The organism is Mesorhizobium monacense (assembly GCF_056781675.1).
Map to the genome: position 1 here is coordinate 4,102,441 of NZ_CM165567.1, position 230,686 is coordinate 4,333,126.

The 230,686-nt window shown below is 64.2% G+C and carries 177 protein-coding genes, 5 pseudogenes and 1 riboswitch (2 of these 183 running past the window's edge); of the genes and pseudogenes, 84 read left to right on the top strand and 98 right to left on the bottom strand.

The window, feature by feature from the left end; genetic code table 11:
- The 6 genes from AC1RUK_RS20000 to AC1RUK_RS20025 all read right to left on the bottom strand — a co-directional run.
- Window positions 1-951 carry the 5' portion of an ABC transporter ATP-binding protein gene (locus AC1RUK_RS20000; protein WP_436171390.1) on the bottom strand. Its footprint begins 174 nt before the window's first position, so the window shows 951 of its 1,125 coding nt (coding positions 1-951); it begins with the start codon at window positions 949-951; the stop codon falls past the left edge of the window.
- On the bottom strand, window positions 948-2,066 hold the full coding sequence (locus AC1RUK_RS20005; protein ID WP_481839281.1) for an ABC transporter ATP-binding protein: 1,119 nt from the start codon (window positions 2,064-2,066) through the stop codon (window positions 948-950). Before AC1RUK_RS20005 ends, AC1RUK_RS20000 begins: the two co-directional genes overlap by 4 nt.
- A gap of 4 nt (window positions 2,067-2,070) precedes the next feature.
- Window positions 2,071-2,928 (bottom strand): carbohydrate ABC transporter permease, encoded by an 858-nt coding sequence (locus AC1RUK_RS20010; protein ID WP_120014111.1) that lies wholly within the window; start codon window positions 2,926-2,928, stop codon window positions 2,071-2,073.
- A gap of 9 nt (window positions 2,929-2,937) precedes the next feature.
- The gene (locus AC1RUK_RS20015; RefSeq protein WP_436171388.1) at window positions 2,938-3,861 is read right to left on the bottom strand and encodes a carbohydrate ABC transporter permease; all 924 of its coding nucleotides are present in this window, start codon (window positions 3,859-3,861) and stop codon (window positions 2,938-2,940) included.
- Window positions 3,862-4,015: 154 nt separating this feature from the next.
- Entirely contained in the window at window positions 4,016-5,461 is a 1,446-nt protein-coding gene (locus tag AC1RUK_RS20020; RefSeq protein WP_481839280.1) for an ABC transporter substrate-binding protein, read from the bottom strand.
- 45 nt (window positions 5,462-5,506) lie between these two features.
- The gene (locus tag AC1RUK_RS20025; RefSeq protein ID WP_436171386.1) at window positions 5,507-6,481 is read right to left on the bottom strand and encodes a sugar-binding transcriptional regulator; all 975 of its coding nucleotides are present in this window, start codon (window positions 6,479-6,481) and stop codon (window positions 5,507-5,509) included.
- Between the two features lie 195 nt (window positions 6,482-6,676).
- On the opposite strand from AC1RUK_RS20025, the gene AC1RUK_RS20030 reads away from it, so the two are divergent.
- Window positions 6,677-7,402 carry an MgtC/SapB family protein gene (locus AC1RUK_RS20030; RefSeq protein ID WP_481839279.1) on the top strand — a complete coding sequence of 242 codons (726 nt, stop codon included), beginning with the start codon at window positions 6,677-6,679 and terminating at the stop codon, window positions 7,400-7,402.
- 25 nt (window positions 7,403-7,427) lie between these two features.
- Here the strand turns inward: AC1RUK_RS20030 and AC1RUK_RS20035 are convergent, their stop codons facing one another.
- The 15 genes from AC1RUK_RS20035 to AC1RUK_RS20105 form a co-directional block, all read right to left on the bottom strand.
- A complete protein-coding gene (locus AC1RUK_RS20035; RefSeq protein ID WP_481839278.1) occupies window positions 7,428-8,669 on the bottom strand; it encodes a VWA domain-containing protein in 1,242 nt (413 codons plus the stop codon).
- Window positions 8,662-10,911 (bottom strand): DUF5682 family protein, encoded by a 2,250-nt coding sequence (locus tag AC1RUK_RS20040; protein ID WP_481839277.1) that lies wholly within the window; start codon window positions 10,909-10,911, stop codon window positions 8,662-8,664. The genes AC1RUK_RS20035 and AC1RUK_RS20040 overlap by 8 nt, the downstream gene beginning before the upstream one ends.
- A gap of 5 nt (window positions 10,912-10,916) precedes the next feature.
- The gene (locus AC1RUK_RS20045) at window positions 10,917-11,996 is read right to left on the bottom strand and encodes an ATP-binding protein (RefSeq protein WP_436247968.1); all 1,080 of its coding nucleotides are present in this window, start codon (window positions 11,994-11,996) and stop codon (window positions 10,917-10,919) included.
- Between the two features lie 19 nt (window positions 11,997-12,015).
- Window positions 12,016-13,458, bottom strand: coding sequence for a DUF5691 domain-containing protein (locus AC1RUK_RS20050; RefSeq protein WP_481839276.1), 1,443 nt, complete (start codon window positions 13,456-13,458; stop codon window positions 12,016-12,018).
- On the bottom strand, window positions 13,455-14,837 hold the full coding sequence (locus AC1RUK_RS20055) for an SWIM zinc finger family protein (protein WP_481839275.1): 1,383 nt from the start codon (window positions 14,835-14,837) through the stop codon (window positions 13,455-13,457). The genes AC1RUK_RS20050 and AC1RUK_RS20055 overlap by 4 nt, the downstream gene beginning before the upstream one ends.
- Before the next feature lie 181 nt (window positions 14,838-15,018).
- Complete coding sequence (locus tag AC1RUK_RS20060; RefSeq protein WP_481839274.1) at window positions 15,019-16,299, bottom strand: amylo-alpha-1,6-glucosidase; 1,281 nt, start codon at window positions 16,297-16,299, stop codon at window positions 15,019-15,021.
- Window positions 16,300-16,321: 22 nt separating this feature from the next.
- Entirely contained in the window at window positions 16,322-17,362 is a 1,041-nt protein-coding gene (locus tag AC1RUK_RS20065; RefSeq protein ID WP_481839273.1) for an ABC transporter ATP-binding protein, read from the bottom strand.
- Window positions 17,363-17,383: 21 nt separating this feature from the next.
- Entirely contained in the window at window positions 17,384-18,229 is an 846-nt protein-coding gene (locus AC1RUK_RS20070) for a carbohydrate ABC transporter permease (RefSeq protein ID WP_481839272.1), read from the bottom strand.
- Entirely contained in the window at window positions 18,226-19,071 is an 846-nt protein-coding gene (locus tag AC1RUK_RS20075; protein ID WP_481839271.1) for a carbohydrate ABC transporter permease, read from the bottom strand. Before AC1RUK_RS20075 ends, AC1RUK_RS20070 begins: the two co-directional genes overlap by 4 nt.
- 85 nt (window positions 19,072-19,156) lie before the next feature.
- Window positions 19,157-20,428 carry an ABC transporter substrate-binding protein gene (locus tag AC1RUK_RS20080; RefSeq protein ID WP_481839270.1) on the bottom strand — a complete coding sequence of 424 codons (1,272 nt, stop codon included), beginning with the start codon at window positions 20,426-20,428 and terminating at the stop codon, window positions 19,157-19,159.
- A 37-nt stretch (window positions 20,429-20,465) separates the two neighbouring features.
- A complete protein-coding gene (locus tag AC1RUK_RS20085; protein ID WP_481839269.1) occupies window positions 20,466-21,509 on the bottom strand; it encodes a substrate-binding domain-containing protein in 1,044 nt (347 codons plus the stop codon).
- Window positions 21,510-21,735: 226 nt separating this feature from the next.
- Window positions 21,736-23,127, bottom strand: a complete 1,392-nt coding sequence (locus AC1RUK_RS20090) for a transaminase (RefSeq protein WP_481839268.1) — start codon at window positions 23,125-23,127, stop codon at window positions 21,736-21,738.
- 71 nt (window positions 23,128-23,198) lie between these two features.
- Window positions 23,199-24,686 (bottom strand): aldehyde dehydrogenase, encoded by a 1,488-nt coding sequence (locus AC1RUK_RS20095; RefSeq protein ID WP_481839267.1) that lies wholly within the window; start codon window positions 24,684-24,686, stop codon window positions 23,199-23,201.
- Window positions 24,683-25,876, bottom strand: coding sequence for a cytochrome P450 (locus AC1RUK_RS20100; protein WP_481839266.1), 1,194 nt, complete (start codon window positions 25,874-25,876; stop codon window positions 24,683-24,685). Before AC1RUK_RS20100 ends, AC1RUK_RS20095 begins: the two co-directional genes overlap by 4 nt.
- 58 nt (window positions 25,877-25,934) lie before the next feature.
- A complete protein-coding gene (locus AC1RUK_RS20105; protein WP_481839265.1) occupies window positions 25,935-27,380 on the bottom strand; it encodes an APC family permease in 1,446 nt (481 codons plus the stop codon).
- 178 nt (window positions 27,381-27,558) lie between these two features.
- Here AC1RUK_RS20105 and AC1RUK_RS20110 point away from each other — a divergent pair, with 178 nt between their 5' ends.
- The 4 genes from AC1RUK_RS20110 to AC1RUK_RS20125 are packed head-to-tail and all read left to right on the top strand — an operon-like array spanning window position 27,559 to window position 31,673.
- Window positions 27,559-28,332, top strand: coding sequence for an IclR family transcriptional regulator (locus tag AC1RUK_RS20110; protein WP_481839264.1), 774 nt, complete (start codon window positions 27,559-27,561; stop codon window positions 28,330-28,332).
- Window positions 28,333-28,372: 40 nt separating this feature from the next.
- The gene (locus AC1RUK_RS20115) at window positions 28,373-29,620 is read left to right on the top strand and encodes a Tm-1-like ATP-binding domain-containing protein (protein WP_481839263.1); all 1,248 of its coding nucleotides are present in this window, start codon (window positions 28,373-28,375) and stop codon (window positions 29,618-29,620) included.
- Window positions 29,621-29,631: 11 nt separating this feature from the next.
- Complete coding sequence (locus AC1RUK_RS20120) at window positions 29,632-30,294, top strand: HAD family hydrolase (RefSeq protein WP_481839262.1); 663 nt, start codon at window positions 29,632-29,634, stop codon at window positions 30,292-30,294.
- Between the two features lie 26 nt (window positions 30,295-30,320).
- On the top strand, window positions 30,321-31,673 hold the full coding sequence (locus AC1RUK_RS20125) for an aminotransferase class III-fold pyridoxal phosphate-dependent enzyme (protein WP_481839261.1): 1,353 nt from the start codon (window positions 30,321-30,323) through the stop codon (window positions 31,671-31,673).
- Between the two features lie 127 nt (window positions 31,674-31,800).
- On the opposite strand, the gene AC1RUK_RS20130 is transcribed toward AC1RUK_RS20125, so the two are convergent.
- The gene (locus AC1RUK_RS20130; RefSeq protein ID WP_481839260.1) at window positions 31,801-32,670 is read right to left on the bottom strand and encodes a helix-turn-helix domain-containing protein; all 870 of its coding nucleotides are present in this window, start codon (window positions 32,668-32,670) and stop codon (window positions 31,801-31,803) included.
- 92 nt (window positions 32,671-32,762) lie between these two features.
- Here AC1RUK_RS20130 and AC1RUK_RS20135 point away from each other — a divergent pair, with 92 nt between their 5' ends.
- Window positions 32,763-34,307 (top strand): 4-hydroxyphenylacetate 3-hydroxylase N-terminal domain-containing protein, encoded by a 1,545-nt coding sequence (locus AC1RUK_RS20135; protein ID WP_481839417.1) that lies wholly within the window; start codon window positions 32,763-32,765, stop codon window positions 34,305-34,307.
- Between the two features lie 11 nt (window positions 34,308-34,318).
- On the top strand, window positions 34,319-34,828 hold the full coding sequence (locus AC1RUK_RS20140; protein ID WP_436171363.1) for a flavin reductase: 510 nt from the start codon (window positions 34,319-34,321) through the stop codon (window positions 34,826-34,828).
- A gap of 160 nt (window positions 34,829-34,988) precedes the next feature.
- Here AC1RUK_RS20140 and hpaR read toward each other — a convergent pair whose 3' ends face one another.
- A complete protein-coding gene (gene hpaR, locus AC1RUK_RS20145; protein WP_436171900.1) occupies window positions 34,989-35,393 on the bottom strand; it encodes a homoprotocatechuate degradation operon regulator HpaR in 405 nt (134 codons plus the stop codon).
- A 237-nt stretch (window positions 35,394-35,630) separates the two neighbouring features.
- On the opposite strand from hpaR, the gene AC1RUK_RS20150 reads away from it, so the two are divergent.
- The 5 genes from AC1RUK_RS20150 to hpaH are packed head-to-tail and all read left to right on the top strand — an operon-like array spanning window position 35,631 to window position 40,272.
- A complete protein-coding gene (locus AC1RUK_RS20150) occupies window positions 35,631-36,017 on the top strand; it encodes a 5-carboxymethyl-2-hydroxymuconate Delta-isomerase (protein ID WP_481838786.1) in 387 nt (128 codons plus the stop codon).
- Window positions 36,018-36,059: 42 nt separating this feature from the next.
- Window positions 36,060-37,577, top strand: coding sequence for a 5-carboxymethyl-2-hydroxymuconate semialdehyde dehydrogenase (gene hpaE / locus AC1RUK_RS20155; protein WP_481839259.1), 1,518 nt, complete (start codon window positions 36,060-36,062; stop codon window positions 37,575-37,577).
- 16 nt (window positions 37,578-37,593) lie between these two features.
- Complete coding sequence (hpaD, locus tag AC1RUK_RS20160) at window positions 37,594-38,574, top strand: 3,4-dihydroxyphenylacetate 2,3-dioxygenase (RefSeq protein ID WP_481839258.1); 981 nt, start codon at window positions 37,594-37,596, stop codon at window positions 38,572-38,574.
- 25 nt (window positions 38,575-38,599) lie between these two features.
- The gene (locus AC1RUK_RS20165; protein WP_481839257.1) at window positions 38,600-39,469 is read left to right on the top strand and encodes a fumarylacetoacetate hydrolase family protein; all 870 of its coding nucleotides are present in this window, start codon (window positions 38,600-38,602) and stop codon (window positions 39,467-39,469) included.
- Window positions 39,469-40,272, top strand: coding sequence for a 2-oxo-hept-4-ene-1,7-dioate hydratase (hpaH, locus tag AC1RUK_RS20170; protein ID WP_481839256.1), 804 nt, complete (start codon window positions 39,469-39,471; stop codon window positions 40,270-40,272). Before AC1RUK_RS20165 ends, hpaH begins: the two co-directional genes overlap by 1 nt.
- Before the next feature lie 270 nt (window positions 40,273-40,542).
- Here hpaH and AC1RUK_RS20175 read toward each other — a convergent pair.
- The 6 genes and pseudogenes from AC1RUK_RS20175 to AC1RUK_RS20200 all read right to left on the bottom strand — a co-directional run bounded on the left by AC1RUK_RS20175 (window position 40,543) and on the right by AC1RUK_RS20200 (window position 45,057).
- Window positions 40,543-41,297 (bottom strand): annotated as a pseudogene (locus AC1RUK_RS20175) (isopenicillin N synthase family dioxygenase).
- A 175-nt stretch (window positions 41,298-41,472) separates the two neighbouring features.
- Window positions 41,473-42,129, bottom strand: coding sequence for a methionine ABC transporter permease (locus tag AC1RUK_RS20180; protein WP_481839254.1), 657 nt, complete (start codon window positions 42,127-42,129; stop codon window positions 41,473-41,475).
- A complete protein-coding gene (locus AC1RUK_RS20185; RefSeq protein ID WP_481839253.1) occupies window positions 42,110-43,195 on the bottom strand; it encodes a methionine ABC transporter ATP-binding protein in 1,086 nt (361 codons plus the stop codon). Before AC1RUK_RS20185 ends, AC1RUK_RS20180 begins: the two co-directional genes overlap by 20 nt.
- Window positions 43,196-43,278: 83 nt before the next feature.
- Complete coding sequence (locus AC1RUK_RS20190; RefSeq protein ID WP_481839252.1) at window positions 43,279-44,133, bottom strand: MetQ/NlpA family lipoprotein; 855 nt, start codon at window positions 44,131-44,133, stop codon at window positions 43,279-43,281.
- Window positions 44,134-44,157: 24 nt separating this feature from the next.
- Window positions 44,158-44,349, bottom strand: a complete 192-nt coding sequence (locus AC1RUK_RS20195; RefSeq protein WP_481839251.1) for a hypothetical protein — start codon at window positions 44,347-44,349, stop codon at window positions 44,158-44,160.
- Between the two features lie 18 nt (window positions 44,350-44,367).
- Window positions 44,368-45,057, bottom strand: a complete 690-nt coding sequence (locus tag AC1RUK_RS20200) for an SDR family NAD(P)-dependent oxidoreductase (RefSeq protein WP_481839250.1) — start codon at window positions 45,055-45,057, stop codon at window positions 44,368-44,370.
- Window positions 45,058-45,316: 259 nt separating this feature from the next.
- On the opposite strand from AC1RUK_RS20200, the gene AC1RUK_RS20205 reads away from it, so the two are divergent.
- Entirely contained in the window at window positions 45,317-46,432 is a 1,116-nt protein-coding gene (locus AC1RUK_RS20205) for an anhydro-N-acetylmuramic acid kinase (RefSeq protein ID WP_481839249.1), read from the top strand.
- Here AC1RUK_RS20205 and AC1RUK_RS20210 read toward each other — a convergent pair.
- Window positions 46,429-46,854, bottom strand: a complete 426-nt coding sequence (locus AC1RUK_RS20210) for a GNAT family N-acetyltransferase (protein ID WP_436171351.1) — start codon at window positions 46,852-46,854, stop codon at window positions 46,429-46,431. The genes AC1RUK_RS20205 and AC1RUK_RS20210 overlap by 4 nt on opposite strands.
- Before the next feature lie 172 nt (window positions 46,855-47,026).
- Window positions 47,027-48,217, bottom strand: coding sequence for an MFS transporter (locus AC1RUK_RS20215; RefSeq protein ID WP_481839248.1), 1,191 nt, complete (start codon window positions 48,215-48,217; stop codon window positions 47,027-47,029).
- A gap of 48 nt (window positions 48,218-48,265) precedes the next feature.
- Here AC1RUK_RS20215 and AC1RUK_RS20220 point away from each other — a divergent pair, with 48 nt between their 5' ends.
- The gene (locus AC1RUK_RS20220; protein WP_436171349.1) at window positions 48,266-48,805 is read left to right on the top strand and encodes an Lrp/AsnC family transcriptional regulator; all 540 of its coding nucleotides are present in this window, start codon (window positions 48,266-48,268) and stop codon (window positions 48,803-48,805) included.
- 126 nt (window positions 48,806-48,931) lie between these two features.
- Here AC1RUK_RS20220 and AC1RUK_RS20225 read toward each other — a convergent pair whose 3' ends face one another.
- From AC1RUK_RS20225 to AC1RUK_RS20235, 3 genes are all read right to left on the bottom strand, one after another.
- Window positions 48,932-49,420, bottom strand: coding sequence for a nucleoside deaminase (locus AC1RUK_RS20225; RefSeq protein WP_436171348.1), 489 nt, complete (start codon window positions 49,418-49,420; stop codon window positions 48,932-48,934).
- A gap of 87 nt (window positions 49,421-49,507) precedes the next feature.
- Window positions 49,508-50,809, bottom strand: coding sequence for a D-tagatose-bisphosphate aldolase, class II, non-catalytic subunit (locus AC1RUK_RS20230; RefSeq protein ID WP_481839247.1), 1,302 nt, complete (start codon window positions 50,807-50,809; stop codon window positions 49,508-49,510).
- Window positions 50,806-51,756, bottom strand: a complete 951-nt coding sequence (locus AC1RUK_RS20235) for a sugar kinase (protein WP_481839246.1) — start codon at window positions 51,754-51,756, stop codon at window positions 50,806-50,808. The genes AC1RUK_RS20230 and AC1RUK_RS20235 overlap by 4 nt, the downstream gene beginning before the upstream one ends.
- Window positions 51,757-52,101: 345 nt before the next feature.
- Between AC1RUK_RS20235 and AC1RUK_RS20240 the strand changes: the two genes are divergently transcribed.
- Window positions 52,102-53,124 carry a LacI family DNA-binding transcriptional regulator gene (locus AC1RUK_RS20240; protein WP_481839245.1) on the top strand — a complete coding sequence of 341 codons (1,023 nt, stop codon included), beginning with the start codon at window positions 52,102-52,104 and terminating at the stop codon, window positions 53,122-53,124.
- Here the strand turns inward: AC1RUK_RS20240 and AC1RUK_RS20245 are convergent.
- Both AC1RUK_RS20245 and AC1RUK_RS20250 read right to left on the bottom strand, forming a co-directional pair.
- Window positions 53,105-54,103: an alpha/beta hydrolase gene (locus AC1RUK_RS20245; RefSeq protein ID WP_481839244.1), complete on the bottom strand. Its 999-nt coding sequence runs from the start codon at window positions 54,101-54,103 to the stop codon at window positions 53,105-53,107. The two genes, AC1RUK_RS20240 and AC1RUK_RS20245, sit on opposite strands and share 20 nt — an antisense overlap.
- Window positions 54,104-54,118: 15 nt before the next feature.
- Window positions 54,119-55,267, bottom strand: coding sequence for a Gfo/Idh/MocA family protein (locus AC1RUK_RS20250; RefSeq protein ID WP_481840083.1), 1,149 nt, complete (start codon window positions 55,265-55,267; stop codon window positions 54,119-54,121).
- 174 nt (window positions 55,268-55,441) lie between these two features.
- On the opposite strand from AC1RUK_RS20250, the gene AC1RUK_RS20255 reads away from it, so the two are divergent.
- From AC1RUK_RS20255 to AC1RUK_RS20320, 14 genes are all read left to right on the top strand, one after another.
- Window positions 55,442-56,803: an ABC transporter substrate-binding protein gene (locus AC1RUK_RS20255; RefSeq protein WP_481839242.1), complete on the top strand. Its 1,362-nt coding sequence runs from the start codon at window positions 55,442-55,444 to the stop codon at window positions 56,801-56,803.
- A gap of 3 nt (window positions 56,804-56,806) precedes the next feature.
- Window positions 56,807-57,736 carry a carbohydrate ABC transporter permease gene (locus tag AC1RUK_RS20260; RefSeq protein WP_481840084.1) on the top strand — a complete coding sequence of 310 codons (930 nt, stop codon included), beginning with the start codon at window positions 56,807-56,809 and terminating at the stop codon, window positions 57,734-57,736.
- Window positions 57,733-58,569 (top strand): carbohydrate ABC transporter permease, encoded by an 837-nt coding sequence (locus tag AC1RUK_RS20265; RefSeq protein WP_481839240.1) that lies wholly within the window; start codon window positions 57,733-57,735, stop codon window positions 58,567-58,569. Before AC1RUK_RS20260 ends, AC1RUK_RS20265 begins: the two co-directional genes overlap by 4 nt.
- Before the next feature lie 4 nt (window positions 58,570-58,573).
- On the top strand, window positions 58,574-59,395 hold the full coding sequence (locus tag AC1RUK_RS20270; protein WP_481839239.1) for a sugar phosphate isomerase/epimerase family protein: 822 nt from the start codon (window positions 58,574-58,576) through the stop codon (window positions 59,393-59,395).
- A 4-nt stretch (window positions 59,396-59,399) separates the two neighbouring features.
- On the top strand, window positions 59,400-60,476 hold the full coding sequence (locus AC1RUK_RS20275) for a Gfo/Idh/MocA family protein (RefSeq protein ID WP_481839238.1): 1,077 nt from the start codon (window positions 59,400-59,402) through the stop codon (window positions 60,474-60,476).
- Window positions 60,476-61,294 (top strand): sugar phosphate isomerase/epimerase family protein, encoded by an 819-nt coding sequence (locus AC1RUK_RS20280; protein WP_481839237.1) that lies wholly within the window; start codon window positions 60,476-60,478, stop codon window positions 61,292-61,294. Before AC1RUK_RS20275 ends, AC1RUK_RS20280 begins: the two co-directional genes overlap by 1 nt.
- Window positions 61,294-62,127 (top strand): alpha/beta fold hydrolase, encoded by an 834-nt coding sequence (locus AC1RUK_RS20285; protein ID WP_481839236.1) that lies wholly within the window; start codon window positions 61,294-61,296, stop codon window positions 62,125-62,127. The genes AC1RUK_RS20280 and AC1RUK_RS20285 overlap by 1 nt, the downstream gene beginning before the upstream one ends.
- Window positions 62,124-62,846 carry a ribulose-phosphate 3-epimerase gene (locus tag AC1RUK_RS20290; RefSeq protein WP_481839235.1) on the top strand — a complete coding sequence of 241 codons (723 nt, stop codon included), beginning with the start codon at window positions 62,124-62,126 and terminating at the stop codon, window positions 62,844-62,846. The genes AC1RUK_RS20285 and AC1RUK_RS20290 overlap by 4 nt, the downstream gene beginning before the upstream one ends.
- Window positions 62,846-63,883 carry an ROK family protein gene (locus tag AC1RUK_RS20295; protein ID WP_481839234.1) on the top strand — a complete coding sequence of 346 codons (1,038 nt, stop codon included), beginning with the start codon at window positions 62,846-62,848 and terminating at the stop codon, window positions 63,881-63,883. The genes AC1RUK_RS20290 and AC1RUK_RS20295 overlap by 1 nt, the downstream gene beginning before the upstream one ends.
- On the top strand, window positions 63,876-64,967 hold the full coding sequence (locus tag AC1RUK_RS20300) for an ABC transporter ATP-binding protein (RefSeq protein WP_481839233.1): 1,092 nt from the start codon (window positions 63,876-63,878) through the stop codon (window positions 64,965-64,967). Before AC1RUK_RS20295 ends, AC1RUK_RS20300 begins: the two co-directional genes overlap by 8 nt.
- A 384-nt stretch (window positions 64,968-65,351) precedes the next feature.
- Window positions 65,352-66,341: a sugar ABC transporter substrate-binding protein gene (locus AC1RUK_RS20305; protein ID WP_481839232.1), complete on the top strand. Its 990-nt coding sequence runs from the start codon at window positions 65,352-65,354 to the stop codon at window positions 66,339-66,341.
- Window positions 66,338-67,342, top strand: coding sequence for an ABC transporter permease (locus AC1RUK_RS20310; protein WP_481839231.1), 1,005 nt, complete (start codon window positions 66,338-66,340; stop codon window positions 67,340-67,342). Before AC1RUK_RS20305 ends, AC1RUK_RS20310 begins: the two co-directional genes overlap by 4 nt.
- On the top strand, window positions 67,339-68,103 hold the full coding sequence (locus AC1RUK_RS20315; RefSeq protein ID WP_481839230.1) for an ATP-binding cassette domain-containing protein: 765 nt from the start codon (window positions 67,339-67,341) through the stop codon (window positions 68,101-68,103). The genes AC1RUK_RS20310 and AC1RUK_RS20315 overlap by 4 nt, the downstream gene beginning before the upstream one ends.
- A gap of 71 nt (window positions 68,104-68,174) precedes the next feature.
- Window positions 68,175-69,263: a Gfo/Idh/MocA family protein gene (locus tag AC1RUK_RS20320; protein WP_481839229.1), complete on the top strand. Its 1,089-nt coding sequence runs from the start codon at window positions 68,175-68,177 to the stop codon at window positions 69,261-69,263.
- Window positions 69,264-69,269: 6 nt separating this feature from the next.
- On the opposite strand, the pseudogene AC1RUK_RS20325 reads toward AC1RUK_RS20320, so the two are convergent.
- Window positions 69,270-70,411 (bottom strand): annotated as a pseudogene (locus AC1RUK_RS20325) (DJ-1/PfpI family protein).
- Between the two features lie 88 nt (window positions 70,412-70,499).
- On the opposite strand from AC1RUK_RS20325, the pseudogene AC1RUK_RS20330 reads away from it, so the two are divergent.
- A pseudogene (locus AC1RUK_RS20330) lies at window positions 70,500-71,443 on the top strand (GlxA family transcriptional regulator).
- A 52-nt stretch (window positions 71,444-71,495) separates the two neighbouring features.
- On the opposite strand, the gene AC1RUK_RS20335 reads toward AC1RUK_RS20330, so the two are convergent.
- Window positions 71,496-71,765: a hypothetical protein gene (locus AC1RUK_RS20335; protein ID WP_481839228.1), complete on the bottom strand. Its 270-nt coding sequence runs from the start codon at window positions 71,763-71,765 to the stop codon at window positions 71,496-71,498.
- 67 nt (window positions 71,766-71,832) lie between these two features.
- A complete protein-coding gene (locus tag AC1RUK_RS20340) occupies window positions 71,833-72,753 on the bottom strand; it encodes a LysR family transcriptional regulator (RefSeq protein WP_481839227.1) in 921 nt (306 codons plus the stop codon).
- A 109-nt stretch (window positions 72,754-72,862) separates the two neighbouring features.
- Here AC1RUK_RS20340 and AC1RUK_RS20345 point away from each other — a divergent pair, with 109 nt between their 5' ends.
- The 8 genes from AC1RUK_RS20345 (at window position 72,863) to AC1RUK_RS20380 (ending at window position 84,543) form a co-directional block, all read left to right on the top strand.
- Window positions 72,863-73,501 (top strand): DsbA family protein, encoded by a 639-nt coding sequence (locus AC1RUK_RS20345; RefSeq protein WP_481840085.1) that lies wholly within the window; start codon window positions 72,863-72,865, stop codon window positions 73,499-73,501.
- Between the two features lie 34 nt (window positions 73,502-73,535).
- Window positions 73,536-74,144 carry an NAD(P)-dependent oxidoreductase gene (locus AC1RUK_RS20350; protein ID WP_481839225.1) on the top strand — a complete coding sequence of 203 codons (609 nt, stop codon included), beginning with the start codon at window positions 73,536-73,538 and terminating at the stop codon, window positions 74,142-74,144.
- 382 nt (window positions 74,145-74,526) lie between these two features.
- Window positions 74,527-75,030: a response regulator transcription factor gene (locus AC1RUK_RS20355; RefSeq protein ID WP_481839224.1), complete on the top strand. Its 504-nt coding sequence runs from the start codon at window positions 74,527-74,529 to the stop codon at window positions 75,028-75,030.
- A 128-nt stretch (window positions 75,031-75,158) separates the two neighbouring features.
- The gene (locus AC1RUK_RS20360) at window positions 75,159-75,800 is read left to right on the top strand and encodes a cation efflux transmembrane domain-containing protein (protein WP_481839450.1); all 642 of its coding nucleotides are present in this window, start codon (window positions 75,159-75,161) and stop codon (window positions 75,798-75,800) included.
- A gap of 300 nt (window positions 75,801-76,100) precedes the next feature.
- Window positions 76,101-79,736: a DUF5801 repeats-in-toxin domain-containing protein gene (locus tag AC1RUK_RS20365; protein WP_481839223.1), complete on the top strand. Its 3,636-nt coding sequence runs from the start codon at window positions 76,101-76,103 to the stop codon at window positions 79,734-79,736.
- 74 nt (window positions 79,737-79,810) lie between these two features.
- Entirely contained in the window at window positions 79,811-81,541 is a 1,731-nt protein-coding gene (locus tag AC1RUK_RS20370; protein WP_481839449.1) for a type I secretion system permease/ATPase, read from the top strand.
- Entirely contained in the window at window positions 81,538-82,887 is a 1,350-nt protein-coding gene (locus tag AC1RUK_RS20375; RefSeq protein ID WP_481839222.1) for an HlyD family type I secretion periplasmic adaptor subunit, read from the top strand. The genes AC1RUK_RS20370 and AC1RUK_RS20375 overlap by 4 nt, the downstream gene beginning before the upstream one ends.
- A gap of 318 nt (window positions 82,888-83,205) precedes the next feature.
- Window positions 83,206-84,543, top strand: coding sequence for a PAS domain S-box protein (locus tag AC1RUK_RS20380; protein WP_481839221.1), 1,338 nt, complete (start codon window positions 83,206-83,208; stop codon window positions 84,541-84,543).
- Between the two features lie 124 nt (window positions 84,544-84,667).
- On the opposite strand, the gene AC1RUK_RS20385 is transcribed toward AC1RUK_RS20380, so the two are convergent.
- Window positions 84,668-86,161 (bottom strand): aldehyde dehydrogenase family protein, encoded by a 1,494-nt coding sequence (locus AC1RUK_RS20385; protein ID WP_481839220.1) that lies wholly within the window; start codon window positions 86,159-86,161, stop codon window positions 84,668-84,670.
- A 162-nt stretch (window positions 86,162-86,323) separates the two neighbouring features.
- Complete coding sequence (locus AC1RUK_RS20390) at window positions 86,324-87,991, bottom strand: GMC family oxidoreductase (RefSeq protein ID WP_481839219.1); 1,668 nt, start codon at window positions 87,989-87,991, stop codon at window positions 86,324-86,326.
- 200 nt (window positions 87,992-88,191) lie between these two features.
- Here AC1RUK_RS20390 and AC1RUK_RS20395 point away from each other — a divergent pair, with 200 nt between their 5' ends.
- From AC1RUK_RS20395 to AC1RUK_RS20410, 4 genes are all read left to right on the top strand, one after another.
- Window positions 88,192-89,274 (top strand): sugar ABC transporter substrate-binding protein, encoded by a 1,083-nt coding sequence (locus tag AC1RUK_RS20395; protein WP_481839218.1) that lies wholly within the window; start codon window positions 88,192-88,194, stop codon window positions 89,272-89,274.
- Window positions 89,275-89,434: 160 nt separating this feature from the next.
- A complete protein-coding gene (locus tag AC1RUK_RS20400) occupies window positions 89,435-90,418 on the top strand; it encodes an ABC transporter permease (protein ID WP_481839217.1) in 984 nt (327 codons plus the stop codon).
- 5 nt (window positions 90,419-90,423) lie between these two features.
- Window positions 90,424-91,926 carry a sugar ABC transporter ATP-binding protein gene (locus AC1RUK_RS20405; RefSeq protein ID WP_481839216.1) on the top strand — a complete coding sequence of 501 codons (1,503 nt, stop codon included), beginning with the start codon at window positions 90,424-90,426 and terminating at the stop codon, window positions 91,924-91,926.
- Window positions 91,927-91,934: 8 nt separating this feature from the next.
- A complete protein-coding gene (locus AC1RUK_RS20410; protein WP_481839215.1) occupies window positions 91,935-92,903 on the top strand; it encodes an ABC transporter permease in 969 nt (322 codons plus the stop codon).
- A gap of 254 nt (window positions 92,904-93,157) precedes the next feature.
- Here the strand turns inward: AC1RUK_RS20410 and gloA are convergent, their stop codons facing one another.
- The gene (gene gloA / locus AC1RUK_RS20415; RefSeq protein WP_006204247.1) at window positions 93,158-93,571 is read right to left on the bottom strand and encodes a lactoylglutathione lyase; all 414 of its coding nucleotides are present in this window, start codon (window positions 93,569-93,571) and stop codon (window positions 93,158-93,160) included.
- 161 nt (window positions 93,572-93,732) lie between these two features.
- On the opposite strand from gloA, the gene AC1RUK_RS20420 reads away from it, so the two are divergent.
- A complete protein-coding gene (locus AC1RUK_RS20420) occupies window positions 93,733-95,175 on the top strand; it encodes an FAD-binding oxidoreductase (protein WP_481839214.1) in 1,443 nt (480 codons plus the stop codon).
- 3 nt (window positions 95,176-95,178) lie between these two features.
- A complete protein-coding gene (locus AC1RUK_RS20425; protein ID WP_481839213.1) occupies window positions 95,179-95,982 on the top strand; it encodes a FadR/GntR family transcriptional regulator in 804 nt (267 codons plus the stop codon).
- A gap of 8 nt (window positions 95,983-95,990) precedes the next feature.
- Here the strand turns inward: AC1RUK_RS20425 and AC1RUK_RS20430 are convergent, their stop codons facing one another.
- The 4 genes from AC1RUK_RS20430 to AC1RUK_RS20445 all read right to left on the bottom strand — a co-directional run bounded on the left by AC1RUK_RS20430 (window position 95,991) and on the right by AC1RUK_RS20445 (window position 99,237).
- Window positions 95,991-96,254: an HNH endonuclease gene (locus AC1RUK_RS20430; protein ID WP_481840086.1), complete on the bottom strand. Its 264-nt coding sequence runs from the start codon at window positions 96,252-96,254 to the stop codon at window positions 95,991-95,993.
- Between the two features lie 91 nt (window positions 96,255-96,345).
- Window positions 96,346-97,509, bottom strand: coding sequence for a helix-turn-helix domain-containing protein (locus AC1RUK_RS20435; protein WP_481839212.1), 1,164 nt, complete (start codon window positions 97,507-97,509; stop codon window positions 96,346-96,348).
- Window positions 97,506-98,156 carry a hypothetical protein gene (locus AC1RUK_RS20440; protein ID WP_481839211.1) on the bottom strand — a complete coding sequence of 217 codons (651 nt, stop codon included), beginning with the start codon at window positions 98,154-98,156 and terminating at the stop codon, window positions 97,506-97,508. Before AC1RUK_RS20440 ends, AC1RUK_RS20435 begins: the two co-directional genes overlap by 4 nt.
- 136 nt (window positions 98,157-98,292) lie before the next feature.
- The gene (locus AC1RUK_RS20445; RefSeq protein WP_481839210.1) at window positions 98,293-99,237 is read right to left on the bottom strand and encodes an NAD(P)-dependent oxidoreductase; all 945 of its coding nucleotides are present in this window, start codon (window positions 99,235-99,237) and stop codon (window positions 98,293-98,295) included.
- 113 nt (window positions 99,238-99,350) lie between these two features.
- On the opposite strand from AC1RUK_RS20445, the gene AC1RUK_RS20450 reads away from it, so the two are divergent.
- The 4 genes from AC1RUK_RS20450 (at window position 99,351) to AC1RUK_RS20465 (ending at window position 103,528) form a co-directional block, all read left to right on the top strand.
- Entirely contained in the window at window positions 99,351-100,094 is a 744-nt protein-coding gene (locus AC1RUK_RS20450) for a FadR/GntR family transcriptional regulator (protein WP_481839447.1), read from the top strand.
- 264 nt (window positions 100,095-100,358) lie between these two features.
- Window positions 100,359-101,345, top strand: a complete 987-nt coding sequence (locus AC1RUK_RS20455) for an aldo/keto reductase (RefSeq protein WP_481839209.1) — start codon at window positions 100,359-100,361, stop codon at window positions 101,343-101,345.
- 177 nt (window positions 101,346-101,522) lie between these two features.
- The gene (locus AC1RUK_RS20460; protein WP_481839208.1) at window positions 101,523-102,590 is read left to right on the top strand and encodes a pyridoxal phosphate-dependent aminotransferase; all 1,068 of its coding nucleotides are present in this window, start codon (window positions 101,523-101,525) and stop codon (window positions 102,588-102,590) included.
- 32 nt (window positions 102,591-102,622) lie between these two features.
- Window positions 102,623-103,528 carry an allantoinase PuuE gene (locus tag AC1RUK_RS20465; RefSeq protein ID WP_481839207.1) on the top strand — a complete coding sequence of 302 codons (906 nt, stop codon included), beginning with the start codon at window positions 102,623-102,625 and terminating at the stop codon, window positions 103,526-103,528.
- A 45-nt stretch (window positions 103,529-103,573) separates the two neighbouring features.
- Here the strand turns inward: AC1RUK_RS20465 and AC1RUK_RS20470 are convergent, their stop codons facing one another.
- The 3 genes from AC1RUK_RS20470 to AC1RUK_RS20480 form a co-directional block, all read right to left on the bottom strand.
- Window positions 103,574-105,994 carry a GcvT family protein gene (locus tag AC1RUK_RS20470; protein ID WP_481839206.1) on the bottom strand — a complete coding sequence of 807 codons (2,421 nt, stop codon included), beginning with the start codon at window positions 105,992-105,994 and terminating at the stop codon, window positions 103,574-103,576.
- A gap of 204 nt (window positions 105,995-106,198) precedes the next feature.
- Window positions 106,199-107,854, bottom strand: coding sequence for an ABC transporter substrate-binding protein (locus tag AC1RUK_RS20475; protein WP_481839205.1), 1,656 nt, complete (start codon window positions 107,852-107,854; stop codon window positions 106,199-106,201).
- 193 nt (window positions 107,855-108,047) lie between these two features.
- Window positions 108,048-108,935: a LysR substrate-binding domain-containing protein gene (locus AC1RUK_RS20480; protein ID WP_436171311.1), complete on the bottom strand. Its 888-nt coding sequence runs from the start codon at window positions 108,933-108,935 to the stop codon at window positions 108,048-108,050.
- 233 nt (window positions 108,936-109,168) lie between these two features.
- Here AC1RUK_RS20480 and AC1RUK_RS20485 point away from each other — a divergent pair, with 233 nt between their 5' ends.
- The 5 genes from AC1RUK_RS20485 to AC1RUK_RS20505 all read left to right on the top strand — a co-directional run bounded on the left by AC1RUK_RS20485 (window position 109,169) and on the right by AC1RUK_RS20505 (window position 115,632).
- A complete protein-coding gene (locus AC1RUK_RS20485) occupies window positions 109,169-110,587 on the top strand; it encodes an MmgE/PrpD family protein (protein WP_481839204.1) in 1,419 nt (472 codons plus the stop codon).
- A 64-nt stretch (window positions 110,588-110,651) separates the two neighbouring features.
- Complete coding sequence (locus tag AC1RUK_RS20490) at window positions 110,652-111,560, top strand: dihydrodipicolinate synthase family protein (protein ID WP_481839203.1); 909 nt, start codon at window positions 110,652-110,654, stop codon at window positions 111,558-111,560.
- 10 nt (window positions 111,561-111,570) lie between these two features.
- Entirely contained in the window at window positions 111,571-112,542 is a 972-nt protein-coding gene (locus AC1RUK_RS20495) for a D-2-hydroxyacid dehydrogenase (protein ID WP_481839202.1), read from the top strand.
- Between the two features lie 20 nt (window positions 112,543-112,562).
- The gene (locus tag AC1RUK_RS20500) at window positions 112,563-114,104 is read left to right on the top strand and encodes a trimethylamine methyltransferase family protein (protein ID WP_481839201.1); all 1,542 of its coding nucleotides are present in this window, start codon (window positions 112,563-112,565) and stop codon (window positions 114,102-114,104) included.
- Between the two features lie 34 nt (window positions 114,105-114,138).
- Complete coding sequence (locus AC1RUK_RS20505) at window positions 114,139-115,632, top strand: N-acyl-D-amino-acid deacylase family protein (RefSeq protein ID WP_481839200.1); 1,494 nt, start codon at window positions 114,139-114,141, stop codon at window positions 115,630-115,632.
- On the opposite strand, the gene AC1RUK_RS20510 is transcribed toward AC1RUK_RS20505, so the two are convergent.
- The 6 genes from AC1RUK_RS20510 to AC1RUK_RS20535 form a co-directional block, all read right to left on the bottom strand.
- Entirely contained in the window at window positions 115,617-117,560 is a 1,944-nt protein-coding gene (locus tag AC1RUK_RS20510) for a Zn-dependent hydrolase (protein WP_481839199.1), read from the bottom strand. The genes AC1RUK_RS20505 and AC1RUK_RS20510 overlap by 16 nt on opposite strands.
- Entirely contained in the window at window positions 117,557-118,720 is a 1,164-nt protein-coding gene (locus AC1RUK_RS20515; protein WP_481839198.1) for an NAD(P)/FAD-dependent oxidoreductase, read from the bottom strand. Before AC1RUK_RS20515 ends, AC1RUK_RS20510 begins: the two co-directional genes overlap by 4 nt.
- On the bottom strand, window positions 118,717-119,991 hold the full coding sequence (locus tag AC1RUK_RS20520) for a Coenzyme F420 hydrogenase/dehydrogenase, beta subunit C-terminal domain (protein ID WP_481839197.1): 1,275 nt from the start codon (window positions 119,989-119,991) through the stop codon (window positions 118,717-118,719). Before AC1RUK_RS20520 ends, AC1RUK_RS20515 begins: the two co-directional genes overlap by 4 nt.
- A gap of 62 nt (window positions 119,992-120,053) precedes the next feature.
- Window positions 120,054-120,968, bottom strand: coding sequence for a nitrilase-related carbon-nitrogen hydrolase (locus AC1RUK_RS20525; RefSeq protein WP_481839196.1), 915 nt, complete (start codon window positions 120,966-120,968; stop codon window positions 120,054-120,056).
- The gene (gene hydA, locus AC1RUK_RS20530) at window positions 120,953-122,383 is read right to left on the bottom strand and encodes a dihydropyrimidinase (protein WP_481839195.1); all 1,431 of its coding nucleotides are present in this window, start codon (window positions 122,381-122,383) and stop codon (window positions 120,953-120,955) included. Before hydA ends, AC1RUK_RS20525 begins: the two co-directional genes overlap by 16 nt.
- A gap of 32 nt (window positions 122,384-122,415) precedes the next feature.
- A complete protein-coding gene (locus tag AC1RUK_RS20535) occupies window positions 122,416-122,766 on the bottom strand; it encodes a RidA family protein (protein WP_481839194.1) in 351 nt (116 codons plus the stop codon).
- Between the two features lie 431 nt (window positions 122,767-123,197).
- On the opposite strand from AC1RUK_RS20535, the gene AC1RUK_RS20540 reads away from it, so the two are divergent.
- The 7 genes from AC1RUK_RS20540 to AC1RUK_RS20570 all read left to right on the top strand — a co-directional run bounded on the left by AC1RUK_RS20540 (window position 123,198) and on the right by AC1RUK_RS20570 (window position 130,325).
- A complete protein-coding gene (locus AC1RUK_RS20540; protein ID WP_481840087.1) occupies window positions 123,198-124,337 on the top strand; it encodes an MFS transporter in 1,140 nt (379 codons plus the stop codon).
- Window positions 124,337-125,104 (top strand): SDR family NAD(P)-dependent oxidoreductase, encoded by a 768-nt coding sequence (locus AC1RUK_RS20545; protein WP_481839192.1) that lies wholly within the window; start codon window positions 124,337-124,339, stop codon window positions 125,102-125,104. The genes AC1RUK_RS20540 and AC1RUK_RS20545 overlap by 1 nt, the downstream gene beginning before the upstream one ends.
- 36 nt (window positions 125,105-125,140) lie before the next feature.
- Entirely contained in the window at window positions 125,141-126,157 is a 1,017-nt protein-coding gene (locus tag AC1RUK_RS20550) for an NAD-dependent epimerase/dehydratase family protein (protein ID WP_481839191.1), read from the top strand.
- 12 nt (window positions 126,158-126,169) lie between these two features.
- Entirely contained in the window at window positions 126,170-127,099 is a 930-nt protein-coding gene (locus AC1RUK_RS20555) for a polysaccharide deacetylase family protein (protein WP_481839190.1), read from the top strand.
- Entirely contained in the window at window positions 127,074-128,438 is a 1,365-nt protein-coding gene (locus AC1RUK_RS20560; protein ID WP_481839189.1) for a dihydroorotase, read from the top strand. The genes AC1RUK_RS20555 and AC1RUK_RS20560 overlap by 26 nt, the downstream gene beginning before the upstream one ends.
- A 9-nt stretch (window positions 128,439-128,447) precedes the next feature.
- Complete coding sequence (locus AC1RUK_RS20565; protein WP_481839188.1) at window positions 128,448-129,221, top strand: SDR family NAD(P)-dependent oxidoreductase; 774 nt, start codon at window positions 128,448-128,450, stop codon at window positions 129,219-129,221.
- Window positions 129,222-129,323: 102 nt separating this feature from the next.
- Window positions 129,324-130,325 carry a phosphoglycerate dehydrogenase gene (locus AC1RUK_RS20570; protein ID WP_481839187.1) on the top strand — a complete coding sequence of 334 codons (1,002 nt, stop codon included), beginning with the start codon at window positions 129,324-129,326 and terminating at the stop codon, window positions 130,323-130,325.
- A gap of 27 nt (window positions 130,326-130,352) precedes the next feature.
- On the opposite strand, the gene AC1RUK_RS20575 is transcribed toward AC1RUK_RS20570, so the two are convergent.
- Window positions 130,353-131,819, bottom strand: coding sequence for an MFS transporter (locus tag AC1RUK_RS20575; RefSeq protein ID WP_481839186.1), 1,467 nt, complete (start codon window positions 131,817-131,819; stop codon window positions 130,353-130,355).
- A 93-nt stretch (window positions 131,820-131,912) separates the two neighbouring features.
- Here AC1RUK_RS20575 and AC1RUK_RS20580 point away from each other — a divergent pair, with 93 nt between their 5' ends.
- A complete protein-coding gene (locus AC1RUK_RS20580; RefSeq protein ID WP_481839185.1) occupies window positions 131,913-132,434 on the top strand; it encodes a MarR family winged helix-turn-helix transcriptional regulator in 522 nt (173 codons plus the stop codon).
- 66 nt (window positions 132,435-132,500) lie between these two features.
- On the opposite strand, the gene AC1RUK_RS20585 is transcribed toward AC1RUK_RS20580, so the two are convergent.
- The 7 genes from AC1RUK_RS20585 to AC1RUK_RS20615 form a co-directional block, all read right to left on the bottom strand.
- Window positions 132,501-133,562 (bottom strand): ABC transporter ATP-binding protein, encoded by a 1,062-nt coding sequence (locus AC1RUK_RS20585; RefSeq protein ID WP_481839184.1) that lies wholly within the window; start codon window positions 133,560-133,562, stop codon window positions 132,501-132,503.
- A 12-nt stretch (window positions 133,563-133,574) separates the two neighbouring features.
- Window positions 133,575-134,618 (bottom strand): NAD(P)-dependent alcohol dehydrogenase, encoded by a 1,044-nt coding sequence (locus AC1RUK_RS20590; RefSeq protein ID WP_481839183.1) that lies wholly within the window; start codon window positions 134,616-134,618, stop codon window positions 133,575-133,577.
- 30 nt (window positions 134,619-134,648) lie between these two features.
- Window positions 134,649-134,879: a DUF2160 family membrane protein gene (locus AC1RUK_RS20595; RefSeq protein WP_481839446.1), complete on the bottom strand. Its 231-nt coding sequence runs from the start codon at window positions 134,877-134,879 to the stop codon at window positions 134,649-134,651.
- Window positions 134,880-134,892: 13 nt separating this feature from the next.
- Window positions 134,893-135,729, bottom strand: a complete 837-nt coding sequence (locus tag AC1RUK_RS20600; RefSeq protein ID WP_481839182.1) for a carbohydrate ABC transporter permease — start codon at window positions 135,727-135,729, stop codon at window positions 134,893-134,895.
- A complete protein-coding gene (locus tag AC1RUK_RS20605) occupies window positions 135,729-136,610 on the bottom strand; it encodes a carbohydrate ABC transporter permease (protein ID WP_481839181.1) in 882 nt (293 codons plus the stop codon). The genes AC1RUK_RS20600 and AC1RUK_RS20605 overlap by 1 nt, the downstream gene beginning before the upstream one ends.
- Before the next feature lie 102 nt (window positions 136,611-136,712).
- A complete protein-coding gene (locus AC1RUK_RS20610; protein ID WP_481840316.1) occupies window positions 136,713-138,128 on the bottom strand; it encodes an extracellular solute-binding protein in 1,416 nt (471 codons plus the stop codon).
- Window positions 138,129-138,661: 533 nt separating this feature from the next.
- Window positions 138,662-139,543, bottom strand: a complete 882-nt coding sequence (locus tag AC1RUK_RS20615; RefSeq protein WP_481840088.1) for a helix-turn-helix domain-containing protein — start codon at window positions 139,541-139,543, stop codon at window positions 138,662-138,664.
- A 556-nt stretch (window positions 139,544-140,099) separates the two neighbouring features.
- Between AC1RUK_RS20615 and AC1RUK_RS20620 the strand changes: the two genes are divergently transcribed.
- From AC1RUK_RS20620 to AC1RUK_RS20660, 9 genes are all read left to right on the top strand, one after another.
- Window positions 140,100-140,984 (top strand): sugar phosphate isomerase/epimerase family protein, encoded by an 885-nt coding sequence (locus AC1RUK_RS20620; RefSeq protein ID WP_481839179.1) that lies wholly within the window; start codon window positions 140,100-140,102, stop codon window positions 140,982-140,984.
- Between the two features lie 112 nt (window positions 140,985-141,096).
- Window positions 141,097-142,329, top strand: coding sequence for an ROK family transcriptional regulator (locus AC1RUK_RS20625; protein WP_481839178.1), 1,233 nt, complete (start codon window positions 141,097-141,099; stop codon window positions 142,327-142,329).
- A gap of 244 nt (window positions 142,330-142,573) precedes the next feature.
- Window positions 142,574-143,635: a tagatose kinase gene (locus tag AC1RUK_RS20630; RefSeq protein WP_481840089.1), complete on the top strand. Its 1,062-nt coding sequence runs from the start codon at window positions 142,574-142,576 to the stop codon at window positions 143,633-143,635.
- A 63-nt stretch (window positions 143,636-143,698) separates the two neighbouring features.
- A complete protein-coding gene (locus AC1RUK_RS20635) occupies window positions 143,699-144,427 on the top strand; it encodes an SDR family oxidoreductase (protein WP_481839176.1) in 729 nt (242 codons plus the stop codon).
- Window positions 144,428-144,465: 38 nt separating this feature from the next.
- Entirely contained in the window at window positions 144,466-145,239 is a 774-nt protein-coding gene (locus AC1RUK_RS20640; RefSeq protein WP_436171279.1) for an SDR family NAD(P)-dependent oxidoreductase, read from the top strand.
- A gap of 215 nt (window positions 145,240-145,454) precedes the next feature.
- A complete protein-coding gene (locus tag AC1RUK_RS20645; RefSeq protein ID WP_481839175.1) occupies window positions 145,455-147,341 on the top strand; it encodes an ABC transporter ATP-binding protein in 1,887 nt (628 codons plus the stop codon).
- Window positions 147,341-149,233: an ABC transporter ATP-binding protein gene (locus tag AC1RUK_RS20650; protein ID WP_481839444.1), complete on the top strand. Its 1,893-nt coding sequence runs from the start codon at window positions 147,341-147,343 to the stop codon at window positions 149,231-149,233. Before AC1RUK_RS20645 ends, AC1RUK_RS20650 begins: the two co-directional genes overlap by 1 nt.
- Window positions 149,234-149,431, top strand: coding sequence for a hypothetical protein (locus AC1RUK_RS20655; RefSeq protein ID WP_481839174.1), 198 nt, complete (start codon window positions 149,234-149,236; stop codon window positions 149,429-149,431). It abuts the gene before it with no gap.
- Window positions 149,432-149,494: 63 nt separating this feature from the next.
- Complete coding sequence (locus AC1RUK_RS20660) at window positions 149,495-150,991, top strand: HAL/PAL/TAL family ammonia-lyase (RefSeq protein ID WP_481839173.1); 1,497 nt, start codon at window positions 149,495-149,497, stop codon at window positions 150,989-150,991.
- A gap of 166 nt (window positions 150,992-151,157) precedes the next feature.
- Here AC1RUK_RS20660 and AC1RUK_RS20665 read toward each other — a convergent pair whose 3' ends face one another.
- The 21 genes from AC1RUK_RS20665 to AC1RUK_RS20765 all read right to left on the bottom strand — a co-directional run bounded on the left by AC1RUK_RS20665 (window position 151,158) and on the right by AC1RUK_RS20765 (window position 171,477).
- The gene (locus tag AC1RUK_RS20665) at window positions 151,158-151,706 is read right to left on the bottom strand and encodes a flavin reductase family protein (RefSeq protein WP_436171275.1); all 549 of its coding nucleotides are present in this window, start codon (window positions 151,704-151,706) and stop codon (window positions 151,158-151,160) included.
- 63 nt (window positions 151,707-151,769) lie between these two features.
- Window positions 151,770-152,990, bottom strand: a complete 1,221-nt coding sequence (locus AC1RUK_RS20670; protein ID WP_481839172.1) for an acyl-CoA dehydrogenase family protein — start codon at window positions 152,988-152,990, stop codon at window positions 151,770-151,772.
- A gap of 27 nt (window positions 152,991-153,017) precedes the next feature.
- On the bottom strand, window positions 153,018-153,806 hold the full coding sequence (locus AC1RUK_RS20675; protein WP_481839171.1) for an alpha/beta fold hydrolase: 789 nt from the start codon (window positions 153,804-153,806) through the stop codon (window positions 153,018-153,020).
- The gene (locus AC1RUK_RS20680) at window positions 153,807-154,835 is read right to left on the bottom strand and encodes a zinc-dependent alcohol dehydrogenase (RefSeq protein WP_481839170.1); all 1,029 of its coding nucleotides are present in this window, start codon (window positions 154,833-154,835) and stop codon (window positions 153,807-153,809) included.
- Between the two features lie 13 nt (window positions 154,836-154,848).
- Window positions 154,849-155,874, bottom strand: a complete 1,026-nt coding sequence (locus tag AC1RUK_RS20685) for a branched-chain amino acid ABC transporter permease (RefSeq protein ID WP_481839169.1) — start codon at window positions 155,872-155,874, stop codon at window positions 154,849-154,851.
- The gene (locus AC1RUK_RS20690) at window positions 155,871-156,734 is read right to left on the bottom strand and encodes a branched-chain amino acid ABC transporter permease (RefSeq protein WP_481839168.1); all 864 of its coding nucleotides are present in this window, start codon (window positions 156,732-156,734) and stop codon (window positions 155,871-155,873) included. Before AC1RUK_RS20690 ends, AC1RUK_RS20685 begins: the two co-directional genes overlap by 4 nt.
- Window positions 156,721-157,449 (bottom strand): ABC transporter ATP-binding protein, encoded by a 729-nt coding sequence (locus tag AC1RUK_RS20695; RefSeq protein WP_481839167.1) that lies wholly within the window; start codon window positions 157,447-157,449, stop codon window positions 156,721-156,723. Before AC1RUK_RS20695 ends, AC1RUK_RS20690 begins: the two co-directional genes overlap by 14 nt.
- Window positions 157,446-158,174 (bottom strand): ABC transporter ATP-binding protein, encoded by a 729-nt coding sequence (locus AC1RUK_RS20700; protein WP_481839166.1) that lies wholly within the window; start codon window positions 158,172-158,174, stop codon window positions 157,446-157,448. The genes AC1RUK_RS20695 and AC1RUK_RS20700 overlap by 4 nt, the downstream gene beginning before the upstream one ends.
- A gap of 25 nt (window positions 158,175-158,199) precedes the next feature.
- Complete coding sequence (locus AC1RUK_RS20705; RefSeq protein ID WP_481839165.1) at window positions 158,200-159,507, bottom strand: ABC transporter substrate-binding protein; 1,308 nt, start codon at window positions 159,505-159,507, stop codon at window positions 158,200-158,202.
- Window positions 159,508-159,578: 71 nt separating this feature from the next.
- The gene (locus AC1RUK_RS20710) at window positions 159,579-160,397 is read right to left on the bottom strand and encodes an SDR family NAD(P)-dependent oxidoreductase (RefSeq protein ID WP_481839164.1); all 819 of its coding nucleotides are present in this window, start codon (window positions 160,395-160,397) and stop codon (window positions 159,579-159,581) included.
- A 66-nt stretch (window positions 160,398-160,463) separates the two neighbouring features.
- On the bottom strand, window positions 160,464-161,354 hold the full coding sequence (locus AC1RUK_RS20715) for an intradiol ring-cleavage dioxygenase (RefSeq protein WP_481839163.1): 891 nt from the start codon (window positions 161,352-161,354) through the stop codon (window positions 160,464-160,466).
- Between the two features lie 9 nt (window positions 161,355-161,363).
- Window positions 161,364-163,118, bottom strand: coding sequence for an FAD-dependent oxidoreductase (locus tag AC1RUK_RS20720; RefSeq protein ID WP_481839162.1), 1,755 nt, complete (start codon window positions 163,116-163,118; stop codon window positions 161,364-161,366).
- Window positions 163,118-164,167 carry a branched-chain amino acid ABC transporter permease gene (locus AC1RUK_RS20725; RefSeq protein WP_481839161.1) on the bottom strand — a complete coding sequence of 350 codons (1,050 nt, stop codon included), beginning with the start codon at window positions 164,165-164,167 and terminating at the stop codon, window positions 163,118-163,120. The genes AC1RUK_RS20720 and AC1RUK_RS20725 overlap by 1 nt, the downstream gene beginning before the upstream one ends.
- A gap of 9 nt (window positions 164,168-164,176) precedes the next feature.
- Window positions 164,177-165,040, bottom strand: coding sequence for a branched-chain amino acid ABC transporter permease (locus tag AC1RUK_RS20730; protein ID WP_481839160.1), 864 nt, complete (start codon window positions 165,038-165,040; stop codon window positions 164,177-164,179).
- 67 nt (window positions 165,041-165,107) lie between these two features.
- Window positions 165,108-165,815, bottom strand: a complete 708-nt coding sequence (locus AC1RUK_RS20735) for an ABC transporter ATP-binding protein (RefSeq protein WP_481839443.1) — start codon at window positions 165,813-165,815, stop codon at window positions 165,108-165,110.
- Entirely contained in the window at window positions 165,812-166,528 is a 717-nt protein-coding gene (locus AC1RUK_RS20740) for an ABC transporter ATP-binding protein (RefSeq protein WP_481839159.1), read from the bottom strand. Before AC1RUK_RS20740 ends, AC1RUK_RS20735 begins: the two co-directional genes overlap by 4 nt.
- 59 nt (window positions 166,529-166,587) lie before the next feature.
- A complete protein-coding gene (locus tag AC1RUK_RS20745; protein WP_481839158.1) occupies window positions 166,588-167,862 on the bottom strand; it encodes an ABC transporter substrate-binding protein in 1,275 nt (424 codons plus the stop codon).
- A 26-nt stretch (window positions 167,863-167,888) separates the two neighbouring features.
- Window positions 167,889-168,953: a maleylacetate reductase gene (locus tag AC1RUK_RS20750; RefSeq protein WP_481839157.1), complete on the bottom strand. Its 1,065-nt coding sequence runs from the start codon at window positions 168,951-168,953 to the stop codon at window positions 167,889-167,891.
- Window positions 168,950-169,666 carry an alpha/beta hydrolase gene (locus tag AC1RUK_RS20755; RefSeq protein ID WP_481840090.1) on the bottom strand — a complete coding sequence of 239 codons (717 nt, stop codon included), beginning with the start codon at window positions 169,664-169,666 and terminating at the stop codon, window positions 168,950-168,952. The genes AC1RUK_RS20750 and AC1RUK_RS20755 overlap by 4 nt, the downstream gene beginning before the upstream one ends.
- On the bottom strand, window positions 169,606-170,565 hold the full coding sequence (locus tag AC1RUK_RS20760; RefSeq protein WP_481839156.1) for a VOC family protein: 960 nt from the start codon (window positions 170,563-170,565) through the stop codon (window positions 169,606-169,608). Before AC1RUK_RS20760 ends, AC1RUK_RS20755 begins: the two co-directional genes overlap by 61 nt.
- 3 nt (window positions 170,566-170,568) lie before the next feature.
- Entirely contained in the window at window positions 170,569-171,477 is a 909-nt protein-coding gene (locus AC1RUK_RS20765) for a dioxygenase family protein (protein WP_481839155.1), read from the bottom strand.
- Between the two features lie 92 nt (window positions 171,478-171,569).
- Between AC1RUK_RS20765 and AC1RUK_RS20770 the strand changes: the two genes are divergently transcribed.
- Together AC1RUK_RS20770 and AC1RUK_RS20775 are read left to right on the top strand one after the other, a co-directional pair.
- Window positions 171,570-172,520 carry a LysR family transcriptional regulator gene (locus AC1RUK_RS20770; RefSeq protein WP_436171254.1) on the top strand — a complete coding sequence of 317 codons (951 nt, stop codon included), beginning with the start codon at window positions 171,570-171,572 and terminating at the stop codon, window positions 172,518-172,520.
- 86 nt (window positions 172,521-172,606) lie between these two features.
- A pseudogene (locus AC1RUK_RS20775) lies at window positions 172,607-172,753 on the top strand (IS630 family transposase); the annotation flags it as partial.
- Between the two features lies 1 nt (window position 172,754).
- Here the strand turns inward: AC1RUK_RS20775 and AC1RUK_RS20780 are convergent.
- Window positions 172,755-173,549 (bottom strand): class I SAM-dependent methyltransferase, encoded by a 795-nt coding sequence (locus tag AC1RUK_RS20780; RefSeq protein ID WP_481839154.1) that lies wholly within the window; start codon window positions 173,547-173,549, stop codon window positions 172,755-172,757.
- 83 nt (window positions 173,550-173,632) lie between these two features.
- Between AC1RUK_RS20780 and AC1RUK_RS20785 the strand changes: the two genes are divergently transcribed.
- On the top strand, window positions 173,633-174,193 hold the full coding sequence (locus tag AC1RUK_RS20785; protein ID WP_481839153.1) for an EscU/YscU/HrcU family type III secretion system export apparatus switch protein: 561 nt from the start codon (window positions 173,633-173,635) through the stop codon (window positions 174,191-174,193).
- Window positions 174,194-174,299: 106 nt separating this feature from the next.
- On the opposite strand, the gene AC1RUK_RS20790 is transcribed toward AC1RUK_RS20785, so the two are convergent.
- Entirely contained in the window at window positions 174,300-174,566 is a 267-nt protein-coding gene (locus AC1RUK_RS20790) for a DUF1127 domain-containing protein (protein WP_436171229.1), read from the bottom strand.
- Between the two features lie 126 nt (window positions 174,567-174,692).
- On the opposite strand from AC1RUK_RS20790, the gene AC1RUK_RS20795 reads away from it, so the two are divergent.
- Window positions 174,693-176,210, top strand: a complete 1,518-nt coding sequence (locus tag AC1RUK_RS20795) for a winged helix-turn-helix domain-containing tetratricopeptide repeat protein (protein ID WP_481839152.1) — start codon at window positions 174,693-174,695, stop codon at window positions 176,208-176,210.
- A gap of 42 nt (window positions 176,211-176,252) precedes the next feature.
- Here the strand turns inward: AC1RUK_RS20795 and AC1RUK_RS20800 are convergent, their stop codons facing one another.
- Window positions 176,253-176,645 carry a GFA family protein gene (locus tag AC1RUK_RS20800; protein ID WP_481839151.1) on the bottom strand — a complete coding sequence of 131 codons (393 nt, stop codon included), beginning with the start codon at window positions 176,643-176,645 and terminating at the stop codon, window positions 176,253-176,255.
- A 436-nt stretch (window positions 176,646-177,081) separates the two neighbouring features.
- Here AC1RUK_RS20800 and AC1RUK_RS20805 point away from each other — a divergent pair, with 436 nt between their 5' ends.
- The 3 genes and pseudogenes from AC1RUK_RS20805 to AC1RUK_RS20815 all read left to right on the top strand — a co-directional run bounded on the left by AC1RUK_RS20805 (window position 177,082) and on the right by AC1RUK_RS20815 (window position 179,181).
- Entirely contained in the window at window positions 177,082-177,726 is a 645-nt protein-coding gene (locus AC1RUK_RS20805) for a methyltransferase family protein (protein ID WP_436171218.1), read from the top strand.
- 255 nt (window positions 177,727-177,981) lie between these two features.
- Window positions 177,982-178,145 (top strand): annotated as a pseudogene (locus AC1RUK_RS20810) (IS481 family transposase); the annotation flags it as partial.
- 87 nt (window positions 178,146-178,232) lie between these two features.
- A protein-coding gene (locus tag AC1RUK_RS20815) for an IS630 family transposase (protein ID WP_436173611.1) occupies window positions 178,233-179,181 on the top strand; the annotation gives its coding sequence in 2 pieces (ribosomal slippage) (window positions 178,233-178,568 and window positions 178,570-179,181; 948 coding nt in all).
- A gap of 108 nt (window positions 179,182-179,289) precedes the next feature.
- Here the strand turns inward: AC1RUK_RS20815 and AC1RUK_RS20820 are convergent.
- From AC1RUK_RS20820 to AC1RUK_RS20830, 3 genes are all read right to left on the bottom strand, one after another.
- Complete coding sequence (locus tag AC1RUK_RS20820; RefSeq protein WP_481839150.1) at window positions 179,290-182,442, bottom strand: efflux RND transporter permease subunit; 3,153 nt, start codon at window positions 182,440-182,442, stop codon at window positions 179,290-179,292.
- Between the two features lie 77 nt (window positions 182,443-182,519).
- Window positions 182,520-183,398, bottom strand: coding sequence for a hypothetical protein (locus tag AC1RUK_RS20825; protein ID WP_481839149.1), 879 nt, complete (start codon window positions 183,396-183,398; stop codon window positions 182,520-182,522).
- A complete protein-coding gene (locus AC1RUK_RS20830) occupies window positions 183,385-186,501 on the bottom strand; it encodes an efflux RND transporter permease subunit (RefSeq protein WP_481840091.1) in 3,117 nt (1,038 codons plus the stop codon). The genes AC1RUK_RS20825 and AC1RUK_RS20830 overlap by 14 nt, the downstream gene beginning before the upstream one ends.
- Before the next feature lie 575 nt (window positions 186,502-187,076).
- On the opposite strand from AC1RUK_RS20830, the gene AC1RUK_RS20835 reads away from it, so the two are divergent.
- From AC1RUK_RS20835 to AC1RUK_RS20850, 4 genes are all read left to right on the top strand, one after another.
- Window positions 187,077-188,174, top strand: coding sequence for a calcium-binding protein (locus AC1RUK_RS20835; RefSeq protein WP_481839147.1), 1,098 nt, complete (start codon window positions 187,077-187,079; stop codon window positions 188,172-188,174).
- A 582-nt stretch (window positions 188,175-188,756) separates the two neighbouring features.
- The gene (locus AC1RUK_RS20840) at window positions 188,757-188,987 is read left to right on the top strand and encodes a hypothetical protein (protein ID WP_481839146.1); all 231 of its coding nucleotides are present in this window, start codon (window positions 188,757-188,759) and stop codon (window positions 188,985-188,987) included.
- 102 nt (window positions 188,988-189,089) lie between these two features.
- Window positions 189,090-189,371, top strand: coding sequence for a GlsB/YeaQ/YmgE family stress response membrane protein (locus AC1RUK_RS20845; protein WP_481839145.1), 282 nt, complete (start codon window positions 189,090-189,092; stop codon window positions 189,369-189,371).
- A gap of 553 nt (window positions 189,372-189,924) precedes the next feature.
- Complete coding sequence (locus AC1RUK_RS20850) at window positions 189,925-191,010, top strand: hypothetical protein (RefSeq protein ID WP_481839144.1); 1,086 nt, start codon at window positions 189,925-189,927, stop codon at window positions 191,008-191,010.
- A gap of 83 nt (window positions 191,011-191,093) precedes the next feature.
- Here the strand turns inward: AC1RUK_RS20850 and AC1RUK_RS20855 are convergent, their stop codons facing one another.
- The 8 genes from AC1RUK_RS20855 to AC1RUK_RS20890 all read right to left on the bottom strand — a co-directional run bounded on the left by AC1RUK_RS20855 (window position 191,094) and on the right by AC1RUK_RS20890 (window position 227,660).
- Window positions 191,094-191,558 carry a hypothetical protein gene (locus AC1RUK_RS20855; RefSeq protein WP_481839143.1) on the bottom strand — a complete coding sequence of 155 codons (465 nt, stop codon included), beginning with the start codon at window positions 191,556-191,558 and terminating at the stop codon, window positions 191,094-191,096.
- An 860-nt stretch (window positions 191,559-192,418) separates the two neighbouring features.
- The gene (locus AC1RUK_RS20860; protein WP_481839142.1) at window positions 192,419-193,222 is read right to left on the bottom strand and encodes an efflux RND transporter periplasmic adaptor subunit; all 804 of its coding nucleotides are present in this window, start codon (window positions 193,220-193,222) and stop codon (window positions 192,419-192,421) included.
- Window positions 193,223-193,271: 49 nt separating this feature from the next.
- A complete protein-coding gene (locus AC1RUK_RS20865) occupies window positions 193,272-195,260 on the bottom strand; it encodes a preprotein translocase subunit SecA (protein ID WP_481840092.1) in 1,989 nt (662 codons plus the stop codon).
- 45 nt (window positions 195,261-195,305) lie between these two features.
- Window positions 195,306-196,154 (bottom strand): SapC family protein, encoded by an 849-nt coding sequence (locus tag AC1RUK_RS20870; protein ID WP_436171205.1) that lies wholly within the window; start codon window positions 196,152-196,154, stop codon window positions 195,306-195,308.
- Between the two features lie 191 nt (window positions 196,155-196,345).
- The gene (locus AC1RUK_RS20875) at window positions 196,346-198,493 is read right to left on the bottom strand and encodes a peptidase M50 (protein ID WP_436171204.1); all 2,148 of its coding nucleotides are present in this window, start codon (window positions 198,491-198,493) and stop codon (window positions 196,346-196,348) included.
- Window positions 198,494-198,495: 2 nt separating this feature from the next.
- Complete coding sequence (locus AC1RUK_RS20880; protein ID WP_481839140.1) at window positions 198,496-200,367, bottom strand: GAF domain-containing protein; 1,872 nt, start codon at window positions 200,365-200,367, stop codon at window positions 198,496-198,498.
- Window positions 200,368-200,432: 65 nt separating this feature from the next.
- Window positions 200,433-226,361, bottom strand: a complete 25,929-nt coding sequence (locus AC1RUK_RS20885; RefSeq protein WP_481840093.1) for an LEPR-XLL domain-containing protein — start codon at window positions 226,359-226,361, stop codon at window positions 200,433-200,435.
- Between the two features lie 603 nt (window positions 226,362-226,964).
- Window positions 226,965-227,660, bottom strand: coding sequence for an alpha/beta fold hydrolase (locus AC1RUK_RS20890; protein ID WP_481839138.1), 696 nt, complete (start codon window positions 227,658-227,660; stop codon window positions 226,965-226,967).
- A 187-nt stretch (window positions 227,661-227,847) separates the two neighbouring features.
- On the opposite strand from AC1RUK_RS20890, the gene AC1RUK_RS20895 reads away from it, so the two are divergent.
- The 3 genes from AC1RUK_RS20895 to AC1RUK_RS20905 all read left to right on the top strand — a co-directional run.
- Window positions 227,848-228,957 (top strand): winged helix-turn-helix domain-containing protein, encoded by a 1,110-nt coding sequence (locus AC1RUK_RS20895; RefSeq protein ID WP_481840094.1) that lies wholly within the window; start codon window positions 227,848-227,850, stop codon window positions 228,955-228,957.
- Window positions 228,873-229,382, top strand: a complete 510-nt coding sequence (locus AC1RUK_RS20900; protein ID WP_481840095.1) for a hypothetical protein — start codon at window positions 228,873-228,875, stop codon at window positions 229,380-229,382. The genes AC1RUK_RS20895 and AC1RUK_RS20900 overlap by 85 nt, the downstream gene beginning before the upstream one ends.
- A gap of 308 nt (window positions 229,383-229,690) precedes the next feature.
- Window positions 229,691-229,805: riboswitch (guanidine-I (ykkC/yxkD leader) on the top strand.
- A gap of 101 nt (window positions 229,806-229,906) precedes the next feature.
- Window positions 229,907-230,686, top strand: the 5' portion of a protein-coding gene (locus AC1RUK_RS20905; protein ID WP_481840096.1) for a putative urea ABC transporter substrate-binding protein. Its footprint extends 285 nt past the window's final position; only the first 780 of its 1,065 coding nucleotides appear in the window; its start codon is at window positions 229,907-229,909; its stop codon lies beyond the right edge, outside the window.

Below are 230,686 nucleotides of genomic sequence, written 5' to 3' on the forward strand. Positions count from 1 at the left end.
GCCGAGCCACTGGTTGGCAGAAACGGTGGCCGGCACGCCCTCCTTCGAGCGGCGCACCGCATAGGGCCTGACGCCGATCACCACGCGCTCGCGATTGAGCAACTGGTCACGGACCGGGGCGCTGAAGGCGTCCTTGTCGTAGTCGAGCGACAGCCCGTCGGGCAGCCTCAGACTGATCTTGCCGGCGGCATTGCCGACATAGGCCTCGAAGACGTTCATCGGCGGTTCGCCGACGAAAGTGCCGGTGAACAGATTGGCCGGCCGCTGCTTGATCATGTCGGGCGTATCGAACTGCTGCAGCACGCCGCCCTCCATCACCGCGATGCGGTCGGCCAGCGCATTTGCCTCGGTCTGGTCGTGGGTGACCAGGATCGCGGTCAGGCCGCGCTCCTTGATGAAGTGCTTGATGCGGCCGCGCAGCACGGCGCGCAGTTGCGGCTCGAGCTGGCCCATCGGCTCGTCGAGCAGATGCAGGTCGGCATTGCGGATCAGCGCCCGGCCGAGGCTGGCGCGCTGCTGCTGGCCGCCGGAGATGGAGCTCGGATAGCGCTCGAGGATGTCCTCGATCTCGAGCAGCTTGGCGATGCTGGCGACCTTGGCGTCGACCTCGCTCTTCGGCAGCCTTGCCGCCTTCAGGGCGAAAGCCATGTTCTCGCGCACGGTGAGCGGCGGATAGAGCGAATAGCCCTCGAAGGCCATCGCCACATTGCGCTTGACCGGCGCCAGCGTGTGCACCTTGCGGCCGCCAACCGAGATCGCGCCACGCGAGACCTCCTCGAAGCCGGCGATCATGCGCAGTGTCGAGGTCTTGCCGCAGCCGGAGGAGCCGAGCAGCGCCACGATCTCGCCCTTGGCGATCTCCATCGTCAGGTTCTTGACCGCGTGCACGCCACGGTCGATCGGACCATAGAACTTGTCGACGCCGGAAATGGTGATTGCGCTGGCGCTCATGCCGCTTCTCCGCTGCGCAAATTGACGACCTTGTTCGCGCCGATGCGTTCGCCGCTCGCATGATCGAACAAGAGCGCGCTTTTGCTGTCGACGGCGATGTGCGCCTTGCCTTCGGCCTGGCCCGGGGTTCCGGCCGGACGCGAGACCAGGATTTCGCGGCCGCGCACGGTGCGCACCAGCGTGACGATCTTTTCGTTGAGCGGCGTCTCGGCCTCGACCGTCACGGGGAAAGCGCCGGGCGTGCCGTCGCCGACGAAGCTCAGTGCCTCGGGCCGCAGCCCGATGACGCAGTCGCGGCCGACCGCCGTCTCGAAGGCGCCGGCGAGATGGACCTGGACGTTCGACAGGCCGACAAAGATGCCCTTTGCGTCGCGCGCCGGCTTGACGTCGAGCAAATTGATGGTCGGGTCGCCGAACAGCCTGGCGATCTCGATGTTGGCCGGCTCGCGATAGATCTGCTCGGGCGTGCCGAGCTGCCGGATGACGCCTTGCGACATCACGGCGATGCGGTTGCCGAGCGCCATCGCCTCCTTGTAGTCCTGCGTGACGTAGATGACGGTCGCGCCACGATCATGCAGAAGCCTAGGCAGTTCGAGCCGCATCTCGAAGCGCAATTTGGCATCGACGTTGCGCAAGGGATCGTCGAGCAGCAGCAGCGGCGGCGAGCCGACCAAAGCGCGGGCGAGTGCCGTGCGCTGCTTCTGGCCGTTGGACAGCGCGCGCGGCTTGTGGCTCAGCACATGGTCGATCTTGAGCAGCTTGGCGACGCTCTCGACGCCGGCCTTGATCGCGCCCTGCGACGAGCGCCTGGCTTCGAGCGGCGTCGCGATGTTGTCGAAGGCGGTCATATGCGGGAACAGCGCGAAATTCTGGAACGCCATGCCGACGCCGCGGAACTCGGCATCGACGTCGGTCATGTCCTCGCCGCCGATGAGGATCTTGCCCTCATCGGGATCGATGACGCCGGCGACGAGGCGCAGCAGCACCGTCTTGCCGGCGCCGGACGGTCCGAATAGCACCAGCGTCTCGCCGTCGGCGACGGTCAACGACAGATCGTCCAGCACGGTCTGGCTCTTGTAGCGCTTGACGATGTTTTTCAGTTCGAGGCTCGCCATCTGACTATCCTTTCACCGCGCCGAGCGACAGGCCTTCGACGAGATAGCGCTGGGCATAGAGGGCAAGCGCCAGCGTCGGCGTGATCGACAGCACGATCGCGGCCGAGATCTGGCCGTACTGGATGCCCGAGGAGGTGATGAAGGCAAGCGCGCCGACGGTCACCGGCTGCTTGTCGGCCGAAGCCAGCACCAGCGCGAAGACGAAATTGTTCCAGGCGAAGATGAAGGCGAGCAGGCCGGCGGCAGCGATGCCCGGGCCGGCGAGCGGCAGCGCGATCTTGCGGAAGGTGGCGAACCAGGAATGACCGCCGATGCGATAGGCGTATTCGATGTCGGCCGGGATGTCCTCGAAATAGCCGCGCACGATCCACAGGATCAGCGGCAGGCAGATCAACTGGTAGACCCAGATCAGGCCGAAATAGGTGTTGGCGAGCCCGAGCTTCTGAAAATAGAGGGTGAGCGGCAACAGCACCAGCAGCGCCGGCGCGAAGCGGAACGACAATAGCGTGAAGGCGATGTCCTCCGAGCCGCGGAACTTGTGCCGCGCGAAAGCGTAGGCGGCGGGAACGCCGAGCAGCAGCGCGACGGCAACCGAGGTGACCGACAGGAACACGGAGTTCCAGAGGTTGCGCATGAAGGCGATGTCGAGCGTGCCGGATACCGTCGTCAGCTTGCCGGTGATGAGCGCGGTGTAATTGGCCAGCGTCGGCTCGAAGACCAATTGCGGCGGAATGCGCAGGATGGTCTCGTTGGTCTGGAACGACATCATGAAGATCCAGACGATCGGGAACATGAAGAAGATGACGACCAGCGTCAGGGCTATGCCGCGCAGGATACGTTCGAGAAGCGAGGTGTGTTCCATCCCGGCCTCCTATGCCTGCCCGCGGGCGCGTTCGCGCAGCCGCAGCCAGTTCTTGATGAAGATGTTCGACAGGAAATAGGTGATCGCCCACAGGATGATCATCAGCGCCGCCGAGCGGCCGACATTGGTCGACTGGAAGAAGTTGAGATAAGCCTCGACCTGGAAGACGGTCAGCGTGTCGCCGGGTCCCCCTTGAGTCATCGCATAGATGATGTCGAATTGCTGGATGGAATCGAGCAGGCGAAACAGCGTCGCGGTCAGGATGTAGGGCATCAGCATCGGCAGGGTGATGCGGAAGAAGACGAAGCTCCTCGGCACGCCGTCAAGCGCGGCCGCCTCGAAGGGCTGCGTCGGCAGGCTGCGCAGGCCGGCCAGCAACAGGATCATGATGAAGGGCGTGTAGACCCAGATATCGACCAGGACGACGGTCAAAAGCGCCGTCGACGGCGAGGAGGCCCAACGGAAGTCCTGCAGCCCGATGAGGCTGGCGAGATAGCTCAGCACGCCGAAGCCCGGATTGGTCATCAGCTTCCACATCAGCGCGGCCAGCGCCGGCGCCGTCATCAGCGGCATCAAAAGCATGATCGAGATAAAATTGTTCAGCGTCGAGCGCTTCTGCAGCAGCATGGCGATGGCGAGGCCGAGCAGCAGTTCGAGCACGACGGTGATGCCGGCATAGAGCAGCGACACCTGCAGCGTGTTCCAGAACTTCGGGTCGGTGAAGAAGGAGATGTAGTTGTCGCCCCAGTTGAACTGGCGTGCCCAGGGCTGGCTCAGCCGGTAGCGCTGGAACGAATAGACCACCGAGGTCAGGAACGGGATCAGGATGCCGATGCAGACCAGCAGGGCCGGCAGGCTGAGAAGATAGGGCAGCACCCGCTTGCTGATCCTGAAACCGGAGGGTCTGACCCTCTGCACTGTCGCCGCAGTCATCTGCTGCTCCATCATTCCTGTTGCTTCGCCCTGCCGGCCGCCCAGGGAGCCAGGCGGCCGGTCGGGCGAATTGGCGGTGCCATCAGGCACCGCGTCGCAAACCTAGAACTGCGTGGTCGAACTGGCCCGCCGGAACGGGCCAGACGCCGCTCGATTAGCCGAGACCAGCTTCCTTGAGCTGACCATTGATGCTCTCGGCCAGCTTGTCGAGGCCTTCGTCGATCGGCACCTCCTTGGCCACCATCTTCTGCAGCGTCGCCGCCCATTCGGTGGTGAGGTCGAAGAACAGCGGCTGCGCCGTGAACTTGATGCTGGCGCCCGGTGCCGAAGCGTCGAACATCTCGACATAGCCCGGATAGCTCTTGTTCAGCTTCTCGCGGAACACGTCGTCCTTCCAGACCGACTGCCGGACCGGATTGACGAAGTCCATCTTGGTGGCGCCGAACAGCGCATGCTCTGGTCCGGAGGCCCACTGCATGAAGTACCAGGTGGCGTCCTTGTCCTTGGAGAAGTTGGACATCGACAACGACCAGATCCAGATGTTGGGCGTCGGCGCCTTGGCGGCCGGATTGGCCTTGAAGCCGGCGAAGGCGAGCTTGCCGGCCATCTTGTTGTCGCCGCCATTCATGAAGTAGCCGAGGATGTCGGCGTCGAAGATCATCGCCGAGGCGCCGGCGCCGAGATCGGTGCCGACCTGGTACCAGGTGTAGGTCGACCAGTCCTTCGGACCGCTCTCCTGGATCATCTGCACCCACTGCTTGTGGAAGGCCTTGGATTCGGCGGTGTTCATGGCGGCCGACAGTTTGCCGTCGGCCGACACGGTCAGGTCCTTCTGGTCGAAATTGGCGTAGGCCGACAGGAAGCCCGGGTGGATCGTCGCCCAGGAGCGCGAGCCGCGCACGCCGATGCCGTAGACGCCACCACCGACATCCTTGGTGAGCTTGGCCGCCGCGGCAACCAGCTCGTCCATGTTGCCGGGCACCTTGACGCCAGCCTTCTCGAACATGCCATGGTTGTAGGTGATGTTGTTCTGCTCGAAGCCCCACGGAATGCACCACTGCTTGGCGTCTTCGGAACCCAGTTCGCCGCCCGGCTTGCCGTTCCAGGCGCAGGAATTCCTGACGCCGGGCAGGAAGTCATCCCAGGCATAGTTCGGATTGGTCTTGGCCGGATCCTTGATCCATTCGTTGAGGTCGGTGATCCAGCCGGCCGGGCCGTAGGTCCAAGTCATGTAGGCACCGGTCATGAAGGCATCGTATTCCGGCGAGCTTGCCGAAAGTGCTGCCGTGACCTTGTCGAAATAGACGTCTTCCGGGAACACGTCATAGACGACGTTCATGCCGGTTAGCTGCTTGAAGTTCTCGAGGTTGGCGATCATCGCATCGGCATAGGGGTGCTTGTTGAGCAAGAGCTTGATGGTCTTGCCCTTGTGCGCCTGCCAGTCGAAGTCGGCGGCGAGCGCACGGGTCTGTCCGAAGTTGAGCAGCGTGCCGGCCGTTCCGGCGGCAAGGCCAAGTGCGCCGAGACCCCTGATCAGGCCGCGGCGATCGACTTGTCCGCGCATGAACGCGTCGATCAGGTCTTTCTCTTTCTCATACATCTTCTCTTCTCCTCCACAGGGTAGTTTCAACCAAAGAATTGCCGGCTACCCGACCGGCGTCTGTTCTACGAGCGATCGCGCCGTCCGCTCGTCGGTTATCAGGCCCTTCAGATAGCGGCCCTCCAGCACTGACTTGATGGCACGAACCTTCACCTTGCCGCCGGCGACGGCGACAATCCTGCGATTGGCGATGTCTTCGCGGGCCAGCGCCAGCGCCCGGCTGGACACCGTCGTCGCCACCGGCTTCCCGGCCGCGTCGAAGAAATGGCCGAGCAGTTCGCCGACGGCGCCGTTGTCGCGGGTCTCCTCCATCTCGCCCTTCTCGATCATGCCGGTGGCAACGAGCGAAGCTTCGCGCTCGGCGGTGCCGATGCCGGCGATCAAAAGGTCGGCGGACCTCGCGAGATCGAAGACCTCGCTGATGCCCTTCTGGCCAAGCAGCACCGTGCGGTCCTCGGCGGTGTTGGCGAACATCGGCACCGGCATGACATAGGCTTCGGCGCCGGTGCGTTCGGCCAGCCGATGGATGACGTCATGCGGGTTGGCCGAGAATTTTCGCGTCAGGCCGCCGAGCAACGAGACGAAGCGGATCCCGTCGGCCGATATGCGCGGCAAATATTCGACGCAGGCGGCGAGCGTGCGGCCGTGGCCGATACCGATCAGCGTGCCCTCGCCACGCTCGATCTCGCGCTTGAGGAACTGCGCGCCGGCAATGCCCAGCGCCTTGAGCGGCAGGTCTTCGGAATCGAAGTCCGGCACCACCTCGCAATAGTCGAGCCCGTAGCGGCCGGAGAGTTGGTCCTCGAGCGCGACGCATTCGGAGACTTCGCCGTCGATATAGACTTTGACCAGTCCTTCCTGGTTGGCCTTGGTGATCAGGCGATGCGCCTTGAGGCTGGTCAGGCCAAGCCGCTTGGCGACCTCTGACTGGGTCAGGCCGCCGGCATAGTGGAGCCAGGCGGCGCGGGTCGCCATGCTGGTCTCATCGTCGCGCAGCAAGCCGTTGCCGAATCCAACCATTTCCACCCTTTGATATTTTTATCAGTTGCTGCAAAATTTTTCACAAGGCTTTGCCGGAGTCAAGCGCCGCGTGTTCAAATCGCGCAAAGGAGTAGCGTCGGCGAAGGGGAACCATCACTGCCCCAGCGATGTTGAAGGTCGGTGGGGACGCGATGTATGCGAGGCCGCGGCGCCTCAGGCCGCCATGGTGGAACGATGTTCGAGCCGTTTTGCTGCGAGATGCCGCTTCATCCAACCTGGCCCGACCTCGCCGCGCGGCTTCTGCTCACGCTGCTGGCAGGCGTTCTCATTGGCTTGAACAGGGAGTCGCGCGGCCGCACCGCCGGGCTTCGAACGACCATCCTGGTTGGCCTTGCGGCTGCCATCGCCATGATCCAGGCCAACATCCTGCTCGACATAGCGGGCAAGGAAACGGATTCCTTCGGCCGCATGGACGTGCTGCGATTTCCGCTCGGCGTGCTGACCGGCGTCGGCTTCATCGGCGGCGGCGCCATCCTTCGGCGCGGCGAGCTCGTGACCGGCGTCACCACGGCCGCGACGATGTGGATCATGACCATGATCGGACTGGCGTTTGGCGGTGGCCAGTTCGGGCTTGCGGGGATCGCGACGCTGCTGACCTTGGTGACCCTCCAGGCCTTGAGATGGGTCGACCTCCGGATCCCGCGCGATCATCACGCGATCCTGTCGGTGTCCTGGGCGAAGGGGTTGCCGCCCGACCTCCAGGAGATGGTGCGGCCGCTCGGCTACAACGCGCGCTTTGTCGGCATGGAGCATGACGCCGGCCGCGAGCGCTTCGTGTTTTCCTTCAACCTCGAATGGAAACAACCCGATGCGATCGAACCCTCGACGGACGTGCTGGCGGTGGTCGGCCAGCACTGCGAGGTCGAGCGCTTTGATCTGATCGGCGAGAAGACGTCTTGAGCGGTGCCGGGACCGCCGACGAAGCTCAGTCGCCTGGCTTCGGCGCTTCGGTGTCGGAGCGAACGACCTTGATATCGGCCCCCGCCGCCCAGGCACCGATATCCTCCCGCCGCAGTGCCGCCGCCATCATGTCTGGAAACAGGTCCGGCGTGCAGGCGAAAACCGGAACTCCAAGCGCCGCGACTGAACCGGCCATGGCCGGGTCATAGCCTGGGCGGCCCTGATCGGTGAGCGCCAGAAGCACGACGACATTGACGCCGGACCGGACTAGCGATGCCAGCCGGCGCAACAATTCCTGGCCGTTGCCGCCTTCATAGAGGTCGGTGATCAGCACGAAATGGGACTTGGTCGGACGCTCGATGCGCTCGGCGCAATAGGCGACCGCCTGGTTGATGTCGGTACCGCCGCCAAGCTGCACGCCGAACAGCACTTCGACGGGATCGCTGAGATCCTCGGTGAGATCGACAATCGCGGTGTCGAAGCAGACAAGCTTGGTGCGCACGACCGGCAGCGAGGCCATCACCGCCGCGAAGATCGAGGCGTAGATCACCGAGCTTGCCATCGAACCGGACTGGTCGACACACAGCACGACCTCGTCGAGGTCGACCAGCCGGCGCCGCTTGCGCATGAAGCCGACCAGCTTTTCCGGCACGATGGTTTTGTGTTCGGGCTGGTAGTGGCGAAGGTTTGCCGAGATGGTGCGCGGCCAGTCGATATCGCGTTGGCGCGGGCGGTTGGTGCGTCTCGAGCGGTCGAGCGCACCGCGTATCGCTTCAGCGGTCTTCTGTTCGAGCCGTTGCATCAGCTTGGCGACGATGTCGGCGATGATGGTGCGGGCGATGTCCTTGGTCTTGGACGGCATCACCGAGCGAAGCGATATCAGGTCGGCAACCAGATTGACGTCGGCCTCGATCGCCTTGAGGAATTCCGGCTCCATCAGCATCTGCTTCAGGTTCAGCCGTTCGAACGCGTCCTTCTGGACGATCTGCACGACCTGTGCCGGAAAGAAGGAGCGGATGTCGCCCATCCATTGCGCGACGCGCGGCGCCGACCGGCCGAGCCCGCCGCGCCGCTTGCGCGGATCGGCGGCAGCATCGCCGGCGCCATCGCCATAGAGGGCGTCGAGCGCGGCCGAGAGCCGCTTGTCGTCTTCGGAAAGGGCTGGCGATGTTTCGTCGGCGGCGCCGATCGCCAGGCGCCAGCGACGCTCCCTCTCGCCGTCGGGCGTGAGCGCGCCGGGCTCGTTCATTTCGGCCTCGTCATCCATTGCCACCTCCCAAGAGCAATGGTCCAAGCCGTTCCAGGTGCCGGCGCCAGGCATCGCCACCGTCCGGCGCCGGCGTCAGGCCAGCCGGCAGGCGCGCCGCGCGGCCGAGAACCGCTTCGATCAACCGCCGGCGCTCCATGCTGTCCAGATTGGAAAAGACGCGGCGCAGCAGCGGCAGATGCGCGACGAAAGCCTCTTCGTCGAGCGACTTCAGCCACGCATCGACCGCGCCGCGCAGACCCTCGTCATAGATGAGCCGTTGACCGGCGGTGCTGAAGAAGCCCTCGAAGAACCCCGCCGCCTCAGAGACGGGCGTTCCGGGCGACAGGCGGCGCCCGAGCAGTCCGGCGGCAGCTTCGGCGGACAGCTGACCAGCCTCGTAGAGAAGGTGCGCGGCACATCCGGCCAGCAACGCCGTCGATCGCGGCCCGTCCAGCACGGCAGCCAGCCCGTCGCGCCATCCGCTCAGCACATCGTCCCCGGGTTCGACAAGCCTGATCGCTTCATCAGCCTTGCGCATGGCGCCGACCAGTCCCGCGGCAGCCTGCTGATCGAGGTCGCGCACGGCGTAGGGCAGCGCGATCGCCGCTTCGATGATCAGCCGCTCCATAAGGCCGGACAGGCGGCTCGTCTCCGTCTTGCGCGCTTCGCCATAGCGGATGATATCGGCAAGCGGCGGCACCGACGCCAGGATTTCCAGGCATTCGCTGCTGTGCGCCGCGCGTGCCTCCAGCGCCACGAGGCCGGCGCTCGAGGCTTCCGACAGGTCGGCCGTGATCGCCCCCTGCACCAGGGCGGCAAGTGTGTCGAGGGTTGCCGCCGCGCCGATCATCTGGATCAGCCGGCCATTGGCGGCCTTTTCGATGGTCGGGCCGTAGACAAGGTTCTCGACCAGCCGAACGGCATATTCCGGCTCCCAGGCCAGCGTCCAGCGCTCGCGGAAGGTGCCGCGGCTGCGACCGGCGTCCGTCAACTTGCCCCAATGCACACCGAGCACGCTCAAGCGGTGCAGCAATGTCGAACGGAAAAGCCCGCTTTCGCTGCGCAAATCGACCGACAATTCCCGCTCCAGCGCCTCGGGCTTCAGCCGCGCCGCCTTCTGGTTGCGCTGCAGATCCTCGATCAAGGGCGCCAGCGGCGTGTCGGGTGGAATTTCACCGACGTCCGCACCCAGAAGCAGCTCGGCCTCGACCAGCGCCCACAGCAGCGCTTCGCCGTTGAACAAAGCGGCGACCGAAGCGTCGCGCAATTCCTCGAACCCGGGTTTCGGTCGCTCGCGAATGGCGGCGAGCGTACGGGCAAGCCGCTCCGCCTCGATCAGCGAAGCGGTCGAGATCAGATGCCCCTTCTCCCGCAGCACCGCCGCAATCATCGCCAGCCACAGGGTTGCCCCGTCATGCCGGCCGCGCGTGCGCCAAAGGTGCTTGCACCAGCCCGGCGCCACGACGCCCGCGCCATAGCCAAGGCCCGACGCCAGACGCGGCCCCGTCCACGGCGCCCAGGTCATCGTGCTTTTGCGCCGGGCGATGCCCTTGAGCAGCGCCTGATCGGTTTTCTGGACGTGTGCCGCCTGGAGCGCCGGCACGTGCCATGCGCCGCAGACCACCGCTATCGGTCCATCGAATTCCTTTCGCGCCGCCGCGATTTCGAGCCGCATATGCGCTTCGCGCCTGGCTTCGAACCGGGCGATAGACCCTTCACCTTCGCGCAGCGTCGTCATCGCGTCGGCGATGGCCGCGAAAATGGGGCCGGGCTCGGGGTTCTGTTCGACGATATCCGACCACCAGCTTTCGCCATCCTCGTAGCCGGCGGCATGCGCCAGAGTGCCGATCGGATCACGGCGATGCGGGTCCTCGTCATCGCCGGCTTCGCTGGCTTCGGCAGCGTCGATGTTCTCCGCAGCATCGATCGCCTCGGCGGGCAACCGCGCCGACGACGGCAGGTCGATGAAGCGCAACACCGCCTGGTTGCCGACCGCCCAGAGGACCGCCTGATATTCGGGAGAGAATTCGGCGAACGGCCAGAAGCTGGCGGAGGCCGGGTCGTCCTCCGGGTAGCAGAGCAATGCCACCGGCGGCTGCATTTCCGGGCGGGCCAGCAATGGCAACAGCGCCGAGGCGTCGCTCGGCCCTTCGATCAGGACGGCGACCGGCCGCAATTCTTGCAGCGCCTGCACCAGGCTTTCGGCGGAGCCGGGCCCGTGATGGCGTATGCCGAAATAGGCGATGTCGCTGTGCTTCATCGGTGTCAGATCGCCGCGTTCAGCGCCGCATAGTAGCCGGCATAGTCAGGCCGCTTCTTGAGCACCGTTTCCAGATATTCTTCCAGCACGACCTTGTCCTGCACTGGATCCTTGACGATCGCGCCGACAAGGCTGGCGGCTAGGCCTTCGGCGCCGAGCTTGCCGCCGTCGAACCAGGCCGCCTGGCTGAGGCCGCCAACCATGGTGGCGATGGCCTCTGCCGTCGACAGCGAGCCCGACGGTGTCTTCAGCGTCACCTTGCCGTCGGCGGTCGAGCCAGAGCGCAATTCGCGGAAGATGGTCAGCACGCGGGCGATCTCTTCGGCGACATTCTTCGGCACCGGCAGGTCGAGGCCGCCTGCCATCTCGCCGACGCGCTTGGAGACGATCGAGACCTCCTCCGCCATGTCCTCGGGCAGCGGCAGCACCACGACATTGAAGCGCCGCTTGAGCGCCGAGGAGAGCTCGTTGACGCCCTTGTCGCGGTTGTTTGCCGTGGCGATGATGTTGAAGCCGCGCTGGGCATAGATCGAGGTGTTCAGTTCCGGGATCGGCATCATCTTTTCGGACAGCACGGTGATCAGCGTGTCCTGTACATCCGAGCCCATGCGCGTCAGTTCTTCGAGGCGGCACAGCTTGCCGTCCTGCATGGCGCGATAGAGCGGCGTCGGCACCAGCGCTTCCTGGCTAGGGCCTTTCGCCAGCAGCTGGGCATAGTTCCAGCCATAGCGGATCTGGTTCTCGTCGGTCCCGGCCGTGCATTGCACGATCAGCGTCGAGTCGCCCATGATGGCTGCGGCGAGATGTTCCGAGACCCAGGATTTGGCTGTGCCGGGAACGCCGAGCAAAAGCAGCGCACGGTCGGTGGCCAAAGTCGCCACAGCGGTTTCCATCAGCCGACGGCGGCCGACATATTTCGGGGTTATCAAGGTGCCGTCGCTGGCCTTGCCGCCCAGCAGATAGGTCAGGACGGCCTTTGGCGAGAGGCTCCAGCCGGCGGGCTTTTGCTTGTCGTCGCCGCGCGCCAGCGCTTGCAATTCACTGGCATAGGCCTGCTCGACCGGGAGACGGATGGCTGCGTTCATTGTGCTGTTCTCCGGATTGTCATGTGTTGGTTCCAGACGATTGTTCGGCCAACGCGGCGTTGAGGCGCAGGAGAGCGAGTGACGGAGCCGCGGGCGGCATGCCGGCTGCGACGACCTCGTCGATCAACCTCGCCGCCGTGGCGGTGGTGGCGAGGAAGCCGATCGTTTCGAGGATATCGTCGAGGCCGCGGCGCATGACGTCGTCGTTTCCGCCGATGACCGAACGCAACGCCGGAAGCACTTGCCCGTTTGTCAGGTCATCCCATCCCAGCCAGCCGGCGTCGATGCCTTCCGCCAGACTGATCACGCCAAGGTAACTCGTTTCCTTGAGGATCGAGCGGATGAACACGCGCTTTCTGCGGCTGTCCAAGCGCGGTGTCAGGTGCACCACGAACAGCGCCGGTTTGCCGCCATCGGCGACAAGCGTATCCGCCATCTGCGTCACCGCGGCATCGCTGCCTGAGGCGGCGACCATTCGTGCGATCAGGATGTCGGCATTGTTGTCGGCGCCGAACTGCCAGGCGCCGATGAATTCGGGTTCGGTGGCACCGAACCGTGCGGCGAGGTCGACCACGTTGCAGGTTTCGAACAATTCGGCGCGACGCTGTTCCTGCGCCGGGGATTTGAGTTTTACCGGCGTGTAGGTGGTGCGGCGGCGGATGAAGCCGGATTTGCCTTCGCTGATGAAAGCGGCGAGTTCGGCAACGGGATCATCCGTGCTACCGCCGTCGCCCGTACGACCGTGCTCACCCAACCTTGCCAGCAGCCGCCCAGCCAGTTCGCGCACCTTGCCGGAACGGTCGGCGGAAAGGCTCTTCAGGAAAGGCGCATCCTCGAGGGTGAGACCGAAGCGCATGAGTTCGATGAGCGCAAGTCTGACTTCCGCCGATTCACCCGGCGCCTTGGCCTCGATCAGCGTGCGAGCAGCAGTCGGTTCGCTGCGGCGCATGTCGGTCAGCGCAATACGGCGCGCTGCGGGATAGAAGTCGTCCCAGTTTTCCACCGTCAGTTTCTCGCGCGGGGCATGCGCCTGCCCTTCGATGCCGGCCTGCCAGTCGATCCAGGGGGCGTAGACGTCCGGGCTGTTCTGGTCCGAGGGCATCCAGTCCATTGGATGGAGCACGAAGCCGCGGCTGGCGACCAGCGTCACCACACGCACCTTGCGCCTCGCGTCGGCAGCCTGTTTCAGGGCGGCTCGCAAGAGCGGCCGCAGCCGCTCCGGCAGCATGGGCAGGGCAAGCGCCGGCAGCGGCGGACGACGCGTCAAAACCTTCGGTGCCGCAGGCCGCAAGCCGATGTCGAGGGCCTGCGCGGCGATCGCCAGCAGCCGGCGCTCCCGTTCGTCGGGGCCTGCGGTGCCGGCGATCTCCTTCCACGCGGCTGGTGCGAGGTCGAATGTCGGTCCGCCAGTGATCCAGCAGTCGCGCATTGCCGCCAGGCCTGTCTGCTCGAGCTCGTTCACGACAGATCGAGCCTCCCGAACCTGCTCTGCGCCGCCAGAAGGTCAAGCCTGGCGCCATTCCACAGCGCTGCGGCAGCGGCAAGATCGATGCCGAGCAGGGTTTGATCGACAGCACCGGCGATCGGCAAGGCGATCCCATGCGGATCATCGGCTGCCTGCCACCAGGCCGTGCCGCGGTCGTCGAGCAAGATCGCGCCCGGCGGCAGGATGAGAGGACTGTCGGTCAGCCATGGCGCGCCATCCTGCTGGGAAGCGCGCGCCGCGAGCGGGTCTTGCAACGCGCCGAAATCAGGCCACGCCGCCCCGGAAGAGACGTCGCCGATGCGCTCCGCCACCAGCGCGCGGAGCGGTGCGCGCGATGGATAAAACACCAGCCGGGCATTGAAGCGGTCGCCTGGGGCGAAGGCGTTGGATCGGCGCCCGGCCGAAGCCGGAAAATAATCGAGCAGCAGGGCAAATTGCGGCGTGGCGCTCTTCAGGTCGAGCAACCAGGTCGAATGGCTGACGAGACCGTCGCGACGGGTTTCGATCTTCTCGCCGAGAACCTCCCAGTGGCTTTCCACCTGTCGGGCGTCGGGATTGGCCAGAATCTGTTCGCGGGTTTCGGACGTCGATACGAGCCGCTTCAGTTCAGGATCGTCAGGCTCCGATCGCCAGGCCTTTGCCAGCAGCACCAGCTTGCCGAGCTCGCGGATTGCTGCGTCCGGTCTTTCCTCGCTGCGCAGCGCCATCAGCCGCGACGGAATCTCGTCGATGCGCCCGGCAAGCGCGGTTGCCTTCAGATCGACAAGCCGCGCGGCAATGCGGCGGCAGCGCTCGCTGCTGGCGTCGATAAATCCGGACAGTCCAAGCCGCAACTGGTCGGCGATCCATTGGTCGAGTTCCTCGAGCGCCGCCGACACCGCGGACCGTGTATCTTGCGCCCGCTTGCGCTGCGCCGCCTCGCGCCGTTCGACCGCCGCGGCGTCCTCGACGACGGCACCCTCATCCGGCTGCAGAGCCTCGTCGATGCTCTTGGCCGCGCCGGGCACTGGCCCCGCCGGCTGTGGCGTCGTCTTCCGGCGCCGGCCAAGCCAATCATTCACCCATTCCGGCGTCGAGCCAGCAGCCGCAAAACTGGCTGGCGCGGTGGCGGCGATCCACATCAAGGCCAGCGTGTGTTTGCAGGGAAACTTTCGCGATGGGCAGGTGCATTTGTAGCCGTGATCGCCGGTATCGACCACCACGCGATAAGGGTTGGAGCCGGAGCCCTGACATTCGCCCCAGATCAGGGCCTGCTGCTCATTCCTTTCAAGGCGCGGCCAGTTCGATCGCTTGGTCAGCTTGGAGGCGGCGCTGAGCGACGCCTGGTCGGGAGCAAGCGCCTCTATGGTTTTCAAGTCGAATTCCAAGCCGCGCCCCTCGTGACCCCGAACCAAACGTCGTCGCCAGTATAGGTAGCCGTTTGTGAAGAATTATTGTAGCGCGGATGTAGGAAAGTGAGCCTTGCCCAGTTATCGATCTAGCACCCACCGGCAGCCTACGCGAAGGGTCGCGCGACGCGAATAAGAATAAGAGGCGTCAGCCTCTGCCCTTCAAGAACTCGATCACCATCGCCGCAGTCCAAGTGAAACGGCCGCCGCCGAGCGGCTCGCCGGTGAGCGGGTCGTAATATTCGGCAAAGCCGCTCTCGGTGATCAAATCGAGGCTCGACTGCGTGATGCGCCGGGCAACCGCGCCATGGCCGACGGCGGCAAGTCCGTCGGCGATCATGTAGTTGACCACCAGCCAGACCGGGCCGCGCCAGTAGCGCTTGGCGTCGAAGCGCGGATCGTCTGGATCGTGCGAGGGCACGACATGACGCGCCTTGCCGGCGAGGCGCTCGACAGTGGCGGCGAGCGTCGCGGCACGCGCCTGTGGGATGGCCGCGAAGGCCGGCAGGATGCCGCCGACGGAGGCGCTGTCTACCAGCTTGCCGGTGGTGCGGTCGAGGCAGAGATACTGGCCGTGCGCCTCGCTCCACAGCTGCTCCATCGCCGCCAGGCCCTTTTCGACGCGGGCACGGTTGGCGCTGGCGATCGCTTTTTGACCAAGAGCCTCGGCGAGATCGGCAAGGTCGGATGAGGCGCGGATCAAGATGGCGTTGAAGCCGGGATCGACGACCTGGAAGGGCGAGGCATCGTGAAGCCGGGCATTGTCCCATCCAAGCCCGCGAAAATGCTGCACCAACCAGATGTAGCGATCATACTGCTCTTGCGTCGGCCGATGCGCCGGGTCGGCATGCAGGATGTCGCGGCGGGTGTAGGGCTCGACGCCTTCGGTCGGCACGCGCTCGAAGGCATCGTCCCAGTCGATGGAGTTGTCGCGGCCGGACTCCCAGGGGTGGATGATGGCGACCAACCCCTCGCCCCTGGGGTCGCGGCTCTCATAGAACCAACGGTGCCAGGCATCGATCTTGGGAAGCAGCGCGCCGGCCCGTTCGGCCGCCAGTTTCTTGTCTTTGGCGCGGTCGAACAGGCGGCGCACGGCAAAGCCGGCGACGGCCGGCTGGGTGATGCCGGAGGTGGCCGTCGGACGCCCGGTCTGCCAAATTTCGGGTCCGGGGAAATAACCGTCGCTCCAGACGTGGAAGACGATATGCGGCACCATGCCGTCAGGCCACTGGTGCGCGAACAAGGTCTCGATCTCGGTCCAGGCGCGCGCCTCGTCGTAGTGGGCGAGGCCAAGCGCGGTGAGGCAGGAATCCCAATTCCACTGGAACGGATAGAGACCCTTGGTCGGGATGGTGTAGGCGCCGTGGTCGTTCTCCTTCAGCACCTCGACGGCGCGGGCGATGGTTTCGTCGACGGCAAGAGAAGTCATTGAAGCGTTCGTTCTTTCTGGATCAAAGGGCATTGGTGGTTTCGGGATCGAACCAGCGGATGCGGTCGGGTTTGGGCGCGAGGCGCAGATGATCGCCGACCTGGACACTGGCGTTCGATTCCAGGATGGCGCGGAACAGCCCGCCCTCGACATCGCAAGTCACCAGCGTGTGTGGCCCGAGCGGCTCGATGACGCGCACGGTGGCCTGCAGGCCTTCACTGCCGGCGTCGACGTCTTCCGGGCGGATGGCGAATTCGATCTTCTGCCTGTCCGATTTCGGGCCGGGCAGCGTCAGTCCGGCGACGGACCAGCTGCCATTCGCAGCCTTCGTCGCGGGAATGAAATTCATCGGCGGATTGCCGATGAAGGAGCCGACGAAGCGGGCGGCCGGGTTGCGATAGACCTCGACCGGCGAAGCCGCCTGGACGATGCGGCCCTGATGCATGACGGCGATGCGGTCGGCGAGGCTCATCGCCTCGACCTGGTCGTGGGTGACATAGATCGTGGTGGTCTTCGACGCGGCGAGCACGCCCTTGAGTTCGGCGCGCATCTCCAGTCGCAGCAGCGCGTCGAGGTTGGACAGCGGCTCGTCCATCAGGATGACGTCGGGCTCCATGGCGAGCGCGCGGGCGACGGCGACACGCTGGCGCTGGCCGCCTGACAGCTGGCCCGAATAGCGCTTCAGCAGTTGCTCGATGTGCATGAGCTCGGCGGTGCGGTTGACGCGACGCTCGACGTCCTGTTGCGGCAGCTTCTTCATGCGCAGGCCGAAGGCGATGTTCTCGAACACGGTCAGATGCGGGAAGACAGCATAGTTCTGGAACACCATCGCAATGCCGCGCTCGCGCGGCGGCAGGTTGTCGACGCGACGGCCGCCGATCCAGACCTCGCCCTGGCTCGGCATCTCCAGCCCGGCGACGATCCTGAGCAGCGTGGTCTTGCCGCAGCCCGAAGCGCCGAGCAGCACCATGAATTCCTGGTCGGCGATGGTGAGGTCGACCTGATGCAGCGCGGTGAAGCCGCCGAAGCGCTTGGCCACTCCCTTGATGGCGATTTCAGCCATGAACCGTCTCCGTGTCTCGCGTCATCGGTTGGCGATCCCCCACATGGCGAACAGATATTTCCTGACGGCGAAGATGAAGATCAGCGCCGGCACGACCAAAGCCGCGCCGCCGGCGAATTTGAGATACAGCGGCGACTCGCCAAGGCTCTGCAGGAGGAAGGCGGTCAGCGTACGGTTCTCGATGGTGAGCACGGCGGCGGCGAACACCTCGTTCCAGGAGATGGTGAAGGCGAATACCGCCGAAGCGGCGATGCCGGGCAGCGCCAGCGGCAGGATGACCTTGCGAAAGGCCTGCAGCCGTGTGCAGCCGAGCGTCCAGGCCGCTTCCTCGAGTTCGACCGGTATGCCCGAAAACAGCGAGAAGGTGATCAGCACGGCAAAGGGCAGCGCCAGCGTGGTGTGCACCAGCGCCAGGCCGATCGCGGTGTCGTCGAGACCGGTGCGGATGAACATCACCGCCAGCGGCAGGGCCAGCAGCGGCAGCGGGAAGGCGCGCGTCATCAGCACCAGGAAACGGAACGTGCCCTTGCCCGGAAAATCGAAGCGCGACAGTGCATAGCCGGCCGGCGCGCCGAAGCCGATCGACAGGATCATCGTCAGCGTGGCGACGAGGACAGAATTCCACAGCGCCCTGGCGACGCCGGCGAAATTGATGAAGAACGAAAGACTGCCAACATCGAAGGACGGGAAGAAGCGCTTGGGGAAAGCGGTGACCTGTTCCGGCGACGACAGCGCGTTGACGATCAGGAGATAGATCGGCAGCAGCACCCAGGCGCTGAGCAGGATGGCGGTGGCGACGAGCAGCCAGCCGCCGGCCTTGCGCGCATCGGCGGCCGTAACGATCGGCGGTTCGGCAACGGCGCTCATATGCGCGCCTCTTTGGGCACACGCAGCACCCTGAGGAAGAACAGCGTGAAGCCGATCGAGATGGCGAGGATGAGCAGCGCCGAGGCGGCCGCGACGTTGCGATCCTGCAGCGTGAATTGCCAGTTGTAGGTTTCGCCCATCAGCACCGGCAAATTGGTGCCCCCAAGGGCGGCGACCACGGCAAAAACCTCGAAGGCGAGGATGACGCGCAGGATGATCGCCGTCTGCAGGCTGGGGCGAAGCAACGGCAGCGTGATGCGCACGAAGCGCTTCCAAGGGCCGGCGCCAAACACTTCGGCCGCCTCGTAATACTCTTTCGGAATCAAGCCCATGCCGGCGACGAGGATGACCATCATGATGGCGGTGGCGCGCCAGATCTCGGCCAGCGCCACGGCGATGAAGATCGTCAGCTTGCTCTGATAGCCGAGGAACATGATCGGCCGGTCAACGATGCCGAGGCCGGAGAGCAGCGTGTTGAGGAAGCCGGACTGGTCGAAGATGGCAAGCCAGATCAGGCCGGCGGCGAGATCGGAAATGCCGAGCGGAATGGCAAAGATGTAAAGCACGGCACTGCGACCCGTCTGAAGCCGCGACACCACTGAAGCCATCAGCAGCGCCATGACCAGTTGGATCGGCACGACGATCGCCGCAAGCAGCAGCGTATTGCGGACGGTGACCGGGAATTTCCAGCTGCCGGCCATGGTGCGGAAATTGTCGAGGGTGAAGGCGCCGTCGCGGGTCACCGCCTCGAAGGCAACCAGCGCGAACGGGTAGAGGAAGAACACGCACAGGAACAGTGTCGCCGGCATCAGCAGCAGATAGGGCAAAGCCTTGCCGTGCATGGTGGTGTCATTTGCGATGGTGCTGCGATCCGGGCGCCCGGAGTGAAACAAGCTCCGGGCGCCCCTTGGGAGGATCGGTTGATGCTTATTCGACCGGGCAAGCGCCTTCGGACGGCTTGTCGGGCGCCCAGCACGGCGCTTTGGCCTGGTCGATGATCGCCTTGAGCGCGGCCGCCTGCTCTTCGAGCACGCCATGCACGTCCTCGCCGCCAAGCACGATGCGCTCGAAGCTGTCGGTGTAGACCTGGTTGAACTTGCCGCCGAGATCGCCGAGCCCCATCGGCAGCAGCGCCGGCAGCGCATCGGGAGCGCCGGTCATGGTGGCGATGGCCGGGCCGAAGGCTTTCACCGATGCCGGCATGTCGTCGGGCAGCTTGACGTCGACGACGGGGAAGAAATTGGTCGCCTTCAGCGTCGCGATCTGGGTTTCCGGCTTCAGCATATAGGCGACCAGTGCCTTGGCCTTGTCCATGTCAGGCGAGGTCTTCGGAATGGCGACGCCGGCGACCACCGGCATGAAGCCGCGGCCGGCGGGACCAGCCGGGGCCGGGAAGGCGACGAACTCGTCGGGCTTCTGGTTGAAGGCATCGGCGAGCCGCGCGACATGGTCGAACGCGACCCAGACCTCACCTGAAAGCAGTGGCTCCTGCATGAAGGCGTAGTTGGTCGAGTTCGGGTTGGTGTACTGCCAAAGTTCCTTGAACTTGTTCCAGGCAGTCTCAGCCTCGGCCGAGCGGAACTTGGTCACCATCGAACCGGTGTAGGACGGGTAGAGGAAGCCTTCGAAGAAGCGGTGCTTCAGTCCCTTGGGACCGGCCGGAAAGCCGAATTTCGGCGAGCCGGTCTTTTCGGCGATATTCCTCGACCATTCGATCAGCTGGTCGTAGGTGATGGTGTTGAGATCGACGCCTTGCGGCAGATATTGCAGCGCCTGCTTGTTCGCCGCCATCAGGTAGGTGGCCTGCATCCAGGGCATGTATTTCTGCTCGCCGGTGCCGAGCATGCCGAGCTTCCTGTAGGCCTCGTTGACCTTGACCCCGCCGACATCGACGCCGGACAGGTCGACAAGGTTGGCGCCGACGGTGGAGAAGTCGCCATGCAGGCCGCCGAGCAGGCCGATCGTGCCGGAGCCTGCCTGAAGTTCGGCCTGCAGACGGGTGAGCCAGGGGCCGTCCTCGGCGACCTGATAGTCGACGGGGCCGTCGAAGCCTTTCAGCACCGCGTCGCGCATCTTCTGCGTTTCCTCGACCGGGCGCGCCTGTGTCGACCAGAACAGCACCTGCTGGGCGTGCGCAGCGGCGCCGGCAAGCGACAGCGCCAGCGCTGCGCCTGCCAGTGTCTTCAATGCCTTGATCATGCTCATCCTCCCTGGATAGGCGCCGTCATTTGCGGCGTCAGCTTCTTGTCAGTGGTGCGGGTCCATGGCTGGCCCGAGGAACCAGCGTCGGCCGGATCAATCGTGTCAGCGGTTCAGCCGGCCTGTCGGCGATGATGGTGAGCAGCATGTCGGCGATCTCGCGCGCACACTGACGGATCGAGGCGTCGAAGGTGGTGAGGCCTGGCGGCGCATAGGCCGAAGCGACGACATTGTCGAAACCGATGACGGAGAGATCGCGCGGCACGGTGAGGCCGGCGCGGGCAGCCTCCTCCATCACCGTCAGCGCCAGTTCGTCGAACAGGGCGACAATAGCCGTCGGCCGCTCAGGCCCGTGCAGCATCTTGTTGACGGCCTGGATGCGGGCGCCGCGATCGAAGCGCGGCGCGGTCGCCACATCGAGCCGCACCGACGGGTCGCCGCGGCGAGCAATGGCCGCGGCAAGCCCGTCCTGCCGCAAATGCCGGAAGGTCATCGGCTCTGAAATCGTCACCAGGCCGAAATGCCGATGGCCGAGATCGTAGAGCATGTCGAAGGCTTCGCCGAAGGCGTGCGCGCCGTCGGTGTCGAGCCAGTTGTAGGCAAAGTCGCTGTCGAGCAGCCGGCCATGGGCGACGAAGGGGAAGCCGCGCTGGCGCAGATAGGCGAGCCGCTCATCGACCTCGGCGATGCGGGTGACGACGACGCCGTCGGCGCGCCCGGATTCGACGACATGGCGCAGCACCGACAGTTCCGACTGGCCTTCCGCGGCAGTGGCGAGGATGAGGTCGGCGCCGTGCGACACCAGTCCCTCGCCAAGCCCGGTGACGAACTCGCCGAGGAAGGAATCGACAAGGTTGGGACCACGGATCGGCAGCACCAGGCCGACGAAGCCGCTGCGGCCGGACACCAGCGTGCGCGCTGCGGTGTTGGGAACATAGCCCGCATGGCGCGCCGCCTGGGCGACGCGCTCGCGTGTCTTCAGGGCGATCTGCTGATGGCCGGCAAGCGCCCGCGAGACCGTCGTGATCGACAGGTCAAGGGTCGCCGCAAGCTCCTTCAGCGTGATGACACGGGCTGGCAATCGCTCCTCCCGAACGAACTGTTTGAAACGTTTGTAATGCGGTTTTGCGAAATTGCAAACGTTTTAAATTTGACGCAACGAGGCCGGCGACGAGACTGCCTGACCGGCCGGTTTTCAGCTTGGTGTTGTGATGCTCGGCTTCGAGCCCGCCTGGATGGCGGCCCTTGCCCCGCCGAGATAAAGCCGGTGCTACCTTGCCCCTGAGGTCGAACGGGTTCGCCATCGCTCAGATGACACCCGCGCCACGCACGAGTTCGACGAAGCGCGCGAACACTTCGGTGTGGCGGTCGACATCGGCCTCGGTGGTGGCCGGGCACATCAGGAACATGGTGTGGAAGGGCGTCACCAATATGCCCTCGTTCATGTAGAAGGCGTGCAGCAGCGTCTCGAGATCGCCGCGCCGGCTGGCGATGACATCGGCGCCATTCCGCGGCGGATTGGGCATGAACATGATCTCGGCGCGGGCGCCGATCTGCGTCACGTGCCAAGGCAGACCATTCGCAGCGATGACCTTCCGCGCGGCCTCGGCCAGCCGCGAGGCATTGGCGATCATGATCTCGAAATTGGCTGGGGTCAGCACCTCTTCCAGCACCGCGCGCATGGTGGCGACGGTGAGCGCGTTGCCGGCCAGCGTGCCGCCGATGCCGAGATGCGCCGACTGGCGCACGCGCGGATTGACCATCGGCACGATCGCCCACAATCGCTCGGCGATCTCCCGCGAGACGCCGAAGATGCCGGCGGGGATGCCGCCGGCAATGGCCTTGCCGGCGACGAGAATGTCCGGCTCCAGCCCATGCTCGGACGAATAGCCGCCGGGTCCGCCGGAGATGGTGTGCGTCTCATCGATGACCAGCACGGTGCCGGTGCGGCGGGTGATCTCGCGCAGGGCGGCATGAAAACCGTCGGCGACCGGGATCATGCCGAAATTGGTCATCAGCGGCTCGGTCAGCACGCAGGCGACGTCACCCGCCGACAGTGCCTGTTCCAGCGCACCGACATCGTTGAACTCGACCACTTTTGAGACGGCCGAATGGTCGACGCCGTTGGGATGGATCATGTTGCGCAGGCCAACGCGGCCGTCGCGGATTTCGACATGCGCCTCTTCGACGCCGCCATGGTAGCAGCCGGAGAAGACCAGCACCTTGTCGCGGCCGGTGATCATGCGGGCGATGCGGATGGCGCCGCGATTGGCGTCAGTGGCCGAGGTGGTCAATGTCCAGTAAGGCAGGCCGAAGCGCCGCTGCAATTCGGCGCCGACCCACAGGCTGTCCTCGGTGGGCAGCATCATCGTCGCGCCGTTCTGCAATTGGCGCACAGCGGCACGTGTCACCGCCTCCGGCGCGTGGCCGCACATGCCGCCAGTGTCGCCAAGGGCGAAGTCGACATAGTCGTGGCCATCGATGTCCCTGATATTGGCGCCCTTCGCCTCGGCGGCATAGACCGGAAAGCCGCCGGCCCAGCGCCGCATCCAGTGCGAGGGCCCGCCATAGAGGAAATGCTGCTTGCCCTCCTCCCAGGCCGCCGCCGAGCGCGGATGCGTCTGGCGAAAACGCTGCTGCTCGCGGTCGAGCAGGTCGCCGATTGTCGCTGAATGCAGATCATTTGTGCTGGCAGCCATCACGGCGCAAATCTCCCTTTTTTTGCGCAATTCCGAACGGAAAACCGCTACCCACTTTTCCTGGAAGTGCTCTAGAGCGCGATCCAGGCGGTCTTCAGATCGGTGTATTTGTCCAGCGCGTGCAGCGACTTGTCGCGGCCGAAGCCGGACTGCTTGACGCCGCCGAGCGGCACGGTGATGTCGGCGCCGCCATAGGTGTTGACGTGGACGACGCCGGCATTGATGGCGCGGACCATGCGGTGCGCGGTCGACAGGTTCGACGTCCATACTGCCGAGGCGAGGCCATAGACGGTGGAATTGGCGAGGCTCACCGCCTCTTGCTCGGTGTCGAAGCGCATGACGCCGAGCACCGGCCCGAACACTTCCTCGCGGGCGAGTTGCATGTCTTGAGTCACGTTCTCGAATATGGTCGGCGCCATGTAGCTGCCGCCGGTCTCGGTGAGGATGCGTTCGCCGCCGGTGACGAGGCGGGCGCCCTCCTCCGCCGCCCTGGCGACGAAGCCGAGATTCTTGTCGAGCTGCTCGGCGCTCGACACCGCGCCGATGTCGCTCGCCAGATCGAGCGGGTCGCCGACCTTCAGCCGGGTGGCCGCCTTGAGCAGCTCGTCCATGAAGCGGTCGTAGATCGACGACTGGGCGAGCAGACGCGAGCCGGCGACGCAGACTTGTCCGGAATTGCGGAAGATGCCGTTGGCCGACACGGTCGCCGCCTGCTTCAGGTCCGGCGCGTCGGCAAAGACGATGTTGGGCGACTTGCCGCCGAGTTCGAGGAAGACGCGCTTCAGATTGGAGCGAGCCGCGTATTCGAGCAGCCGCCGGCCGACCACGCCAGAGCCGGTGAAGGCGATGGCGTCGACATCCATGTGCAGGCCGAGCGCCTCGCCGGCGACCGCGCCGCGCCCGGTGACGACGTTGAGCACGCCGGCGGGAAGCCCGGCCTCGGCGGCGAGTTCAGCCAGCCGCAGAAGCGTCAGCGAAGCGATCTCCGGCGGCTTGACGACGATGGAGTTGCCGGCGGCAAGCGCCGGCGCGATCTTCCAGGCGCCGATCATCAGCGGGAAATTCCAGGGCACGATGACGCCGACGACGCCAAGCGGCTCCTTGTGGATCAGGCCAAGCACGTTGTCGGCCGTCGGCGCGATCTCGCCATAGACCTTGTCGATCGCCTCGGCGTAGTAGCGGATGGTGCCGGCGGCCGACAGCGGCTCGGCCTTGTAGGCCATGCCGATCTCGGTGCCATTGTCGCGCACGCCGAGCACGGCGAGTTCGTCGACATGCTTCTCGACAAGCTCCGCGAACTTGGTCAGCACCTTCTTGCGAAAGGCCGGGGCGGAGCGCGACCACGAACCTTTCTCGAACGCCTTGCGCGCCGACGTCACAGCACGATCGATATCGGCAGCGTTGCCGTCGGCGATGCTGGCGAACGGACGGCCGTCGATTGGCGACGTTACCGGCAGCGTCGCACCGCTCATGCCTTCGGTCCGGGCGCCATCGATGAACAGGCCTCGCGCGCCGATCTCGACTTTGCGCAGCGTGTCGATGGCATTCTGGCTGATCATTGGTGACTGACTCCCAGGGAAACATGCAGTGTGGTTGGCGCCCGGAACTCCCAGCCGCGGAAGACCGGTTCCTTGCCCGGCACCAGTCGCAGGTCCGGGAAGCGCTCGAGCAACAGCCTTACCGCAAGGCACATCTGCTCGCGCGCGAAAAACCGGCCCGAACAGAAATGATGGCCAAAACCGAAGGCGGCGTGGTTGCCCTCGTCGCGATGGATGTCGAAACGGTCGGGATCGGAGAAACGGCTTTCGTCGCGGCTTGCCGAAGAGACAAGTGCTGCGACCGGCGCGCCGGAAGGAATGGTTACACCGCCGATCTCGACCGCGCGCGTCGTCTGGCGCGTCTGCGTGCCGATCGGCGCAACCCAGCGCAAGCCTTCGTCGACGGCCTTTGGCACCAGGGTCTCCGGATCGTCGAGGACCTGCCGCAATTGCTCGGGATGCGAAAGCAGGCCGGCGAGGATGGAGCCCGCGCCATGACCGGGTTCCTGCATGCCGCCAAGCAGGATCACCTTGATGCTCGGCATCAGGAAGTCGATCGGACGCGTTTTGCCCGCCGGCATTCCATCATGCAGCATGTGCGACAGGGCGGAGTCGTCGGGCTCGCGGACTAGCCTTTCCAGTGTCGGCAGGATGGCGGCACCGACCTCGGCGCTGATCGCATCGGCGATGTCCTGCCGCTTCGGATCGTTCTCGAAATTGATGGCGCCCTGGGCAAGGCCATAGAACCAGCGCCGCAAGGTCGGCATGTCGATGTCGGTCAGGCCAAGCGAGCGCGCCAGGCTGAGCGTCGAGACCGGTTCGAAATAGTTGGCCATCAGTTCGGCCGAGCCCTGTTCGGCGATCCGGTCGAGATAGGGTTGGGCGATCGAGCGCACCAGGTCGCCGGCATAGGAAGCGACGGTGCGCGGCCGGTATTTAGGGTCGACGCCCTGGCGCAGATCCCTGTGAACATCGCCGTCGGTCGTCAGGATGGTCGGCTTGCCGAACGAGCGCTCGACCGGAGATGTCCCGACGACGGCGGAGAAGATGTCCGGCGACTTGGCGACGGTCTCGACGTCTTTCCAGCGGGTGACGAACCAGAGGTTGACCGCCGGCACGAAAGCGACGGGCGCGCTGCGCCTCAGTTCGGCATAGATCGGATACGGATCTGCTTCCAGCGCCTCAACGGTGATGCTCTCGGCAAAGCTCAACGCCGCTACTCCCCTTGCGGTGAAGACGGGGCGGCGTCATGCGCCGCCCCTGTTTGTTTCAGTCCTTCAAAGGCTGTCCAAGCCCAGCGAAGGCAACCGGGTCACGGCTCTTCAAGGCGCTGGCCAGCACAAGGCCGACTACGGCCGCGATCAGCACCAGCGCCGGCAGGAAGACGCCGAGGAAGCCGCCCGCGCCGGACAGGCTGCCGAAATTGATGACGATCAGGTAGATGATGATGACGAAGGCGATGAAGGTCAGCCCCGGCAGGATGGTGGTTTTCAGCGCGTTTTCCTGGCTGGACGGATTGGCCCGGAAGAACATCACCACGGCGAGCGAGGCGACCGCCATCATCACGATGACGCCGAGCGTGGCGACATTGGTCAGCCACGAAAACAGCGCCAGCACGGGATCGAGGCCGAGCATGGCGAAGAGCCCGACGACGACGGCGGCAAGAACGCTCTGGATGACCGAGGCGACATGCGGGCTCTGGTGCGTCGAATGCGTCACGCCGATCGTCTGCGGCAGAAGCTTCTCGCGGCCGGAAACATAGATGTAGCGGGCGACCGCATTGTGGAACGCCAGCACGCCGGCGAACAGGCTCGACACGAACAGGATGCTCATGGCGTGCGAGAGCATCGTTCCGGCATAGCGGTCGGACAGGCCGAACAGGAAGGTGGTCGGATCCTGAAGCCCCTGCAGGTCAGGCAGCAGCTTGTCGACGCCGGCGCCGACGGCCATCAGCCATGCGGTGACCATGTAGAAAACGCCGATCAGGACGACGGAGAAATAGGTCGCCCGCGGAATGGTGACCTTGGGGTCACGCGCCTCTTCGGCATAGATCGTGGTCGCCTCGAAGCCGATGAAGGCGGCAAAGCAGAACAGGATGGCGATCGCCGGCGCACCGCTGGTGATCTGGCTCCAGCTGAAGGGCGCGGCCGACAGTCCGCTGTCGCCGCCGGTCTTGAGGATCGCCAGGTCGAGGATCAGCACCACCACATATTCGGCGAGCACCAGCACGGTCAGGATCTTGGCCGACAGGTCGACCTGCCGGTAGCCGAGCACGGCGACGATGGCGATGGCGATGAAGCTCCAGACCCACCAGGGCAGGTTGATGCCCCAGCCGGCGAACAGTCCGGCGGTCGCGGCACCGAGAAGGCCCATGACGCCGATCTGCATGGCATTGTAGGACAGGATGGCAATCAGCGCGGTGGCGCCGCCGGCGAGACCGCCGAGGCCGCGCGCGGCGTAGGCATAGAAGGCGCCTGCATTGCCAACATGGCGCGACATGGCGACATAGCCGACCGCGAACAAAAGCAGCAGAAGCGTCACGATGAGATAGGTGCCGGCAAAACCGGCGCCATTGCCCATCAACATGCCGAGCGGCGTGCCGCCGGCAACGGCCGTCAGAGGCGCCGCGGCCGAGATCACCATGAAGGTGATGGCGCCAACGCCAAGGCTGTTCTTCCTCAGCCGGTTTGCTTCGCCGGCTACAATTGTCGTCATCTTACCCTCCAATTCCGCGCTGCGGAAACCAAGTGTCCCTGAGATGCCGAGGCCTTCTGGCGAGCCTGATGTTCATTTCACTATTTGCAACGGCATTTCGAATATAGACTTGCAAAGGAAGGTGCTTCCTGTCAAGTTAATTCGCACGTTAAGTATCTATGGGAGGTTCGGAAGCCAGATGAGCACGGTGGCCAAGGCCATTTCCCTGCTGGAAATGCTCGGTCGCGGCGAGCCCGAACTGGCGCTGGCCGACCTCGCCCGGCATGCCGGCTTCGACAAGGCGACAACGCGCCGGCTGCTGCTCTCGCTTATGGAACATGGGCTGGTCGAGCAGGACGAAGGCACGCGCCGCTACCGGCTCGGCGCCGGTCTCGGTCGGCTGGCACTGATGCGCGAGGCGCAGGTTCCGTTCCTGCGGACGGCAGCGCCGCTGGTCGAGGCGCTGGCCACCGAGACCGGCGAAACGGTGCATCTGTCGGAATATTCCAAGCGCGGCCTGATCACCGTCCATGTCGTCGAATCGGCCAAGGCCAACCGCGTCAGCGTGGCGCTCGGCGAATTCCTGCCGATGCACGCGACCGCCTCGGGCATTGCCTTCCTGGCCTTTACCGAAGACCGCATCCGCGACACCATTCTCGCAGGCCCGCTGCCGGCCTTCACGCCGTTCACCGTGTCCGGTGCTGCCGCGCTGGCCGAACAGGTTGCGGCGGCGCGTGCGCGCGGCCATTCGATTGGCTCGCAGGGTTTCGAGGAAGGCGTGCAGAGCGTCGCCGCGCCGATCCTCGGCGCCGACGGTTTCGCCATCGGCACCATTGCCATTGCCGCGCCGCAGGTGCGCGTGCTGGAGGGCGATATCGCACGTTACGGCGCAAGCGTCGCGAACGCGGCGCGCAGCATCGGCGAGCGGCTTGCCGGACGGCGTAGCCTGCCGGACCGCAGGCGCGCATCATGACGCAGACGCGCATCTTGATCATTCAGCGAGGAGACTGACGTTGGAGGACAAACGCCGAATCCTGGTTATCGGCACCGGCGACACCAAGGCCGACGAGCTCTTGTTCATGCGTGAGCGCATCGAGGCTGTCGGCGGTGTCGCCGTGATGATGGATGTCAGCGTGCTTGGCGATCCGCCTTACCGGCCGGAGCACGACAAGCATGCCGTGGCCAAAGCGGCAGACACGACGATCGCGGCGATCATCGCCAGCGGCGACGAGAATTCAGCGATGACGCTGATGGCGCTCGGCGCCTCGCGGCTTGCGCGCGCGCTTTACGACAAGGGCGAAATCGACGGCTTCATCGCGCTCGGTGGTTCGATGGGCACCGACCTTGCGCTCGACGTCGCGCTGGCGCTGCCGCTCGGCGTGCCGAAATTCGTCGTCTCGACCATTGCCTATTCGCATCTGCTGCCGCCGCAGCGGATCGCGACCGATTTGATGATGATCCTGTGGGCGGGTGGGCTTTATGGCCTCAACAGCGCCTGCATGGCGGTGCTGTCACAGGCCAGCGGCGCGGTGGTCGGCGCGGCTCGGGCCGTCGTCAAGCCGGACCAGGCCAGGCCGCGGATCGGCATGAGCTCGCTCGGCAAGAGCTGCCTGCACTATATGGTGACGCTCAAGCCGGAGCTGGAAAAGCGCGGCTATGAGGTGATCGTCTTCCACACCACCGGCATGGGTGGACGGGCGCTGGAAGCGATCGCCGCGCAGCGCGGCTTCGTCGCGGTGATGGATTTCAGCCTGCAGGAACTCGCCAATCATCTCGCCGGCTCGGTGGTGAGTTCAGGCGCCGACCGGCTGGAGAACGCCGGGCGGCAAGGCATCCCGCAGATCGTAGCACCGGGCGCCGTCGACATGGTGGATTTTCCGACATGGCAAGCGGTACCAACCCGCTTCATCGAGCGCCCCTACCACGCCCATAACCGGCTGCTCGCCTCGGTGACCTCCGACGGCGCGACGCGCCAGGAGATCGCGCGAGCCATCGGCGAGAAGCTCGCCGCCGCAACCGGGCCGACCGCCTTCATCCTGCCAGCGGGCGGCATCCAGCAATGGGACCAGCAGGGCGAGCCGCTGCACGAGCCGGACGCGCTGACGGCCTTCGTCGACGAGATGCGCGCCAGCGTGCCTGCGAATGCCGAACTGCATGAGATCGCGGGGCACATCAACGACGCCGCCTTCAGCGCCAAGGCGTTGGAGATCTTCGACCGCTGGGTCGCCGATGGCATCATTCCGCCGGGCGCGCCGGCATGAGAGCAAGCCGCATGAGCGGGCCGAATCCACAGGCGCTGGTGCTCGATTTCGGCGGTGTCGTCACCCGCACGCTGTTCGAAACGCACGCGCTGACCGAACGCGCGTTGGGGCTGGCCCCCGGAACGCTCGACTGGCGCGGGCCGTTCGAACCTGCATCCGACCTTTTGTGGCGCGCCATGCAGGCCGACGAGATCAGCGAACGCGACTACTGGAAGACGCGCACGCGCGAGGTCGGCAGAATGGTCGGCGAAGACTGGGACGACATGTCGACCTTCGTGCAGCGGGCGCGCGGCGCAGATCCGCAAGCGGTGGTGCGGCCGGAGGCGGAACGAGCGATCCGGACTGCGCATGAAGCCGGCATCAAGCTCGCCATCCTCTCCAACGAGCTCGACCTGTTCTACGGCAGCAGCTTCCGCAAGCGCCTGCCGCTCCTGTCGCTGTTCGAGACAGTAGTCGACGCCACCTACACCCATATCCTCAAGCCCGACCCGCGCGCCTATGCGATGGTGAGCGAAGCGCTGCATCTGCCGGCCAGCGCTTGCGTCTTCGTCGACGACCAGAAGCGCAATGTCGACGGCGCGGTCGCAGCCGGAATGCCGACGGTGCATTTCGACGTCGCCGAGCCGGCGCGAAGCTATGCCGAGGCGCTTGGCCATTTTGGCCTTGCAGCCTGACAATTCAAGAAACGGAGTTTCCACCGATGCGCGACATCAACTTCCTCACCGAGAACAACGCCAAGCCGATCTGGCACCCGATGGCGCATCCGGCAGAGATGCGCGCGACGCCGCCGAAAATCATCATGAAGGGCGACAGCGTGTCGGTGACCGACGTCGATGGCCGCACCGTGCTCGACGCGGTCGGCGGCTTATGGAACGTCAACCTCGGCTACAGCTGCGATCCGATCAAGAAGGCGATGGCCGCGCAGCTCGACGCTCTGCCCTATTATTCCGGTTTTCGCGGCACCTCGACCGGACCGTCGATCGAGCTTGCCTACGAGCTCTGCGACTGGTTCGCGCCGGAGGGCATGGTGCGGGCCTTCTTCACCTCGGGCGGATCGGATTCGGTGGAAACGGCGCTGCGGCTCTCCCGGCAATACTGGAAGATCCGCGGCCAGGGCGACCGGACGAAATTCCTGGCGCTGAAGAAGGGCTATCACGGTACGCATTTCGGCGGCGCCTCGGTCAACGGCAACGCCAATTTCCGTCGCAACTACGAGCCGCTGCTGCCCGGCGTCTTCCACACGCCAGCGCCGTGGACCTACCGCAACCCGTTCGACGAGACCGACCCGGCGAAGCTGGCAAGACTCTGCGCCCGGGCGATCGAGGAGGAGATTGCCTTCCAGGGCGCCGACACCATCGCCGCCTTCATCATGGAACCAGTGCTCGGGGCCGGCGGCGTCATCGTTCCGCATGAGAGCTTCATGCCGCTGGTGCGCGCCATCTGCGACCGCCACGACATATTGCTCATCGCCGACGAGGTGGTGACCGGTTTCGGTCGCACCGGCGCCTGGTCGGGCTCGCGTCTGTCGGGCGTCAAGCCCGATTTCATGACCATCGCCAAAGCGATCACGTCGGGCTATTTCCCGCTCGGTGCCACGCTGATCGGCGCCAAGGTCGCCGATGTGTTCGAGGCCGACAAGACCAGCTTCGGCGCCATCGGCCACGGTTACACCTATTCCGGCCATCCGGTCGGCTGCGCGGCCGGGCTGGCCGCACTGGCCGAGACCAAGCGGCTTGCCGTCAACGAAAACGCGGCAGCGCGCGGTATCGAGCTCGGCAAGGCGCTGGAGGCGCTGAAGGCCAAGCACGCGCTGGTCGGCGACGTGCGCTACCAGGGCCTGATGGCGGCGCTCGAGCTGGTCTCGGACCGCGCCGCCAAGAAGCCGGCCGACAAGAAGACCCTGGCTGCCGTCGCCGAGGCCGCCTATGCGGCCGGCGTTATGCTGCGCGTCTCGGGCAACACGGTTATCCTGTCGCCACCGCTGGTGATCTCGGCGGCCGACGTGGCGAAGATCGCGGAAGCGTTGGATGCGGGACTGGCTACTGCGGCGTAAGTGAGTAGTGAGTAGCGAGTAGTGAGTAGTGAGTAGTGAGTAGTGAGTAGTGAGTAGTGAGTAGTAGAATTGAATTCCGGCTCCGGAAACTTGGTCAATCCTCGCCTTATTCACTGCTCACTACTCACTACTTACCACTCACTCTTTCCCGCCGCCACGCCGCCGGCGACAGGCCGACTGCCTGGCGGAAAAAGCGCGAGAAATAGGCGGGGTCGTTGAAGCCGGTCTCGTAAGCGATGTCCTCGACCGGACGCACGGTGAACAAGAGCAGCCGCTTGGCCTCGACCAGCCGCCGTTCGCCGATCGCCTGGCGCACGCCCGCCCCCAGCACCTGGCGCGCCGCTCTGTCGAGCAGATGGCGCGTGGTGCCGAGTGCGGCGACATAGCGCTCGACCGGCCAGTCGTCGCGAAAGTGCCGGTCGATCAGCCTTCTCAGCCGCCCGCCCAGCGCCACCGTCGCTGGCAGGGTGACGGCATGCGATTCCGCATCAAGACGGGCGATACCCGACAGCGCCACGGCGATCAGCGGCGGCAGGATCTTGTCCATGCCGGGCAGCCGGTCGGCATATTCCGCCTGGATCATCCTGACCGTATCGCCCAACCTCACCCACAGCGCCGTCTCACCGCGCCCGGTGACGAAGACCGGCTGGTCGAGCGGCAGCGCGGACTGCTCGGCGATCGAGGCAAGTGCTTCATCGGCGACCGAAACGACGATGGCATCGGTGCCCGGTTCGATGCTGAAGCCGTGCACCACGCCGCTCGGCATGAAGCTCACCGTCGGCGCGGAAAAACTCCAGGTCTTGTCCTCGATCCTGTAGGTGCCGCTGCCGCCGGTCCAGTAAGTGATCTGCGCCATCTGCGGATGCTTGTGCGCCAGCACTTGGCCGCGATGAACGGCTGCGCGAGCAAGGACAGTCTCGACATGCAGGAAGCCGACATCAAGCGCCCGCGCGGGCTCGCCATAGACGAAGAATTCGGGGATGCTGGCCTGGCTCATGGTGCCGGAAAAAGTCCAAGTGGTTTTGGTCTTTCGTCCATAAACCATTACATCGCGTCGGGCTACTGTTGGACGATCAAGGGAGGATCATGATGCGATCGGAAGATTTCCGGGCCGACACGAAACGGCCGTTCACAGGCGCCGAATATCTCGACAGCCTGCGCGACGGGCGCGAGGTCTACATCAATGGCGAGCGCGTGGCCGACGTCACCACGCATCCGGCGATGCGCAACTCCGCCCGTTCGCTCGCCCGGCTCTACGATGCCTTGCACGACCCGGCGCGGCAGGCGGTGCTGACCTCGCCGACCGACACCGGCTCGGGTGGCTACACGCACAAATATTTCCGCGTCGCCCATTCCGCCGCCGAGCTTGCCCAGCAGCAGACGGCGATCGCCGACTGGTCGCGCATGTCCTATGGCTGGATGGGGCGCACGCCCGACTACAAAGCAGCGCTGATGAACACGCTCGGCGCCAATGCCGAGTGGTACGGCCCATTCAAGGACAATGCGCTTGCCTGGCACAAACGGGCCCAGGAAGCCGCCCTGTTCATGAACCACGCCATCGTCAACCCGCCGATCGACCGCCACAAGCCGGCCGAGGCCGTCAAGGACGTGTTCGTGCACATCACCAAGGAGAGCGATGCCGGCATCTGGGTGTCCGGCGCCAAGGTGGTGGCGACGTCGTCGGCGCTGACCCACTACAATTTCCTGGCGCAGAGCTCGGCGACGGTCACCGAGGATCCGTCGCTGTCGGTGATGTTCATCGTGCCGATGAACGCGCCGGGGATAAAGATGTTCTGCCGCGTCTCCTACGAGCAGACCGCCAACACGGTCGGCCAGCCCTTCGACTACCCGCTGTCGTCGCGCTTCGATGAGAACGATGCGATCCTGGTGCTGGACAATGTGTTCGTCCCCTGGGAGGACGTGCTGGTGCTGCGCGATGCGCAAAAAATCCTGTCCTTCCATCCGGCGTCGGGCTTCATGCACGGCTATTGCTTCCAGGGCTGCACGCGCTTTGCCGTCAAGCTCGACTTCCTCTCCGGCCTGCTCGCCAAGGCGCTGCGCGCCACCGGCGGCGACGCCTTCCGCGGCAACCAGGCGGCACTCGGCGAAGTGATCGCGCTGCGCCACATGTTCTGGAGCTTTTCCAACGCCATGGCGCACAACCCGATCCCGTGGGCGAGCGGTGCGGTGCTGCCCAATCTGGAAGCGGCGCTCGCCTACCGCACCTTCATGTCGGAAGCCTATCCGCGCGTCATCGACACGGTGCGCCGGGTGATCGCCTCGGGGCTGATCTATTTGCCGTCCTCGGCAAAGGATTTCGACAATCCCGAGATCAACAAGTACCTTGCCCAATATGTGCGCGGCTCGAACGACATGGGCCATGTCGAGCGCATCAAGATCATGAAGCTTTTGTGGGATGCGACCGGCACCGAGTTCGGGGGCCGCCATGCGCTCTACGAGCTCAACTATGCCGGCGCGCCGGAAGAGGTGCGGCTGCAAGTGCTGAAGGGCGCCGAGCGCAGCGGCCGTCTGAAGGCGATGGAAGTGCTGGTCGACACCTGCATGGCCGATTACGACGAAAAGGGCTGGACCGGCGACACTTGGCTACCGCCGCTGCCGGCCGGCGCAAGCTGAGGAGGCCGGCCATGGAGGCGCAGGTCTCGAGACTGGAATTCCGCGATGCCATGGCGCGGGTCTGCGCGCCGGTCAACATCGTCACCACGGACGGTCCGGCAGGCCGTGGCGGCTTCACCGCTACCGCCATGTGCAGCGTTTCCGACGATCCGCCGACGCTGCTCATCTGCATGAACGAACGCTCGGCGCAGGCCGGACTGTTCCTCGCCAACCGGCGCTTCTGCGTCAACGTGCTGACGCAGGCCCATATGCACCTGGCGGCGAAGTTCGCCGGTGCGATCCGCGACATGGCCGAGCGCTATGGTTCCGCGCGATGGCAGACGATGCCCTCCGGCATGCCGGCGCTGCTCGACGCCATCGTCAGCTTCGATTGCGAGATCGGCGAGGTGAACCGGGTCGGCACGCACAATGTGATGTTCGGCCGCGTCGTCGACATCCGCCACGGCAGCGACGAGGCGGCGCTGCTCTATGTCGGGCGCAACTACATGCAGCCGAGCGCGCTGGGGAGTTTTGGGGGGTGAGGAGCGGTCCGCGCAGCGGACGAAAAGCCAATTGCTTGGCTTTTCGAGTGACGAACGGTGAAGACCCGGTCCGCCTTCAAGCGGATCAAAAGGTCCAGTGGACCTTTTGAAGGGGATGAACGCCCGAAGGGCTGGGGAGCCTGCGACGGGCCGGCCAGCGCTAATCGGGTAGCGTCTCCGACTGGATCAGGCTTTCGAGCAGGTCGAGCAGGCGCTCGTGCTGTTCGGCCCCATAGCGCTTTTCTATCGCGTCGTAGATGGCGATGCGTTCGGGAGACAGGTCTTCGATCAGCGCAAGGCCGGCCGGGCTGATGGCGAGGAGCGCCCGGCGGCCGTCGTCCTTGACCTTGTTGCGGGAGATGAACTGCCGCTCTTCCATCGCCTTGATGATGCGGGTGAGGCTTGGCGGCAGGATCGAGGCGCGGTTGGCGAGTTCGGTCGCTTCCAGCGGCCCGGCCTCGGCAAGAACGCGCAGCACGCGCCATTGCTGTTCGGTGATGTCGTGGCGGGCAAGCATCGGCCGGAAATGCGCCATGATCACTTCGCGGGCGCGCAGAAGAGCCATCGGCAAGGAGCGGCGGGTGCTGGGCGGTAGCAAGGTCAGGTCTCCGAAATTCCAGTTCCAGTTCCGACTCGCAATGCGAATGAGACGCGGATCGCAGCTATATCCGCGATTTTGCCGGGGGCGGCAATCCCGACACCAGGGCGTGGGTCCTGACAGAGAACGGCGCTTGACATTCGATCGCCAAGATGTAATTCACATGTTAATTACAAAGACCGGCGATGCCGGCGGAGGAAACCCTTGCCGCACATGGCGATTGAATATTCCGCGAATCTCGACGCCAAAGTCGACATGGGCGCGCTTTGCGCGCTGGTGTCGCGCGCCATCCTCGAGACCGGCCTGTTCGAGCCAGGGGCGGTCAGGGTGCGCGCCTTCCGTGCCGAGGCCTATGCGATCGCCGACCGTCTGCCGGAAAACGGCTTCATCGACATGAACTTCCGCATCGGCAAGGGCCGCAGCGCCGAGGAAAAGAAGCGCACCGGCGAGGCGATCTTCACCGCCGTCTCGGAGCATCTCGCATCGCTGTTCACAACGCCGCATTTCGCGCTCTCCCTGGAGATCCGCGAGATCGACGCCGAACTGAACTGGAAGAAGAACGCCATCCACCCGCGGCTACGTGGCAAGTAACTGGGCGGCAAGTGAGCAAGCGGCAGAAAACAGGAAAGACCCATGGCGGCATTGGACGACAATCTGCGGAAGGCCGAAGCCTATCTCGAGCGCTTCAGAAGCACGGGCGTGCTCAACCAGATCGGCGGCGAGGCTGTCGCAGCCGCCGACGGCTCGACCTATGAAACGATCTCGCCGATCGACCTGAAGCCACTCGCCAGGGTGGCGCGTGGCAAGGCTGAAGACATCGACCGCGCCGCCAAGGCGGCCAAGGCGGCTTTCCGCGACTGGGCGGCGATCTCCGGCGATGCCCGCAAGAAGCTGCTGCACAGGATTGCCGACGCCATCGTCGCGCGCGCGGAAGAAATCGCCTTCGTCGAATGCATGGACACCGGACAGTCGCTGAAGTTCATGGCCAAGGCGGCCCTGCGCGGCGCGGAAAATTTCCGCTTCTACGCCGACCGCGCGCCGGAGGCCCGCGATGGCCGCACGATCCGCGCGCCGAACCAGGTCAACATGACAACGCGCGTGCCGATCGGCCCGGTCGGCGTCATCACGCCGTGGAATACGCCGTTCATGCTGTCGACCTGGAAGATCGCGCCGGCTTTAGCCGCCGGCTGCACCATCGTCCACAAGCCGGCGGAGCTGTCGCCGCTGACGGCGCGGCTGCTGGTCGAGATCGCCGAGGAGGCCGGCTTGCCGAAGGGCGTGTGGAACCTCGTCAACGGTTTCGGCGAGGACGCCGGCAGGGCGCTGACCGAACATCCTGATATCAAGGCGATCGGCTTCGTCGGCGAAAGCCGCACCGGCTCGATGATCATGAAGCAAGGCGCGGACACGCTGAAGCGCGTGCATTTTGAGCTCGGCGGCAAGAACCCGGTGATCGTCTTCGCCGATGCCGATCTGGAGCGCGCGGCCGACGCCGCCGTTTTCATGATCTATTCACTGAACGGCGAGCGCTGCACCTCGTCGTCACGCCTGCTGGTCGAGGAAGGCGTCTACGACAAGTTCACCGCGTTGGTGGCGGAGAAGGCCAAGCGCATCAGGATCGGCCATCCGCTCGATCCCGAAACCGTGGTCGGCCCGCTGATCCATCCGGTGCACGAGGAAAAGGTGCTGTCCTATATCGAGATCGGCAAGTCGGAAGGTGCCGTTGTCGCAGCCGGCGGCACCAAGTTCGCCGGTCCGGGCGGCGGCTGCTATGTCAGCCCGACGTTGTTCATCGGCGCCACCAACAAGATGCGCATCGCCCAGGAAGAAATCTTCGGGCCGGTGCTGACCGCGATCTCGTTCAAGGACGAGGCCGAGGCGCTGGCTTTAGCCAACGACACGCAGTACGGCCTGACCGGCTATCTCTGGACCTCCGACGTCACCCGCGCCTTCCGCTTCACCGATGCGCTCGACGCCGGCATGATCTGGGTGAATTCCGAGAATGTGCGCCACCTGCCGACGCCGTTCGGCGGCGTCAAGAGCTCGGGCATCGGTCGCGACGGCGGCGACTGGTCGTTCGACTTCTACATGGAAACCAAGAACATCGCGTTCGCCACGGCGCCGCACTCGATCCAGAAGCTCGGCGGCTGACCGGAGACCCTAAAAGATGCCCTTGCCCACACCCAATCTCTACCCGGCGTTCAATATCGTGCGGCTGAGCCATGTCGAGCTCGCCGTCACCGACCTTGCAAAATCCCGCGCCTTCTATGTCGATACGCTCGGCCTGCAGGTGACGGACGAAACCAGGGACGCCATCTATCTGCGCGCGATGGAAGAACGCGGCCACCACTGCATCTTGCTGCGGAAAGGCGCGACAGCGGAAGCCCGCGACCTCGGCTTCAAGCTGTTCTCCGACGAGGACCTCGACAAGGCCGAGCACTTCTTCAAAAACAAGGGCCTGCCGGTGGAATGGGTCGAGCGGCCCTATCAGTCGCGCACATTCCGCACGCGCGACCCGCACGGCATTCCGCTCGAATTCTATTCGAAGATGGAGCGGCTGCCGCCGATCCATCAGAAATATGCGCTGTACAAGGGCGTCAAGCCGCTGCGCATCGACCACTTCAACTGTTTCTCGCCCAACGTCGATGAATCGGTGGCGTTCTACAACGAGCTCGGTTTTCGCGTGACCGAGTACACCGAGGACGCCGAGACCGGAAGGCTGTGGGCCGCCTGGACGCACCGCAAGGGCGGCGTCCACGACATCGCCTTCACCAACGGCATCGGCCCGCGCCTGCACCATGTCGCCTTCTGGGTGCCGACGCCGCTCAACATCATCGACCTGCTCGATCTGATGGCCACCACCGGCTGGCTGCCGAACATCGAGCGCGGCCCCGGCCGGCACGGCATCTCCAACGCCTTCTTCCTTTACATCCGCGACCCCGACAACCACCGCATCGAGATCTACTGCTCGGACTACCAGACGGTCGATCCCGATCTCGAGCCAATCAAATGGGACCTCAAGGATCCGCAGCGCCAGACGCTATGGGGCGCGCCGGCACCGAAGAGCTGGTTCGAGGAAGGCAGCACCTTTGCCGGCGTCGAACCACGCAAGTCCGACCTGGCGGCCTCGCCGATCGTGGCGCCGTGACGATGGCTAACCGCAGGGGGAACCCATGAGCACGCCACGGCTCGCCACCTTCACCGTCGGCGGCAAGGCACGCTATGGCGCGATCACCGACAAAGGCGTCGTCGACCTCTCGTCACGCCACGCACAATGGCCGACATTGCGCGAAGTCATCGAGGCCGGCGCCTTGCAGCGCCTGGCCGAGGAGGCCGACGCCTTCGCCGCTGATTTCCCGCTCGACGCCATTGCCTACGAAATCCCGGTCCCCTCGCCGGAAAAGATCATCTGCGTCGGCGTCAATTTTCCCGACCGCAACGAGGAGTACAAGGACGGGCAGGCCGCACCCTCGAACCCGTCGCTGTTCATCCGCTTCCCGCGTTCCTTCGTCGGCCATGGCGAGTCGCTGGTGCGGCCGCCGGAATCGCCGCAGCTCGACTATGAGGGCGAGATCGTCATCGTCATCGGCAAGGCCGGCCGGCGCATTGCAGAAGCCGATGCGCTCGGCCATATCGCGGCACTTTCGCTCTGCAACGAAGGCACAATCCGCGACTGGGTGCGCCACGCCAAGTTCAACGTCACCCAGGGCAAGAATTTCGACCGCACCGGTGCGATCGGCCCGTGGCTGGTGCCGTTCACCGACGAGGCGCAGATCGCCGACATCGCACTCACCACGCGCGTCAATGGCGAGGTCCGGCAGCAGGACCGCACCAGCCGCATGATCTTTTCCTTCCGCAAGATCATCAACTACGTCTCGACCTTCACCACGCTGGTCCCCGGCGACATCATCGTCACCGGGACGCCGACCGGCGCCGGCGCCCGTTTCGAGCCACCGATCTGGCTGAAGCCGGGCGACGTCATCGAGGTCGAAGCGGACGGCATCGGCCTGCTCCGCAACGGTGTCGTCGACGAGAGGGCCTGATGATGACGCCTGACCAGGTCGAAGACGCCGCCGCAAGGCTGTTCGAGGCCGAGCGCGACCGCCGCCAGATCAGGTTGCTCAGCCTCGACTTTCCCGAGGCGACGATGGACGACGCCTATCTTGTGCAGGCAGCCCTGATAAAGCGGAAGATCGCGTCAGGCCTGACGATCAAGGGCTGGAAAATCGGCCTGACCTCGAAGGCCATGCAGTCTGCGCTCAACATCGACATTCCCGATTCCGGCATTCTGTTCGACGACATGTTCTTCGACGATGGCGGCACCGTTCCCGCCGGCCGTTTCATCCAGCCGCGCATCGAGGCCGAGATCGCCTTCGTCATGAAGGCACCGCTCTCAGGCCCGGACGTGTCGATCGACCACGTGCTGGACGCCACCGATTACATCACGCCGGCGCTGGAGATCCTCGACACCCGCATCGAGCGGGTGAACAAGGAGACCGGCAAGATCAGGACCTTCTTCGACACCATCTCCGACAATGCCGCCAATGCCGGCATCGTCATCGGCGGCCGCGCGGCCGATCCGCGCGAGGCCGATCTGCGCTGGATCGGCGCCATCCTGTCGCGCAATGGCGAGGTCGAGGAGACGGGCCTCGGCGCCGGCGTGCTCGACCATCCGGCGAAAGGCATCGCCTGGCTGGCCAACCGGTTGCACCAGTACGGCATGCAGATTTCTGCCGGGCAGGTGGTGCTGTCGGGATCGTTCGTGCGTCCGGTGGAAGCGCGCCATGGCGACAGGATCGTTGCCGACTTCGGTCCGTTCGGAACGATCAATCTTTCCTTCGCCTGATCGGCTGCGGCCCCTCTTGCTTTGGCGCAATTCCGGACGGAAAACCGCTGCACACTTTTCCTGGAATTGCTCAAAAGAAAAAGGCCGGGCGCGAAAGCGGCCCGGCCAAAAATGAAGGTCAAACCTTCAGAGGGGAACACCGTTCGGGGAATGGGAGGAAACCGCCGAACGATGTCTCGTATGTGGGCTTGCCCAGGCGCATTTGCGACGAACAAAATTCCAAAAAACGAGCCGATGGCGAAAAATTCGGCTCCATTGCGGTTGCAGCCGTCAGCCGGTCGCAGCAGCTGTTTCCAGCAGGTCGGCATAGTGCCGCTTCGCCACATCGGGATGCGAGCGCAGCCGGCTTTTCAGCACATTGGTTCCGACATCGCGAAACAGCGGATTGTCGGGATCGCTGGCCGGCCCGCGCGCTTCCGCGGCCAGTTCCTCGGGCAGGTTGAGCAGCGGGATCGTCGCATCGAGACGGGCGCTGAAGAAGAACGGAACGGAAATCCGCTCGACACCGGGCGGCGGCGTTACGACGCGAAAGCGTCCTCGGCCTGGTCGAGCGACAGCGCAAAGGCCTTCAAGAGGCGGATCGCCACCACGGTCGCCCTCGCCTGCCAGGCGAGCAGCGCCGGCTTCAGCTCCGGCAGCGCAGCCGGCCATTGGTTCGGCCCTTGCAGCCGCGTCCAGGCGGGAACGCCAGGACCTTGCGGGATGGTCGGGCGCTCGACGCCGATGTCGAGCTGCTCACGCCAGTCGGCCTTGCCCTTGGTCAACTCGCCGCCGGCGCGCGTATAGCCTCTGAATTGCGAGGATTTGACCATTTCGATGGCCAGCTTGTCGGCCTCCGGCAAGGCAAAGAAGCGGCGCGAGGCATCGAGCACGTCGGCGATCTCCGCTGCCGATATGCCGTGGCCGCTGAGATAGAAGAAACCGACATCCCGGGCCGCCGTGCGCAGGTCGAACAGAAAGGTCCGGCGCTCCGATGCACCCTGTTCGAGACGGTCAAGGTCAAGCACAGGGACGATTCTGGGCATGGTCAGGCTCCTTCTACGAGGCGGTGCGCCTGACCGCCACGGTGGCACGCAGGCCTCTGCGAGCCAAGCAACGGACGATCCAAACTCGACGCCGATGGGAGAACACCGGCCTGCATTTTGGCGCCGGCGGGCAAAGAACGTCCGAACGGATACCCAACCTGCTCGCGTCCGGCGGTCATGCGCGGTGGTCCAGTCTGGCGACCAGCCGGTCCCCGACCCACTGGATGCCGCAGACCAGGATGATGAGCACGATGACGACCGCGACCATGACGCTGGTCTCGAAGCGCTGGTAGCCATAGCGGATGGCAAGGTCGCCCAGCCCGCCGGCGCCGATGGCACCGGCCATGGCGGAAGCGCCGATCAGCGTCACCAGCGTCACCGTGAATCCGGCGACGATGCCGGGCAGCGCCTCCGGCACCAGCACCTCGCGGATGATCGTCCAGCGGTTGCCGCCCATGGCGCGTGCCGCCTCGATCAGCCCGTGATCGACCTCGCGCAGCGACACTTCGGCGATGCGGGCATAGTAGGGCGTGGCAGCGATGGACAGCGGCACGATGGCCGCCCAGGTGCCGATCGAGGTGCCGACGATCAGCCGCGTCACCGGGATCAGCGCCACCAGAAGGATGATGAAGGGCACTGAGCGGAAGCCGTTGATGATGGCACCGAGCGCGCGGTTCACCCACAGGCTTTCGGCGATGCCGCCGCGATCGGTGGCGACCAGTGCCAGGCCGAGCGGCAGGCCGAAGACCAGCGAGATGAGGCCGGACGCCCCGGTCATCAGGACCGTCTCCCAGATCGAACGAATGAGAAGCTCAAACAGAACCGGCGACATGGCCAAGCACCTCCACCCGCCCCTGCCGGGCTTTCAGGAACGCGATCACTTCCGACAGATGATTTTCGTCGTTGCCTGCCACCGCCAGGAACAGCGTGCCGACGGGCTGCTGCTGGACATGGTCGATGCCGCCGTGGACGAGGCGGAACGGACCCGGCAGGGCTGCGGCAAGGTCCGATAGCAGCGGGGCTCGCGCGGCCTCGCCGGCGATGTCGATCCTGAGGATCGTCTCCGCGCCGGTTCCCTGCACAAGCCGACTGGCGATCTCGTCCGGCAGCTGCGGACGGATGCCGCCGAGCAGGCTTTTGGTGATTTCCGAACGCGGGTCGGCAAAGACCGACCAGACCGGGCCCTGCTCGACGATGCGCCCGGCGTCGATCACCGCCACGCGGTCGGCGATCGAACGGATCACCTCCATCTCATGAGTGATCAGCAGGATCGTCAGGCCGAGCTGGCGGTTGATATCCTTGAGCAGAGCCAGGATGGAGCGCGTCGTCTCCGGGTCCAGCGCCGACGTCGCTTCGTCGGACAGCAGCAGCGCCGGGCGCGCGGCGAGTGCCCTGGCTATGCCGACACGCTGCTTCTGGCCACCCGACAGCGAGGCCGGATAGGCTTTCGCCTTCTCCGACAGACCGACGAGGTCAAGCAACTCGGCCGCGCGCGCCAGGCGCTCGGCCTTGGGGCGGCCTTCGATCTTCAGCGGCAGCGCCACATTGTCCTCGACCGTCTTGGCCGACAGAAGGTTGAAGTGTTGGAAGATCATGCCGATGCGCCGCCGCAGTGGCTGCAGCTCGCGTTCGCCGAGCCGGCTGATCTCGCGGCCCTCGATGAAGACCTGGCCGGAATCCGGTCGCTCCAGCCCGTTCAGGCAGCGGATCAGCGTCGACTTGCCGGCGCCGCTGCGGCCGATGATGCCGAGGATCTCGCCCTTGCGCACCGTCAGCGAGACGCCGTCGAGCGCCGGCGTTGCGCCGAAGCGCCGCTTCAGGTCGGTGAGACGGACGACATCTTCCGAAGCTGTGGAATAGGCCCGATCCGCCACTTCAGCTGTGACATGCTGGTTCATCTCTGTTTCCGTCTCAGTGTTCCGCAAATGCGATGGCGGCCCGCTCCGGGGCGGACCGCCTGTTTCTGCAAGCCATGCGCCGATCAATAGGCGCTGATCCCGGTGCCCTTGTAGACCTTGTCGAACTCAGCCTTGACCGTCTCGTTCTGGTAGGCAGCGACCAGCGTCTTCACCCAGGGCTCGTTCTCATTGCCGGCCTTGACCGCGATGAAGTTGCGGTAGGGATTGTCGGCCACCGGCTCCTGGGCGATGCGGTTGTCAGGGCCGAGGCCGCTTTTCAGCGCCCAGTCGGTGTTGACCACGGCGGCGTCGAGATCCTCGACCGAGCGCCCGACAATGCCGGCATCGAGTTCCTTGATGACGACCTTCTTCGGGTTCTCGGCGATGTCGGCGGTGGTCGCCAGGATGCCGGTGCCGTCCTTCAGCTTGAGGACGCCTTCGTTCTGCAGCACGCGCAGCGCCCTGCCTTCATTCGATGGGTCGTTGGGCAGGCCGATGACGGCGCCCTCGGGCAGGTCGGCGACCTTGGCGTATTTCTTGGAATAGAGGCCGATCGGCCAGACGCCGGTGTAGCCGACCGGGACGATGTGATAGCCCTGCGTTTTGATCTGGTTGTCGAGATAGGGCTTGTGCTGGAAGGCATTGGCGTCGATCTCGCCGCGCTCCAGCGCCTCGTTGGGCTGGGTGTAGTCGTTGAAGACGACGGTCTCGATCGTCAGGCCTTTTTCGGCGGCCTGGGCCACGACGACGCGCCAGACATCCTCGTCCTCGCCGCTGATGATGCCGACCTTGATCGCCTTCTTGTCCTCGGCGAAGGACGGTGTCGGCGCGGCCAAGGCAACAATGGCAAGCGCCGAAGCCAGAAGCGCGGCAAGACCTGCGCGCCTGGTGACAGATGTTGAAACGAAAGGCTTAAAAGCGTTTCCGAGTTCGGACATGATGCGTTCCTTGCAATGCTGAAGTCATATCGGCCAGGCGGGATGCGAAGCCTTGATGACAGGATCGGCAATGCTGCGCTTCCAATCAAAGCACCGCATTTCTTCTTCAATGCGAAGCAGGGAATATTCTCTCAAAGATCTTGCGACAGCGAGCACGCCTGCCAGCGTGTGGCACAATGCAGGCGGCGAGTGACAGGCGCCGTGCAGAATCGCCATGCCGGCTTTGGCCTAAGATCAGAACGTCTCGACCCAGGGCCGCAGTTCGACTTCAAAACTCCAGGCGCTGCGGTGCTGGCGGTGGGTCGCGAGATAGGCCTCGGCGATGGCATCCGGCGACAGCCGGCGATCCGGTCGGTCGGGCTCGTCGGCCTGTCCGGGCGGCTGGATGGCGCCGTCGATGATGAAATGGGCAACATGGATGTTCTTCGGTGCCAGTTCGCGAGCCATGGACTGCGCCAGGCCGCGCAGGCCGAATTTCGGCATGGCAAAGCCGGCGGAGCCGGGAAATCCCTTGAGGCTCGCGGTGGCGCCGGTGAACAGGATCGAGCCGGAGCCGCGCGCCAGCAGCCGCCGCGCCGCCTGCTGTCCAACCAGGAAGCCGCCATAGGCGCCGACCAGCAGCGCCTGTTTGACGGCGTCAGGATCGAGCTCGGCGATCGGGCCGCGCGTGCGCCCGCTGGCGTTGAACACCGCAAGCGCAAGCGGGCCGGCCTTGTCGGCGGCCTCGAACAGGCTTGCGACGGAGGCCGGATCGGCAACGTCGGTTTCGACGGCCAGTGCTCCGGTCTCGTCGATCAGCGGGGCGAGCTTGTGGGTGTTACGGGCGGCCAGAACGACGAGAAAACCCTCTTTGGCGAGAAGGCGCGCCAGCGAAGCGCTCAGGCCTTGTCCTGCGCCTGCTATCACTGCGACGTCGGATGCCATGATTTTTTCCTCCTTGGTAGCTTCCGGCGGAAGCATTTCGCCAGACGCTGCTCGCAGGGTCGCGCCTTCGCAGGCGACAGGCAAGAGATGGCGTTGCTGCCGTTGTTGAGCCAGACAGTCGCAGAAACCAAAATACCGGTTCCGCCGGCAACGGGCTGTGGATTGACTTCGACAAACACGACGCTGGACCTTGCCCGCCAGCCGGAACCATCCGACACGTCTTCTCGACAGCGGCGATCTCGCCAACGGAGTTCGAACCATGCAACCAATCTGGGCCGTCGGGCTGATGACCGGCACCGTGCTTGACGGCAATATCGACGTCGCGCTGATCAAGACCGACGGCGAGCGGATCGCCGATTTCGGCACCTACCGGCTTGCGCCCTACCCCGCGTCGATCCGCACCTTGCTGGAGGAGACGCTGCGCCAGGCGCGGGTGTGGAATTTCACCGGGCCGGAGCCGGCGATCTTCCGCGAGGCCGAGGAGGCGCTGACGCGGGCGCAATCGGCGGCGGTCAAGGACCTCGTCGAGAGCCATGGTCTCACCATGGCCGACATCGGCGTCGTCGGCTTCCACGGCCAGACCGTGCTGCATCGCGCCCCGCAACCCGGACGGCTCGGCGACACCCGCCAGCTTGGCGACGGTGGGCTGATGCATTCGATCCTGGGGACCAAGGTCGCCTATGATTTCCGTTCTGCCGATGTGCGCGCCGGCGGGCAAGGCGCGCCGCTTGCGGCCACCTATCACACCGCGCTGCTGCGCGCGGCGGATGCCGGCGGCGACATGGCGGTGCTCAACCTCGGCGGCGTCGCCAACATCACCTGGTGGGACGGCAAGGACAATGTCGTGGCCTTCGACACGGGTCCGGCCAACGCGCCGCTCAACGACTTCATCAAGGCGAAGGGGCTCGGCGACATGGACCGCGACGGCGCGCTGGCCCGCGCCGGCACGGTGGACGAGGCGCGGCTGGCCAGTTTGTTGCAGCACCCCTATTTGACCAAGCCCTATCCGAAATCGCTCGACCGTTTCGACTTCGGCGCGGCAATGGCTGACGGGCTCAACGCCGAGGATGGCGCGGCAACGCTGACGGCCTTCACCGCCGCCGCCGTCGGCAAGGCGCTCGACCTTTTGCCGCATCGGCCAAAGAAACTGGTGGTCAGCGGCGGTGGCCGCCACAACCCGGCGATGATGGCGATGCTCGCCAGCCGCGCCGGCGTCGAAGCGGTGCAGGCCGAGACGCTGGGCTGGAAGGGCGACGCGGTCGAAGCCGAGTGTTTTGCTTTCCTCGCGGTGCGCGTGCTGCGCGGCCTGCCGATCAGTTTTCCGAGCACGACCGGCGTGCCGCAGCCGATGCGTGGCGGACGGCTGGCGGGTTAGCCAGCCAGCTTCTTCTGCAGGAAGATGCGGCTGCGGCCGATGGGAAAGTCGGGCAGTGTGCCGAACGGCTGGTAGCCCTGACGCTCATAGGCCTTGGCTGCTTTCGGATTGAAGGTGTCGATCCAGGCGCCGTGACAGCCGCGCACGATCGCTTCGCGCTCGGCAGCCTCCAGCATGTGGCCGGCCATGTGCTGGCCGCGCAGCCTTTCGTCGACCCAGAGCCATTGCACGAAAAGCCAGCCCCAGGCGGTGTAGCCCGAGATGCCGGCGACGACCTTGCCGCCTTCGTCGCGCACAAAGACGGCGAGCGCCTTGCGCCTGGAAGCGCCGACATCGCTGTCGTTGAAGGCCGTCAGCCGCTCGCCCAGAAAGGCGAGCTCTTCCGGCAAGGGATCGGCGGTGGTCTCAAGCGTCGTCTTCATGGCGGGCTAGAGCGGTTCACCGTTTCGCGGAAACGCAGAACCGCTCTCTCTTTGTTTTGACGCAATTCCGGACGGAAAACCGTTTCACACTTTTCCTGGAATTGCTCTGGCTCGGTTGTCGGCCAAGCCTTATCCATGGACGGGACGAGGACGCAAGCCTTGCGGCAGCCGCTTACGCCCGGATGGGCGATGGCGAACGCCACGCCGCCGCCGAGGCGGCGACCAGCATCAGCAGGGCCGCGACAATCGCCGATGCGGCAAAGCCGAAGCCGGTGTAAAGTGGACCGAAGCCAGTGGTGCCGACAAAGACGGCGAAATAGGTCACCGCGCTGTTCAGGCCCATGATGGTGCCGCGACGCGACGGATCGAGCGCGGTGAGCCGCATCACCAGCACGTTCAGGCCGAAATGGTTGGCAAGGCCCCAGACCGCCACCATCGCCAGCGTCAGCCCGAAGCTGCCGCTTGCCGCGGCGATCGCGACATAGACGACCGCGACCAGCAGATAGGCGAACGGCATGACGCGGCGCGCGCCGAGGCGGTCGATGACACCGTCGAGAAGTGCGGCCGCGCCGAAGCCGGCACCATAGGCAAGTGCCGCCCAGCCATTGGCACTGACCGGCCGCCCCAACCCGCTGTGAAGGTGATCGCCGAGATAGCCATAGACGCCATAGAAGGCGGTCATGAAGGCAGCGCAGGCGATGAGCAGCGGCACGATGCCGGGAACGGCCAAGGCGCCGAGCGGCGTCGGCGCCGGACCGCTCTTCCTGCTGTCGCTGAGCGACGTCAGCGTCAGACCGGCCAGAGCAATGGCGGCTAGCACCGCGACCGTGCCAAAGACGGCGCGCCAATGCACGAGATCGGCAAGCACGGCCGACAGCGAGACGCCGGCGACCATGGAGAGCGTCCAGCCGGTCAGCACGACGCCGATCGTGCCGCTCTCGCGGCCGGGCGGCGCGATCGCCGCCGAGCTGGCGTAGATCGCCGGCATGGCAATGCCGGCGGCTATGCCGGCGACAAGCTGGGCGGCGACCAGCGCCGTCACCGTCGGCGCCAATGCGCTGGCGACCAGGCCGATCGCCAGCAGCAGCAGCGCCCCCTGCAGCATGCGTCGCGCGCCGATGCGATCGATATAACGTGCCAGGAACAGAGCGCTCGCCGAGGTGCCGAGGCCGAAGGCGGCGGACGCGATCATGACCCCCGGCACGCTTGCTCCGAACGACACCGCCACGGCCGGCGCAATCGGGCCGAGGACGAGCGAGTTCGAGCCGATGACGGCGATGCATCCGGTGAGCAGATAGGCGATCGCCGGAATCGGAGGCCGGGGCGCCGCCACGAAAATTGCTGATTGATCGCTGTTCGACATACGACCATAATGACCGTATGAAATTCAGCATCAACAAGGAATTTCCATATGGATGAAGAAACAGATGGCATTCCGCGGAACCGGCCGGCGGCCCGGGACGTCGATGCGACGGACCGAAAGATATTAGGCGTTCTGGTCGACGACGCGACGATCAGCTACGCCGATCTCGGCGATCGTGTCGGCCTTTCGCCGCCTGCCGCGCACGAACGGGTGAAGCGCCTGCGCCGCAGCGGCGCCATCCGCAGCACCGCGGCGATCATCGATCCCAAGGCGGTGAAGAAGCCGCTGCTCGCCTTCGTGCATATCGACACCAAGGGCTGGGGCAAGACGCCGGAATTGATGGCGGTTTCCGAATATCCGGAAGTCGAGGAGATCCACTCCGTGGCCGGCGACACCTGCATGCTGCTCAAGGTGCGCACGGAGGACACAAGGGCCCTCGAAGGCCTGCTGTCGCGCCTCTACGAGACACCCGGCGTGACCTCGACGCGAAGCTATGTCGTGCTGTCGACCTATCTCGAGCGGCCTGTTCAGCCGGGCATCACAACCGAATGGCCGACGCCAAGGCACATGGCCCAGCCGCTATACTAGAGTGGTTCAGCGACGCTGAACCACTCTAACTCTTTGTTTTTAGGCAATTCCGGACGGAAAACCGTTGCACACTTTTCCTGGAATTGCTCTAGCACTCACTCGTTTGCCGCGCGCGCGGCAATTGAGCTACTTGTCTTTCCAGAAATCGGCCTGGAGTTGCGCCGCTTCATCGGCAAGCAGCGGGCCGACGACTTCAGTCGGACGCTGCCCAGCTTCGAAGACGATCGTGCAGGGCAAGTCGAGTGTGGGATTCTCGTCGTGTGCCCCCGTCAACCCCTTGAGATCATGTTCACTCTGGCCAAAGACGACCCGTCCGATGCCCGCCCAATAGATTGTCCCGGAGCACATCGCGCAAGGTTCGGCCGAAGTGTAGAGTGTGCAAGAGGCCAGCTCTTCGAGGCTGAAATTCATCCCCGCCCACCGGGCCAGCAGACTTTCGGCATGAGCGGTGCGGTCGCCCCCGCCGGATTTGTAACCGTTGAGTTGCTCGCGCAACACATTGCCGTCTTTGTCAGCGAGGAGCGAACCAAAGGGATGTTCGCCAGCATCGCGGGCCTTGCGCGCGACCTCGAATGCCTGACGGAGCAGGCGCTCATCATAGGGGCGTTGTGGCATCGGAGATCCTCCGGCAGTGCCGCTTGATACCATAGTGCCGAACAATCCGCCGACTCAATTCGGCAGCTGGAACGGGCGGTAAGGCCGCTACTGACTGGTCGCGCCGGCATAGATATCGAGAACGCGGGTGATGCTACCGATCAGCAGCTCATGCGCTGTGGGCTTGACCCGGCCGGCCGCAACCGCCGCATCGAGCTGTCCGAGGTATTGGCCGATCAAGGTGCGGGGGATCTCGCGGTCGTCCAGCGCCTCGAGCAGCGCCTGTGTCGCGCGCTGCGCGTCCGGCGCCGGCCAGTAATAGCGGATGCGGTCGCTGAAGGAGAAATGCCGCTCGATGCGCTGCGCGTCCGGCGTGCCCGGATAGTATTTGCGCCAATTGTCGGGCGAGGCCAGCATGATGCGTTCCATCGCCGCCGGCAGGCTTTCGCGCGAGGGGTCCGGCGCGAGCACGTCGGCGATATGGCTCAGCCCGTACAGCGCCTCGCGCAGCGCGAAGGTCAGCCAGGGACCGACCTTGAGGATGGCAAAGCCGTCGCGCACCAGCGCTGCAAGCGCCTCGTCCGGCTGGTAGTCGGTCGAATGCGCCTCGAAGACGAATTGCGGCATGCGCCCGAGCACGGCGACCAGCTCCGTCGCCTTCTCCGGCGCATAGGCGATGATCTCGGCATTGCCGAATTCGACGCCGGGCTGGACGACGACGCCGACCGCGCGGGCAAAGGCTGCGTCGAGGCCGGCGCGCGAAAATGCCTGGCGGTGGATCTCGACGGTGCGCAAGGCGTCATCGGGTTCGGTCACATGCATATGGTCGAGCGCTTCGAGCGCGCCGCCCGGCACCGGTACCTCAGTGCCGATGATGTAGACCGGCCTCTCGCCGCCAATGCGTTCGACCGCCGCTTCGGCGACGGCCGCTTCGGCGACGGCCGCAAGCCCGGCGGCGCGGGCAGCGATGGTCTCGTCGGCGAGAGCTGCTGGATCGTCGGTGCAGGCCATGCTGGTGTCGAGATGCAGCTTGGTGAAGCCGGCGCCGGCATAGGCATCGATCATCGCCTTCGCCTTCGCCATCGCTTCGGCGGCAGGAAGATGCTTCCACGGGTTGGGCCCGAGATGATCGCCGCCGAGGATCAGGCGATCGAGCGGAAAGCCGGCCTTTTGTGCATGGCCCTCGACGAATGCGCGGAAGCCGGCCGGCGTCATGCCGGTGTAGCCGCCTTCGTGGTTGACCTGGTTGCAGGTCGCCTCGATCAGCACATCGGAGCCGCGCGCCGCGCCATAGCGGAGCGTCGCCTCGATCACAAGCGGATGCGCCGAACAGATCGAGGCGATGCCGCCTTTCTCGCCCGCGGCGCGCTTCACCGCGATGCTGGCAAATCTCTGCGTCGCGGCGCTCATGGCTTGCTTCTCCCGGCGGTGGTTGCGAAAGCCTCAACCTCGGCCAGCGGAAAGATGCCTTCCATCGGCCCTTTGCGGGTGACGGCGAGCGCGCCGCAGGCATTGGCGATGCGCAAAGCCTCAACCGGAGCCGCGCCGCGCAGCCAGAACGAGACGAAGGCGGCGCCGAAGCAGTCGCCGGCGCCGGTCGGATCGACCTCGTCGACGGCAAAGCCCGGCAAGGCGATCATGCCGTGACGGTCGTGGTAGGCGGCGCCGTCAGCGCCCTTCTTGAGGACGATGCAGGACACACCGCGCTGCAGGAGTTCATCGACCGCGCCCTTTTCGTCGCCGGCCGATGAAAACAGGAACAGCTCGTTGCCGCTCGGCAGGAAGACATCGGTTTGCTTGAGCACATGGTCGAGCGCCTCGCGCATGCCGGAGGCCTGCATGATCTCGCGGCGGATGTTGGGGTCGAAGGAGACGGTTCCGCCCTTGGCCTTGACCGCCTGGATCGCCGACAGCGCGACCTCGGTGGCGCGGTCGGAGAACAGCGACGAGCCCATGACATGGACGTGGTCGGTGCCTGCCAGCATGCTCTGCGCGGCAGCATCGATCCCGACCAGGCCGGCGGCGCTGTTGCGGATGTTGAAGACAAAGTGCCGGCTGCCATCGGCCCGGTAGGTGACGAAGGCGGTGCCCGTCGCATGGCCCTTGTGGACCGCGATCGCCGACACGTCGGCGCCCAGGGTCCGCAGCCGCTCGATGTTCAACTGGCCGAAATCGTCCTCGCCGACGGCGCCGATCAGGCCGGCGGGCTGGCCGAGCGCCGCGGCCTGGCCGATGAAGATGGCGGGCGCGCCGGACGGATAGGGACCGAGCAGCGGACCGGGCTCGAGAAAGCTCTGGCCGATGCGCTCGGCCATGATCTCGACGAGGATCTCGCCGGCTGAGACCAGCTTCTTCATCTCGCGGAATTCCTCCCGGCGTTTCGCCCCAGGCCTCTGACTCGGATGCACGGCAAGCCTAGTGGCCCGCGCCAATAGACTCCAAAGTGAATACGGCTTGTGCTTTTTCGCGTCAATTAATAAAGTTACGCATGGCAACTGTTGAATTTGTCTGTAAAATTTCACCTTGCGGTTGCGCGCCGGCGCACCGTATGTAGGTGCCGGGCAGCGCTAGAGCGGCTCACCGTTTGAACCGCTCTATCGTTTTGTTTTGACGCAATTCCGGATGGAAAACCGCTACGCACTTTTCCTGGAATTGCTCTAGGGAACAGCCAAGGATTGGATGTCCGGAACGCGAGGGTATCGATGGCGATGACGCACAAGACGATGGAGGATTTCGCCCGCTCCTGCGGCGTCTCCAGGCCGACCTTGTCGAAATTTTTCGACGATCCGACCAGCGTCAAGCCGGCGACGCGAAAGCGCATCGAAGAGGCGCTGCGCTCGTCCGATTACCAGCCCAATTTGTTTGCCCGCAATCTGAACCGCAAGCGCACCCGCAGCATCGGCATCATGGTGCCGACGGTGGCCGATCCTTTCTATTCGGAGATGGTCAGCCGCATCGAGCTTCGGCTGCGCGACGAGGGCTACTGGCCGATCGTGATCTCCTCGCACGGCTCGCGCGAACTCGAAGTGGAGGCGACGCGAACCATCCTGTCGCTGAAAGTCTCCGGTGCGCTGATCGCGCCGCTCGGCCTGCGCTCAGATCGCCGCACGCTGGAGAAGCTGACGCAGGCGATCCCGGTCGTCTATTTCGATACCTATCTCGAAGGCGGAACGCCGTTCGTCGGCAACAACAACGCCCAGAGCATCTCGACCATCGTCGAATATCTGTGCCGGTCCGGCGATGCCCCGGTCTATTTCGACATCCCGCATGTCAACCACAACTCGCCGGAACGGCTGGAGAGCTATGTCGGCTCGATGAAGCGGCTCGGCCATGAGCCTGTCGTCGTCGGCAACACAGACGACTACACATGGGATTTCGAGCGCATCGGCTATGAGCAGACGGAAAAGATGCTCGCCAATGGCGGCCTGCCGGGCAAGACCATCCTGTGCAACAATGACCGTCTCGCTTTTGGCGTGATGGCGGCGGCTTACGCGCGCGGCCTCAAGGTCGGCCGCAAGGGCGATTGCGACCTGCGCGTCGCGGCCCATGACGATCATCCGCTGAGCCGCTACACATGTCCCGGCCTCACCACCATGGCGCAGGACTTTGCCGCCATGGCCGGGCGCAGCGTCGAGACGCTGCTCGCGTTGCTCAACGAGGACGACACGGCGGTCGCGCCCAAGGTCAGCCTCGACGCGACGCTGGTCATGCGTCAGTCGGCATAGATTTCTCGAAAGCCGGATCGAAGCCGCGCCATGCGGCAACCGCGGCACTAACCGCCTGCCGCGCCGCCGGACCGTGACGGCCCATCGAGACGAAGCCGTGGATCTGTCCCGGCCAGCGGCGCAGCACGACCGGCACGCCGTCCTGTTCGAGACGCCTGGCATAGGCTTCGCCTTCGTCGGCGAGGATGTCGTGACCGGCGAGGGCGATGAAGGCAGGGGCAGCGTGCGCGAGGCTTTCGGCTTTGAGCGGCGAGGCGCGCCAGTCGCCGATATCGCCAGCATCGCGGACATAGTGATCGCGGAACCAGGCCATGGTTGCCGCGGTGAGGCCAAAACCGTCGCCGAAGCGGCGATAGCTGTCGGCCGCGTGCGCGGCGTCGGTGTTGGGATAGAACAGCAATTGCGCCGTTAACGGGATGCGATCACCCCGCGCGCGCAGGCTGAGCACGGTAGCGAGGTTGCCACCGGCGCTGTCGCCGGCGACGGCGATGCGCCGTGCATCGATGCCGAGATCGCCAGCGGCGTCGCGCACAAAGGACAGTACGGCGCGGCAATCATCGACCGCCGCCGGGAATTTATGCTCGGGCGCCAGCCGGTAGGCGGGCGCGACGACGATGCAGCCCGCCACGTTGGCGAACCAGCGGCAGATCTCGTCATGGGAGTCGAGATTGCCGATCACCCAGCCGCCGCCATGCAGGTAAAGCAGCGCCGGGGCGCCTGCATCAGGCGCGCCCTGCCCGCGATAGATCCGCAGCGTCAGTGGGCCGCCGGGTCCGGCGATGGTGCGCTCGCTGACCGAGGCGACGGGTTCGCGCTCGCCCTGCAGATCCGGAAAGCCTTCATCATAGGCACGGCGCGCCAGTTCCGGCGTGCCGGCCTCGAACGGCGGGGCATCGGCCTGCCGGCCGAGGTCGAGCACATGCCGGGCTTCCGGGTCCAGCGCCGACTGGGGCAGCGATGCCGAGAGGGTCGATGTCATTGACGAACCTCCGAGTCAGGCAAGCAGGCTTGCCGCCTCGTCCTCGCCAAGCAGCGGCGGCTGATCGACGGTGCCGACGACGGCAACCGATCCCTGGCTCTCGCCCGAAGCCAGAATGGCTTCCATGATCTCCAGCACATGCAGCGCAAGCTCGCCCGAGGCGCGGGGCTTGCGTCCACTGGTCAGCGCACGCGCAAGATCGGCGACGCCGAGCATGCGGTAGTTGGCGCGATCGGGTGCGGCATAGGGCCAGTTGCGTGCGCCGTAGAGTTCGGCCTCGCTGGCGAAATCGGCCCAGTCGGCGCCGCGTTCCGAGAGCGAGACGGTGCCGCCGAACGTATCGGGATCGGGCAATCTCAGCGAGCCCTCGGTGCCGTGCAGTTCGATCGGGTGGTTGGAATGTTTGAAGACATCCCAGGAGGCGCCGAAGGTGACGGTGGCGCCGGAGCGGAACTCGAGCAGCGACAGGATGTTGGTCGGCGTGCCGACTTTGAACGTGGTGTTCTTGTAGGGACCCTCGGCGGTGATCAGCCGCTCCTCCTGGCCGCGCGTTGCCATCGCCATGACGCGCTCGACCGGGCCAAGCAAATTGACCAGCATGGTCAGGTAATAAGGCCCCATGTCGAAAACCGGGCCGCCGCCGGGCTGGTAATAGAATTGCGGATTGGGATGCCAGTGCTCCATGCCGCGCCCCATCATGAAGGCGGTGCCGGTGACGGCACGGCCGATGGCGCCCTCGTCCATCAGCCGGCGGGCGCGGCGTCCAGCGGCGCCGAGGAAGGTGTCCGGCGCCGAGCCGAGCAGCAGTCCGCGCTTCGCCGCCTCGGCGACAAGACGGCGGCCTTCGGCGGCCGAGGTCGCCAGCGGTTTTTCGGTGAAGACATGTTTGCCCGCCGAAAGCGCCGAAAGCGAAATGTCGAAATGCGCCGCCGGTATCGTCAGGTTCAGCACAAGGTCGATGTCCGGATCGGCCAGCAGCGCATCGACGCCAAGCGCGCGGGTGCCATATTCCTTGGCGCGGAGCGCGGCCATGTCGGCCGAAATGTCGGCACAGGCGCGCAACTCGACCCCGCCGAACAGAGCCGCATTGCGCAGATAGGTCATCGAGATGTTGCCGCAGCCGATGACACCGATGCCGAGCTTCGTCTTTGATTTTCCGTGCATTTTCGATCGTACCTCCCAATGCGGCAATGGTCCCGCTGAACCGTTGCGCCGGCAACGGATCATAGGCGAAAGCCGCTATACAACATTTTAAATATTGACGCGCGTAAAATTTTTATAGAACATGCGAAAATGCTGGCCCGACATCGGGAGGCTGCCAGCCCCACGGAGGAGAAAATGACTGACATGAAAAAACGGCCGACCGCCGGTTCCAAGCCTGTGGCTCACGTCACGATGCCCGTTGGGCACGTCACGATCGCCGATCGCCGGCAATTTCTCATCGGCGCCGCCGGGCTGCTGGGCGCAGCGGCGCTCGGCACCGGCCTCGGCATTCGCCGGGCTCGCGCCCAGTCGCGCGCCGAAATCAGCTTCGCCAGTGCTGCCTTCTTCGGCAAGGAGACCTTCGGCGACCTGATCAAGGTATTCAACGAATCGCAGGACCGCGTCCTGGTCAAGAATATCGAACTGCCGCCGCCAAGCTCCTCGACTGAGGTCTATCAAGGCCTGGTGCAGCAGCTCGCCCGCCGCACCGGCACGCCCGACGTGTTCAGCCAGGACGTGATCTGGATCGCCGGCTTCGCCGCCGCCGGCTGGGCCTTGCCGCTGGACGAGTACTTACCGGCAGACAAGCGCAGCGAGTACTTCACCGGCACGCTCAACGCCTGTACCTATGGCGGCAAGCTGACCGCCCTGCCCTGGTTCATGGATTCGGGCATGTTCTATTACCGCAAGGACGTGTTGGAGAAGCATGGCGGCAAGGTGCCGGACAACTGGGCCGACATGGCGACCATCGCCGCCGCGGCGCAGAAGGCCGGCGATGTCGATTTCGGCTATCTCTGGCAAGGCAAGCAGGCCGAGGTTCTGGTTTGCGACGCGGTCGAGATCATCACCTCCAACAATGGCGCGATCCTGGCGCCCGACGGCAAGTCGTCGCTGATCAACCAGAAGGAAGCCGTGGCAGCCATCCAGTTCCTGCACGACACCATCGCCACGAACAAGATCAGCCCACAGGACGTGCTGTCCTGGGACGAGGAGCCATCGCGCCAGCCCTTCACCTCGGGCAAGGCGATGTTCATGCGCAACTGGTCCTATGTCTATCCGATCGCGCAGGACGCCAAGGCCTCGCAGGTGGTCGACAAGGTTGGCGTCGCGCCGCTGCCGTCCTTCCCGGGCGGCAAGAGTTCGGCCTGCCTCGGCGGCTACCAGCTCGGCGTCAACGCCAATTCGAAGCAGCGTGAAGCCGCGATCGAACTTCTGACCTGGCTGTCGTCGACCGAGACGCAGCATCGCATCGCGCTGAACTTCGGTCTGGCGCCGACGCGCCCGGCGCTGTTCCAGGATGCGCAGATCAAGAAGGAACAACCGTTCATGGCAAGTCTGGAGAAAGTGTTCACTGGTGCCACGGCACGGCCGATCACGCCGGAATACGCCAAGGTGACGCTGGCTCTGCAGTCCGGCATCTCCAAGGCGCTGGTCTCCGGCAACGTCCAGGCCGAGATGGACGCGCTCGCCGGGCAAATCAACCAGATCGTCGGCTAACCAATGTCCGCGGCCGCCACTGTCACTGGCGCTGGCCGGCCGCGGCTTGGCAAGGCGCTTCCGAGGCCGATCTGGGCCCTGCTCCTGCTGACGCCGGCCTTCGTGTCGCTGGCGTCGGTTTCCTTCTATCCGATCCTCAACGGTCTCTATCTCTCGCTCACCAACACCTCGCTGATTACCCAGGAGCAGGATTTTTCCGGCTTCGCCAACTATACGCAGCTATGGGGCGACGCGCAGTTCTGGAACGCCTGGTGGCACACGATGTGGTTCACCGCGGCGTCGACGACGCTGGAGACGGTGATCGGACTCGGCATGGCGCTGATCCTGTGCGAGGCCTTCAAGGGCCGCGGCCTGGTGCGCGCCGCCATGCTGGTCCCTTGGGCGATGCCCACCGTCGTCACCTCAAAAATGTTCGGCTGGCTGTTCGACGGCCAGAACGGCATCATCAACTACATCCTTTTGCACGCCGGCCTGATCGACCAGAACATCAACTGGTACGGCTCGCCCGACACGGCGATGACCACCATCATCATCGCCGATGTCTGGAAGACGACGCCGTTCATGGCGCTGCTGCTTCTGACCGGCCTGCAGACGATCCCCAATTCGCTGATCGAAGCGGCGCGCATGGACGGCGCCAAGGGCTGGGTCACCTTCTGGCACATCCGCCTGCCGCTCTTGATGCCGACCTTGCTGATCGCCGGACTGTTCCGCGCGCTCGACGCCTTCCGCGTCTTCGACCTGGTCTATGTGCTGACCGGCGGCGGCCCGGCCAATTCCACCGAGACGCTGTCAACGCTCTCCTACAAGGTGCTGTTCTCGACGCTGCAGTTCGGCTACGGCTCGGCGGTCTCGACGGCGATGTTCGTCACCGAAGGCCTCATCGCGCTGGTCTTCTGCCTCTACCTGATGCGGCAGATCAGGAGGGCGCAATGAACGAGACGCGCTCGCCGCTGCAGAGCTTCGCCATCTATCTCGGCGCCTTCCTGATCCTGGTCTGGTCAGGCGGCCCGTTCATCTGGCAGTTCTCGACCTCGTTCCAGCTCGACAAGGCGCTGACCTCTGGCTCGCCGTCGCTGATCCCGCATCCCTTCACGCTCGAGCACTATTACAACGCCTTCGTCGAGAAGCAGCTGCACCGCTATGTCTGGAATTCGCTGGTGGTGTCGCTGGCAACGACTTTGCTGTGCCTGGTCGTAGGCTCGCTCGCCGCCTTCGCGCTCTCCAGGCTCAACGTCAAGGGCCGCTTCGGCATCCTGATGGTCATCCTGTCGGTGTCGATGTTCCCGCAGATCGCGCTGGTCGGGCCGCTCTATCTGGTGGCGACCAATCTTGGCCTGCTCGACACCTATACGGCACTGATCATCACCTATCTGGCGCTCGGCCTGCCTTTGGTCACCTGGGTGCTGTTCGGCTATTTCGAGACGCTGCCGCGCGAGATCGACGAAGCGGCGCGCATGGACGGCGTCAGCGTGCCCGGCCTGCTCTGGCACATCATCCTGCCGATGTCGCTGCCCAGCCTGGTGACGACCGGCCTGCTCGCCTTCATCAGCGCCTGGAACGAGTTCCTGTTCGCGCTCGCCTTTACCTCCAACATCGACCGCCAGACGATCCCCGTCGGCATCGCCAACTTCACCAACCTCTATTACGTGCCCTGGGGCGACATCGCCGCCGCTTCGGCGGTCGTCACCGTGCCCTTGATCGTGCTGGTGCTGTTCTTCCAGCGCCACATCATCGAAGGCCTGACGCAGGGCGGCATCAAGGAATGAAAGGATGATCGTGAAAGACCTCAAAGTCGGTTGCCAGACCTTTACCTGGGAGATGCTCGGAGACCGGTTCACCGGCGGCCCCGACGACCTGCTCAAGGCGATCGCCGACGGCGGCTATGCCGGCATCGAGATCACCGACACGATGATCGGCCGCTATGCCGGCAGACCGGCGGAGTTCGCGACCGCGCTGAAGGCGTCCGGGCTGACGCTCGTCTCCTTCGCCTTCGGCTCGAAGAGCGGTTTTACGCTGAAGGATGAGATCGGCGCCGACCTCGAGACGGCGAAGCGCTGGATCGATTTCGCTGCCGCCTTTCCGGGCGCGCTTGTCTCGATGGGCTCGGCGACCGCCGTCTCCGACGGCCCGCGCGACGACAAGTTCACTATTGCCGCCGAGGTCTACAACAGAGCCGGCGAACTTGGCCGCAAGGCCGGCGTCCAGGTCGCGGTGCATCCGAGTTCGCACCACAACACACTGTTGTTCGACCGCGCCGACTACGACCGCATCTTCGGCCTGCTCGATCCGTCGCTGGTCGGCTGGGTGCCCGACACGGGCCACATACTGCGCGGCCACAGGGACATGGCCGACACACTGACCACCTATCGCGACCGCATCCGCTATGTGCACCTGAAGGACGCCGATGCCGGCGGCACCTGGGCGATGCTCGGCAAGGGCGTCTGCGATACGGCAAAGGTGATCGAGATCGCCAGTGCCGCGCCCAACTTCAACGGCTGGCTGGTGCTGGAAGAGGAATCCGAAACCGCCGCCGCCGATCCGGCCATAGCTGTCAAGACCAACCGCCAGACCATGCGCAGCTACGGAGCCTGAGACGATGATCCGCAAGCAAGACCGTCGCCTTCGTGTCGGTGTGCTCGGCTGCGGGCCGATCGCCCAATTCGCCCATCTGGAATCCTGCGTGAAGGCCAGCAATGCCGATCTCTACGCGATCTGCGACGCCGCTCCCGACCTGCTCGCACGCATGGGCGCGACCTATGAGCCGGAAAAAATGTATGGCGACTACGACGCGATGCTGGCCGACCCACAGCTGGAAGCGGTGATCGTCGCCACCTCGGATGCCTATCACGTGCCGATGTCGATCAAGGCACTGGAAGCCGGCAAGCACGTGCTGTGCGAGAAGCCGATCGGTGTTTCGGTCGAAGAGGGCCAGAAACTGGCCGATGCGGTCAAGCGCTCGGGCAAGGTGCTGCAGGTCGGGCACATGAAGCGTTTCGATCCGGCGCTGGAAGTGGCGCGTGATTTCGTCCGCGACGAGATGGGCGATATCCTGGCGCTGAAGGCCTGGTACTGCGATTCCACCCATCGCTACACCAACACCGACGCGGTGCAGCCGCTGCCCGTCACCAGCAAGCTGGCAAGGAAGCCTGCCGGCAATCCGAAGGCGGATCTCAGGCAATATTTCATGCTGGCGCATGGCTCGCATCTGGTCGACACGGCACGCTTCCTGTGCGGCGAGATCGTCGCCGTACGCGCCCGCCTCAACGAACGCTTCGGCGCCTATTGCTGGTTCGTCGAGACGGAGTTCGCCAATGGCGCGCTCGGGCATCTCGACCTCACCGTCGCTGTGCGCATGGACTGGCACGAGGGTTTCCAGCTCTATGGCGAGAACGGCTCGGTGATCGCGAAGACCTTCAATCCCTGGTATTTCCGCGCCAGCGAGGTCGACATCTTCCACGAGAAGGACGCGACCTCGCGCAAGCCGCTCGGCGCCGACGGCCATTTCTTCCGGCGCCAGCTCGAAGGCCTCGCCGAGACGGTCCTTGACGGCAAGCCGATGCGTGGCGCCAACGTCGATGACGGCCTTGCCTCGATCCGAGCCATGGTGGCGATCGCCCGGTCGGTCGAAAGCGGCGAGCGCGTCGAGATCGCCAGCGTCACGGGAGCGGTCTGATGCAAATCGGGGTGTTCGCCAAGACCTTTCCTGGCAGCGAACCGGCCGGCGTGCTGGCCGCGGTGCGCGATGCGGGATTTGCCGTCACCCAGTTCAACCTGGCCTGCGCCGGGCTGCCGTCGATGCCGGATGCGGTTCCGGACGACGCCGTCGGCGCGATTGAGGCCGCCTCCAATACTTCCGGCGTCGCCCTGGTGGCGCTGTCCGGCACCTACAACATGGCGCATCCGGACAAGGCCGTGCGCGACGACGGCCTGCGCAGGTTGGCGGTTGTGATCGAAGCCGCCGCCAAGCTTTCCACGCCGCTCGTCACGCTGTGCACAGGAACCCGCAACCGTGACGACCAGTGGGCGCACCACCCCGACAATGCCGATCCCTCGGCGTGGGCCGACATGGTGCGCGAAATGGAAAAGGCGTTGCAACTCGCCGAGCGCCACGGCGTCGATCTCGGCATCGAGCCCGAGCAGGCCAACATCGTCACCTCGGCCGGAGACGCCATGCGCCTGATTGCCGAAATGGGCTCGAAGCGGCTGCGCATCGTGCTCGATCCGGCGAACCTGTTCGAGCGGGCGGATACCGCGCAGGCCCGCGCCATCGTCACCGCCGCCATCGAAACCACGGCCGGCCATGTCGCCATGGCGCACGCCAAGGACCGCTTCGCCGACGGCCGCTTCGCCACCGCCGGCCAAGGCGTCGTCGACTTCGCCGATTTCATCACACGGCTCAAGGTGACAGGCTTTGACGGTCCGTTGGTGACGCATGGGCTTTCGGCCGAGGAAGCGCCAGAAGTCGCCCGCTTCCTGAAAGGGCTGCTGTGATGAAGCGCCCGACGACCTTGCTCCGCGATGACGCCACGCTGCGCGTTTCCGACGCGGGCGACGGGCTGGCGGTTGTCTTCCAGCATGGTCTCGGCGGCGGCGAGGCGCAGGTCGCACAGTCCTTCCCCGCCGGCGTCGGCCTGCGGCGCCTCACGCTCGAATGCCCCGGGCATGGCGGCTCGGCGCTCGGCAGCCGCCGGCCATTCTCCTTCCAGATGTTCGCGGACGATGTGCTTGCCGCCGCCGACCAGGCCGGCCTCGAACGTTTCGTGGCCGGCGGCGTCTCGATGGGCGCGGGAATCGCGCTCCGCCTCGCCTGCCGCCATCCCGACCGCGTCGCAGGGCTTGTCCTGGTGCGGCCGGCCTGGACCTTCGGCAAGGCACCGGCGAACATGCGGCCGATCGCCGAGGTCGCCGGCCTCATCCTCGATCATGGAGCCGATAAAGCGCGGGCGCTCTTCGCGCAATCCGAGACCGCCGTGCGGCTCTGTCGCGAGGCGCCCGACAATCTTGCATCGCTGTTCGGTTATTTCGACCGGCCGGACGCCATGGCGTTCGCGCAAGTGCTTGCCGACATCGCCGCCGACGGACCGGGCGTTTCGGCCAGGGATGCCGAGGCCCTCGACATTCCGGCTTTGGTCATCGGCAACGCGATGGACGCCGTGCACCCGCTGTCCGCCGCCTATACGCTGGCGGCCGCCATTCCCAATGCCATCTTTGCCGATATCGCGCCCAAGGCGCGCGACAGCGCGCGGCATTTCGCCGAACTGCACGCCGAGATCACGGCCTTCCTTCACGCCCACGCCAACTTCCGGAGCCTCATTCCGTCATGACCACCAAACCCCTTTCCGGCCCCTCGGCAATAGCTGCCTTGCCGCGCAACAGGCTGATCGGCGAGTTCTCGCTCTGGTCGGCCGATCTCGCCAATATGGAGCGCGACCTGAAGCGCATCGACGCCTATGTCGACCTGCACCATATCGATGTCGCCGATGCCCGCTTCACGCCGGGCTTCCTGTTCTTCCCCGACCTGGTGGCGCGGATCGCCAAGCTGACGACAAGGCCGATCCATGTGCATCTGATGGTCGAGGCCGAGATCGTCGAGGAGCAGACGCGCCAGTTCATCGAGGCTGGCGCCGACCTGATCAGCGTGCACGCCGAAAACGGCGAGGCTGGCCTGCGCGCCGTGAAATTGGCGCATGAGCTTGGCGCCGAGGCCGGCGTCGTGCTCAGGCTGGAAACGCCTGTCAGCGCTGTTGCGCCCTTCCTGCCCGAAGTGGCATTCGTGACGCTGCTCGGCACCTCGATCGGGGTCAAGGGGCAGAGCCTGTCCGACCAGGCCTGCCCGCGCCTGATCGAGGCTCGCGCGCTGATGAGGAAGGCCGGCCGCGAGGCGGACATCGTGCTCGCCGCCGATGGCGGCATCCGCCACGAGACGGTGCCGCTGCTGCGTGCCGCCGGCGCCGAGACGGTGGTTCTGGGCTCGCTGGCCTTCGGCGACCCGGATCTCGCGCAGCGCATGGCCTGGCTGCACGGACTGAAGGTCGCCGCCTGATGAGCACGCTTGCGCTTGCCTTCGATCTCGGCGGCACGGAGCTGCGCGGCGCGCTGGTCGAGCGCAGCGGCGACGTCATCGCCCGTGTTTCGGCGCCGACGATGGCGGGCGCGGGATCGGAGGCGGTGATCGGCCAGATCATTGCGCTCGCCGGAACCCTGCTGGCCGAGCATCCGCAGGCAAAGGTGGTCGGCATCGGCATGTGCGCGCCGGGGCCGCTCGATCCCAAGGCGGGGATCGTCATCGGGCCGCCGACACTGGCCGGCTGGCACAACGTGCCGCTGATCGACATTCTCAGCCGGCAATTCGGCCTGCCGGTGCGACTGGAGAATGACGCCAACGCGGCAGCCCTCGGCGAATGGCGCTTCGGCGCCGGCCGCGGCGCCGGATCGCTGGTCTTCGTCACCGTGTCGACCGGCATCGGCGGCGGTGTGGTGGCCGATGGCCATATCTATCACGGACGGCGCGGACTGGCGGCCGAGATCGGCCACATGACGATTACCGGCGAAGGCGAGCGCTGCTTCTGCGGCGCCGTCGGCTGCTTCGAGGCGGTCGCTTCGGGAACGGCGCTCGGGCGGCGCGCCACGAAGCTCACCGCGCCCGGCGACGGCTCGCTGCTCCGGCAACTGTCGAATGATGGTGACGTTTCGGCCAGGCATGTCGTCGAGGCCGCGCGCGCCGGCGATACCGCCGCACTCGATCTGGTCGAGGCCGAGGCGAAGTGGCTGGGCATCGGCTTCACCAATCTGCTGCATCTCTATTCGCCCGATCTGATCGTCATGGGCGGCGGTCTCGCCAACGGCTTCGACCTCCTGGCGCCGCTGATCAGAACCACCGTCGAGACACGGGCCATGCAAGCCTATCGCGGCGTGCCGATCGTGCAGGCCGAGCTCGGCGACCGCGCCGGGCTGGTCGGCGCGGCAAGCCTGATCCTGTGGGAGGGCGAGCCGGGCACGGCGCTGGCGATGGTCCAGGATGAAGAGACGAAGAACGGCGCCGGCGACCAAGCCGGCGCCAGGGAGGCAAGCCATGGCTGAGCTGAAGCTGCGCGGCGCGCGCAAATCCTATGGATCTGTCGAGATCATCAAGGGCATCGACCTCGATGTCGAGGACCGCGAATTCGTGGTCTTCGTCGGCCCGTCCGGCTGCGGCAAGTCCACGCTTCTGCGCATGATCGCCGGCTTGGAAAAGATCAGCCACGGCGACCTGCTGATCGATGGCGTGCGCGCCAACGACATCGACCCTTCCGAGCGCGGGCTGGCCATGGTGTTCCAGTCCTACGCGCTCTATCCGCATATGAGCGTGGCCGAGAACATGGGCTTCGCGCTGAAGATCGCCGGCGTTCCCGTTCAGGAGCGGGAGCGCAAGGTGAAGGAGGCTGCCGACGTGCTGCAGCTTGCGCATCTTCTCGACCGACGGCCGAAGGCGCTGTCGGGCGGCCAGCGCCAGCGCGTCGCCATCGGCCGCGCCATTGTGCGTAATCCCAAAGTGTTCCTGTTCGACGAGCCGCTGTCCAACCTCGACGCAGCGCTGCGCGTCAGCATGCGGCTGGAGCTGATGCGGCTGCATGAGCAGCTCAACGCGACGATGATCTATGTCACCCACGACCAGATCGAGGCCATGACCATGGCCGACAAGATCGTAGTGCTGAACGGCGGCTCGATCGAGCAGGTCGGCTCGCCGCTCGAACTCTACAACCGACCGGCCAACATCTTCGTCGCCGGCTTCATCGGTTCTCCGAAAATGAATCTTTTGAAACTGAAGGTCGACTCGACCGGAGCCGAAGGCGTCACTGTCACCTTGCCGGGCGGCCAGACGCTGACCGTGCCGGTCGAGGCGGGCGCGGTCAAAGCCGGCGACGAGCTGCTGCTTGGCATGCGGCCGGAGCATCTGCGCGTCTCGCAAAGGGGGCCGTTCAAGGGACAGGCCATGCTGGCGGAACGGCTCGGCGGGTTGACCATCCTGCATGTCGAGATCACGCCCGAGCTGACGCTGGTGGTGCAGGCCGAAGGCGGCGACACGACCCCGCTGCACAGCCCGATCGCGCTCGATATATCGCCCTCGGTTTGCCACCTGTTTCGCCCCGATGGCCCGGCGCTGCCGCCGTTGCGTCCGGCCTGAGCTGAGTTCTCCGACAATAATGAGACGTTAGCGGGACAGCCCCTCTGTCCGGCCGGACAGAGCGACGCAAGCGCTTGTTCTTCATCGCTGCGTTCTTCGTCGCCCTTCCTGCTGCACCGCAGCACATCAAAACGCACTGCACACCACTTTAATTCTTGACGCGTGTCAAATTTTTCTAAAACATGCGGAAATGCTGGCAAGGCATCGGCCAGCGCTCTGGGAGGAGCAATGCCTGACACAGAAGAGACCCGAACCGGGGTCGCAACCCGCGCATCAACCGGTCATCATTTTTCCAACGCAGGCGCCGGGGTCGCTTGTGTCCTGTCAGGCATGCCGTTCGCAGAAAAACGAGCCGACAAACAGAAATCCGGAGGAGGAAGACACATGCGCATGTTCAATTGCCTGACGCTCGGCGCGGGCCTGCTTACAACGACACTGGCGATACCAGCCCATGCCGAAGACGCGGCGAAGGTCGCGGCCATCGTCAAAGGTCTCGACAACCCGTTCTTCCAGTACATGCAGAAGGGCATCGAGGAGCAGGCCAAGGCAGACGGCGTCGGCGTCACCGTGCAGGCGGCCGCCAATATGGGCGACGCGACCGGGCAGGCGGACCGGCTGACCGCCATGGCCATGCAGGATTTCGATTGCTATTTGGTCAACCCGATCAGCGTCTCCAACCTGGTGCAGGCGCTGGTGCCGGTCGCGCAGAAGAAGAAGCCGATCGTCAACATCGACAGCACCATCGACGCCGAGCAGGCCAAGGCTGCCGGCTTTGCCATCTCCACCTACATCGGCACCGACAACGTCGCCGCCGGCGCGCTGGCCGGCGAAGAGATGCTGAAGCTGGTTCCGAACGGCTCCAAGGTCGCCCTGGTGGCGGGCATCGTCGGCGACGTCGGTAGCAACGCCCGCATCAAGGGCTTCAAGCAGGCCGTCGAAGGCAAGCTCGAAGTTGTGGTTATGGTAAGCGCCGACTGGGATCGCGAGAAGGCGCTGACCGCAGCCACCGACATCCTGGCGGCGCACCCGGATCTCGCCGGCTTCTTCGCCGCCAACGACATCATGGCGCTCGGCGTCGAGCGCGCCGTGCAGACATCGGGCAAGGACGTCAAGGTGATCGGGCTCGACGGCATCGTCGATGCGCTGAAATCGGTTGCCGCGGGCGAACTCTCCGCCACCGTCGCCCAATATCCGTACGTGGTCGGCGCCATGGGCGTGGAAGCCTGCAAGGCGGCGGCGATGGGCAAGGAATTGCCCGCCAACGTGCCGGCGCCGGTGCTCCTGATCAACAAGGACAATGCCGAAGCCTCGCTGAAGAACTTCCCGGCCCCCGGCGGCGACTATCCCGATCCGTTCCGCGAGATGTTGAAGTGATCACACCGGAACAAAACGCGCCCGCTCGAGTGACGGCGGGCGCGGCGGAGGAGAGCCGCCCCTCCCTGTCGGCTCTCCTCCTTGATCCTTCCTTCTGGGCCGACTGGGCATCGGTCGTCGGCCTGGTCGGCCTCGTCATCGTGTTCGGCATTGCCCAGCCGGTCTTTCTCAGCGTCGCCAATCTGCAGGCGCTGCTCTTGGCGGCGGCGATCCTGGTCGTGCTGTCGATCGGCCAGACCTTCGTCGTGGCGACCTCCGGCATCGATCTGTCGCTGGCGGCAGCCGTCATGCTCGGCGCCATCATCCTCGGCCTGGTCAACGCCGCCGGCTATGGCATTTTCCTCGCCTGCGTGCTCGCCGTCCTTGCCACCAGCGCGGTGGGCTTTCTCAACGGCCTGCTGATCACCGCCGGGCGCATTCCCGACTTCGTGGTGACGCTCGGCACGCTGTCGGGCATCACCGGCCTCGGCCTCATCCTGTCGGGCGGTGAACCGACCATGGTCGGCTCGACCTTCCTGCTGCGCCTGGCATCGGGTCATTTCGGACCGTTCGGCTATCCGGTCTGGGTGGCGATCGCGGCCGTCATCGTCGCGCATACCGCGCTCTACCACACCCGCTTCGGCGTGCATCTTCTGGCCACCGGCGGCCAGACCGAGAGCGCCAACGCGCTCGGCATCCGCACCAACCGGGTCAAGGTCGCCGCCTATACGATTTCGGGTTTCTGCGCCGGCATCGCCGCAATTCTGCTGGTGGCGCGCATCGGCTCGGCCGAGCCGCTGATCAACACCAGCCTGCTCTTGAATTCGGTGGCAGCCGTGGTGCTGGGCGGTGTCAGCCTGTTCGGCGGCCGCGCCAGCATCCTCGGGCCGGCGATCGGCGCGCTGATGCTCACCGCTCTCGTCAACGGGCTGACCCTGCTCAGCGTCTCAGCCTTCTACCAACCGCTCGCCGTGGGTGCCATCGTGGTGTTGGCGGCGCTGATCATGCGGTACCAGAAATGAGCGCCGTCCATCACATCCCCTCGGCCGAAGCGATCCTCGCCTGCGAAGGGCTGAGCAAGCATTTCGGCGGCATCCGCGCCTTCACCGACGTCGCCTTCCAGGCCCGCCGCGGCGAGGTCACGGCGGTGATCGGCGACAATGGCGCCGGCAAGTCGACGCTGATCCGCTGCCTGGTCGGCGTGCACGTGCCGGACGGTGGAGAGATCTTCTTCGACGGCAAGCCGAAGCCGTTCGGCAACCCCGACGAGGCGCGCAAGGCCGGCATCGAGACGGTGCACCAGAACCTGGCGCTGATCGACGAACTGACGGTGGCACAGAACCTGTTCCTCAACCGCGAGATCGTGCGCCGCATCGGCCCCTTCGCGCTGCTCGACCGCAAGGCGATGAAGACGCAGGCGCGCGCCATGCTGTCGCGCCTGTCGATCAACATGCCTTCGGTCAACCAGCGTGTAAGGCGCCTGTCCGGCGGGCAAAGGCAGGCGATCTCGATCTGCCGCGCCGCCGGCTCCGGCGCCAAGCTTGTCGTGATGGACGAGCCGACGGCGGCGCTCGGCGTGCAGGAGACGGCCAATGTCGAGGCGCTGATCCGGCGGCTGCGCGAGCAAGGCGTCAGCGTCATCCTGGTCAGCCATAATTTCGATCAGGTGCGGCGCCTGTCCGACCAGATCTGGGTGATGCGGGCGGGCAAGATCGCGGCGACGGTGCGTGCCTCGGAGACTTCAGGCAATGAGCTCGTCGCGCTGGTCACCGGCGCGGCGTGAACGGCGACCGACGATGAAATCAATGGCTGGCCGTCGCGGCCGGCCCCAGGCTTGAAATAGGGAGTTTGCGAGTGGCACCAATCCGTGTCGGACTTGTGGGTCTAGGCGAGGTCGCGCAGTCGATCCATCTGCCTGTATTGGCGGACCAGCGCGACCGCTGGGTGATCGCGGGCGTCCATGACGTCTCGCCGAGCCTGGTGGCGCTGTGCTCGTCCGAGTATCCGACGGCAAAGGCCTTCGATACGGCGGAAGCGCTGATCAATTCACCCGACATCGACGCGGTCTTCGTGCTGTCGTCCGACGACACGCACAGCCGCTTCGTGCGCGCCGCGATCGCCGCCAACAAGCACATCCTGCTGGAGAAACCCGCCTGCCTGACGGTGCGCGAGATCGACGAGCTGCTGGCGCTGACGACGAGTTACGCAAAGACCATTTTCGTCGGCTATATGCGCCGCTACGCGCCGGCCTATCTGGCGGCCAGGGATGAATTGCCTGCCCACGCCGACATCACCCATGTCCGCATCTTCGACCTGATCTCCGAGGGCCGGCATTTCCTGAAGAAGAGCCAGAACATCCTTTATCCCAACGACATTGACCCGGCGCTGCTGGCGCGCGGCGCGAAAGAACGCGACGCGCTGATCCGCGAGGTGGTGGGCGCCGATGCGCCCGCCGACCTTGTGCGCGCTTATCGTGGGCTGACGGCGCTCTCCTCGCACCATATTTCGGCGATGCGCGGACTGCTCGGCGAGCCGGCCGGCGTGATCGCCGCGCACCGCACCAATGGCGGCGCGAACACCAGCGTGACCTTCGACTATGGCCATTTCGCCTGCCTGTACGATGCGGTGGTCGACAATCTCGGCCTGTTCGACGCTATGATCGAGGTGCGTTCGAACACCAGACGGGTGCGTATCATCTACGACACGCCCTACATCCGCAGCTTGCCGACGCGGCTGGAAGTGATGGAAGCCGGCCCGCTCGGCCCGGTGACGAAGACTTTTGGACCGCTCTATGGCGACGCCTTTGCCAACGAACTCGAGACCTTCCACCGCCACATCACGGACGGCACCAAGCCGCAGACCGACCTCGCCGACTCGCGCCGTGATCTCGCGCTAATGGCGGTGATCATCGAGCGGATGAAGGCGACCGGCGGACGCGCCTGAAGCCATCTACGGTTGTTCGGGATATTCGAGCTGCATGGCAACGAAGTCCGTCGTGCGTGCGCCGTAGCGGGCAGAAATATCGCGAAGCGCCTGGTCGAGAGCCTTCGACGGCCGCGGATCGACCATAGAAGGAACCAGGCGTTCGCCGGGCCAGTTCGCTGCGACCTGGTCGGGCAGGATGCGAAGGCCGTTGCGGCTGACGATCGCACCGTGCTTTGCGGCAAACGTCACCGCGCGGGAGCGATAGGTTCGCGACCAGGCGTCCGCGACCAGCGCCAGAGACACCTCGTCCATGTCCGGGGTCAGTTCGATGCCGAGCTGCTCGTGACTGAGGACGGCGAGCGTGTTGCCGATCGCCGTCAGCGCGAAGGGACGGGTGAATGTGAAGGGGGCGCTGGCATGCCGCGCATCCCAATGCGCGAGGCCGAGATCACGGCCAACGGCTTCGGCCTTCTCCCGCCCGGCCATGGCCTCTATCAGGGTCAGCATCATCGGCATCGACGCGGTGATCCCGGTCGTCGTCGCCACGCCCTGATCGACGACGAAGCGTCGGTCGGCGACATAGTGGATCGTCGGATGTTTTTCCCGAAGCTCGTTCAGCGAATACCAATGCGCGGTCGCCCTTTTGCCATCGAGCAGCCCGCTTGCCCCGACTACCTTGGCCCCGGCGCAGACGCCGATGACGGTGGCGCCCTTGGCTGCCTGGCTTCTGATCCACTTCAGCACATCGGCATCGTCGTCCCGCATCATGGCGGGAACGATGACGTAATCGGCGCCTTCGGGTGCTGTGCGTCGAATTCGGCCACCGTCGCATCCGGCTCGACCTGCAGCGCCGGGAACAGTTTGACCGGTCCAGGCTTGGTCGCCAGCGCAACGACATCGGCGACATCGGCGCGCCGCAGGATGCCGTAGGGCATGAGGTAGTCGGTGGTTTCGGTGGCGTCGTTGATGCCGACGATCGCAATCAACGGCCGCTGGCGCTTCGGTGGCTTCAACGCCGCGACGGTCGCCTCCGCCTCCTGGCTGTCGATCGCCGGCGGAACGGCCGCCAAGGAAGCCGAAGGCAGCGACAGCAGCCATGCGGCCCCGACCGCCAGCAAAAGCAGGACGATGCCCAGGCCGCTCCACACCACGATGCGCAAACTCATGATCATGCTCTCCCGATCGAGCGACTTGACGTTCAGCCTAGTGCCGTTACGCTTTGTCCGAAATGACATATATCGGGCGAAAACTGCCATGCTGCGGAAGATCGGCATCATCATCCACCCCGGGTTCCAGCTGCTGGATGCGGCCGGGCCGGCGGCGGCATTCGAGATGGCGGAGCACTTCTGCCCCGGAAGCTACGCTCTCGATATGCTGGCGCCCGGCGGCGGCGAGATCGAGAGCTCGTCCGGAATGCGGCTAGCGGCCCGGCCGTTGTCGGCCGAGGAGCCGCTCGATACCGCCATCATCTCCGGCGGCGAGATCATACGCTCCATGGCGGCGGCCGAGCAGATCGTCGCCTGGCTGCGGAACACAAATGCGCGACGGACAGCAAGCGTGTGCACGGGCGCCTATCTGCTGGCGGAAGCGGGATTGCTCGACGGCCGCCGCGCCACCACCCATTGGTGGAGCACGGACGATTTCGCCCGCCGCTATCCGAAGGTGCGGCTCGACGCGGAGCGGATCTTCATCAGGGACGGCGGCGTCTGGACCTCGGCAGGCATCTCGGCCGGCATCGACCTGGCGCTCGCGCTGATCGAAGACGACCTCGGCCCGGCGATTGCGCGCCGCGCGGCGCAGCAGCTCGTCGTTCATCAGCGCCGGCCGGGAGGCCAGTCGCAATTCTCGGCGCTGGTCGACCTCGGCGGACGGACAGGCCGCTTTGTCGAATTGATCGAGTGGATGAGGACAAAGCTCGCCGAGCCGCTGACGGTGGAGCGCCTTGCCGATCGAGCGGCGATGAGCCCTCGGCATTTTGCACGCGCGCCTTCGCGGCCGAGACCGGCATCACCCCTGCCAAGGCCGTGGAACGTCTGCGGCTGGAGAGTGCTCGCCTGGCGGTCGAGACCAGTCACACGCCTCTCGATCGCATCGCCGAGGCCAGCGGCTTCGGTGACCCGGGGCGCATGCGCCGTGCCTTCCTGAGAGCCTTCGGCCAGCCACCGCAAGCACTCAGGCGTGCCGCGACCAGAAGCTGACGCCTGCCGCGTCCTGACGAGAGAGCGGTGTCGCCTAAGGCTTCTGTGGCAGCTACTTCCCGCAATGGTGATCGTTGATCTTGTTCAGCGCATTCGCGTCGGGTCCTACCCTTTGGTAGGAGCAGGGTTCGCCGCCTGTCGTGACCAGCTGCTTGTCATAGTAGCGCGGGCCGCCGAAGAGGATGTCGATGATATCGTCATCGGCGGGAACGTAGCGTTCGGGTTGAGGCTGATGCTCGCGACTTCCAGCATATGCCGCGCCGGAAATGCCGCAGGCTACCCCGAGAACGAGCGCGCAGATCGCAAAACGTTTCGTCGTCATCGACTATGCCTCCTGGCCGTTGGGATTCCATCATATCTCCAAAATCGCCAGCTGAACAAAGGTTTCCTTAGCGACCCGGGACAGAGCCGCGCGCACGCTTCTTCTCGGCCGCCACCAGCATATCGACGAAGGCGCGCACCTTGGCCGGCCTGAAGCGCGCCGGCGGGAAGACGGCATGGATGCCGCCGGTCGGCAAGGTCCAGTCGGCGAACATCCGAACCAGCCTGCCCCCGGCAATGTCGTCGCTGACGCTGTAGTCCGGAAAGATGCCGAGGCCGATGCCGGCCAGCACGCAGGCCTTCACGCCGGGGGTCTTGTCGCAGCTGACGACCGGATTGAGCTCGGCCAGCACCGTCTCGCCGTCCTTCGAAAACAGCCATTGGCCGATGCCGCGCAATTGGGCATTGCCGACCCAGGGCAGCGACTTCGCCAGCCTGGGGCCGGTATCCGCCGGCAGCCGGGCGGCGAGGTCCGGGCTTGCCACGACGAATTGCTGCAAGGTCCCCAGCCGCCGCGCCAGATTGCTGGAATCGGCGAGCCAGCCGACGCGGATGCCGAGATCGATCTCTTCGTCGACGAGATTGCTCACCGCGTCGTCGAAGATCGTCTCGACACGCATCCTGGGATACTTCCTCAGGTAGGCGGCGATGGTCGGCGCCACCACCATCTCGCCATAGTCGAGCGGCGCGGTCAGCCTGAGCATCCCGGTCGGCTTCGCCGCGCTTTGCGAGATGTCGCCATAGGCTGCCTCGGCCTCGCGCAGGATGATCGCCGCTCGGTCGTAGAACAGACGCCCCTCCTCCGTCGGCGTGACGCGCCGCGTCGTGCGCCGCAGCAGCGATGCACCCAGTTCCTGCTCGAGCTTGCCGACCTGGTGGCTGACCACCGCCTTGGCGACATCGAGCCGATCGGCGGCAGCGGTGAACGAGCCGGTTTCCACCACCGTGGTGAAGTAGACGAGCCGGTTGAGGTTCAGAAGGTCGGTCATCGGTCAATTGTCTGATTTGATCAGACAGTTTGTATGATTGATCGATGTTTTTCGCAACCAGGCGAACTGCCATCTAGGTCCGAGACAAAGACACCCGGACCAGCCTGTTATGACCGATGCCACGGTGACCTATCTTTTCGATCCGCTCTGCGGCTGGTGCTACGGCGCCACGCCGATGCTGGACCGGCTGGCAGCGAGCGGCATTACGCTGACGCTCATGCCGACCGGTCTGTTCTCGGGCGCCGGCGCGCGGCCAATGGATGCGGGTTTCGCCGCCCATGCCTGGGACAACGACCAGCGCATCGAACGGCTGAGCGGCCAGCGTTTTACGCAAGCCTATCTCGACAAGGTGCTGAATGTTCGCGGCACCCTACTCAACTCGAGCGCCGCCACCCTCGCCATCACCGCAGCCGGCCTCGAAGACCCGCGCCGACGTCTCCCGGCGCTGAAGGCGATCCAGCATGCCCGCTATGTCGACGGCCGCGACATTGTCACCGTGAACGGCGTGGCGGACGTGTTGGCCGATGCCGGCATGGCGGATGCGGCCGAGATGATCAAGACGCCGACCGATGCGCTGATGACGGCGCGTCGCGAGCTGGTCGGCCGTGGCCGCGCGCTTTTTCAGCGATTGCACGCCAATGGCGTTCCCTCGCTCGCCGTCATCCGCAACGAGGCGCCGCGCCTGATCGGCGCGAATGCGCTGTTCGGCAGCTACGACAATCTCATCGCCCATATCCAGGCGGCCTGATCCTCCTCCTCCCCAAGCAGAAAGGAAATTCCCCATGAAGATCGCCCTCATCGGCGCGTCCGGCCAGGCCGGCTCGCGCATCCTGAAGGAACTCTCCGACCGCGGCCACACCGTCACCGCTATCGCCCGCAACCCGGAAAAGATCGCCGCGCTTCCCGGCGTGACCGCCACGAAGGGCGATGTCTTCGACAAGGATGGCCTCGCCGCCCTGATCAAGGGCCATGACGCCGTGATCAGTTCGGTGCATTTCCTGGCCAGCGACGCCGACGGGCTGATCGCGGCGGTGCGCGCTTCCGGCGTCAAGCGCTATCTCGTCGTCGGCGGCGCCGGCAGCCTCGAGGTCGCCCCCGGCAAGCGCCTGGTCGACACGCCCGAATTCCCGGCCATCTACAAGGCCGAGGCCCAGAAGGGCGCCGACTTCCTCGACACGCTCAGGGCGATCGACGATCTCGACTGGACCTTTCTCTCGCCGTCGGCGCTTTTCATCGCGGGCGAGCGCACCGGCCAGTTCCGTCTCGGCAAGGACAGCCTGCTGGCGTCCGAGAACGGCAGCAGCATCTCCTTCGAGGACTACGCCATCGTCATGACCAACGAGATCGAGACACCCAGGCACATCAGGCAGCGCTTCACGGTCGGCTACTGACGGGCGGATCGGGCCTCGCATCCGGCCCGGAAACAAGCAGGCGGGCGCTGCCACGGCAGCCTTGGCGGCGCCCGCCAATACATGAGCGTGCGAGACGATTGCCTGACCTGGCACGCTCATAGGTTTCAGTATAGCCATGGTTATATTAGTGATTTCTTGACAATCTTCTAAAGGTCTGGTTTCCTGTTTTCGGGCATATTTAGACAAGTTCGTTGCGTTTTTTACGGACGGTGTTCGCATGTCGACTTTGGTTATTGCGGACCCGCGGGGGGTGTATCTCGCCGGTCTGGAGTGGGTTCTGCGGAAGGCCGGACACAGTGTTGTCGCCGAGTGCCACCGCGCTATAGACGCTCTCGCGCAAGTGGAGCGTCACCGGCCTGATATGGTCGCCATCGGCGTGGATATCGCGGATCCGCAGACGGCCGCTCTTTCGTCGCGGCTGAGAGCCAGCCACGATGCTCTCGGCATCATTTTCATCCTGCAGCCAAACAGCCGATTCGACATCAAGGCGATACAGGCGCTCGACGTCGACGGCCTGTTGCTGGACGGCATCAGCCATCGCTATCTCGTCGAATGCGTGAATGCGGTGGCGGCAGGCAAGAAGTGGATCGACAACAAGATCGTCCAGCAGCTGCTGATGTCGAAATCTCAGCATCAACTCACGACCAGGCTCACCGGGCGTGAGACGGAAATCGCCGACCTCGTCTCGCGCGGCCTGCGCAACAAGACCATCGCGCAACAGCTGAATGTGTCCGAAGGCACGGTGAAGATGCATCTGCATCATGTCTACGCCAAGCTCAACCTCGGCGGCAGGGCGGAACTGGCCTGGGTGGCGCACGGCAAAGGCGCCGACCGTCCGGGAACGGACCACACCAGCCTCAACTGACCATCGCTTGCAACCGGCACCGACATGGTGTCGGCACCGGGCAGTGTCTCAGTTTGAAACTTGAAGCCGCGCTTGTCGCCTACCAAGGCCATGCCCTATATGCTTAGCGGAAGGCAGGGGCGTTGAACATGGGCGCAGCGTGTTGCGGGCATCATCATGACGAAGCCAAGCAAAAGGCCGATGCCGGCTATAGGCGTGCGCTCTGGCTTGTATTGGCGATCAATGCTGCAATGTTTGCCGTCGAGATCGGCGCTGGCGTAGCGGCTGGCTCTGCCTCACTTCAGGCCGACGCGCTCGATTTTCTTGGCGACGCTGGCAACTACGCTGTCAGCCTTTTTGTGGTCGGCATGGCGCTTCGCTATCGCGCGAGCGCCGCGCTGATCAAGGGCGCGACGATGGGCTTGTTCGCGGCCTGGGTCATTGGCATTGCCATCTGGAACACTGTTCAGGGCACCTTGCCGGGAGCCTTCACAATGGGCACCGTGGGCACTGTCGCCTTGCTGGCGAATGCCGCATCATTCGGTCTGCTATGGGCCTACAGGGCTGGTGACGCGAACATGCGTTCCGCATGGATTTGTACCCGCAACGACGTTCTAGGCAACCTCGCCGTCCTGCTTGCTGCCGCTGGCGTCTTCGGAACCGGCTCCGGCTGGCCTGACATTGTTGTCGCGGGCATCATGGCCGCTCTGGCGTTACACGGCGCCGTCACCGTCATCAAGCAATCGCTCGCCGAACTGAGCACCGGCCGCGTCTTGTCGCCTGCCGAGTAGGCAGACGCACACGCCAACCGGACCTAAGGTCAGAAGCGCGCCGCCACCTGATGGCATCGGCCCCTGACGCCAGCGCCATCGACGGCTTGATCTATCGAAGGATGTATATCGTTCGATCAGGTACGGGCATTAGCCATAACACTATCGATTCGAGAATGGACGCGTCCTTTCCATCGGCAGCACAATGAAGTCGAGGGCCGCGTTTCAAGGACGCGACCGGATGCACTCGGGGTGTTGCATTCCGGGATCTGGGGGGCCGGATCCCTTTTCCTGAAGCGTTTTGAACCAAGGAGAATCTCCATGGCACTCGACATCACAGCTCAAAACATCATCATCGACGAGACCACCGACCTTCAGAAGGATGATATTGACCCGTCCGATCCGCAATACAGCGGTAACACCACGCTGCAATATCTCCTGACTCTCGGCACCTCACTGGAGGTCGCCTACCAAGCCGACTTCGTGCAGGCCACGGCCGACGCGGGGGAAACCATCACCTCGGTCGTTCTCACGCAGGACTCCTCGGGAACGCCGTTTTCCACCACCGACGGCGTGCTCACCGACATTCGGACGGTCGATGGCAATTATGTCTGGCTGTTCCAGGACCCGAACAATGCAGATGTCGTGATCGGCGTCATTGGTACCGATGACCCGACCGCCGAGCCCGACCCAGCAACCGCTCCGCTCGCCTTCTCGTTTGGGCTCGACCACACCAGCACCACGGACGCGGACCTGTACCTGGTCCAGTATGTGGCGTTGCTCCATCCGCTGACGTCCGATCCGGATGACCGCATCGATCTGCACGACCAGGTCTTCGCATCGATCGCTGGTACCTCCCAGATCAGCTTCTCAGGCCAGAACGCCGCTCCCGGCAATCATGATTTCTACCTGATCAATTCGCCAGATGACGCTTCCAAGCAGCTTCTGGTGATAGGTCTGAACAGTGGCACCGCCAATGTCAGTACACAGGGCTTCGGCATCGACAATCAGAGCATCAATCCGAACGAAACGCTGCAGGTCGATTTTGTGACCGGCGGCAACCTGAACGCAGGCACTGCTTCGCAAATCCAGTACGCCAGCCATATCGAGACGATCACCGAGGCCGGGTTCACGATCAACCAGATCACGCCTTCCCAACCGACTAAGCGCGTGGACGTCACGATCAAGGCCTACGACAATACGGCCAACCAGCAAGGCACGGACTTCTTTGACGGCACCACGACCAACCCCGTCGACATCGTCAGCGTCAAGCTAACGGGCGCATCGGGGTTTGCCTCCACCATCACCGCCGACGGTACCTATGCCACGGCAAGCGGCAACATCACCGTCACAGGGCTTACCGGCACCGGCAACGCCGTCACCATCACCGGGCTGGATAACGTCACAACCGTCGATATCACCACCGCCAGCACAATGGATCGGATGACGGTTACGGGGGTCGATGCGAATGAAGGGTGCGACATCAGCGAGTTCCATTTCAACGCAACGACCACCAACGCCCACACCGAAGAGGTCGGCTCCTTCATCAACTTCGATGATGACGGCCCGACGGCGGCCTTGACCGACGAAAGTGCCACGGTGCTGCATGACGAAACGGCCGGAGTCGACCCCGTTTCTGACGACCAGCCTCTCGCCTCCTTGCCCGGCGCTTTCTCGGGGCTCGGCTCGGCCATCGGCTGGGCAGCCAGCGCATCCGCCGTGGTCACACCCAACTCAAGCTTCGGCACCGACGGACTAGGCACCGAGACCCTGTCGCTCGACGTCAGCGCAGCGAATGCCGATTCCGGTTTCGATTCGCTCGACGGCCATAACATCCTGCTCAATGTCGAGGGCGACCTCGTCGTCGGCCGCGTCGATGACGACGACAACAACAGCGTCGACAACACCGATCCGGTCGCCATCGCCATCTCGATCGACCAGAACGGCATCCTCAGCGTCGCGCAGTATATCGCCATCGCCCATCCCACCGGCGACCCCGACGAGGTGCTCACAATGAACGACGGCGCGCTGCTGGCGGTGGTCACCGCCACTGACGGCGACGACGACAGCGGCAGCGACAGCATCGCCATCGGCGACAAGGTGCAAATCAGGGACGATGGCCCGAGCATCACGGCAGACGGCACAGAGCCGACGCTCACGGTTGACGAGTCCAGCTTGGGCGACAACGACGCGAATTTCTCGACTGTCTTCACATCGAATGCCGGTGCGGATGGTGACGACATCAGCTATGCGCTCAGCATCAGTCAGGTCACGAACGATAGCGGCCTCGTCGACACCTTAACCGGCCAGTCCGTGCTGCTTTTCATCGAAGGTGACGACGTGGTCGGTCGCGCCGGTTCAGCCGCCGGCGCTATCGTGTTCACGGTGAGCGTGGCTGTTGACGGTACCGTGACACTCGATCAGGCGCGTGCTGTCATTCACTCGCCCGACAGCGGGCCGGATCAACAAACAACGTTGGCGTTGGATGATCTCGTCACTTTGACGGCGACCATCACCGACGGTGACGGCGATCAGGCCGTTGACAGTGTCGACATCGGCACAAACCTCGTCTTGAAGGATGATGCTCCGACGATCACGGTGCCATTCGACGGTGACCCCAGTACCCCAGCTATCGAGCACGAGACCCTGGCCAACACGGCCGGCGCGTCGGCCAGCGGAGCCTTCGGCTATGACATCGGCGCGGATGCCCACCCGGACGCGTTCTACACGGGCGGCGGTTCCGACTTTGTCGACCAGGATGGCGCGCTCGCCGGCGTCCAGATTGGACTGAGCGGCAAGATCATCGGCGGCGGTGGTGGTGATGTCCTCACCCCGGAGGTGACGCTTCAATCGGAGAGTGCCACCTCCGCGACGTTCGACTTCAGCTTCACCTACGACCAGGATCCAGCGGCTGGCCTCCAGGCGGGCACGGCGGGCGGCACCCTCGTATTCGACAAGGTTGCCGGCACTTATACGATCAACCTGACCGACGCGCTCGAAGGTTTCAGCTTCGACGTCATCCACACCAGTGAGCTCTTGTCCAAGGAGCCACTTAGCAATACGGGCCACCCGAAGATCGTGGTGGAAAAGTTGCAGGCGAATGATCCGAACACGCCGGATGACGAAGACTTCTTCGTGCAGTTCACCGCCAACTCGACCACCAACAAGATCAAGTTCGGCCTTAACACGACCGGCGACAGTGACAGCGCGACACCCGCTGACACCGCGTGGAATCCCGGCGATCTGGCCACCAACAACCACGAGGATTGGGTGTCCGCCACGCAGAGCACCAACGGTGTCGCCGGTGACACGATCCAGAAAGGCGAACTGCTCACGTTGCGGTTCTTCAACGAGAGCGTCGGTATCGCGAGCGAGACGCTGCAGACGCCGCAGACTTCGGCGACCGCCGGCGCCATGGCCATCAAGTTCGACGGTATCGGCAACAGCGAGGACCTGATGCTGATCCTCGACCTGATCGACAAGAACGGAGCCGACAACATCGCCGGTAACGCGGACGACAACGCCACGATCACGCGGGCCGTCTACGTGTCGAACGCCGACATCTTCAAGAAGGGCCAGGTCCCGGACCCGTACGCCAGCGAGTTCACGCTCGACAACAATGACGGCCTCGTGATCGTCGAGCAGAACGACTACAACGCAGCCGGCGAAGACTACCTGCTGCGGGGTGTCCAGATCATGCAGTCGGGCAACGGGATCACCGGCGACAACACGGCGATCGACCTGAACAGGACGACCGGCGCCGGCGGCGGCAGCAATGCGACCACCAGTCTGGTGAACTTCGACGGCGCCGACAACGACGTGCTGAAGATCACGGACATCGGCTTCACCACGACCGTGACCGAGACACCGGAAGCCCATCTCGACTTCGCCTTCCAGGTGGAGGACGCCGACGCCGACCAGACAGCGGTGCAGCACATACTTGTTGACGTCGCCTGACACTTGAACGGGGGCAGCCAACGCTGCCTCCGTTCCATCACTGGCGATCTGTTGCACGAGATGTCATCCACATGATGAAAACCAGCCAACAGCCTCCTGCCCTGCAAGTGGTGATGAAAGAGGCCAGACGCGCCATCTGGCCGCTTGTCTGGTTCAGCGCCGGCATCAACGTGCTGATGCTGACCGGGGCGCTTTATATGCTCCAGGTCTACCACCGCGTGTTGTCCAGCCACAGCCTGGAGACGCTGGTGATGCTGTCTCTGATGGCGGCAGGGGCACTCGCGGCAATGGCGGGGCTGGAGGTGGTGCGCGGGCGTCTTCTGGCTACCGTCGGATCGTGGATGAACGCGCGCTTGGGGCCGGTTCTCCTGACCGCTTCGGTAGAATATGCCGCCTCAGCGCCCGGTCAGGCCAACGCCCGCCCGCTGCGCGACCTGGATCAAGTGCGGAATTTCTTCACCAGCCCGAGCATCTTCCCGATCCTCGACGCGCCCTGGGCACCGCTGTTTTTCGCCGCCATTTTCCTCATGCACCCTTGGCTGGGCTGGCTGGCGCTGGTCGGCGGGATCGTGCTGTTTGCGTTGGCGTTGCTCAACGAATACCTCACACGCAAGCCGTTGACCGAAGCCACAAGCGCACAGTCGCGTGCATACGGGCAGGCCGAGGCGACAATCCGCAATGCCGAGGTCGTACAGGCGATGGGCATGTTGAAGCCACTGCTGGAGAGCTGGAAGGCGCAGCAGGACGAGGCAAACAAGGGACAAGTTCTTGCTGCCAACCGTGGCGGCGTCATCGCGGCCATCGCGCGTTGTCACCGGCTGGCCCTGCAAATGGCCATACTGGGCCTTGGTGCGTATCTGGTGCTTCGGAACGAGGCTTCGGCCGGCATCATGATCTCCGCCTCAATCCTGATGGGTCGCGCGTTGTCCCCGGTCGAGCAAGCGATCGGCACATGGAAGGCGACGGTCGGAGCGCGTGCCGCTTACCGGCGTCTCGCCGCGGTCGCCGGACAGCACCCGGAGGCCGCACTGGTTCTGCCACTGCCACGACCGAAAGGCAGGTTTGAGGCCGACAACATTGTGCTTGCCCGACAGGGTGGCGAGCATATCCTGAAAGGGATCAACTTCCATCTCGAGCCGGGTGAAGCGATGGCGTTGATCGGTCCGAGCGCGGCCGGCAAGACGAGCCTGGCGCGAATACTGGCCGGTGCCTGGCGTCCATCCGGGGGGCGTGCGTTGCTGGACGGCATGGACGTTGCCCAATGGGCGGCGGAGGACCGTGGTCACTATGTCGGTTACTTGCCGCAGGACATCGAGCTCTTCGCCGGTACCGTCGCCGAAAACATCTGCCGCTTCGCGAAGCTCACCCCTGCGGTCTTCAACAACGCGGTCAAAGCCGCGCAATTGGCGGGAGTTCACGGACTGATCAAAGGACTGCCAAAGGGTTACGCCACCGAGATTGGCGAATCCGGCGCAGTGCTGTCAGCCGGGCAGCGCCAACGCATCGGGTTGGCGCGGGCGCTCTACGGCGACCCGGCGCTCCTTATCCTGGACGAGCCCAATTCCAACCTCGACCGCGAGGGTGAGGACGCATTGATCGCCGCTCTTGGCACGGTCAAGGCGGCGGGCACGACCGTCGTCCTGATCGCGCACCGACCGAACATGATGGAAAAGGTAGACAAGATATTGGTCCTCAACCGGGGCCAACAAGAACTCTACGGTCCACGTGACTATGTCTTCAACGAACTCGCCGCGCGCATCCGCAAGGTGACTCAGCTGCCAACCAGAGTGGCGAACCAAGCATGACAACGAGAACAGACCTGAACCTCGTGCCGTTACCCGTGCCGCCACCCTCCGTACTGGAACCGCTACCCCTGCGTCTCACGGGCGTGACGCGCACCGGGTTCGCGATCATGTTCCTGTTCTTCGGCGTGGCCGGGGGTTGGGCGGCGCTGGCACCGTTGGACAGCGCCGCAGTGGCACCGGGCGTCATCAAGGTCGCCGGCGACCGCAAGCTCATCCAGCACCTCGAGGGCGGCATCATCGCGGAGTTGAACGCCGCCAACGGTGATATCGTCAAGGCAGGCGCGGTCCTCATCCGGCTCGACGGCACACAGGCAAAGGCGCAGCTCGACCTGATCCAGAACCGGATAGCGATGCGTGACGCGCTGACCGCGCGTCTCAGAACTGAGCGTGACGGCAAGGACGGGATCGAATTCGATCCGGCGTTGCTCGCAAACCCCGCCGCCGCCGCAAAGGACGCGGTGGCCGCACAGCGTGACGTGTTCGCGGCGAAGCACCACAACTTGAGGGACGAGCGGGAGATTCTCGGCCAGCGCCGTCACCAGACCGAGGAAGAGATAACGGGATTGGAGGAGCTCATCGTCACCGAGGACAAGCAGATCGAGGCGATCGAGGGTGAAACCAAAGACCTTAAGGGTCTGCTCAAGAAGGGGCTGACCACCCGCGAGCGGTACCTGTCGCTCAGCCGACAACAGCGGGAGATCGAGGGAGAGCGCGGCACCAACGTAGCGGCAATCGCTCGTGCCAGAAGCGCCATAGCCGAGATTGACATGCAGATCTTGAACCTCAACACAGTGCGGCTGAACGAGGCCGTCGAGGAGTTGAGCAAGGTCGAGGCAGAGTTGTTTGACCTCAGACAGCAGGAGCGTTCCGCCAGGGACGTGCTTACCCGTACCGATGTCGTCGCACCAGTTGACGGCATCGTCATGGACCTGAAGGTCCACACGGCGGGCGGTGTCGTGAAACCCGGTGAGACATTGATGACAGTCGTGCCGCTTGGACAACAACTTGTGGTCGAGGCCATGGTCAGACCAGAGGATGTCGAGACGATCGCCCCCGGACAGGCTGCGCGCATCAGCTTCCCGGCCTTCGCCCGCTACGACCTGCCGCCACTGGACGGCGTCGTGGAGATCGTGTCGGCTGACCGCATGGTGGAGGAGCGCAGCGGGGCCCCGTATTTCGCCGCGACCGTGTTGATCGACAAGAGCGAACTCGCCAAGCTGGAGGGCCGCAAGCTGCTGCCCGGCATGTCGAGCGAGACGATGATCCGGACGGGTGCTCGCACCGTGCTTTCTTACCTCGCCGAGCCGATCACGCAGAACTTCCGCCGAGCGATGCGGGAAAAATAACCGTAAGCCGCCCAACGACTTCTTTATTTGACTAGATGAAGACCGGTCCCTGCTAATCTCTGACCGCCGAAATCGCCAAGCTGCGCGTGGGCCGATACGGCGCCATCGGGCCGCGACGACACGGATGCAGGCTGTTCGCGTTCCGCCCTTCCCGGGCAGCGCCAAAGTAAAACGCCATTCCGGAACCGAAACGCGCGACGCGCATTTTAGCTTTTGCTGGTGGTCCGTCAGGGCTGGCAGGCTGTTGTTCGAACAGTGAGACGGAACTTGAATTTCATCCAGCGGGCAGATGGGCTTCCGGGGAACTCTGCCGAGCTGATGCAGGGGTTGCCCGTCGCTGTCTATACGACCGACAAGCAGGGCCACATCACCTTCTTCAATGAAGCGGCGGCTGAGCTCTGGGGGCATCGCCCGGTCCTCGGCAAGGACCAATGGTGCGGGTCCTGGAAGCTTCGTCACCTCGATGGTCGCATCATGGAGCATAGCGAATGCCCGATGGCGATCGCCCTGCTCGAGGAGCGCGATGTCCATTGGGGCCAGGCGATCGCCGAACGGCCTGACGGCGAGCTGATACCGTTCAGGGCGCACCCGGTTCTGCTGCGCGATGATAAGGGCAATGTCGTGGGCGCCATGAACACGCTCATCGACCTGCGCATGCAGTCGCAGGCCGACGAAGCCCGGACGCGCCTTGCCGCAATCGTCGAATCGTCGATGGACGCGATCGTCTCGAAGGACATCAACGGCATCATCACCAGTTGGAACGATGCGGCGGAACGCCTGTTCGGCTACACGCCCGCCGAGGCGATCGGCAGGCCGGTGACGATGCTCATTCCGTCCGACCATCTTGACGAGGAAGTCTCGATCATCAGCCGCATACGCTCCGGCGAGCGTGTGCCGTCCTACGAAACGGTCCGCCAGCGCAAGGACGGCTCGCGCGTTCCGGTATCGCTTACCGTTTCGCCGATCCGCGACGGCATCGGCCGCATCGTCGGCGCCTCCAAGATCGCGCGCGACATCAGTTCCACCAAGGAGAGCGAGCGGCGCATCCGGCTGCTCATGCGCGAAGTCAACCATCGGGTGAAGAACCAGTATTCGGTCATCATCTCGATGATCCGCGAAACCACCAAGAAGACCAGCACGCCGCAGGCCTTTCTCGACCAGGTGCGCGAGCGCATCATGGCGCTTTCGGAATCCCACGACCTTCTCGTCAACGCCGAATGGCGCGGCGCCACGGTCGCCGAACTTGTCGGAGCCCAGATCAAACCCTTCGCGGCGCAGGACCGGGTCTCGGTGAGCGGACCGCTGATCGTGCTCGAGCCGAACGCGGTGCAGTATCTTGGCATCGCCTTTCACGAGCTTGCCACCAATTCGGCAAAGCATGGCGCCCTGTCGCACCAGGGGGGACGGGTCGAAATCGCATGGCAGGTGATAGAAGCAGCCGGCGGCGCCGGCATATTGCGCCTGGTGTGGCGTGAGCTGGGCGGGCCGGTCGTGGACGGCATGGCGCGCCAGGGTTTCGGCTCGGTCGTCCTCAAGCGCGTCGCACCTCAGGCACTGAGGGGCACAAGCAGCCTGGAATTCGACAGAGAGGGCGTCGTCTGGTCGATCGAGGCGCCGATGTCTTCGGTGGAGACGTCCTTCGCCGCCGCCTATTGAGGCACCCTCGCCGCAGCGGCCGCTTGAGCGGTTCAGCTTTTGATAGAACCGCTGACCCGTTCTAAGTATTTGTTTTTACGCAATTCCGGACGGAAAACCGCTACGCACTTTTCCTGGAATTGCTCTAGTCGGTCCGGATCCAGACGCCCTTGGTGTTCAGATATTCGTCGAGGTGCTCGGCCCCGCCCTCGCGGCCGTAGCCGCTCATCTTGTAGCCGCCGAACGGCACCGCCGGATCGAGGGCGTGGTAGGTGTTGACCCAGACCGAGCCGGCGCGCAGGCGGTTGGCCAGTTGATGCGCCTTGCCGACATCGCGCGTGAACACGCCGGCCGCGAGCCCGTACGGCGTGCCGTTGCCGCGCCGCACCGCCTCGTCCAGCGTGTCGAACGGCAGCGCCGAGATGACCGGGCCAAAAATCTCTTCCCTGGCGATGCGCATGTCGTCGGTCACGCCGGAGAAGACCCCCGGGGTGATGAAGTTTCCCGAGCCAAGTACCCCTTCGGTGATGCGCGTGCCGCCGGTCAGCAGCCTGGCGCCCTGGCGCGTGCCGTCCTCGATGAAGCCGGTGACGCGTTCGAGCTGCCGGAGCGAGATCAGCGGTCCGATCTCGGTCGCCGGATCGGCGCCGTCGCCGATCCTGAGCTTTGCGGCATAGGCAGCGACCCGTTCGACGAAGTCCTCATAGATCGGCCGTTCGACGAACAGCCTTGAGCCGGCGATGCAGATCTGGCCGGAATTGGCAAAGACCGACATCGCCGCGACCGGCACGGCACGTTCGATGTCGGCGTCGGCGCAGACGATCACCGGCGACTTGCCGCCAAGCTCGAGCGAAACGCGCTTCATGTTGGAGGCCGAGGCGCGCAGGATGTTCTGGCCGGTGGCGGTGGAGCCGGTGAAGACCAGCTTGTCGACGTCCATATGGGCGGCCAGAGGCGCGCCGGCCTCCGCACCCGTTCCGGTGACGATGTTGACGACGCCGTCCGGCACGCCGGCTTCCAGCATCAGGTCGGCAATCAAAAGCGGCGTCAGCGGCGCCTCTTCCGAAGGCTTGAGCACGATCGTGCAGCCGGTGGCCAAAGCCGGGCCGATCTTCCAGATCGAGGCGGCGGTGGGCGCGTTCCAGGGAATGATGGCGCCGACGACGCCGACCGGCTCCTTGCGCGTATAGGAGACGATGTCGCCCGGCAGCGAATTGCCGATCGTGTGGCCGTGGATGGAGGTGGCCATGCCGGCATAGAAGCGCAGCATGCCGAGCACGCGGTTCCGGTTGGCGAGCGTGCGCACGATGGGCATGCCCATGTCGGTGGTGTCGGAAAGCGCGATCTCCTCCCAATGGCGCTCCATGAGGTCGGCGATCTTCAACAACAGAAGCTGGCGCTCATAGGGCTTGAACCGGCTCCACGGCCCCTCGAAGGCGCGGCGGGCGGCAGCGACCGCCAGGTCGATATCTTTGGAATCGGCTTGCGGCACGGTGCCGATCACCGCGCCGGTGGCGGGATTGCGGGTCTCGAAGGTGCGGCCGCTTGCGGCATCGCACCATTTTCCGTCGATCAGCATCCGGCGATGCCGGCCGTCGATGGGGATGCGCAAGGATAAATCTCTGGCCGACACCGTCATCTTGCAAATCCCGATTTTCGCATGCGCTCAGCCTAAATGAAGACCGTCAATCAAACAAAGGCAATCGCCGCGAGCGTCGACCTGCCGGCGCGCCGGATACGATCGCTGGCTTGAGCGTTTTTCGCGGGCGCGCAGGTGCTCCGCTTGTACCGCCGGGACGGCTCAGGAAGCGGCCGGGACAGACTTTCCACCCCGCTCCCTGGTGCGGGACGAGTGAGCCTCGCGCGGCGGCGAAGCCGCGAGACCTGTCGTGCGCCCGGTGATCAAATCCGCCGCCTTTTCGGCGATCATGATGACGGCGGCGTTGGTGTTCGAAGAGACGATGCGCGGCATCACCGAACTGTCGCACACGCGCAGGCCCTGCAGGCCGCGCACGCGGAGCTCGGGATCGACGACGCTTCCGGCATCGCCGCCCATCCGGCAGGTGCCGACCGGATGGTAGGCGCTACGCCCGTGCTCCCGGGCGAAGGTTTCCAGCGCCGCGCGCCCATTCGTCCCCACCCCCGGCAGGTGTTCGCGCCGGATGAAGGGCGCAAAAGCCGGTTGCGACAGGATCTCGCGGCTGATCTCGATGCCCTCGACGGCACGGTCGAGATCGTAGCGTTCGGCGAACGGGTTCGGATCGATGACCGGCGGCTCGCGCAGGTCCGCCGATCTCAGCGTGACGCTGCCGCGTGAACGCGGCCGCACATGGTAGGAGTTCAGCGTGCAGCCATTGCCGCCGGGTACCGAGCCGATGCCTTCCTCGACGCCGGCGCCGGGCAGGAAATGGAACTGGATGTCGGGGGTCTTCTCGGTGCGGTCGCCCCACCAGAACGCGCCGGCCTCGACGATGTTGGACGCCACCGGCCCCTTGCCGAACAGCGCGTATTCCAGACCGGCGACCGCCTGCCAGCGCTTCTTCTTGTAGCGGTCGATGCCGTGCGGGCCGTTGAGCTCGGCGACGACGTCGACATCCATGTGGTCGTGCAGGTTTTGCCCGACGCCGGGCAGGTCGTGGCCGACCTTGATGCCGTGCGCGCCGAGATGGGCGGCCGGGCCGATGCCGGACAGCATCAGGAGCTTGGGCGAGCCGATGGCGCCGGCGGTGACGATCACCTCGCGCGCGGCGCGCAGCAGTTCGGTGCGGCCGCCGACAATGATCTCGACGCCGATGGCGCGCCCGTTCTCGATGACGATGCGGCTGACCGTGGCGTCGGTGCGCAGCGTCAGGTTCTTGCGGCCAAGCGCGGGCTTGAGATAGGCAACCACCGTGCTGCTGCGTCTGCCGTTGCGCGTCGTGGTCTGGTAGAAGCCGGCGCCTTCCTGCTCTCCGGCGTTGAAGTCGGCCCTGAACGGCAGGCCGGCCTGCTGCGCCGCCCTGACGAAGACCCGTGTCAGCGGATGCGGCGTACCGCTGGAAACGCCAAGCGGCCCATCGATGCCGTGCTGCGCGCCGGCGAAGGTGTCGTTGCCCTCGGAGCGCCGGAAATAGGGCAGCACCTCGGCATAGCTCCACCCAGCACAGCCGTCGTCGGTCGCCCATCCGTCATAGTCTTGCGGGCAGCCGCGGGTGAACACCTGGGCGTTGATCGAGGAACCGCCACCGAGAACACGCGCCTGCGGATAGACCATGGTGCGGCCATCGATCATCCTGCCGGGCGCTGTCTCGTAACCCCAGATCAGCGGGCCGGACGTCATCTTGAAGAAGCCTACGGGCAAATGGATGTAGCGGTCGGTGTCGGGCGGGCCGGCTTCCAGCAGGACGACCGACAGGTCCGGATCCTCGCTCAGCCTCGCGGCGAGAACGCAGCCGGCCGAGCCGCCGCCGACGATGATATAGTCCGGCATTTTTCCTCCCGTTGCTTCCCGGCCCTGGCTCGCCCGACGATCTCAAGTCCCTTGTGCCGCGTCAAGAGAAAGGGTATGGTTGCCGTGTTGAAGGGTTGTCGTACAAGTGGAGGAACTTGGCAACCCCTGCCGAAGAGCCCGGCGCTCCCCGCGCATGTCGCCGATCGGAAAAACACCGATTTCAACTGGGAGGTTCGAGAATGAAGGACAGGACAATTTCCGCGCGTTCCGGCATGGTCAGCCGCCGGACGCTGATGATGGGCGCTACCGCCGGCCTGGCCGCCGTCGCGATGCCGAGGGTCTTGCGCGCGCAGGACAAGCCGACGCTGGTGACGTCGATCCGCTCGCTATCCAACCCCTACCATGCCGTCTGGAAGACCGGCGCCGAGGCCTATGCCAAGGCTGTCGGGCTGGAGCACGTGACGCTGGTTTCGGAAGGCAACAGCGAAAAGGGCATTGCCGACATCAAGGCCATGCTTGCCAAGACCGGCGGCAACATGGTGCTCAATTCCGATCCCAACGATACGCCGGACGCGCGGCCGATCGTCGAGGCCTGCGCCAAGGCGGGCGCCTATGTCGTGACGCAATGGAACAAGCCGCCGGACCTGCACCCTAAGGACTTCAATCCGAACTATGTTTCCCACATCGAGTTCGACGGCATCTCGAGCGGCAAGACCATCGCCGAGATCCTGTTCAAGACGATCGGCGGCAAGGGCGGCATCGTGGCGCTTGGCGGCTTGATCTCGACCACCGCCGCGATCGAGCGCAAGAAGGGCCTCGACGCCGCACTTGCCGCCAATCCCGACATCAAGCTGCTCGATTTCCAGGTCGCCAACTGGAAATCGACCGAGGCCTTCGACCTGATGGGCAATCTGCTCACCCGCTTCGGCGACGACATCAAGGGCATCTGGGCCGCCAATGACGACATGGGCTCCGGCGCGCTCGAAGCGCTGCGCGCCGAGAGCCTTGCCGGCAAGGTGCCGATCGTCGGCGTCGACGGCATCAAGACGGCGGTCGACGCGGTGCGCACGGGCGAGTTCGCCTGCACCGTGACCTCGGACCCGTTCTGGCAGGGCGGCATGGGACTGGCCATCGGCTACAACGCCAAGATCGGCAAGTTCGATCCCACCAAAGAACCGCCGGAGCACCGCGAATTCTACGGCAAGGCAGTGCTGATTTCGCACGACAATGTCGAGGAATACTACAAGACCAATGTCGAGGCACAACCGACAGTGGACTGGAACGATCTGTGGGGTCGGGTGACCGGAGCGATCCGCACCTGACCCATTGGAGCGGGCCCGCTTTCTCCCTGGCGGCGGCCCGCTCCCTTTTTGCAGTTGTCGTGGGTTGCCGGCGACTGCCGTTCTGCAGACGGGAAGCGGTTTCTTGACAATCGATACAGAACCCCTGAAGTCCGTTTCGGACATCGAGCGGACAACGCTTATGACACTCCTCCCCGGCCGTATCGCCGCCCTGTTCGGCGGCAGGCGCTGGCGCAGCCTGGCACCGCTGGCGGTGCTGATCGCATTGTGCGTGCTGATCTCTGTCGCCAATCCCAATTTCATCGAACTGCGCAATCTCGTGCGCGTCGCCAATTCCGCGGCCGTGCCGCTGACGCTGGCGATGGGGCTGACCTTCATCATCCTGATGGGCAGCATCGACCTCTCCGTCGAAGGCACCCTGTCGGTGGCGGCCATGGTGGTGGTGCTGCTCGCCGCCAACGACAGCAACGGCAATGACTATGGCTGGCTGGCGGTGCTGGCGGCAATCGCGGCGGGCACCGCCATGGGGCTTGTCAGCGGCCTTGTGCAGACCGTGCTGCGAATCCCTTCCTTCATGGCCACGCTCGGCATGTGGTTCATCGGCCTTGGGCTTTCGGTCTACATGCTCGGCGGTTCGGCGATCCGGCTCAACGACGCCTCGATCCGCGAGCTGGCGCTCACCCGTCTGCTCGGCTTGCCGCTGGCAGTCTGGGTCGCCGCCGGGGCATTCCTGCTCGCCGCGATCATCCAGTACTATACCAAGCTCGGGCGCCACATATTGGCAATCGGCGGTGACGAGGACGTGGCCAAGCTCTCCGGCGTCAACGTCACGCGCGTGCGCATCACCGCCTTTGCGCTGGCCGGTTTCTTCTTCGGCATAGCCGGCGTGCTTGCCGCCGCCCAGCTCGGCCAGTCGCATGCCGTCATCGGCGACGGCAGGCTGTTCGCCGCGGTCACCGCCGTCGTGGTCGGCGGTACGGCGCTGACCGGCGGCGAAGGCGGCGTCGTCAACACGCTGATCGGCGTGCTGATCGTCACCGTGCTTGCCAACGGCATGATCCTGCTCGGCATCTCGCCCTACATCCAGCAGACCGTGCAGGGGCTGATGATCATCGCCGCGGTGGCGCTGTCGCTCGACCGCGTCCGCCTCAGAATCGTCAAGTGAACGCCATGCTACAGGCATCCGGCATCATCAAGAATTTTCCGGGCGTGCATGCCTTGCGCGACGTCAGCATCGAGGTCAGGCCGAACGAAGTGGTCGGGCTGATCGGCGAGAACGGCGCCGGCAAGTCGACGCTTATGCGGGTTCTGGCGGGCACCTACCGGCCGGATGGCGGCAGCCTCACCCTCGACGGCGAGCAGCTCAAGCTGCGCAACGCGCGCGACGCGGCACGGCATGGCATCGGCATGGTTTTCCAGGAGCAGTCGCTGGTGCTCAACCTGACGGTGGCCGAAAACATCTATCTCGGCGAGGAAGACCGCTTCACGCGTTTCGGCATCGTCAACTGGCGCGCCATGAACAATGCGGCGCGCCGCCAGCTCGCCAAGATCGGCGTCGACATCGACGTCACCCGGCGCACCTCCGAACTCACCTTCGCGGCGCGGCAGATGGTTGAACTGGCCAAGGCGCTGACGCTGGAGGAAATGGTCGAGCGGCCGCTGCTCATCCTGCTCGACGAGCCGACCTCCGTGCTCAACGGCGCCGATATCGAGGTGCTGTTCGCACGCGTTCGCGCGCTCAAATCCCGCGCCAGCTTCGTCTTCGTGTCGCATCGGCTGGACGAGGTGCTGGCGATCTCCGACCGCGTCTACACGATGAAGGATGGCGCGGTGGTCGCCGAGCACAGCACCGCCGACGTCACCGCGCCGGAACTGCACGAGATCATGGTCGGTCGCGGGCTGCAGGCCGAGTATTACCGCGAGGCCCGCCAGCGGCAGCCGCGCGAGGAGATACGGGTCGAAACCAGGGGGCTGGGTGCCGCCGGTGCCTATCGCGGCGTCGATCTCAGGATCCGCGCCGGCGAGATCGTCGGCATTGCCGGCGTCGTCGGGTCCGGCCGCGAGGAGGTCACGCGCACGATCGGCGGACTGCTTCAGCACAGCGCCGGCGAATTGAAGATCGCCGGCGAGGCGGTGCATTTCGGCTCGCCGGAGCCGGCCGTGCGCAAGGGCATCGGCTATGTGCCGCGCGAGCGGCGGCTGGAAGGCCTGGTGATGTTCCTGTCGATCGCCGAGAACATCTCGCTGGCCGACCTGTCGAGCGTCATGCGCCATGGCGCGATCGATTATGGCAAGGAGCGGCGGCTCGCCGCCGACTGGATCAAGCGGCTGCGCATCAAGGCGCCCGGCCCCGATGCCGCCTGCCGCAAGCTCAGCGGCGGCAACCAGCAGAAGGTGGTGCTGGCGCGCTGGATGACGGCGGGCTCGCGCATCCTCGTGCTCGACCATCCGACACGGGGCCTCGATGTCGGCGCCAAGGAAGAGGTCTACGAACTGGTTCGTGATCTCTGCGAGCAGGGCGTCGCGATCCTTTTGATCTCCGACACGCTGGAAGAGACGATCGGCCTGTCGCACCAGGTGCTGGTGATGCGCGACGGCGAGATCACGGCGCGGTTCGACGCCAGTCCCGGAAACAAGCCCAAGCAGGTCGACCTGCTGCGGGCGATGGTGTGAGGCAAGCGATGAACGAAATCTTTTCGCTCAGGCCATTCCTCGACAGCAAGTGGACGCACGGCGCCATACCGCTGGTGCTGCTTGTCGCCCTGCTGCTGATCATCGAGATCGCCGCGCCGGGCTTCCTGACCGGCGAGACGACCGCGTTGCTGTTTGCCAACACAGCGGTGCTGTTCATCCTGGCAACGGGCGTCACCTTCGCCATCCTGCTCGGTGGCATCGACCTGTCGATCCAGGCCGTCGCCTCGCTGGCGAGCGTGATCCTGGCGCAGCTGCTGCCCTCGCTCGGGCTCGCCGCCTTTCCGGTGGCGATCCTGTCCGGCCTCGCCTTCGGGATGTTGAGCGGCATCGTCCATGTCAAGCTGCGCGTGCCGTCCTTCGTGGCGACGCTCGCCACGGGCGGCGTGGTGACCGGCATCGCGCTCTGGGTGTCCGACGGACGCGCCATCACCATCGAGGAAGCGGGGCGCGAAAACACCGGCTGGATCAATGCGACGGTCGCCGGGGTGCCGGTGGTGGTGCTGATCTCGGCGGTGATCGGCATCGTCAGCCTTCTCGCGCTGCGCTACACGCGCTTCGGCCGCCAGGCGATCGCCGTCGGCGCCGGCGAGCCGGCCGCCTGGGCCGCCGGCATCAACGTCGACCGCACCAAGATCATCGCCTTCGCGGCGTCGGGCATGCTGGCGGCAATAGCCGGCGTGGTGCTCGCAGCCAGACTGTCGAGCGGTTCGCCGGTTCTCGCCAATCAGCTGCTGCTGCCGGCCATCGCCGCCGTCATCGTCGGCGGCACGGCCATCACCGGCGGGCTGGGAGGGGTTGCCCGCACGGCTGTCGGCGCGCTGATCATCTCGATCGTGCGCATCGGCATGACCTTCGTCGGCATCAACATCTTCCTGGAAAACATGGTGTTCGGCGCGGTGCTCATCGCCGCCGTCGCCATCACCATCGACCGCAGCAAGATCGCGGTCATCAAGTGAGAGTGCCTAGCGCATCGCCTCCCAAGCAAGCGCGGACAGGACGGGCCCGCAACGGCGCAACGCCGACGCGGCCCCGCTTGCCTAGAGCGGTTCATCGTTTCATGGAAACGCCGAACCGCTCTATCTCTTTGTTTTTACGCAATTCCGGACGGAAAACCGCTTCACACTTTTCCTGGAATTGCTCTATCTCTTTGTTTTTACGCAATTCCGGACGGAAAACCGCTTCACACTTTTCCTGGAATTGCTCCAGATCACTACATCGTGTCGAGGCCGATCAGCTCGATCTTGTAGCCGTCCGGGTCTTCGACGAAGGCGATGTGGGTGGTGCCATGCAGCATCGGGCCGGGCTTGCGCGGGATCTTGGCGCCGCGCTTCTCGAGTTCGGCACAGACGGCGTAGATGTCGTTGACGCCGAGCGCCAGATGGCCGAAGCCGGTGCCGATCTCATAGGGCTCTTCCCTGCCCCAGTTCAGCGTCAGTTCGACAACGGCCTCCTTGTCCTCCGGGCCGTAGCCGACAAAGGCATTGGTGAACTTGCCGCCGGGATAGTCGTCCCGGCGCAGCAATGTCATGCCGAGAACCTCGGTGTAGAAGGCAATCGACTTGTCGAGGTCGAGAACCCTGATCATGGTGTGCATGTAGCGGAAGCGGCCTGCGGCGTCGCTCATTGGGAAAGTCCTCCGAATTCGGCGATTTGTCTGTCTGATCATCCGCATCAAGCGGTTGGCGGAGATATGGCTTCGCTTGATGTTCTTAATCATGGTTGTATGATAACACTACAAGTACGATGGTTGTCCAGCCGTTTTCCGAGGGGTCGCAGAGCCAGATCATGAACGCCGTGCAGCCCACCTCCGCATCGCTGATCGCCACGCTGGCCGGCGTACTGCCGGATGGCGGGCTGCTGACGGCCGACGAGGATCTGGCGCGCTACAGCCGCGACTGGTCGGGCGACCATTTCGGCCGCCCGCTGGCGGTGGCGCGTCCGGCTTCGGTCGAGGAGATGTCGGCGCTGATGCGGCGCTGCCACGAGGAGCGCATTCCGGTCGTGCCGCAGGGCGGGCTGACCGGTCTCGTCGGCGCGGCGGTGGCGGCCGACAGCGGTGAGGTGGTGATCTCGCTCGAGCGCCTGAACAGGATCCGCTCGGTCAGCCCGATCGATTTCGCCATGGTGGTCGAGGCCGGCTGCATTCTCGAGGACGCCAAGCGCGCCGCGGAAGAAAACGACTGCCTGCTGCCGATCACCTTCGGGGCGCAGGGAAGCTGTCGCATCGGCGGCAACGTCGCCACAAATGCCGGCGGCTTCAACGTGCTGCGCTACGGCATGACGCGCGACCTCGTGCTTGGGCTGGAGGTGGTTCTGGCCGACGGGCGGGTGTGGAACGGGCTGAAGGTGCTGCGCAAGGACAATCGCGGCTATGACCTCAAGCAGGTCTTCATCGGCAGCGAAGGCACGCTCGGCATCGTCACCGCGGCGGCGCTGAAGCTCTACCCCAAGCCGACCCAGGTCGAAACCGCGCTGATCGGGCTGCGCTCTGTCGAGGACGCCATGGCGCTCTATGCGCGGGCGCGGCGCGACTGCAGCGACCTCTTGACCGCCTTCGAGCTGATCCTGCGCGGCGGCATCGAGATCACGCTGCAGGCCCGGCCGGACTTCGGCGATCCGCTCGCCAAGCCCTACCCGGTCTACGTCCTGGTCGAGGTTTCTTCCGGCGGGCTGGTCGATCTCCAGGCCATGCTGCGGGATTTTCTGGCCGGTGCCGCCGATCTCGTCGAGGATGGCGTCATGGCGTCGAGCCGCGCCCAGGGCGAGCGGCTGTGGCTCTACCGCGAGATCATGGTCGAGCGCCAGGGCCGCGGCGGCCGCTATCTGCGCACCGACGTCTCGGTGCCGATCTCCAAACTCGCCGATTTCGTCACCGATGCGCTGGCGGCGCTGGAACAGGCCCGCCCGGACGCGCTCGCCGTCACCTATGGCCATGTCGGCGACGGCAACATCCATCTCAACGTCGTGCCGCCGGAAGGCATGGCATCAGAAGCGATCGAGCATCTGTTCGAGGAGGCGGAAGCCCAGATCTTTGCCATTGTCGACCGCTATGGCGGTTCGATCAGCGCCGAGCACGGCATCGGTCGGGTCAAGCAGAAAGCGTTCCTCGAACGCATCGATCCCGTGGCGCTCGATCTTGCGGCGGGCATCAAGGACGCGTTCGACCCGCGCCGCATCTTGAGCAATGGCCGCATTCTGGCGTCCCAATCCTCCCTCGACTATAGGTGAGCGATGACGCTGAAGCTCGACAAGGTCAATCGTGGTCCGCATCTCTCGACTCTGGTCGCAAGCTCCATCTCGCGCGAGATCGCGCAAGGACGGCTGAAACCCGGCGACCAGCTGCCGACCGAACAGGCATTGGCGACCACTTTCGGGGTCAGCCGCAACGTGGTGCGCGAGGCGATCGCGCGGCTGCGCTCGGAAGGCCGCATCTGGTCGCAGCAGGGACGCGGCGCCTTCGTCACCGACGCCAACAATCCGACCGTGCTGACCATCGACTACGAAGCGCTGCAGCGGGCCGATTCCTTCCGCAGCCTGTTCGAACTGCGCGGCATCCTCGAAGTGCAGGCCGCCGCACTTGCCGCCAGGCGGCGCACCGATGCCGATCTCGCCGCGATGGGCGAGGCGCTCGCCGGCATGCGTGCCGCACCTTATGGCAGCGTCGCCTGGCTGCGCAGCGACCTCGAGTTCCACCGCACCGTCGCCGAGGCGACACGCAACTCCTACATGGGCCAGTTCCTGGCCTTCGTGTCCGAGCGCGTGCGCGAAAGCATTCTGGCCGCCGGCAACCAGCAGAAGTCGGACGACATGGCCCGCATCACGCTTGGCGAACATGAGCGCATCCTGGCCGCCATCCGCGCCAGCGACGCCGAGGCGGCACAAATGGCCATGCGCGACCATCTGGCGGGTGCGGCGCTGCGCGTTGGATTGCACGACAGTGATGCGGTTACAGAGGCAGCCCCGGTGCAGGAGGCAGCATCTCCGGTGCGGCACTCAAGACTTCGGAAGGCTATCCGCAAGCAGGCTGCCGGATAGGTCGTGCATCAGTTTGAAATTTGACCCTGAGCTTTTTGCTTGGCTTGGTTCTTTTGCGTCCCGCGATGCTGATTGCAATGAAAGCAGGCGGCGGCAAGGTTGCTCATATCGTCGGTGCCGCCATCCATACGGGCTTTCTTGTGTTCGATGGTAGGGCGTGTCGGGCCTCGCTTCGTAAACGGGCGGCGACAATAGTAGCACAATCCGCTTTGGAGCTTAACCAGATGGCGGCGCACCCACATTCGATACAGAGAATTTCTTAGATGCTTCATGTTCCCCGCAAAATGGAAACATGGGAGCCAGCTAGGCGTCAATCCGCTTTTTGTAGGGACCGCGTTTGCCCGCTTAGGCGCAACAGTTCAGCTATTTTTCAACGATTGAAAGCGTGGGTGTCGGGCTTCTCTCAGCTACTTCGATTGATCTGCCAAAATGGTCGCTCAAAACGTCCAGCGAAATTCCCAAGGTTTCGTCTGAGTCCAACTTAGGAAGCAGTCCCCGTTCGACCAATTTCTTCCACGCATTGAAGAGTAGGCCGGGCCTCTCAATCGGAATTGTATCGTCTAGAGGTTCCTTCGCCAGCTGCTTTGTTTTGGTCATCTGAATGCGGAAGGAAACGTATTGGTTTTCATCAATAGCGCCTATGTCGCGCGCCCGATGGGCAATCGCCTGCATTGACACCAACCAGCGCTGTTTGAGCCCCTTCAAATGGCTCGCCCTGGTAGAATAGAACTCACGGAATATGGACGCGCGCGGCAGAAGAAATGCCCCGGCAAACCAATTGGCTTCGCGCTCGATGCGATCCCGGGTTGCCTTAGACTCCATGTCGTCCTGGGAGATGTCGCGGTGCAGGACTAGGTGGCCAAGTTCATGGGCGGCATCAAATCGAGACCTCACCGCAGAACCTTTATCTGATCCCAATAGCACGTATGGTCGACCATTAATCCAACAAGAGAATGCGTCGACCTTTTCGGAGCCAAGCGCAAACCTACTAACGATCACGCCCTGGGATTCGAGCAGGGCCACCATATTGTTTATGGGCGCGTCACCCAAGTTCCAATGACGCCGTGTACGAGCGGCAATATATTCGATCTGCTCCAATGAATATTCGCCGTCATGATCCATATCGTCGAAGAATGGAACGTTGGGTGTCGGCAGCCTAATTCCTGCGTCCAGAAGTGTTTGGACAAACTCCCAAAGCCAATTCGTCCGAACGTCCAGAGCCATGTTAATTCTATTGCTCTTCGGCCCTACGCTTCTGAAGAATCGGACCTTTTTGTTGATCGAATTGGCCGGCGTCTCCTTTAGAAAAAACGAAACGGGTTGGTGCAGGAACCGAGCCAACTGCATCAAGATATTCATGTCAGGGCGACGGTCGCCGTTCTCATAATGGCCTATGGCTGTGCCGGTGATGTTAAGCGCTCGGGCTACATCGGCGCGCGACATCTGTAGCGCCATGCGCGCGTCGGCGAGGCGTTGAGGAACAACGCCGGATGCGCGATCTGGGAAATGGAAAATATCGCCGGTCATTTCTCGTCGTGAACTTTCTTGATTATCTCGTCTATCAACTCGGCGTCCGGCGACTCCGTTGGTCCTTCGCCTCTAGCGCCAGTCGTGTCGGTGGCGACCTCGTGAGGCAGCTTGAGCAAGTCGTCAGTGAACCAGATCAGCTTGTTTTCGGTCGGGTGTGGGACGGACAAATTGGCGAAACGAAGATTGCCGTGGCCGTGAAGGAGGAGAATGTGCTTCCGCGCATCGTCCCTGGCGCGCTCGGCGTTCATTTCTTCGAAGAGATATTCGGCGTTGGGAACGTCAAGTTGGTCGCGGAACTTCGCCCATCTCGGTTTCTTGTGAGGATAGTCGACCTGGTTAATAGTGATTTCAGCGCCCGGCGACCGCATCACCAAGTGTTTGCCTGTCGGGCAGGCATAGTCTTCCCACGAAGGATCGAAGGGAAGATGTCCTTCCCGTATTAGCCTTATGAACTCAAACTCAGCGGCCAGCACGATCAGGTCGCCGCGCTGGAATTTTGCGCTTGGCGTTCCAAGGAATTCCAGACGCTCGAACGCATCGTCTGCGCTAGCGTAGGCGCGCTTGAGTGCAGCGGGGATCAGCGGCCGATATACGGCCGGGTACTCTTCATCGATCAAATCCTCTGCGGGATTGCTCGCGGACATACGAATCTCCGTTGGAAAATGGACTTTCCAACAAAAGCGAGTATTTTTGGAAAAAAGTCAACACCCATTTGGGCGCGACAACTACTTTGTTCCCCGCCGCTTCGCCGCTGCCTTCTTGGCAATCTCGGCGCGCCGTTCAGTCTGGATTCACTTCCCGTGGCGTTGGCGGCTCAACCAGCGACACTCCATTCAGGCCCGCAACAATATCCGACAATGCCGGCACGAACTTTTCGCCATGGCCGGTGGCGACAGCGGTGGCAAAGCCGTTGCGCACCGCGGCGCCGATCGGGTTGGCGACGCCGCCCGCCTGGGCGAAGGACGCGAGATAGGTCATGTCCTTGAGCGCATTGACGATGGCGAAGCGCTGCGCGTTCTCGTTGCGGTTCAGCACGAAGTCGAAGAAGGCCTGGTAGAAGCCGCAATCCATGCGGCTGCCCGAGATGACGCTGTTGAAGACCTGCGGCGTCAGCCCGGCCTTCACGCCGAGCGTCAGCGCCTCCGAATAGATGGCTGAGTAGCCCATCGAGACGAAATTGTTGAGCAGCTTCATGGTGTGGCCGCTGCCGGTCGGCCCGGTGTGCACGATGCGCGCGGCGAAGGCTTCGAGCACCGGCCGCGCCCGCGCAACGGAATCGGCCGGGCCGCCGACCATGACGTCGAGCTTGCCTTCGGCCGCTTCCTTGGGCGTGCGCGCCAGCGGCGCGTCGATCAGCGTCGCGCCTTGCGCGGCGAGTTCGGCGGCTAGCGCTGTGGTCGAGGACGGATTGGAGGTCGAGCAGTCGATGATGAGCAGCGGCTTGCCGGCGGCGGCTCGTCCGTCCGCAGCAGTGGCAAGCCCGTCCGCCCGCTTCACCAGCGCTTCCACCTCGCGCGAACCGGTGACGCACAGGATGACGATGTCGCAGGCTTCGGCAAGCTTGCGAGGGCTTTCCGCCTCCGTGGCGCCGGCCGCTATTAGCCGGTCGACGGTATCGCGGCTGCGATGCGCCCAGACCGTCAGCGGCCAGCCCTTTTCGAGCAGATTGGTGGCCATGCCGGCGCCCATGCTGCCCAGCCCGATGAAGCCAACGCGTTCCGTCATGCAATCCTCCAACCATGGTCCTGCGCCTACAAATCCGCATTTCGTCGCCTTGCGGCGAGCATCCGTCGATGCAATCCTTCGCCAGAGAATCGGACCGGGGGCTGTCGGCCGCGATGGCGGAAAACGAGACCAGGCTTTTCGACGCCATACCGCAAGCACCCAATCTGCGGAGCGGGCTGGTCAACACGCTGATCGCCCAGATCGAATCCGGCGACCTGGCGCCGGGCCAGAGGCTGCCGACCGAGCAGGAGATCGTCGCGGCGACCGGCGTCAGCCGAACGGTGGTGCGCGAGGCGCTTGCGTCGCTGCGCGCCAGGGGGCTGATCACCACGCGCCAGGGTCTCGGCGCCTTCGTTGCCAAGGACCCGCCGCCGAGGACCTTCTCCATCCTGCCGGACGATCTCGAATCGATCGACGAGGTGCTGCGCGTTCTGGAATTGCGCATGGGCATCGAGGTGGAAGCGGCCGGCCTTGCCGCCGAGCGGCGCAGCGATGACGCGCTGCGGCACATGAATTCCCGGCTCGACGCACTCGATGCCGCGGTCCGCGCCGGCAGCGCCGGCCTGGAAGAGGATTTCGGCTTCCACCGCGCCATCCTCGCCGCGACGCAGAACGCCAATTTCACGCGGCTGTTCGACACGTTCGGCAGCGCGATGGTGCCGCGCCAATGGACGCGCCTCGACCGGATGACCGATGCCGAGCGGGAGAAATACCTGGCCCGCATGCAGCATGAGCATCGTGCCATTCTTGCCGCCATCGAGGCCAGCGACGTCAATGCCGCGCGGCGTGCCATGCGCAGCCACCTCAGCAAGGCCTATGCCCGTTTCGAGACGCTGCGCGACAAGGCAGGCAGCTGAGCGCCCGCCGATGCCGGGCATGATGGCCTGATGAACCTCGCCGACCAATCGCGGCACGTTGAGGGAAGGCTCGTCCCGCGACGGCATGAGAGCGACCTTCAGCCTGAGAGTTCGCAGACTTCCCATCTTCACGGTTCGCCCAGTTGTCATACAACCCTGTTATCTGGTAAATGCGCCGAGCGTTGATGTCAATCGCACAGCCATTCGGCAGCATGCCGCGGGCAAGATGCGAGCCGCCATGCAGATCGGAACGAGGATCAGAAAATGCAGTCACGGAAATTCGGCCGCACCGGACGCGCGGTCAGCGAGATCGGCTTTGGCTCATGGGCGATCGGCGCCTCGTGGGGCGAGGTCAACGACAGCGACGCGGTGGCCGCCCTGCACGCGGCGCTCGATGCCGGCGTCACCTTCATCGACACCGCCGATGTCTATGGCGACGGCCGCTCCGAGAAGCTCATCGCCAGGGTGATGAAGGAACGCGGCGGCGAGCGGCCATTCATCGCCACCAAGGCCGGAAAGCGGCTGCCGCAGCAGACGGTCGAAGGCTTCACGCAGGAGAACTTGACGGACTGGGTCGACCGCAGCCTCAGCTATCTCGAGGCGGACACGCTCGACCTGGTGCAGCTGCATTGCCCGCTGACCGACCTCTACTACCATCCGGAAGTGTTCGAGCGCCTCGACCGTCTCGTCGAGCAAGGCAAGATCCGCAACTACGGCGTCAGCGTCGAGCGCGTCGAGGAGGCGCTGAAGGCGATGCAATATCCGGGCGTCGCCAGCGTGCAGATCATCTTCAACGCCTTCCGCCAGCGGCCGACGGAATTGTTCTTCGACCTGGCGAAGAAGAACGATGTGGCGATCATCGCCCGCGTGCCGCTGGCGAGCGGGCTGTTGTCGGGAAAGTTCAAGGCCGACACCAAATTCGAGGACAGCGACCATCGAAAATTCAACCGCAACGGCGAAGCCTTCGATGTCGGCGAGACCTTCTCGGGTGTGCCGTATGAGGTCGGGCTGGCAGCGGTGGAGCGCATCCGGCCGCTGGTTTCCGACGACACGACGATGGCCAAATTCGCGCTGCGTTGGATCCTGATGTTCGACGCGGTCACGGTGGTCATTCCCGGCGCGCGCAATCATGCCCAAGCCCGCTCCAACGCCGAGGCCGCGGCATTGCCGCCACTGTCCAGCGCGGTCATGGACAAGGTTCGGACGATCTACGACCAGGACATCAAGCCCCACGTGCATCAGCGCTGGTGAGAGCCGCATTGGAGCGACGCCACAAGCGGCTGCCCCCTACAAGGGCCAGAATTTCGGAGCCATTGCGCGGCTAGTTTTTGCTTGTGAACGCGCCGGCGGATTGTAGCCTGCCCGATGAGCCAGTCCGGCAGGGGTAGTTCACGAGATGACCGACAGCAAAATTGCCATGGCCCCACCATGCCTCTGAAGGCTGCCGCTCATATCGAGGCCATGTCGGCCTTTGCGCTGGCGAATTTCGGCGGCTACGACCGTCCAACCCTTGCCCAGAACGAGAGCGCCTTTCCGCCCAGCCCCAGGGCTATCGCCGCTGGCCACGACGCGATTGCCCGCAGCCAGCTCTATCCCGACCCGAACTGGACGGCGCTGCGCGAGGCGATCGCCCAGGCCTATGGGGTCGAGCGCGACCTGATCCTGTGCGGCGCCGGTTCGATGGACCTGATCAGCTGCACCATCGCGGCGTTTGCGGGACCGGGCGACGAAGTGCTCGGCACCTCGTACGCCTATAATTTCGTGGCGTCCGCCGCGGCGCGCGCCGATGCGGCCTATGTCAAGGCGGCGGAACAGGACTTCGCCGTCTCCGTCGACAGCATTCTCGCCACTGTTACGCCGGCGACGCGGATCGTCTTCGTCTGCAATCCCGGCAATCCGACCGGCACCCGCATCCGCAATTCCGAACTGCTGCGCCTGCGCGCCGCCTTGCGCGGCGACGTGCTTCTGGTGATCGACCAGGCCTATGGCGAGTTCGACGACCAGGATCCGCGCCCGGTCTTTGCGCTTGTCGGGCGCGGCGACACCGTCGTGCTGCGCACGCTTTCCAAGGCTTATGGCCTGGCCGGCGCGCGCGTCGGCTGGGGGCTGTTTCCGCCTTCGGTGGCGGCCGAAGTGCGCAAGATGCAGAACTCGAACCAGGTCACCACGCCGAGCCTGGCCATGGCGGTCGCCGCCGTCGAGGACCAGGCCTATATGCGCGAAACGGTGTACCGCACGGCCGGGATTCGCGACCGGTTCGCGCATGATCTGAGGGCCGCCGGATACGATGTTCCCGAAAGCCGGACGAATTTCGTGCTGATCCGCTTCGCAGACGCAGAAGCCGCACAGGCCGCCGAGAAGGCCTTGCGCGGCGGCGATCTCATCGTGCGCAGCCTCGGCGGTTACGGCCTCACGGACTGCCTGCGCGCGACGGTCGGTCCGCAGGAGATGATGGACCGGGCGCTGCGCATCCTGACCGACCTGCGCGATGGATAGCTTTGGCGACCGCGTCCGAGGAGAGAGTTGAGATGCCGTATTTGCCCGTCCGTGACTTCGTCGGCTACGGCGACAAGCCGCCTTCGGCCGCGTGGCCCGGCGGCGCCAAACTGGCGCTCAACATCGTCATCAACTATGAGGAAGGCGCCGAATACAGCATCGGCGAAGGCGACGGTGTCTCCGAGGCGATACTGTCCGACCTTGCCGTGTCGCCTGCCGTGCCCGGCCTGCGCAACCGCAACATGGAATCGCTCTACGAATACGGCTCGCGCGTCGGCGTCTGGCGGCTGCTGTCGCTGTTCCAGGACAAGGACATCGTCCCGACCTTCTATGTGGTCGGGCGGGCGCTGGAGCTCAATCCGGACGCCGGCAAGGCGATCGCCGCACTCGGCAGCGACATCGTCTGCCATGGCTGGCGCTGGATCGACTACGCACCGCTGAGCGAAGCGGAGGAACGAGAGCATATCGCGATGACGGTCGACACCGTGCAGCGGATCACCGGCATCCGCCCGCTCGGTTGGTACACCGGCCGGCCCAGCCTCAACACGCGCCGGCTGGTGGTGGAGCACGGCGGCTTGCTGTTCGATTGCGACGACTACAATGACGACCTGCCCTATTTCGTCGAGGTCGGTTCCAAGCGGCATCTGGTCGTCCCGCACAGCTTCGACAACAATGACAGCCGCTTCTCGCGCGGCTCGGGCCTGGAGACCGGCAGCCAGTTCTTCGAATATGTCGGCGATGCGGTCGACTGGCTTCTGGCGGAGGGCCAGACGACACCGCGCATGATGACGGTGTCGCTGCACTGCCGGCTGGCGGCACGGCCGGGCCGCATGGTTGGGCTTGCCCGCTTCCTCGACAAGATCAAGGCCAACCCCGACATCTGGATCTGCCGCCGTTCCGACATTGCCCAGCATTGGCTGGACCGGTTCGGCGGCTGAGGATCGTGCGGCGGTGTAGACCGCCGAACGGCCTTGGAGCGTCGGCTATGCCCGCAGCCGCTTGCCTTCGGGGTCGAAGGGCGGCTGTTGCAAAAGCACGGCGTCATGCGGCCGCCCGAGTATGGCGACCGACACTTTGTCGCCGGGCCTCGCCGAGCCGGCCTTGACATAACCGAGCGCCAGCGACTGCTCGACGAAATAGCCATAGGCGCCTGACGAGACCTGGCCGATCGGTGTGCCGTCGGGCAGGAAGATCGGCTCGCCGCCGGTCGCGTCGGCATCTTTGGCGTCGATCGACAGCATGATCAGCTCGTCGCGCGCCGGCCTGTCGGCGATGGCGGCGTAGGCGTCGCGGTTGAGGAACTCGCCCTTGTCCATTTTGACAAGCCGGTCGAACTTGACCTCCTGCGGCCAGTATTCTGGCGAGTATTCGCGGCTCCAGCTGCCATAGCCCTTTTCGACGCGCAGCGACATCAGCGCGCGCGAGCCGACCGGCCCGGCACCGACTTCGCTGCCGGCCTTGAGCAAGGCGCTATAGAGTTCGACCTGGCTGGCGGCCGGGCAATAGAGCTCCCAGCCCAGGTCGCCGGTGAACGAAACCCGCAGCGCCACCACATCGACGCCAGCGACCGTGATCTGGCGCGAGCGCATGAAGGGAAACGCTTCCGTCGACAGATCGGCATTGGTCAGCCGCTGCAGCAATTCACGCGACTTCGGCCCGGCGACGTTGAAGCCGGCCAGTTCCTCGGTGCGCGATCGGAAAATGGTGCCTTCCGGCAAGGGGACAGCCTTGAAGAACCTTTGATGGAAGCGTTCGGCCATGCCTGAACCGAACACCCTGAACTCGTCATCGGCCAGCTTCGTCACGGTGAAGTCGCCGGCAATGCCGCCGCGCTTGCCGATCAGCGGCGTCAGACAGGAGCGGCCGATTTCCGTCGGCATGCGGTTGGCGAACAGCGCGTTGAGCCAGGCCCCCGCGCCGGACCCCTTGACTTCGTATTTGGCGAAATTCGACACGTCGATGATGCCCGCATGTTCGCGCAGCATGCGCGCCTCGCGGCCGACCGGTTCCCACCAGTTCTGGCGGGTGAAGCCGATCGTCTCCTCGCGCGGCTCGCCCTCGGCGGCGAACCAGAGCGGGTGCTCCCAGCCGAAATTGAGGCCGAAGACGGCACCCATCTGCTTCTGCATGTCATAGGCCGGGCGGGTTCGGACCGGCCGACCGGCGGCGCGTTCCTCGTTGGGGAAATGGATCTTGAAACGGTGGCTGTACTGGTCCTGCACGCGGGCCTTGGTGAAGGCCTTGCCGGCCCAATGGCCGAAGCGCGCCATGTCCCAGGCGAACATGTCGAGCGAGGGCTCGCCCTCGATCATCCACTCGGCCGCCAGCTTGCCCATGCCACCCGACTGCGAGAACCCCGGAATGATGCCGTTGCAGCAGAAGTAGTTCTGCAATTCCGGCACCGGGCCGAACAGCACGGCGCTGTCGGGCGACCAGATCATCGGGCCGTTGATGACGCGCTTGACGCCTGCCGTGCCGGCCGCCGGGACACGGGCAATGGCACGCACCATGTTGTCCTCGATGCGGTCGAGATCGTCGGGAAACAGTTCATGGCCGAAGTCGAGCGGCGTTCCTTCCTCGGCCCAAAACTTCATGTTGCGCTCGTAGGCGCCGATGAGCAGGCCGAGGCCTTCCTGGCGCAGATAATATTCGCCGTCGCGGTCGGCGACCGAGGGCAGCCGGCGGCCCATGGCGGCGATTTCCGGAATGGTCTCGGTGACGAAATACTGGTGTTCGGTGGGAATCAGCGGCAGTTGCAGGCCGGCCATGGCGGCGACCTCGCGGCCCCACAGGCCGGCGGCGTTGATCACCCATTGCGTGCGGATGTCGCCTTTCGGCGTGCGCACGATCCAGCTGCCGTCCGGCTGCGCCTCGGTGGCGGTGACCGGCGTGAAGCGATGGATCTCGGCCCCACGCTGGCGCGCGCCGGCCGCATAGGCAGCCGTCACACCCGACGGGTCGACATTGCCGCCTTCGGGCTCGTACATGATGCAGCGTATGCCGTCGAAATCGACCAGTGGGTGCAGCCGCTCGGCCTCGTTCCGGTCGACCTCGTAGAAATTCATCTTGTAGCGCCGCGCCTTGGCTTCCTGCAGCCGCAACTGGTGCTCGCGCGCTTCGGTCTGGGCGAGATAGAGCGAACCCGGCTGGAAGATGCCGCAGCCCTGGCCGGTCTCGGTCTCCAGCTCCTTGTAGAGCGCCATGGTGTAGTGCTGCAGGCGGCTGATGTTGGTGGAATCATGCAGGCCGTGAATGTTGGCCGCCGCATGCCAGGTGGAGCCGGACGTCAGCTCGTCGCGCTCCAACAGGACGACGTCGGACCAGCCGAACTTGGCGAGATGATAGAGGATCGAGCAGCCGATCAGGCCGCCGCCAATGACGACGGCTTGTGCATGAGTACGCATATCCCGAATTCTTCCCTTTGTTCTGTATTCCGGCGCTTTGACCAGCGCCTTGCTGGTTGTGTTGCCTTGCTCGACTGAGCGGTTGTTGCCGTCGAATTTCGAGGAAAATGCTAGCAGGTCCAGCCACCGGTGCCGAGCGCGAACCGCCTGGCAAAAACCAGGGGCGTGGAGCCACGCCCCTGGGCAATCATTGCGACGGCCGATTTACGCCTTGTCGAGCCAGACCGTATCCAGCTGCAGCTCGAAGGTCTGATGCATCTTGAGGTTCTTCACATAGGTGGCGTGGTGTCGGTAGAGCGAACGCCAGAACGCCTGCACAAGCACGCCCGAGTCCTGGAGGATAAACTCGACGTCCTTCATCAGCTCCTTGCGCTTGGCCGGATCGGCGACGGCCAGTGCCGCATTGAGCTTCTTGTCGAAGTCCGGATTGGCATAGCCGGTCTCGTTCCAGGCTTCGCCGCTGCGATAGGCAAGCGCCAACACCTGCACGCCAAGCGGACGCATGCCCCACTCGGTGGTCGACCAAGGATATTTCGTCCAGTCGTTCCAGAAGGAGGTTCCCGGAATGATCGTTCGCTTCACCTTGATGCCGGCCTCGCGCATCTGCGCGGCGACGACATCGGCAGGGTCCTTCACGTAGTCGGCATCGTAGGAGATGAGCTCGAACTCATGATCCATCTGACCGGCCTCGGTCATCAGCGCCTTGGCCTTGGCGAGATCGCGCGGCACTTTCGGCAGTTCGTAATATTCCGGATGGATCGGGCAGACATGGTGGTTTTCGGCGATCTGGCCCAGGCCGCTATAGCCGAGCTTCAGTACGGTCTCGTTGTCGACGGCGAGCTGGATGGCATTGCGCACCCGTTTGTCGTCATAGGGTTTGCTGGTCACATTGGTGCGCAGCACGATCGTGCCAGCGGTGACGACGGATTCCTTGACCAGGCCCATGCTGTCATAGAGGTCAACGGTGCCGCCGACCGTCTGGTAGTTGCAGTCGATCTCGCCGGCCTCGAAGGCGCTGCCGATGGCGGGGTTCGAAGCGTCCGCCCCGTAGTCGGTCCAGTCGACACCGTCGAGATAGGTCTCGCCGCCGAACCAGGTGAAGTCCTTGCGCCGCCTGACCGAAGCCGACTCGCCGACCTTGTACGAGATGAGCTCATACGGGCCGGTGCCAGGCGTCTTGGTCATGTCCGCGCCGTCCTTGTCGAAATTGCGGTGGACGATGATAGCCGGATAGTCCGCCATGCCCGGGATGATGGTGACGTCGGACTGGCTGCATTTCAGCTTCACCGTATGGTCGTCGACCTTGGTGATGGCGCCGGCAATGGCCTTCTTGGTGGCGGGGTCGATCAGCGTGCCCATGCGGCCGGCCATCGAGTTGCCCTCGGCCGCCTTATCGCACCAGCGCTCGATGTTGTGGACGATGTCGTCGGCATTGAGCTCGTCGCCGTTCGACCACTTCACGCCCTTGCGCACATGCAGCGTGTACTCGGTGGCATCGTCACTGACCTCCCAGCTCTCGATCAGATGGCCCTCGAAGGTGAAGTCGGTGGTGTAGCGGATCATGTAGTCGTTGCACTGGCGCATAACATTGGCCATTTCCGACCAGTCCCACAGGCGCGGGTCCTTCATGTCCTTGATGATCATCTGCATCTTCAGGATGCCGCCCTTCTTGCCCGGCTCCTCGGCAGCAGCCCGGGCGGGAGCGATGCCGGCCATCGAGTATGCAAGCGCCGTGGAGGCGCCCATCGCGCTCGCCATGGCGAGAAATTCGCGGCGATCCATCCTGCCGCTTCTGACTTCGTCCGCGTAGCTTTCGATGACAGCCGGGACGCGGTCACCGTTGCTCTTGAAAATCGTCATTGTGATTCTCCGGTTTGGGCTTTCCGCCCGTTACATTCCCCATTGCGTGGAGGATGTTAGAGGCGATGCAAAAATCCCGGAAGGGCTCGACCCCGAGCAAACCGCAGAAAACCGGCTATTGAGGCCTAATAAAACAATGCCATTGACGTCTCAGAATTTTTCGTGCGGAAGCGATCCACAGCAATCGATGCCTTCAGGCACTGTCCTCCTGGGCGCGCGAAAGGATCCATTCCCGCACCGTGCGCGCGATGGTTCCCTTCGAAAGCAGGTTCTCGGTGAGGTAATAATTCCACGGGCTCGGCGGCCGGATCGGGAACGGTTCGACGAGCAGCCCGCGCCGCAGATAGGCATGGGCAAGCGAGCGCTGGGTGGCGACGAGCCCTGCCCCCATGGCGGCCAGTTCGAGCGCGATGTTGGAGGCGTTCGTGGTCAGGCCCTTGTCGTAATCCTCCATGTCGACGCCAAGCGCTGACGTGACGACCTGCCAGTATTCCTGGCGGCCATGCACGAAGATCCAGTCCACCTTGAGGATGTCCTGCGGCGCCTTCAGCGCGTGCTCGCCATCCAGCAGTGCCGGCGCGCAGAGCAGAACCAGATCGTCGTTCCAGAGCGGGATGCCGGCCGGCGGACGATCGTCGAAACGCCGCGTGGAAATGGTTATGTCGGCGATCTGTTCGCTGAGATCCTCCCAGATCGTGCCGTGCAGCACGATCTCGATTTCGGGATGCTTCTTGCGAAAGGCGGCCATGCAGCCGGCCAGCCAGTTCTCCGCCAGGCTCATCGGGCAGGACACGACCACGGTGCGGTTGCGCGACGAGGTCACGATCGCCTCCGTCGCCTGGTCGATCTGATCCAGCGCCTGGCGCAGCGTCGGCAGGAACGCCTCGCCCATCTCGGTCAGCTTGAGGCTGCGCGGGTAGCGTATGAACAGCTGCCGGCCGATATAATGCTCGAGCGAACGGACATGCGTGCTGACAGCGGCCTGCGTGTAGCCAAGTTCCTTGGCAGCCAAAGTGAAACTGAGATGACGGGCCGAACTCTCGAAGGAGCGGATATAGTTCAAGGGGGGCGGCGGCTTCATCTCAAACTCCTGCGATGTACGTGGGAGGTATCCGACGTGGGAGGTATCCCACGGGGAGGTATCCCACGGGGATAGGTATCCCACGGGGGATAGGTATCCCACGGACGGGCCGCCGTTCAATCGCGCGCAGGCGACGAGACGTAGATATTTTTGGCCAAAGCCGCCAAACTAATTGCGTGAAAGCACGATGGACCCAAATTAATGATGTCGTGACGACAGAGGGAGTGGAGCCAGTGGCAGTGTCGCCCCATCGGCGCGAAGGGCCTGACGCGAGTGCCGAAATTGCCGTTCGCCTGGCCGACTTCGTGTTGCGGCGGCCAGCTTCGGTTTTCCCGACAGCGGTGCTGGAACAGGCGCGCTACCTGCTGCTGGACACGATCGGAATTGCGATTGCGGCTGGCCCGATGGAAGCGGGCAGGATCGGCCGCGATGCGGCCACCCTGCTCTACGGCTCGAGCGACCCACAGCATTCGGCGCGCATGCTTTTTGACGGCCGCCGCGTCAGCATCGCGGGCGCGGCCTATGCGGCAGCGACGCAGATCGACAATCTCGACGGTCATGACGGATACAGCCCGACCAAGGGTCATATCGGCGTGGTGGTGGTGCCGGCGCTGGCAGCGCTTGCGGAGTCCCGTCCCGACCTTAGCGGACCGGAGGCGCTGGCGGCCCTGATCGTCGGCTACGAAGTCGCCGGCCGGGCCGGCATCGCCTTGCATGCGACCGTTTCGGACTACCACACCTCAGGCGCATGGAACGCGCTCGGTGTGGCCGCCGTGGCCGCGCGCCTGCGGCGGCTGAGCGACGAGCAGCTCCGCCAGGCGCTCGGCATTGCCGAATACCACGGCCCGCGCAGCCAGATGATGCGCGAGATCGCCACCCCGACGATGCTGCATGACGGCTCCGGCGTCGGCGCCTTGACCGGGCTGTCGGCCGCCGTGCTGGCCGAGCGCGGCTTTACCGGCGCGCCGGCGATCACGGTCGAGGCACCCGAGGTCGCGGCGCACTGGCAGGATCTCGGCGCCTTCTGGCAGGTGCTGCACCAGTATGTGAAGCCCTACCCGATCTGCCGCTGGGCGCATGCGGCCATCGACGCGACGCGTGGGCTCTGCCTGGCGCATCATCTGTCGCCGGCCGACATCAAGCACATTCAGGTCAACAGCTTCCACTATGCGGCAACGCTGTTCGACGGCATGCCGGACACGACGTCGAAGGCGCAGTACAGCCTGCGTTTCGCCGTCGCGACCTTCATCATGCATGGCCGCATCGGGCTGGAGCACATTTCCGGCAACGGGCTCGAGGACGCCGCCGTGGCCGATATGCTTAGCCGCATCACTGTCTCGGAATCGGAACGCCACAGCGCCCGCTTCCCGGCAGGCCGCTGGGCCGATGTCGTCATCTCGACGACCGACGGGCGGGTCCTGATGTCGGGCGATGTCCATGCGCGCGGCGGACCGGAAGCACCGCTGACGGATGCGGAGATCGAGGCCAAATACATGGAATTCGCGGCACCTGTGCTCGGACAGGGCCGCGCCGGCGCGATCCGCGACGCGGTGCTATCGCTCAGCGACCCGGACAGCCGCTTCTCCGATCTCTCGGTATTGCTCTACGATCCTCCGGTGATCACCAAGATGCATCAGCGGCCGGCGTGGTAGTGCCCGGGCGGCAGCGGCGGTGGTCAGACACCGCACCGAACACCATCACGCATAGAGGATATCAATGACCCGCCTGCAAGGAACCATCGCACCGATCCTGACGCCGTTCGAAGACGACGGCAGCATCGCGCGCGACCTCTGGGTGTCCCACGCCAAATGGGTGCTGGACCAGGGCGCGCATTTCCTGTCGCCGTTCGGTACCACGGGCGAGGCGCTGTCGGTTTCGTCGCGCGAACGCATGCAGGCGCTGGAATGGCTGGCAGAGGCCGGCATTTCGCCCACCCGGCTGATGCCCGGCACCGGTGTCACGGCGCTGCCCGAAACGGTCGAGCTGTCGGCGCATGCGGTCAGTCTCGGCTGCGCCGGGGTGATGGTGCTGCCGTCGTTCTTCTACACAGCCGCCGGCGACAACGGCCAGGCCCGCTATTACAGCGAACTGATCGAGAAGGTGGCGAACCCGGCGATGCGGATGATCCTCTACCACATCCCGCAGAATTCGGGCGTGCCGGTAAGCCCCGCTTTGACCGCCCGGCTGAGCGAGGCGTTTCCCGACACCGTCGTGGCCTACAAGGACAGCGCCGGCGACTGGAACAACACGGCGGCGGTGATCGCCGCGGCGCCCGAGGTCGCGGTGTTCCCGAGTTCGGAAGCGCAGCTGACCAAGGGACTGGCCAGCGGTGCGGCCGGCTGCATCTCGGCGACGGTCAACCTCAATGCGGCGGCGATCCGGGCGGTCTACGATGCGGCGCGCGCCGGCAAGGATTCTGCCGAGGCGGATGCGGCGATCAAGGCGTTCCGAAAGGTGATCCAGGATGCGGGTCTGATCCCGGCGATGAAGGCAGTGCTTGCCGTTCGGTCCGGCGACAGGCGCTGGCTGAACCTGCGCGCGCCGCATGAGAATGCGACGCTGGAAAGCGGTGAAAAGCTGCTCGCCGCGCTCGGTCCTTCGGCCGACCATATCGGCCGGAGCTGAGACCGGCATCATGTCCCCTCGCCCGTCCGTCATCCTGCACACCGACCGCCCGGAAGCAGCACTTGCCGTGCTCAAGGAGACGCATCCGGATCTCGCGGTCCATGCCTGCGACAGCTACGCCGCCCTGCCCGAGATGATCGAACGCGTGGCGGCGGAAGTTGTCTATTCCATCCGCTTCGACGGCACGCCGCGATATCCGCGCCAGGCCCTTACCGAAAGCCCGACCGTGAAATGGGTATCGATCGGCGGCTCCGGCACGGATCACCTCGGGTCCTGGGATCCGAAACGGCTGACCGTCACCAATTCCGCCGGGGTCGCCGCCGGCATGCTGGCGGAATATGCGCTTGGCGCCATGCTGTCCTTCTCGCTCGACCTGCGCGGCTTCGAACGCCGTCAGCAGGCGCATCTCTGGGGCGGCGGAGGCCGCGTCGAGCCGATCGAAGGCAGGACGGTTCTCATCATCGGCCTTGGCAAGACAGGCACGGCCGTCGCCAGCCGCGCACAGGCGATGGGCCTGCGCGCGCTGGGCATTCGCGCGCGTCCAAAACCCATGGATTGCCTCGACGAGGTGCACGGGCCGGACGCACTGCTTGCATTGCTTGGGCGCGCCAATTTCATTGTCTGCTGCGTGCCGCTTTTGCCCAGCACGCGCGGCCTGCTCGGCAAGGCGGCCTTCGCCGCGATGAAGCCTTCCGCGGTGCTCATCGATATCTCGCGCGGCGGCGTGGTCGATGAGGCCGCGCTGCTCGAAGTCCTTGACGGCAAGCGGATCAAGGGCGCGGCGCTGGACGTCTTCGCGACCGAGCCGCTGCCCGCCGACCATCCTTTGTGGGGCTACGACAATGTCGCTGTCACCCCGCATTGCGCGGCGGTCTATGACGGTTGGGACGTCAAATCGGTGCGCATGTTCGCCGACAATCTGACGCGCTATCGCAGCGGCGTGCCGCTGGAGAACGTCGTGGACCCGGAACGCGGCTACTGAGCCGAGAGGGAAGGCAGCCTATGACACAGGACAGGCGCGGCGGGGGCCGCAGGTCGCGGCTGGAACGCGGCGGCGGCGGCATCGCGCAACTGCCGTGGCAACATGTGGAGAACCCCTATCCACCGATGCAGCTCCTCGACGAGGAGCGGATGGAGCGGCTGCACGACACCTCGATGCGCATCCTGTCGGAACTCGGCATCCGTGTCATGAGCGAGCGGGTGATGGACCTGTTCGCCGCAGCCGGCGCCATCGTCGACCGCGAGAACAAGACCATCAGGATCGACGAAAGCCTGGTGACCGAGGCGCTGCGGGCGGTTCCATCCTCCTTCACGCTGACCAGCCGCAACCCGGCAAAGCAGGTGCATCTCGGCGGCAATTCACTGGTGTTCGGGCTGGTTGCCGGTCCGCCCAATGTCCATGACCGCATCAACGGCCGCCGCCAGGGCAATTTGCCCGACTACCAGAACTTCATCCGGCTGGCGCACCACTTCAACGCCATCCACATCATCGGCAACCAGGTGGTGGCGCCGATGGAACTGCCGGCCAATTCGCGCCATCTTGACACCTACCATGCCAATTTGACACTCAGCGACCTCTCCTTCCATTGCACGGCGATCGGCCGCGCCAGGGCCATGGACGGCATCAACATGATGGCGATCGCGCGCGGCATCAGCGTCGAGGAGATGCGCGCCTCGCCGGGTGTGACGACGATCATATCGATCAACTCGCCGCGCCTGTTCGACGACGCCATGGCCGAAGGCCTGATCGCGATGGCCGAGCACGGCCAGCCGGTGACCGTCACGCCCTTCACCCTGATGGGCGCGATGACGCCGGTGACGCTCGCCGCAGCACTTTGCCAGCAGAATGCCGAAGCGCTGTTCGGCGTGGTGCTGACCCAACTCGTCAATCCAGGCACGCCGGTGATGTACGGTGCCTTCACCTCCAATGTCGACATGAAATCGGGCGCGCCGGCCTTCGGCACACCGGAGAACGCCAAGGCCAACATCATCGCCGGCCAGTTGGCGCGGCGCTACAAGCTGCCCTACCGCACCTCCAATGCGAATGCGTCGAACGTGGTCGATTTGCAGGCCGCCTACGAAACCGAGATGGCGACATGGGGCGCGGTGCTCGGCGGCGCGAACCTGATCTACCACGCGGCGGGCTGGCTGGAGGGCGGCTTGACAGCTTCCTATGAAAAGCTCGTCCTCGATGTCGAGATCCTGCAGAACATGATGGAGTTCCTGCGGCCGTTGCCGTTCCAGGAGGACGATCTCGGCTTCGAGGCGATCAAGTCCGTGCCGGCCGGCGGCCATTTCTTCGGCGCCGAGCACACCATGTCGCGCTACACGACCGCCTTCTACCAGCCGATGCTGTCCAACTGGCAGAACCATGGCGCCTGGCAGGAAGCGGGCGGCAAGGACGCGCTCGAACGGGCGACGGAACTCTGGCAGCAGGCACTGCACGATTACGAGGAACCGGTCATGGACGCCGCGATCCGCGAGGAGCTCGACGCCTATGTCGCGCGCCGCCGCGAGGAGATCGCCGTCAATCCGGAAGGCTGATGGCCGGACTGCCGCAAAGAGGAAAAAAGCCCTGATGTCCTATGACCTCATCCTGCGCAATGCGACCTTGATTTCAGGCGACGGTTCGGAGCGCTTCAAGGCCGATCTCGCCATTGCCGCCGACAGGATCGCCGCTATCGGCGAACTGGGCGACGCACGCGGTGCGCAGGAGATCGACGCCGCGGGCAAGATCGTCGCGCCGGGCTTCATCGACGTGCACACCCATGATGACGGCGCGCTGCTGGCGCCGCACGGCATGGACCCGAAGATCAGCCAGGGCGTGACGACGGTGATCGCAGGCAATTGCGGGATAAGCCTCGCGCCATTGCTGCTGGACGGTGCACCGCCGCCGCCGTTCACTCTGGTCGGCGGCCAGGAGAATTTCCGCTTCGATCGCTTCGCCGACTATGTCGCTGAACTGAAAAAGCGCGGCATCGCCACCAATGCGGCCTTGCTCGTCGGCCACACGACCTTGCGCCAGCGCGTCATGCCGGTGACCGACCGTGCCGCCAACGGAGCGGAGACGGCGCTGATGCAGGAAGCCGTGGCGCAGGCGATGAACGAGGGTGCCTTCGGGCTCAGCACCGGCCTCGACTATCCGCCGGCGGTCAACTCCTCGACCGAAGAGGTCAAGGCGCTGGCCGCGACGGCGGCAAGCCTCGGCGGGCCTTATGTGACGCATACGCGCAACTATTTCGAGACCATGGACGAGGCGATCGAGGAAGCCATCGACATCGCCGACCATGCCGGCGGCAAGCTGGTCATCTCGCACCACCAATGCACAGGCCGCGCCAATTTCGGCAAGAGCCGGCCCTCGCTACAGCGCATCGACCGCGCGCGGGAGACGATGGACATCGGCATGGATGTCTATCCCTATGCAGCGAGCTCGACCGTACTCAGGCTGGAGCGCTGCGACACCGGGCTGAAGGTCCTCATCACCTGGTCCGATCCGCATCCCGAAATGGCCCGGCGCGAGATCGCCGATATCGCGCGGGAATGGAAGTGCACGGAGCGCGAGGCGGGCCAGCGGTTGCTGCCGGCGGGCGCCGTCTATTTCCAACTCGACGAAACGGATGTCCGCACCATCCTCACCCATCCGCGCACCATGGTCGGTTCCGACGGCCTGCCGCATGACATCCACCCGCATCCGCGACTGTGGGGCACGTTTCCGCGCGTGCTTGGCCACTATGCCCGCGATGTCGGCCTGTTCAGCCTGGAGGAGGCCGTGCATCGCATGACCGGCCTGCCGGCGCGTGAATTCGGCATCCAGGAGCGGGGCACGCTGGCGGTGGGCAATTTCGCCGATCTGACGATCTTCGACCCGCAGACGATCGTCGACACCGCGACCTTCGAAGAGCCGCGCCAAGCCGCCGCCGGCATCGCGCATGTCTTCGTCAACGGCGTGTCCGTATGGCGCGACGGCAAGGCGACTGGAGCGCTGCCGGGCGTGGTTCTCAAGCCGTTCCCTTCAGCCGCGACCGTGAAGGTCAACGCTTGCGGGTGCGGCGGCCATCATAGCGCTTCGTAGAGCCGGTCGACGGTTTCCAGCGTGTAGGCGAATTCCACCGGCCGCGTGCAACGCCAGCCGTCGAAGGTCTGGCCGGCCAGCGCCTTCAGCGCCTCGGGCATGCGCAGGATGCCGCCGCCGTAAAGACGATTGGCCATGTCGAGCATGCCGGTGCGGTGCATGGCCTCGGTCATGCTGCCGCAGGCGTCCTTGACCAGCCAGACCCGAAAACCCTGATAGACCGCATCGAACACACTCTCGGTCACGCAGCTGTCGGTCAAAACGCCGGCGACCATCAGGTTCTCAATCTTGAGGTCGGCGAGGCGCTGCGCGAGATCGGTCCTGCGGAAGACGCTTGGCCAGTGCTTGTGGATGACGATGTCGCCGGGCAGCGGCGCCACCTCGGCGCAGATGTCGGCGCCATTGCTGCCGGCCACGGCCGAACGAAATTCCTCGGTCAGGATTTCTTCCTGCCTGGCATAGCCGCTGCGTTCCTCCGGCTTCACCCAGGCTTGAGCGTGGATGACCGGCACGCCGGCCGCGCGGGCCGCGGCGATCAGGCGGGCGGCATTGGCGAGCACGGCGTCATGGCCGACGACCGGCCAGGCTGCACCGGGGCGGTATTCGTTCTGCAGGTCGATGACGAGCAAGGCGGATGCGGCGAGGTTCATGGCTTGTTCCAAGTTGCCGAAGTCGGTGACGAAACGGAAAAGCAGACGGATCGCCTGGTCGAGATCGGCGATGTCCATCGCTTCATGCGGGTTGTGGCTGCCGTTCTCGTTGCGCACGAAAAGCATGGCGGTCGGGACGCCGGCGCCGGCAAAGGTGGCCGCGTCATGCCCCGCGCCGCTCGGCACATGCGGCACGCGCATCTGGATGTCCTGGGCAGCGCGGTCGAGCCCAGCGACGAGTGCCGGCGACATGGTCGCCGGTTCCCAGGTGAAGTGCGGCCCGGCTTCGAAGGTGACGCCGCGCCGGGCGCCGACTTCAGCGAAGAGCGCGTGAAGCCGCACCTCGATCCGCTCCAGCACGGCGGCGTCGGCGCTGCGCACGTCGAGCGTGAAGCGAAGTTCGCCCAGCACGCGGCTGCCGCCATGCTGGCTCGGATCGGATTCCACCCGCCCAAAAGTGATGGTGGCCTCATGGCCTTCGCGCTCAAGCGCATCCCATTCCGCTTCGAGGCCTGCGACGAGATCGGCGAAGCCCAGCACGCTGTCATGGCGGGCAAAGCGCGGCTCGGCGCCGGAATGGCCATAAGCGCCGAGGCATCTCGCGTTGACATAGCGAAAGCCGCCAGCGATCCCGGTGACGATGCCGACCGGCGCGCCGGCGGCGACCAGGCGCGGGCCCTGCTCGATATGGACTTCGACGAAGGCCGCGATGCGTGCCGCGTCGATACCGGCAACACCGCGCCGGACAGCGTCGGGGTCGAAGCCTTCCTCTTGCATGTGGTCGGCGAGGGTCCGGCCGCTGTCTGACCGCCGCGCTTCGAGCGCCCGCGGCTTCAGCAGACCCAGCGCCGCCTCGCTGCCGGGATAGGACAGCGGGAACCACACCGCTTCCTCGGCGCGGGTCGCCAGCAGAATCAGATCACGCGAGGGCTGCATCTTCTGGCCGACAAGCTCAGCCATCACCGCCAGCCCCGCAACGACACCAGCGGCGCCATCGAAATTGCCGCCATGCGGCACGCTGTCGAGATGCGAGCCGATGACGATCGCCGGCAGGTCGGGGTTGCGGCCTTTCAGCGTCAGATAGAGATTGCCGGCGGCATCGACGCGCGCCGCCGCGCCCAGCTTTTCGCCTTCCTCGCGAACCATTGCGTGGGCAAGCCGCTCGCCGGGACCATAAGCCACGCGGGTTATGCCCGGTGCGTCGGCTGTGGCTTCCGCCAGCCTGTCCAGCACCTGCCCGGCCAGCCGGCCGCCTGCCGTCAGACTGGCACGGGTCATGAGGCGGAGGCCTGCCGAAGGTCCGTACTCCGCAGCCGGTGCGGCGTCAGATCGGCCAGCGCGACGCCTTGCCTGGCGACATCGTCGGGAAGGCGGCCACCCGCCATCAGGCTGGCGCAGACGCGCGACAGGGCGGGCGAGGTCTTGATGCCGTAGCCGCCCTGCCCGACCAGCCACACGAAATCCGGGACCTCGTCATCGGGCCCGACCACCGGCGAGCCGTCGGCGACGAAGGTTCGGAGCCCGGCCCACGAACGTGACACGCGCTGCACCTCGATCGTCGTCGCCTGGCCGAGGCGCTCGGCGCCGATGGCGACATCGATGTCCTCGGCATAGGCATCCATCGGCACTGAGGCCATCGCGTCGGCGGGCGAGACCAGCAACTGGCCAGCATCCGGCTTGAAGTAGAATTGGGCGCCGACATCGTTGACCAGCGGCCAGTCGGTGATGCTGACACCGACGGGCGCCGGGATGTTGAAGGCGGTGCGGCGCTTCGGCTGCAAGCCGATCGGCCGCACGCCTGCCATCGCTGCGATCTCGTCGCCCCAGGCGCCGGCGGCATTGACGATCCGCGGCGCGAGGAACGTTCCCGCTCGGGTCTCGACCCGCCATTGGCCGCCTTGCCGGCCGATTGCCGTGACGCCGGCATCGGTGACAATCTTTGCGCCGCGCGAGCGGGCGCCGCGCAGATAGCCCTGGTGCAGGCCGTTGACGTCGATGTCCATCGAATGCGGTTCGATGTAGGCGCCGGCGACATAGTCTGCGCGCAGCACCGGCACGCGCGCGATCGCCTCGGCCGGCGTCATCGCGACGATCGAGGGAACCAGCGCCTGCGCCGCCTCCAGTTCCTGGCGCAGAAGGTCGAGCTGATCGCTGCGCGCCACTGTGATCATGCCGCGCTTGCTGAGCAGCGGATAGTCGCAGAAGCCGGCCGGTGGCTCGGTCAGGAATGCCCGGCTTGCCAGGACGATCCGGCGGATGACCCCGTTGCCGTAGTTTTCGGTAAAACTTGCCGCCGAGCGGCCGGTGGTGTGGTAGCCGCAATGGCTTTCCCGTTCGAGCAGCACCACCTTCCTGGTGCGCGAAATCTCAAAGGCGGCACCCGCGCCGGCAATGCCGCCGCCAACGATAATGACCTCGGTTTCCTCGGCGGCGCTCATAAAAAACCTTCCTTCAACATGGCTGCACCGGCTTCGCTGCGCGATACGGCAAGCGGTTCGCCGAGGCGGCCGCGCCGGGCCCGGTCGCGAGCGCCGCGGCCCTCGGCGAGATTGTCGGTCAGCGCATTCTGCCGGGCACAGTCCTCCAAGGCGAGATCAGTCACCACAGGCACCGGCTTGCCTGCGATCGCCATGCCCTTCAGCCGCGCCCACACCGCGCGGCGCTTGCGCACCTGATGCCATTGCAGTTCGCCGAGCTCGGCAAAACTGGTCTCGCGCTTGATCGTCAGCGCGCCGGCGGCAACGGCCGCATCGAACAGCTCCAGCCCGCGCCTGGTGCGCACGATGATCCCGTTGAGCGGTTCATCCTCAACCGCCGGCCCACCATTCAGCCAGGCGTCCGAGACGGCGATATCCGCCACCTGACCGATCGCGTCGGGGCAAATCTTGCAGCGCGGCTGGATCATCCACCTGTCCTCGTCTTCCCACAGCTGCCGGTAGCTGATCTCGAAGACGCGGCCATCCTTCGCTTCGATCCGGTTGAGGCCGGGGTTGCCATGCCCGCGGTAGCGGAACAATGCGAGCTCGTCCTCGCGCAAGCCAAAGCGCTGCAGCACCTGCTCCGATTTCGACAGGTCGGAGGCGCCGCCGCAGACGAAGGCCAGCGCGTAGCGCATCAATTCGTCAACGCGCGGATCGAGCCGCGCCAGATTGCGCACGGCGGTGACGTCGCAAGGCTTGGCGATCAGCGCGAACGGTTCGCCGCGATCGAGGATTTCGCCGAAGTCCACCAATGGCGCAGCGGGCCCATAGCGCGAGCCCGCGCCTTCGAGCACCGAGGCGGCATCGAAGCTCAACCGCCGCTCGCTGCGCATCGGAGCCGACCGCGATGCCGCGACATGCAAGATGAATTTGACGCGTCCGGAGTTCAGCAGGAATTGGCCAAGCCCCGTCAGCACCCCGCCGCCCGAGCCGCGAAACCGCACCGTCGAATCGTCGGCATGGCCGAGCACAAGTCGTTCGGCGGGACCCCAGACGGTGTCCATCAATCTGGCATCACTGGCTTGCGCCGGCGGTGGACCCGCGATCCGTGTTCCCGGGCAAACGGCGTTGATCCGCATCAGCGTCGACATGTCGAGCGCCTGCCGAGCCACAGGCCGCTCGCGCCCCTCCGGTGTCATGACCATTTCGATCGCGCCGGGACCGGCAAGCGATCGGCAAAGTCCGCAGCCGATGCACAGCCCGTTCTCGACGATCTCGCTCAACGACATGGGATCGGCCGGAGGCGGCGCCGTGCGTTGCAACCGACTGGCTTGATCGAGGCCCACCAATGTCAGACCTGTTCCGCGATGCGGCGATACTGCTCAGGCCGACGATAAAGCGCGAAGTCGAAATTCACCTTCCGACAAGTCGTGATGAGGTCGAGATCGGCGCGATGGACGATGACCTCGTCGTCGAGCGAAAGCGCCTGTGCGGCGATCTCGCCTGTCGGCGCGATGATGCAAGAGCCGCCGATCAGCGCCTGGCCATCCTCGAGCCCGGCCTTGGCGGCGGCCGCGACCCAGAGCGTGTTCTGGTAGGCGCCGGCCTGCATCGGCAGATGGTTGTGGAACATGCGCAGATGCGCCAGCGCCGGCGCCTCGTCGAGCAGCAGCGGCGTGTTGTAGCCGAGCAGCACCATTTCGGCGCCGTTCAGGCACAGCATCCGGTAGGTTTCGGGCCAGCGGCGGTCGTTGCAGATCGCCATGCCGACGCGGACGCCACGATAATCGAAAACCGGAAAGCCAAGATTGCCCGGCTCGAAATAGCGCCGTTCCAGATGCGTCGTCGTACCCGCTTCCGGTTCGCTCGACCCCGGCACATGCATCTTGCGATAGCGGCCGACGAAGGTGCCGTCCGGACCGACCAGGTCCATGGTGTTGAAACGGCGCGTGCGGCCGTCTTCCTGCACGAGTTCTGAGTAGCCGAGTGCGAAGCCGACCTTGAGGCGGGCGGCGGCATCGTAGAGACGCTGCGTTTCCGGTCCGGGCATCGACCGTTCGAAAAAGGACTCGATCTCGGCGGTATCATCGATGCGCCAGCGCGGAAAGAACGTCGTCAGCGCCATTTCGGGAAAGACCGCGATCTCCGCGCCGGCGGCTGCGGCCTTATCCAGCAGATGGACGAGGCGGCCGACCGTCTCGGCGCGCGAGGCGCTGCGATGGATAGGGCCGGTCTGGCAGACCGCTATGGTCAGGCATCTAGCCATGGCGTCGTCTCCTCGACAGGTTTTCCAGATTGAGCCGGGTCCGCGGCTGTCCTCGCCACGAAACGGCCGAAGCCCGGCTGTGCCCGAAGCAAGCCGTCGACGACAACCGGCACGCCGCGCACCAGGACAGTGGTCGGCTTACCGGTCACGCTCTTGCCCTCGTAAGGCGTGAAGTCGACGCGAGAATGCAGGGCCGCGTGGTCGAGCGTCCAGCGCGCCTTGGGATCCCACAGCGCCAGATCCGCGTCGAGGCCGACAGCGATCCTGCCTTTACGGTCGGCAAGACCATAGATCGACGCGGCATTGCGCGAGGTGAGATCGAGATAGCGGGCAAGCGTCAGTCGGCCGGTCAGCAACCCTTCCGAGAACAGCAGCGGCAGGCGCGTTTCGATGCCGGGAATGCCGCTCAGCGTCGTGGTGAAGCCGGGCGTTTCCGCACTGCCGATCTTGTCGGCGAAAAAATAGGGCGAATGGTCGGAGGACCAGAGATCGATACCGCCATCGGCCAAGTCCCGCCACAGATGCTCCTGGCTGCGCGGCGAGCGCGGCGGCGGCGAAAAGACGAAACGCGCGGCGTCGATCGCCGGACGGTCGAGGTCGGCGGCGCCGACGAACAGATATTGCGGGCAGGTTTCGGCGATTACATCGACGCCGCGCGTCCGCGCCCGCGCGATCTCCTCGGCCGACTGCCAGGAGGAGACATGGACGATGGTCATGCGCGCGCCGGTCATTTCGGCGAAGGCCAGCGCGCGGTGGGTCGCTTCGCGCTCCATCGTCTCGCTGTGGGCAACGACGTGGTAGCGGATGTCGGTGCGGCCAAGATCAATGAGGCGCTGGCGCGTACGCCGGATGGCGGCATCGTTCTCGGCATGGACCATAACGATCCAGCCGAGGTCACGGGCGGCGTCGAGGATCTTGAAGAAGAGATCGTCGTCGACGGCGAAGCCCTGATAGGTCATGAACAGCTTGACCGAGGCGATGCCGCGGCCAGCGAGCTGCGAAAGCTGTTCCTCGACATCGGACCCCGTGCCCATGGTCACGACCGCGTGCAGCCCGTAGTCGATCACAGCCCGGCCCGCTGCGCGATCGAGAGCCCGATCCACGGCGCCAATCGTGGTCATGTCCGGACCCGGCATGCCGAACGGGACAATGCAGGTCGTGCCGCCGAACGCCGCCGAGATGGTGCCGGACTCGAAGTCGTCGGCATTGCCCGCGCCGCCCCAGACCGGCTGGTCGAGATGGCAGTGGGCGTCGATGCCGCCGGGCATGACCCAGCGGCCGCTGGCGTCCAGCAACGACTTGCCGGACAGATCAACGCCGATAGCGGCGATGCGGCCGTCGTCTATGCCGATGTCGCATTCGGCAAAATCGTCGTCGAGGGCGACGCGTCCGCCTTTGATCACCAGCTCATGCATTGGTTTTGCCGCCCCCTTCGCGGACAGGCCCTTCAGCCGACGGCCGCCGTGACCATGATCTCGACGCGATACTGATCGCCGGCAAGGCGCGCCTCCACCGTCGCGCGAACCGGCATGGCGCTCTTGTCGATCCAGGCGTCCCATGCCGCATTCATCATCTCGAAATCGGCGATGTCGCGCAGCCAGATCTGGGCGCTGAGAAGCTTGCTCTTGTCGCTGCCGGCCTTGGCCAGAAGGGCGTCTATCTTGGCCAGGATTTGCCTGGTCTGCGCGGTGGTGTCGCCGGAAAGGTCGTCCGCCGTCAGGCCGGCGACATAGATGGTGCCGTTGTAGCGCAGCACCCGGCAGAAGCGTTGGCCGTTCTCAAGACGTTCGATGGTCATGAAGTTTCCTCCCTTGGCGGCTTTCGATCATGCCAGTTGACTATGGTACGGAGTGGACAAAACGACTGTAAAGCCTGGGAAGCGGCAAGATGCGGCTTTCGGCGACAAGGATGGCCAAAAAAATTATGGTCATAGCCGTGTCAATCTTCGTTTGTGGCGTGCTTGGCGGGGTATAGCTTCTGCAACCAGCCGCGGATCAGCGGCATCGCCAAGGGGAGCCGCCGCAATGCATGACAATGCCGCGCCGATTATCTGGGCCGCGCCGATTGTCCGGCCCGTCTCCGGTCGCCGGCGCGCATCGTAGCCGACCGACAGCGACATTCATGGGATCGATTGCTCAATCCGCGATGCGCTTGTGGCGGAACGCCGAGCGCTCCCGCGCCATGCTGCCGATCATGGCCAGCGTGTGTCTCGCCTGCATAGGCAGCGCCATGCTGACGACCGCGGTATCGTTCTACCTCGGCAAGCCCGGCATCGCCCCGGAAATCGTGCAGATCGTACTGACCGCCTACCCGGTCGGCTTTCTGATCGGATGCCTGATCACGCGCCCGCTGGTCGCCCGCTACGGCCATGAGCGGACATTCTTGCTGATCCTGGCAACCGCGCTGCTGTCGGCTGCGGGCTTCGTCTTCACCGACTTCGTGCCGAGCTGGTTCTGCTTCAGGCTGCTCGGCGGCATGTCGATGGCCTCGATGTTCGTGGTTTGCGAGAGCTGGATCAACCTCTATGCCGAGCAGCACAATCGCGGCGCGATGTTCTCGATCTACATGCTGACGACGGCGATCGCGGTGCTGCTCGGCCAGATCCTTGTCGCGCTGGTCGGCCCGCAATCGCCGCATCTGTTTTCGGTCGCGGCCGCAATGGTGTTTTTGGCGTTCGTTCCCAAATTCGCCGGGCTGCGCTGGCCGGCGCTGCCTTCGGTGCCGGCCGAACCGGCGCAAGCGACCGGAGCCGACAGAAGGCTCGGGCCGCTGGCGCTGTTCAAGCTGGCGCCGGTGACGGTCGTCGCCATTTTCCAGGGCGGCATCACCAACATGAACGTCTTCGTGCTGACGCCGATCTATGGGACGCAGATCGGATTGTCGGCGTCGGCGACGGTCTGGCTGGTGACCACGATAAGCATCGCCGGCATGGTCGCGCAGACCCCGGTCGGCTGGCTGTCGGACCGCCTTGATCGACGCCTGATACTTCTGGTGCAGGGGCTGGTGTCGGTGACGGCCTGCGCCATAATAGCCTGGGTCGGCACCCTTTCGGTGCCGCTGCTGTTCGTGCTGTTCTTCGTCTATGGCGCCACGGCGCTGACGATCTATCCGGTGGCCATGGCCTTCGGCGCCTCGCAACTGCATAGCCGGCACATGGTCGCCGCATCCGGCACGCTGCTTCTGCTCTACTCGATCGGCAATGTCGCCACGCCGGGCGTTGCCGCCGGGCTGATGGCGCTTATCGGGCCGCCGGCGATGTTCCTGCTGCTCGGCGGCGGAGCGGTGCTGGTCACGCTTGCGGCCTGCTACAATCTTCTGCGCCGGCCGGTCGTGGCGCCGATCGTGCAAGCTGTCGAGGACCAGGTCTGATGACGAACAATCCCGCGACGAACCGCCTGAAAGACAATGTCGTCCTGATCGCGGGTGCCGCAAGCGGCATTGGCGCTGCCATTGCCCAGCGCTGCGTTGCCGAAGGCGCAAGCGTGGTCTGCGCCGACTACGATCTCGCGGCAGCGCAGGCACTTGCCGACAGGTTCGGTTCTTCGGCGGTCGCCTGCCGCTGTGATGTGACCGACGCCCTCTCCGCCAGCAGCGCCGTCGACATCGCCAAGGAGCGCTTCGGGCGCCTGGACGGGCTGGTGCACAATGCCGCCGCGCCGTCGACGAACGCCACGGTCGTCGATCTCGACGAGAGCGCCTGGCGACGCGAACTCGACGTCAGCCTGACCGGCGCGTTCCTGATGAGCAAATTCGCCGTGCCGTTGATCGCCGCAGGCGGTGGCGGCTCGGTGGTGTTCATCGGCTCGCAGTTCGGACGCGTCGCCACCACCAGGGCCGTCGCCTACTGCGCCGCCAAGGCCGGGCTGATCCATCTCGCCAAGGCGATGGCGGTCGACCATGCGCCCGACAAGGTCCGCGTCAACAGCCTGTCGCCCGGTGCGGTGGCGACGACGCGGCTGCTGCGCAGATTTCCGGACTTCGAGGCGGCCAATGCAGGCCTCGGCCCTGCCCATCTGCTCGGCAGGATCGCGGAGCCGGATGAGATCGCCGCGGCGGCGGCCTTCCTGCTGTCGTCGGACGCATCCTTTGTCACCGGCTCCGACATGCTCGTGGACGGCGGCTATGCGACGCGCTGACCTCGACCCCCTTCGTTCAATTTCACAGGAGTTCCCATGACGCTGCTCGTCACCGGCGGCACCGGCTTTGTCATGAGCGTGGTCGCACGCGAATGGCTGGACCGCGATCCGCAAGCCCGCGCCGTCATCCTGGATCGTTCCGGGCTCGACGCGATCGCGGAGACATTCTTCGCCCTGGTGCGCGACCGCCTGACCGTGCTGACGGCGGACATACTGGAGCCGTCCGCCTGGGCAGCAGTGCTCGATGCACACAAGATCACCGCCATCGTCCATGGCGCGACGGTGACGCCGAATACGCGCCCGAGCGACCCGCAGATGCAGCCGGAGGCCCACGATCCGGCATTGATTGTCGACGTCAATCTGATGGGCACGGTGCGCATGCTGGAATGGGCGCGCAGCCGTCCCGGCGTCAAGCGCTTCGTCTATGTCAGCTCCGGTTCGGTCTATCGGCACAATGGCCCGAACTGGAACGGCGAGCCGTTGCCCGAGGACGGTTATGTCGCACCGCTGACGCTCTACGGCATCTCGAAATTCGCCGCCGAAATGGTGACCAACCGCTACGCCGACCTGTTCGGTCTTTCCGCCATCTCGGTCAGGTTGTCGTCGGTCTACGGCCCGATGGACCGCGTCACCAGCAGCCGCAGCGTCCGCCATTTGCCGAACCGCGTCGCGCATATGGCGCTGGCGGGCGAAACGATCCGGCCGAACAGTTTGGAGCCGCTCGGCGACTATGTGCTGTCGAGCGACGTCGCCAAGGCGATCATGGCGCTGCTCGATGCCGAAAGCCTGCGCTACCGGCACTACAACATCGGCAGCGGCACCACGACGACGGTTGGCGACTTCATCGGCTGGGCGGCCGAACGCGTTCCCGGCCTCACGGCCGAGGTCAGCCCGACCGAGGCGGCGAACATTGTCATGAACCCGGCGCTGAAGACCGGCATGTGGGGCGAATACGACCTTGCCCGCATCGAGCGGGACACAGAGTGGCGGCCGAGGCCGGCCAAGCAGGCATTCCACGACTACATGGACTGGATCGCCGCCAACGAACTTTGAGGAGGACAGCCGATGCCGACCGATCTCCAGCATGCGCAGCCGCGCGACTTCGCTGGCTACGGTCCGCGCCCGCCTTTCATGACCTGGCCGGGCGGCGTCAAGCTCGCCATCAACCTGGTGCTCAACTACGAGGAAGGCTCGGAGTATTCCTGGCTCGAGGACGGCCGCAACGACAATTGGGGCGAGTACAATCTCGCCAGCAGCCCGCCGGTGCGCGACCTCGGCACCGAAACGCATTTCGAATATGGCAGCCGGGCCGGCGTGTGGCGCCTGGCGCGACTGTTCGACCGCTGCCAGATCCCGATCACAGTTTCGGCCTGCGCCGTCGCGTTGGAGCGCAATCCGGCGGTGGCCGAATGGATGAACGCGCGGGGACATGACCTGCTCGGCCACGGCCTGCGCTGGATCGACTACACGACGATGGAGCGCAGCGAGGAGGAGCGCCAGTTGCACGAGGCGATCGCGCTCTACGAGAGACTGATGGGCAGGCGGCCTTTGGGCTGGAACTGCCGCTCGTTTCCGAGCGTCAACACGCGCGACCTGCTGGTGCGGGAAGGTGGGTTTCTCTACCACTCCGATCCCTGCAATGACGACCTGCCGTATTTCCTCGACCACCAGGGCACCGAGATCCTCGTCGTGCCCTATTCCAAGGCCCTCAACGACAGCCGCTATCTGGTGGCGCCGGGCTACAGCAACCCGCGCGACTTCGCCGAGGATTGCCGCTCGGCGATCGACTACATGCTCTACGAAGCGGACGAGACCGGCGGCCGCATGCTGACGATCGGCATCCACGCCCGCTGGATGGGCCAGCCCAACCGCGCGTCCGGGCTGCGCGAGGTGATCGAGCACGTGAAGACGAAGCCGGCCGCCGCCTTCATGCGGCGCGAGGACATTGCCCGTTTCTGGCTCGAGAACCATGCGCGCTTCAAGCAGCGCGGCTGACGGCATGTTCGAGACGCTGATCCGGGGCGCCACCGTGGTCAACGCCGACGGGCCTGAGCGGCGCGACGTCGGCATTGCCGGCGGCCGGATCGCGGCGGTCATTCCGCCTGGCGAAAGAGCAGAGGGGAAGACAGTTCTGGATGCCTCGGGCTGCTTGCTGCTGCCCGGCTTGGTCGATGCGCATGCGCATCTGCGCGAGCCGGGCCTGACGCACAAGGAGGACTTTTCCTCTGGCACCCATGCCGCAGCCCTCGGCGGTGTGACGACGGTGCTCGACATGCCCACAGACGAGCCATGGACGGCGACCGCTGGGCAGTTGGCCGACAAGATGGCGATGGCCGAAGGCCGCATTCATGTCGATGTCGGTTTTCAGGCCGTGGTCAGCCGCGACCTGTCGCTCATCCCTAGCCTGCTCGATCTTGCGCCGGTCTCGTTCGAACTGTTCAGCGCGGATGTGCCGGAAGAGTTTCTGTTTCCAACCTTCGATGCGGTCGCCGGCGCTCTGCGGAATTTCGCTGGCTCCGATACGCTGATCGGCATCTCGCCGGGCGATCAATCGATCCTGACCAGCAGCATTGAACGCAATCAGGCGGGAACCATCGCGGCCTTTCTCGACAGCCGGCCGCCGCAGGCGGAAGCCAGCGGCATCAGGCGGGCGGTTCTTGCCGCCGCCAGGACGGGGACGCGCATTCATGTCCGGCAGATCAACTCGGAACTGGGCGTCGAGGCCTGGAGCCGGCTGCGCGACAGGGCGGATGCCAGCGTCGAGACGACGCCGCAGAACCTGTTCTTCAGCGCCGACGACTACGAGACGCAAGGCGCCGGCCTAAAGGGCTCACCGCCCTTGCGATCGCGGCAGGATGTCGATGCCTTGCGCGCGGCACTCGGCGCCGGGTTGATCGACATCGTCGCCACCGATCACGCGCCGCATGCTCCGGCCGAAAAGGCAGCCAGCTACGCGGCTTTCGCCGACATTCCGGGCGGCATGCCGGGGCTGCAGACTTTGCTTCAGACCATGCTGAAACTCGTCGACGACGGTCTGATCACGCTTGCCGATTTGGTGCGCCTATGCGCGCGCAATCCGGCGGAGCGTTTTGGCCTCAGCCGGCGCAAGGGGCGGATCGCCGCCGGCTACGACGCCGACATTTTGATCGTCGACCCGCGACAATCCAGTTCCATCTCGAATGCGGAGCAAGTTTCCCGCGCGGCGTACACGCCATTCGACGGCTGGACGGTCAAGGCGCGGCTGACCAATGTCTTCCTGCGCGGCCACGAGATCGTGCGCGACCAGAGGCTGGTTGGCCCGGCGCAGGGAAAGATCGTCCACCGGGAGAGCTGAGGAAGACCCATGGCCCTGCTTGAGAAAAAGATCGCCATCGTCACTGGCGCCAGCTCTGGCATCGGCCGCGCGATCGCCTTGAAGTTCGCGGCGGAAGGCGCCTGCGTCGTCATCGCCGACGCCGTCGAGACGCCGATCGAAGGTGGCCAGAGCACCGCCGCTTTGATCGAATCGAACGGCGGGACGGCGATGCATATGGCGACGGACATTTCCGACTGGAACGCGGTCGATGCGCTGGTCGGCACGACCGTCGCCCGCTTCGGAAGGCTCGATGTGATGGTCAACAACGCGGCGATCTACACCAGCACCAACCTCATCGAAACCTCGCCGGAGCAATGGAGCCGCGTCATCGGCGTCAACCTGACAGGCTTCTTCTACTGCTGCAAACGCGCCGTCGCGCAGATGCTCGATCAGGCGCCGATCAACGACGTTCGCGGCCGCATCATCAATATTTCGTCGCAGCACGGCATGGTCGCCTGCCCCGGCGATCTTCCCTATTCAGTGAGCAAGGGCGGCATCGTGCAGATGACGCGGCAGATCGCCGTCGACCACGCCGACGACCTGATCGTCTGCAACGCGATTGCGCCCGGCAAGATCATCACCGGCAAGCCGGGCGTGGCCAACGACCCCGGCGCGCTTGGCTATTCGCGCCAGCGCACGCCCTGGCCGCGGCTCGGCAGGCCGAACGATGTGGCGGGCGCCGCCCTGTTCCTGGCCAGCGACATGGCAAGCTACGTCACCGGCATCAATCTGATGGTGGACGGCGGCTGGATGGCGGGCTGACGGAAGAAGCAATCAGACTTGATCTGTCCTGTCTCTTCATGGCAGGCGATCAAATGAGGTCTCTTGCGCAAGCGCGCTTCCTCGGCACTTTCGGAGCATCCCATGACCATCCCTCGCGTTGTCGTCACCCAGCGCTTCTTCGACGACGAAACGACCGTCTATCTGCGGGCGAACGGTTGCCAGGTCGACATTGCCGAAGCCTCGAAGGTCGAGGGCGACGGGCACCTCTCGCACGACCAGCTGGCGAGTATCCTGAGCGGCGCCGATGCCTGGATCGTCGGCCACGCACGGGTGACGCGAGAATTGCTCGAGGCTTTGCCCGAACTCAAGATCGTGGCGCGCCGCGGCGTCGGCTACGAGCGCGTTGATGTCGAGGCTGCCCGCGCACTCGGCCGCGTCGTGACGATCGCGGCCGGGGGTAACGATGCCTCGGTGGCCGACCACGCGCTCGGCCTCATGCTAGCCGTCGGCCGACGACTGCGCGAAACACAGATGAACATGATTGCCGGCAACTGGACGATATTGATCAGCTCGGATCTGTACCGCAAGACGGTCGGCCTGATCGGCCTCGGCCGCATCGGTCGCAACGTGGTCCAGCGGCTCAAGGGCTTCGAAGCGCGTATCCTGGTGTCTGCTCCGTCCGTGGACAAAGCCTATGCCGAGGCGAACGGCATCACCTATGTCGATGTCGATACGCTGCTTCGCGAAAGCGACTATGTCAGCCTTCATGCCCCGCTCTCGCCGACGACGCGCAACCTGATCAACAAGGACACGCTGGCGCTGATGAAACAGACCGCGGTCCTGATCAATACCGCAAGGGGCGGCCTGGTCGAAGATCGGGATCTTCTCGAGGCGCTGAAAAGCGGCAGGATCGCCGGGGCCGGCCTCGATGTCTTTTTGAGCGAGACCGACCCCGGCTACAAATCCGTGTCCGACGAATTGGTCGCGCTACCCAACGTCGTGGCCTCGCCCCATTCAGCGGCCTCCTCGGTCGAAGGACTGGCGCGCACCAACATGGTTACGGCGCAATGCGTGATCGCGGTGCTGAACGGCAAAGACCCGCCGAGCGGCTGCGTCGTGGCCGACGGCCGCGGGCGAGCATGAGGCTGATCGCCCGAGCGCGCCGAGGAATCACATTTCCACCGGATGGGCGCTGACCTGGTGCCTGGTGAAGCGGGGCAGCAGCCCGGTGGCCAATACCAGCAGGACGATGATCGCGAACTGGCTTGCGATGACGATGCCAAAGGCCTTCGAAATGCTCGCCGGCTCCAGTGCCAGATAGAGCGTGCCCAGGGTTGTGACCCCGAGCGCTAGGCCGGACTGCTGCAGCGTGATCAGAACGCCGCTGCCGACGCCGGCCAGGTGTGCCGGGACATCGGCGAGCACGGCGCGGAACAGGCCTGAAAACAGCATCGACTGTCCGGCGCCGATCAGCATCAGCGGCAGCGCCAACTCGATCAGGCTCACCTGCGGCCAACCCAAAACCATGATGGCGACCAGCAGGGCCAGGCCGAGCGCCTGCACGATGCCGCCAGCCGCCAGAGCGCCGCGCCCGAAGCGGTTGATCATGCGCGGGCTGACCATGGAGCCGATGAAGAACATGACCGCCATCGGCAGGATGGCGAGACCGCTTTCGAATGCGTTGGCGCCGAGTCCGTTCTGGACGGTGAGCGCGAAGACGAACATGAAGGCGCCAAAGCCGACGCTGAACAGCGTGATCATGGCGAGACCGCGCGACATCGAGGGCAGCTTGAGCAATGACGGCGGCAGCAGCGGCACCTCGCCGCGCGCCTCGGTCGCCCGTTCGACAATGACGGTCAGGATGGCCAGCACCACGGCTGCAGCCAACATCATCCAGGTCCAGGCAGGCCAACCGAGCGAATGGCCTTCGGTCAGCGGCACCAAAAGAGCGGTCAAAGTGGCGGCAAAAAGCACGGTGCCTGGCAGGTCGATGCCGGCCGGGTGCGGCGAGCGGTTGGCCGGCACGACAAGCCGTGAGGCGAAGAACACGATGATGCCGAGCGGGATGTTGATCAGGAAGATCGGCCGCCAGGAGGTGCCGAACAGGTCGGCGCTGACCAGCAGTCCGCCGGCGAGCTGGCCGACGACCGCCGCAATGCCGGAGGTCGCGCCATAAAGCGCGATGGCCCGGGTCTTGCGCTCGCCTTCCAGCGTCGCCTGGAAGGTCGCGAGCACCTGGGGCACCAGCATGGCCGCTGTTGCGCCCTGGACCAGGCGGGCCGCGATGAGGACATCGATGGTGGGTGCCAGGCCGCAGGCCAGCGAGGCCAGGATGAAACCGGAAAGCCCGACCAGAAACAGGCTATGGCGACCGAAACGATCGCCAAGCCTGCCGCCCAGAACGAGCATGGCGGCATAGGCCACGCCATAGACGGACACCACCAGCTCAAGTGCGGCCGGGGTCGCCTTCAGCGAGGCGGCGATCGTCGGCAGCGCCACGTTGACGATGAAGAAGTCGGCGATCGGCAGGAAGGCGCCGGCGAGCAGCACGTAGATGCCAAACCCGTGCAGGCCTCCGGCGCGCGCCATGGAACGGGGAGAGTGCCAGGCCGGGTTTGGGGAATAGGCGGGAGTCATTCGAGTCTCCAGATATGTATGTTGACATAGTTATGTATACATAATGATTATGCACATATACATACCGGATAGGAGGCTGTAAACTCCCACGATATGAAAACCGACGGTGATTCATCCGCACGCAAAACCCCACCCACGGCCATTCGGTGGGCGGATCTGGCCGACCTGATCCTCATCATTGCCCGCGAGATCCAGTTCCGTGGCTACCGGGATGAGCGGGCGTTCCTGCTTTCGCAATCAGAGGGCATGGTTATGCGCCATCTGGTGGCGCACGCCTCGGCCACGCCCAGCCAGATCGCGGCCGCGACGGGGCTGCAGCGCACCAATGTCTCCACGGTGCTGCGCGACCTGGAAGGCAAGGGGTTGATCGAGCGCCATGTCGATCCGGATGATCGCCGGGGCGTCAGCGTCCACCGCACGCGGCGCGGGGCCGACAACTACGCCCTGGTGCGCAAGGAGTGGGGCGACGCCGTCTCCGCCGCCGCCGGCGGCGACGCCAGCAGGCTCGACGATGCGATCGCACTTCTCAGGTCCATCGAGGCCGGCCTCATCGCGACGCGGCCGAAAGGCAGCGACGGTCCTGTGCGAGGTTCCGCCCGCCGCCCGAATATCTAGCGTCGGACATTGCCGAACTCGGCCCGGCAGGTCAGGTCCGGGCCAATCGCTTCGGATGGCAACAAGTCACAAGCGTGTGCCGCTTTGCCTGTCGAAGATGTGGACCCGGCGCGGATCGATCTTCAGCCTTACCTCTTCGCCGGGACGGACGGTGAGCCGGTCCTTGACGATGGCGTCAATGGCGTCCTCGCCAAACCTGGCGAAGATCTGCGTCTCGGAGCCGGTCGGCTCCAGCACCGAAACCGTTGCCGGCAAACCGTCGGGCGCGATGTCGATATGCTCGGGGCGGATGCCGTAGATGACCGGCTGCCCGCGCTCTGCCCTGCCCTCCTCGACCGGCAACACGGAACCGGTGTCCGAGACAAAAACCTGCCTGCCGTCCTTCGAATCGATCTTGCCCTTGATGAAATTCATCGCCGGCGAGCCGATGAAGCCGGCGACGAAGACATTGCCCGGATTGTCGTAGAGATCGAGCGGCGCGCCGACCTGTTCCACCTTGCCGTCCCGCATCACCACGATCTTGTCGGCCATGGTCATGGCCTCGATCTGGTCATGGGTAACATAGACGATCGTCGTGCCGAGGCGCTGATGCAGTTCCTTGATCTCGACGCGCATCGCAACACGCAGTTTGGCGTCAAGATTGGACAGCGGCTCGTCGAACAGGAAGACCTGTGGGTCGCGCACGATGGCGCGCCCCATGGCCACGCGCTGGCGCTGCCCGCCGGACAGCTGTTTTGGAAATCGGTCGAGCAGCTTGCCCAGATCGAGGATCTCGGCCGCCTTCTTCACCTTAGCGTCGATCTCGGCCTTCGGCCTGCCCTTGATCTTGAGCGAGAAGCCCATGTTGTCGGCGACGTTCTTGTGCGGATAGAGCGCATAGTTCTGGAACACCATCGCTATGTCGCGGTCTTTCGGCAGCACATCGTTCACCACCCGGCCGCCAATGCTGATCTCGCCGCCCGATATGGCTTCGAGACCGGCGATCATGCGCAACAGGGTGGATTTGCCACAGCCCGACGGGCCGACGAGAATGACGAACTCGCCATCGGCGATGTCGACATTCACACCATGAATGACCTGCGCGCTGCCATAGCGCTTGACTATATTCCTGACGGTAACCTCAGCCAACTCGCGTCCCCTCTATTGCGGCAAGGCAATCTGCATCTTCACTTCGCCTTTTGGGGCGGATGCGGCGATCTCAAACGCGCGAACGCTGTCTTCGAATTCGAACGTACGCGTGATCAGCGGCTTCACGTCGATCGCGCCGGAGGACAGCATGGCAACGCAGCGCGGGAAGACATGCGCATAGCGGAACACATGCTCGACGCGCGCTTCGCGCACCATCGCCTTGCCGACGTCGTATTTGATGTCGTGCATCTGCACGCCGATGAACACCACCCGGCCGGCCGGGCAGAGCACATCGAAAATGCCTTCCGCGGCGCGCGGGCTGCCGGAGCATTCGAACACGATCTCGACGCCCCACCCGTCGGTTGCGGCGAGAATTTCCCGGGCCAGGTCCTGACGCGCGACATTGATGGGCGTGATGGAGCCGAGCTTCGCTGCGAGTTCGAGCTTGCTGTCGTCGACGTCCGAGACGAAGACCCGTGCGCAGCCTGCCGCCAGCGCCGACAGTGCCGTGACCAGGCCGATCGGCCCGGCGCCCATCACCAGTGCGATATCGCCCGGCTTCACCTGCGCCTTGGTGGCGGCGTGGACGCCGACGGCCAGCGGCTCCACCATGGCCGCCTCGGCGAACGAAACGTTGTCGGGGAGCTTGAAGGTGAAGTTCTCCGGATGCACGACGCTCGGGCGCAGGACGCCGTGGATTGGCGGCGTCGCCCAGAAACGAACCGCCGGATCGACATTGTACAGGCCCATGCGCGTCGCGCGGCTGTTCGGGTCGGGAATGCCCGGCTCCATGCAGACGCGGTCGCCGAGCTTCAGCGACGTCACCTCGGCTCCTGTCTCCACGACAACGCCGGACGCCTCATGGCCAAGGATCATCGGCGCCTTCACCTGGAAAGGGCCGGCGCCGCCATGCGTATAATAGTGGACATCCGAGCCGCAGATGCCGACGGTGTGCAATTTGATGCGCACATCGCGAGCGCCGAGCACCTCCTCGCGCTCGATCGGGAAATCCCGCAGCGACAGTTTCAGCTTTTCTTCCAGCACCAGCGACTTCATGAGCCTGCGTTCCCTCCTCTTTTCTCCGCCCTAACCACGCCAGACGATCAGCACGCCCAGTACGATCGCCAGGATATGGCAGACGGACAACGGGATCGACTGTTCGAGGAAGCGCATCCAGAACAGTTCGAGCGCAACGAACAGATAGATGCCGACAAAAACCCGGTCGAACCAGTTGGTGACGATCGGCAGGAAACCGGTGCGTTGCGGGCTTGCGACGATGGTGTTGGCTTCGTCGTCCACCTCGTCAAGATCGACCATGTGTTCCACGGGCCTACTCCTTGACCGCGCCAAAGGTCAGACCGGCCACGATGTGCCGCTGGACAACCGAGAAGATCAGCAGGGCCGGGACGAGCGTGATGATCGCAATGGACGCCATCGTGCCCCACTCGGTTCCGGTCGTGGTGACATACTCCGACAGGCCGGTGGTGATGGTGCGCGCGTTGAAGCTGGTCAGCGTCGCGGCGAGCAGGAATTCGTTCCAGGCGAACACCCAGGTCAGGATCAGGGTGACGGCGAGGCCGGGCCGCGCGAGCGGAAAGATGACTTCGCGGATGACCTGCCAGGTCGTGGCACCGTCGACGGTTGCCGCCTCGTCCAGTTCCTTGGGGATTGCATCGATCGTCGGCCTCAGCGTCCAGATGGCGAAAGGCAGGTTGAAAGTACAATAGAGCAGGATCATGCCCGTGCGCGTATCGTAGAGCTTCCACTCGCCAATGGTGAACACCTGCGTGAAGAGCAGGAAGAAGGGCAGCAGGAACACCGCGGCCGGCGCCATGCGGTTGGTGATCGTCCAGAAGAAGATGTTCTCCTTGCCGGCCAGATCGAAGCGCGACAGCGCGTAGCAGGCCATGAACGCAAGAACGGTCACCAGCACCGCGTTGCCGGTCGAGATGACGATGGAGTTGAACATGTAGCGGCGCAACGTGTCGTCGCCGAGGACCTTGACGTAGTTCTTCCAGTAAACGGTTTCGAGCAGCACGCTTGGCGTGGTGAACAGCTCGACCGCCGGCTTTACCGAGATCACGAACAGCCAGTAGATCGGGAACAGCGTCAGCAGGCTGAGCAAGGTCCACAGCAGGATGGAGAGAACCGGACTGTTGGCGCGCATCAGGATGGCCTCTTCTGGTCGCGCCGGGCGACAAGGGCGACATAGAGCAGCCAGCACATCACCAGAGTGAGGTACAGGACGATGATCGACGTGGCCGAGCCGTAGCCGTAGTCGGTCTTGGGAAAGACGATCTTCCAGATGTGCAGGCCGAGATACCGCGTCGCGGCGCCGGGGCCGCCACCGGTCAGCATCCACACTTCGTCGACGGTGCGCAGCGCGTCCATGAGGCGAATGAAGACCGTCGCCAGGATCGCCGGGCGGATCATCGGCAAGGTGACGTGCCAGAAGATCTGCCATTTGTTGGCCCCGTCGATCTGGGCCTGTTCGAACGGCTCCTTGGGGAGCGAAACCAGTGCGGCAAGCAGCGTCAGCGTCACCAGCGGCGTCCAGTGCCAGATATCCATGATGACGGTCAGCGCAAAGGCCATGGTCGCGTCACGACCGATATTGAGGTCGTAGCCGAACCAGGATTTCAAAAGGTACGGGATGATGCCGATGCTGGGCGTCGTCATCAGGCGCCAAACCGACCCGACGACGATCGGCGCCACGATCAGCGGCAGCGTGTGGATGGTGCGGAACAATCCCCGGCCTGGAAACTCGCGCATGAACAGCTGGGCCAGAAGATAGCCAAGGATGACTTCGCTGACGACGGCGAAGAAGGCGAACTTCAGCGTGAACGCGATCGAGGTCAGGAACTCGTTGTCGAAGACGAGACGGCGGAAATTGTCGGCGCCGTTGTAGACCATGTAGGGATTTGCACCGAATGGGTTCCATTGATGGAAGGCCACATAGAGCACGTACAGAAATGGGACGATGCCGAAGATCCCCAGGATCGCAATCGTCGGGGCGAGCATCAGCCATCCCACTCTGTTTGATCGCATGAAACCACTCCCCTGGCCGGCGCATTGTCCGCGACATTCTTGCGGCGGCGAAAATACACTCGGGCCGCCGCTTCACGGCAGCCCGAATTTAGGTTCGCGAAGCTACTTGCGGTAGCCGAGGTTCTTCAGCTCCGCTTCCGCGGCAGCAGCCATCTGGTCGAGCCCATCGTCGGACGACACCTCGCCCAGCAGGATCTTGTAGAAGATGGGCGCCGTGGCTTCACGCACCTGAGCATGGAACGGATAGGGCGGTGCGCCGGCAAACAGCTTTCCGTCGTTCTTGAGCATGGTGTAGTAGCCGTTGAGCTTCTTATCCATCTCGATGACTTTCGGATCGTCGTAGGTTGCCGTGTTGGTGATGCGGGGTGCTGCCACCGCCCAATCGCCCTGGACCGAGTCCTGGCCGATATACTGCAGGAACAGCAGCGCGGCTTCCTTGTTCTTCGAGGTGACCGGAAGGCCGAAGGCGCCGCCGTCATAGTAGCCGATATAGCCCTTGCCGGCTTCCGCATCCTCCATGACCCCCGGTGCCAGCGGTGGCAGGGCGACGCCGACATTGCCCACGACCTTCGACTTTTCTGCGTCGGCAGCAATCCAGGCCGCGTTCTCGCCGTAGACCAGGCCCTGTGCCGCGCGGCCCGCCGCGAAGGTGGTGCCGACTTCGGTCCATGTGCTGGCCGGCGATTCCGGCGGTGCGATGTCACGCAGATGCAGCCAGTATTTGAGCGCGGCTTTTGCCTTGTCGCTGTTCATCGTGCCGCCATTGGCGACCGACGCCGAGTAGTTTTTCGAAGCGTCGATACCCCAGTTGTAGACACCGAACGTAGGCGCAATCAACTCGAAGAACTCATACCAGGAAGCAGGGTGGCCGGTATGCGCCTGCGCGGTGGTGCCCCACAGTTCCAGATTGTGGTCCTTGCCCCATTTGGTGAAGAATTCAGCGATCTGCGTGTATTCCTCATGGGTCTTGGCCGGCACCAGGTCCTTGCCGGTTTCCTTCTTGAAGGCTTCCTTGATCGCCGGATCGTTGAACAGATCGGTCCGGTACAGATAGAGCTTGATGAAGGCTTCCATCGGAATGCCGAAAAGATCGCCGTCGGCATTCTTGAAATAGTTGGCAAACGTCGTGAAATGCGTTTCGTCGTATTCCGGCGCCTTCAGCGATGGGTCGTCCTTCAGGGATTTCGTGATGTCGACCAGGAAGTCGCGGGCAAGGTAGGCGTAGATGATGTCCTGCTCGATATAGACCATGTCATAGATGCCGGTCTTGGCTTCCATGTCCTTGATCGCCTTGTCGTACATCTGGTCCCAGGACGTGGTCTCGATTTCCACCTTGATGCCGGTCGCCTTCTCGAAAGCGGGGGCAAGAACGTCCTTGATGTAGTTCGAAGGCGGCGTGCTTTCGGTCACGCCGTGCAGCGTGACACCCTTGTATTTCGCACCGGCATCCGACCAGAAATCGGCCTTGGCGGGCATCACGCTGGTCATCAGGCATACTGCCAATGCGGCAAGGCCCATTCTGAGTTCATGTTTCATTTTTCACTCCTCCAACAAAACATTGACTGTCAGTCGTCCATTCTGCGATCGCCGTGTTCCTGCCCCTTCCGGAACGGCACCTCCTGGCCACCCGGACATGGCTGAAACCCGTTGCAGGCCGATGCGCGCCGGTCCGTCCTCCTGGAAAAGTGGCACCCGGAAAGAGAACTCCCCGGGTGCCGGCCCTGGGAGGCAAATCCAAGTCCACGCGCTCGAATGCAGTGGCTCCGCCGCGCGTCCGACCAGCCGATCGTGGCGCCATTTCGCCAATCCCTGCCGGCAATGCAGTTGCCATGACGCAGCACTTGCCGCGACGTGACGCCTTCCAGGCAACGAAACGGCGGCTGTGGTTCCCGCAAAGACATCCTCCCCGACCGGTGCCTGAGATGAAAGCTCAGCGACACGGATCCTCCGGCGTTCGCGAATTTGTTCTGCCTGCGGCCTCGCTCCCCCGGGCATTCCGATGAACTTAGTGCCGGGACATCCCCCCGTGCCACGCGTGGTTAGCAGGCGATCTATACTTTTTCGCCGACTGCGCGCGCGCCGCCTGACCAGGCGCGGATCTCCCTGAACGGATCGGCGCGCGCCTCAGTCCCGATCTTGTGGGCATTGCGCCGGTAGTCTGACGGCGTGCGTCCGCAGATCTTGAAGAACTGCCTGTTGAAATTGGCGACGTTGTTGAACCCGACTTCGAAGCAGATGTCGGTGATCGGCCGATAGGTCTGAGTCAGCAGCGAGCAGGCTGCATATATGCGCGCTAGGATGACGTAACGGGCAAAGGTGTGACCTGTCTGCCGCTTGAAGAAACGTGAAAATGCTTGCGGTTCCAGCCCGCAGAGCCTTGCAACGAACGGCAGGTCGATATCGTCGCTGTAGTGGTCCAGAACATAGCGCATTGCCACGTCGAGTTCCGGCGGCAATTCCGCCTGCGCGGAGGTGGGCGCCAGCCGCGAGAGCCTGCGGCGGTCGCCAGGATTGCGGGCCAGCGTGATCATCAATTGCAGAAAGAGCACCACGCGCTCGGCACCTTGGGCGGCGCCGATCTGTGCGAGCAGTCGCTGCCCAGCGAGGGCGGTGGCCCCGCGAAACTCCACTCCGTAGACCGCGTCGTCGTAGAGCGGCCGGATGGTTCCAAGTTCAGGACAGAAGCCGGTGACCCGATCGGCCCATTCGCGGCTGAACTGGATCAGCATGTCGCGATTGCGAATTGTCTTCCCGGGTTCGATATCGCTGACCCAATTGTGCGGGACGTTCGGCCCGGTCAGGACCAGGCAGCCTGGTGCGAATTCCCCGATATGATCTCCCACCATCATGACGCCCGAAGTCGTTCGCGTCAGGTGCAGTTCGTATTCCGGATGATAATGCCACTTGGCTTTGAAGAACGGATAGTCATGCATGCTCCAGCGGAACGATTCCGCCGGCGGACATATGATCATTTCGAAGTCCGGAACGATCTTCAGAGCGGGCTTCATTGAGTGGCTCCTTCCCGGTAACGCAACGACCGCTTGATCCGCGGTCTCCCCTGGCTCTTTGGCAAGGGCTTCTCCCTCGGCGGCAAACCGACGCCTCCTTCGCCTACTTGCCCGGGGCTTATCGAAAACCGTCATTGACCGGACGGTGATCCGTCCTCACAGGCCTTGCAGGTCATTCAGTGCGCACTGGCCACCGAACAAAATACATTGAACGATGCCATCAGGCGAAAACAAGACACAAGGTACCGCACGCTCAAGGCGCCGGCTCGATGGATCCTCCTCCAATGCATCTGGTGCTTTTGCCAGGCTTATATGTTGCTTAATGAGACAAATTAGAGTTTTCCATTGAGCTGTCAATCATTTTTGTTCGAAAAGTGGAATCAGACGGAACCGTTGCGCACTCGTATGAGTCTTGACATGAACCTGGTTTGGATATTTTGTTGTGCTATGCAACATAGATTGCGTCGTGGAGGAGCTGCACATGCGCAGATTGGGCATTCATTCATTCGTTTGGACCGGCGGCGGCACCCAGGCCATGCTCGAAGAGGCGATGGAGAATTCTGCCGCCTGCGGCTATCAGCTGATCGAGTTCGCGTATCTACGGCCCGAAAAATTTGACCTCGACCGCCTCGCGAAGAAGGCTGAGGCGCTGGGCCTCGCAATCGCCGTCACGATGGGCCTTCCGTTGAGCGCCGACGTGTCGAGCGAGGATGCTGCCGTCGTCAAGGCCGGCGAGGACTTGCTCGCGGGCGCGGTCGCGGCCGTTCGAGATATCGGCGGCACCAAGCTTGGCGGCATTCTCTATTCCGCCCACACGAAATATTCGACCATGCCAAGCGATCGCGGCCGCAAGAACAGCATTGCCGCCATTGCCAGGACGGCCGAAGCGGCAAAGACGGCCGGCGTCGATCTGGTGCTGGAGGTCGTCAACAGGTTCGAGACAAACCTCCTGAACACGGCGGCTCAAGGCCTCGACTTCATCAAGGCGACCGGCTCCGATCACGTCAGGCTCCATCTCGACACGTTTCATATGAACATCGAGGAAGCGAACCCGGCGGCGGCCATTCGTCTGGCCGGCGACAAGATCGGCTATTTTCACATCGGCGAAAGCAATCGCGGCTACCTCGGCGACGGGGTGATCGATTTCGATCGCATCTTCGATGCCTTGCTCGATATCGGCTACGAGCGCGACATTACCTTCGAATCGTTCTCCAGCGCCGTGGTCGACGAAGGTCTTTCACTGGCATGCGCGATCTGGCGCGATACCTGGACCGAGAACATGCCGCTGGCAAAGCACGCCAAGGCCTTCATCGACCTGAAAATGCAAGAGGCGGTTCGCCGGCGAACGACGAACGCCCGTCCATAGGCTGCGCATGGGCAGCCTCCACCCAGTTGCCGCACGCTTGAGCGGCGTGTACCAAATGACGGCTTGCGATCGCTTGCAGCTGGCGGACCGCAGGTAGCCTGGAGAGACCTACGTGAATGACCCGGCGCTGACCGCCAGTTCGCATCGCAGAATTCGACAAAGCAATGAAGTGGCGGCTCTGAGAGCCCTTCACCAGTTTGGACGACTGAGCCGAGCCGAACTCGCACGCAAATTGCGCCTTAACCGCTCTTCGTCGGGGCATATCATCGCCAGCCTGACGGCAGACGGTCTGGTGCGCGAAGCCATCGAGGATCCGCCCGAACAACCGGGTTATGCCCGGGTCGGCCGCCCCGGCATCATGCTGGAACTGGTGCCGGATGCCATATTCTTCCTTGGGGTGGAGATCGGCGTCGAACATATCAGCACGGTCGAGATCGATCTCGGGACCAACATCGTTTCGACGAATGTGGAACCGTTTGACGGACCGTCGATCAGCGTCGAGGCCGCGGTCGATCGCGCGGTGAGCCTGGCTCTGCAATCCATTCCGGCGTCGAAGCTGGAGCGATGCGAGGGCTTTGGCGTCTCGACGCCGGCGCAGATGGACAAGCATGGCCTAGTCCGACTGGCGCCGCTTCTCGGCTGGCGAAACGTTCATCTCGCCGAGCTGGTACGAGACGTCTTGCCGCTGCGCGTTCCGGTGCTTGCCGAGAACGATGCCAACGCATTCGCCATCGGCGCGACCTACGGGCGCAGCGAGGCGCATTCGGGCGTGACGCTGTTTCTCGTGATGGAGAGCGGCGTCGGCGGCGGCATCATCATCGACGGCAATCTTTTTCGCGGCGCCAACGGGCTGGCGGGCGAGATCGGCCACCTGATCATCAGCGACGCGCCAGGTCCGCGCCGCAATCTGGAACAGCTGATCGGCCTTGAAACCATCATGGGCGAATACCGCAAGACCTCCGCCCTCAGCCATCCGGCATTCGGCAACTTCCTGGCCGATGTCCAGGATCGGCTGCCCAGCGCCGTCTCCATCGCCGAGCAGTGGGCAAAGGCCCTGGCAACCGGGCTTGTGCAGGCCTGCCGGATCATCGACGCCGACCGGATCGTGCTGGGCGGTTCGGTCGCCGCGCTCTATTCGCTGATGGCTGCCAGGGTGGCCGCACATATCCACGCCATACAGGAATCCAGCTTCCCCTTCCCATCGATCACGGTGAACGACGAAGGAACCGTCGGTTCCGCTTTCGGTGCAGCCTGCATGCTGCACCAGCGTTATCTGTCTCTGGAGAGCCAGCGTTTCGCCGACGATACGGCGGAACTCGAAGGGCCGGAGGCAGACGAAGGGTGATAAACGCGCGGTCGCTTTTTTTGCAGCGACTTCGCAATGGCACTAATCACTGCAAACTCTCGATCCGATTAATATGTTGCATAAGCATACAAATGCCCATAACGTGCTATTTGGAGGAATAACAGCGCATTCCATCGTGGCCCGTCTCAGGCCGCCGTTTGCTGCCAGTATCAGCGAGCGCGTCCGCGAGACCTGCGGCAAGCGCGCCCTCCGATATCGACGTGCCCAACAGCCGAGCCAGCCGATGCAAGCGGATGCGATTTCAAGTCAGACCAAGCTCGCAGCGGACGCACTCGGGCCGACCGTCGTCATCGGCGAGATCCTGGTGGAGATCATGGCGAAAAGCCGTGGCGACGGTTTCCTCGAACCAATCGAGCTCATCGGCCCCTACCCCAGCGGCGCGCCGGCGATCTTCATCGATCAATGCGCCAAGATCGGCGGCTCGGCGGCAATTGTCGCCTCGGTCGGCGACGATGATTTCGGCCGCCTCAACATCGAACGGCTTCGATCCGACGGCGCGGACATATCGGCCATCTCGGTCAGCCCCGACTATCCGACCGGGAGCGCGTTCGTCCGCTATCGCGACGACGGCTCGCGCGACTTCGTCTACAACATCGGAAAATCCGCGGCCGCCCTGGTCAGCCTGACGGCTGAGGCGAAGGCGCTGTTCGCGCGGGCCGGACACCTGCACGTCATGGGTACAGCTCTTGCCATCCCGGGTGTCTGGGAGATGATGGATCATGCCATCGGCGCCATCAAGCAGCGCGGCGGATCCGTTTCCCTCGACCCCAATCTGCGCAAGGAGTTGCTCGGACACGGACAGACGCGGGAGCGCTTCGCCAGGCTCATCGATGTCGCCGACCTTGTCCTGCCCTCCGGCGACGAATTGTTCGTGGCAGCTGGCGTCGAAGGCGAAACCGCCGCGGTCGCCGCGCTGTTTGCCCGTGGCGTGACGGAGATCGCTCTCAAGCGCGGCGAACACGGATCGACATTTTTCGGCGCCGACGGCTCGCGCCTCGATTGTCCGGCGTTCAGGGTTGCCGAGGTGGATCCGACGGGCGCCGGCGACTGTTTCGGCGGCGCTTACGTCGCTTGCCGGCGCCTCGGCATGCCTGCGTTCCAGGCGCTTGAATATGCCAATGCCGCGGGCGCTCGCAACGTCACCATGCAAGGCCCGATGGAGGGTGCCGCGTCACGCAAGCAGCTTGACGAGTTCATCGCCGTGACCCCGAAAACGTCCGATGAGCGGCCTACTCGGAGACCTGGCGAGGGCGGCGCAATGGTTGACCAATGGGCGTCACGTTGAGAGCGGACGACACAGGTTTGGACACGGCCGTGCGCGGCCAAACAGATAAATTGGAGAATTGAGATGGGTCAGGATCTGTCGGGAAAAGTCATAGCAATCACCGGTGCGGCGTCCGGTATCGGCCTGGCCTGCGCCAAGGCCTGCCTTTCTTCGGGGGCACGCGTCGTCCTTGTCGACTATGCAGAGGATCGGTTGAAGAGCCTGGCGTCGGAACTGGGTTCCAACGCGATCCCGCTGGTGGTCAACCTCACCGACCCAAAAAGCGTGGCGGGCATGATGCCGGCCATTCTGGACAAGGCCGGCCAGCTCGATGTCTTCCACGCCAATGCCGGCGCCTATATCGGCGGCGATTTTACGGACGGCGATCCGGACGCCTTTGACCGGATGCTGAACCTGAACGTCAATGCCGTATTCCGAACGGTTCATGCGGTCCTGCCGCACATGATCGAACGCGGCACGGGAGACATCGTCGTCACCAGCTCCGTTGCCGGCCACACGGCCGTGCCGTGGGAGCCGATCTACACTGCTTCCAAGCACGCGGTTCAGGCGTTCGTCCACGCGCTGAGGCGGCAGGTCGCGAAACACGGCATCCGTGTCGGTGCGATCGCCCCCGGGCCGGTGCTGACGCCCCTCGTCGAAGACTGGCCGAAGGAGAACCTCGACCGGGCGATCGCTGCGGGGACTCTTTTCGACCCGAAGGAAGTCGCCGAGGTCCTTGTTTTCATGCTGACGCGATCGCGCACGGTAACGATCCGGGACGTCGTCATCCTGCCGGCCAACTTCGATATCTGACAGCACGGCAAGTCGGCATCGGAATTGGGAGGAGGACCATGTACCAGGCTCGTTTCAGGGTGGACAACGAGGTCGCCGTGGTGACCGGCGGTGGCCGCGGCATTGGCCTCGCATGCGCGGATGCGCTTGGCGAGGCCGGCGCTTCCCTGGTGATCATCGAACCGGACGAGCAGGTCGGCAGTGCCGGAAGGGATGAGCTGATCGCGAAAGGTCACAAGGCCGAACTGGTGATCGGCGACGTGACATCGTCGGCAAGAGTGACCGAGATTGCCGACATGCTGGCTGGCCGTGGCACGCCTGCTTCGATCCTCGTCAACAATGCCGGCATCGGCAGCAGCGGCATTTCATTGGAGGATGTGGACGACGAACTGTGGCTGCGAATGATGGACGTCAACGTCAACGGCGTCTTCCGTTGCTGCCGCGCCTTCGGCAGGCACATGATCACCGCCCGGCATGGCTCGATCGTCAATCTCGGATCGATGTCCGGCACGATTTGCAATCGGCCGCAGCCGCAGACGCCCTATAACGTCTCGAAAGCGGCCGTCCATCACTTGACGCGCTCGATCGCCGCCGAATGGGCGCCGCATGGGGTGCGCGTCAACGCGGTCGCGCCGACCTACATCGAAACGCCGATGGTTCTGGCGATCCCGGAGAACAAGACGCGGATCGAGGCCTGGTTGCGAGACACGCCGATGGGCCGGATGGGACAGGCGCATGAAGTCGCAAGCGCCGTGCTGTTCCTCGCCTCCGACGCGGCCAGCCTGATGACCGGCGCCGTCGTGCCTGTCGATGCCGGATTTACATGCTGGTAGGACGGCGGCCCCCGAAAATCCCTTCGCGGGCGGCTCGATGCCGCATAAGCGCGTGCACCTGGACACCTCAGCATAGAGTGCCCCAGTTGATCCTCGACAGTTCTCTTCCGCGATCGCCAGGCACAGTGCGATGCCGCCATTGGCACTTGAACGGTCAAGTCGGGCAAGCGTAACATCCCGCTATCTAATTGAGTCTGCTTCATTCGTCCGAGCTAATGCTCGGATTGGTTTGGATACTTTCCTTGAATACGCAAGCCATCGGCGGCGCGCCGGAGCGCGGCAAATCGTTTGCCCATGTGGCCGAAGCCTCGTGGGGCAAGGGCCTCAGCACCTTGCTCCGCATCGTGCGCATGACGCTGCGCCATCCCTGGCAGGTCGCGATCACCATCGCCTCGACGTTCATCGCCGCGACGCTGCAGCTTTTCATTCCGCGCTTGCTGGGACGCGCCATCGATCAGGCGCAGGGCGTGATGGCGGCGGGTGCCGGTGCCGCGGCAGAGCATGCGCTGTGGAATACGGCGCTGACGCTGCTCGTCGTCAGCATCCTGCGCGGTCTCTTCACCATGGCGCAGAACTACTTTGGCGAGGCCGTCGGCCATCAGACCGGCTATGAACTGCGCCTGGCTTTCTACGAGAAGATCCAGCGCCTGAGCTTTTCCTTCCACGACCGGGTCCATACCGGCGATCTCATCACGCTCGGCCTCCTCGACCTCGACGGCGTGCGCATGTTCTTTTCCACCGGCATCCTGCGCGTGGTGCTGCTCGGCGTGCTGATCGGCGTCGGCGCCTATCTGCTGATCAGCACCGATCTCGTGCTCGGGCTGCTCAGCCTGAGCTTCGTGCCGTTCGTCGCCTGGCGATCCTCGGTCACCCAGCTGGCGTTGCGGAGCACCTGGCTGACGCTGCAGCAGCGGCTGTCGGTGCTGAGCCGGGTGATGGACGAGAACCTCGGCGGCATCCGCGTGGTGCGTGCCTTCGCGGCGCAACGGCATGAGCTGGAGAAATTCGACCGCGCCAAGCAGGATGCGCTGGACCTCGCCACCGAGCGCGTCGACATCCGCGTCAGCAACACCAGCGCCATGAACTTCTCGTTCCTGGCCGCCATGGGCCTGGTGCTTTGGTTCGGCGGCCAGAAGGTGATAGCAGGCCAGATCAGCGTCGGCACGCTGGCCCAATTCCTCACCTTCATGACCATCCTGCAGATGCCGGTGCGCCAGCTCGGCCTGATGGTCAACTCGTTCGCACGTGCCTCGACCTGCGGCACGCGGCTGTTCGAACTGCTCGATGCCGAGCTCGATATCGAGGACGCACCCGATGCCAAGGACCTCGTCGTCACCGACGGTGTGCTGCGCTTCGACAATGTCGGCTTCCGCTACGCAGGCGCTAGCCGCCCGACGCTGTCCGGCATCTCCTTCGAGGCCAAGTCCGGCGATACCATCGGCATCGTCGGCCCGCCAGGCACCGGCAAGTCGACCATCGCGCACCTGATCCCGCGCTTCTACGACGTGACCTCAGGCGCGATCACCATCGACGGCCAGGACATCAGCAAGGTCACGCTGCAGTCGCTGCGCAAGGCGGTCGGCGTCGTGCAGCAGGATGCGTTCCTGTTCACCACCTCGATCGAGAACAACATCGCCTATGGCAATCCGTGGGCGCGCGAGACCCGCATCGGACAGGCCGCCGAATACGCCCAGCTGCACAACTACATTATCGGACTTCCCGCGGGCTACACCACGGTCGTCGGCGAACGCGGCGCGTCGCTTTCCGGCGGCCAGCGGCAGCGCCTGACCATCGCGCGCAGCCTGATGCTGCGGCCATCGGTGCTGGTCTTCGACGATTCCACCGCCGCTATCGACGCCGGCACCGAGCAGCGTATCCGGGCGGCGATGAAGCGCTTCGCCAGGGACCGCGTGACGCTCATCATCTCGCACCGGCTGAGCTCGCTGATGCATGCCGACCAGATCCTGTTCGTCGAGGGCGGACGGATCGTCGAGCGCGGCACGCATGAGGAACTGCTGGCGCTGGGTGGACGCTACCGCGCGCTCCACGACCTGCAGCTTCGGCCGGAAGACGACCGACCAGCGGCCATGGGAGCCGCATGATGTCGACACAGAACGACGACGAGAAGGAAGACACCAGCGGGCGGCCGACAAAGGCTGTCGTCGGCTCGCACCGCGATGAGGAAGAGGTTTTCGGCAAGGCCTACGATCCGCACATCGTGCGGCGTATCTGGAGCTTCGTAAAACCCTATCAGGGCCGGATCTTCATCTCGGTCGCCGCCGTGCTGGTGTTCACGCTGACGCAGCTGGCGATCCCGCTGGTCATCCGCTACGCCATCGACCACGGCATGGCGGCGGGCAGGCTCGACCGCTCGGTGATGGTGTGGGCAACCGGCGCCTTCGCGGTCATCATCCTCATCAACTATGCCGCCAGCTATGTGCAGGAGAGCGTCGTCGGCAAGGTGGCCGAGAACGTGCTGTCCGACCTGCGCCGCGCCATGTTCAGCCATTTGCAGCTGATATCGTTGAGCTTCATGGACAAGACCGAGGTCGGCCGGCTGATGTCGCGCCTGCAGGGCGACGTCAATTCGATGCAGGAATTCCTTGAGACGTCGGTGATGTCGGTGGGCGACATCGTGCTGTTATTCGGCATCGTCAGCGTGCTGCTTTGGCTGGATTTCCGGCTCGGGCTGCTGACGCTGGCGACCATGCCGGTGCTGTTCATCGTGCGCCTGTTCTGGCTGCCGCGCGCCAAGGTCGCCTTCATGGCGGCGCACGAGACCAACTCGATCGCCAACGGCGCGCTGGCCGAAGGCATCCATGGCGTGCGCACGGTGCAGAGCCTCGAACGCCAGCATGTCAATTTCGACCTTTATGACGAGAAGGTGCTGGCCAATCTCCGTGCCCATCTTCGGTCGGCGAAATATGCCCAAGTGATGGTGCCGATCGTCGACACGCTGACCGGCATCGCCATGGCGACGGTCATTGTCGTCGGCGGTTCGATGGTGCTGTCGCACAGCCTCGACGTCGGCGTCATGGTGGCGTTCCTGTTCTACATCCAGCGCTTCTTCGACCCGATCCGCTCGCTGACCATGCAGTACAGCGTCATGCAGCGCGCTATGGCTTCGGGCCAGCGCATCTCCGAAGTGCTCGACGTGCCGGTGGACGTCAGCGACAAGGACGGAGCGGTTAGACTGTCGCGCGACATGGACGGCTCGGTCGAGTTCAGGAACGTCACCTTCGGCTATAGGCAGAACCTGCCGGTGCTGAAGAACATCTCCTTCCGCGTCAATCCGGGCGAGACCGTAGCACTGGTCGGCCCGACCGGATCGGGCAAATCCAGCTCCATGGCGCTGGTGCATCGCTTCTACGATGTGTGGTCGGGTCAGGTCCTGGTGGGCGGGCACGATGTCCGCGACCTGACGCAGGATTCGCTCGGCGAGCAGGTGGCGATGGTGCTGCAGGAGCCGTTCCTGTTCTCCGGCTCGGTGCTGGAGAACATCCGCTATCACAAGACCGGCGCCAGCCGTGAGGAGGTGGTGCGCGCGGCTCAAGCCGTCGGCGCGCACGATTTCATCGAGCATCTGCCTGATGGCTACGACACCGAACTCGAGCAGCGCGGCGGCAACCTCTCGCTCGGCCAGCGCCAGTTGATCAGCTTCGCGCGGGCGCTGGTGGCGGACGCCAAGATCCTGGTGCTTGACGAAGCCACGGCCAGTATCGATTCCTACACCGAGATGCTGATCCAGAAGGCGCTGGTAAAGCTGCTCGAAGGCCGCACCGGGCTGGTCATTGCCCATCGGCTAGCCACCATCCGCGGCGCCGACCGCATCATCGTCCTGCAGAACGGCGAGATCGTCGAAAGCGGCAACCACGAGCAATTGATGGAAAGAAAGGGCCTCTACGCCCGCCTCTACAACATGAACTACGCTTCGTTCGACGATATTTCAGAAGGCGAGATGGAACCGGAGGCAGCGGTCGGCAAGGCGACGTGATTGGCGCAGGTTCGCGCGTGGCGGCATCACAATCTTGAACGATTTAAAGCCGGCAAGCCGCTGGTGCTAACCACCGTCACTTTGCGCTCGGCGGAGCGCAAGGACGAAAGCGCGTCCTGGGAGATGCCCTCGCCGGTGATCACCTCGATGATCACCGGCATTTCGCTGCCCATCGACGGCGGTTATACCTGTCGATGAGGCCGAGCCACCTTGTCGACTGGGCCCATTTCCTGAACATCAATCATAGGATACATGCAGGACATGACGCTCAGAATGATACTCCTCGATGCCAAGCCGCTCGGCGCGGCCGATGTCGCCGAGATCGCACGTCGAAATGCTCGCCTCATTCTGGGCGAGGAGGCGATGCGCCGCATCCGCGCGAGCCGTGCCGTCATCGAGCGTCTCGCGCAACTCGGCAAGCCGATATACGGCGTCACCACCGGCCTCGGCGCTTGTGTCGACACGCCGCTGGCGCAGGCCGATCTGATCGCCTTCCAGCATAGCGTGCCGCTCAGCCACAGCATGGGCATCGGACCGGCGCTGGCGACCGATGCCGTGCGGGCAATGATGGTAGCGCGCATCTCGGGCATGGCCGCGGGCGGCACCGGCGCCTCCGAGCGTGTGGTCATGGGCCTGGTGGCGGCGCTGAACGCCGGCGTCCACCCGGTCATCCCCGCCTGGGGATCGATCGGGGCGGCGGACCTCGCGCCTCTCGGCCATATGGCGAGGGCGCTGCGCGGCGATGGCGAGGTGGAGTTCCAGGGCAAGGTCATGCCGTCTGCCGAGGGGCTCGCGCTTGCCGGGCTCGCGCCGCTCGACCTGCGCGAGAAGGACGGCCACGCCATCATTGTCGCCAACAGCCTTTCGACCGGAACGGCCTGCCTCTACCTCGAGGACGTCGCGCATCTCATCGACTGGTCGATGGCCGCAGTGGCGCTCAACTACGAGGCCTTCCGTTCGTCGCTGACCGCAATCGACGAGGACGCGCTGTCGGCGCGACCGGCGTTCGGCCAGCGCGAGATCGGCGCGCGCCTGCGGGCGGAGCTCGAGGGAAGCGGGCTGTGGCAGGAGAATGCGGCGCGGCGCATCCAGGACCCGCTCAGCTATCGCTGCGTGCCCCAGGTGTGGGGCGGCCTGCTCTACGCGTTGGAACAGGCAAGGCTGGCGACCGAGATCGAGCTGACCCATTCAGGCGACAACCCGGTGATCCTGCCTGCTGCCGAACGGGTCATCTCGAACGGCAATTTCGACCTTACGGCGTTGACGCTGAGCTGGGAACAGCTCGGCCAGGCCCTCGCGCATTGTGCGGTGGGCACCGCCAACCGCTGCATGAAGCTGATGTCGCCGACGGTGGCGGAACTGCCGCGCTTCCTGTCGGCCAGGGGCGGCAGCCGCCAGGGTTATGCCGAATTGCAGAAACCGCTTGCCGGCCTGGAGGCCGAGATCCGGCATCTGGCCAATCCGATGTCGCTCAGCCCGCTTGCCGTTTCGGACGGCATCGAGGATCAGTCGTCGATGGCGCCGCGGGTGGTGGCAAAGACGGCCGAGATCATCGTGCGCCTGCGCTACCTGGTTGCGATGGAACTGATCTTTGCGGCGACCGGGGTGGAACTGCGCGGCGTTGTCGACAGTATGGGCGAAGGGCCGCAACGCACCTATGCCGCCGTACGCGCGCTCGTCAGCCCGCTCGACGACGACCGCGAAATGAGCGCCGACATGACGCGGATTGCCCGGATGGTGGCGGGGCCCCGGTGCTGAGCCGGCGCCTCGTGGCGCCCTTTCGGCGCATCGGCGTTTTCGAGCACCCGTGGAACCCGGATCGCTTAGAGCGGTTCAGCTTTTGATAGAACCGCCGACCCGCTCTAAGTATTTGTTTTTACGCAATTCCGGACGGAAAACCGCTACGCGTTTTCCTGGAGTTTCTCTAAAGAAAACGCGACGAATCGAGAAGCTCGGCCACGCCGTCAAGTTGCTTGTGCAGGCGATGCCAGCGACGGTCGAGATAGACCAGCGAATGCGCCTCCGGAAGGACCTCCTCAGGCTGCACCTCGCCTTCCAGCAGTTCCGCCGCGACCAGCGTCGCGCCCTCGATAGGCAGGAGGCCGAGCCGGCGGGCGCGGAACCAGGTCGAAACTCCGGTGTAGCGCGGTTCGCCCGTGGGCAGTCGCGTCCAGGCGCCCCCCGGCGGGAAGCGTTCCGCGCCGCTCGACGCGCAGAGTTGCGCCAGGTCGATATCGGTGAAGCGGAGCAGGTGGATCACCATGGTCTCGGCCCGCAGCATGGGCTCGGACGAGGTGGATTTCATCGAAAGCGAGAAGGCGACGACCGGCGGCGCGGCACTTACCGAGATCAGCGAGGACACGGTCATCGCCACCGGTCGGTCGCCGGGGTCGGCCGTGATCACGGCGACACCGGCCGGATGGTGGCGAAAGGCTTCGCGGAAGGCGTTGGTCATCGGATGCGGGAAGCTCATCGACGTGTCTCTTCTGCAGCATGAAAGGGGGCCGGGCGGCGTCCGCTGCCCGGCCCTTCGGAACTACTTCTTCTCGATCAGATCATAGAACTGCCAGACATGGTTGCTCCAGACACCACCTATGTAGCGGCCGGCCGACGTGACGATCGACGGCGCGATCGTGAAGTGGTTGGCCGCCACCATCATCTCGCGGAAGATGCGCTGCATCACGCCAGCGCGCAGCGACGCGCCGCCCGCCGCGCGATAGGCGAAGTTGCAGATATCGACGCCCACCTCGTGGATCTCGGACTTGGCCAGATGGACAAGGCTGATCTGCCGCGTCGAGGTTCTGTTGCCGGCCTCGACCGTCGCCTCGATGTCGCGCCAGACTTCGAAGACAAAGGCGCGGGCAGCGCGATAGCGGGCCTCGGCGCGGCCATAGTCGTGCCAGAACTTCTCGCTCTCGCCGATAAGCCCGGCACGGCCCGACTTCGTGCGGGCGAACTTGGCGATCTCGTCCAGCATACGCCGCCCGGCCCCCAGTGCCCAGCCGGTATGGCCGATGGCGGCGAGACCTACGACCCCGAGACTGAAGAACTCCTTCTGGCGCAGCGGCGGTGCGGTCAGGATCGGGAAGACGAGATCGTCGGCGATGAAGACGTCCTCGGCCGCATAGTCGATGCTGCCGGTGCCGCCGAGGCCCAGAACGTCCCAATTGCCGAGCTGCTTGTGCTCGGAGATCGGCGCATGGGCGCACATGATGATCACGTTGCCCTTGTCGTCCTTGGTGGGCTTGCCGGAGCCATCGTCGACGAAGGCGGCGCTGTGGCTGTAGGTGGCGTGGCTGAAGCCGCTGCCATAGCTCCACTTGCCGTTCAGCCTGTAGCCGCCGTCGACCTTCTTCAGCATGCCGAGCGGCGCGCCCTGCCCCGAGAAACGATTGTCGGTGCCCGGCGCGAAAAGCCGCTCGACCGCACTGTCGGGCAGGAAGGCCGCCGACATTGCGCCGATGCAGCAATGCACCATGGAAACCCAGCCCGCCGATCCCGAATGCCAGGTGATCGCCTCTATGAGTTCGAGGCCCTGGGTGGGTGGCAGCTGCGCGCCGCCGAGGCTCTCGGCGGCGAAGATATGCGACATCCGCAGCGGCTTCAGCACCTCGAACGTGGCCTGGGTCAGTTCACCGCTCTCCTCATCGGCGGCGGCATTGGCTTCCAGGATCGGGCCGATCTCCGCGATCGTCTTCAGCATGTCGCCATGGTCGACGGTGGTACCCCAGTAGCCGTGCTTAATCGGTTTGTTCATCGTCTTTCCTTCCTCCTTCAAATGCGGTTAGCCGGCGAGAAAATCGCCAATCTTCCTGAGCGTTTCGGGCTTTTCCTGCTGCACGAAGTGGCCGGCATCCTCGACCAGGATCAGCCGCGCATCGGGCAGTGCCTCAACCCAGAGCGGCGCCTGACCGGCTGGCAGCATGCGGTCCTCGGTGCCCCAGACGATCAGCGTCGGGTTGGTGATGCGCGCCAGGAAGCGGCGCAGGTTCGGGTGGCCCATGCCGAACGGCGTCAGCAACCGGCCGAGCGTCTCGCCTTCACGTGCGCGATCGGCGCCGAAGGCTTCCGCGAAAGCGGGGTCCGAACCATCCGGGAAATAGCGCAGGGCCACCGAGACGTCATGTGCCAGATAGGCCGGCAGATCCTGCGGCGCGACCTCGCCGAGATTGGTGGCCGGGTGGGCAGGATCGTTCAGTCCGGCAGGTGCGATCAGGACCACCCTGTCGAAACGCTCGCGCGCCACGCCCGCAAGTTCGCTCGCCATCCACCCCCCCATGGAAAACCCAATGAGATGAGGCTTCTCCGGCAGGTCCAGAATATCGAGCAGGTCCAGATAGTGCAGAACCATGTCGGACATGCCCGCCACATGCGGCGCGGCGCCCGAAAAGCCGAAGCCGGGGTGGCTCGCGCAGAGCACGCGGAAGCGGTCGGCAAGTCCTTCGGCGAAGTCGAAGCCTTCAAGCGTCGAGGCGCCGTGCAGGAACAACACCGGCTTGCCTTTGCCGATGGCCTTCACCACCGTTTTCGTGCCGCCGACATCGCATTCGAGTGTTTCGAACTGAATGGCCATTCACATTTCTCCCCAGACAAGGTCCGGCTTGATCAGCACCTTGCATTGCGTGGTGCGGCGGCGAAGGCTCTCGAATATCTGCGGAACCGGCGAGAGGTCGATCCGATCGGTGATCAGCGCCTGCGGCGCGAAAGGTCCGCCGCGCAGCGCATCGAGCGCGGCGCCGAATTCGTTGCGCTGATGGAAGAAGACCGAGAACAGCAGGCTCACCTCCTTGGTCAGCGCGACGAACGGATCCCATTCGTCGCCGCCGATACAGAGGCCGACGCCGACCACCGTGCCCTGCAGCCGGACCGCCTCGACCGCGGCACCCAAGAGGCCCCGCTTGCCGACGCATTCGAAGACGATATCGGGTGCTCCGCCGCAGAGATCGGCGAGATTTTCGGCCAGCTTATCGCCGGAAAGCGCGAAGCCGGTCGCGCCGAGCGCGAGCGCTCGCTCGCGCTGATGATTGTGGATGTCGGCCACGACCACACGCGAGGCCCCCATCCGCCGCGCCCAGAAGGCGACGAGGAGGCCGATCGGTCCGGCGCCCAGGATCGCTACCCGGTCTCCCGGCTTCATGCCCGAGCGGATCACGCTATGCAGCCCGACCGAGAGCGGCTCGGCCAGCGCACCGTCCTCGAGCGCCACTTCGTCGGGCAGGATATGGCATTGGCGCGCGGCGACGGTCACGTATTCGGCATAGCCGCCGCCGATCAGCACCATCTCGGGACAGCGCGCCGGATCGCCTCGCCTGCAGGCCTCGCAGTGCCCGCAGCCGCGCATCGGCACGACGGCCACGCGGTCACCGTTTCGCAGGCCGGTCACCTCCGCTCCGGTGTCGATGACCTCGCCCGCGAATTCATGGCCGAGGACGAAACCGCCACCGATGCCGAAGGGCGCCGGATCCTCGGTGATGTGGAGATCGCTGCCGCAAATGCCGCAGGCGGCAACGCGCAGCAGGACTTCGTCGGGCGCTGGTGCCGGATCGGGCACCATGCCGATCCGCAGCGGACTGCCGACCGTGTCGAAGATGGCCGCTTTCATGAAATCCTCCCTGTCAGCGATACGGATCGACCAGCTTGCGCTGGATCGGGAACCATGGCGCGTCCCATCGTTTCGAGATCAGGCCCCAGATACCCGAGCGTGCGTATAGCGCCACCAGGAGCGTCATCAGGCCGAGGACGACGAAATAGGTTGCGCCGTACTCGCCGAACCAACGGTCGGCGATGAAGAAGATGAGAGACCCGATCAGGACGCCCTCGATCGACCCGATCCCGCCAACCATCACGATAAAGATCGCGACATTCGCCCACATCGGATCGAAGGCCGAGCCGGGGGTGATCCGCAGCTGCGCCATGAAGTAGATCGCGCCGGCAAGGCCGCACCCGACCGCCGCCGCCACGTAGATCAGGAAGCGCAGCTTGGCGACGTTCACGCCCTGGCTGGCGGCCGCGACCGGATTGTCGCGGATAGCGATCAACGCGAGGCCGAAGCGCGAGCGAAGCAGCCAGTAGCTGCCGCCCAGCGTGAGCAGCAGCATCCCCGCGCAGAGCAGCGACATGGCGACATTTCGCTCGAACGCCGAATAGTCCTTCATCACCCGAAGCGACATGCCGGCGCCGGAATTGACGAGGGGCAGGTTCGAGGCGGTCAGCCGGAAAACCTCGGCCACCACCCATGTGCCGATCGAGAAATACGGACCGTCCAGGCGGTGGAGCAACAGGTAGATCGGCACCGCCAGCGCGGCCGGCACCAGAAGCGAAAGGAAGACCGCCGCGAATGGATCGATGCCGTAAGTCTGCGCCAGCACGAAAAGCGCATAGCCAGAAGCGCCCATGAAGGCCTGCTGGCCCACCGAGACGAGGCCGGCGTAGCCGGCGAGCAGGTTCCACATCTGCGCGACGGCGATATAGCAGCACAACTCCAGCATCGACCGGATCGTTCCGGTCGATGCCCACCACGGCATGGCGGCCAGCCCGATCAACGCCAGCACCGCCAGCGTCATGGCGATGCGGCCCGATGGCGTCTGGCGCTGGACCAAAACCTCGGGCACCTCTGCCGCGGCATAGGGGATCGCACTCATTGTGACGCCTTTCCAAAAAGGCCCTGCGGGCGGGTCGCCAGCATGATCAAGAAGACGATATGTCCGGCGAGCACGCCGAAACCGGGATCGATGCGGAAGCCGATGGCCTGCGAGATGCCGAGCACCATCGAGCCGATGAAAGCGCCCCAGATGGCGCCCATGCCGCCGATGATCACCGCCTCGAAGGCATAGATCAGCTGCGCCGGTCCGTCGGCGGGCGCGACGGTCGACCGCAGTGCCTGGAAGACGGCCGCAAAGCCGAGGATACCGACCGCGGCCGCCGTCGCCATCGCATAGACGGCGCGCGGGTTGATGCCGGTCATCGCCGCTGCCTCGACATCGGCCGAAGCGGCGCGGAGCGCGCGGCCGAAACGCGTGCGCTTCAGCATCAGGTCGAGACCCCAGGTCAGCCCCGTGGCGACCGCAAGCACGATCAGCGGAAGAAGGCCGACATAGATGCCGCCGATCTCGATTGACTGGCTTTCCAGCCCATGGCCCGGCAACGACCGGCTGTTCGCGGACCAGATCTGGAGCATCAGGTTCTGCAACGCGATCGACAGTCCGAAGGTCGCGATCAGCGAGGGCAGCGGATCGCTGCCCACCACGCGGTTCAGCACGGCCTTCTGCAGCACCCAGCCCATCAGCACCGCCAGCGGCACCAGCACGATCAGAACCGGCAGCGGCCCCGGGCCCCAGGCCGTGGCGATCGAGATGCCTATCAGCGACAGCAGGATCACCAGATCGCCATGGCTGATGTTGACGATCCGCATGACGCCGAACATCAACGCCATGCCGAGCGCATACTGGGCATACATGCCGCCCAGCAGGATCCCCTGCACCAAAGCGTCAAACCACTCCATGGCCCGCTCCAAAATAGGCTTTGCCAATCTGCTCGCGCGTGACGTCTGCGGACCTGCCGGTGAGGGTCACACGCCCCTCCAACATGCAGTAGAGACGATCCGAGGCGGACTGGGCGAGGCCCACATCCTGTTCGACCACGATCACCGCCGTGCCGGTGGCGCGGATCTCGGGCAAGGCGGCATAGATCTCGCGGATCACCTTGGGCGCGAGGCCGAGGCTGATCTCGTCGCAAAGCAGCACGCGCGGCTGACAGAGGAGCGCGCGGCCGATTGCCACCATCTGCTGCTGCCCGCCCGAGAGGCTCTGCACCTGGGTGCGGGCCCGTTCCTTGAGGATCGGGAACAGTTGGTGCAAGCGCGGAAGCGTCCATCCGCCCCTGGCGCCCATGCGCGCGGCCTGGTCGATGGCGACACGCAGATTGTCCTCGACCGACATGCCGGTGAAGAGGCGGCGGCCCTCCGGCACGATGGCGACGCCCTTCTGCACCATGCGGTCGGTCGCCGTGCCGCCGACAGGTTCGCCGTTAAGCCGCACCATCTCGCGCGCGACCGGGAGCAGGCCCATGATCGAGCGCAGGAAGGTGGATTTTCCTGCACCGTTCGCGCCGATCAAGGCCACGGCCTCGCCCTGGTGCAGTTCAGTGTCGACGCCGTAGAGCGCCTGGAAATCCCCATAGTGGGCGAGGAGCCCATGGGTGGAAAGAACGGCCGTCATACCTCGATCCCCATATAGACGCGCTGGACCTCGGGCAGCGCAATGACCTCGGCAGGTACGCCTTCAGCGATCTTCTCGCCGAAGTTCAGCACCAACAGCCGGTCGGCCACCGCCAGCAGCGCGTGCAGCACATGCTCGATCCACACGATCGTGATGCCGCGGTCGCGGATGCGGCGCACCAGCGCCACCAGCGCCTTCGATTCATCGTCGGTCAGCCCGCCGGCAATCTCGTCCAGAAGCAGCAGCTTCGGATCCGAGGCCAGGGCGCGCGCCAGTTCCAGCCGTTTGCGGTCGAGCAGCGTCAGTGCGCCCGCCGAGACATTGGCCTTGTCGGAGAGCTCGCAATCGCGCAGCACCTGGGCGCAGAAGGCATAGCTCTTCTTCTCGGACCGGCCGCCGCCGAAAGCGGCGGCGACCAGCAGGTTCTCGAAGGTGGTCATGCCGGAATAGGGGCGCGGAATCTGGTAGGTCCGCCCGATCCCCATCTTGCAGCGCCGGAAAGGCGGCTCGCCGCGAAGCGCCGTGTCGCCGAGCTGGATCTCGCCGCCTGACGCCCGCATGTCGCCGCTGATCATGTTGAACAGCGTCGTCTTGCCGGCTCCGTTCGGGCCGAGGATGCCCAGCACCTCGCCCCGATGCACATCAAAACTCACCTCATGCAGGACGCGGACGGCGCCGAAGGACTTCGATACGCCGCGTGCTTTCAGCAGGATTTCTCTATCCATAGCTCCCTCCGCGTCCCGGCTCATGTCACCAGGCGATCGGCTGAATCGCCTGTTGGGGCGCGAAGAGCTGATTGACCGTGTTGTCGACGATCCTCAGGTCATAGGGCCATTTCTCGCCCTTCACCCACTGGCCGCCGAAGATCGGCGTCTTGCAGATGTTCTTGTGGGGCGAGCCGTCGAACTTGATATGGCCGACCAGCGTCTGCAGATCGGTGGCGATCATCGCGTCGCGGTTCGCCTGGCGGTCGAGCGGATTGGAAGAGCGCTTCAGGATGTCCAGGGCGACCTCGAGCAGGGCATGCGAATAGCCAAGCGGCTGCGTCCACTGCCGCTTCGCATCGGCTTCCCATTGGTCGGCTATGTCGCGGCTGACCTGCCCGGTCAGCGACGATTTGAACGGGAAGGCCGGCGTCCACCAGACCTCCGAGGACATGCCGTTGCCGAGGGGTCCCATCGCCTCGACGCCGCCTGGAAACAGCAGCGCCGCCGCCACCGTCACCGCCTTCGGCTTGAAGCCCTGCTGGTTGCACTGGGTAACGAAGGTCTTGAGATCGTCCGGATAGGTGATGCCGCCGATGATCTCGCAGCCCTGCTTCTTGAACTCGGCGATCTGCGCGGAAAAATCGTTGGTGCGCGGCTGGAAGTAGCCGGGAACCACGACCTCGTAGCCCGCCTTGCGGGTCGGCGCCGGAAGGCCATATTCGTCGTTGCCCCAGGTCTCGCCATCGATGTTCTGGGGAAACAGCATGCCGACCTTCTTGTTGGTCTCCAGATGGTTCCAGAGCCCGACGAAGGTGTTCAGCGCCTCGTCGAGGCCCCAGAAGAAATGATAGGTCCAGTCGAAGGTCTGCTTGCCGCCGCCACGCGGCATGATCACCGCCTGCCAGGGAGCGCCGGAGGAGATGCAAGGCGTCTCATAGAGTTCGGCCTGCTCGGCGGCAGGCAGGATCGTGTCGGTCGTCGACGCCGGAACGAGCAGATGCACCTCTTCGTTCAGGATGAGGTTGCCGGCGATTTCCGATGCCTTGTTCGGATTGGACTGGCCGTCGCGATCGAGGATCTCGATCTCGTAGGTATTGCCGTCGGCCGATTGCAGCTGACCGCCAAGCAAAGCGCGGATCTTCTGCAAGGTGTAGCCGTCCGTCTCGCCGAAGAGGGCGAGCGGACCGGTCGTGGGGCTGAGATAGCCGAGCTTGATCTTCCCCGCCGTCGCGGCGCGCGCATAGCGCGGCATGGCCAGCGTGCTGGCAGCAACGCCGGCTCCAAGCCCTTTCAGCACAGTCCGGCGGTTTGGCCGCAAGCCCGATTTCACCAGTTTGTTGTAGTAGGTCACTGTCGTTTCCTCCCGTTGTCAAAGTCTCCCCGGCCCGCCCTCATTGACGGTGCCGGCCTCAGCTCAATGCTTCAGGTCATCCGCAGCAGCGAACCGCCATCGATGACGATCTGCGAGCCCGTCACGTAGGACGAGGCGGGCGAGGCCAGATAAAGCGCCAGGCCCTTGATCTCTTCCGGATCGCCGATCCGGCCGATCAGCGTCTGGGCCTCGAAGGCCTTGCGGTCCGCCGGATTGCGCAGCCGACCGCCGGCGATGTTGGTGATGAACGGTCCGGGCAGGATGGCGTTGATGCGGATGTTGTAGGCGCCGAGCTCCATCGCCATGTGGCGGACGAGATGGTTCACCGCGGCCTTGGCCGGCATGTAGGGCGTGCCCACGATGCTCTCGTTGATCAGCGAGGCGATGGACGACGTGACGATGATCTGGCCGCCGCCGTTCGGCTTCATGTGCCGGACGGCATGCTTGATCGTGGTGTAGACCGAGGTCAGGTTGATCTCGATCACCTTGTCCCAGTGCTCGTCGGGCAGGTTCTCGATGGCGCCCTCGGGATTCCTTTCGCCCGTCGGGGTGTTGAAGCCCGGCCCGGCGTCGATCCCGGCATTGGCGAACACGACGTCGATCGAGCCCGCCTTCTCGGCCACCTTGTCGAAGGCCTGGGCCATGGCCGCACGGTCGCCGACGTCGACGACCTGGCCCCAGACCTCGCCACCCGCGGCACTGATGGCGGCCACGGTCTTCTCCAGCCCGGCTGGGTTCAGGTCGAAGATGCAGACCTTCGCCCCGTGCTCGGCCATGATCTCGGCATAGGCCTGACCGATGCCGCTGGCGCCGCCGGTGACGATCACCGACTTGCCCCTGACATCGAACATCTTCTCAAGTGCAGCCATCCATTCCTCCCTTTTGCGCAACACCGACCCGCATGCCGACGCCTTCGCGGCGCCCGCAGCGCGCGGTCACCTGGTCTTTTTCCGCGACAGCACGAAATCGAACTCCACGTCGTAGAACGGGGCCGCAACCTCGACCTTGGCGGCTGCTGCAGCGTCCTCGACCTTGCGGAATTCGGCGAGCAGGCTCTTCTTCACGCCGAAGACGGCGTCCGAATCGATATACGGGTCGTCCGGATCGAAGATGTGCGTGGTCAGAGTGTCGAAGCCATCGGCGTCGACGATGTAATGGAGATGCGCCGGACGATTGGGATGGCGTCCCAGAGCGCCCAGCAGCTTGCCGACCGGCCCGTCATCGGGGATCGGGTAGTATTTGGGCTTCACGCCGCGGAACCAATAGCGCCCGTCTGCGCCGGTGCGGAACACCCCTCGCAGGTTGAAGTCGGGCTGGATGCCCTTTTGCTGCACGTCGTAGAAGCCCTCGTCATTCGCCTGCCAGACATCGATCTTGGCTCCTGCGATCGGGTTGCTGTCGGTGTCGAGGATGCGGCCATGCACGAACATGGGCTCGCCCTTCTGGTCGAGGCAGATGTTCGAGCCCATCGGCAATTCGGGCGCATCGGCGACATGGAAGGGTCCCAGCACCGTGGATTCCGAGGCGCCCGACGGCTTCCTGTTGTTGATCGCATCGACCAGCATCGAGACGCCGAGGACATCCGACAACAGGATGTACTCCTGCCGCCACTCGTTGCAGATCTGGCCCGTCTGCGTCAGGAACATGATCGCGCCGAACCATTCCTCCTGTGTCGGCTCGATCTCCTTCACCGCCTCGTGCAGCTTGCGGGTGATGACTTCCATCACCTGGCCGAGCCGCTTATCCCTGGCATTCTTGTTTCGCGCCACGACGATTTCGGCCGAGTTCGCTTCGGTGAAATAGCCGTATTCGTGTTCATCGATCATGGGCATTCCTCAGCGTGCAAGAACGGATTTGAAGACCCGGCGCAGTTCGGCCGCGGGGTCGGACGCCAGGGCCTCTGAGCGCCAGGCGACATGATGGTCGGGGCGGACGATCAGGCAGCCCGCATCGCGGATTTCGCGCGCCCGCGCCCAGTCGCCCGTGTGGTCCTCAACCGCACGACGCGGGCCGATCACATGGGTCCGGATCGGCAAGCCGAATTCCGCGGCGACCGTCTTTGCCGCGGCAAGCCACGCCTCGCCGCCAATGCCGGTCAGCAGTGCGAACTCGCCATGCCCGCAAAGGTCGAGCGTCGAGACCTTCCTGCCCGAGCGCTCGAAGACCCAGACATGCGGCAGGCGCGCGCCCGGCCAGGTCGTGGGCGCATAATGCAGCTCGCGATCCTTCTCGAAGGCTGGCTCAGGCTGGCCGTCGGCCACGACGGCGCCCGACGCATAGCGCTGGTTCATCTCGACGCCATGGGCATCGAACTCGTATTTCTTGAAGGCGATGGCCTTGCGGAGCGCCTCGCGCTGAGCTTCGGCGGCGCTGGTCGCATCGGCGCGAGCCTCCATGTTCCTGTGGATCTTGTCGTGATCCACGCCGCCGTCCATGCCGAGGGACTCGAAGATGGGCCCGAACTCGGCGATCGACTGGTTCGCGCGTGTCACGATCTGGCGCGCGATCGGCGCACGCTCGGCCGAGTAGCTGTCCAGAAGTCCGATCCCCGCTTGCCCCTTGACGATTTTGGCGAGCTTCCAGGCGAGATTGAACCCGTCCTGGATCGAGGTGTTCGAGCCGAGCCCGTTCGAGGGCGGATGCCGGTGCGCGGCATCACCCATGATGAGCACGCGGCCCTTCTGCATCCGCGTGGCGAAGCAGTTGTTCACGGTCCAGGTGTTGGCGCCCAGAAGCTCGATCTCGAGCTTTGGATCGCCGACGAGCTGACGCGCGACCTCGGTGGCCAGCGCCGGCGTCACGTCCGGCGGCGGCTGGTTGATGTCGTAGCCCCAGACGATGAGCCACTCGTTCCACGGCCGCACCATGCGAACGAGACCCATGCCGATCCCGCCGACGTCGGCACCGGGCTGCATGACCCAGTAGAGGACGCTCGGCCGGTGGGCGACGTATTTCGAGAGATCGGCCCTGAACAGGATGTTCATCGAGCCGCCGACGCCCATCTTGCCCTCGAACGGCAGGCCCAGATGCTCAGCCACCAGCGAGTTGCCGCCATCGGCACCGACAAGGAACTTCGACCGTACGGTGAAGTCCTTGCCCGACAGCCGGTCGCGGCAGGTCGTGGTGACGCCGTCCGCATCCTGAACATGGCTGACATATTCGGTGCTCATGCGCGCCTGCGTGCCACGCGCACACGCCGTCTTGAACAGGATCGGCTCCATGAAGGTCTGGGGCAGATCATTCATGAAGGACGGCGACGACAGGAGATGTTCGGCCTTGGAGAGCGGGTCCGTGCCCCAGCTCTTCATCCGGCCGATCTCCTCACCGGCGAGGCTTTCGCAGAACACGTTCTCGCCCATCAGCTCCTGCGGCGAGGCGTGCATCATGGCCTCGGCCTCGACATCCGGCCCGAGGTCGCGAAGCACCTCCATGGTGCGCTGGTTGGTGATGTGGGCACGCGGCGTATTCGACAGCCAGCGGTAGCGGTTCACGACCATGTTGGCGACGCCGGAGCTGGACAGCAGTGCCGCCGTGGCCGAGCCTGCCGGGCCGGTGCCCACGACCAGCACGTCGGTTTCGATATCCGCCATCAAATTCCTCCCTCGAGCTTCGGACCAGCCAGCCTGCGGCGGACCGGAAACAGATGCAGGCCGCTGCGGGCCGAGATCAGCCCCCACAGCCCCTTTGGCGCAAACAGCATCACGACGATGGCGATGAGGCCAAGCGTCATCAGGTACCAGCTGCCGTAGTCGGCCAGCGCCGAGCGCAGCGCAAAGAAGACCAGCACCCCGAGGATCGGACCCTCAATGGTGCCAATGCCGCCGATGACAACGATGAAGATGACGTATGCGGTCCAGTCGGTGACGGCGAAGGCCGCATCCGGCGAGATGCGGGCCGTCTGCAGAAAGATCAGCGCGCCAGTCAGCCCGGTGGCGGCCGCGGCGATGAGAAAGACCGCCCATTTGAGGCGCACGACATCGACGCCCACCGATTGGGCCGCCTCGACATTGTCGCGCACCGCCGCCAGCGCCAGCCCAAGGCGACTGCGCAGCAGCCAGTAGATGCCGCCCGTAACGGCGATGACCAGCACCAGCGCCAGCCAGTAGGCCAGGATGTCGCGCGCAGCGGCTTCGCGTACGCCGAACAGCACCCGGATCGCATCCGTGCCCAGGATGTTGCTCGTCGCCTCGCGCGGCAGCGAGGTGCCGGTGCCCCCGCCGAGCGCCTTCCACTGCGCGACCAGCAGCCGCGTCACCTCGGCGATCACCCAGGTGCCGATGGCGAAATAGGCGCCCTGCAGACGGAAGGCGAAGAAGGCCGTGGGAACGGCCAGCACCAGCGCCGCAAGGCCGCCCAGCAGGATTGCCGGAACCGGGTTCCAGCCCAGCAGGATCACGCCCGCGAACATCGCATAGGCGCCGAGGCCGACGAAGGCCTGCTGGCCCACAGAGACCAGGCCGCCATAGCCCGCCAGCAGGTTCCAGATCTGCGCCAGCGTCAGCATGGTCAGGATGAAGAACAGGTCCTGTATGACGCCGCGGGTGGTCACGGCGGGCAGTGCGAGCCCGGCCAGGATGACAACGAGCACGGTGATCTCCGTGGCAGTTCCGGCGCGGGTTCGGGTCGTCAGCCGATACATGCCACCCCCTCAATCGACCGCGCGCGGGAACAGGCCCCGCGGCTTGAGCAGCATCACTGAGAGGAAGGCGATGTGGCCCGCCAGGATCTGCCATTCCGGATTCACCGCCGCGCCGGCCGTCTGGGCGACGCCGATGATGATCCCGCCTGCGAGTGTGCCCCACAGGCTGCCGAGGCCGCCGATGATCACCGCCTCGAAGGCATAGATCAGCCGCGCTGGCCCGATCGAGGGATCGAAGTTCGCGCGCATGCCGAGATAGAGCGCCGCCAGCGTCACCACGACCATCGCAATCCCGGTGGCGACAGCGAACACCTGCTTCGGCTCGATCCCCATCAGGCCCGCCGTCACGGCGTCGTCCGAAGTGGCGCGGAAGGCACGGCCGAGGGCGGTGTGATAGAAGAGCCCGTTCAAGGCAACGATGGCGGCGATCGCGGATGCAAAGGTCATCAGTGGCATCACCCCCACCGTGACCGGCCCAAGATCGAGCGACGCCCCTTCCAGCGCCCCCGCCGGAATGCGGCGGCTGTCGGCGGAAAAGACCTCGAGCAGCCCATTCTGCAGGGCGACCGACAGGCCGAACGTGACGAGAAGCGGCGGCAGGATGTCCTTGCCCAGCACGCGGTTCAGCACGGCGGCCTGCAGCAGCCAGCCTAGCGCGAACATCGCCGGCATGGCGACCAGGGCGGCGACCCAGGGCGACAGGCCGAGCAACGTGACGCCCATCAGCACCAGATAGGCGGCGAGGACGATGAGGTCGCCATGGGCCAGGTTCACCAGCCGCATGATGCCGAAGACGAGGCTCAGTCCGGCTGCGAACAGCGCATAGAGCCCGCCCAGCAGAATTCCCTGCACAAGAGTGTCCAGCCAGATCATCGGCGCAGCGCCTCGACCAGGCCACAGGCGCGCTGCGCAAGCAGACGATGGAGCTTCGGGCTCATCGTCATGCCGCCTCTCCGAAATAGGCCGTATGGATTTGCCTGCGCGTGACCTCGGCCGCCTTCGCGACCAACGTCACGCGGCCCTCCATCATGCAGTAGACACGGTCGGCCACAGCCAGCGCCTTGCCGATATCCTGCTCCACCACCATGATCGCGGCGCCGCCCTCGCGCACCTTGGGAAGCGCGGCGTAGATATCGCGGATGACGACGGGCGCGAGGCCGAGGCTGATCTCGTCGCAGAGCAGCAATTCGGGGTTCGACATCAGCGCCCGGCCGATCGCCACCATCTGCTGCTGGCCGCCCGAGAGGGCCGTGCCGGGGCTCTTGCGCCGCTCGCGAAGGACCGGGAAGAGATGATAGACCGCGTCGAGGCTCCACGGTCCCGGCGCCTTGCGCATCTGCCCGCCGATCAGGAGGTTTTCCTCGACCGTCAGCGAGGCAAAGAGCCGGCGTCCCTCGGGCACCATGGCGATGCCGCGCTTCATGATTTCGGCTGGGGAAAGCGCGCCAATGGGTTCGCCCCGATGCATCACCATGGCGGCCGCGTTGCGGATCACACCCGCGATCGAGCGCATCAGGGTGGATTTTCCGGCGCCGTTGGCGCCGATGATCGCCACGCATTCGCCTGCGGCCACGGTGATATCCACGCCGAACAGCGCTCGGAACTGGCCGTAATTCGCGGTGAGGTCGCGGGTTTCGAGCAGCATCAGACCTCGAGCCCCAGATAGATTTCCCGAACCTCTTTCGAGGCCATGATCTCGTCAGGTGCGCCGATCCCGATCACGCGCCCGAAGTCCAGCACGAGAAGCCGCTCGACCACCGACGTCAGGGCATGCAGAACATGCTCGATCCAGATGATCGTGGTTCCTTTCGCGTGGATGGCTCGGATCGTCGCGACCAGGGCCTTGCATTCGCCCTCCGTCAGACCGCCGGCGATCTCGTCCAGAAGCAGAAGCTCGGGTCCCGTCGCCAAGGCGCGGGCGAGCTCCAGGCGCTTGCGATCGAGAAGGCTCAGCGATCCGGCCACGGTGTTGGCCTTCCTGAGAAGCTCGGTCTGCTCGAGGATACGCGCGCAGTCTTCGACCATCTCGGCCTCGCGTCCACCCCGGCCGAAGGCGGCGGCAGTCAAGAGGTTTTCGAACACGGTCAATCCCTCGAAGGGCTGCGGGATCTGGAAGCTGCGGCCAACGCCCATGCGCACACGCTCCATCGCCGGAGCACGGGTCACGTCACGGCCGAGGAATTCGATGCGGCCCTCATTCGCCAGCAGATTGCCGGTGATCAGGTTGAAGAGCGTCGACTTTCCTGCCCCGTTCGGGCCGATGATGCCCAGGGCCTCGCCGCGCGGCACCGTGAAGGTCACGGAATCCGCAACCTTCAAGGCCCCGAAGGACTTCGAAACGCTTTCCAGCCTGAGTATCATCACCGTCATCCTCGGGGGCGCGCTGGACGAGGGCGGCGCATCCGCCGCCCTCGCGAGCGTCAGGCCAGGGCTTCCATCTTGCCTGCGGTGGGAATCTCGGGGGCGCCGGCGTTTTCAACGATCACCAGATCGAAGCCGCCGCCGGCCTTCTTCCGCCACTGCCCGCCGACGAGCGGCGTCTTGCAGACGTTCTTTGCGGCGAAGGGCGGTAGCCCCGCACCGCTCCAGGCCACTTTGCCCACCACGGTCGTCATGTCGGTGGCCGCTATGGCCGTCGCGATCGCCTCGGCATTCGTCGGATCCGAAACGCGCCCCATGACATTGGCCGCCACCTCGAACAGCGAATGGACAAAGCCGATCGGCTGGGTCCAGGGACGCCCGGTCTTCGCGGTGAAATCCGCCGCGAGTTCGGCCGAGCTCTCGCCCGTCACCGACGACTTGAACGGATGCGAGGCCGACCACCAGACCTCGGACGAAAGGTTGTGGCCGGCATCGCCCAGCGTCTCGACCGATTGCGGGAAGAGGATCGCCTTGGCCACCGTCACCGCCTTGGGCTTGAAGCCCTGCTGGCGGGCCTGGTTCCAGAAGGTGGTGAAGTCGGGTGGGATGACCACACCGGTGGCGATCTCGACATCGGCCGACTTGAAGGCGTTGACCTGCGCAGTGAAATCGTCCGAGAGGTTCTGATAGCGACCGGGATCGGTAAGGCTGAAGCCGGCGGCATCGAGACCGGGCCTCAGCCCGTTCTTGGGGTCGCCCCAGGCATTGCCGTCAGCGTCGTTCGGGAACAACCCGCCAACCTTGCCGTTAGTGGAAAGTTGCTTCCACATGCCGGTGTAGACGGCGATGATGTCTTCGAGACCCCAGAAGTAATGATAGGCGAACTCGAAGGGCTTCCACGAGGCCGGATCGGCCGGATTGCCCTGCTGGCCGATGAACCAGGGCTGCCACGGCGCCATGGTCGAGATGACAGGCACGCCCTCCGCCTCGCAGGTGGTGGCCACCGGGTTGGTGTTTTCGGGCGTGGAGCCGACGAGCATCAGGTTGATCTCATCGTCGACGATCAGGCTCTTGGCCACCTCCGCCGCGCGATTGGGGTTCGACTGGCTGTCCTTGACGATGATTTCGAAGTTCTTGCCCGCCTCGGAAGCGAGGAAAGCCTTGATGTTGTAGGCATCGCTCTCCGCGAAGCCGGCGAGCGGCCCTGTCTGCGGCGAAACATAGCCCAGGCGGATCTTGGCGCCCTGCGCGATGGCCGGCGTCGCCAGCCGCGAACCGGCGAGCGTCAGGCCCGTCGCCGCCGAGGCTTTCAGTAGGCTGCGTCTTGTAATCATCTGCTTCTCCTCCCTCTTCCCTTTTCTCAGCCCCCCGGACGGCGCCCCTCGAACGCCGCCTGGAGGAGTTCCCTTATCGATCCCGGGTCGATCGGCCTCGGGTTCGCATAGGCATTCTTCAGTGCGATCGCAGCCGCGCGGTCGAGATCGGCTTCCCGGATGCCGATCTCCTTCAGGCTCAGCGGAGAGCCGACCGACCGCGCAAAATCCCAGAGCCCGCCGCCCGCCGAGCCACCACCGAATGCTTCGGCGATCGGTCGCAGCAGATCGGGGACCGCGGCTTCGTTGTAGGCGGTGGTATAGGGCAGCAGGATTGCATGGGTTTCGGCGTGCGGCGTGTCGAACGAACCGCCGAAGACATGCGCCAGCTTGTGGTGCAGCGCCATCGAGACGTAGCCGAGCGCGGTCGAGCAGCACCAGGCCGCATAGAGCGCCTGCGCCCGCGCTCCGCGGTCCTGCGGATCGTCGATCAGCCGCGGGATACCATCGCGGAAGGCAACCATGGCATCCTTGCACATCAGCACGACCACAGGATTGCGGTCGGGGGCGTAGAAGGTCTCCATCGCGTGGGCGATCGCATTCATCGCCGAGGTGACGGTGAGGCCGGCCGGCAGGCTCAACGTCAGGTCGACGTCGTAGATCACGGTCTCGGGGCGGATGTCCGGCGAGCGGCGGGTGGTCTTTTCGCCGGCCGCCGTCTCGCCGAGGATGTCGGTCATTTCCGAGCCGGCATAGGTGGTCGGGATGACCACCTGATCGGCGCCGGTGCGGACGGCGATGGCCTTGCCGAGCCCGGTGGTCGAACCGCCGCCGAGGCTGACGACCGCCGAGGCCCCGCTGGCGCGGAAGGCTTCGACGGCCTTCTCCGTCACCTCGACGGGCGTATGCATGACAGCGCCGGCAAAGATCCCGGCGGCGAGGTCGCCAAGGCTTGCGGCCAGCCTTTGCGCATCGGCCTCCTGATGCGGCGTCGAAAGCACCAGCACCTTGTCATGGCCAAGCCGCCGGACTTCCTCCCGGGCGCGCGCCATGGTGCCCGAGCCGAAGACCACTCGTGTCGTAAGGCCCGGAAAGGTGAAATTGTCCATCATCGCGCCGCCTCCATGCGCGGGCCCCGTCCGACGGACAGGTCCGCCAGGATCGTGCCCAGCATCGCGATCTCGGCATTCGAGACCTCGTGGCTCCGGCCGGGGAACAGATCGGCCCGCAGGCGCGCGCCACTGCTGCCCAGCGACTGCGCGGCATCGGCAAAGGCCGAGACCGGAATCCAGGGATCGGCATCGCTGCCGGAGAGATAGACCGGCACACCGGCCGGTACGGCTTCGGATCGTGCATCCTCGGGGACACCGACGCGGCAACCAGTGAAGGCCGCCAATGCGTCCGGTGGTGGAAGGCCCGCACAGAGATACTCGATCGAGAGGCACGCCCCTTGCGAGAAACCTGCCAGAAGCAACGGACGTCCAGGCAGCTCCGCGCGAGCCGCGGTTACGGCAGCTGCAAGGTGGTCGAGTGCGTCGGAAAGCTGCGCGCGGGCGACCGGCGTCAACGGGTCGACGGCGCGCGCCTCCCACCACGCGCCGAGCGGTGCGCGCGGCAGGACGAAGGCTACAGCCGGCGCGGAAAGCCGAGCCAGCACGTCGGACTGCATCTCCTCCGGCGATTGGCCGCGGCCGTGAACGAAGACGCAGATCGCCTTCGCCTCAGAACCTCTGGACCCAACCCTGAGCGGACCGCTGCCTGAGCTCACACGAAGTCCGCCTGTTCCAGTCCGGCCTGCAGTTCGCCCTCGCGGTCCTTGAACCACGGCGGGAAGACCAACGTCTTGCCGATCTGGCCCGGGGGCTCGTCCTTGGCCCAGCCTTCCGGCGTGGTCCAGGCAAGTTCGAACAGCGCGCCTCCGGGCGAGCGGACATAGCAGGACTTGAAGTAGTTGCGGTCCTTCTGCTCCGATATGTCCGTGAAGCCGAGGCCCTCGATATGAGCGCGCAGCTTCAACTGGTTCTCTTCGTCGCCCGTGTTGAGGGCGAGGTGGTGGATCGTGCCGCCCGCCAGCGTCCATGTGCCCTGCTGGTTGTCGCGGTCGACAATGACCTCCACACGCTGTGCGACGCCGGTCGCGTCGGGCACGCGGAACACGAGCCCCTCGTGGTTGTCGGCCTCTTTCTCCAGCGGCAACGCAATGGTCAGGAAATCGTCCATGGCGGTGCGGTCCATCACCGCCACCACGGCGCCGTAGATTCCCTTGATGCCGTGGGCCTTGCCGATACCCTGCGCCTCGTTGGTGATGGGCGCGCGCGGATCGCTGTCGCTTTCCACCAGCTCATGCGGAATGCCGCAGGGATGTGCGAAAGCCGCACGGTCGGCGCCAAAGCGTGTGATCTTGATAGCCTCGATGCCGCGCGCGTTCAGCCGGTCCACCCAGAAATCCGCAGCCCCCTTGGGGATCGACTGCATGATGGTGCGCGACTGGTTGGTCCCGCGGCGGCCGTAGACGCCCGGCTTGCGGAACGGGAAGGTGGTGATGATCGTCGAGGCATCGCCGTCGGGCGAGCCATAATAGAGGTGGTAGACAGGTATTACGCCGTCGAACAATACGGTGCGCTTCACCGAATGCAGGCCGAGCGCCTTGGTATAGAAATCAAAATCTTCCTGAGCGCCGTCCGTCGACAGCGTCAGGTGGTGGTAGCCGCTGACACGTGCCATCGGTCATCTCCTCCCAGAGGTTTCGGTTTCGCCCCGCCGCTGCGGGCAGAGCACGAGGTTGAGGTCGAGCGCGTGCTTCCGCTTTCCTCCATTGGGCGGCAGTGCACGGAACTCGGCCATGAGTTCGGGTTTGACCCCGAAGATGGCATCCCGGACGATTGCGGGGTCCGACCGGTCGAAGATGTGGGTCGTCAGCGTTTCGAAGCCTTCCGCCGAGACGCGAAAATGGATGTGGGCCGGCCGCTCCAGGCCAAGGCCAAGCGCTGACATCAACTGACCGACCGGTCCGTCCGACGGCAGCGTGTAACCCTTCGGCTTCACCGTCATGAAGCGGAAGCGTCCCTGCGGATCGGTGCGGAAGCGTCCGCGCAGGTTGAATTCCGGCTGCCTGTCCGGCTCCTGGTTCTCGTAGAGACCCTCGGCATTGGCCTGCCAGATCTCGACCATCGCATCGCCGATCGCATCGCCGTCGAGCGCGACGATCCGGCCCGTAACCTCCAGCGGCTCGCCCTTGTGATCGCGCGAGATGTTCCCGTCGAGCGGCATCTCGGGCACGTCGGCCCGGTAGAAGGGTCCGGCCAAGGTGTTTGGGGTCGCCCCGTCGGGGCGCGGGCTGTTCTGATCCTCGATCAGCGAGGACACACCGAGGACATCGGCAAACAGCACCCATTCCTGGCGCCGCGCATCGGCGTAGTGGCCGACCTCGGTCAGAAAATCGATCGCCTGCCGGAATTCCTCGCCAGAGGGTCGCAACTCCACGATCAGCGCGTGCAAACCATCCACGGCGGCCTGCGCCGCCGCTGCCAGGCGGGACTGGCCGATTGCCGCCAGACGCCGCGAGAATTCCTCGGCCTGCGTCGAGATCATCTTGGGGAATTCATCCCCTTGCGGGCCGTCGTGCTGGCCGTCCATCCGCCGGGACCTCCCTTCCCCTTGCCAAACGGGATAGCACGGCCCGACGCGGTGCTTGATGAGATGTGGCGCCCCTTGTATAGCGTTTTGCTATGAAGCTGAACGAGCGCCACCTCATGCAGCTCGCCGCGGTGCTGGATGCCGGCGGCGTGTCGGAAGGAGCCGCCATGCTGGGCCTGACCCAGCCTGCGGTCAGCCGATCGCTTGCCATGCTGGAGGCAAGGGTGGGCGAGCCGCTCTTCCTCAAGGGCCGTCGACCGCTGCAGGCGACACCGCTCGGCTTCCAGCTGGCGGCGCAAGGCCGCACGATCATCACTGCCTCGCGCAAAGCGTCGGATGCGGTGCAGGGCTTCATGAAAGGGACGAAGGGCATTGTCCGTGTCGGCGGCGTGCCCTTCTTCATGGATGCGATGATCAGCCGGATGATCGGAGAATTCCAGAAGCTCGAACCCGACGTCACCGTCCAGCAAAGCTATATGAACCTGCCCGAGATGGTCGCGGCGCTGGAGAGCAACCAGATCGACCTCGGGATCGTGCCGATCGGCGTGCTCGACCTCGGACCCGGCTTCGAATTCACCGAGATCCTGCCTGGACGCAACGTCGTAGCTTGCCGGCCCGACCATCCACTGCTGCGCAATCGCCGCCTCAGGGCGCATGACCTGACCAGCTTTCCCTGGGTGGCCCCCCTGCCCGGCTCCCCGCTGATGTCGGACCTGCAGATGATCCTGATGAGCATCGGCATGTCGGACCTGAACGTTCGCTATTCGGGAGGCTCGCTGATGAGCGTGATCAACTTCCTTGCCGAAACCGATGCGCTGGCCGTGCTGCCATTCTCCGTGGTCTTCGCGCAACGCAAGGAGAACCGGGTGACGGTGCTCCCCTATGAAATCCCGCAGCCCAGCCGCTCACTCGGCATCCTGCGCCGGGTGGGCGGGCCACGCTCGCCCGCGGCAGAGCGCTTCGCGGGCCACGTCACGACCGCCTTCGAGAATCTGAAGCACATCATCAAGCGGCATGAGAATGCCGTCGTCTGGGGGCGTTAGCCGGGTATTCGCGCTTACTGTCGGAAATACCGTCAAACTCCAGCGCCTGAATCGCAGGCTGAAGCGCTTCTTCGCCAAATTAACCCAAGCGCGGCGTGTTCCACTCGATCGTCGAACTCCAGGTGGTGGCGGAAACCAAAGCATACCAGCGTCCCTTCCGGTGGACAAAGGATCCGGACAGGATCATTGCCGCCGTCAGGCGCGGACACCAGGCATTGGATTCGCTCCACTAGACTAGCGCCGACCGCTGGCGATCATGACCTCCACCTCGATTCCGATCGGCCCGCCCGTGTCGCCGAGGTCCCGCCGGATCTCCTCGCGCACGGCGCGGCGCACCTCCTCGGGCAGCGCGACCAGTGCCTGGCCGGTGGATGCGCCACCCAGCTCGAACGGCGCGAAATAGGTGTCGAAGGACGGCAGCACAAAAGTGTGCTTCTCGATGTTTGTCTCGATGTCCACGAAGCCAGCCTGACTGAAGTGCAACTTTAGACGTGCCGCATCGCCGAGCGCGAAGGTGCGAGCGGTGGCCTCGGCCAAGCTTGGCATATACCGAGCCATAACGACGTTGATCCGGCCGTTATAGGAGCGGTCCGGCACCGTGGTAACCGAGACTGCCGCGCGCCCGCCGGGGCGGAGCACGCGACGGAACTCCGAGAGGCCTCGCACCGGGTCGGGGAAGAACATCAGCCCGAGGCTACACAGCACCGCGTCGAAGCTCGCGTCGGGGAAGGACAGGGCTTGGCCGTCCTCGACCGCCACGGAGGCGTTTGATGCCTTGCTCAGGCGCCGACGCGCCTTCTCGACCATCTCGGCCGAGAGGTCGGCGGCCACGATGGAGCCCTCAGGTCCGACGACGGCTAGGGCAGCCTCGGCCGCAATTCCAGTGCCGGCGGCGACATCGAGGACGGACTGGCTTGGTGCGAGCCTCGCCGCGCGCAGCACGAACGGCACGAAGTGGGCGGAGACGTGCGAGAATGCACGATCGTACTCGGCGGCGGCCTCCGCCTTGTAGGTCAGTTCGTGGGCCATTCTCTTCTCCCGCTCCATCCCGGCGATCGTCCGCTATACTCCGAAGCATCCCCTCGCTGCTGGCAAGCCTGTTCGTCTTCATCTTGATCGCGTGGCTACAGCCGCTCTTCGATGCGCCAGGCTGCGGTCCGTCATGCCTGGAGCCGATCATCAAGGCGGTGCTGGTACCTCTTGGTATCGCCGCCGCCCTGGCCTTTGTCGCCATCGGCGTGATCGATGTTCCACTTCAGCGCTGGCTGTTCCTTCGCGACATGCGCATGACGACAACCGAATACAAGCGTGAGCACAAGGATCTCGAAGGAGATCCCTTGATCCGCCATGAACAGCAGCGACAGCGGCGCGAGGCGGTGATGCAACCCGCGAAGCTGGGTGTGAAAAATGCGGTCATCGTGTTCGTGTCCGGCGACCGTGCCGTGGCGTTGCGTTACGTCAAGGGCGAAACGCCGGTGCCGACGGTCGTCGGCAAGGGCCAGGGCCGGGCGGCCGACGAGATAATGGCTCAGGCGCGCCAGGCGGGCATCCCCGTGATCGAGGATGCGGCCGTCGCCGAACCACTCTTCGAGAGTTCGAACACCGGGTCTTACATCGGCCAGCAAATGTTTTCGCCGGTTGTTCGCCATCTCGTCCGGCACGGGCTCACTTGAGGCGAAATCCCGCGGTCGTGCTTCAGTTCCCGATTCGGAAGCGAACCTCGATGCGAACGCCTGTGCGAGGTTGGCGCCGCGATCCGGCGTCTTTGCGGCATTCGCCCTATCCTTGCCAGAAGGGCTTGGCGAGCTCTGCCTCGACCTGCCGTTTCGTCAGACCGATATCGTCGATCAAATGGGGATTGTCCTTCGACATTTGCTCCAGTTCCCAGCGAAAGCGTATCCGCTCGCGCCAGGTCCGATCGCGCCAGGTCGCGACAATGCTTCGCAGGGTCGCCAGGCTGTAGCGCCGACGCGACACTTCCGCCAGCCGCACAGGCGTTCCCGGCCGCGCTGCCTGATGCGGGGCCGACGCAAGGGTATTGTTCATGGCAACCTCCTATGGTTTGAGGGTCTGGGGGCCCTCGACCTGAAAGAGGTTGAATTCTGCAGGATACGAACAGCGTCGTAATTAAGCTCTCCCAAATAGTTCTCAAAACTTCCAAACGGGCTATAGATGCGCCGTATGCAGGGATCGCGCTTTGCCTTTGGTCCGTTCGTGCTTGATTCCGGTGCGGGAACGCTGCTTCGGAACGATGTTCCCGTTGCCGTTGGCTACCGCGGGCTGAAGCTGCTTGCGGCGCTCGTCGGACGGCCAGGCGAGATCCTGGGCAAGGCCGAGTTGATGGACGCGGCGTGGCCTGGCACGGCCGTCGAGGAAGGCAACCTCACCGTCCAGATCGCGCAGCTGCGCAAGCTGCTTGGTCCGCCCGCTGACGGCGGTGAATGGATCGCCACGGTTCCGCGCGTCGGCTACCGCTTCACAGGGGTCACCGAGCAGCTCGGTGGCGCGAAGCGAAAACCTTTGCCGCTGCCCGACAAACCATCGATAGCCGTGCTGCCCTTCGTCAATTTCAGCAACGATCCCGAGCAGGACTCCTTCGCGGATGGGTTGACCGAAGACCTGATCACCGACCTGTCGAGGATCTCCGGCCTGTTCGTCATCGCGCGCAACTCGACCTTTGCCTACAAAGGGAAGGCGATGGACGTGCGCGGGATCGCCGAAGACCTTGGCGTGCGCTACTTGCTGGAGGGTAGCGCGCGACGCGCCGCGGGGCGCGTGCGCATCAACGCCCAGCTGGTCGACGCGGTGAGTGGCGAACATCTATGGGCGGAACGCTTCGATCGCAGCCTGGAGGATATCTTCGCCGTTCAGGACGAGGTGACGGCCAAGATCGTCGAGGCGTTGCTCGGCCGGCTGCGCGCGCCGCCGCCGCGCAATCGGCCCAACAATCTCGAGGCTTACGATCTCTGCGTGCGGGCGCGCAAGCTGATCGAAGATTCGCCGCAGACGGCGCGGGAAGCGCATCTGATGCTGACGCGCGCGGTTGCGCTCGATCCGGAATACGCCGAGGCCTATCGCTGGCTTGCCATGAACCACTGGATGGGATGGGTGCATTGGGGCGAACCCGTTGAACCCAACCGTAGCGTTTCTTTGGAACTGGCGCGCAAGGCTGTAGCGATCGATCCCAACGATGCCGGCTGCCACTGGGTACTGGCCAACCTGCTTGCCTATGAGCGCAGATTCGCCGAGGCGGATGCGGAATTCGCCAAGGCGTTCGAGCTCGACCCGAACGAGGCCGACGCCTGGGCGACATTGTCCGACATCGCGGTCTTGGCCGGGCGGGTCGAGGAGGGCCTTGAGCACATTCGCAAGGCGTTCCGGCTGAACCCGTTTCCGGCAGGTTGGTACTATCTGATGCTCGGCCAGGCGCAATATGCGGCGCGCGAGTACGAAGCCGCTGTCGAGACACTTCGCAGGGACGAGACTTATCGGACAAGCTCACGCCGTTTCCTGGCGGCAAGCCTTGCCCAACTGGGCCGGCTCGACGAGGCGCACGCAGAGGTTGAAATGTTCCTCGTCAGCAACCCGCATTTCACAACCCGCCACTGGGTCATGACGGAGCCATTCCGCGACGCTGCGACGCTCGAGCATTTCGTCGATGGCTTCCGCAAGGCCGGCCTTCCGGAGTGACGTGCCGCGTGAATGGCGCCTTCGCGCGGTCGTTCGTGCGACCTACTCCTCAAAGCGACTAGTGGCGTCACGGTCGCGCTGGTATCGTCTCGTGAGCGGAAACGGCGGCAACCAGGACTCGCGACGAACGGTCCAGAGTTCATAGGTTGGCGTCAGCTGGTCAGGGGCATCCAGGGATCCCAGGTGCACCTCGATTTCGTCCGCGGTGCGTGCGAAAACGGACGAGCCACAGCGCGGACAGAAAAACCGCCCGGCGTAGTCGCGTGTTTCGCCATCGATCGTCACTGCATCCTGAGGGAATACTGCCGCGGCGTAAAAAAGGGCGCCATGATGCTTGCGGCAGTCGAGACAATGGCAAATGCCGACCCGGTATGGACGTCCCGACGCCACAATTTTGACGTTGCCACAGAGGCAACCGCCGGTGAATCGGTCCATGCTGCGTCTCCTCTAAGATCAGGCGGCCAGAATGGCTACAACGAGCAGCACTGTCATTGCAATTGCCCGCTGCGGGCGGAGACGCGCCGTTCTTCCGTCGCGGGCGATGGTGATCGTTCGTTGAACGGAACGCCTTTGGGATTGGGACCAGGGCTCAGAACATCCCTTGACGAAAAACTGCTGCCCCGCCTTGCGCGACCGGAAGCATGCTTGGCGGCATACTGGGCGAATGGGCGAAGGGCGTCCCGGAAAAGGACCTGTCGCTGCCAGATCGAAGCCCTGCCCGGGTACCGACCGCCGTTGACCGCCGGCTTACAATTTCGTAAGATTAGCAAATGCTGATGAACGTCTCGCCAAGTGCCGGCAGAAGGGCGAGTGCCCAGCAGGCAACGGCTTTTACCCTGTCAGCGGGCCCGACAGAGTCACGCGAAACGCGATGAGCTACGCCCCCCTCAAGCCAACCCTCAAGCCAACACAAAAGGCGTTCGACCAGCACAAGCGGTTGCTTGTTGTTCAGATAGCAGCCGTCGCGGCCACAACGCTGCTGCTGTTTACCGAGCCGTTTCTGGCCGAAGGATCGAGAGGCCACGAGTTTGGCGAACTGCTCGGCTTTAGCCTCGTGCTCATCTGCGTCGCCGGCCGCCTCTGGAGCATTCTCTACGTTGGCGGCAAGAAGAACAAAGAGTTGGTTTCCGCTGGCCCATTTTCCATGACGCAGAATCCGCTCTATTTCTTCTCCACGGTCGGAGCAGTGGGAATCGGATTCATGTACGGATCCATCCTGGTGGCAGCAGCACTTGGTCTGGCCAGCTTCATTGTTTTCCGGGTGACGGCGCGCAAGGAGGCCGAGTTCCTGCTGGGAACGTTTGGCCCCGCCTATACGGCCTATGCGGCGCGAACGCCGCGGTTCTGGCCGAATCCGTTGCTGTTTCGTGACGAGCCGGAACTGGTGTTCTCAACGCGTGCGTTGAAGCAGACATTTTATGACGGTCTCTATTTTCTTGCCGTCTTCCCAGCGATCGAAGCCGTCGAGCATTTCAGGATCGGCGGCTTTCTGCCGACGCTCTTTACCCTTTATTGATCGGGGCCCGATCCATCCCGATAGAACGCGATGGAGCTCTATCGTTTATTCGACGATGATCTTCTCCGAACCGTAAGTCAGCGCAGCAATACCGGCGCTCCACGTTTCGCCCGGATGCTCGATTACTTGCTTTGATGGCGCATCCTCCGAATCAAAGGATACGCTATGAGCCAGGTTTCATGGGAGCGCCACGACGACAGAGGCGGTCCGTCGAGCGATACAGCATAGTCATGTCTGGACGGCACCCGGCCAGATCTGCGCCAGCATCTCGCCGACTTCGTCCAAGCCTATAACTTCGCGCGACGCTTGAAGACCCTCAAAGGCCCCGCCCTTACGAGTTCATCTGCAGGGCTTGGGCCGCAGAGCCCGAGCGGTTTACACTCGATCCGCTCCAGCAAATGCCGGGATTGAACGTCTAGAGCGTTTCATTTCTTGAGAGAATCGTAGGATTCCCAAAGCAGCTGGTTTGTGATTCAAGATGCTGGCTGGACGGAGGCCAGCGTCTGATGACACGAGCCCTTTCGAACGATCTTCGTGAGCGTGTTGTTGAAGCCGTCGGCACCGGCGAGAGCTGCCGTGTGGTGGCGTCGCGTTTTGGCGTCGCAGTGTCCTCGGTGGTGAAGTGGTCGCAGCGTTACCGTGCCACCGGCTCGGTTGCGCCGGGCAAGATGGGTGGACACCGCAAGCGTATTCTGGAGCCGCATCGGGCCTTCATCGTGGAGCGGATCAACCAGACCTCTGATCTGACGCTGCATCGGCTGAAGGATGAGTTGGCCGCACGCGGGGTGATGGTCTCGCACAACGCGGTCTGGGTGTTCTTGAGGCGCGAGGGCCTGAGCTTCAAAAAAAACGCTGTTCGCTCTTGAGCAGGCCCGAGCCGACATCGCTCGTCGCCGCCAGCGCTGGAGGTCGTGGCAGGGTCGCCTCGATCCGGCGCGTCTGGTCTTCATCGACGAGACGTGGATCAAGACCAACATGGCCCCACTTCGCGGCTGGGGGCCAAGGGGACAGCGCCTGCGCGGCTTTGCCCCACATGGCCATTGGCGAACCCTGACCTTCCTGGGCGCATTGCGCTGCGACGAACTCACCGCGCCATGCGTCTTCGACGGCCCGATCAACGGTGAATGCTTCCGCGCTTATGTCCGTCAGCAACTGCTCCCGACCCTGCGGCCAGGCGACATCGTGATCATGGACAATCTGGGCAGCCATAAATCTGCAGCCATCCGTCACGCCATCAAGGCCGCCGGCGCAAGGCTCTGGTTCCTGCCGCCCTATTCACCCGATCTCAACCCGATCGAGCAGACCTTCGCCAAGATCAAACATTGGATGCGCCACGCCCAGAAGCGAACTATCGAAGACACCTGGCGCCATCTCGGCACCCTCGTCGGAACAATCAAGCCAGACGAATGCGCAAACTACTTCAACAACGCTGGATACGCTTCCGTCAAAACATGAAGGAGTCTAGAGCGGTTCAGCTTTTGATAGAATCGCCGACCCGCTCTAACTCTTTGTTTTTACGCAATTCCGGACGGAAAACCGCTACGCACTTTTCCTGGAATTGCTCTAGGATGGCCACGTTGAGGGTTCCAGGCCGAGACCTGTGGTCCGCACCGGCGATCGCGCCTGCGACGAACCGAGTCTGAGATAGATGGCGGGCACGACGAAGAGGTTGAGAAGCGTTGACGTGATCAGCCCGCCCAGAATGATGATGGCCATCGGATGTTCGATTTCCTGGCCCGGAATGTTGCCTGTAATGACCAGGGGAACGAGCGCAAGGCCGGTTGCCAGCGTCGTCATGAGAATGGGCGAAAGGCGTTCGCGCGCGCCGCGCAGGACAAGTTCCGGTCCGAAGGGCTCGCCCTCTTCGCGCTCCAGATGCAGGAAATGGTGGATCAGGAGCACCCCGTTGCGGGCCGCGATGCCCAATACCGTCAGGAACCCCACGAGGCCGCCTAGCGAGATGATGCTGTCGCCCAGATAGGCCGCGATGACCCCGCCGACCAGGGCGGCCGGCAGTGACAGGAACACCAGGGCAGCGAGCCTCCAGCTTCTCAGGGAGGCCTGCAGCAGCATGAAGATTACGACCGCGGCGACGATCGAAGCATACAAGAGCCGGCTTTGCGCCGCATTGCGTTCCGCAGCCTCGCCCAGCAGTTGGGCATGATAGCCGAGTGGAAAGTCGATCTTGGCCAGTCGCTCCTCCACCTCGCCGACGACCGAGCCCAGGTCGCGGTCGCGCACATTGGCATGCACGTCATGGCGGCGCGAGGCGTTCTCGCGCTTGATGGTGCTGGCCACCGGAGCAATCTTGACTTCGGCAATGTCGCCGAGCAAGACCTGGCCGCCGTCGGGCGTATCCAGGAGGAGGTTCTGCACGTCGTCAAGGCCGCGCCGCGATTTGGGCGTCGACCATACCATGACGTCATACACCTTTCCGATGCGATGGACGTCGCTCACCTCGTGACCGGCGAAGATCACCGCAGCGGCGCGGCGAACATCCCCGGGCTTGAGACCCCTGGCAGCCGCCTTGGCGATATCCACGGTGACCTGAATTTGCGGCACCTTCTTCTGCAACTCCTCGTGCAGGTCGACCAGGCCCTCGATGCCGGTCAGGGCGTCGCGGACCCTCACCGCCTGCTCGCGCAGCACCGCCGTGTCGGGCCCGAAAATCCGAACCACTATCGACTCGCCCGAGCCGGTGAGCACCTCCTTCACGCGTTCTCGGAGATAGGTCTGGACATCGCGATAGATGCCGGGATAGCCGGCTACCGTGTCCTGTATGGTTTTCAGGGTCTTGTCGTAGTCGACCTTCGGATCGACGCTGATCCAGTTCTCCGTGAAGTCGATGCCCACGACCTCGTCGGCCACAAGCGCCCGGCCGATGTGAGCGCCGAAGTTGCGCACCCCGGGAATGGATCTCAGTTCTTTGCTGGCAGCTACCGTCATCCGGTACATCTCGGCATGCGATGTCCCGGGCGGCGTCACCCAGTGCATGAGGAAGTCGCGCTCCTTGAAGGACGGCAGCAGCGAGGTTCCGAGCAGCGGCCAAACGGCCAACCCCGCGACCACGACCAACGCGGTGCTCGCAAATATCGCGCGAGGAGCCGCGATGATCCGCGACAGCATGGCGGCATAGCCGCGCTGCAACCACCCGACCAGCGGCGAGACGCGCTCGATCGGCGCTCCTTGAAGAAGGATAAGGCAGAATGCCGGCGTCACCGTCAGCGCCACGGCCATAGAAGCGAGGAGCGCGACGGAATAGGACGTCGCCAGCGGCACGAAGAAGGTGCCCGACAGGCCGCCCATGAAGAACACAGGAACAACCGAAATGACGATAATGAGGGTCGCGGCGACGATCGGGCTGCGGATCTCGAGCGATGCTTCCAGGATGACCGATGCCACCGATTTGCCGGCGCTGCTTCGGCGATTCTCGCGCAATCGCCGCGTGATGTTTTCGACGTCGATGATAGCGTCGTCCACCACCGATCCCACCGCCACGACAAAGCCGGCCAACACCATCGTGTTGATGGTCGTTCCGAGCCAGTAGAGAACAAGTCCCGCGGCGACCAGCGACAATGGAATTGCCAGCAGGCTGATGAGCGCCACCCGCCACTCGAACAGGAAGGCGCCGAGAACGCAGACCACCAGGATCGCTCCCACCAGCAAGGCCATTGTCAGATTATGGACCGAGAGCTCGATGAACGTCGCCGGGCGGAATATCTGCAGGTCGACATCGATGCCCTTGAGGCCGTCCCCCATTTCGGCGAAGGCGGCCTCGACGCCGCGCGTGACCTCCAGTGTGTTCGCCCACGGGAACTTCTCGACGATCAGCATCATGCCGGGGCCGTCATTGATAACAGCGTCGCCGATCGGCAGCGGTTCGTCCCAGATGACATCGGCAACGTCCGCCAGTACCCGCTGCCCGCTGGTCTTTGACTCAATCGGAATTCTCTTGACGTCGTCCAACTTCACGGCGGCCGCAATATCGGCCCCGATATAAAGCCGCTGGTTGGCGGTGTCGATGAAGCCTACGGTCTGGCTCTTGGCTGAGTTCGCCATCGGCAGGAGGCCGAAGTCCAGCGCATCGGCCGAAGCCTCCATGACCTCGTTCAGCGTCACGCCGTGTTTCAGCATGCGTGCGGGATCGATCTGGATCTGCATCTGTTTGAGCTTTTCGCCCCACATCGCCACGTTGGCGACGCCGGGCACGCGCAGCAGGCGGAAGCGGATCTTCCAGTAGGCGGTCATCGACAGGTCGAGCGGAGTGAGCTCCTTCGACGAGAGGCCGATCTTCATGGTGCGGCTGGTCGAGGACAAGGGCTGCAGCATGACGGGTGGGCTCGAGCCGAACGGCAGTCTGGCCGACGCAAGTTGCACGCGCTCCTGGACGAGCTGCCGGGCGTGCATGATATCGGTTCCGCGCTTGAAGATCATGACGATCGAGGACAGCGCCATCACGCTTTTCGAGCGGATGACGTCGAGCTCCGGCGTGCCGCGCAGTGCATCCTCGAGGGGAATGGTGATCAGCTCCTCGACCTCGGCGGTCGACATGCCGATACCGTCGGTCTGAATCTCAACCAGCGGCGGGGCGAATTCGGGGAAGACATCCACGGGCATCTTGCGGAAGACGTCCAAGCCCAGCAGCACCATCAGCGCTGCCGCGGCCAGAACGAGAAACCGGTATTTCAGGTTCGTGCCGATGATCCAGCGGAACATGGCCCCATCCTTTTGTTCGATGATTGGATGCCGGCTAACTCAGCGTTCGCAAGCGGCCGGAATGTTTTCACGCCCGCTCAGTGCCCACCAACCTTCAGTTCGACCCCCATGAGCTCGACCGCCCCGACCGACACGACCATCGTACCGCGCGCTGGTCCGTCCGACAGAACCGCAATGTCGCCGAGGACACGCTCGACAGCCACCTTCTGGCGAACGAAGACAAGCGGCTCCGGATTGGAGTAGAGCCAGCTGTCTCCATGCTCGTCGTAGATGACCGACGAGTAGGGCACGACCTTCGCCATCCTGTCGCTCTCCGGCGCCTTCATGGCCACTAGCGCCTGATCGCCGGGCTTGGCGCCGCCGCTTGCCTCGAGGAATTCGAAGAACCGCCCGTCGTCCCGGTCCTTCACCTCGACCGGCCGCGCCTTGTAATATTTGCCGGAGCGGCCCTCGCCGGTCAGCAGCACGACAACCAGACCGTCCTTATCCTCGTCGGCCGGGTTATCGACGCCGAAAATCTCGGCAAACTCGTCATGCTCGCGGCCCTCGCCTTCTTCATCCTCTTCGACGACAATCGCGATCAACATCTGGCTCGCCGCATTCACAGGCACCCTGATCAGCGATTGCAGGGCCTGGTCGCTTGCACCGACTGGCGCGATTGAAGCCGTCTCCGCAAATGCCTTCACCAACGGCTCGCCGCTCGCGATCTCGACCTCACCGGTCACCATCGTCCACCGCTTCGCCATCTCCTCCCGCAACGCTTCGGTCTGGATGCTCAGCCGTTTGGCGGCCTGTTCAGTCAGAACCACCCGCGGAAATGGCGAACCTGCGACCTCCTCCAGCCGGGCAGGAGCACCTGCGGGCGACTCCGCGGTCGCAAAGGGTGCCATGGCCACCACGACGAAGACCGCACCGGCGACGGCGGATGACGTGAGAAAAAGCTTATTGCGGGGCATGCGCAACTCCTCCCAGGTGTCGTGAAACCGGGCTGGCAGCGGAATGGAGCAACAGGGCCGGCAGGACGAACAGATTGATCAGGACTGAAATGACTGCGCCTGCGATCACGACCCAGGCCATTGGATGCAGGATCTCCAGACCGGTGACGCTGCCCATGACAAGCGCGGGAAGGAAGGCGAGGCAGGTGATCAGCGTGCTCGTCAGCACAGGCGCGAAGCGCTCACGCGCGGCCGCCGTCACCAGGTCCGGCCAGGATCCGCCACCCTCTTGCTCGCTGGTCTGATCGACGCGGCTGGCCAAAACCAGACCGTTGCGGAGCGCAAGCCCGAGGACGGCGAGGAGCCCGGCAAGCGCCCCAAGCGAAACAGTGCCTGTCACCGCCAGGAGGATCACCGCGACGCCACCCGACACTGCCATCAGTGAAAGGAACATGCCGGTTGCCAGCCGCCAGCTTTGCAGCGCCGCCTGCAGCAGGAAGAAGATCAGGATCGCCGCCGACGCTGCAAAGAGCTCCACCTGCAGCATGGCTGCACGGCTCTCGGCATAGTCGCCTCGAACATAGGCATGGTATTCGAAGGGGAACTGCACCTTCTTGAGTCCAGCCGCCACGTCTTGCGCCACCGCCGTGACGCTGCGGCCCGCGACGCTCGCGTGAACGTCGATGCTGCGCGTGACGCCTTCACGCTCGATGGTGCGCAACTGCGGAACCACCCGCACCTCGGCGACATCGCCAAGGCGTGCATACGGGCCATCAGGCGTTTCGATCACAAGATTCTCGACGTCGGTGATGCTGCTGCGTGCGGTGGGAGCACCCCAAACGACCACGTCGAAGACCTTTTGCTGTTCGAAGAGATTGCCAACCTCGAGCCCGGCGAAGACCGTAGCTGCCGCGCGCCGGATGTCCCCCGGTTTCAGTCCACGTGCAGCCGCCTTCGCAACATCGACCTCGACCTCGATTTCGGGCGAAACAGCGTTCTTGTCGATACGTACGGAGTTGACGCCGTCAATGGCAGCGATCGTCGCCGCAACGAGCTTTGCCTGCTCTTCAAGCACAGTCGTTTCGATCCCCTCGATGCGGACCACCACTGGTTCGCCGGCGTCGGCGAAGAACCGCCCAGCCGTACTGGCCAGATAGCCTTCAACCTTCACGTCGAGGTGCGCGAAGCCTGCCATCGTGTCGCGGATTCGCGACAGCGTGGCGGCCCGGTCCACCCGCTCGTCGAGGCCAACCCAGAGCTGCCCGGATTCGATGCCGGAGACCTGGTCGCCCGTGATGGCCCGGCCGAGATGGCCAGCGACAGAGCTAACTCCGTCGATTGCGCGGACTTCGGATTCCAGCTGCGCCATCGTCCGGGTCATGGCGGGCAAGGATGCACCCGGCGCGGCCTCGAACGAAACGCGGACGGTGCCTTCGTCAAAAGATGGCGACGGCGACCACTTCAGGAAGGGCGTTGCCGCGAGTAGCGCCAACGCACCGAGACCGGCGATGGCATAGGCAGGACGGGCCGTTGCCGAGAACTTCGCCAGCTGCCGGCCGTAGGCCGCACCGAACAGCCGCGCCACCACGGGTTCGGACCTGGTTCCTGCTGCGCTGCCCGAGCGGAGGAAAACCATCGCGAGGGCGGGCGCTCCCAGGAGCACCACGACCGAGGCAGCGGCCACCGTTAGGCCATAAGCCTGGGCCAGCGGGCGGAAGAATGCCGCGGCTTCGCCGTCGAGTCCGAGAATCGGAGCGACCGCCAGCAGACCGATCACCAATGCATAGATCATCGGCTTGCGGATCTCGCCGATCGCATCGAATACGGCCGCGGCGAGCGGACGACCGCCACCGGCGGCGCGGAGGCGCCGCCCGGTGGCCTCGGCAGCCACGACGGCGGTGTCGACCACGAGGGAAAGCGCGGCCGCGAGGCCGGCCAGGTGGATCAGGTTGAAGGTGGGGCTGCCGAGATAGAGCGCCACAAATGCCGCGACATACGACAGGACGATCGCGACGACGGCGATGCTCGCCGCGCCGACCGGCGTCAAGGACAGGAAGACGGCTACGGACAGCAACACCGCGGCGGCGATCAGCATCCGGGCCAGATTGGCGAAGGCGCTGTCGACGTAGTCGGAGGCGCGGTAGAGGGAGGAGTCGATATCGATGCCCGGCATGCCTTGGCCCAACTCCGCGAGCGCGGCTTCGACCCCCGCTGCGACCGCCCTGGCGTCGACGTTGGGAAGCTTCTCGACAACGAGAATGAGACCAGGCCCTCCGTTGATAATGGCATCGCCGATCAGAGGCGGATGGCCTTCGACGACGTCGGCGACGTCGCTGAGCTTGAGAGCGGAGGACGCGATAGCGACCTTCGTCAGATCGCTGGCCTTGCTGATCGGTTGCACATGCTGGATGCCGAGCCTCTGGTTCGGCGTGTCGATCCAGCCTCCGCTTCCGAGTACTGACGCTTCGAGATAAGTCAGCGGCGAGACCCAGAGCGAATCCCCGGCGCTCTCTATGGTTTCCTCGAGCGAGATGCCGGCCAACTCCAGGCGTTGAGGTTCGATTTGCACCTGGAGCTGGCGAGCGCGCTGGCCCCAGATCGCGACGTTGGCGACGCCCGGTACGCTGAGCAGCTTCGGCGTCATCGTCCACCGGGCGAGCACCGACATGTCGATCAGCGACACGGTCTTCGACGACAGTCCGACGATCATGGCCCGGCCTACCGCCGACTTCGGCTGCAGCATGGCGGGTGGCTTCGAGACATTGGGCAGGGCCCAAGCCATCGTAAGACGCTCCTGCACCATTTGCCGGGCCTTCATCGGATCCATGCCGGGCTCGAAGGTGAGCAACACCGAAGTCATCCCCGGTACCGACTTGGAATGAATCGATTTGAGGAAGGGCGTCGCGGTCAGAATCTCCTCGAGATTGATGGTCACCAGGCTTTCCACTTCGCCTGTCGACAAGCCGAGCGCCTCGGTCTGCACCTCCACGATCGGCGCCCCGAACTCGGGAAGAGCATCGATTTTGGCTTTGGGAAGCAGGACGGCACCCACCGCTAGCAAGAGCACCGCGGCTGCCAGGACCAGATGCCGAAATTCGAGACTCAGCTTGACGAGCGTTTGCAACACGGCAACACCCCGCGGTTCGGCAGCGCGCGAAAGCGCCTGCTACAGATCAGAGGATACGTCGGAAACGTAGCATTGCAGAACGCATTGCACGATTACTTAATGCGGGGATTACTTGTACCCGATTAATTCCCTGTCGATATCTTTCGACCTAGAAGTCATATCAAAATGAGGGGCGCGTCTATGCAATGAGCCAGACACGCGACTCCGCATCGAAACTCGATACCCGAATGTGCTCGCCCAAGTTTCGAACTATTTTGCTACTCACAAGAGACTACGAGCAGACTACCACAATTTGATGCGAGGAGAGATTTCGGCGGACCTGACATGGAAAGGTCGTCGTAGTATATAATCCGCTCTCAGCTTGTACGTGCGGTCGTGGGGTCGACGACCTTGGCTGGACGCGGCAACGCGGATAGCCCCGAGATCATCGATGACGCGGTCTACAAGCACAGAAATCGAGGGGCTGTCCGAGTGAAACTTGCCGAGCGCGAGTTAGGCGCGAGGCATTTTCAAAGTCACCGCGGAAGCCACCGAACTCCGGCCGAAGATAGTGTCCCTCGGAGGGCAACACCATGTCGTTCGATTTCGATAGCAGTAATTTCTTGGATGATTCAAACGAGATAACGAATATATTCTTCCCGTTGATACCTGGTACACAATTCATATATCAAGGAGTGTCAGACCTCGGAGGAGGCTTGCTCGATCACCAAATCATTTTTACCGTAACTGACCTTATAAGAACTATCGGCGGTGTAAACTGCGTGGTTGTATTGGAGGTCGATATAAACAACGGCGTGGTTCGGGAAGCCGAACTTGCGTTTTTCGCTCAAGACAAGGAAGGGAATGTCTGGAGTTTGGGTGAATATCCCGAGGAATATGAGAATGGCGAATTCATAGGCGCCCCAAACACCTGGATCAGCGGGGAGGAGGACGCGCAAGGTGGAGTCGTTATGTTGGCTGATCCGCGAACTGGCACATCGCCTTACGACCAGGGAGTCGTGCCTAGCATAGAGTTTCATGACATTGCAAAAATCAAGAAGACAGGCATCGATTTATCTGTTGCCGGAGAATCTTACACCGACGTGCTTGTTACAACAGAATGGGACCCAAATGATCTTCCTGCCAAACAAGAAAAATTCTACGCGCCCGACGTCGGCCTCGTAAAGATCACAGCCGTAAACGATCCGGAAGGAGAGACACTGGAGCTGACTGAGGTCAGTCAATTAAGTAAAAAAGAGCTGACCATCGTCCACCATGAAGCTCTCAAGTTAGAAGAACACGCATACGATATTAGCGATGTATACAGAGATGCCGATCCCGCTGGCATATTCGACCATGGGGGGGATACCAATTATATCGCCTATATCACCGGGGCGGACAGCGGCCACACGCTGAATGGCGACGCCAGCAGCGATCATCTCAACGGAGGGGGCGGCGGCGACACGCCGAATGGTGACGCTGGCAAGGACTTGCTCCATGGCCAAGCCGGTAATGACATACATGGGGGCGAAGACGGATTGTGGGGCGGTAAAGGTGCCGACACCTTCGTGTTTACCGACCTCGAGAACGGCAAAACAGAGATCGATACGATCGAAGATTATGGCGTGGCACAGCTGGATCTGATCGATCTGCCCAACGGTGTAGGAATCGACGGCCTGTACCTTGTCTAGGCGGATACTCGATCGCCGGACGGATCGGCCGCGCCGTGCTGATTCTTCCCGCCATAGAGCGCCGTGGGGCCGCAGACGTAATCCCTGACGATGCCACCGAGAAAACTTTGTCAGGACCGGCGCACCGACCGCTGATCAGGCCAGGCCCATCGCAATTTCCGCAATGACTGCGGTGGTCAGGTGGACGGCAAGGTTGAGGCCGCTCGGCAGGTGGCGCACGGCGAGCGAGCATGCGTATCTCGGTGGGAGCAAGCTCGGGTCCGAGCAGGCGATGTCGGTGCGCGAACTCGCATTGCCGGGCGGCGATCATCGCCCTGCGAGCAGGGCGAAACGCCTTGCGGCCAGGCCCATCGGGCCACGACAGGCCGCGTTCAGGAGGGTTAATCAGGTACTAACACTTGCAGCGGCAGAATCATCGTCTATCGTGGGGACGCGGTGCATTCAGGAGGGGGTCGTCGACTATGCGTTTTCTTGCCTTCGCGCTGAGCTGCACAGCGGACGCAACAGGTAGAGTCGCTTGCGCCGGGTGAGTCGGTCGAACAGTCCTGGGCCGTCGAGGCGATTCTGGCAGGCGAGTACATAGTGTACCTGACGATCATCCCCAAACCCAAGGGTCCGGAGGCCACAAGCCAGCCTGTTTCCAGCCCGGGCATCCACCTGACGGTAAGGCCGTTTGCCAATACCAATCCCGGCGGCGTACTGCCAGTTGCCATAGGTATGCCGCTCGGGCTGATCGCGGTATCTTTGCTGTCGCGCAGAAGCAAACGCTGGCGCCGGGCAACCAACGCCGATGGTTCCAAGACCAATGCATGACTCGTTGCTCAGGCCGCGGCCAAGAAAGCGGGGCACACAGGCGAGCGCAACCTGGCTACGCACCAGCGGCGAACGGCAATTTCCCGAATATAGGAGCAACCCATGGAATTCCTTCTCAGCATAGACTCCGTCATTTGCCTGATTACTGGTGCCATAATTGGTGGGCTGTCCGGGAAAATCATGAAGGGGCTGGGTTTGACTGGCAATATTCTGGTCGGCCTGGTGGGCGGGCTCATCGGCGGGCTGGCCTTTGACAGGCTCGACGTTATCGATGTCGGTGATATGGCCGATCCGGCGCTTGCAGGGCTGGTGGGGTCGGTCATTTTGCTGGCGATTGTTGGCGTAGTTCAACGCTCCCGCGGCGTGAACGGCGAAGTCGCGTGAAGCGCCTCCTGCCCGCCTGAGGGGACTGCGGGCAGAACAACGAGCAGACCCCAATCGTCGTTTGATCGGTTCAGGATGTACCGAGCCTCGGATACCGTTCCGGATGTTCATCCGAACGCCGCGGGCAGCGGATTGGTGTTCTTCTTTATCTCTTTTCGGTAGCATGAGCGGCCATGCAGATACTGATTCGAAGAAGGCGAGCCGAAGATCGCCAAATTGCTGCGCCGACAGTCCTCGACGAACTGTATCGGGCCGAGATCGTCCGGATGGCGAGGAGCCGTTCTAGAGATGTGCCCGACACGTCGCGTTTGCGAGGGACAAATTGACCAACTCCCACTTGCCGCCGCAGAATTCCCGGGTATCATCGGCGCGTGGTGCGTCTAACGGGGGCTCGTCGGCCATTCGCCTTCTTATCTTAACTCTCTGCGGCATAGGGCTGCTCTCCTCATCGGCTTCGGTACTGGCCCAGAATCAGAAGCGGGCTCTGGCCGAAGAAACGATACCGGCTCTGGCCGAAGAATGCGCTGCGCCCTGCGCGGGGTACGAGGCTACAGTGGAGCTCCAGAACGACTGGATATTTGGCGCAGATCCGTCTTTCCTGAGATCCGACGTGCTGCAACCGAAGGTCGAGGTCGATCTTTTCTACGAGCCGACGGATTACCTTCGTTTCGTGAGTGCCATCATTACCGAGCCTGTGGTCGACCCGGAACCCGGCGAGAATGCAGTCTTTCAGGGGATCGGCACATATGTCGGCGAACTCTACGCTGTCGCTAAAGCCGACCCGTTCACTGCAAGGGTCGGAAAGTTCGACACGGTCTTCAGCCTTGCCAGCGAAGTCCTGCCGGGGGTGAACTCCACGGACCTGGTATCGGCGTTCGACGCTGACGAACGTCTGGGTGGCGAGGCTGTCGTTGGCTTCGACGGTTTTGGGCTGAACCATGCCCTGGCCGCGACGGCGTTCACAACCGATCGTACGATCCTCAGCGAGTCGCTCTTTACCAACCGCGGACGGGCCACGCTGGCGGATGGCGGCGCCGGCAACACCACCGGTTTGTCCTCATTCTCGGTTACCCTTGATGGCTGCAAAGGCGCGGAAAAGCCCGATTGCTACCAGGACGGTGAATTTGGCTATCGCCTTGGCATTCGATACCAGAAGGCCGGGCTGCCCGCCGACACAGGCGAGGTGGAAGAAGAAGAAGAAGAAGAAGAAGAACCGCAGCCAGCGCCTGGCAACGAATTGGCCTACCTTGCTGCCGCCACCAGGAATTTCGACCTCAACGGGATGACGCTGCGGGTTCTCGGCGAATCGGCCTACCTCAAGCATTTCGACAGCGGTCCGGACGACGCTCTGCTTCTTACCGGGTCTGTCGCGCTCGACGTGGAACCTTTGACCTACGTAGCCACCTACACGCAGCAGAGGAACTTTGTCGCCGAAGGTCCAGATACGCGCGAGCACCTGGCGGATTTCGAAATGATCTATAGGTCCGGAGAAAACACGCCGTTCGACCGGGCGAAATGGAACCTCGCTACAGCCTACACCTTCGCGCAGAATGCCGAAGACGAGAGAACGCACACTTTCAGCGTGCGCGCGACACTCGATTTCGGCGGAGTGTGGAGTTCGGCAGGTAGGCTCCGATAGTCTGGATGTCCGCTGCTTCCTTCCCTCAGGCTGATTGAAGAGAACGCTACGTCAACGACCCTTCAGCGCAAGGGCTTCGTCCATCAGCCCTTCACTTCATTTCCGTCCGGATCGAAAACGGGCTGAACGTTCTTGCCCTTGTAGCGTATCTGGAACTCGTAGCTCACCTTGCCGTCGCGCATCAGTTTCTCCGCAAGCCTGATCTTTCCGCCTGCGAATTTCGTATCGACGGCCGCACGCACCGGCTGAGGCACCGCTTCCATCGGAATTGATTCCTCGACGACGATGACCTTCCCGTCGCGATGGTAGAGCACATCGCGCATCATTGTGCCCTCGACGCTCGCGATCTCGAAGACCAGCTCTCCGTTTTCGTCCTCCTGGGCGCAGGCCTTGACCTTGGCATCGGGAAAATCCTTGTGGAACACGTCCCGCACCACCGACGGCACCTTCTTGCAGCTGATCGGCTGTTCCTGCGCGGATGCGCCTGTAGGCACTGCCAGGAAAACGACGAGTCCGCCGAGTGCCAAACAGTAACGGGTGGGTTTCATGGCGACCTCCTTGAATGCATTCGTAGAGTTTTCCAGCAGCTTCGCTGTCTCTCGCTTATCCGCAATGCATGCACGTTACGTCTGCGACAGTTCCTGCCCGCCCGAACGCTATTTGGTCCAAAGCCGGCGCCCAGCCGGTACTCAGCCCTAGCTCGGAGCCATCATTATCTTGCGGACGCCCGGCAGTCGCAATCGACCTTCCGCCCAGCCGCGATACCTCAAAGTTGGTAGGCGAAGCACGCGGGCCTGGGACGCGGCCGTTCTGCTACCGGTGCCCAGGCGTAATTTGGGACTTTACCCAGTTGACGATGACGAACGGTGGCGGGTGCCGTATGTTGCTCACATCTAGAGAGCTTCGACGACTGTCAACTCGGATCCGCTGCTTCTATATGACGGCGCTTGGCAACGGCCGTATCGCTGGCTGGCGAAAGGTGTTCGTGCACCGCTAGCCAGTGGCCAGTCAACGCGCGGAAAAACACAATTGTTGCCTAGTCAGCATCGCCATTTTGGTGCCTGGTATTCGCGCTGACCTGCTTTCCGGATTCATCGATCCGTTGATTGCCGCTGCTAAGGAAGTTTCCAGAAATCTCGATTGACACACTGCTCAATGGTTCGATTGCCAAGCTCCGCGACGGGTGTAGGAGGCCTCTCCTCCGGCTCCGTCACGAAAAACTCGGTCCGCACTCTCGCTCTCTCGTAGGAGCGGCGATCCAGGCCTTGCGAGGACGGAAACCAGCAGAACCTTGAAGCGTAACCGCGCGCCGTCGTTGAGATTTGACAAGCTCAGGCCGCATGGCATGGATCAACGTGGTGAGCCCGGAGCGTATGCGCGGCCGGCATTCAACCGCGGTCGGAACCCTTCAGTTCGATTTGGCGTCGAATTCGACCTTGCATCGCTGGCCGGCGGGCAAACGGCTGCCGGCATTGGGCAGCATGATGCGCACGCCGAACGTCCTGCTGGCCGCGTCCAACACCCGGTCGATCACCTGAACTGTGCCGACATGGACTTCATCGCGCGGCTCACTGACGGTTACCCGGACGGCGAGGCCGACGCTGAACTTGCTGTATTCGCTGTCGGCGACGAAGGCTTCGACGCTCAGCGGGTCGAGCTGTGCGATCGTGGCCAGTTGCCCATCCTGATCGAGGTACTCGCCGGCATATAGCTTGCGCTCCATGACAATGCCGTCGATCGGACTGAGGATAACCTTCTGGCCCAGCACCGTTTTTGCCCGGGCGAGTTCCAGTTCGAGAATGCGCTTGCGCGTTTCGGCGAGCGCCAGTTCGCGCTTGGAGACCTCCATTTGCGCGATCGCTTCCTCGACGGCATCCTTGGAGGCGACGTTCAGGCCGGCCAACCGCTTGGAGCGGTCCATGCGGTTCAAGGCCAGTTGGTATCGTGTCTGCTGGGCCTCGATTTCCGACGTGTTGGCCGCCTGTTCGGACATCAAGTCGATAGTCGACAGCTCGGTGTTGGCATTCAGCCGGGCCAGGATTTGACCCTTTTTGACGATGTCGCCACGATCGATCAGCACCTCCTCCAGAAGGCCAGGCACAGTGCCGCCGACACCCACCACGATCGAAGGATTGACGACGCAATCGGATGCCGCCGCATGAGCTGCGCCGGCCAGAAACACGGCAGCGATGGAGAAGATAGGTCGCAGCATTTGACGTGCCTCCCTGCCCGCCGCGGCCTGTCCAGCCGCCGGCCCAAGTCTATTCGGATTTGCCTGAGAAGGCGAGCAGCACACCCAGTCGCCGGTCCTGGTCGAGCAGGTCCTTGCGCTCCGATGCATGCGCGCGTTCAGCGCGCATCTGCGCCACCCGAAACAGCGCAAGCGCGGCTCGGCGCCGGAACCAGCTTTGACGCCGGCTGGCCCACTCGACAAGGCGTGGCGGCGCGAGATCGAGGATCGGATCCTCCAGCGAAAGAATGTCCCGCGTTGACCCCCGGTCTCCCTTGCGCGCCGTCCGCCCTTCCATCTGCCGGTCGATCCGACGGGCATCGTGGCGCTCGCTCAGCACCACATGAAGCCCGCCCATTGCCAGCGCCTCCGGATCGACCTTGATGTCCACGCCGCGCCCGGCCATGTTGGTCGCGACGGTCACCGTTCCGACACGACCCGCGCCCGCGATGACATTCGCCTCGTCCTCGCTCTGCTCGGCATTCAGCACGGCATGCTCGATGCGGGCGCGGTCGAGACATGCGCTGAGTTCCTGCGAGGCAGAGACCGAACGCGTGCCGATCAGCACCGGCCGTCCGAGGGCCCGCATCGTCTCGACCTCCTGCACAATGCGGTTCCATTTCTCCTCGCGTGTCGCGCACACAATTGGCGCGAGCTTCGCGCGCCTGGGCGGCACATGGGTCGGTACTGCGAGAACCGACAGCCCGTAGACGGCGCCCAGTTCGCCCTTGACCTCGTAGGCAGTGCCGGACATCCCGGCGAGGCGCAGATAGCGGCGAAAAAAGCGCTGGTAGGTGATCCGCGCGGCGGTGCGTTTGCGCGGCGTCACCTTGCAGCCCTCCTTGAATTCGATCAACTGATGAAGGCCATCGCTCCATGTGCGGTCGGCCATGATGCGCCCGGTGAATTCGTCAACGATCTGAACGGTCTCGTCGGTGACCAGATAGTGTTCGCCGCGTCGAAAAAGCAGCAACGCTGAGAGCGCTTGCCTGGCCAATTCCTCGCGTCGAAGGCGATTGCGCCAGAATCCGTCGGCCGCCTCAGCGCGCGTCCAGAGTCTATCCTTGCCGGCTTCCGTCAATTCGATGCGGCGCTGGTCCGGCAACAGCACGTAGTCGACATCCTGTTGCAGGTCTTCGATCAGACGAAACGTCTTTTCCGCCCAGTTGCGTTCGTCGACGGAATTGCTTTCCTGGGAGATGATCAGGGGCGTGCGCGCCTCATCGACCAGCGCGCTGTCGGCCTCGTCGACGATTGCCAGGTGCAGACCGCGCATGGCTGTCTGCGAATTCACACTGCCGGCCTGGCCGAAGCCGCTGAGCTTGCGGTGCAGCAGCCCGGTCCTTTGGCCAAGCGCCATGCGATCGCGCAGGTAATCGAACGCAACCTCTTTGTTGCTCGCATAGACAATGTCCGACGCATAGACTTGCGGTCGCCCTGCCCTGTCGCCGCTCTGGATCAGGCCCGTGGTCAGGCCGAGAAAGTCATAGACAGGCTTGAGCGTCGCAAGATCGCGTGCCGCCAGATAGTCGTTCACAGTTATGATGTGAACCGGCGTGCCCGCCAGTGCCGCGGCCGATGCGGCAAGACCGGCGGTGATCGTCTTTCCCTCGCCTGTGGCCATCTCCGCCACCCGCCCGTCAAGCATTGCGAGGCCGCCCAGAATTTGAACGTTGTGGTGGCGCAGGCCGAGCTTGCGCCATGATATCTCGCGCACGATCGCGAAGCATCGTTCGATGTTCGACTGGGTCAGGCCGCCGCGGCGCATCACCGGGCGGAACGCCGCGACCCGTTCGACAAGCTCGACTTCGGCTATGCCCGCATAATCACGTCCGAGTGCCTCGATGCGAGGCAGCGCGCGATACATCCGCTGGAGCCTTGCCCGCTCCCGTAACGGCGAGGCCACGCCAACCAGCCACTGGTCCAGCCAGTCGAGGAATTTCGGCGCCGGGTCTTCCCGCTCGGCGCCGAGATCGAGGGCCGGAAGCAGGACCCCGGCCGTTTGCCCGGCCGCAGTCAAGCTCCCACCCCAATACGCTCGAGTAACATCTCGGTCGTCACTTTGTTAAGCCTGCGGCAGCCTCACGTCCGCTTCGTCACCGCCCTTGCGCGCCGCCGATTTGCCGGATTCCCGTTTCGCCTTGGCAGAAGTCGCTTCTGGTGCCGGTTCCAATTTGTCCTCGACATCTGGGCCTGCGGCAGGCATCCGCTCCAGCATGTTGGCGAAGTGCCGCAAGGAGTGGAGGTGAAGATAGGTGCACTCCAATTCGTCATTTCCGAACATCGCTTGCAGGTCGGCGGCATCGATCGCCTTCAGCTTCTGCCGGTCGACCGTCATGAAGCCGGCTAGCGAACGGCGCTCGCCGCTGTTCAAATTGAACTGCGCCTGCATCGGCTGCAGCAGCCCGAGAGACTTCAGAAGATCGCAATATCGCTTGGTGCGCTGAAAGCGCGACTGATAATCCTGAAGGAAGCCGAGCACCTCTTTCAGGTAGCGCGTCTGCTGTCCGTCGCTGTCGAACAGGCGCTCGCCGCGGCCCTCCCGGTTGATGCCTTCAAAGCTCTCGTCGACGTTGAGGATGAATGTTCGGCCGCTGGCATCGGAGGAGAAGACGAACGGATAACGCCGCACGAACGCCGGAACATATTTGCCGCTCCAGTTGCCGGCATCGTCGACATAGAGGTTTTCGGTCTGCTTCACGCCAAGAATGACTGCCGGCATGATCGACTGTTCGGTGCCCGCGAAAACGATCGGATACTCCGCCGCTGCCTGCGCGAATTCGACAGCCGTCACCGGTACCGAGTTCACGTTGCGGGCGAAGGCGTAGGAGTGACCTGTCTTGATCGAAACATCCCTGTGACGGTCTGAGGTCACCGGCTTGGCGTCTTGATAGAAAAGAAGCTGAACAGTCATGATAACTCTCCTTGAGGTGGAAAACTCGGTTAATTTATCGTTTCCGCGCTATTCTCTACATTAATACTTGATCAGCAAGTATTGATCACATCACCGCGGCATCCGATTGTAAAGTGAAATGCGGCATTCAGCGCACTTCCCGGGCAGTTTAGTTAACTTCAACCACAGATTACTGACTCCGTTCATGAGGACTAGACCTGGTAAACGCGCAGGAACACCTGCCTGATCCAGCGATACGTACGCTCGTAAAGCGGCACGTTGCCGTGAAAAAAGCGGACGTAAATGCGCCCGCCGATGCGGTCGATCTTGCTTGGATTGGCCAGCGCCAATTCCAGATGCATCAAGTTGGCAAGCACCCGCTTCTGCGAAGGATCGGTCGGGTCGAGCGAAAACTCCCCACCGCCCACTGTGCTCAATGCGGCGTTCGGCAAAGTTGCGGTCAGCGAAGGTACCTCGCGTATGATCTTGGCAAGATGCGAAACCGAAGGGTCTTCGACGAAGCGCACGTCGACGAACGCCGTATGGTTGCGAACCAGGTCGGCGTCGCTTTCTGGGATCACGGCGCGCAATGTCGGCTGATCGAACCGCGTCACATAGGCCAACGTCTCGCCACGGCGCACGAACTTGCCGTCGAGATCCTTTGCCGAGGGAACGATCAGAGTCCCGCTTGCCTGCGCCCGTACCGTCAGCGCTTCGGCACGGTCGCGTGCGAGGACGAGGTCGGCGCGTGCCAGCCTGAGTTCCTCGGCCACCACTTTAGCGTCGACCTTGTTTGAGACATCGAGCTTTTCGAGGCGGCGCTCAAGCTCCCCAACCCTCAAATCCAGCAGGACAGTCCGCGCTTCCAGCAAAGGGTCTTCCAGCCGCAAGATCGGGGCGCCTCGCTCAATCCGGGCGCCGGGAGTTGCGACAATTTCCGTTACCACGCCATCGACACCGGCATTGACGACTCCGTCGCCCGGCAGCCAGACGACGCCCTGCGCGGCGGTCGCGTAAGGCAGCGGGACGACAAAGAATGGCATGGCTACCAGCGCGAGGCCGGCTGCAACGACGGCGAAGGCCCTCCCCCTCGTCCTTCGTAGTGATGGACTCGTGAACAGGAACCACAGCTGGCGCGCCAGCGGCACGCCAACCATCAGCACCAGCGCCCACCCAGCCATCATCATGCCGACGACAAAGAAACGCTGGCTGACCAATGTGACGATCGCCACCATAACGCCGATCCGGTAGAAGAACGCGGTGACGCCGTAGCTGAACAGCCAGAACTCTTCGCCTTGTGCGGTCGCCGGCGTTTCGGCGCTTTCGATGCCGAACAGATAACGCTGCACCAGATAGCCGAGATATTTGGTCGCGCGCTGACCAAGGTTCGGTATCTCGAGAATGTCGCTCAGAACGTAGTAACCGTCGAAGCGCAGCAGTGGATTGCCGTTGAACAGCAAGGTCGAAATGCCGCCGACGAGCATCACGTTGAATGCGAAGGCGCGCACCAGTCCGGGCTCGGCGTTCAGCCAGACCATCAGCGCCAGACAGGCCAACAGCCCCTCGACGATAATGCCTGCCGCACCCACCAAGGCGCGCTGCCACTTATCCCGGAATGCAAGGCTCTCCGACGCGTCGACATAGGGCACCGGCATGAATACGAGCAGCATCACGCCGATCTCGTGCACTTCGCCGCCCCAGCGTTTGACGGCGTAGGCATGCCCTAGTTCATGCAAAGCCTTGATGAAGGGATAAGCGATCAGGATCAGCACGATATTCTCGGCCGAGAGAACCCGGTCGGTTACGTCGCCGGTCAGCGCCTGCCAGTTCATCGCAGCAAGGAAAATCGAATAGGCAACCAGCGCGAGGAAGGCGACGCCGCCGAACCAGGATAGGAACGGCCGCACAAGCGGATAGGTCGCGTTCAGGAATTCGTCCGGATCGAACAGCCCGACGCGAATCGCCAGCGGATTGGCGAATTTCGACAGAAGTTTGCGGTTGTGCTGCTTGCTGGCGCGGTCGGCGATTTCCTCAATATCGGGCGGAATGTCGCCGAACAGCACATCTGAAGCGTGAAGCTGTCCCAAAAGACGGATCACCGCGTCTTGTGTAATGACCTTTTCGTCGAGGCGTTCGCAGGCGCTGTCCCACACTTCTTGCATGGTACGCCGGCCGGTCATCAGGCTGATGATAAAATAGGCCTCCGGCGTGAAACGATGGAAGCGGCCTGAGGTCCGGTCCTGCATCACATGCCAGACCTGGCCGCGGAAGATCGTGCGGTGGATGCTCACTTGGCTTCGCAGCCGCGGCTTCAATTGCGCGACACGATACCAGGACGAACTGAAATAGCTCCTGTCCATGGTCAGCCCGCCCAGCGCCAGAGGGTCAGGCGCAGCCAGTCGATCATCTTCTGGGTGTAGACGAAGAACAGCAGCCGTTCGTCCACATGGGTCTTGCTGACGCCCTCCATGCCGGGACGTAGCCGCTCGGGGGACCCGGTGAGCGAAGCCTCGACCATGAACGAGTTGCGGCCGTTGCCTTGTCGCGAGACAGAGGTGATCTGTTCGATCTTGTACGACAGCGGCTCCCTCGGCAACGCGCTGACCCGCAACTGGCCGGTCTGGCCGATCTTGATGTCTTCGATGTCGCTTTCGTCGACTTCCAGCACCACGCGGTAAGCATCGAGTGGCGCGATGTGAAACAATTCCTGGCCACGCTCGACCGCCGCGCCGACCGATTGTGACAGATCGCCGGCGACAATAAATCCGTCAAACGGCGCCACCAGGCGGGTGCGCCGCAGCTGTTCGTCGATCAGCGACAGCTGCGCGTCCGCCTGCTTGATCTGGGCCTCAATGATCTGGCTTTCGGCGCGCTCGCCTCGCGCCAGCGCGCGGTCAAATTCCGTTTCCTTCTGAGCCTTGGTGGTGACCAGCCGCAGCCGCTCGAAAGTCAGATCCTGATCGTCGAGCTGCGCCAGCACCTGATCCTTGTGCACCGTTTCGCCTGCCTTGGCGAATTCCGACAGAACATAGCCACTGAATGGGGCAACGATGGTTCGCTGCACCGAACCGCGAATGACCGCAGGCGCCGTTACCGCATAGGGCGAGATGGCGACGCTCAGATAGGCGGCTATCGCCACCGCGGCCAGCGTCGCAATCTTGCGCCCGATGAAGCGTGGGCCAAGCAGCCGCTTGATCTGGATCCAGCCCGCCTCGATCGCCTTGGTGAAGATTGTTCGGTCGTTGCGGCGTTTTTCCTCGAGTACCGGTCCGACCACGGCCGCAACTGCATCGCAAAGGTAGATTGTCTGCTGGTCAAAGCTCGCGTCGGCGGGCCGCAGGAAAGTGAGCGCGCCCGTCATCCGGCCGTTGCTCTGCAGCGGCACGGTCAGGGCAGCGCCGTTCTTGTGCTGGCGTGTCAAGGCTTCGTGCGCGATGCTGACCCGATATTCCTGACCCTCGCGCGGTGGCGCGACGACCACGGCCCGCTGGTCGATCGCCTCGTCCATCGCCGCCGCGACGTCGCGCATAAAGCTGACCTTGCTGTCGAATGCTGCCGAGTGGGACACCGCCGCAACGCGCGTCCAGCGCCGGCGCATCACGCCAATGGCGACCGGGTCGCAATTCAGCCGCATCGCGAGTTCGGTGACGAGCGCAGTGCAGGCGCTCTTGTACCGCTTCTTCTCGATCACTGTCGCCAACATATCGAACGCAAAGCGGCTGCGCTGCGCTGCCTGTTCACCCTGATCGCTCATGCCGCGGCGCACATGCACTTCGACCCAGCCGCAAGCCCACTGGATCTTGCGCATGATGTCGGTGAAGGCAGCGTCGTTTCGCTTCACCGCAACGGCACAGGCGCCGAACAGATGCCCGTCGATGAGGATGGGGGACGCGATGATCTGTGTGTCGTCCGCCGGGCCCGATACACTGACGCCCTGACGCTTTCCTGTCGCCATTTCGGCGGCGGCGAGAAGTCCGCCGGCCGGCGACTGTGAGTTCGGCCATGCGGCAGCTAGCACATAAGGCCCGGCATCGGCTTCCCCGAGCACCAGGGCTGCTGCGGAGGCATCGGGTATCTGGCGGCACAGGAGGCCCAGCCATGCGCCGATGAACTCATCAGACGTCCCGGCAGTGCGGAAGCGTGTCCACAGCGCCTGGTCTAGAACGCTGTAACTGACGATGCCGGTATCATCCAGCATCCTACGAGTGTCACCTTCAAGGATGCTATCGGCCATGGACACCCGTTTCGAGGCGGCGGACGCAGTTCGCGAAATGTGTGAACTGCGCCGCCATCATTGTCTCATCGTACTCCGAACAGACTGGACAGGCGCGACAGCAGACCCTTGCGGTTGCTCCATTCAGCGAGACCATTGAGGTCGTCCGAAGCTGCGACGCCGTCGTCCTGGTCCGCATCAGGCGCTGCATCCTGTGCACCGTCCTGCTGCCGACCCTGCGCGGCAACAAAGGTTCCGCTGGCTTCGTCAAACACCCAGTTGAGCTGGCCACTTGGCTGCAAGCCGGAAGTAGCCCCTGTCAGCACGATATCGCCAGTTTTCGCGCTGGCATCAGTCTCTGAGTCGGAATTCGCCACCGCCGCCGCATCGCCGGAAGCTCTTGCGGTCGATATCGTCGTGACGTCCCCGACCGCTTCAGCCAGGGCAATCCCAGCGCTCCGAAGCAATCCATGCTCCTGCGCGCCGACAAAGACGCCCAGGCCATCATGGAAGAGCTGCGTTTCAGCCACCTGACCAATAGATCCGGCCTCCGGCAGCCGGCGCTCGCCGACGGCCAACTCAGCCGACATCACGCCCGCTTCGTCCTCATCGTGATCGAAGCCCGCCTGATGGCCGATTTCGTGGATCAGCACCGACAGCAGGTCCATCCGTCCATCGGCCGCGCCGCCCGGCAACGCCGTCAGATGGCCAGAGGCATCGAGCTGGAACTCGCTGCTGTCGAGAGGTGACAGGTCAACGAACCAGCCATACCCGGCCGCGTTGCGATCGACCAGCACCGCGCCGAATACCGACTGTGCCAGCGCCGAGCCAGGCAGATCGGCGATCTGCACGTCCAGGCTCGACAGCTTTGCAAGCTGTGCCGCGTCGAGTTGGCCGCTGGCCGACCAGATCGCTATCGCCTGCGCCAGCATCGCCCTGGTCTGATCGATGCCGACCGCCGTTGCCGTGTCTCCCGTCTGGCCAAGCGAAGCGAGTGCCAGCTGATTGGAGCTGGTGCTGAACGCCGAGGCGTTGGTGCGGATCTGCAGCCGGTCGAAGGACGCCCCTGCATTGCCTGTCACCAGGCCGAACTCGCCATCGGCAATGGCTGCATTGAAGCCATAACTGCCGACGAATGCACCGTTGATGGTGATCGAGAGGGCAGCGCCTCGTATGGTCAACTGGACTTCATAGTCCGTCGTTGAACTGAGCGTGCGCACGAAGCTCTGATCAATCGCCGTGCCGCCTCTCGACGTCACGTGTCCAATCAAAACCTTCTGGGCGGCCACATCCAGCGTGACGAACTTGTAGTCGTTGGCGCCGTAGTAATCGAAGACGATGCCACCGGTCCCGGCGGTCTTCAACTTCGCCGTCAGTTCCAGATAGGCGTCCGCCCCGATCGCCGGGCCGACATCCAGCAGGTTGGTGCCGGCGCCGGCCGCTGCGTTCAGCCTACCGCCCGAGAGCGTCCAGCCTTGAGCTGCGGTCTTCGACATCGGATAGGTCGGCGGCGCGTCGAACTCGGCTGCGTAGTCGAGCGTGATCTGTGGCGGCAAGACCTGGACACGGACGTTGTCCACCGTACCCTTCGAGCCGCTGTTGCCGACACCGACGAGGCCCTTGTTCAGCGCCACCGGCTGGCCATCGATGATGCGCGGCGCGAAGGTGTAACTGAACCAATTCACGCCGGCCACGGTCAAAGTCACGGTCGTGCCGTTGACTGCGAGCAGAACATCGTAAGCCTGGTTCGCTTTGAGCTGCACCGGCTTGTTGGACTTGACCAACTGATGCCAGCCGCTGGCGTCGCGGTAGCCCATCTCGATCTGGTCGTTCGAGATATTGATGCCGGCATATTTGAAATCTGTCGGCGAATGATAGTCGAAGATGATGTAGGAGTTGGCTTTCCAGCCGCCCGTCGGCTTATCGGTCGTCAAGGTCGCCGCGATCTCGTAATAGATCGGCGTATAGGCGTCGAGATAGAGAACCGCGGCTGCCTGGTCCCAGGTGCTTGCCGACTGAACAGTGAGCTTGCCGCTGGTGACGGCGAAATTGCCCTCGTCAACCGCCACGACCTTGGCGTTGCCATCGTTGAAGTCAGCCGTGCGCAACACGTCTCGCTTGCCGCCCGGGATGTTGCCCGCCTGGGGATCCGTCGGACCGCCGGTCTGATCCTGCCAGAAGCCATGATCCTTCTGGGTGATCAGGCCAATCTCACCTTCCACGCCGCCCATGAACATATGGACGTTGCTGTAGTTGTCGTCCCCGTTGATGCTGCCAGTGTCAGCGGTGCGGGTGATGTCGACGCCGTCGCTGAATGCCTGTGCATAGAGGAAGTCGAACAGTTGCGGCGGCACCTGGCGGCTTACCGTCGCGATACCGAACGGTGCGAACGGCACCAGGTAGCTGTTGAACTCCCCGACCCAATCGATCAGGCGGTCGCCACCGGTGTTGCCGATCAGGATGTCGAGCCCGGCCCCGCCGAAAACGCGGTCCTCATACATTGGATGCGTCTCTGGCTGGTCATTCAGCCAGTTGTTGGTCGAGAGTACATCGTCGGCGTTCATGAGGTCGTTGCCCCAGCCGCCATAGATGTGGTCGCGGCCGGTACCGCCAACGATCCAGTCATTGCCCAGGTCACCAAAGACCGCATCGTTGCCGTCGGTGTTGCGCTGCGCAAACGCCGTCGGCGTGCCGTTCGGCGCAAAAGCGATCGCACCGTTGACCAGCGGCCCTTCATTATCGACGAGGTTGAGGAAATACTGGCGCGTGATAGGCGGCGCGCCGGTCTTCCATACCGAACCATCGGCGTTGAACATGATTGTCCGGCGCGGATCGTACTCGTCATACAGGAAGAATTCGCCGAGCCGGCTCTGCACCGGCTTCGGTGCGTTCCACGGATCGCTGTCGGGACCAAACTTCAGTACGTCGCCAGGATTCCACGGCCGCGAGAAGTCGGTGCGCACGATGCCCACGACATTGCCCGCTGCATCGAAGCGCTGCGTGTAGGAATCTGGCAGAGCTTCGCCGCCGCCGACCGCATCGTCGCCGGAACCGCTATGGATGAAGTCGTCACCCAGGCCGCCGAAAATGATATCGTCGACGACATTGGCGTCGAACAGCGGATCGTCACCGCCCTGCGCATTCGGCGTCAGATTGTAAGGTGTCAGGTCGACCGCCTTCTTCATCTTGCCGCCGACATTGATCGTCTCGGTCTGCACCTGTCCGGGCGTGTAGATGAACTCGTTGAGCACATCGCCCTGGCTGGTGCGCGTATCCGGATCGGTCGCCAGCAGTGGCAGCACGCCGAACAGGCTTTCGCCGTAGGTCGCGCTGTTGCGGCTGGTGAAGATGCGGCCGTCGTCGCCCAGGATGCCGTCCTCGCCGGTACCACCGGAGATCCAGTCATTGCCCCAGCCGCCGATCAAATCGTCGTTCTCGGCATCGCCGAACATCCGGTCATGGCCGCCGCCGCCATAGGCGGTGTCATCGCCGGTCTCGCCATGGAACTCGTCATGGCCACCGATGTCCTGCTTGGCCCAAATGCCGAACTCGCTGCGATAGGCAGGATCGTTCGGGTTGGTTCTGGAGAACAGGTCCGGACTGAAGTCCGGGCCGCCCGGCGTGTAGTCGAGCAGATGGATGCCGCGCACGACGAGGCGTTCGCCGCCGGCGCGCGCCGGGTCGTTCACGTCGTAGTTGAACTGGACATAGAGCTGTTGCCCGGCCGTGCCGTTCGGATTGATGTCGGTGTGATTGACACCGACGATCCGCACGATGTTGCCGTTGTCGCCGATCATGGAGTCGGCATCGCGAGCAAAGCGCGAATTGGCCAGCGTGCCGTCATTCGGCAAATTGTCGTCATTGCGGTCGATCTCGATGCCGGCGCCGCCGAAAATGTAGTCGTCTCCGTCAGGCCGCGCATTCGGATCAGTGAGGCTGAAGAAGGACGAGGAACCGCCGATCAGATCATCCTGGCCGAGGCCGCCGAATACCTGGTCGTCGCCGCCACCGCCTTCGATGTAGTCCTGGCCGTCAGTCGCCGCCGTGAAGGAGGCGACCACCGTGAGCGGACCGATCGGATCGGTGACGCCGCCGGATGTGCGCGATGCGCCGACATGCGAGGTGCCGGCAAAGGCAAGCTCGATGCCGCCGTCGCCCTGCACCACGTCATGGCCGAGCTGACCGAACAGTTCGTCATGGCCTTCGCTGCCAGCGATGTAGTCGTTGCCGAAGCTGCCGACGCCGACCGTGCCCTCGTCGAAGGCGAAGGTGTGCAGCGCCGCGTAATCGACCGAATACTCGCTCCACCACGGAGCGCCGTCCGGATCGCGATACCGCCGAGCGATACTGTCGACCAGCAGCAGGCCGCTGTTGTCGGCATTGACCGTGCCGAGGTCGGCCGGCATCGGTCGGTCGGTACGGCTGTACATCAACGTTCCGGCCAGCGTCTGGAAGCGCAGGCTGAACGTATCATCCAATAGATTGCCGTCAGCGCCGCCCTGGCGCGACATGTAGACGTTGTCGCCAAAGACGCGATCGTCCTGCTGGTCACCATCGAGCAGATCATGCCCGGCGCCGCCGACGATGACGTCGCGGTCGAGGCCGCCGAACACCACGTCGTCGCCGCCATTCTGCAATTCGGCCGATTTGATGCCGGTGACCAACACCAGCTCGGTCGTCTGGATGCGCTGCTTCAAAACTGACGGCAAGTTCGGATCGTCGACGAACATTTCGATCACACCGTGATCGGCGAAGATGATGTCGTCGAAGTCGCCCAGCACGCCGGTAGCCGCGACCGAACTCGGCCCATAGCCGAGATGCGAAGCGCCGTCGCCGAAGATCACGTCGTCGCCCGCATTCATCAGGTCACGAACCGACGACTTGACCGGCTTGATCGTCGTGCCGTTGGTGTCGGCATCCGGATTGGCCGAAGGCAACGGACTGTTGTCGACCGTATCAATGAACAGCTGGCGCGTGAAGATGTTCACGTTGACGCCGCTATCGCCATAGATGTGATCGGCGCCGCGGTTGCCGATGATCAGGTCGTCGCCGGAACCGCCAGCAAGATGATCGCCAGCCTGGCTGCCGTAGATCGTGTCGTTGCCCGCGCCGCCATAGATCGTCAGGCCGACGCTCGGCAGGTTTGCCGACGGCGTGCCGGCGAACAAGGCGCTGGCGTCGATGATGTCGTTGCCGGCGAACTTGTAGCGATTGGCGAGCGGGAACACCCACTCGTCATCCTCATTCTCGCCGTCCTGCAGTTCCGGGAACGGATCGAACGGCTTCTCGCCGAATTCCATACCCAAAACATTGTGCGCCTGGCCGGAATACCAGATGCCGTCCTGGCTGGTGTCGCCATAGATGACCAGTGGCGAGTTCGGCCCGGCGCCGCCGGTGACGACAATATGGTCGCCGCCGATGCGCGCGCCGCCGTCCAGCGTCACGTCGATACCGGAAACGGTCATCGCAACACCGGCTTTCGGCGTCAGCGCAACGCTCTGCAGCGTCATCACGGTCGCATCGAGCGCCTGGATGGTGAACGTGCCGGCAAATCCGCTCAGTTGCACCTTCTGGCCCACATGGAAGCCATCCGCCAGCCAGTTGCCGCCGCTGCGTGTCAGGCTGTTGGTGGCGATGTCGACGGTCGCCGTCCCGGTGATGATGCGCGGCTCTGCGACGTGTAGTGAACGCTCGGCATAGCTGTTGAACGCGTCGGGCGCGAGCACTGTGCCGGCTGGCTGGCCGGCGCGTGTGTTCGGTGCGCTGAGCACCAGCACACTGCCGTCACCCCATGTCAGCGCGGAGTTGCCCGGCGCCGGCAGCGTTGCGTCGGCGATCGCCAGAATGGTGCGCGTATAGGTTTCGCCCGCAAGCTGGATCACCTGGCCAACCTGATAGCGGTCCTCCGACCAGTCGCGGCCGTCCTGACGGGTGACGATGACCTGTCCACCGGTTCCGGCGGCGATGTTCATCGGACCGGCGCTTTCCATATGCATGTTGCCGCCGCCATGAACGAGCGTCAGCCCGCCATGCTGGCCTTGTACGTAGAAGCTCTTCACCGCGTCGTTTTGCGTCGCGAGCGACGCGCCTTCGAGCGTCAGCGAGAAGCCGTCTTCCGAGATCTCGATGATGCGGAAGTCACGCTTGCCGTTGGCATCGACCATCGTCACCAGATGTCCGGCGAGATAGCCTTCATCGGCCCATTTGACGCCGTCCTGGCGCGTGACGATGCCGCCGGTATAAGTCGGGTCGACATCGACTTCGGCCACCACGGTCTGCAGCACGGCATTGGTCACCGGGTTGATGCGATTGATAGTGCGCGGCGCTTCCGAGACCGGCGCGAGTTGTCCGCCGATGACGTGCATGACCGCGCCGACGATCGCCACGATCTGATACTCGCCCTTGGCAAAGTCCTCGTCGATCGAGATGAAGTCTCCGACCGCAAAGCCGGCCCAGTTGCCGCCGTCGGTGCGCGTAATGATACCGCCCGCCGTCGTGCTGGCCACATCTACCGACGTGTTCGGCGTGATCACATCCTTGTCGAAAGCGGTGATCGTGTACGACCCATCTGCCACACCGGCGAGCGTCGGTCCGCCCAGAACCAGGATCGAGTTGTCATTCGGATCCGCGCCTTCAGCCGGATTGGCCGGATTGATCAGCGCATCATTGATGGCGACGATCGTCCAGATGCCCGGAAGGTTATCGATCTTCACCGTTTGGCCGACGAGGAAGCCCATCGCTTTCCAGTCGAACCCGGCGCGTACGATGGTGCCGCCATTGACGCCAGATGGCGTTACGTCGAACGTGTTCGTCACCTGCACCGGCGGCGCAGGATTGAGCGTGCCCTCGATGACGAGCTTGTCGTTGCCTTCACCGAGCATCAGATTGACCACCTCAATGGTGCTCTTGGTGTCGTCGGTGCCGAAATCGCCGTTCGAGTCGACGCTGATGCGGCCGAAGCTGATGCCGCCTGGGAAGAAGCCGGATTCACCGAAGGTCGGATCGCCGGTCACGCCAAGCCCCAGGCTTAGATCGTCAGCCATGTTGAAACCGGTGAGCGTCGTCTCAGTCAACACACCGTCGACATCTTCCTTGCTGGTGTCGTTGAAGATGTTCAGCACGTCGATCTGCTGCGATTCCGGCGGCTGCTGGCCGATCGCGATCAGGAAGTCGTCGGCTTCGCCGGGCAGCTTGAGGCCGTTCTCGAGCGAACGGTCGGCGCCGGTGACGCCGCCCTCGACAGCCAGCGGTCCGCGCAGCTTGGACAGATAGTGGCCGGAAACCGGGAAGACCTTGACGCCTTCGCGGGTGATCGGCACTTCGTATTCGGTGTCGGCGCGCAGCTCGACCGTCTGCTGCTGGTAGTAGTTGGCCGGCGTGAACACAGCCACGGCCGCGGTCCGAACCACGCGCACGTCGTTCAGCGTGTCGCCGAGATGCGGCAGAATCTGCGCGACATTGGTGCCGGTGATCTGGATCGTGGTGTCCTTGGTATCGTTGTCGCCGCGGATGATCGCGATCTTGAAGTCGCCGATCAGATTGTCGGCCGAGTCGAACAGCCGGATCCACTGCCCCTCGAGGAAACCAAATGCCAGCCAGCCATCGTCCTCGTCGCCAAGTCCGTCGATGGTGATCCGGTAGGTCGGAACACCTTCTTCCATGACCTGCTCGAAGCGGATGTCGCCGGTGTACTCGCCGTCCCGCGCCAGATCGGACAGGATGACGTCGGCCTGCGCGCCTGTTGCGGCGAACAGCTTGTCGACCTTGAAGAACTTTCCGTCCGCATCGATCGAGGTAATGAAATAGTCGCCGCTGTCGGCGCCGGCATTGCCGATGCGTATCTGTTGGCCGACGAAGAAGCCTTCATCGACGAAGCTGCCGAGATCGGCACCAGTGCCACGGATGACCTTGCCCAAGCCACCTTCGTTGGAGAAGACAAGATTGCCGTCGAATATCTGCGTTGGTCTGAGGCCGCCAATGATGTCGTACCCGGAGCCGGGCGTGACCGCGATGCCATTGACACTGATGACATCCGCCAGACCGTCGGTAAGTACGGCGACGCGCACGCTGGTCGACGGCGCTTTGGTCAAGCGGATCGTATAGTCGTCGGTGTCCGATCCATCGCCGTTGAGCAGCGTATTCCCTTCACTCTCCAGCACAACCGCACCGGCGCTGTCATTGTCGATCACGTCGATGTCGACATAGCCTGGACCTGAGCGCAGGTTCGGGAACACGTAGTCGTGGTCGGCGTCGACTGTCAGCGCCTGGTCGAGCTGGAAGAAGATCGCCGCCGTGTGCGGGTCCTCGCGCGGGATGTCGTCGCGCGCTTCGATGCCGACGCGCACCGCATCGTCCCAGTTCCCGCTGTCGAAAGTGATGCGCCAGTAACCGTCGGCACCCTTGAACATGCGACCGTCGAGATCACTCGGATCGTCGACGTCGTAGATCATGATGTTCTCGTCGCTGAATTCGTTGACGAACAGCTTGACGACGATCGTGTCGCCCGCTTCGGGCGCCTTGGCGAGTTGCACCAGAAGTTCGTCATTCAGCCTGGTCGTGGCATTGCCTTCGATGACCAGCGAGCGGCCATCTTCGGTGTTCGTGCCGGGCGCCACTTCGGTGACATAGATTCCAGGCGTGTCGTTGTCACGCAGGTCGACTTCGACGTTGCGCACGTCCGCCGCGTCGAACGGATCGCCGTCCGGATAGGCCGCTGCCAGCAGTGCCGGTGCGACACCGCTGGTATCGGAGATGACGCTGTGCTGAACGACGACCACCCGATCGCCCTCGGCGCGCGTATCGTCGGGCGCGTAGACGTACACGTTCTGCGCCGTGCTCCAGTTGGTGCTGTCGAAGGCCAGCACGATCGAGCGGTCGTTGATGATCGTCGGAACGCCGTTGATCGTAATGACATGCTGGAATTCGCCGTCGGTTCCAACGGCGCCGGGATCCAGCGTCGAAAGCCAGATCGTGTCGCCGATGCCATTCGGCAGCGGTGCCGGATTGATCAGGGTGCCGTCTTCTTCCTGCTGTGGCGAACGTGCCGCCGAGATCGTCACATAGACGATCTGGCCGGCCAGCGGCGCGACCGCTAGCCTGACGGTGTAACTGTCGACATTGCGCGGTCCGCCTTCCCGAACAGCGGTGAAGCCGTCCGTTTCGTCGATGCGGATGATGCCCTCTTCGGGGCCCGCCACGTGATAGTCGAAGCCGTCGACCAAGACGCCATCGTAGAGTGGATCGCCCGAGGTGACGAGGTGGTCAACGGCGCCGGAGGCACCTTCGAGTTCGCGCGTGATGATGTCTTCCGTGACATCGCCCGCGACATTGATCGTGTCGGAACCCAGACCGCCGACAACGCGATAGGCTACGCCGAAAGCCGTCGATTGAACGAAGAATTCGTCGTCGCCTTCAAGTCCGTCAACCTCGACCACTTCGATCGTGGTGTAGCGAACATTGAGGCCGGCACCGAAGATGCCCTTGTCGGTGATGGCGAAATCGTCAGCGAATTCCGTCCCGAGGATGACCAGCTTGTCAAAGCCGGTGCCGCCGTCGACCGAGACCGGCGCGTTGACGTTGTATTGCACTTCGTCCTCGCCGCCGCCGGCGCGGATGTCCGGGGCGCGCGCGACCGAGAAGCCGAGTCCGATGATCGGCTTGGCGACGCCAAAGTCGTCCAGCACGATGACGTCGTCGGTGTAGTCGTCCGGCGTCGAGTCAGCGTCAGCGAAATTGATGACGCCATCGCCATTGGTGTCGAGCGTAACCGCCGGCAGGTCGTCCTGATCGATCGTACCGTCACCGTTCCAGTCCTGGTTGGCGACCGCCGCAATGGCGAACGCGCGGACGATGAACAGGTCGTTGTTGTCGTCGCCCTCGAGCCGCAATTCGGCCTGGTTGGCATAGACCCGGAATTCGTCGTTGCCGGTGCCACCCTGCGCGACCATCGGCGCACTGATGCCGGGGCTCAGCCAGCCGCGGGTCGTGGCCACCATGTCGGGGAACACGTCCTGGTCTAGCAGGGCGCCGCCGAAGAACGGCGTGACGCCGTTTTCCGGATCGCCGGTGCGCTTGGTGCCGAATATCTGGCCGATGTTGAAGGAGTCGTCGCCGGCCCCGCCTTGCAGCGAAACGATCGCCGAGGTGTCGTCGGAGTAGAAATTGTCGTTGCCGCCCTGCCCCTCGATGGTGATCCGGCCATTCAGCGCGGTGTCGTAGTTGATGCGCGCGACTTCGTTCGAGGGCTCATTGTCCTCGATCGTGTCGGCATAGGTCTTCGGCTGTCCGTAGACCATGGCGACGTAGGCCGGACGGTCGGCGGATTCGTGCGGCAGATAGTTGGCGCCGCGCAGCAGGAATATGTCGTCGATCGGCTTGTTGCCGCCGACCAGACCATTCTGCGACGAATCGTACCCGAAGATCGTCAGTTCATCGACACCGTCGATGGAGCGCCCGCTGTCCAGGATGTTGATGACGTAATTGCGCTGGAAGTCGGTGCCTGCAGTGCCCTGCCCCGGATTGTTGGAGCCGAGGGTGTAGATTTCATAGACATCGGTGCCCGACACGCCGTCGAGCGTGAGCGTGTGCTCGGCCCCCGTCTGCATGTTCGGAGAGGTTTGCGTCGCGGTATCCTGGAGGTAGTAGACGCGGAAGCGGTCTTCGCCATCGACGTTGTTCACATCGAGGTCCTGGCTGCCATAGGCGCGCGTCTTCGAGCCGAGGAAGATGTAGCCGGCGCTGCCCTGAGTGTTGGTGCCGCCGGCACCCGACGTGTCGCCGAAGTGGATAGTGTCGACATCCGTGTTGCCGAAGATTCGGGTCAGCACGGTCGGTCCGCTGACCTGGTCCGCTGTCAATGTCGGCGTTGCTGAGCCGACCGGCGCGCCGGTCGTCTTGTTACCTGGCGCCACGGTTGCGTTGGCGATGATGCGGCCACGCAGCACCATCACAGTGCCGAAGGCGACATCCAGATTGACGAGCGCATGGATGACTTCGTCGGTCGCCGACACGTCGCCATAGATGTCGATGCTCTCGGCCGCCAGCGTTTCGCTGTTGGAGTCGAGCGTCACGTTGTCACCGACGCGCAGCAGCACGGAACCCTTTTCGGCGAAGATCTGGCCATGTGTGATCGCACGCAACGCATCGGGCTGGAAGGTCGGGAAGGTCGCGCCGTCTTCGCCGAAGCGGGCGCTGCCGCTATGCAGCAGGTCGAGGTTCTCGCCCTGAACCGAGGTCTCGCGCACCGTGATGCGGATATCGCCATCATAGGCGTGCGCCAGCACCAGTCGCAGATTGCCGGCGGTGCCGCCGGGAACCTCCGGCGCTTCGGCCAGGTAGATGTTGTTGCCGGCTTCAAGTGCGACGTCATCATCGCTCGAACCGCGTGATGAATCGATCTCGAGGTCGTTGGTAAAGGCGCCGATGGAGCCGTTGCCGTTGGCGTCGAGGTCGATGGTCTGCCCCATCACGTCGGCCAAGTCGTCGCCGGCGCCGTTGTTGCGTGAATCCAGGATCGAGCCTGCAACGGTCCTTAGCGACACATCACGGATCGTGTGGACGGTATGAACATGCATGTCGCCGACGACTTCGTCGAGGAAGATGCCGAACGTCGAATCCGCGCTGATGTCGAAGGCGCGCAGCACACCAAGCCCGCCGACGCCATTGCGGTTGTCAACGTTGATCTCGAGGAAATTGCTCGGTTCACCAATGCCGCCCAAGGGCGAATTGATGTCAAGCAATGTCGGGTTGAGCACCTGAGCGGCCACCTGGAAATGGGTCGGATTAAACAGGCCCACGCCAGCGGCCATGGTGATGTTGCGGCCGGAGACATCGGCCTCGACCAAGGTCGGGTCGCCGTTGTCATCGCGCGCATCAAGGATGCGCCGCGGTGAATACAGCAGCACATCGGAGGCGTTGGAGCGAATGCGCTCGACGCGCATGTCACCGGTCTTTTCCGTCAGCGCGATGTACCCATTGGTCAACACGTCGATGTCGCCATCGCCGGCGATCTCGGTGATGCCAAGTACGTTGACGGTGGTCGCCGTCGGCGCGGGATTGGCTGCCGCGACGATGATGTCGCCGCCGGTAACGACCGAGCCTGCCTGCAGCCCGGGCAGCGTGCGCAGGCCGGTTGCTGGGTCGAGGCCCCGGAAATCATAGGTCGACGCGACTTCCGTGTTGCCGGTGGCGAAGACGCCACGGCTCAGCGACGGGATAGCGCCCGCATCCGGCCGGAAGAAATTGTAGTAGGTCTGCCCGCCTGCAGGCAATGCTGGCGCCTTGACCAGCAGGCCGCCGGACTGACCGTCGCCGAACTGTTCAATGCTGGCTTGCAGCAGTACGTCCGCCGTATTGCCGGCCTTGATCCGGTCGATCTCGACGACGTAGAAGCCGCCGGCAGGCGCCTCGCGCAGCAGCGCCTTGAGGTCGAGGTTGATGTTGCCGAGCGCGTCGGCGGTGAAGGTTTCAGCCGAAATCAGGCTGTGCAGATCGGTCAGCGCGCCCGCCGGCGCCAGATCGATGGCCGTGCCGGCCAGAGCGTTTGCCAACGTGGTCGCCAACTTGACGCTCTGCCCATCGGGCGAAGCGATGATGTAGTAGTAGCCGCCGTCGGTGAGCCCGCCGATGGTCGTAGTCACTGCATCGTAGCGCACCAACTGACCGGTATAGAAACGGTTCTCGACTCCGAGGAATACCTGGTTTGTCAAGCCAGCGACACGGCCGGTGTCGAAGCCTATACCGAGCGGCAGGCCGGCGCTGTCGACGATGTCGATGTTCACTCGCGCGCCGGTCGCGCCGATGTTTTCGTCGGCGCGAATGTTCAGGATGTGCGTCCGAATCATCGACTGGCGGCCATCACTGCCCGTGACGCCGCGATCGTTGGTGGCGAACACCGATCCGTCCGTGTTGACGATCGACGTCGTGCCGATCGGGTTCTCGATCGTGCCATTGATGTAGATATCGGAGCGGCCACCGGTGTCGGTGATCTCGATCAGCGTCGGCGCGACTTCGCGCACCACGTTAAAGGTCAGTGTCACACTCTGCGACGGATTGAGCCATGCCAGCGGCTGCTCGTCGGTGACGACATCGATGTTGTTGATAATGATGTCCTTGTCGGACTCGTTGCGGATCGACACGCGCTGCAACGTATCGCGGAACGTCCAGGTGCCGCCTGCGCCGGTCATCGAGTTCGAGTCGAACACCACGTCGCCGGGACCCGGATTGACGATGTCGTTGACGACAATGTCGTTGCTTTGGATCGTGCTGCCTTCGCCTTCGGTCGCACTGCCGCCGCCTGCGGTGTCGTTGACCGACACTTCGACCGCGACATCGATCTCGCCGTCGGCGCCGATGACCAGTTGCTTGATGACCAGTTCGGGTGAGCGGCCGGAAAGGATCAGCACGTCGGAATTGAAATTGATCGATTGCGGCCTGTCGTCCGGACTGCTGCCGCTCGATCCGCCGGCGGCGAGCGAGCGCTTGCTGTCATCGGCGTGATCTGTCTGCGAGATCGAGCCGTTCACGGTCGAGGCAAACAAGGCCAGGTGCTCGGCCGAGCTTCCAGGCTCCTGCGGATAATCCGGATGTCCGAGCACGGCATCGCTATTGTCGCGCGGACCGGCTGTCACCAATGCGCCTGCCGCACCGAAAATCTCGGACGAGACGTCGGTGTCGTTGTGCGCGTCGGAATCGACGAAGCCGAACAGGCCCGTCGACCGGGCATAGGATTTCGCATGCGTGTCGACGTTGTCGTAGCGGGTGATGAGGTCAACGCCTTCCCAGCCCGTCAGGTCGGCGCCTGCGTTGATTCGTACCTGGGCATCCGGCCGTGCCGTGATCGTGCTTTCCGCCTCGCCTTCGCCATAGAATCCGGCGCCGCGCCCGTCGCTGCCGGAGAAGACATGGAACTTGTCGACCCGCGCCGCAAGCGAGGTGCGCCGCGCGCTGAGCACGGCGTTGGCCGCCAGCGAGACGATCGCGTCGGCCTGGTCGGCGTCGGGATCGGCGTCCGGGGAGCCAATATTGACATGCGTGATGGCGTCGCCGTCACCGCCGAAGCCGATGCCGGAGGCGGTCGATTTCGCCGTCACATCGACAGATGCATTCGCCGTCGCCTTGGCCAACTGACCGGCCAGAACGATGGCGTTGGAGCCGATTGTCGAAACCGTATTGTATTCGATGCGCACGTCGGTGACCGGGTCGGCCAGGCCGACCGCACCGCCGGCGCTCGACTGCGAAGAGGCACTGGTAATGGCATTGCTTGCCGAGGCAAGCGTGAAGTTCTTGCCCGCTACAATGCGCGTGCCATCACTGATCGTCGCCGCGCTCGTGATGTCCTGATAGCTGCGTGCGTCGGCGTCGCCGATGGCGACGAAGCCGCCGGTGCCATTGACCGCGTAGGAGGAGGTATTGGTCGTCGCCGATGTGCTGACAGTGACGTCGCCCACGGTCGTGATCTGGGTCGCGGAAATCGTCGCCGAGACGCTCGGATTGCTGATGATGTCAGCGTCGTTGATCTGCACGCCGACGAAGCCGCCGCCGGACCCCTTGGCGTACGCGGAGGATACCCCGTCGCCCGATTGCGGTGCGATTTCGCTGAGCGGAACCTCGCCCGGACCGAACAGGAACTGGCCCGGCGCCGCCGACGTCGCGCCGTCGCCGATGTCGATGCGTAACTGCTGCTCGCTGTCGACATCGTCGGAGATGTCGATCGCGAGTGCCGCAAGGCTGTGATTGCCGTAGGGCCCGGCCAGGCCCGTCGGTGCCAGGATGATCTGGCTGCCGCCGCTCGGCGCATCCCAAAGTTCGAAGCTGTTGTCGCCAGCGCCGCTGACGCCGCGCACATAATAGGTCTTGCCGTCTTCGAGCCCACCGATCGGCAGATTCTTGGCATTGACGAGCGAATGCGTATCACTGGCGCCGACATTGAGCGCCGGATCGGCGCTGAGGCCCTTGTTCGGGGCCAGCGCGATGATCGGCTGATCGAAGGTCTTGGTCTGCGTGCCTGCGGTGACGGTGTTCGCCTGAAGAAGGAACAGCGTACTGCCGGAAACGCTGGTGATCGTGAACGTGCCGGAATTAGCGCCACCGCCGCCGATGAACAGCGTGCCGGCGGCAAAGCCGTTGTCGGCCCAGTTGAGGCCGTCAGTGCGGATGATACGGTCGCCAGCGGCATTGCGAACGAACTGCACCTCCTCGGTAATCGCGTCGTTGCGCTTGAGCTGGATCGTCGAGGAGTTGACGACATGCACACGATAGGTCTGGCCGTCGACCAGGCCGCCGATCGCCAGACCGGTTCCTCCGCTCGCATTCTTGACGTCATAGACAACGTGCTCGCCCTCGCCGAAGCCGTGCGCCAGCGCGTTTCCGTCATCGTCGAAGAAGCGGATGTTGTCGGCGTTGCCATCGGCGATTGGCGAGCCGTCGGGATTGAGGCTGTTCGAATTGACATCCACCTGGCGACTGACGAAGGTGCGCGCGTCCGGCGCCTCGTAGGTCACCGCGGTCCCGTTGACGAAGCCATGCCCGGAGATGGTGATGCTGCTGCCCGCGACATCGTCCGGCTGGAAATTCTTGAGGTAGTTCTGTGGGTTGACCGCCTTGTCGAAGGTGCTCACCAGCTTGATGTGCGACCCGTCGATGACCAGCACATAGTAGAGGTTGCCCTCGGTCAGCCCAAAGCTGTCGACTGTTTCGTCCGGTCCCGGATAGTAGCGGACGGCATCGCCGCTCAGGAAATTATGGCCACCCGCGAACTCGATGATCTCGGTGTCTGGATCGATGTCGGCGGCGTTGAAGACGGAGCCGAAATAGAGCGTGTTCGGATCTGTTACGCCTGCATTGACGACATTGATCACACTGTACTGACGGTTCACAGCCGAATCGTCCGGATCCGGCCAGTTGAGGCCCGGAATGATGGCGCCGCCGCTTCCGGCATCATATTCGACCGTATCGCCGGTCACCAATCCATGCCCGTTCACGGTGATTGTGTTGGCGGTGCCGTCGACATCGACGATCTCGTAGGTCGGTTGCGTGCCGGGGATCGGCGACGCGGAGGCTTCGACCAGGATATCGCCGGTCGCATTGATCACCACGCCCGCGCCGATCGAGCTCGCAACCGTCGGGCTGACATGGGTTGTCGCATCCGAAGCGCCGGCCCCGAAAATGCCGCCTATCGAAACGCCGACAACCTTGGCATCGCCCTCGGTTTGCGCCTGTGCCTTCAGCCGCACATTGCGCGCCGACTGGATCGAGGTGTTGTTGCCGATCGAGGCACTGACCGATGATGGGCTGGCTTTTGCGACTGCGCTGTTGATCGTCAGTGCGCCGAGAACGCCGCCGCCGGCCGCTTCAGCCACGGCGAGCGCGCCATTGACAGCGAGGGCTTCGACCTTGATGTCGGTGACCGAGACGATGTTGGCGTTCATCGCGGCGTTGCTCTGGCCATTGGCCTCGGCTTCAGCCACGGAAGCACCGACCGCCGCCGCGCCGAACGAATTCGCTTCGGAATTGGCGACGGCATAATTGCGAATGCGCGACTTGATGTCGATGTCACCGACGATGGTGAATGCGCCGCCGGCGCCGATCGTGGTGTTGGCAACCGCATTGGACCTCGCGGTCGGCACCGAGCCCTGGCCGCTGAACAAGCCGCCGCCGGAGGCTTCCGCATAGGCCTTCGCCCCGCGGTCGGTCGCCGTCTCGCCATCGTAATTGTGCGACGACAGCATGACGATGCCGCCGGCGTTGATCGTCGAATTGCCCCCGATCAATGCGGCCACCGTCGGGACGACATTGACTGTCGTCAGGCTGGTGCCGGCCGCCAGCGCGCCGACCGAAAGCGCGAATATGTCGCCGGTCGCATCGTGCAGCGTCCACGCCTCGACCGTGAGGAGGCCGGTCGCGTTGATATTGGCGCCGCCGCCGACCGATGCCTCTACGTTCGGCTGAACATCGACGAAAGCGAAATTGAAGGTCAGCGCGCCGAGGCCCGCAGCCAGCGCGAAAGTGTCGGAATCCGCGTTGATTGTCGAATCCGCATGGACCGTGATGGCTCCGACGGCATCGGTCTGCCCGATCTGACTGCCCGCGCCGATCGTGGCCAGGACTTCCTTGGTGTTGTCGTCGTCATCGCCGATGGTGACGTCGCTGTAGGACGCGCCAACGGCCACCGCGCCGGCTTGTATGCCGGTCGTCAGCACGTCAAACGTCTGGTTGCTGGTCGCCGAGACCGTGAGGCTGGCCGCGTCGTTGACCACTGTGTTGTCGAGCAAGCCGGCCTGTATGCGGCTGGTATCGTTGACCACCGCGACCGATGCACCGAGGCCGACGAAGCCGGCCTGCAAGGCGACGGTCGTGACATCGACATCCTGGCCGAAATGGCTTTCAACGCGGATGGCGTTGCCAGCCTTGAGGCTTCCGCCGGCCTTCGCTCTCACCTGCCCCGACACATTGACGACGGAAATCGAGGCGCCCAGGCCAACAAGACCGGCGCCCAGGCTGCCGACCAGCATGTCGACTTCCATCTGTTCACGCGCGTTCACGACGATGTCGTGACCAGCCTCGACCGTCGCACCGCCTTCGACAGAGGCGGTGGTGCCGCGCTCGTCGGTGACGGCGGCGGTCAGCTTGTTGGTCAGGGCGCCGGAGGTCAGCGCGTTGGCGCCGACCTTGTCGCGGGCGCCTTCAACACCGGCCTTGACCCGTGTGTCAGCCGAATTGTTGTTGGCGCCGCTGCCGAAGCGGCTCAATTCCCCGGTGACGCCTTCGACGCCGTCGTCGGCCTGTTCGCCGGCCTCGTCATTGGCGGTCTTGGGGCTTCCGTCGTCCTTCGTCGCGTTGCCGCTGCCACCCTGGTTGTCCTGGTAGGAGTCGCTGAACGCCTCGCCGATCGACCAGACTGACACGGACGCGCCGAGCCCGCCGACGCCGATGCCGCCGCTGAAGGCGAACCCACGCAGAACCTTGATTGCAACCGCGTTGACCGAGACGTCGCCGCGCGCCCGCACCATGGCGTTGGCGTTGATCGCGGCAACCGAGTCGTTCTTGATGCTGCCGAAGTCGATGCCGCCGGCCAGACCGATGAAACCGGCGCCGAGAGCGCCCGCAAAGGACGTGACCCGGACCTCGTTCGCCGCGTTGACATAGACGCCCTGCGCGCCCGACACCGTGCCTGGATGAGCGACGTAATTTGCAGCGACCTGATTGATGTCGGCGCCGACCCCGATCAGCGCCTTGGTGTCCGAATTGAGCAGCGTCACGGTGACGGAGCCAGCCAGACCGACATAAAGGCCGCCCGCACCGGCGACCGTGACGTTGGTGACCTCTTCCGACGATTCAGCCTGCACAATGACGCCATGCGCCTCGGCCGTGCCGAAGCCGCTCGGATCGCCACCGCCGACGATCGTGCCGGTAAGCACGCCGCCGATGCCGGCGCCGTTGCCGGACGCGTCGATGCTGGCATTGTCGCCGATCGTCGCTTCGGTGAGCTTATCGACTGTGACGACCGCGACCGATCCGGCGGCGCCGCCGCCAGACAGTCCGATGGCGACCGCACCCGCGACAACCACCACCTCGGAATCGTCCTTGGCCATGACGGCGACGTCGCCGCCGGCGACAATCGTCGCGTTGGCGCCGACGCGGGCATAGGTCTCGGTGTCGAACGACAGCACCGAAACGCCGCCCGCCAGGCTGACCGTGCCGCTGAAGGCAAGGCCGGCCGAGACGACGATGACCTTTTCCTTGGACGTGGCGATCACCGCAACGTCGTTGTTCGCCTTCACATCCGCGCCGTCATTGATCGTCGCGAAAGCGTCGACCTTGATCACCGACACGTCGACGCCGGGCGCGCCCGCGCCCGAACCGCCGAAGGCCGCACCGGCCCCGACACCGACATGGTTGAAGTCGCTCGCCGCAGCAACCAGGACGGACTGCCCTGCATTTCCGGGGCCGGCCATGTCCTGGTTGATCTGCGCATCGGCTCCGATGAACGCTTTGGTTTTGGTATCGACGACGTTGACCGCCGCACCAACAGCCACGCCGACCGAACCGCCACCGCCGACGGAGATTGCAAAAGTCTCGACATCATCCTTCGCCGAGGCCGAGACAGCTACGCCACGGAAGCCGGTGTCGACCGCCGCGGTCGCGACCCGGTTCTGGGTCAGCCCCGGATCCTGCTGAACGTCGTCACCACCCTCCTGGTCGAGGTCCTTGAACTGGGTGAGGCCTGACGGCGTACCGGCCTCCAGGCTGCTCGCGGTCGGCTGGTTGCCGCCCTGCGACTCGAAGCTCGACATCGCCTGGCTGCCCGCATAGGCGACTTCGTAGCGGCCGGTTCTCGCCGCGACCGTGCCGTGGCCCTCGCCGGTGACGTGTGCGCCCGCGCCGATGAAGGCATCCGTCACCTTGTCGACAACCGCAACGCCGGCCGCGACGCCGACGCCGGCGCTGCCGCCAATCGCCACGCCGCCAACGATCAGGTCCATCTCGGTCTCGTCGAGTGCCTGGACGAGCACGCTGCCGCGTGCCCGCACATCTGTCAGGTCGCCGATCGGCGCCAGCGGGTCCGATCCGATGAAGGCGCGGGTCTTCAGGTTCAGCACGAAGACGTCGGCCGTCAGCGTGACGCCCGCGCCGCTCGACGCGCCCGCGGCCACAGAGAACGAACCGATGTCCTCGTTGCCGGTTGCTTCGACCGTCACATTGCCGTCGACGTCGATGTCGGCGCCCGCCTCGATCGATGCAGTCGTTGTCTTTGTCAGCGTCGACACATTGACGCCGGCGCCAACGCCGGCATTGCCGGCGGAAACCGCGAGCGAGCCCGCGACTGTCAGGATATCGGATTCGTCGCTTGCAAAGACCGAGACGCCGGGATCGTTGGCGAGCGTCTGGCCGGAAACCTTGCTGTTTGCGCCGATGCGAGCCGTCGTTGTCTCCGTCAGAACCGTCACGGCGACCGAACCGGCGACCGCCGCCTGCGCGGAAGCCGCGCCGGCGGCTGCGATGATCAGCACCTCATCGGTGGAAATCGCCGATACGGAGAGGCCGTTTGCGCCACCGGTGACCACATCGGCGTGGCCATAGAGCTCCGCCTTCACGTCGTCGAGATGGACAAACACCGTTCCGGAAACGCCGATGCCGGCGCTTTGACCGAACGCCGCCGCGCCGGCCAGCAGGAACACGTCCGCATCGCCGGTCGCCGTCACGGAGACATCTCCGCCGGCGCCCAGATGCGATTTGTTCAATGCGCTGCCGGCCTCGACGAAGGCCTGCGTGGATGTGTCGAGATAAAGCACGCCGACCGACGCCGCGACGCCGGCCGAGCCGCCGGCGCTGCCGCCGAACGTCGCCGCGATCGATGTGATGTCGTCGAAGGAGTCGGCGTTGATGACGATGTTGCCGGCGGACGTATCCAGATCCGCGCCATCGCCCGTCCAGGCACTGGTGTTGCGCGTGATCACCTGCACGTCGAGGCCGATGCCGACGCCGGCATTGCCGTTCAGCGTCAGGCCGATGCCGCCCGCCCCGCTGACCACGGTCAGCAGGTCCGTCGCCTCGATCTTGATGCCGGTTCCGGCCTCGAGGTCGGAGTTGTCGTTCACCGAGGCGTGCGTCTCCATGAAGATCACGTTGACGCTGGACGAACCGCCGACGGCAAAGCCGCCGGACGCGCCGGCGATGCCGGCGGCGAAGCTAGTGACGGCCAGCGAGCCGATGACCGGCAGGTTTTCCGAGATCGGCAGCAGTTCGGCATGCGAGGTGATGTTGATCGCGCCCTGCGCTTCGGCGTCGAGATTGATGCCGGTCTGCGCCTTGGTGTTGAGATCGTTGACGATGTTGACGGTGACCGCGATGCCCACGCCGCCACCGCCGCTGCCGGTGCTCAAAGCCGCACCGCCGGCCAGGTTCTGCATTTCATTGAGACTGACGGCGCCGATCTCGATGTTGCCGGTGTTGGCGTCGAGATCGACATTGTCGCCGACCGATGCCAGCGTGTTGACATCGAGATAGTTGACGCCAACCGAGCCGCCGATCGCAGTGTTCTTGGACACCGCGCCGGAGAGGGCGCGCGCCTGGAACGTGTTCTTCTGCCCATTGCCGGTCGCGGCGCGGACCTCGATCGATCCGGCGGTCAGATCGGCGCCTGCACCGATCATCGCATTGTTGTCCAGGAGCACGATGTTGAGGCCGACCGCCGCGGCAACGCCGGTATTGGAACTGGTGTTCGTGGAAGTTGCTGTGGCCAAAGCCCGCGCGTCGGTCGTGCTGATCGCCTCAACCTTCATCGCGCCAGTGCCAGAGATCGTCACATTGCTGGCGATCTGCGCCTGGTTGTCCGCATCGAGGAAGTTGACGGCGATCGTGGCAGCCACATTGGTGCCACCGGAGCCGTTGCCGCCCTGCGTACCCTTGCCGGTCTGCGTATTGCTGTTGCCATCGGCCTGGCCAAGGCTGCTGCCGCCGCTCTGCGTCGGCGTCTTGGTGCCGCCGCTCTGGTTCTTGGCCATCTCGGTCTGGTTGGTCGTCTCCTGATCGGAGCTGGCACTATCCGTTGTGCCATCAGACTTCTTCGTGGATTGGCCCTTCGAGCTCGCCTTGGACTCTGCCTTGGTGTCGAGTGTGGAGGTCGCGGTAATCGTCACCGTGCCGACATTCTGGAAATCACGGCCGAGGAAAGCGTCGTTGGTGACTTCGCCGATGTTCAGCGCAATCGACGCGCCAACACCAACGCTGCTGCCGGCAGCTTCGCCATCGGCAAGCGTGTGAACCGTACCGGTGTGTGACGCTTGCGCGGCCAAATTGCCCGTCAGCGTGATCGTTGCGCCGCCGCCGGTGCCGATGTGCGCATCCGTATCGTTGTCGACATAGGCGACAGCGATCGCGCCGCCGATGCCGGTAGCGCCCTGCGCGCCGGCCTTGGCCGTCGTCGTCAGCGTGTCATTGGATGTCGCGGTAACCGTGAAATTGCCGGTCGTCCCGCTAACCGTCTCACCGTTCTCGACGCCAGCAAAAGTGCTGTTCAAGCCGATGCCGAGCGCGATCGATGCGCCGACGCCGACGCTGCCCGAGCCGCTTCCGGCCCCGGAGGAGGTCGCCGTCGTTGTGGTTACGGTCGTATTGATCGCCGTGAGCAGAACATTGCCGCCGGTCAACGTAACCGTTGCGGCGCCACCTGCCGGCTGATCGGCATGGTCGAGACCAATCACGCCAAGCGTGTCGGTATCGGCGAAGCTCAGCGCGAACGAGCCGGCCACGCCGATGTCGCCGCCGCTGGCACCGGAGGTCGACTCGGCGCCAAAACGATGCGTCACGTCACCGCCGACGTTCTTCATCTTCGCTTCGGCCTTCACCCCGTCGGCCGTAATGATGCTGCCCGCCCCGATCGACGCCTCGTTGCGCATCGTCGCGATATTGATCGCCACAGCGACACCGACAGCTGTGCCGCTGTCGCTCGTCTTTGCGGTGCCATCGGCTTCCGCCGTCGCGTCCATGTTGTTGGACGACTGCAAATTGAGTTCACCGACGCCAGCGCCCTCACCGGCAATAACCGTGCGCCCGTCATTGATCGACGCCACCGCCAATGACGATGAGACGTTGAGAGCAAGCGCTGCTGCTACGCTGACATCGCCGCCGCCACCTCCACCTGAACTGTTGGCCGATTTGCTGACGCCGTCGCCATCATTCGACTTGCTGTTCGCCAGATCGACTTCCTTGTCCCGTTGATCGTCGGCCTTGCTGTTGCCATCTTCGTTTTCCTCGGCGCCAGCGGCGCTCGCAATCGACTCCGCTTTGCTGGAACCGTCATTGGCGGCCGACAGATTGATCGATCCGTTCGAACGAAGATTGCGGTTCGATGTCGAGAACGCACGGTTGTCTACGAAGGCAAGCGCAATCGCCGCGCCGATCGCCGTCGAGCCGATGGCATCCCCATCGGCCAGCGTCGTGCTCACGCCGTGATTGCTGGCGCTGGCCGACAAATTGCCGGTTATGTCGAGCTCGCTGCCGGAGCCGATGGACAACTCCGTGTTGTTGTCGATGACGTCAATCGCCACCGCACCGCCGATACCGACATCGCCGCCTTCCGCACCCGCTTCCGCCGTGGTCGAAGCGGTATGGTTGCCGGTCGCAGTCATGGTGATAGCGTCGCCGGCAACGATGGTCGCGTTATTGCGGATCGACGCCGAGGTGGAATTGTCGACGATGGTCAGGGCGACCGAACCACCGATGCCGAGTTCGCCGGCGGCGCCGCTCGCGTCGTCAGGAACCGCATCGGTCTCGACGTTGGTGGTGGAGTTGGCGGTGAGCGACAGATCCGCGCCATTCAGATTGATCGAGGCGCTTGCCGCAACGTCGGCGGAAGCCTCGGTGGTGACGATATTGATGGCTAGCGAACCGGCGACCTGCGTCTTGGAGCCTTCGCCGGCGCCAGAGGTTGCCTGGGCGATGAAGCTGTCGCCGGCCGCAATCGTGGCGCTCAATGACACCGCATTCGCCGACAGCGACGAGGTGCCGCCGAGATAGCTGCGCGTCGTAACGTCGGCGATGCTCAGCGCCACTGCAACGCCGATGCCGGTTGCACCCTCGGCGGAAGAGTTCGTGTTGGTGCCGTCTGCCGTCGCCGTCACGTGGTCCGTCGATTGCGCGGTCAGCGTGATCGCGCCAGCGGATGTGAGGGTCGAGGCCTGAACGAAGGCTTCGGTCGTCGGCCGATAATCAGACACCGTCACCGCGCCGGCAAAGGTGATATCGCCGCCGCTGGTTGTCGCCTTGTCGGACGTATTGCCGTCCTTATTGGCGTCCTCCAGACGCTCCTCGGATTCGTTGTCACCGCCTGCACTTTGGTCCGATCCGCCTGCCGTCGACTTGGCAATCGTCGTAATGTTGCTCGTCAGTGTTGCGCCGAGCGCGATCGAATTCGGCGTATTGCCTGCATTTGCGCCAATCGTCGAGCCGCCGGAGACATTGGCGCGGGTCGTCGCGTTGACTTCCGAAACCGCAACGCTGGCGCCCTTCCCGCCGCTGCCGCCATCGGCCTCGGTGGTCATCGTCAAATTGCTGGTCGCAGTCAGCGACACCGCGCCCGAGACACTGAGCACGCTGCCGGCGAGCACTTCAGTGATCGCGTCGCTGACCAGAACGGTGACGGAAACCGCTGCATCCTTCTTTTCATCGTTGTCGGAACCGGCATCGGACTCGTCCTTAGCAGTCAGCGTGACGGTTACGGTGCTCGACGCCGACAGGCTGGCTGCGGTCACATCGGTGCTGCTGAACTTGACCCGTGCTTCGGGCAAGATCGTCGCGATGACACCCGCGAGCGGCCCAACCTCGGCAGTCTCAGCTTCGACATTGGCGGTCGCGGTTGCAGTGAATTGGGCTGCCCCCGTCACGATGACTGTGGCGCCGGTCAGGTCGATGATCGCCTCCGGGGTCGCGAAATACGCGCCACCCGTGATTTTTCCATCGTCCGACGCCGCTGCTGTCAGGGTCACCGAACTGGCATTCATGGTGCTGGAAACGCTGATCTTCTCGGCATTGACGGTAACTGCGCCGGCAGTCAGCGTCCCGGAGATCGTCACCTCGTCCTTGCCGTCCTGGCCGTTGACGAAGAGCGCGGTCGAACCGAGGTTCACCGCATTGATGGTCAAGGTATCCTTTGAAAAAATCGGAATGCCCAGATCATCGCCGAGATTGATGGTCAGGCTGGTGCTGGGTTTGTTGAAAGTGATCGACTCGAATGTCGGAATGAGGGAATCCGACGACAGCGTCAGCGTCGCGCCATTATCAGTCAGAGTCGCTTCATCGTCGGCATTGCTGGTTGTGATGACCCGGTCCGCAACGACACTATTGTCGATGATCGGTTCGAGCCCGTCATAGCGGAGCACGACACCGTCACGCGTGATTGTGCCCGACGTCTGCCCGGTAGCTACGTACTTCACCGAGACGAAGGTGCCACCGTCGAGAACCATGCTGTCGAAGCCGGCATCGCCGCCAGCCATGACGCCGCTCAACCTTCCGGCCGCACCAACAAAAAAGGTGTCCTCGTTGCCAGCGGAACCGATCAGGTTCTCGACCGTAACGAAGGACACCCCAGCAACATGACCCGAACCGTCGCCAGTAAGATGCCAGTCGGTGTCCTGCGGTGGCCCGACCACGGCGTCGCTGCCGGCGCCGCCACTCAGCACGACCCTGCCAGCCAGAGCGGGGTCAATCTCGCGCAGCACAAAGCTGTCGTCGCCCGCGCCCGCGTCAACGGTCAACGAGACCGCCGGAACTGCAAACCTGTAGGCGATCAGATTGTTAAATGTTCCAGCGTCAAGCACCGCCAGATCGTCATTGGAACCATCTGAACTTCCGATGCGGATTACCCGTGTCTGCCCGGAACTGTCGGCATAAATGCGCTGGCTGGCCGCTGTATCATCCTCGACCGCGCCGACGCTCTCCAGGCCAATGCTATGGGTCAACGCTCCAGCCTGCGCGGTAATGCTCCCCGACTGGCCGCTGTCGGTCGCGAGCCGCACGGCGTCGAAGCTGCCGCCGGTCATAGCCAGCGTGTCGTTGCCGGCACCACCGTCGAAGCGCACGTCGAGCGCCGCCAGGAAGTTTTCGCCGAAGTCGATGGTAAGCTTGTCGTCGGCAGCGGTGCCGCGCACCACGATATAGTCGACCTGCTGCACGTTGCGCTGGTCGATCAGCGTATCCGACTTGTTGTCATAGATTTGGATCGCCTGGATCAGATTGTCATAGCGCAGCGAATAGTCGGCCCCGGCCAGGTCGTTCATGTCGACTGCGAAAGGCAGGACGTCGGCCGACAACAGATAACGCGCCTCAAGTGCCTCAAGCGCCAGGTTCGGCAGATCTGATGTCTTGGTGGGCCGTCGGGCTCGCCCCGGTGAGCGCCTCAGGAGCGAACTCGCCAACCAACGACCAAATACGCCAGGGACTGGCGTCCCTTCTTTGCTGGCTAATATGAATCTCTTCTGGGATGATTCAAAAAATGCTGGCCTCGACAAAATGTTCATTTTGCCCCCCCGAAATATGACCGCAAGATTTATGATAGAAAGCTAACGTACATCCGAAAATTCTTTAACGCAAGGCGATGCATACACCGCGATATGTCTATATTTGTGTAAAATTTGTGACAATATAGAATATTTATGTATATTTAGATCTCGTATGTGCTTATCTATGGATAGATGTTAGGTATTGCACGTATTATGCTCAATCAACTAACGTATATCTCGTATCTAACTTTTTTTTGCATAATTTAATCTGCTATTTAAAAAAATAGAACGTGCCTGTTGGAATATAGGCGGGCATGGCCTTGGAATTTCAATACGCGGTTTCCGTAACGGCAGGCAAGAAATCTGAAGAAGGAGCTCGGCCATTCGCTGAAGGCGAGATTGGTGGAGTGATAATCGAGGTGCGCTCCTAAAGCTTCGAGAGCATGTATATCGACCGTCCTGCGCTCGACAGCACCGAGTATTTGTTGTTGTCGAGCGAAACGTGCACCTCTTCGGCACCTAAGCCGGAATGCAGTGAAATCCATCAAAGCGGGCGCGGAAAGCCAAAAGAATCCCGGGCGCCGCCAGGCGCCCGGGCAATCCTTCTCGGGTAATGCGGGTTCAGTTCTTGCCGGCAGCCGCCTGCTTGATGAGGCTGGCGACGGCTGCGGGATCGGAGACGTAGACAGCGTGGCTGCCGGGCACTTCGACGGTCGTCGCTTGAGCGCGGCTGGCCATCTGGCGCTGCGCCGGCGGGGGGATCATCTTGTCGTCCTTGGCAACAAGATACCAGCTGGGCTTCACCTTCCAGGCTGGAGCGCTGACCTTGCCTTCGAGCGCTGCCACACCCCACGGAACCTGCGAGTCCGCCATGAAGGAGGCGAGCGAAGGACGGACATCAGCGGCGAAGGAAGCGGCGAACTTCTCCTTGTCGAGCATCAGGAAGCCGTCGACGGGCGGCAGGATCGGCGGCACCGGCGCTCCGGGGGGCGGGTTGGCGATCAGGGTCGAGACCGATTCGCCGGCATCCGGCGCGAAGGCCGCGATATAGACGACAGCTGCCACCTTCGCGTCGGTGCCGGCTTCCGACACCACGACGCCGCCATAGGAATGGCCGACCAGGATGACCTTGCCGGGAGCGGCGGCGATGGCGCGCCTGGTGACGGCAACGTCATCGGCGAGCGAGGTGGTCGGGTTTTGGACGATGGTCACGTCATAGCCGTCCTTCTTGAGGATCTGATAGACGCCGTCCCAGCCGGAGCCATCGACGAAGCCGCCATGCACGAGAACGACCGAGTTTGCTGCAGTGTTGGACATGTGAGTTCTCCTTTTCAAAGCGTTGATTGAAGCGTTTGTCGCAGGAGGACTATGCGGCAGGGCTGAGGCGCGCGCTTTGAGGCGGCCTTCAGGACCTCTTGATTTTGCCTTGAGATCGCTTTGATTTTGCGTCCACGACGCGGCTAAAGTGTCGGCCTGTTTGCCGCGCAGTCTGGAGCGAGTGATTTTGCCATATCATTTTGAGGATTTTGCCCTGGACGGCGATCGCCGCGAACTGCGTCGCGGCAACGAGCTGATCTCCGTCGAGCCGCAGGTGTTCGACCTCTTGCAATATCTGATCCGCCATCGCGAGCGGGTGGTCAGCAAGGACGACCTGGTCGATGCGGTCTGGCAGGGGCGGATCGTCTCGGACGCTACGCTCGCCAGCCGCGTCAATGCCGCCCGCAATGCGCTCCACGACAGTGGCGAGGAGCAGCGCCTGATCCGCACCATCCTGCGCCGGGGCTTTCGCTTCGTCGGCACCGTGCGCGAGGAGATCGAGGCGACGGTGGAGCAACCGAAGCCTGGCCTGGGCATTCCCGCCCGTCCCTCCATTGCCGTGCTGCCCTTCGTGAACCTGAGCGGCGATCCCGAGCAGGATTATTTTGCCGACGGCATGGTCGAGGACATCATCACCGGCCTGTCACGCATAAGGTGGCTGTTCGTCATCGCGCGAAATTCCTCCTTCACCTACAAGGGCCGCGCGGTGGACGTGAAGCAGGTCGGGCAAGGGCTCGGCGTGCGCTACGTGCTTGAAGGCAGCGTGCGCAAGGTGGGAAGCCGCGTGCGCATCACCGGCCAGCTCATCGACGCGGAGGACGGCAGCCATTTGTGGGCCGAACGCTACGACCGCGAGCTGACCGATGTGTTCGCGCTACAGGACGAGATCACCGTCAGTGTGGTCGCGGCTATCGAGCCCAATCTGCGCCGGGCCGAGATCGAACGCGTGCGGCGCAAGCGCCCCGACAGTCTCGATGCATACGATCTCCTGCTTCGCGCTCTGCCTGATGTCTACACCTTCATGCCGCAGGGTGCTGCCCAGGGTCTGCCGCTGCTGAATCAGGCTTTGGCCATCGAGCCGACCTACGCGCCCACGGCTTTGCCGCCTGGGCGCACCAGACGCTGTTCGTGCGCGGCGGCATGGGCGCGGAGAACCGCGAGAAGTCGATCCGCCATGCCCATGCGGCGATCGAGCACGGCTCGGGCGATGCGATGGCGCTTGCTCTGGCCGGATTTACCATCGGCCTGGTGGAGCATGACCGCAGCCTGGCCGACGAGGCGTTTGCAGAGGCTTTGACACTCAGCGCGTCCTGCGCCTTCGTCTATGTCTTCGGCTGCGTGCCGGTGGCCTATGGCGGCGACGCGGCGCGGGCGATCGACTGGTGCGAGCAGGCGATGCGGCTGAGCCCGCTGGACGCCATGAGCTGCGTGCCGCAAGGCATCATCGGCTTCGGCAATTTCCTGTCCGGCCGGCACGAGCAGGCGATCGCAGCGGGCCGGCGGGCGGTGGAACTGAATCCTGGGTTCAGCATCCTGCACGGATGGTTGGCGGCACCGCTTGCCAGGCTCGGTCGCCTCGACGAGGCAAAAGTGGCGGCCACGCGGCTCTTGTCACTCGACCCGCAATTCACCATCGGCCGCTGGTCTGCCGCCGTAGGAATTGCGCCTGACATCATCGATGACGTCACCGACGCCACGCGGATGGCAGGCTTGCCGGGTTAGCCGGCAAAGGCGGATGCCCGAACAGCGAACCTCGGTTGCCGGAAAGTGCCCCGATGGCGCAGTTCGATGTCCTTGATCTCCTGGGCCCAGATCGTCGGCACCCCACCGATCAACACCTCCTTGCCCGATCAGTTGCGCATACATTTTCCCCATTGTTCTCCGAATGGAGCGTCGCCAAATACTGCTTAATCCGTCAGCGTTGCGATGATTTTTGCGGCATCAGCATCGCGCGATTGCCTTCATATCCGGGAGAAACCCGCCTCGGGGCGGTATCGCTGGACTGGCACGGCCCTTGCTTCGTTACTGGCGTGCAGAGCGTCTAGGGTTCCGGCCGTGTCGATCACGGCGCTGGTCCAAGAGACGCGACCGCTTGGGTGCATTGAGGCATCCGGCGGAACACGGCGGGCCAAAATCCCGGGAGAACCCTGCACGGGTTTGCTGGCGCGAACCTCTCCCGGATGCGCGCTCCGTGAACCCCCCAACAAACGTCCGGCCGCAATCCGGATCGCAAACAGGGGTACGCAATGCTTCGCAAGCTGGCCGCAATCATCCTCGCCGCGTCACTCAGCCTTCCCTTCATTCCGACCGCGCAGGCGGCGCCCAAGAAAGACTTCAAGATCTGCTGGTCGATCTATGTCGGCTGGATGCCCTGGGGCTATCTCTCCGACAGCGGCATCATGAAGAAATGGGCCGATAAATACGGCATCAATGTCGAGATCACCCGCATCAACGACTATGTCGAGAGCATCAACCAGTACACGGCCGGCGGCTTTGACGGCTGCTCGATGACCAACATGGATGCGCTTTCGATCCCGGCCGGCGGCGGTGTCGACACGACCGCCTTGATCGTCGGCGACTTCTCCAACGGCAACGACGCGGTCATCCTCAAGGACAAGTCAGCACTCAAGGACATTGCCGGCCAGAAGGTCAATCTCGTCGAGCTTTCGGTCTCGCACTATCTGCTGGCACGCGCGCTGGACACGGTCGGCCTCGCCGAGAAGGACATCACGGTGGTCAACACCTCCGATGCCGACATGGTCGCCGCCTACGGCACCAGCGACGTCACCTCCGTCGTCACCTGGAATCCGCTGGTCTCGGAAATTGTTGCCATGCCGGGCGCCCACAAGGTGTTCGATTCGATGCAGATCCCCGGCGAGATCATCGACCTGATGGTCGTCAACACCGCAACGCTGAAGGACAATCCTGCCCTGGGCAAGGCGCTTGCCGGTGCATGGTATGACGCCATGGCGCTGATGACATCGGGCACGCCCGAAGGCAAGGCGGCCAAGGAAGAGATGGCCAAG

Coding starts and splice junctions, on each gene's coding strand:
- AC1RUK_RS20370 (WP_481839449.1), top strand. CDS start 79,811: ATGAAAACCAGCCAACAGCCTCCTGCCCTGCAAGTGGTGATGAAAGAG.
- AC1RUK_RS20670 (WP_481839172.1), bottom strand. CDS start 152,990: ATGAACAAACCGATTAAGCACGGCTACTGGGGTACCACCGTCGACCAT.
- AC1RUK_RS20690 (WP_481839168.1), bottom strand. CDS start 156,734: ATGGAGTGGTTTGACGCTTTGGTGCAGGGGATCCTGCTGGGCGGCATG.
- AC1RUK_RS20360 (WP_481839450.1), top strand. CDS start 75,159: ATGGGCGCAGCGTGTTGCGGGCATCATCATGACGAAGCCAAGCAAAAG.
- AC1RUK_RS20805 (WP_436171218.1), top strand. CDS start 177,082: ATGAGCTACGCCCCCCTCAAGCCAACCCTCAAGCCAACACAAAAGGCG.
- AC1RUK_RS20245 (WP_481839244.1), bottom strand. CDS start 54,103: ATGACATCGACCCTCTCGGCATCGCTGCCCCAGTCGGCGCTGGACCCG.
- AC1RUK_RS20680 (WP_481839170.1), bottom strand. CDS start 154,835: ATGAAAGCGGCCATCTTCGACACGGTCGGCAGTCCGCTGCGGATCGGC.
- AC1RUK_RS20220 (WP_436171349.1), top strand. CDS start 48,266: ATGGATGAAGAAACAGATGGCATTCCGCGGAACCGGCCGGCGGCCCGG.
- AC1RUK_RS20185 (WP_481839253.1), bottom strand. CDS start 43,195: ATGAACCAGCATGTCACAGCTGAAGTGGCGGATCGGGCCTATTCCACA.
- AC1RUK_RS20695 (WP_481839167.1), bottom strand. CDS start 157,449: ATGACGGCCGTTCTTTCCACCCATGGGCTCCTCGCCCACTATGGGGAT.
- AC1RUK_RS20595 (WP_481839446.1), bottom strand. CDS start 134,879: ATGGTCGATCTTGACGAGGTGGACGACGAAGCCAACACCATCGTCGCA.
- AC1RUK_RS20225 (WP_436171348.1), bottom strand. CDS start 49,420: ATGCCACAACGCCCCTATGATGAGCGCCTGCTCCGTCAGGCATTCGAG.
- AC1RUK_RS20510 (WP_481839199.1), bottom strand. CDS start 117,560: ATGACCCGTGCCAGTCTGACGGCAGGCGGCCGGCTGGCCGGGCAGGTG.
- AC1RUK_RS20885 (WP_481840093.1), bottom strand. CDS start 226,361: ATGAACATTTTGTCGAGGCCAGCATTTTTTGAATCATCCCAGAAGAGA.
- AC1RUK_RS20560 (WP_481839189.1), top strand. CDS start 127,074: ATGCGCGCTTCAAGCAGCGCGGCTGACGGCATGTTCGAGACGCTGATC.
- AC1RUK_RS20040 (WP_481839277.1), bottom strand. CDS start 10,911: ATGAAGCACAGCGACATCGCCTATTTCGGCATACGCCATCACGGGCCC.
- AC1RUK_RS20200 (WP_481839250.1), bottom strand. CDS start 45,057: ATGGCATCCGACGTCGCAGTGATAGCAGGCGCAGGACAAGGCCTGAGC.
- AC1RUK_RS20475 (WP_481839205.1), bottom strand. CDS start 107,854: ATGACGATTTTCAAGAGCAACGGTGACCGCGTCCCGGCTGTCATCGAA.
- AC1RUK_RS20620 (WP_481839179.1), top strand. CDS start 140,100: ATGCGCAGATTGGGCATTCATTCATTCGTTTGGACCGGCGGCGGCACC.
- AC1RUK_RS20600 (WP_481839182.1), bottom strand. CDS start 135,729: ATGCGCGCCAACAGTCCGGTTCTCTCCATCCTGCTGTGGACCTTGCTC.
- AC1RUK_RS20045 (WP_436247968.1), bottom strand. CDS start 11,996: ATGAACGCAGCCATCCGTCTCCCGGTCGAGCAGGCCTATGCCAGTGAA.
- AC1RUK_RS20835 (WP_481839147.1), top strand. CDS start 187,077: ATGTCGTTCGATTTCGATAGCAGTAATTTCTTGGATGATTCAAACGAG.
- AC1RUK_RS20465 (WP_481839207.1), top strand. CDS start 102,623: ATGCCGTATTTGCCCGTCCGTGACTTCGTCGGCTACGGCGACAAGCCG.
- AC1RUK_RS20355 (WP_481839224.1), top strand. CDS start 74,527: ATGGTCGCCATCGGCGTGGATATCGCGGATCCGCAGACGGCCGCTCTT.
- AC1RUK_RS20180 (WP_481839254.1), bottom strand. CDS start 42,129: ATGTCGCCGGTTCTGTTTGAGCTTCTCATTCGTTCGATCTGGGAGACG.
- AC1RUK_RS20205 (WP_481839249.1), top strand. CDS start 45,317: ATGCAACCAATCTGGGCCGTCGGGCTGATGACCGGCACCGTGCTTGAC.
- AC1RUK_RS20720 (WP_481839162.1), bottom strand. CDS start 163,118: ATGGCGGATATCGAAACCGACGTGCTGGTCGTGGGCACCGGCCCGGCA.
- AC1RUK_RS20880 (WP_481839140.1), bottom strand. CDS start 200,367: ATGGCCGATAGCATCCTTGAAGGTGACACTCGTAGGATGCTGGATGAT.
- AC1RUK_RS20105 (WP_481839265.1), bottom strand. CDS start 27,380: ATGACGACAATTGTAGCCGGCGAAGCAAACCGGCTGAGGAAGAACAGC.
- hydA (WP_481839195.1), bottom strand. CDS start 122,383: ATGCATGAGCTGGTGATCAAAGGCGGACGCGTCGCCCTCGACGACGAT.
- AC1RUK_RS20035 (WP_481839278.1), bottom strand. CDS start 8,669: ATGGATGACGAGGCCGAAATGAACGAGCCCGGCGCGCTCACGCCCGAC.
- AC1RUK_RS20780 (WP_481839154.1), bottom strand. CDS start 173,549: ATGGCCCACGAACTGACCTACAAGGCGGAGGCCGCCGCCGAGTACGAT.
- AC1RUK_RS20645 (WP_481839175.1), top strand. CDS start 145,455: ATGCTCGGATTGGTTTGGATACTTTCCTTGAATACGCAAGCCATCGGC.
- AC1RUK_RS20230 (WP_481839247.1), bottom strand. CDS start 50,809: ATGAGCGCCGCGACGCAGAGATTTGCCAGCATCGCGGTGAAGCGCGCC.
- hpaE (WP_481839259.1), top strand. CDS start 36,060: ATGGCGGCATTGGACGACAATCTGCGGAAGGCCGAAGCCTATCTCGAG.
- AC1RUK_RS20570 (WP_481839187.1), top strand. CDS start 129,324: ATGACCATCCCTCGCGTTGTCGTCACCCAGCGCTTCTTCGACGACGAA.
- AC1RUK_RS20495 (WP_481839202.1), top strand. CDS start 111,571: ATGTCCCCTCGCCCGTCCGTCATCCTGCACACCGACCGCCCGGAAGCA.
- AC1RUK_RS20445 (WP_481839210.1), bottom strand. CDS start 99,237: ATGACGGAACGCGTTGGCTTCATCGGGCTGGGCAGCATGGGCGCCGGC.
- AC1RUK_RS20255 (WP_481839242.1), top strand. CDS start 55,442: ATGACTGACATGAAAAAACGGCCGACCGCCGGTTCCAAGCCTGTGGCT.
- AC1RUK_RS20725 (WP_481839161.1), bottom strand. CDS start 164,167: ATGTATCGGCTGACGACCCGAACCCGCGCCGGAACTGCCACGGAGATC.
- AC1RUK_RS20890 (WP_481839138.1), bottom strand. CDS start 227,660: ATGTCCAACACTGCAGCAAACTCGGTCGTTCTCGTGCATGGCGGCTTC.
- AC1RUK_RS20740 (WP_481839159.1), bottom strand. CDS start 166,528: ATGATACTCAGGCTGGAAAGCGTTTCGAAGTCCTTCGGGGCCTTGAAG.
- AC1RUK_RS20540 (WP_481840087.1), top strand. CDS start 123,198: ATGCTGACGACCGCGGTATCGTTCTACCTCGGCAAGCCCGGCATCGCC.
- AC1RUK_RS20295 (WP_481839234.1), top strand. CDS start 62,846: ATGAGCACGCTTGCGCTTGCCTTCGATCTCGGCGGCACGGAGCTGCGC.
- AC1RUK_RS20130 (WP_481839260.1), bottom strand. CDS start 32,670: ATGAGCCAGGCCAGCATCCCCGAATTCTTCGTCTATGGCGAGCCCGCG.
- AC1RUK_RS20215 (WP_481839248.1), bottom strand. CDS start 48,217: ATGTCGAACAGCGATCAATCAGCAATTTTCGTGGCGGCGCCCCGGCCT.
- AC1RUK_RS20080 (WP_481839270.1), bottom strand. CDS start 20,428: ATGATCAAGGCATTGAAGACACTGGCAGGCGCAGCGCTGGCGCTGTCG.
- AC1RUK_RS20555 (WP_481839190.1), top strand. CDS start 126,170: ATGCCGACCGATCTCCAGCATGCGCAGCCGCGCGACTTCGCTGGCTAC.
- AC1RUK_RS20505 (WP_481839200.1), top strand. CDS start 114,139: ATGTCCTATGACCTCATCCTGCGCAATGCGACCTTGATTTCAGGCGAC.
- AC1RUK_RS20660 (WP_481839173.1), top strand. CDS start 149,495: ATGACGCTCAGAATGATACTCCTCGATGCCAAGCCGCTCGGCGCGGCC.
- AC1RUK_RS20825 (WP_481839149.1), bottom strand. CDS start 183,398: ATGCCCCGCAATAAGCTTTTTCTCACGTCATCCGCCGTCGCCGGTGCG.
- AC1RUK_RS20020 (WP_481839280.1), bottom strand. CDS start 5,461: ATGTATGAGAAAGAGAAAGACCTGATCGACGCGTTCATGCGCGGACAA.
- AC1RUK_RS20095 (WP_481839267.1), bottom strand. CDS start 24,686: ATGATCAGCCAGAATGCCATCGACACGCTGCGCAAAGTCGAGATCGGC.
- AC1RUK_RS20120 (WP_481839262.1), top strand. CDS start 29,632: ATGAGCGGGCCGAATCCACAGGCGCTGGTGCTCGATTTCGGCGGTGTC.
- AC1RUK_RS20425 (WP_481839213.1), top strand. CDS start 95,179: ATGACGCTGAAGCTCGACAAGGTCAATCGTGGTCCGCATCTCTCGACT.
- AC1RUK_RS20685 (WP_481839169.1), bottom strand. CDS start 155,874: ATGAGTGCGATCCCCTATGCCGCGGCAGAGGTGCCCGAGGTTTTGGTC.
- AC1RUK_RS20565 (WP_481839188.1), top strand. CDS start 128,448: ATGGCCCTGCTTGAGAAAAAGATCGCCATCGTCACTGGCGCCAGCTCT.
- AC1RUK_RS20520 (WP_481839197.1), bottom strand. CDS start 119,991: ATGTCGTTGAGCGAGATCGTCGAGAACGGGCTGTGCATCGGCTGCGGA.
- AC1RUK_RS20640 (WP_436171279.1), top strand. CDS start 144,466: ATGTACCAGGCTCGTTTCAGGGTGGACAACGAGGTCGCCGTGGTGACC.
- AC1RUK_RS20110 (WP_481839264.1), top strand. CDS start 27,559: ATGAGCACGGTGGCCAAGGCCATTTCCCTGCTGGAAATGCTCGGTCGC.
- AC1RUK_RS20405 (WP_481839216.1), top strand. CDS start 90,424: ATGCTACAGGCATCCGGCATCATCAAGAATTTTCCGGGCGTGCATGCC.
- AC1RUK_RS20420 (WP_481839214.1), top strand. CDS start 93,733: ATGAACGCCGTGCAGCCCACCTCCGCATCGCTGATCGCCACGCTGGCC.
- AC1RUK_RS20515 (WP_481839198.1), bottom strand. CDS start 118,720: ATGAGCGCCGCCGAGGAAACCGAGGTCATTATCGTTGGCGGCGGCATT.
- AC1RUK_RS20500 (WP_481839201.1), top strand. CDS start 112,563: ATGACACAGGACAGGCGCGGCGGGGGCCGCAGGTCGCGGCTGGAACGC.
- AC1RUK_RS20190 (WP_481839252.1), bottom strand. CDS start 44,133: ATGTCCGAACTCGGAAACGCTTTTAAGCCTTTCGTTTCAACATCTGTC.
- AC1RUK_RS20550 (WP_481839191.1), top strand. CDS start 125,141: ATGACGCTGCTCGTCACCGGCGGCACCGGCTTTGTCATGAGCGTGGTC.
- AC1RUK_RS20075 (WP_481839271.1), bottom strand. CDS start 19,071: ATGCACGGCAAGGCTTTGCCCTATCTGCTGCTGATGCCGGCGACACTG.
- AC1RUK_RS20025 (WP_436171386.1), bottom strand. CDS start 6,481: ATGGTTGGATTCGGCAACGGCTTGCTGCGCGACGATGAGACCAGCATG.
- AC1RUK_RS20400 (WP_481839217.1), top strand. CDS start 89,435: ATGACACTCCTCCCCGGCCGTATCGCCGCCCTGTTCGGCGGCAGGCGC.
- AC1RUK_RS20730 (WP_481839160.1), bottom strand. CDS start 165,040: ATGATCTGGCTGGACACTCTTGTGCAGGGAATTCTGCTGGGCGGGCTC.
- AC1RUK_RS20590 (WP_481839183.1), bottom strand. CDS start 134,618: ATGAAGTCGCTGGTGCTGGAAGAAAAGCTGAAACTGTCGCTGCGGGAT.
- AC1RUK_RS20615 (WP_481840088.1), bottom strand. CDS start 139,543: ATGCATGACTATCCGTTCTTCAAAGCCAAGTGGCATTATCATCCGGAA.
- AC1RUK_RS20435 (WP_481839212.1), bottom strand. CDS start 97,509: ATGACCGGCGATATTTTCCATTTCCCAGATCGCGCATCCGGCGTTGTT.
- AC1RUK_RS20350 (WP_481839225.1), top strand. CDS start 73,536: ATGAAGATCGCCCTCATCGGCGCGTCCGGCCAGGCCGGCTCGCGCATC.
- AC1RUK_RS20345 (WP_481840085.1), top strand. CDS start 72,863: ATGACCGATGCCACGGTGACCTATCTTTTCGATCCGCTCTGCGGCTGG.
- AC1RUK_RS20165 (WP_481839257.1), top strand. CDS start 38,600: ATGAGCACGCCACGGCTCGCCACCTTCACCGTCGGCGGCAAGGCACGC.
- AC1RUK_RS20535 (WP_481839194.1), bottom strand. CDS start 122,766: ATGACCATCGAACGTCTTGAGAACGGCCAACGCTTCTGCCGGGTGCTG.
- AC1RUK_RS20710 (WP_481839164.1), bottom strand. CDS start 160,397: ATGGCTGCACTTGAGAAGATGTTCGATGTCAGGGGCAAGTCGGTGATC.
- AC1RUK_RS20070 (WP_481839272.1), bottom strand. CDS start 18,229: ATGAGCGCCGTTGCCGAACCGCCGATCGTTACGGCCGCCGATGCGCGC.
- AC1RUK_RS20820 (WP_481839150.1), bottom strand. CDS start 182,442: ATGTTCCGCTGGATCATCGGCACGAACCTGAAATACCGGTTTCTCGTT.
- AC1RUK_RS20790 (WP_436171229.1), bottom strand. CDS start 174,566: ATGAACAATACCCTTGCGTCGGCCCCGCATCAGGCAGCGCGGCCGGGA.
- AC1RUK_RS20875 (WP_436171204.1), bottom strand. CDS start 198,493: ATGGACAGGAGCTATTTCAGTTCGTCCTGGTATCGTGTCGCGCAATTG.
- AC1RUK_RS20900 (WP_481840095.1), top strand. CDS start 228,873: ATGGCGCTTGCTCTGGCCGGATTTACCATCGGCCTGGTGGAGCATGAC.
- AC1RUK_RS20140 (WP_436171363.1), top strand. CDS start 34,319: ATGGAGGCGCAGGTCTCGAGACTGGAATTCCGCGATGCCATGGCGCGG.
- AC1RUK_RS20580 (WP_481839185.1), top strand. CDS start 131,913: ATGAAAACCGACGGTGATTCATCCGCACGCAAAACCCCACCCACGGCC.
- AC1RUK_RS20240 (WP_481839245.1), top strand. CDS start 52,102: ATGGCGATGACGCACAAGACGATGGAGGATTTCGCCCGCTCCTGCGGC.
- AC1RUK_RS20265 (WP_481839240.1), top strand. CDS start 57,733: ATGAACGAGACGCGCTCGCCGCTGCAGAGCTTCGCCATCTATCTCGGC.
- AC1RUK_RS20015 (WP_436171388.1), bottom strand. CDS start 3,861: ATGACTGCGGCGACAGTGCAGAGGGTCAGACCCTCCGGTTTCAGGATC.
- AC1RUK_RS20135 (WP_481839417.1), top strand. CDS start 32,763: ATGCGATCGGAAGATTTCCGGGCCGACACGAAACGGCCGTTCACAGGC.
- AC1RUK_RS20305 (WP_481839232.1), top strand. CDS start 65,352: ATGCGCATGTTCAATTGCCTGACGCTCGGCGCGGGCCTGCTTACAACG.
- AC1RUK_RS20340 (WP_481839227.1), bottom strand. CDS start 72,753: ATGACCGACCTTCTGAACCTCAACCGGCTCGTCTACTTCACCACGGTG.
- AC1RUK_RS20380 (WP_481839221.1), top strand. CDS start 83,206: ATGCAGGGGTTGCCCGTCGCTGTCTATACGACCGACAAGCAGGGCCAC.
- AC1RUK_RS20795 (WP_481839152.1), top strand. CDS start 174,693: ATGCGCCGTATGCAGGGATCGCGCTTTGCCTTTGGTCCGTTCGTGCTT.
- hpaR (WP_436171900.1), bottom strand. CDS start 35,393: ATGGCTCTTCTGCGCGCCCGCGAAGTGATCATGGCGCATTTCCGGCCG.
- AC1RUK_RS20270 (WP_481839239.1), top strand. CDS start 58,574: ATGATCGTGAAAGACCTCAAAGTCGGTTGCCAGACCTTTACCTGGGAG.
- AC1RUK_RS20005 (WP_481839281.1), bottom strand. CDS start 2,066: ATGGCGAGCCTCGAACTGAAAAACATCGTCAAGCGCTACAAGAGCCAG.
- AC1RUK_RS20250 (WP_481840083.1), bottom strand. CDS start 55,267: ATGCACGGAAAATCAAAGACGAAGCTCGGCATCGGTGTCATCGGCTGC.
- AC1RUK_RS20800 (WP_481839151.1), bottom strand. CDS start 176,645: ATGGACCGATTCACCGGCGGTTGCCTCTGTGGCAACGTCAAAATTGTG.
- AC1RUK_RS20665 (WP_436171275.1), bottom strand. CDS start 151,706: ATGAGCTTCCCGCATCCGATGACCAACGCCTTCCGCGAAGCCTTTCGC.
- AC1RUK_RS20610 (WP_481840316.1), bottom strand. CDS start 138,128: ATGGGCCTTGCCGCATTGGCAGTATGCCTGATGACCAGCGTGATGCCC.
- hpaD (WP_481839258.1), top strand. CDS start 37,594: ATGCCCTTGCCCACACCCAATCTCTACCCGGCGTTCAATATCGTGCGG.
- AC1RUK_RS20365 (WP_481839223.1), top strand. CDS start 76,101: ATGGCACTCGACATCACAGCTCAAAACATCATCATCGACGAGACCACC.
- AC1RUK_RS20855 (WP_481839143.1), bottom strand. CDS start 191,558: ATGAAACCCACCCGTTACTGTTTGGCACTCGGCGGACTCGTCGTTTTC.
- AC1RUK_RS20715 (WP_481839163.1), bottom strand. CDS start 161,354: ATGATCGATGAACACGAATACGGCTATTTCACCGAAGCGAACTCGGCC.
- AC1RUK_RS20065 (WP_481839273.1), bottom strand. CDS start 17,362: ATGGCTGAAATCGCCATCAAGGGAGTGGCCAAGCGCTTCGGCGGCTTC.
- AC1RUK_RS20575 (WP_481839186.1), bottom strand. CDS start 131,819: ATGACTCCCGCCTATTCCCCAAACCCGGCCTGGCACTCTCCCCGTTCC.
- AC1RUK_RS20260 (WP_481840084.1), top strand. CDS start 56,807: ATGTCCGCGGCCGCCACTGTCACTGGCGCTGGCCGGCCGCGGCTTGGC.
- AC1RUK_RS20195 (WP_481839251.1), bottom strand. CDS start 44,349: ATGGCGATTCTGCACGGCGCCTGTCACTCGCCGCCTGCATTGTGCCAC.
- AC1RUK_RS20630 (WP_481840089.1), top strand. CDS start 142,574: ATGCAAGCGGATGCGATTTCAAGTCAGACCAAGCTCGCAGCGGACGCA.
- AC1RUK_RS20300 (WP_481839233.1), top strand. CDS start 63,876: ATGGCTGAGCTGAAGCTGCGCGGCGCGCGCAAATCCTATGGATCTGTC.
- hpaH (WP_481839256.1), top strand. CDS start 39,469: ATGATGACGCCTGACCAGGTCGAAGACGCCGCCGCAAGGCTGTTCGAG.
- AC1RUK_RS20060 (WP_481839274.1), bottom strand. CDS start 16,299: ATGACTTCTCTTGCCGTCGACGAAACCATCGCCCGCGCCGTCGAGGTG.
- gloA (WP_006204247.1), bottom strand. CDS start 93,571: ATGAGCGACGCCGCAGGCCGCTTCCGCTACATGCACACCATGATCAGG.
- AC1RUK_RS20765 (WP_481839155.1), bottom strand. CDS start 171,477: ATGGACGGCCAGCACGACGGCCCGCAAGGGGATGAATTCCCCAAGATG.
- AC1RUK_RS20605 (WP_481839181.1), bottom strand. CDS start 136,610: ATGCGATCAAACAGAGTGGGATGGCTGATGCTCGCCCCGACGATTGCG.
- AC1RUK_RS20290 (WP_481839235.1), top strand. CDS start 62,124: ATGACCACCAAACCCCTTTCCGGCCCCTCGGCAATAGCTGCCTTGCCG.
- AC1RUK_RS20760 (WP_481839156.1), bottom strand. CDS start 170,565: ATGGCACGTGTCAGCGGCTACCACCACCTGACGCTGTCGACGGACGGC.
- AC1RUK_RS20460 (WP_481839208.1), top strand. CDS start 101,523: ATGCCTCTGAAGGCTGCCGCTCATATCGAGGCCATGTCGGCCTTTGCG.
- AC1RUK_RS20430 (WP_481840086.1), bottom strand. CDS start 96,254: ATGAAGCATCTAAGAAATTCTCTGTATCGAATGTGGGTGCGCCGCCAT.
- AC1RUK_RS20210 (WP_436171351.1), bottom strand. CDS start 46,854: ATGAAGACGACGCTTGAGACCACCGCCGATCCCTTGCCGGAAGAGCTC.
- AC1RUK_RS20650 (WP_481839444.1), top strand. CDS start 147,341: ATGTCGACACAGAACGACGACGAGAAGGAAGACACCAGCGGGCGGCCG.
- AC1RUK_RS20470 (WP_481839206.1), bottom strand. CDS start 105,994: ATGCGTACTCATGCACAAGCCGTCGTCATTGGCGGCGGCCTGATCGGC.
- AC1RUK_RS20770 (WP_436171254.1), top strand. CDS start 171,570: ATGAAGCTGAACGAGCGCCACCTCATGCAGCTCGCCGCGGTGCTGGAT.
- AC1RUK_RS20450 (WP_481839447.1), top strand. CDS start 99,351: ATGGCGGAAAACGAGACCAGGCTTTTCGACGCCATACCGCAAGCACCC.
- AC1RUK_RS20285 (WP_481839236.1), top strand. CDS start 61,294: ATGAAGCGCCCGACGACCTTGCTCCGCGATGACGCCACGCTGCGCGTT.
- AC1RUK_RS20675 (WP_481839171.1), bottom strand. CDS start 153,806: ATGGCCATTCAGTTCGAAACACTCGAATGCGATGTCGGCGGCACGAAA.
- AC1RUK_RS20480 (WP_436171311.1), bottom strand. CDS start 108,935: ATGAAGCCGCCGCCCCCCTTGAACTATATCCGCTCCTTCGAGAGTTCG.
- AC1RUK_RS20030 (WP_481839279.1), top strand. CDS start 6,677: ATGTTCGAGCCGTTTTGCTGCGAGATGCCGCTTCATCCAACCTGGCCC.
- AC1RUK_RS20410 (WP_481839215.1), top strand. CDS start 91,935: ATGAACGAAATCTTTTCGCTCAGGCCATTCCTCGACAGCAAGTGGACG.
- AC1RUK_RS20335 (WP_481839228.1), bottom strand. CDS start 71,765: ATGACGACGAAACGTTTTGCGATCTGCGCGCTCGTTCTCGGGGTAGCC.
- AC1RUK_RS20390 (WP_481839219.1), bottom strand. CDS start 87,991: ATGCCGGACTATATCATCGTCGGCGGCGGCTCGGCCGGCTGCGTTCTC.
- AC1RUK_RS20545 (WP_481839192.1), top strand. CDS start 124,337: ATGACGAACAATCCCGCGACGAACCGCCTGAAAGACAATGTCGTCCTG.
- AC1RUK_RS20525 (WP_481839196.1), bottom strand. CDS start 120,968: ATGGCTAGATGCCTGACCATAGCGGTCTGCCAGACCGGCCCTATCCAT.
- AC1RUK_RS20845 (WP_481839145.1), top strand. CDS start 189,090: ATGGAATTCCTTCTCAGCATAGACTCCGTCATTTGCCTGATTACTGGT.
- AC1RUK_RS20750 (WP_481839157.1), bottom strand. CDS start 168,953: ATGATGGACAATTTCACCTTTCCGGGCCTTACGACACGAGTGGTCTTC.
- AC1RUK_RS20375 (WP_481839222.1), top strand. CDS start 81,538: ATGACAACGAGAACAGACCTGAACCTCGTGCCGTTACCCGTGCCGCCA.
- AC1RUK_RS20235 (WP_481839246.1), bottom strand. CDS start 51,756: ATGAAGAAGCTGGTCTCAGCCGGCGAGATCCTCGTCGAGATCATGGCC.
- AC1RUK_RS20280 (WP_481839237.1), top strand. CDS start 60,476: ATGCAAATCGGGGTGTTCGCCAAGACCTTTCCTGGCAGCGAACCGGCC.
- AC1RUK_RS20635 (WP_481839176.1), top strand. CDS start 143,699: ATGGGTCAGGATCTGTCGGGAAAAGTCATAGCAATCACCGGTGCGGCG.
- AC1RUK_RS20275 (WP_481839238.1), top strand. CDS start 59,400: ATGATCCGCAAGCAAGACCGTCGCCTTCGTGTCGGTGTGCTCGGCTGC.
- AC1RUK_RS20395 (WP_481839218.1), top strand. CDS start 88,192: ATGAAGGACAGGACAATTTCCGCGCGTTCCGGCATGGTCAGCCGCCGG.
- AC1RUK_RS20455 (WP_481839209.1), top strand. CDS start 100,359: ATGCAGTCACGGAAATTCGGCCGCACCGGACGCGCGGTCAGCGAGATC.
- AC1RUK_RS20385 (WP_481839220.1), bottom strand. CDS start 86,161: ATGACGGTGTCGGCCAGAGATTTATCCTTGCGCATCCCCATCGACGGC.
- AC1RUK_RS20315 (WP_481839230.1), top strand. CDS start 67,339: ATGAGCGCCGTCCATCACATCCCCTCGGCCGAAGCGATCCTCGCCTGC.
- AC1RUK_RS20440 (WP_481839211.1), bottom strand. CDS start 98,156: ATGTCCGCGAGCAATCCCGCAGAGGATTTGATCGATGAAGAGTACCCG.
- AC1RUK_RS20700 (WP_481839166.1), bottom strand. CDS start 158,174: ATGGATAGAGAAATCCTGCTGAAAGCACGCGGCGTATCGAAGTCCTTC.
- AC1RUK_RS20490 (WP_481839203.1), top strand. CDS start 110,652: ATGACCCGCCTGCAAGGAACCATCGCACCGATCCTGACGCCGTTCGAA.
- AC1RUK_RS20745 (WP_481839158.1), bottom strand. CDS start 167,862: ATGATTACAAGACGCAGCCTACTGAAAGCCTCGGCGGCGACGGGCCTG.
- AC1RUK_RS20125 (WP_481839261.1), top strand. CDS start 30,321: ATGCGCGACATCAACTTCCTCACCGAGAACAACGCCAAGCCGATCTGG.
- AC1RUK_RS20090 (WP_481839268.1), bottom strand. CDS start 23,127: ATGGCTGCCAGCACAAATGATCTGCATTCAGCGACAATCGGCGACCTG.
- AC1RUK_RS20870 (WP_436171205.1), bottom strand. CDS start 196,154: ATGACTGTTCAGCTTCTTTTCTATCAAGACGCCAAGCCGGTGACCTCA.
- AC1RUK_RS20860 (WP_481839142.1), bottom strand. CDS start 193,222: ATGCTGCGACCTATCTTCTCCATCGCTGCCGTGTTTCTGGCCGGCGCA.
- AC1RUK_RS20010 (WP_120014111.1), bottom strand. CDS start 2,928: ATGGAACACACCTCGCTTCTCGAACGTATCCTGCGCGGCATAGCCCTG.